The 230,686-nt window shown below is 44.4% G+C and carries 216 protein-coding genes, 7 tRNA genes and 1 riboswitch; of the genes, 96 read left to right on the forward strand and 127 right to left on the reverse strand.

Annotated elements, in window-relative coordinates; translation table 11 throughout:
- Window positions 1-140: 140 nt before the first annotated feature.
- The 3 genes from NCI00_RS18085 to NCI00_RS18095 all read right to left on the reverse strand — a co-directional run bounded on the left by NCI00_RS18085 (window position 141) and on the right by NCI00_RS18095 (window position 3,689).
- On the reverse strand, window positions 141-1,457 hold the full coding sequence (locus NCI00_RS18085; protein ID WP_253529819.1) for a gluconate:H+ symporter: 1,317 nt from the start codon (window positions 1,455-1,457) through the stop codon (window positions 141-143).
- Window positions 1,458-1,568: 111 nt separating this feature from the next.
- Window positions 1,569-2,357, reverse strand: a complete 789-nt coding sequence (locus tag NCI00_RS18090; protein ID WP_253529821.1) for an ABC transporter substrate-binding protein — start codon at window positions 2,355-2,357, stop codon at window positions 1,569-1,571.
- Window positions 2,358-2,369: 12 nt separating this feature from the next.
- Window positions 2,370-3,689 (reverse strand): capsule assembly Wzi family protein, encoded by a 1,320-nt coding sequence (locus NCI00_RS18095; protein ID WP_253529823.1) that lies wholly within the window; start codon window positions 3,687-3,689, stop codon window positions 2,370-2,372.
- Window positions 3,690-4,001: 312 nt separating this feature from the next.
- Between NCI00_RS18095 and NCI00_RS18100 the strand changes: the two genes are divergently transcribed.
- Window positions 4,002-5,132 (forward strand): nucleotidyltransferase family protein, encoded by a 1,131-nt coding sequence (locus tag NCI00_RS18100; protein ID WP_253529825.1) that lies wholly within the window; start codon window positions 4,002-4,004, stop codon window positions 5,130-5,132.
- Window positions 5,133-5,174: 42 nt separating this feature from the next.
- On the opposite strand, the gene NCI00_RS18105 is transcribed toward NCI00_RS18100, so the two are convergent.
- From NCI00_RS18105 to NCI00_RS18115, 3 genes are all read right to left on the reverse strand, one after another.
- The gene (locus NCI00_RS18105) at window positions 5,175-6,551 is read right to left on the reverse strand and encodes a sugar transferase (RefSeq protein WP_253529827.1); all 1,377 of its coding nucleotides are present in this window, start codon (window positions 6,549-6,551) and stop codon (window positions 5,175-5,177) included.
- A gap of 122 nt (window positions 6,552-6,673) precedes the next feature.
- Window positions 6,674-7,759: a T9SS type A sorting domain-containing protein gene (locus NCI00_RS18110; RefSeq protein WP_253529829.1), complete on the reverse strand. Its 1,086-nt coding sequence runs from the start codon at window positions 7,757-7,759 to the stop codon at window positions 6,674-6,676.
- Window positions 7,760-7,948: 189 nt separating this feature from the next.
- Complete coding sequence (locus tag NCI00_RS18115; protein WP_253529831.1) at window positions 7,949-9,355, reverse strand: T9SS type B sorting domain-containing protein; 1,407 nt, start codon at window positions 9,353-9,355, stop codon at window positions 7,949-7,951.
- Window positions 9,356-9,528: 173 nt separating this feature from the next.
- Here NCI00_RS18115 and NCI00_RS18120 point away from each other — a divergent pair, with 173 nt between their 5' ends.
- Window positions 9,529-10,845, forward strand: a complete 1,317-nt coding sequence (locus NCI00_RS18120; RefSeq protein WP_253529834.1) for a phage tail-like protein — start codon at window positions 9,529-9,531, stop codon at window positions 10,843-10,845.
- A 2-nt stretch (window positions 10,846-10,847) separates the two neighbouring features.
- Here NCI00_RS18120 and NCI00_RS18125 read toward each other — a convergent pair whose 3' ends face one another.
- From NCI00_RS18125 to NCI00_RS18170, 10 genes are all read right to left on the reverse strand, one after another.
- Window positions 10,848-12,071: a WcaI family glycosyltransferase gene (locus NCI00_RS18125; RefSeq protein ID WP_253529837.1), complete on the reverse strand. Its 1,224-nt coding sequence runs from the start codon at window positions 12,069-12,071 to the stop codon at window positions 10,848-10,850.
- The gene (locus NCI00_RS18130; protein ID WP_253529840.1) at window positions 12,068-12,805 is read right to left on the reverse strand and encodes an FkbM family methyltransferase; all 738 of its coding nucleotides are present in this window, start codon (window positions 12,803-12,805) and stop codon (window positions 12,068-12,070) included. The genes NCI00_RS18125 and NCI00_RS18130 overlap by 4 nt, the downstream gene beginning before the upstream one ends.
- 43 nt (window positions 12,806-12,848) lie before the next feature.
- The gene (locus NCI00_RS18135; protein WP_253529842.1) at window positions 12,849-14,066 is read right to left on the reverse strand and encodes a glycosyltransferase family 9 protein; all 1,218 of its coding nucleotides are present in this window, start codon (window positions 14,064-14,066) and stop codon (window positions 12,849-12,851) included.
- Window positions 14,066-15,166: a hypothetical protein gene (locus NCI00_RS18140; protein ID WP_253529844.1), complete on the reverse strand. Its 1,101-nt coding sequence runs from the start codon at window positions 15,164-15,166 to the stop codon at window positions 14,066-14,068. Before NCI00_RS18140 ends, NCI00_RS18135 begins: the two co-directional genes overlap by 1 nt.
- Before the next feature lie 347 nt (window positions 15,167-15,513).
- Window positions 15,514-16,428: a hypothetical protein gene (locus NCI00_RS18145; protein WP_253529846.1), complete on the reverse strand. Its 915-nt coding sequence runs from the start codon at window positions 16,426-16,428 to the stop codon at window positions 15,514-15,516.
- Window positions 16,425-17,303, reverse strand: coding sequence for a nucleotide-diphospho-sugar transferase (locus NCI00_RS18150; RefSeq protein ID WP_253529848.1), 879 nt, complete (start codon window positions 17,301-17,303; stop codon window positions 16,425-16,427). Before NCI00_RS18150 ends, NCI00_RS18145 begins: the two co-directional genes overlap by 4 nt.
- A gap of 6 nt (window positions 17,304-17,309) precedes the next feature.
- Window positions 17,310-17,987, reverse strand: a complete 678-nt coding sequence (locus tag NCI00_RS18155) for a class I SAM-dependent methyltransferase (RefSeq protein ID WP_253529850.1) — start codon at window positions 17,985-17,987, stop codon at window positions 17,310-17,312.
- Window positions 17,988-17,999: 12 nt separating this feature from the next.
- A complete protein-coding gene (locus tag NCI00_RS18160) occupies window positions 18,000-19,280 on the reverse strand; it encodes a flippase (RefSeq protein ID WP_253529852.1) in 1,281 nt (426 codons plus the stop codon).
- Window positions 19,281-19,459: 179 nt separating this feature from the next.
- Window positions 19,460-20,542, reverse strand: a complete 1,083-nt coding sequence (locus NCI00_RS18165; RefSeq protein WP_253529854.1) for a GumC domain-containing protein — start codon at window positions 20,540-20,542, stop codon at window positions 19,460-19,462.
- 71 nt (window positions 20,543-20,613) lie between these two features.
- A complete protein-coding gene (locus NCI00_RS18170; RefSeq protein ID WP_253529856.1) occupies window positions 20,614-22,845 on the reverse strand; it encodes an SLBB domain-containing protein in 2,232 nt (743 codons plus the stop codon).
- Window positions 22,846-23,154: 309 nt separating this feature from the next.
- Here NCI00_RS18170 and NCI00_RS18175 point away from each other — a divergent pair, with 309 nt between their 5' ends.
- The 3 genes from NCI00_RS18175 to NCI00_RS18185 all read left to right on the forward strand — a co-directional run bounded on the left by NCI00_RS18175 (window position 23,155) and on the right by NCI00_RS18185 (window position 26,139).
- Window positions 23,155-24,636, forward strand: coding sequence for an APC family permease (locus NCI00_RS18175; protein WP_253529858.1), 1,482 nt, complete (start codon window positions 23,155-23,157; stop codon window positions 24,634-24,636).
- 43 nt (window positions 24,637-24,679) lie between these two features.
- Window positions 24,680-25,987 (forward strand): MFS transporter, encoded by a 1,308-nt coding sequence (locus NCI00_RS18180; protein WP_253529859.1) that lies wholly within the window; start codon window positions 24,680-24,682, stop codon window positions 25,985-25,987.
- A gap of 77 nt (window positions 25,988-26,064) precedes the next feature.
- Window positions 26,065-26,139, forward strand: a tRNA-Val gene (locus NCI00_RS18185).
- A gap of 151 nt (window positions 26,140-26,290) precedes the next feature.
- On the opposite strand, the gene NCI00_RS18190 is transcribed toward NCI00_RS18185, so the two are convergent.
- From NCI00_RS18190 to NCI00_RS18240, 11 genes are all read right to left on the reverse strand, one after another.
- Window positions 26,291-27,289: an alginate O-acetyltransferase AlgX-related protein gene (locus NCI00_RS18190; RefSeq protein WP_253529862.1), complete on the reverse strand. Its 999-nt coding sequence runs from the start codon at window positions 27,287-27,289 to the stop codon at window positions 26,291-26,293.
- A 30-nt stretch (window positions 27,290-27,319) separates the two neighbouring features.
- On the reverse strand, window positions 27,320-30,046 hold the full coding sequence (locus NCI00_RS18195) for a hypothetical protein (RefSeq protein ID WP_253529864.1): 2,727 nt from the start codon (window positions 30,044-30,046) through the stop codon (window positions 27,320-27,322).
- Between the two features lie 71 nt (window positions 30,047-30,117).
- On the reverse strand, window positions 30,118-30,864 hold the full coding sequence (locus tag NCI00_RS18200; RefSeq protein WP_166557996.1) for a glycosyltransferase family 2 protein: 747 nt from the start codon (window positions 30,862-30,864) through the stop codon (window positions 30,118-30,120).
- A 134-nt stretch (window positions 30,865-30,998) separates the two neighbouring features.
- Window positions 30,999-32,123 carry an acyltransferase family protein gene (locus NCI00_RS18205; protein ID WP_253529866.1) on the reverse strand — a complete coding sequence of 375 codons (1,125 nt, stop codon included), beginning with the start codon at window positions 32,121-32,123 and terminating at the stop codon, window positions 30,999-31,001.
- 57 nt (window positions 32,124-32,180) lie between these two features.
- Window positions 32,181-33,797, reverse strand: coding sequence for a hypothetical protein (locus NCI00_RS18210; protein ID WP_253529868.1), 1,617 nt, complete (start codon window positions 33,795-33,797; stop codon window positions 32,181-32,183).
- Entirely contained in the window at window positions 33,797-34,741 is a 945-nt protein-coding gene (locus NCI00_RS18215; protein WP_253529870.1) for a transketolase family protein, read from the reverse strand. The genes NCI00_RS18210 and NCI00_RS18215 overlap by 1 nt, the downstream gene beginning before the upstream one ends.
- A 111-nt stretch (window positions 34,742-34,852) precedes the next feature.
- A complete protein-coding gene (locus tag NCI00_RS18220; protein ID WP_253529871.1) occupies window positions 34,853-36,196 on the reverse strand; it encodes a hypothetical protein in 1,344 nt (447 codons plus the stop codon).
- Window positions 36,197-36,875: 679 nt separating this feature from the next.
- Window positions 36,876-38,855, reverse strand: a complete 1,980-nt coding sequence (locus NCI00_RS18225) for an NAD-dependent epimerase/dehydratase family protein (RefSeq protein WP_253529873.1) — start codon at window positions 38,853-38,855, stop codon at window positions 36,876-36,878.
- A 45-nt stretch (window positions 38,856-38,900) separates the two neighbouring features.
- Entirely contained in the window at window positions 38,901-39,296 is a 396-nt protein-coding gene (locus tag NCI00_RS18230; protein WP_253529875.1) for a hypothetical protein, read from the reverse strand.
- Window positions 39,297-39,336: 40 nt separating this feature from the next.
- Window positions 39,337-40,152, reverse strand: a complete 816-nt coding sequence (locus tag NCI00_RS18235; protein WP_253529877.1) for a transketolase — start codon at window positions 40,150-40,152, stop codon at window positions 39,337-39,339.
- Window positions 40,152-41,918, reverse strand: coding sequence for a glycosyltransferase family 39 protein (locus tag NCI00_RS18240; RefSeq protein WP_253529878.1), 1,767 nt, complete (start codon window positions 41,916-41,918; stop codon window positions 40,152-40,154). The genes NCI00_RS18235 and NCI00_RS18240 overlap by 1 nt, the downstream gene beginning before the upstream one ends.
- Before the next feature lie 430 nt (window positions 41,919-42,348).
- Between NCI00_RS18240 and NCI00_RS18245 the strand changes: the two genes are divergently transcribed.
- The 3 genes from NCI00_RS18245 to NCI00_RS18255 all read left to right on the forward strand — a co-directional run bounded on the left by NCI00_RS18245 (window position 42,349) and on the right by NCI00_RS18255 (window position 46,362).
- Window positions 42,349-44,088, forward strand: coding sequence for a GMC family oxidoreductase (locus NCI00_RS18245; protein WP_253529879.1), 1,740 nt, complete (start codon window positions 42,349-42,351; stop codon window positions 44,086-44,088).
- Window positions 44,089-44,175: 87 nt separating this feature from the next.
- A complete protein-coding gene (locus NCI00_RS18250) occupies window positions 44,176-44,802 on the forward strand; it encodes a gluconate 2-dehydrogenase subunit 3 family protein (RefSeq protein ID WP_114065230.1) in 627 nt (208 codons plus the stop codon).
- Window positions 44,803-44,970: 168 nt separating this feature from the next.
- Window positions 44,971-46,362, forward strand: a complete 1,392-nt coding sequence (locus tag NCI00_RS18255; RefSeq protein WP_253529880.1) for a T9SS type B sorting domain-containing protein — start codon at window positions 44,971-44,973, stop codon at window positions 46,360-46,362.
- On the opposite strand, the gene lpxK is transcribed toward NCI00_RS18255, so the two are convergent.
- Window positions 46,331-47,386 carry a tetraacyldisaccharide 4'-kinase gene (gene lpxK, locus NCI00_RS18260; protein ID WP_253529882.1) on the reverse strand — a complete coding sequence of 352 codons (1,056 nt, stop codon included), beginning with the start codon at window positions 47,384-47,386 and terminating at the stop codon, window positions 46,331-46,333. The two genes, NCI00_RS18255 and lpxK, sit on opposite strands and share 32 nt — an antisense overlap.
- A 78-nt stretch (window positions 47,387-47,464) precedes the next feature.
- Between lpxK and NCI00_RS18265 the strand changes: the two genes are divergently transcribed.
- The 9 genes from NCI00_RS18265 to NCI00_RS18305 all read left to right on the forward strand — a co-directional run bounded on the left by NCI00_RS18265 (window position 47,465) and on the right by NCI00_RS18305 (window position 55,121).
- Entirely contained in the window at window positions 47,465-48,574 is a 1,110-nt protein-coding gene (locus NCI00_RS18265) for an o-succinylbenzoate synthase (protein WP_253529884.1), read from the forward strand.
- A gap of 106 nt (window positions 48,575-48,680) precedes the next feature.
- Window positions 48,681-49,373: a sulfite oxidase-like oxidoreductase gene (locus NCI00_RS18270; RefSeq protein ID WP_253529885.1), complete on the forward strand. Its 693-nt coding sequence runs from the start codon at window positions 48,681-48,683 to the stop codon at window positions 49,371-49,373.
- Between the two features lie 30 nt (window positions 49,374-49,403).
- A complete protein-coding gene (locus NCI00_RS18275; protein ID WP_253529886.1) occupies window positions 49,404-50,855 on the forward strand; it encodes a leucyl aminopeptidase in 1,452 nt (483 codons plus the stop codon).
- Window positions 50,856-50,967: 112 nt separating this feature from the next.
- Window positions 50,968-52,785 carry a type IX secretion system protein PorG gene (porG, locus tag NCI00_RS18280; RefSeq protein ID WP_253529887.1) on the forward strand — a complete coding sequence of 606 codons (1,818 nt, stop codon included), beginning with the start codon at window positions 50,968-50,970 and terminating at the stop codon, window positions 52,783-52,785.
- Between the two features lie 94 nt (window positions 52,786-52,879).
- Window positions 52,880-53,629 (forward strand): type IX secretion system protein PorG, encoded by a 750-nt coding sequence (gene porG, locus NCI00_RS18285; protein ID WP_253529889.1) that lies wholly within the window; start codon window positions 52,880-52,882, stop codon window positions 53,627-53,629.
- A 31-nt stretch (window positions 53,630-53,660) separates the two neighbouring features.
- Window positions 53,661-54,509, forward strand: coding sequence for a UbiA family prenyltransferase (locus tag NCI00_RS18290; protein ID WP_253529891.1), 849 nt, complete (start codon window positions 53,661-53,663; stop codon window positions 54,507-54,509).
- 142 nt (window positions 54,510-54,651) lie between these two features.
- Window positions 54,652-54,727: transfer RNA gene (locus NCI00_RS18295), tRNA-Gly, on the forward strand.
- Window positions 54,728-54,776: 49 nt separating this feature from the next.
- Window positions 54,777-54,862: transfer RNA gene (locus tag NCI00_RS18300), tRNA-Leu, on the forward strand.
- Between the two features lie 183 nt (window positions 54,863-55,045).
- Window positions 55,046-55,121: transfer RNA gene (locus NCI00_RS18305), tRNA-Gly, on the forward strand.
- Window positions 55,122-55,217: 96 nt separating this feature from the next.
- Here the strand turns inward: NCI00_RS18305 and sppA are convergent.
- The gene (sppA, locus tag NCI00_RS18310) at window positions 55,218-56,975 is read right to left on the reverse strand and encodes a signal peptide peptidase SppA (protein WP_253529892.1); all 1,758 of its coding nucleotides are present in this window, start codon (window positions 56,973-56,975) and stop codon (window positions 55,218-55,220) included.
- Window positions 56,976-57,262: 287 nt separating this feature from the next.
- On the opposite strand from sppA, the gene NCI00_RS18315 reads away from it, so the two are divergent.
- From NCI00_RS18315 to NCI00_RS18325, 3 genes are all read left to right on the forward strand, one after another.
- Window positions 57,263-57,574, forward strand: a complete 312-nt coding sequence (locus NCI00_RS18315; protein WP_253529893.1) for a hypothetical protein — start codon at window positions 57,263-57,265, stop codon at window positions 57,572-57,574.
- On the forward strand, window positions 57,571-58,230 hold the full coding sequence (locus NCI00_RS18320) for an ATP-binding cassette domain-containing protein (protein WP_253529894.1): 660 nt from the start codon (window positions 57,571-57,573) through the stop codon (window positions 58,228-58,230). The genes NCI00_RS18315 and NCI00_RS18320 overlap by 4 nt, the downstream gene beginning before the upstream one ends.
- 129 nt (window positions 58,231-58,359) lie before the next feature.
- Entirely contained in the window at window positions 58,360-59,163 is an 804-nt protein-coding gene (locus NCI00_RS18325) for an enoyl-ACP reductase FabI (RefSeq protein WP_166557974.1), read from the forward strand.
- 67 nt (window positions 59,164-59,230) lie between these two features.
- Here the strand turns inward: NCI00_RS18325 and NCI00_RS18330 are convergent, their stop codons facing one another.
- From NCI00_RS18330 to NCI00_RS18370, 9 genes are all read right to left on the reverse strand, one after another.
- The gene (locus NCI00_RS18330) at window positions 59,231-59,926 is read right to left on the reverse strand and encodes a 3-keto-disaccharide hydrolase (RefSeq protein ID WP_253529896.1); all 696 of its coding nucleotides are present in this window, start codon (window positions 59,924-59,926) and stop codon (window positions 59,231-59,233) included.
- A 125-nt stretch (window positions 59,927-60,051) separates the two neighbouring features.
- Window positions 60,052-60,609: a YceI family protein gene (locus NCI00_RS18335; protein ID WP_253529898.1), complete on the reverse strand. Its 558-nt coding sequence runs from the start codon at window positions 60,607-60,609 to the stop codon at window positions 60,052-60,054.
- 39 nt (window positions 60,610-60,648) lie between these two features.
- On the reverse strand, window positions 60,649-61,551 hold the full coding sequence (locus NCI00_RS18340) for a DUF5777 family beta-barrel protein (protein WP_253529900.1): 903 nt from the start codon (window positions 61,549-61,551) through the stop codon (window positions 60,649-60,651).
- Window positions 61,552-61,608: 57 nt separating this feature from the next.
- Entirely contained in the window at window positions 61,609-62,109 is a 501-nt protein-coding gene (locus NCI00_RS18345) for a QcrA and Rieske domain-containing protein (protein WP_253529901.1), read from the reverse strand.
- 147 nt (window positions 62,110-62,256) lie between these two features.
- A complete protein-coding gene (locus NCI00_RS18350) occupies window positions 62,257-63,165 on the reverse strand; it encodes a DUF72 domain-containing protein (protein WP_253529902.1) in 909 nt (302 codons plus the stop codon).
- Between the two features lie 55 nt (window positions 63,166-63,220).
- Window positions 63,221-64,345: a hypothetical protein gene (locus NCI00_RS18355; protein ID WP_253529904.1), complete on the reverse strand. Its 1,125-nt coding sequence runs from the start codon at window positions 64,343-64,345 to the stop codon at window positions 63,221-63,223.
- A 145-nt stretch (window positions 64,346-64,490) separates the two neighbouring features.
- Entirely contained in the window at window positions 64,491-65,105 is a 615-nt protein-coding gene (locus NCI00_RS18360; RefSeq protein WP_253529906.1) for a YceI family protein, read from the reverse strand.
- Between the two features lie 110 nt (window positions 65,106-65,215).
- On the reverse strand, window positions 65,216-65,671 hold the full coding sequence (locus NCI00_RS18365; RefSeq protein WP_253529908.1) for a MarR family winged helix-turn-helix transcriptional regulator: 456 nt from the start codon (window positions 65,669-65,671) through the stop codon (window positions 65,216-65,218).
- A 76-nt stretch (window positions 65,672-65,747) separates the two neighbouring features.
- Entirely contained in the window at window positions 65,748-67,625 is a 1,878-nt protein-coding gene (locus NCI00_RS18370; RefSeq protein ID WP_253529910.1) for a hypothetical protein, read from the reverse strand.
- 95 nt (window positions 67,626-67,720) lie between these two features.
- Between NCI00_RS18370 and NCI00_RS18375 the strand changes: the two genes are divergently transcribed.
- The 3 genes from NCI00_RS18375 (at window position 67,721) to NCI00_RS18385 (ending at window position 72,270) form a co-directional block, all read left to right on the forward strand.
- Complete coding sequence (locus NCI00_RS18375) at window positions 67,721-68,563, forward strand: alpha/beta fold hydrolase (RefSeq protein ID WP_253529912.1); 843 nt, start codon at window positions 67,721-67,723, stop codon at window positions 68,561-68,563.
- Between the two features lie 96 nt (window positions 68,564-68,659).
- A complete protein-coding gene (gene nuoL, locus NCI00_RS18380) occupies window positions 68,660-70,639 on the forward strand; it encodes an NADH-quinone oxidoreductase subunit L (RefSeq protein WP_253529916.1) in 1,980 nt (659 codons plus the stop codon).
- A gap of 47 nt (window positions 70,640-70,686) precedes the next feature.
- A complete protein-coding gene (locus tag NCI00_RS18385) occupies window positions 70,687-72,270 on the forward strand; it encodes a complex I subunit 4 family protein (RefSeq protein ID WP_253529919.1) in 1,584 nt (527 codons plus the stop codon).
- 133 nt (window positions 72,271-72,403) lie between these two features.
- Here NCI00_RS18385 and NCI00_RS18390 read toward each other — a convergent pair whose 3' ends face one another.
- The 5 genes from NCI00_RS18390 to NCI00_RS18410 all read right to left on the reverse strand — a co-directional run bounded on the left by NCI00_RS18390 (window position 72,404) and on the right by NCI00_RS18410 (window position 76,737).
- Window positions 72,404-73,486, reverse strand: coding sequence for a septal ring lytic transglycosylase RlpA family protein (locus tag NCI00_RS18390; RefSeq protein WP_253529921.1), 1,083 nt, complete (start codon window positions 73,484-73,486; stop codon window positions 72,404-72,406).
- Window positions 73,483-74,283 carry a DUF4905 domain-containing protein gene (locus NCI00_RS18395; protein ID WP_253529923.1) on the reverse strand — a complete coding sequence of 267 codons (801 nt, stop codon included), beginning with the start codon at window positions 74,281-74,283 and terminating at the stop codon, window positions 73,483-73,485. The genes NCI00_RS18390 and NCI00_RS18395 overlap by 4 nt, the downstream gene beginning before the upstream one ends.
- An 88-nt stretch (window positions 74,284-74,371) precedes the next feature.
- On the reverse strand, window positions 74,372-75,529 hold the full coding sequence (locus NCI00_RS18400) for an MFS transporter (protein ID WP_253529925.1): 1,158 nt from the start codon (window positions 75,527-75,529) through the stop codon (window positions 74,372-74,374).
- A 140-nt stretch (window positions 75,530-75,669) separates the two neighbouring features.
- The gene (locus NCI00_RS18405; RefSeq protein WP_253529928.1) at window positions 75,670-76,059 is read right to left on the reverse strand and encodes a VOC family protein; all 390 of its coding nucleotides are present in this window, start codon (window positions 76,057-76,059) and stop codon (window positions 75,670-75,672) included.
- Between the two features lie 9 nt (window positions 76,060-76,068).
- On the reverse strand, window positions 76,069-76,737 hold the full coding sequence (locus tag NCI00_RS18410; RefSeq protein ID WP_253529930.1) for an HAD family hydrolase: 669 nt from the start codon (window positions 76,735-76,737) through the stop codon (window positions 76,069-76,071).
- 170 nt (window positions 76,738-76,907) lie between these two features.
- On the opposite strand from NCI00_RS18410, the gene NCI00_RS18415 reads away from it, so the two are divergent.
- Window positions 76,908-77,777 carry an AraC family transcriptional regulator gene (locus NCI00_RS18415; protein ID WP_253529932.1) on the forward strand — a complete coding sequence of 290 codons (870 nt, stop codon included), beginning with the start codon at window positions 76,908-76,910 and terminating at the stop codon, window positions 77,775-77,777.
- Window positions 77,778-77,858: 81 nt separating this feature from the next.
- Entirely contained in the window at window positions 77,859-79,733 is a 1,875-nt protein-coding gene (locus NCI00_RS18420) for a glycoside hydrolase family 13 protein (RefSeq protein WP_253529936.1), read from the forward strand.
- A 27-nt stretch (window positions 79,734-79,760) separates the two neighbouring features.
- Here NCI00_RS18420 and NCI00_RS18425 read toward each other — a convergent pair whose 3' ends face one another.
- The 3 genes from NCI00_RS18425 to NCI00_RS18435 form a co-directional block, all read right to left on the reverse strand.
- A complete protein-coding gene (locus NCI00_RS18425) occupies window positions 79,761-81,167 on the reverse strand; it encodes a tetratricopeptide repeat protein (protein ID WP_253529939.1) in 1,407 nt (468 codons plus the stop codon).
- Window positions 81,168-81,303: 136 nt separating this feature from the next.
- Entirely contained in the window at window positions 81,304-82,947 is a 1,644-nt protein-coding gene (pafA, locus tag NCI00_RS18430; RefSeq protein ID WP_253529942.1) for an alkaline phosphatase PafA, read from the reverse strand.
- A gap of 98 nt (window positions 82,948-83,045) precedes the next feature.
- Window positions 83,046-83,966: a LytTR family DNA-binding domain-containing protein gene (locus tag NCI00_RS18435; RefSeq protein WP_253529945.1), complete on the reverse strand. Its 921-nt coding sequence runs from the start codon at window positions 83,964-83,966 to the stop codon at window positions 83,046-83,048.
- Window positions 83,967-84,327: 361 nt separating this feature from the next.
- Between NCI00_RS18435 and elbB the strand changes: the two genes are divergently transcribed.
- The 3 genes from elbB to NCI00_RS18450 all read left to right on the forward strand — a co-directional run bounded on the left by elbB (window position 84,328) and on the right by NCI00_RS18450 (window position 86,422).
- On the forward strand, window positions 84,328-85,011 hold the full coding sequence (elbB, locus tag NCI00_RS18440; RefSeq protein WP_253529947.1) for an isoprenoid biosynthesis glyoxalase ElbB: 684 nt from the start codon (window positions 84,328-84,330) through the stop codon (window positions 85,009-85,011).
- 54 nt (window positions 85,012-85,065) lie between these two features.
- Window positions 85,066-85,149, forward strand: a tRNA-Leu gene (locus NCI00_RS18445).
- 46 nt (window positions 85,150-85,195) lie between these two features.
- On the forward strand, window positions 85,196-86,422 hold the full coding sequence (locus NCI00_RS18450; protein ID WP_253529950.1) for a tyrosine-type recombinase/integrase: 1,227 nt from the start codon (window positions 85,196-85,198) through the stop codon (window positions 86,420-86,422).
- 23 nt (window positions 86,423-86,445) lie between these two features.
- Here NCI00_RS18450 and NCI00_RS18455 read toward each other — a convergent pair whose 3' ends face one another.
- Together NCI00_RS18455 and NCI00_RS18460 are read right to left on the reverse strand one after the other, a co-directional pair.
- Window positions 86,446-87,381, reverse strand: a complete 936-nt coding sequence (locus tag NCI00_RS18455) for an LAPAL motif-containing putative phage structural protein (protein WP_253529953.1) — start codon at window positions 87,379-87,381, stop codon at window positions 86,446-86,448.
- 132 nt (window positions 87,382-87,513) lie between these two features.
- The gene (locus tag NCI00_RS18460) at window positions 87,514-91,479 is read right to left on the reverse strand and encodes a phage tail tape measure protein (protein WP_253529956.1); all 3,966 of its coding nucleotides are present in this window, start codon (window positions 91,477-91,479) and stop codon (window positions 87,514-87,516) included.
- Window positions 91,480-91,551: 72 nt separating this feature from the next.
- Here NCI00_RS18460 and NCI00_RS18465 point away from each other — a divergent pair, with 72 nt between their 5' ends.
- Window positions 91,552-92,049 carry an AAA family ATPase gene (locus tag NCI00_RS18465; RefSeq protein ID WP_253529958.1) on the forward strand — a complete coding sequence of 166 codons (498 nt, stop codon included), beginning with the start codon at window positions 91,552-91,554 and terminating at the stop codon, window positions 92,047-92,049.
- Here NCI00_RS18465 and NCI00_RS18470 read toward each other — a convergent pair.
- Genes NCI00_RS18470 through NCI00_RS18480 form a run of 3 tightly spaced genes read right to left on the reverse strand, consistent with a single transcriptional unit; the run spans window position 92,046 to window position 96,102 of the window.
- On the reverse strand, window positions 92,046-92,615 hold the full coding sequence (locus NCI00_RS18470; RefSeq protein ID WP_253529960.1) for a hypothetical protein: 570 nt from the start codon (window positions 92,613-92,615) through the stop codon (window positions 92,046-92,048). The genes NCI00_RS18465 and NCI00_RS18470 overlap by 4 nt on opposite strands.
- Window positions 92,616-92,617: 2 nt before the next feature.
- Window positions 92,618-94,036, reverse strand: a complete 1,419-nt coding sequence (locus tag NCI00_RS18475; RefSeq protein WP_253529962.1) for a DNA adenine methylase — start codon at window positions 94,034-94,036, stop codon at window positions 92,618-92,620.
- Window positions 94,033-96,102, reverse strand: coding sequence for a DUF5977 domain-containing protein (locus tag NCI00_RS18480; protein ID WP_253529963.1), 2,070 nt, complete (start codon window positions 96,100-96,102; stop codon window positions 94,033-94,035). The genes NCI00_RS18475 and NCI00_RS18480 overlap by 4 nt, the downstream gene beginning before the upstream one ends.
- Before the next feature lie 175 nt (window positions 96,103-96,277).
- Here NCI00_RS18480 and NCI00_RS18485 point away from each other — a divergent pair, with 175 nt between their 5' ends.
- Window positions 96,278-96,793, forward strand: a complete 516-nt coding sequence (locus NCI00_RS18485; protein WP_253529964.1) for a hypothetical protein — start codon at window positions 96,278-96,280, stop codon at window positions 96,791-96,793.
- Window positions 96,794-96,821: 28 nt separating this feature from the next.
- Here NCI00_RS18485 and NCI00_RS18490 read toward each other — a convergent pair whose 3' ends face one another.
- The 35 genes from NCI00_RS18490 to NCI00_RS18660 all read right to left on the reverse strand — a co-directional run bounded on the left by NCI00_RS18490 (window position 96,822) and on the right by NCI00_RS18660 (window position 119,098).
- The gene (locus tag NCI00_RS18490) at window positions 96,822-97,322 is read right to left on the reverse strand and encodes a hypothetical protein (protein WP_253529965.1); all 501 of its coding nucleotides are present in this window, start codon (window positions 97,320-97,322) and stop codon (window positions 96,822-96,824) included.
- Between the two features lie 30 nt (window positions 97,323-97,352).
- Entirely contained in the window at window positions 97,353-98,174 is an 822-nt protein-coding gene (locus tag NCI00_RS18495; RefSeq protein ID WP_253529966.1) for a hypothetical protein, read from the reverse strand.
- A gap of 123 nt (window positions 98,175-98,297) precedes the next feature.
- Window positions 98,298-98,522: a hypothetical protein gene (locus tag NCI00_RS18500; protein WP_253529967.1), complete on the reverse strand. Its 225-nt coding sequence runs from the start codon at window positions 98,520-98,522 to the stop codon at window positions 98,298-98,300.
- Window positions 98,500-98,721 (reverse strand): hypothetical protein, encoded by a 222-nt coding sequence (locus tag NCI00_RS18505; RefSeq protein WP_253529969.1) that lies wholly within the window; start codon window positions 98,719-98,721, stop codon window positions 98,500-98,502. Before NCI00_RS18505 ends, NCI00_RS18500 begins: the two co-directional genes overlap by 23 nt.
- Window positions 98,722-98,771: 50 nt before the next feature.
- A complete protein-coding gene (locus NCI00_RS18510; protein WP_253529971.1) occupies window positions 98,772-99,065 on the reverse strand; it encodes a hypothetical protein in 294 nt (97 codons plus the stop codon).
- Window positions 99,062-99,424, reverse strand: coding sequence for a hypothetical protein (locus tag NCI00_RS18515; RefSeq protein WP_253529974.1), 363 nt, complete (start codon window positions 99,422-99,424; stop codon window positions 99,062-99,064). The genes NCI00_RS18510 and NCI00_RS18515 overlap by 4 nt, the downstream gene beginning before the upstream one ends.
- On the reverse strand, window positions 99,421-100,038 hold the full coding sequence (locus NCI00_RS18520; RefSeq protein ID WP_253529976.1) for a C40 family peptidase: 618 nt from the start codon (window positions 100,036-100,038) through the stop codon (window positions 99,421-99,423). The genes NCI00_RS18515 and NCI00_RS18520 overlap by 4 nt, the downstream gene beginning before the upstream one ends.
- A complete protein-coding gene (locus NCI00_RS18525) occupies window positions 99,954-100,721 on the reverse strand; it encodes a TMF family protein (RefSeq protein ID WP_253529979.1) in 768 nt (255 codons plus the stop codon). The genes NCI00_RS18520 and NCI00_RS18525 overlap by 85 nt, the downstream gene beginning before the upstream one ends.
- Window positions 100,721-101,722 (reverse strand): DUF6712 family protein, encoded by a 1,002-nt coding sequence (locus tag NCI00_RS18530; RefSeq protein ID WP_253529982.1) that lies wholly within the window; start codon window positions 101,720-101,722, stop codon window positions 100,721-100,723. Before NCI00_RS18530 ends, NCI00_RS18525 begins: the two co-directional genes overlap by 1 nt.
- A gap of 2 nt (window positions 101,723-101,724) precedes the next feature.
- Window positions 101,725-103,062 (reverse strand): hypothetical protein, encoded by a 1,338-nt coding sequence (locus NCI00_RS18535; RefSeq protein ID WP_253529985.1) that lies wholly within the window; start codon window positions 103,060-103,062, stop codon window positions 101,725-101,727.
- Window positions 103,059-103,361 carry a hypothetical protein gene (locus tag NCI00_RS18540; RefSeq protein WP_253529987.1) on the reverse strand — a complete coding sequence of 101 codons (303 nt, stop codon included), beginning with the start codon at window positions 103,359-103,361 and terminating at the stop codon, window positions 103,059-103,061. Before NCI00_RS18540 ends, NCI00_RS18535 begins: the two co-directional genes overlap by 4 nt.
- Window positions 103,362-103,595: 234 nt before the next feature.
- Complete coding sequence (locus tag NCI00_RS18545) at window positions 103,596-105,173, reverse strand: hypothetical protein (RefSeq protein WP_253529990.1); 1,578 nt, start codon at window positions 105,171-105,173, stop codon at window positions 103,596-103,598.
- Window positions 105,170-105,718: a hypothetical protein gene (locus NCI00_RS18550; protein ID WP_253529993.1), complete on the reverse strand. Its 549-nt coding sequence runs from the start codon at window positions 105,716-105,718 to the stop codon at window positions 105,170-105,172. Before NCI00_RS18550 ends, NCI00_RS18545 begins: the two co-directional genes overlap by 4 nt.
- A gap of 60 nt (window positions 105,719-105,778) precedes the next feature.
- Window positions 105,779-106,348 (reverse strand): AAA family ATPase, encoded by a 570-nt coding sequence (locus NCI00_RS18555; protein ID WP_253529996.1) that lies wholly within the window; start codon window positions 106,346-106,348, stop codon window positions 105,779-105,781.
- Entirely contained in the window at window positions 106,341-106,514 is a 174-nt protein-coding gene (locus NCI00_RS18560; RefSeq protein WP_253529999.1) for a SymE family type I addiction module toxin, read from the reverse strand. Before NCI00_RS18560 ends, NCI00_RS18555 begins: the two co-directional genes overlap by 8 nt.
- 74 nt (window positions 106,515-106,588) lie before the next feature.
- A complete protein-coding gene (locus NCI00_RS18565; protein ID WP_253530001.1) occupies window positions 106,589-106,861 on the reverse strand; it encodes a hypothetical protein in 273 nt (90 codons plus the stop codon).
- Window positions 106,858-107,136 carry a hypothetical protein gene (locus NCI00_RS18570; protein WP_253530003.1) on the reverse strand — a complete coding sequence of 93 codons (279 nt, stop codon included), beginning with the start codon at window positions 107,134-107,136 and terminating at the stop codon, window positions 106,858-106,860. Before NCI00_RS18570 ends, NCI00_RS18565 begins: the two co-directional genes overlap by 4 nt.
- A 127-nt stretch (window positions 107,137-107,263) precedes the next feature.
- Complete coding sequence (locus NCI00_RS18575) at window positions 107,264-108,070, reverse strand: N-6 DNA methylase (protein ID WP_253530004.1); 807 nt, start codon at window positions 108,068-108,070, stop codon at window positions 107,264-107,266.
- A gap of 38 nt (window positions 108,071-108,108) precedes the next feature.
- Window positions 108,109-108,783: a hypothetical protein gene (locus NCI00_RS18580; RefSeq protein WP_253530005.1), complete on the reverse strand. Its 675-nt coding sequence runs from the start codon at window positions 108,781-108,783 to the stop codon at window positions 108,109-108,111.
- A gap of 346 nt (window positions 108,784-109,129) precedes the next feature.
- The gene (locus NCI00_RS18585; RefSeq protein WP_253530006.1) at window positions 109,130-109,861 is read right to left on the reverse strand and encodes a GREB1-related protein; all 732 of its coding nucleotides are present in this window, start codon (window positions 109,859-109,861) and stop codon (window positions 109,130-109,132) included.
- A complete protein-coding gene (locus NCI00_RS18590; protein ID WP_253530007.1) occupies window positions 109,852-110,460 on the reverse strand; it encodes a ParB N-terminal domain-containing protein in 609 nt (202 codons plus the stop codon). Before NCI00_RS18590 ends, NCI00_RS18585 begins: the two co-directional genes overlap by 10 nt.
- Before the next feature lie 61 nt (window positions 110,461-110,521).
- Window positions 110,522-111,193 (reverse strand): hypothetical protein, encoded by a 672-nt coding sequence (locus NCI00_RS18595; RefSeq protein ID WP_253530008.1) that lies wholly within the window; start codon window positions 111,191-111,193, stop codon window positions 110,522-110,524.
- A gap of 43 nt (window positions 111,194-111,236) precedes the next feature.
- Window positions 111,237-111,476 (reverse strand): hypothetical protein, encoded by a 240-nt coding sequence (locus NCI00_RS18600; RefSeq protein WP_253530009.1) that lies wholly within the window; start codon window positions 111,474-111,476, stop codon window positions 111,237-111,239.
- A 169-nt stretch (window positions 111,477-111,645) separates the two neighbouring features.
- Window positions 111,646-112,011: a hypothetical protein gene (locus tag NCI00_RS18605; RefSeq protein WP_253530010.1), complete on the reverse strand. Its 366-nt coding sequence runs from the start codon at window positions 112,009-112,011 to the stop codon at window positions 111,646-111,648.
- 17 nt (window positions 112,012-112,028) lie between these two features.
- Entirely contained in the window at window positions 112,029-112,208 is a 180-nt protein-coding gene (locus NCI00_RS18610) for a hypothetical protein (protein ID WP_253530011.1), read from the reverse strand.
- 64 nt (window positions 112,209-112,272) lie between these two features.
- On the reverse strand, window positions 112,273-112,986 hold the full coding sequence (locus tag NCI00_RS18615) for a hypothetical protein (protein ID WP_253530013.1): 714 nt from the start codon (window positions 112,984-112,986) through the stop codon (window positions 112,273-112,275).
- Window positions 112,987-113,072: 86 nt separating this feature from the next.
- Window positions 113,073-114,101 carry a hypothetical protein gene (locus NCI00_RS18620; RefSeq protein WP_253530015.1) on the reverse strand — a complete coding sequence of 343 codons (1,029 nt, stop codon included), beginning with the start codon at window positions 114,099-114,101 and terminating at the stop codon, window positions 113,073-113,075.
- 74 nt (window positions 114,102-114,175) lie between these two features.
- Window positions 114,176-114,694, reverse strand: a complete 519-nt coding sequence (locus NCI00_RS18625) for a hypothetical protein (protein ID WP_253530017.1) — start codon at window positions 114,692-114,694, stop codon at window positions 114,176-114,178.
- 26 nt (window positions 114,695-114,720) lie between these two features.
- Window positions 114,721-115,587, reverse strand: coding sequence for a S49 family peptidase (locus NCI00_RS18630; protein WP_253530019.1), 867 nt, complete (start codon window positions 115,585-115,587; stop codon window positions 114,721-114,723).
- Between the two features lie 119 nt (window positions 115,588-115,706).
- Window positions 115,707-116,093 (reverse strand): DUF1353 domain-containing protein, encoded by a 387-nt coding sequence (locus NCI00_RS18635; protein WP_253530021.1) that lies wholly within the window; start codon window positions 116,091-116,093, stop codon window positions 115,707-115,709.
- The gene (locus tag NCI00_RS18640; RefSeq protein ID WP_253530023.1) at window positions 116,090-116,323 is read right to left on the reverse strand and encodes a hypothetical protein; all 234 of its coding nucleotides are present in this window, start codon (window positions 116,321-116,323) and stop codon (window positions 116,090-116,092) included. Before NCI00_RS18640 ends, NCI00_RS18635 begins: the two co-directional genes overlap by 4 nt.
- A 25-nt stretch (window positions 116,324-116,348) precedes the next feature.
- Complete coding sequence (locus NCI00_RS18645) at window positions 116,349-116,786, reverse strand: hypothetical protein (RefSeq protein WP_253530025.1); 438 nt, start codon at window positions 116,784-116,786, stop codon at window positions 116,349-116,351.
- Window positions 116,787-116,788: 2 nt separating this feature from the next.
- A complete protein-coding gene (locus NCI00_RS18650; RefSeq protein WP_253530027.1) occupies window positions 116,789-117,889 on the reverse strand; it encodes a phage tail-like protein in 1,101 nt (366 codons plus the stop codon).
- 5 nt (window positions 117,890-117,894) lie between these two features.
- Window positions 117,895-118,461, reverse strand: coding sequence for a hypothetical protein (locus NCI00_RS18655; RefSeq protein WP_253530029.1), 567 nt, complete (start codon window positions 118,459-118,461; stop codon window positions 117,895-117,897).
- A gap of 88 nt (window positions 118,462-118,549) precedes the next feature.
- Window positions 118,550-119,098 carry a hypothetical protein gene (locus NCI00_RS18660; RefSeq protein ID WP_253530030.1) on the reverse strand — a complete coding sequence of 183 codons (549 nt, stop codon included), beginning with the start codon at window positions 119,096-119,098 and terminating at the stop codon, window positions 118,550-118,552.
- Window positions 119,099-119,833: 735 nt separating this feature from the next.
- Between NCI00_RS18660 and NCI00_RS18665 the strand changes: the two genes are divergently transcribed.
- From NCI00_RS18665 to NCI00_RS18680, 4 genes are all read left to right on the forward strand, one after another.
- Window positions 119,834-120,472 (forward strand): 7-cyano-7-deazaguanine synthase, encoded by a 639-nt coding sequence (locus NCI00_RS18665; RefSeq protein ID WP_253530031.1) that lies wholly within the window; start codon window positions 119,834-119,836, stop codon window positions 120,470-120,472.
- Window positions 120,473-120,639: 167 nt separating this feature from the next.
- Window positions 120,640-121,530 carry a hypothetical protein gene (locus tag NCI00_RS18670; RefSeq protein WP_253530032.1) on the forward strand — a complete coding sequence of 297 codons (891 nt, stop codon included), beginning with the start codon at window positions 120,640-120,642 and terminating at the stop codon, window positions 121,528-121,530.
- Between the two features lie 238 nt (window positions 121,531-121,768).
- Window positions 121,769-122,704, forward strand: a complete 936-nt coding sequence (locus NCI00_RS18675; RefSeq protein ID WP_253530033.1) for a hypothetical protein — start codon at window positions 121,769-121,771, stop codon at window positions 122,702-122,704.
- 197 nt (window positions 122,705-122,901) lie between these two features.
- Window positions 122,902-123,762, forward strand: coding sequence for a DUF5677 domain-containing protein (locus tag NCI00_RS18680; RefSeq protein ID WP_253530034.1), 861 nt, complete (start codon window positions 122,902-122,904; stop codon window positions 123,760-123,762).
- A 32-nt stretch (window positions 123,763-123,794) separates the two neighbouring features.
- Here the strand turns inward: NCI00_RS18680 and NCI00_RS18685 are convergent, their stop codons facing one another.
- The 10 genes from NCI00_RS18685 to NCI00_RS18730 form a co-directional block, all read right to left on the reverse strand.
- Entirely contained in the window at window positions 123,795-123,995 is a 201-nt protein-coding gene (locus NCI00_RS18685; RefSeq protein ID WP_253530035.1) for a hypothetical protein, read from the reverse strand.
- 56 nt (window positions 123,996-124,051) lie between these two features.
- The gene (locus tag NCI00_RS18690; protein ID WP_253530036.1) at window positions 124,052-124,297 is read right to left on the reverse strand and encodes a hypothetical protein; all 246 of its coding nucleotides are present in this window, start codon (window positions 124,295-124,297) and stop codon (window positions 124,052-124,054) included.
- Between the two features lie 6 nt (window positions 124,298-124,303).
- On the reverse strand, window positions 124,304-124,606 hold the full coding sequence (locus NCI00_RS18695) for a hypothetical protein (RefSeq protein ID WP_253530038.1): 303 nt from the start codon (window positions 124,604-124,606) through the stop codon (window positions 124,304-124,306).
- A gap of 28 nt (window positions 124,607-124,634) precedes the next feature.
- Entirely contained in the window at window positions 124,635-127,712 is a 3,078-nt protein-coding gene (locus NCI00_RS18700; RefSeq protein ID WP_253530040.1) for a hypothetical protein, read from the reverse strand.
- Window positions 127,713-127,725: 13 nt separating this feature from the next.
- Window positions 127,726-127,911, reverse strand: coding sequence for a hypothetical protein (locus tag NCI00_RS18705; RefSeq protein WP_253530042.1), 186 nt, complete (start codon window positions 127,909-127,911; stop codon window positions 127,726-127,728).
- 4 nt (window positions 127,912-127,915) lie between these two features.
- Entirely contained in the window at window positions 127,916-128,092 is a 177-nt protein-coding gene (locus tag NCI00_RS18710) for a hypothetical protein (protein ID WP_253530044.1), read from the reverse strand.
- A 123-nt stretch (window positions 128,093-128,215) separates the two neighbouring features.
- A complete protein-coding gene (locus NCI00_RS18715; protein WP_253530046.1) occupies window positions 128,216-128,428 on the reverse strand; it encodes a hypothetical protein in 213 nt (70 codons plus the stop codon).
- A complete protein-coding gene (locus NCI00_RS18720; RefSeq protein ID WP_253530048.1) occupies window positions 128,412-128,810 on the reverse strand; it encodes a hypothetical protein in 399 nt (132 codons plus the stop codon). The genes NCI00_RS18715 and NCI00_RS18720 overlap by 17 nt, the downstream gene beginning before the upstream one ends.
- 95 nt (window positions 128,811-128,905) lie before the next feature.
- Window positions 128,906-129,199 carry a hypothetical protein gene (locus NCI00_RS18725; RefSeq protein WP_253530050.1) on the reverse strand — a complete coding sequence of 98 codons (294 nt, stop codon included), beginning with the start codon at window positions 129,197-129,199 and terminating at the stop codon, window positions 128,906-128,908.
- A 154-nt stretch (window positions 129,200-129,353) separates the two neighbouring features.
- Window positions 129,354-129,710, reverse strand: coding sequence for a hypothetical protein (locus NCI00_RS18730; protein ID WP_253530052.1), 357 nt, complete (start codon window positions 129,708-129,710; stop codon window positions 129,354-129,356).
- A gap of 131 nt (window positions 129,711-129,841) precedes the next feature.
- On the opposite strand from NCI00_RS18730, the gene NCI00_RS18735 reads away from it, so the two are divergent.
- Window positions 129,842-130,207, forward strand: a complete 366-nt coding sequence (locus NCI00_RS18735) for a helix-turn-helix domain-containing protein (protein ID WP_253530054.1) — start codon at window positions 129,842-129,844, stop codon at window positions 130,205-130,207.
- 406 nt (window positions 130,208-130,613) lie between these two features.
- Here the strand turns inward: NCI00_RS18735 and NCI00_RS18740 are convergent, their stop codons facing one another.
- Both NCI00_RS18740 and NCI00_RS18745 read right to left on the reverse strand, forming a co-directional pair.
- Window positions 130,614-130,961 carry a hypothetical protein gene (locus NCI00_RS18740; RefSeq protein WP_253530056.1) on the reverse strand — a complete coding sequence of 116 codons (348 nt, stop codon included), beginning with the start codon at window positions 130,959-130,961 and terminating at the stop codon, window positions 130,614-130,616.
- A 290-nt stretch (window positions 130,962-131,251) separates the two neighbouring features.
- Window positions 131,252-131,707, reverse strand: coding sequence for a hypothetical protein (locus NCI00_RS18745; protein WP_253530058.1), 456 nt, complete (start codon window positions 131,705-131,707; stop codon window positions 131,252-131,254).
- Between the two features lie 233 nt (window positions 131,708-131,940).
- Between NCI00_RS18745 and NCI00_RS18750 the strand changes: the two genes are divergently transcribed.
- From NCI00_RS18750 to NCI00_RS18765, 4 genes are read left to right on the forward strand one after another with little or no spacing between them, the layout of a single operon-like run.
- Window positions 131,941-133,902, forward strand: a complete 1,962-nt coding sequence (locus tag NCI00_RS18750) for an McrB family protein (RefSeq protein ID WP_253530060.1) — start codon at window positions 131,941-131,943, stop codon at window positions 133,900-133,902.
- Window positions 133,892-135,043: a vWA domain-containing protein gene (locus tag NCI00_RS18755; RefSeq protein ID WP_253530062.1), complete on the forward strand. Its 1,152-nt coding sequence runs from the start codon at window positions 133,892-133,894 to the stop codon at window positions 135,041-135,043. The genes NCI00_RS18750 and NCI00_RS18755 overlap by 11 nt, the downstream gene beginning before the upstream one ends.
- Before the next feature lie 53 nt (window positions 135,044-135,096).
- Complete coding sequence (locus tag NCI00_RS18760) at window positions 135,097-135,339, forward strand: MoaD/ThiS family protein (RefSeq protein ID WP_253530065.1); 243 nt, start codon at window positions 135,097-135,099, stop codon at window positions 135,337-135,339.
- A gap of 49 nt (window positions 135,340-135,388) precedes the next feature.
- On the forward strand, window positions 135,389-136,234 hold the full coding sequence (locus NCI00_RS18765) for a hydroxymethylglutaryl-CoA lyase-like TIM-barrel protein (protein ID WP_253530066.1): 846 nt from the start codon (window positions 135,389-135,391) through the stop codon (window positions 136,232-136,234).
- Window positions 136,235-136,283: 49 nt separating this feature from the next.
- On the opposite strand, the gene NCI00_RS18770 is transcribed toward NCI00_RS18765, so the two are convergent.
- Window positions 136,284-136,814 carry a DUF2480 family protein gene (locus tag NCI00_RS18770; RefSeq protein WP_253530067.1) on the reverse strand — a complete coding sequence of 177 codons (531 nt, stop codon included), beginning with the start codon at window positions 136,812-136,814 and terminating at the stop codon, window positions 136,284-136,286.
- A 129-nt stretch (window positions 136,815-136,943) separates the two neighbouring features.
- Between NCI00_RS18770 and NCI00_RS18775 the strand changes: the two genes are divergently transcribed.
- Complete coding sequence (locus tag NCI00_RS18775) at window positions 136,944-138,359, forward strand: CCA tRNA nucleotidyltransferase (protein WP_253530069.1); 1,416 nt, start codon at window positions 136,944-136,946, stop codon at window positions 138,357-138,359.
- Between the two features lie 4 nt (window positions 138,360-138,363).
- On the opposite strand, the gene NCI00_RS18780 is transcribed toward NCI00_RS18775, so the two are convergent.
- Together NCI00_RS18780 and NCI00_RS18785 are read right to left on the reverse strand one after the other, a co-directional pair.
- Window positions 138,364-138,687 (reverse strand): hypothetical protein, encoded by a 324-nt coding sequence (locus tag NCI00_RS18780; protein WP_253530070.1) that lies wholly within the window; start codon window positions 138,685-138,687, stop codon window positions 138,364-138,366.
- Between the two features lie 254 nt (window positions 138,688-138,941).
- Window positions 138,942-140,225 (reverse strand): Gfo/Idh/MocA family protein, encoded by a 1,284-nt coding sequence (locus tag NCI00_RS18785; protein ID WP_253530071.1) that lies wholly within the window; start codon window positions 140,223-140,225, stop codon window positions 138,942-138,944.
- Between the two features lie 224 nt (window positions 140,226-140,449).
- Here NCI00_RS18785 and NCI00_RS18790 point away from each other — a divergent pair, with 224 nt between their 5' ends.
- Complete coding sequence (locus NCI00_RS18790) at window positions 140,450-141,310, forward strand: sulfurtransferase (RefSeq protein ID WP_253530072.1); 861 nt, start codon at window positions 140,450-140,452, stop codon at window positions 141,308-141,310.
- A gap of 82 nt (window positions 141,311-141,392) precedes the next feature.
- Here NCI00_RS18790 and NCI00_RS18795 read toward each other — a convergent pair whose 3' ends face one another.
- Window positions 141,393-142,937 carry a S8 family serine peptidase gene (locus NCI00_RS18795; protein WP_253530075.1) on the reverse strand — a complete coding sequence of 515 codons (1,545 nt, stop codon included), beginning with the start codon at window positions 142,935-142,937 and terminating at the stop codon, window positions 141,393-141,395.
- A gap of 207 nt (window positions 142,938-143,144) precedes the next feature.
- On the opposite strand from NCI00_RS18795, the gene NCI00_RS18800 reads away from it, so the two are divergent.
- From NCI00_RS18800 to NCI00_RS18860, 13 genes are all read left to right on the forward strand, one after another.
- The gene (locus tag NCI00_RS18800) at window positions 143,145-146,162 is read left to right on the forward strand and encodes a sensor histidine kinase (RefSeq protein WP_253530078.1); all 3,018 of its coding nucleotides are present in this window, start codon (window positions 143,145-143,147) and stop codon (window positions 146,160-146,162) included.
- Window positions 146,159-146,815, forward strand: coding sequence for a response regulator transcription factor (locus NCI00_RS18805; protein WP_253530081.1), 657 nt, complete (start codon window positions 146,159-146,161; stop codon window positions 146,813-146,815). The genes NCI00_RS18800 and NCI00_RS18805 overlap by 4 nt, the downstream gene beginning before the upstream one ends.
- Before the next feature lie 183 nt (window positions 146,816-146,998).
- Entirely contained in the window at window positions 146,999-147,502 is a 504-nt protein-coding gene (locus tag NCI00_RS18810) for a hypothetical protein (protein ID WP_253530083.1), read from the forward strand.
- A 20-nt stretch (window positions 147,503-147,522) separates the two neighbouring features.
- Complete coding sequence (locus NCI00_RS18815; protein WP_253530086.1) at window positions 147,523-148,047, forward strand: hypothetical protein; 525 nt, start codon at window positions 147,523-147,525, stop codon at window positions 148,045-148,047.
- A 148-nt stretch (window positions 148,048-148,195) separates the two neighbouring features.
- Window positions 148,196-149,371 carry a hypothetical protein gene (locus tag NCI00_RS18820; RefSeq protein WP_253530089.1) on the forward strand — a complete coding sequence of 392 codons (1,176 nt, stop codon included), beginning with the start codon at window positions 148,196-148,198 and terminating at the stop codon, window positions 149,369-149,371.
- A gap of 8 nt (window positions 149,372-149,379) precedes the next feature.
- Window positions 149,380-150,483, forward strand: coding sequence for a hypothetical protein (locus NCI00_RS18825; RefSeq protein WP_253530092.1), 1,104 nt, complete (start codon window positions 149,380-149,382; stop codon window positions 150,481-150,483).
- A 23-nt stretch (window positions 150,484-150,506) separates the two neighbouring features.
- A complete protein-coding gene (locus NCI00_RS18830) occupies window positions 150,507-150,995 on the forward strand; it encodes a hypothetical protein (RefSeq protein WP_253530095.1) in 489 nt (162 codons plus the stop codon).
- A 99-nt stretch (window positions 150,996-151,094) separates the two neighbouring features.
- On the forward strand, window positions 151,095-152,480 hold the full coding sequence (locus NCI00_RS18835; RefSeq protein ID WP_253530099.1) for an aminopeptidase P family protein: 1,386 nt from the start codon (window positions 151,095-151,097) through the stop codon (window positions 152,478-152,480).
- A gap of 82 nt (window positions 152,481-152,562) precedes the next feature.
- Entirely contained in the window at window positions 152,563-153,852 is a 1,290-nt protein-coding gene (locus NCI00_RS18840; RefSeq protein WP_253530101.1) for an aminopeptidase P family protein, read from the forward strand.
- A gap of 62 nt (window positions 153,853-153,914) precedes the next feature.
- Window positions 153,915-154,547 (forward strand): MgtC/SapB family protein, encoded by a 633-nt coding sequence (locus tag NCI00_RS18845; RefSeq protein ID WP_114065111.1) that lies wholly within the window; start codon window positions 153,915-153,917, stop codon window positions 154,545-154,547.
- A 202-nt stretch (window positions 154,548-154,749) separates the two neighbouring features.
- The gene (locus tag NCI00_RS18850; protein WP_253530104.1) at window positions 154,750-155,400 is read left to right on the forward strand and encodes an NAD(P)H-binding protein; all 651 of its coding nucleotides are present in this window, start codon (window positions 154,750-154,752) and stop codon (window positions 155,398-155,400) included.
- A gap of 32 nt (window positions 155,401-155,432) precedes the next feature.
- Window positions 155,433-155,873 carry a GNAT family N-acetyltransferase gene (locus tag NCI00_RS18855; RefSeq protein WP_253530106.1) on the forward strand — a complete coding sequence of 147 codons (441 nt, stop codon included), beginning with the start codon at window positions 155,433-155,435 and terminating at the stop codon, window positions 155,871-155,873.
- Window positions 155,874-155,916: 43 nt separating this feature from the next.
- The gene (locus tag NCI00_RS18860; protein WP_253530108.1) at window positions 155,917-158,637 is read left to right on the forward strand and encodes a formylglycine-generating enzyme family protein; all 2,721 of its coding nucleotides are present in this window, start codon (window positions 155,917-155,919) and stop codon (window positions 158,635-158,637) included.
- On the opposite strand, the gene NCI00_RS18865 is transcribed toward NCI00_RS18860, so the two are convergent.
- Window positions 158,634-159,038, reverse strand: coding sequence for a DUF4174 domain-containing protein (locus NCI00_RS18865; protein WP_253530110.1), 405 nt, complete (start codon window positions 159,036-159,038; stop codon window positions 158,634-158,636). The two genes, NCI00_RS18860 and NCI00_RS18865, sit on opposite strands and share 4 nt — an antisense overlap.
- 175 nt (window positions 159,039-159,213) lie before the next feature.
- On the opposite strand from NCI00_RS18865, the gene NCI00_RS18870 reads away from it, so the two are divergent.
- Together NCI00_RS18870 and NCI00_RS18875 are read left to right on the forward strand one after the other, a co-directional pair.
- Window positions 159,214-159,945, forward strand: coding sequence for an NIPSNAP family protein (locus tag NCI00_RS18870; RefSeq protein ID WP_253530112.1), 732 nt, complete (start codon window positions 159,214-159,216; stop codon window positions 159,943-159,945).
- 141 nt (window positions 159,946-160,086) lie between these two features.
- Window positions 160,087-160,950 (forward strand): c-type cytochrome, encoded by an 864-nt coding sequence (locus NCI00_RS18875; RefSeq protein WP_253530114.1) that lies wholly within the window; start codon window positions 160,087-160,089, stop codon window positions 160,948-160,950.
- A 3-nt stretch (window positions 160,951-160,953) separates the two neighbouring features.
- On the opposite strand, the gene NCI00_RS18880 is transcribed toward NCI00_RS18875, so the two are convergent.
- The 3 genes from NCI00_RS18880 to NCI00_RS18890 form a co-directional block, all read right to left on the reverse strand.
- Window positions 160,954-161,817, reverse strand: coding sequence for an alpha-1,2-fucosyltransferase (locus tag NCI00_RS18880; RefSeq protein WP_253530117.1), 864 nt, complete (start codon window positions 161,815-161,817; stop codon window positions 160,954-160,956).
- Window positions 161,818-161,833: 16 nt separating this feature from the next.
- Window positions 161,834-163,033 (reverse strand): glycosyltransferase family 4 protein, encoded by a 1,200-nt coding sequence (locus tag NCI00_RS18885; RefSeq protein WP_253530120.1) that lies wholly within the window; start codon window positions 163,031-163,033, stop codon window positions 161,834-161,836.
- A gap of 122 nt (window positions 163,034-163,155) precedes the next feature.
- Window positions 163,156-164,898 carry a pseudouridine synthase gene (locus tag NCI00_RS18890; RefSeq protein ID WP_253530123.1) on the reverse strand — a complete coding sequence of 581 codons (1,743 nt, stop codon included), beginning with the start codon at window positions 164,896-164,898 and terminating at the stop codon, window positions 163,156-163,158.
- Window positions 164,899-165,109: 211 nt separating this feature from the next.
- Here NCI00_RS18890 and NCI00_RS18895 point away from each other — a divergent pair, with 211 nt between their 5' ends.
- The 5 genes from NCI00_RS18895 (at window position 165,110) to NCI00_RS18915 (ending at window position 169,540) form a co-directional block, all read left to right on the forward strand.
- On the forward strand, window positions 165,110-167,080 hold the full coding sequence (locus tag NCI00_RS18895; RefSeq protein WP_253530125.1) for an acetoacetate--CoA ligase: 1,971 nt from the start codon (window positions 165,110-165,112) through the stop codon (window positions 167,078-167,080).
- Window positions 167,081-167,351: 271 nt separating this feature from the next.
- A complete protein-coding gene (hppD, locus tag NCI00_RS18900) occupies window positions 167,352-168,485 on the forward strand; it encodes a 4-hydroxyphenylpyruvate dioxygenase (RefSeq protein ID WP_253530127.1) in 1,134 nt (377 codons plus the stop codon).
- A 15-nt stretch (window positions 168,486-168,500) separates the two neighbouring features.
- The gene (phhA, locus tag NCI00_RS18905) at window positions 168,501-169,229 is read left to right on the forward strand and encodes a phenylalanine 4-monooxygenase (protein ID WP_253530129.1); all 729 of its coding nucleotides are present in this window, start codon (window positions 168,501-168,503) and stop codon (window positions 169,227-169,229) included.
- Between the two features lie 109 nt (window positions 169,230-169,338).
- Window positions 169,339-169,425, forward strand: a tRNA-Ser gene (locus tag NCI00_RS18910).
- A gap of 40 nt (window positions 169,426-169,465) precedes the next feature.
- Window positions 169,466-169,540 (forward strand) — tRNA-Pro (locus tag NCI00_RS18915).
- 139 nt (window positions 169,541-169,679) lie between these two features.
- On the opposite strand, the gene NCI00_RS18920 is transcribed toward NCI00_RS18915, so the two are convergent.
- Window positions 169,680-170,171, reverse strand: coding sequence for a GNAT family N-acetyltransferase (locus NCI00_RS18920; RefSeq protein WP_253530131.1), 492 nt, complete (start codon window positions 170,169-170,171; stop codon window positions 169,680-169,682).
- Window positions 170,172-170,324: 153 nt separating this feature from the next.
- Here NCI00_RS18920 and NCI00_RS18925 point away from each other — a divergent pair, with 153 nt between their 5' ends.
- The gene (locus NCI00_RS18925) at window positions 170,325-170,825 is read left to right on the forward strand and encodes a pyridoxamine 5'-phosphate oxidase family protein (RefSeq protein ID WP_253530133.1); all 501 of its coding nucleotides are present in this window, start codon (window positions 170,325-170,327) and stop codon (window positions 170,823-170,825) included.
- Window positions 170,826-170,892: 67 nt separating this feature from the next.
- Here NCI00_RS18925 and metH read toward each other — a convergent pair whose 3' ends face one another.
- The 7 genes from metH to NCI00_RS18960 all read right to left on the reverse strand — a co-directional run bounded on the left by metH (window position 170,893) and on the right by NCI00_RS18960 (window position 178,284).
- Window positions 170,893-174,717 (reverse strand): methionine synthase, encoded by a 3,825-nt coding sequence (metH, locus tag NCI00_RS18930; RefSeq protein ID WP_253530136.1) that lies wholly within the window; start codon window positions 174,715-174,717, stop codon window positions 170,893-170,895.
- 10 nt (window positions 174,718-174,727) lie between these two features.
- Window positions 174,728-175,141: a putative toxin-antitoxin system toxin component, PIN family gene (locus tag NCI00_RS18935; RefSeq protein ID WP_253530139.1), complete on the reverse strand. Its 414-nt coding sequence runs from the start codon at window positions 175,139-175,141 to the stop codon at window positions 174,728-174,730.
- Window positions 175,138-175,350 carry a DUF8507 family protein gene (locus tag NCI00_RS18940; RefSeq protein WP_253530142.1) on the reverse strand — a complete coding sequence of 71 codons (213 nt, stop codon included), beginning with the start codon at window positions 175,348-175,350 and terminating at the stop codon, window positions 175,138-175,140. The genes NCI00_RS18935 and NCI00_RS18940 overlap by 4 nt, the downstream gene beginning before the upstream one ends.
- 18 nt (window positions 175,351-175,368) lie before the next feature.
- A complete protein-coding gene (locus tag NCI00_RS18945) occupies window positions 175,369-176,031 on the reverse strand; it encodes a L,D-transpeptidase family protein (RefSeq protein WP_253530144.1) in 663 nt (220 codons plus the stop codon).
- A gap of 293 nt (window positions 176,032-176,324) precedes the next feature.
- Entirely contained in the window at window positions 176,325-176,954 is a 630-nt protein-coding gene (locus tag NCI00_RS18950) for a porin family protein (RefSeq protein WP_166557920.1), read from the reverse strand.
- 56 nt (window positions 176,955-177,010) lie between these two features.
- Window positions 177,011-177,487, reverse strand: a complete 477-nt coding sequence (locus NCI00_RS18955) for a hypothetical protein (RefSeq protein ID WP_253530147.1) — start codon at window positions 177,485-177,487, stop codon at window positions 177,011-177,013.
- 62 nt (window positions 177,488-177,549) lie between these two features.
- Window positions 177,550-178,284 (reverse strand): YiaD family glycine zipper/OmpA-like lipoprotein, encoded by a 735-nt coding sequence (locus tag NCI00_RS18960; protein ID WP_253530150.1) that lies wholly within the window; start codon window positions 178,282-178,284, stop codon window positions 177,550-177,552.
- A gap of 299 nt (window positions 178,285-178,583) precedes the next feature.
- Between NCI00_RS18960 and NCI00_RS18965 the strand changes: the two genes are divergently transcribed.
- The 8 genes from NCI00_RS18965 to NCI00_RS19000 all read left to right on the forward strand — a co-directional run bounded on the left by NCI00_RS18965 (window position 178,584) and on the right by NCI00_RS19000 (window position 187,597).
- Window positions 178,584-179,045 (forward strand): Lrp/AsnC family transcriptional regulator, encoded by a 462-nt coding sequence (locus NCI00_RS18965; protein WP_114459244.1) that lies wholly within the window; start codon window positions 178,584-178,586, stop codon window positions 179,043-179,045.
- 101 nt (window positions 179,046-179,146) lie between these two features.
- Window positions 179,147-179,665, forward strand: a complete 519-nt coding sequence (locus NCI00_RS18970; protein ID WP_253530153.1) for a DinB family protein — start codon at window positions 179,147-179,149, stop codon at window positions 179,663-179,665.
- A gap of 130 nt (window positions 179,666-179,795) precedes the next feature.
- The gene (locus NCI00_RS18975; RefSeq protein WP_253530156.1) at window positions 179,796-180,242 is read left to right on the forward strand and encodes an ester cyclase; all 447 of its coding nucleotides are present in this window, start codon (window positions 179,796-179,798) and stop codon (window positions 180,240-180,242) included.
- Window positions 180,243-180,329: 87 nt separating this feature from the next.
- Window positions 180,330-181,145, forward strand: a complete 816-nt coding sequence (locus tag NCI00_RS18980; protein ID WP_253530157.1) for a DUF6597 domain-containing transcriptional factor — start codon at window positions 180,330-180,332, stop codon at window positions 181,143-181,145.
- Between the two features lie 119 nt (window positions 181,146-181,264).
- Window positions 181,265-182,032, forward strand: coding sequence for an RMD1 family protein (locus tag NCI00_RS18985; protein WP_253530158.1), 768 nt, complete (start codon window positions 181,265-181,267; stop codon window positions 182,030-182,032).
- A gap of 99 nt (window positions 182,033-182,131) precedes the next feature.
- On the forward strand, window positions 182,132-183,727 hold the full coding sequence (locus tag NCI00_RS18990; RefSeq protein WP_253530159.1) for an NAD(P)/FAD-dependent oxidoreductase: 1,596 nt from the start codon (window positions 182,132-182,134) through the stop codon (window positions 183,725-183,727).
- Between the two features lie 146 nt (window positions 183,728-183,873).
- Complete coding sequence (locus NCI00_RS18995) at window positions 183,874-184,494, forward strand: NUDIX hydrolase (RefSeq protein WP_166557910.1); 621 nt, start codon at window positions 183,874-183,876, stop codon at window positions 184,492-184,494.
- 148 nt (window positions 184,495-184,642) lie between these two features.
- Window positions 184,643-187,597, forward strand: coding sequence for a glycosyltransferase family 117 protein (locus NCI00_RS19000; RefSeq protein WP_253530160.1), 2,955 nt, complete (start codon window positions 184,643-184,645; stop codon window positions 187,595-187,597).
- 77 nt (window positions 187,598-187,674) lie between these two features.
- Here the strand turns inward: NCI00_RS19000 and NCI00_RS19005 are convergent, their stop codons facing one another.
- Window positions 187,675-188,058 carry a DUF423 domain-containing protein gene (locus NCI00_RS19005; protein ID WP_253530161.1) on the reverse strand — a complete coding sequence of 128 codons (384 nt, stop codon included), beginning with the start codon at window positions 188,056-188,058 and terminating at the stop codon, window positions 187,675-187,677.
- A gap of 278 nt (window positions 188,059-188,336) precedes the next feature.
- On the opposite strand from NCI00_RS19005, the gene NCI00_RS19010 reads away from it, so the two are divergent.
- Window positions 188,337-189,386 carry a glycosyltransferase family 9 protein gene (locus tag NCI00_RS19010; protein WP_253530162.1) on the forward strand — a complete coding sequence of 350 codons (1,050 nt, stop codon included), beginning with the start codon at window positions 188,337-188,339 and terminating at the stop codon, window positions 189,384-189,386.
- A gap of 102 nt (window positions 189,387-189,488) precedes the next feature.
- On the forward strand, window positions 189,489-191,087 hold the full coding sequence (dnaB, locus tag NCI00_RS19015) for a replicative DNA helicase (RefSeq protein WP_166557906.1): 1,599 nt from the start codon (window positions 189,489-189,491) through the stop codon (window positions 191,085-191,087).
- A gap of 114 nt (window positions 191,088-191,201) precedes the next feature.
- On the opposite strand, the gene NCI00_RS19020 is transcribed toward dnaB, so the two are convergent.
- The 3 genes from NCI00_RS19020 to NCI00_RS19030 form a co-directional block, all read right to left on the reverse strand.
- Complete coding sequence (locus NCI00_RS19020; protein ID WP_253530163.1) at window positions 191,202-191,990, reverse strand: DUF3108 domain-containing protein; 789 nt, start codon at window positions 191,988-191,990, stop codon at window positions 191,202-191,204.
- 168 nt (window positions 191,991-192,158) lie between these two features.
- Entirely contained in the window at window positions 192,159-193,190 is a 1,032-nt protein-coding gene (locus NCI00_RS19025) for an aminopeptidase (RefSeq protein ID WP_253530165.1), read from the reverse strand.
- 16 nt (window positions 193,191-193,206) lie between these two features.
- Window positions 193,207-194,241, reverse strand: coding sequence for a homoserine O-acetyltransferase family protein (locus NCI00_RS19030; protein ID WP_253530167.1), 1,035 nt, complete (start codon window positions 194,239-194,241; stop codon window positions 193,207-193,209).
- A gap of 152 nt (window positions 194,242-194,393) precedes the next feature.
- Window positions 194,394-194,519, reverse strand: a riboswitch (SAM riboswitch).
- A 151-nt stretch (window positions 194,520-194,670) separates the two neighbouring features.
- Here NCI00_RS19030 and NCI00_RS19035 point away from each other — a divergent pair.
- The gene (locus tag NCI00_RS19035) at window positions 194,671-194,991 is read left to right on the forward strand and encodes a DciA family protein (protein WP_114069995.1); all 321 of its coding nucleotides are present in this window, start codon (window positions 194,671-194,673) and stop codon (window positions 194,989-194,991) included.
- A gap of 58 nt (window positions 194,992-195,049) precedes the next feature.
- On the opposite strand, the gene NCI00_RS19040 is transcribed toward NCI00_RS19035, so the two are convergent.
- Window positions 195,050-197,431, reverse strand: a complete 2,382-nt coding sequence (locus tag NCI00_RS19040) for a TonB-dependent receptor (RefSeq protein ID WP_253530169.1) — start codon at window positions 197,429-197,431, stop codon at window positions 195,050-195,052.
- Window positions 197,432-197,506: 75 nt separating this feature from the next.
- Here NCI00_RS19040 and NCI00_RS19045 point away from each other — a divergent pair, with 75 nt between their 5' ends.
- Window positions 197,507-198,154: a hypothetical protein gene (locus NCI00_RS19045; RefSeq protein WP_253530172.1), complete on the forward strand. Its 648-nt coding sequence runs from the start codon at window positions 197,507-197,509 to the stop codon at window positions 198,152-198,154.
- 115 nt (window positions 198,155-198,269) lie between these two features.
- The gene (locus NCI00_RS19050; protein WP_253530175.1) at window positions 198,270-200,729 is read left to right on the forward strand and encodes a heavy metal translocating P-type ATPase; all 2,460 of its coding nucleotides are present in this window, start codon (window positions 198,270-198,272) and stop codon (window positions 200,727-200,729) included.
- 8 nt (window positions 200,730-200,737) lie between these two features.
- Here NCI00_RS19050 and NCI00_RS19055 read toward each other — a convergent pair whose 3' ends face one another.
- Window positions 200,738-201,499, reverse strand: a complete 762-nt coding sequence (locus NCI00_RS19055) for a hypothetical protein (protein WP_253530178.1) — start codon at window positions 201,497-201,499, stop codon at window positions 200,738-200,740.
- A 315-nt stretch (window positions 201,500-201,814) separates the two neighbouring features.
- Here NCI00_RS19055 and ccoS point away from each other — a divergent pair, with 315 nt between their 5' ends.
- The 11 genes from ccoS to NCI00_RS19110 all read left to right on the forward strand — a co-directional run bounded on the left by ccoS (window position 201,815) and on the right by NCI00_RS19110 (window position 213,017).
- Entirely contained in the window at window positions 201,815-201,979 is a 165-nt protein-coding gene (ccoS, locus tag NCI00_RS19060) for a cbb3-type cytochrome oxidase assembly protein CcoS (RefSeq protein WP_114070035.1), read from the forward strand.
- A gap of 18 nt (window positions 201,980-201,997) precedes the next feature.
- Window positions 201,998-204,145 (forward strand): cytochrome-c oxidase, cbb3-type subunit I, encoded by a 2,148-nt coding sequence (ccoN, locus tag NCI00_RS19065; RefSeq protein ID WP_166557898.1) that lies wholly within the window; start codon window positions 201,998-202,000, stop codon window positions 204,143-204,145.
- A 66-nt stretch (window positions 204,146-204,211) separates the two neighbouring features.
- Window positions 204,212-205,273, forward strand: a complete 1,062-nt coding sequence (locus NCI00_RS19070) for a cbb3-type cytochrome c oxidase N-terminal domain-containing protein (RefSeq protein WP_253530181.1) — start codon at window positions 204,212-204,214, stop codon at window positions 205,271-205,273.
- 69 nt (window positions 205,274-205,342) lie between these two features.
- Window positions 205,343-206,755, forward strand: a complete 1,413-nt coding sequence (gene ccoG / locus NCI00_RS19075) for a cytochrome c oxidase accessory protein CcoG (RefSeq protein WP_253530184.1) — start codon at window positions 205,343-205,345, stop codon at window positions 206,753-206,755.
- 80 nt (window positions 206,756-206,835) lie between these two features.
- Window positions 206,836-207,270: a FixH family protein gene (locus tag NCI00_RS19080; RefSeq protein ID WP_253530187.1), complete on the forward strand. Its 435-nt coding sequence runs from the start codon at window positions 206,836-206,838 to the stop codon at window positions 207,268-207,270.
- Between the two features lie 12 nt (window positions 207,271-207,282).
- The gene (locus NCI00_RS19085; protein ID WP_256498278.1) at window positions 207,283-207,984 is read left to right on the forward strand and encodes a sulfite exporter TauE/SafE family protein; all 702 of its coding nucleotides are present in this window, start codon (window positions 207,283-207,285) and stop codon (window positions 207,982-207,984) included.
- A gap of 234 nt (window positions 207,985-208,218) precedes the next feature.
- Window positions 208,219-208,416, forward strand: a complete 198-nt coding sequence (locus NCI00_RS19090; protein ID WP_253530191.1) for a hypothetical protein — start codon at window positions 208,219-208,221, stop codon at window positions 208,414-208,416.
- Window positions 208,416-208,868: a type II toxin-antitoxin system VapC family toxin gene (locus NCI00_RS19095; RefSeq protein WP_253530193.1), complete on the forward strand. Its 453-nt coding sequence runs from the start codon at window positions 208,416-208,418 to the stop codon at window positions 208,866-208,868. Before NCI00_RS19090 ends, NCI00_RS19095 begins: the two co-directional genes overlap by 1 nt.
- Before the next feature lie 339 nt (window positions 208,869-209,207).
- On the forward strand, window positions 209,208-210,569 hold the full coding sequence (hemN, locus tag NCI00_RS19100; protein WP_253530194.1) for an oxygen-independent coproporphyrinogen III oxidase: 1,362 nt from the start codon (window positions 209,208-209,210) through the stop codon (window positions 210,567-210,569).
- Between the two features lie 144 nt (window positions 210,570-210,713).
- A complete protein-coding gene (locus NCI00_RS19105; protein WP_253530197.1) occupies window positions 210,714-211,952 on the forward strand; it encodes a PAS domain-containing sensor histidine kinase in 1,239 nt (412 codons plus the stop codon).
- A 6-nt stretch (window positions 211,953-211,958) separates the two neighbouring features.
- A complete protein-coding gene (locus tag NCI00_RS19110) occupies window positions 211,959-213,017 on the forward strand; it encodes a response regulator (RefSeq protein ID WP_253530199.1) in 1,059 nt (352 codons plus the stop codon).
- 63 nt (window positions 213,018-213,080) lie between these two features.
- On the opposite strand, the gene NCI00_RS19115 is transcribed toward NCI00_RS19110, so the two are convergent.
- On the reverse strand, window positions 213,081-215,024 hold the full coding sequence (locus NCI00_RS19115) for an ABC-F family ATP-binding cassette domain-containing protein (RefSeq protein ID WP_253530201.1): 1,944 nt from the start codon (window positions 215,022-215,024) through the stop codon (window positions 213,081-213,083).
- Between the two features lie 260 nt (window positions 215,025-215,284).
- Here NCI00_RS19115 and NCI00_RS19120 point away from each other — a divergent pair, with 260 nt between their 5' ends.
- A complete protein-coding gene (locus NCI00_RS19120; protein WP_253530203.1) occupies window positions 215,285-216,286 on the forward strand; it encodes a GNAT family N-acetyltransferase in 1,002 nt (333 codons plus the stop codon).
- Window positions 216,287-216,344: 58 nt separating this feature from the next.
- Here the strand turns inward: NCI00_RS19120 and NCI00_RS19125 are convergent, their stop codons facing one another.
- Entirely contained in the window at window positions 216,345-218,027 is a 1,683-nt protein-coding gene (locus tag NCI00_RS19125; protein ID WP_253530206.1) for a glutamine--tRNA ligase/YqeY domain fusion protein, read from the reverse strand.
- A gap of 115 nt (window positions 218,028-218,142) precedes the next feature.
- Here NCI00_RS19125 and NCI00_RS19130 point away from each other — a divergent pair, with 115 nt between their 5' ends.
- The 3 genes from NCI00_RS19130 (at window position 218,143) to folE (ending at window position 219,960) form a co-directional block, all read left to right on the forward strand.
- Complete coding sequence (locus tag NCI00_RS19130) at window positions 218,143-218,649, forward strand: DUF4199 family protein (RefSeq protein ID WP_253530208.1); 507 nt, start codon at window positions 218,143-218,145, stop codon at window positions 218,647-218,649.
- A 236-nt stretch (window positions 218,650-218,885) separates the two neighbouring features.
- Complete coding sequence (locus NCI00_RS19135; protein WP_166557886.1) at window positions 218,886-219,302, forward strand: 6-pyruvoyl trahydropterin synthase family protein; 417 nt, start codon at window positions 218,886-218,888, stop codon at window positions 219,300-219,302.
- Window positions 219,265-219,960: a GTP cyclohydrolase I FolE gene (folE, locus tag NCI00_RS19140; protein ID WP_253530210.1), complete on the forward strand. Its 696-nt coding sequence runs from the start codon at window positions 219,265-219,267 to the stop codon at window positions 219,958-219,960. Before NCI00_RS19135 ends, folE begins: the two co-directional genes overlap by 38 nt.
- Window positions 219,961-219,969: 9 nt before the next feature.
- Here the strand turns inward: folE and NCI00_RS19145 are convergent, their stop codons facing one another.
- The 4 genes from NCI00_RS19145 to NCI00_RS19160 all read right to left on the reverse strand — a co-directional run bounded on the left by NCI00_RS19145 (window position 219,970) and on the right by NCI00_RS19160 (window position 223,709).
- Window positions 219,970-221,484 carry a tetratricopeptide repeat protein gene (locus NCI00_RS19145; protein ID WP_253530212.1) on the reverse strand — a complete coding sequence of 505 codons (1,515 nt, stop codon included), beginning with the start codon at window positions 221,482-221,484 and terminating at the stop codon, window positions 219,970-219,972.
- Window positions 221,481-222,110: a Uma2 family endonuclease gene (locus tag NCI00_RS19150; RefSeq protein WP_253530214.1), complete on the reverse strand. Its 630-nt coding sequence runs from the start codon at window positions 222,108-222,110 to the stop codon at window positions 221,481-221,483. Before NCI00_RS19150 ends, NCI00_RS19145 begins: the two co-directional genes overlap by 4 nt.
- A gap of 43 nt (window positions 222,111-222,153) precedes the next feature.
- Entirely contained in the window at window positions 222,154-222,597 is a 444-nt protein-coding gene (locus NCI00_RS19155; RefSeq protein ID WP_253530216.1) for a GreA/GreB family elongation factor, read from the reverse strand.
- 89 nt (window positions 222,598-222,686) lie between these two features.
- Window positions 222,687-223,709: an aldo/keto reductase gene (locus NCI00_RS19160; RefSeq protein WP_253530218.1), complete on the reverse strand. Its 1,023-nt coding sequence runs from the start codon at window positions 223,707-223,709 to the stop codon at window positions 222,687-222,689.
- Window positions 223,710-223,851: 142 nt separating this feature from the next.
- Between NCI00_RS19160 and NCI00_RS19165 the strand changes: the two genes are divergently transcribed.
- From NCI00_RS19165 to NCI00_RS19180, 4 genes are all read left to right on the forward strand, one after another.
- Window positions 223,852-224,598, forward strand: a complete 747-nt coding sequence (locus tag NCI00_RS19165) for an SOS response-associated peptidase (protein WP_253530220.1) — start codon at window positions 223,852-223,854, stop codon at window positions 224,596-224,598.
- Between the two features lie 63 nt (window positions 224,599-224,661).
- Window positions 224,662-225,567, forward strand: a complete 906-nt coding sequence (locus tag NCI00_RS19170) for an alpha/beta fold hydrolase (protein ID WP_253530223.1) — start codon at window positions 224,662-224,664, stop codon at window positions 225,565-225,567.
- 68 nt (window positions 225,568-225,635) lie between these two features.
- Entirely contained in the window at window positions 225,636-226,859 is a 1,224-nt protein-coding gene (locus NCI00_RS19175) for an exo-beta-N-acetylmuramidase NamZ family protein (protein WP_253530225.1), read from the forward strand.
- Between the two features lie 209 nt (window positions 226,860-227,068).
- Window positions 227,069-227,818, forward strand: coding sequence for a DeoR/GlpR family DNA-binding transcription regulator (locus tag NCI00_RS19180; RefSeq protein ID WP_253530227.1), 750 nt, complete (start codon window positions 227,069-227,071; stop codon window positions 227,816-227,818).
- 57 nt (window positions 227,819-227,875) lie between these two features.
- Here the strand turns inward: NCI00_RS19180 and NCI00_RS19185 are convergent, their stop codons facing one another.
- Window positions 227,876-229,171, reverse strand: a complete 1,296-nt coding sequence (locus tag NCI00_RS19185) for a hemolysin family protein (protein ID WP_310586781.1) — start codon at window positions 229,169-229,171, stop codon at window positions 227,876-227,878.
- Between the two features lie 101 nt (window positions 229,172-229,272).
- Here NCI00_RS19185 and NCI00_RS19190 point away from each other — a divergent pair, with 101 nt between their 5' ends.
- Both NCI00_RS19190 and NCI00_RS19195 read left to right on the forward strand, forming a co-directional pair.
- Entirely contained in the window at window positions 229,273-229,962 is a 690-nt protein-coding gene (locus NCI00_RS19190; protein WP_114070007.1) for an NUDIX hydrolase, read from the forward strand.
- Window positions 229,963-230,187: 225 nt separating this feature from the next.
- Window positions 230,188-230,658, forward strand: a complete 471-nt coding sequence (locus NCI00_RS19195; protein WP_253530230.1) for an SRPBCC family protein — start codon at window positions 230,188-230,190, stop codon at window positions 230,656-230,658.
- The last annotated feature ends 28 nt before the right edge of the window (window positions 230,659-230,686 follow it).

Below are 230,686 nucleotides of genomic sequence, written 5' to 3' on the forward strand. Positions count from 1 at the left end.
GTAGGATACGATAAAATCAGGTAAGAGGTACTCTAATAAAGGCAGAAAACTTTCCAAAACAGATAGGGTTGATTAAAACACAAACCTAAAAAAATCCAACGCTCTCCACAAATTTTGGGTTTGCTCCCACAATTTTCTCGTTACACAAACTGATCCAGCACCAAAACACCCAGTAAACCTACGATTGAGACGATGGTTTCCATAACCGTCCAAGTTTGGAGTGTTTCTTTGATGGAAAGGTTGAAGTATTCTTTAAACAGCCAAAAACCGCCGTCGTTAAGGTGGGAGCAAATTAAACTGCCCGAGCCAATGGCCAATACCATCAATTCGGGCTTTACCCCTTGACTCTGCACTAATGGCGCAATAATACCTACTGCCGTAAGTCCAGCCACGGTGGCGGAGCCTACACAAATGCGAATTACCCCTGCAATGGCCCATCCTAAAATAAGTGGAGAGATTTCTACTCCTGCCAACAGCTCTCCAATGTACTTACTCACGCCCCCATCGGTCAAGATTTGTTTGAAGCCCCCGGCACCGGCGACAATCAACAAAATAATAGAAACGCTCTTGAAAGCCTCTTCGAGCGATTTCATGACGTTTTTGGTCGTTCTGCCGCGTCTAATCCCGAGAAAGTAAATGGCGACCAGCACAGAAATCAACATCGAGATTGAAGGGTCGCCCAAAAAAGCAAAAACCGTGTAAAGAATGCTTTCTTCCGCAAAATTACCTTTCAACCAAGGCATAAGCGTCAGGAGCAATAAAGGCAACAACGCCACGATTAAGCTAATGCTCAGACTAGGCATTTCCGACTCGCTGAAATGTTTGGTGTTAAATAAAGAAGCGTCGGGTTTTGGGTCGTATTTTTTGAGGGTTTTGGCAAAAATGGGCCCCGCCAGAATAATGGCTGGGATAGCGACGATTAAGCCGTAAAAAAGCGTTTGACCTACATCCGCCTTAAATTGAGCGGCAATTGCCGTAGGAGAGGGGTGAGGGGGCAAATAACCATGCGCCACCGACAATGCCGACAACATCGGAACTGCCACGTACAGCATGGGTAATTTGGTGGATGCGGCAATGGTAAAAATAAGCGGGATGACAATGACAAACCCGGCATTATAGAACAACGGTAGGCCAATGATAAAACCCGCCAATGCCAACCCCCAAGGCAAATATTTTAAGCCAAAAATATTCATTAGAGTTGTGGTAATCCGCTGGGCCGCCCCGCTGTCGGCCACGAGTTTTCCGAGCATGGAGCCAAAACCGATAATAATGACCAAGGAACCGAGCGTACCTCCAATGCCTTTTTCGAGCGATTGACTAATCGACGTCACACTCATGCCACACGCCAGGCCAAGCCCAATACTGACCAAAACAAACGAAATAAAGGTGTCTAAATGAAAATAAGCAACTAAGATAATAAGTGCTAAAATGCCCAGCAGGACGTACAATAAGAGCATACAGGGTAGGAGTTAAGAAGTTAGGATTAGTAACTGACTTGGTACAGTTAATTTGTGCAATAATACTAACTTAATGGGTTTAAGTTGTACAAAATCGTGAGTCGAATAATTTTAACCTAACTGTCCAAGTTTTGAAAAGTAAGCAGCAGACGCTTGTAATCTACTCCCATACCAGCTGAAGAGTTCACCATCTACTACCAAAATGGCCGCATCTGGACAAATATTCTGAAATTCCTGAAGATGTTTTTCTTTAAAAGGATAGGGCTCGGAAGATAAAAAGATATAGTCAGGTTGGGCCTGTCTAAGTTGCTCAGCGGATATTTCGGGATAACGGCTCAATGAACCAAAAACATTCTGAAATCCTGCGCGATTGAGCATATCGTCAATAAATGTACCAGAAGCGGCTACCATGAATGGTTTACGCCAAATAAAGTACGCCACTGTTTTGGGTGGGAGCTTCGTCGTTGGAAGTACTGAGAATCCTTGCTGAATGTTCAAAACGATAGATTCTGCCTCTGACTCTTTTCCTACCAATGCCCCAATCCGTAAAATCATATCGACGGCATCTTCAAGGTTAAAGATATTCGACATCCACACGGGGAAGGATTTTTTGAGGGTGTTTATTCCTTTTTCCTCATTTTCTTCTTTATTACCGATAATTAAATCTGGATTTAGCCTTTTGATGACCTCAACATCAAAGTTTTTAGTGCCTCCAACCTTGGTTTTGTGCTTTGTTTCGTTGGTGGGATGAATACAGTAGTTAGTAACTCCCACGATTTCTTCGCGCAGTCCGAGGGCAAAGAGTAACTCAGTTTGTGAAGGTACAAGCGAAACAATACGTTTTGGTGAAACAGGCAGCGTAACTTCCTGATTCATTTGGTCTTTTACGGTTTTTGTCATGGCAAAAAAGGGTTACTTTTTACCTGACCAAGTTTTACGGATGCCAATTTTACCCCCAAACGTATTGGTATAAAGTTGTCCCTGATCAAGGGCAATGGCGGCGTTCCATTCAAGGCCTTCCCAGAGGCCAATTTGGCCATCCACTTGTAGCAAACCCGAAAATTGCTTGGGTACAGATTCATAAGGAAAACCGTAGGTTCCGTAATTCAAGCTATAGGAAAGTTTACTCAAAAAATGCAGTTTCTCGCCATAGTAGCCTTCAAAGCCAAAATGATAAACCACCACGCGGTTGTTGTTAGCGATTTCGTTGCTGTTATAATCATCAGAGTTATTCGTATCTCGGTAATTGGTAATGAAAGGAGTGCCTATGATGCGTCGTTTGTATGACCAACCATCGAAGTATTGTTGGTGATTGAAATAGTTGTCACGACCAAAAATACCGCCTTCAAAATCAAACGTCGAGCCCCCTTGGCTTTTGGTGTATAAAAACTCAAAAATGGCTTTCTTGAGGCTAAATTGCCCTTTTTTTCGTTCTGGGTAAAGAAACTTCAGCACGATTCCTTGAAGGCCATCAGCGATGTTGTTGGCATCTTTTCGAAGTAAAGAACCATCATCGTATAGGCTCTGTCGGTAAATGGAAAGGCTCATGCGACGAAATTCAAATTCTGCGCCGACATCTAACGTGCCTAAGTGGTTTCCAACCCTATTGGTTGAATCAAAAGCGGTATTTCCTAGGTTTCTAGCTCCAGTAACTACCGAAATGTAATCCTTAAAGCTGACGGGAAAGGTTCGATTATTGACGGTTCCAATGTCACCGTAGGTTTTGCCCCCCCACTGTACCTGATGATTGAAGCCCCCGTATAATCTTAGTTGGGAAGTGGGTTTACCAATGCGAACATAAAATGTTTTTTGGTGAAGGAAGTAGCCGTAGGCGAAATCCCCTGAGCCAAACCAACCATGAGCGTATGAACCTTTGAAAGAAATCAGATTTTTGGTGAAAGTGAGTGGAAGAAAGTCTACAATGGCTAGTTGGATTTTTGGAATGGGAAGGGCATTGCCAGACCAAACATAAGAACCACTGCCAAGGAGCGTATCACATAAACCTACGGTTTCACGTTTTCTCCCAACATAAAACTCCCATTTCTTAAACTGTACTTTTCCGTAAAGTTCTGGTAAAATTACCTGACTGTTGGCTGACATATTTGCCACCAGGTCGATGCCGTACCCTGCTTTCAAATGAGGCGTTTGAGCAATAGAAAACAGGTTTTTTGAACCTGCACGAATCATAAGTCCTGATGCCTCTGGCACCGTAGCGTATTGATTGGTTCGCATCCAAAATGGTGTCCTAGCTGTTGAGCCATATCCTGTTAGCGATACATATTGTTGATTGTGGTTGCTTAGTGTCGAATCTTGGGAAAATGCGTTGTGAGAAACGAAAAAGAGCCCTTGAAGGAATAAGTGTAATACAATGGTTTTTTTTTTCACACAATTATAGCTCTTTGAATGGATAGTAGGGATATTGGTTATTCTAAATGTAAACTGCTTTTGAACAAACATTTAAAACTGGATTAGTTGACAAATAAAATCAAAAAAATACGCCCCTCAAAAAGTATCTTCTTTATATTGCTTGCTAATACAATAATAATGACCCTCGAAGAAGTAAAAAAAATCATCGGTATCAGACAAGACCAAATTTGGCTATTAAAAGCGGCCCTTTTTGCTCCTGAGCAAGCGATTACCTATTGGGAACGTTGGAAAAAATACCAGAATCTCAATCATATAACGAAAGAGGATGCAAACTATTCCATTTTCTCTGGGGTTGATACTGAATCTTTAAGGGTTCTTCCTTTAATTTATCGAAATTTAGAACATAGTGGAGATTCCCTTTTGCCAGCATTACGGGATGCCTATCGAAACACATGGATGGCTAACCAAAAGTTGTTGTATAGGGCACAAGAGATAGTTCGAGCTTGCAATGAAGCGGGTATTCCAAACATGCTGCTTAAAGGTATTCCGATGTCGTTGCATTATTATAAAGATATGGGGGTACGACCGATGGGCGATGTAGATCTGTTAGTTCCATTGGAGTATTTAGAGTCAGCCGTCTCACTGTTAGCTTCGTATGGTAATATTCCTGATGCAGTTGAGGACAAATACCGACATCTCATTCATGCTATGCACTGTTTTGATGAAGGGGGGGTAGATGTGGATTTGCACTGGCAAGCTTTTTTCTTTCAAGAGCATCAACAAAGTAATTGGGTTTTTGAAAAAAAATATTCAGAAAAACTACAGCTTGACCCCGAAAACGCCACATATATTTTAAATGATTCATATCAACTTTTTCATACCATTATTCATGGAACATTGGAAGGGCAACCAACCATTCGATGGATTTTGGATGCCGTCAAAATTTGCAAAAGTCCTTCTTTTAATGGAGACATTAATCAAATAACGGAGTTTGCCGCCGTAAACCATCTTGATTATGCTTTGAAAGTATGCCTTTTTTATCTTAAAAATGAGTTTCAATTATCAGATTTTCCGGTAAATACCGATGCTAATAGCATTAAAGAAATTAATTTACAAAAAAAATTTTTTCGTTTATCAGGCGAACACCCCAGTAACAGTATGAAGCGTACAGTACGAATGTTTGTAAGACAAGGTATAGCGTATGATTTATTTTATAAAGGCTTAACTAAAAAAACAAAATTTGTGTGGTTATTTGAGCGTCTTAAGTTTAGATTACAACAAGAAAAAAAACGTTTAATCAATCAGTAGCTTCAATCTAAAGTAAGCATTTCAAAAGATAATATGCACATTTTACTTCCCTTTGGCTTTAAGCATCACTACTACCGTTTCCCAAATAATCAACATATCAACAAACAGCGAAACTTTTGTTAAGTATTGTAAATCAAACTCCAAACGCTGAATCATTTCCTCGACGTTCTGTGCGTATCCAAATTTTACTTGGCCAATCGAAGTGATGCCCGGCTTGACCGTCAATAATTTAGTAAAATCAGGGGCAATGGGGGTTATTTGGTCAATAAAGAATTGACGCTCAGGGCGTGGGCCTACTACTGACATATCGCCTTTTAAAACATTGTAAAATTGTGGGATTTCATCCAAGCGCATTTTACGCATAAATTGTCCCCAGGGGGTTATTCTGGGGTCTTCATTGCCAAATGATAATGCGGGGCCTTCTTGTTCCGCATTCACGTACATGCTTCGAAATTTATAAATGTGGAACGGTTTTCCTGACTTGCCAATCCTTTCCTGAGAATAAAATATGGGCCCTTTGGAAGAAAGTTTAGTGATTAGACCTAAGATAATCCAAATTGGTAAACCTAAAAAAAGAATAAACGAGGAAAAGGCAATATCGAAAATACGTTTCAGGATTTGTACTTTTATATCCTCCCAAAAGCGATTTGAAATATCAATAATCGGCAACATGTCATGGTATTCAACCGTCGATTGCCTGCTGAGAATGGAAGAAAAATCGATGACTAACTTTACTTGAAAATTTTCTTGCTCTGACTGAGTGATGATGTTACCTAATACTTCATTGTTGATGTAAGGGGTACAGCAGTACACGCAATCAATGGTGTTTTGTTTAATAAATGTTGTTAAACGATCATAATCTCCCCGCATAATAGACTTGTTATTTTCGTCTATGTCGCCAAAAAAACCGTAAAATTCGTAACCAAACTCGGGGTAATTCTCGTAAAACTCTTTTAAAGTAGTGGCTAGTTTACCGTGGCCAACAATGATGTAGCGTCGTATATTATGACCTGAGGCGCGGTAAAATTTAATGAATACTACAGCAAAGACTCGCCAAGTAATTCCTAGTGCCACAAATACCATGAGCATATACAACATGTGCAGACGGGATAAATTCAAGTCCCTTAAAATAATCCACGCAAATGCCATACAAGCCGCAAATACTCCTGAAAGTGATAGGTACTGATACAAGATATTGAAAACATGAAACTTGATGCGGGAGTAATTATAGGGCTTTACGATGACGATTAAGCCTAACCATATCAAGTTACAAACGAGCAAAAACCATTTATATGAGGTATTTAATTCAGTGGAAAGTCCAAATTTAATTACGTGTGCAATCCAAAAAGATAGATTTAGAAGTATCCAATCAAGAATAAGTTGAAATGGTAAGAAAAGAAATGAGTAACGATGTTTCATATTTTTCAATGATGAAGTGATTATTTTAACATAATACAGCTTCAGTAGAACCTTAAACCATTAAATAAGTGTGCCCAAGATACTTCTATCTTGGGCACACTTATACAAAGAACAGCTCAATATTACTTAGTAATAAGTAAGTTTTGTACAAAACTTTGGTTTTTTTCGGTACGAAGGACTCGTAGAAAATAACTGCCGTTGGATACTTTATCACCTATCGAATATTTAGTTGAAAAATCTTTGACTTTGCCCTCCTGCTTAACCAATGAACGTCCACTCAAATCAGTAATATCAAGCGAAATATTTTCGTTGGCCGAAAACCCTTTCAAGCGAACATCAAATGAACCATTGCTTGGATTGGGATAAACACTCACTTCGGCATTTTCGGATGCTTCCGCAATTTGTGTGCCAATCGTAAAGTAAGATGCCCCATTCAATACAGTTTGCGCCGAAACCACGTTATTCTCAACACTCCCAGCTGCCAAGTTCCATTGATTGTCGCGCAATTGAAGGATTTGGTTGTTGGCCTGCTCCGACGCAACACTCACTTGGATATTTTGGTTTTTGATACCCTGAACTGCCCAATAGTTGTTGCCAGTCACTTCAGCAACTGCATCAGCTAGTTTATTAGACAGACGAGTGGGGCTCTGCGTCACAAATCCGACCGAAATTTTATCTTCAGTCGCGGGTTTAGAGATGGCAAAAGTATGTAGTTCGAGTCCATCGCCCACGGGAAAATCAAACGCATCATCGCCCGACTTTTGAACGTATCCCTTCACGTGTGAGCGGTTGGAGGCTCCCGTAATTTGAGCGTTATCGGCTATTTCTAAGGGGAATAACGCCGTATTTTCAATAATTCCTTTGCCAAATTTTAGCTCGTTCTGTACAATCAATGGAGCTTGCAGATTCACTTTGCCGACTTGAGAAAGTAAAAGTGAGCCTACGTTGATAGAATTAGCACTCTGAATCAGTTGCGTTCCTTCTCCGTCCAATACGACTTGACCATTCAGCGTCATTTGGCCTTGATTGCTTATTCCTTTGCGGAGATGAAGCGTACCGTCTGATTTCAAGTTACCTTGGTTAATTATTTCGTTGTTCAAGGTAACAACAGCATCCGAACCAATATAGACTTCGGTTGAGGAGAAAAACTGGGCATGAGCAGCAGGAATACAGAGAAAACCCAGAAAAACGAGTAGTGGCTTTTTCATATTATAAAAAACATTTATGTCTGTTTTGAAAATTCAATGAGTAAAGCTAAGTTTTTTTTGGATTATCCACAACAAGATGGACTATAAGTTATCTAACGGTATCTTTGAGCCATTAGATTGAGGTTTGACAAAATAAAATAAAGCGACAGTCTTGTTATGCAAAAAAAATACCAGCAATTAAATCAGCGGTTACCTCATTAAATTGACGGTGCCAAGTTTAGAATAAGACCTTTCTTTCGTATCAGTATATTCTATTCTATAGGTATAAAATCCTGGGCTTAGCTCTCTGCCGTTTACGTCGGTTCCGTCCCATCCTTTTGTTACATCTTTTGTGTTGTAGAGTACATTGCCCCAGCGGTCATAGACCGTTATTTCTAGCTTATTGATTAATTGACCTTTTATCTCAAATGTATCGTTTAGTCCATCATTGTTGGGGGAGAAGGTATCTGGAACAAACAATTTGACCGTTCGACCGTAGCTGATGGCATTAGATAGGCTAGTTTGTCCACTAACACTCGTAGCACGAACGCGATAAACTACTTCAGCATCATTATCACTGATGTCAATTGGCCATTCTGTACTATTGCCAACGGGATAAGTGGCAACCACCTGACCATTGTCATTGAGCTTTTCAATGGTATAGGTGTTGACCGCTGTGGAAAAAGGCGATTCAGCGGACCATTTTAAAGTTTCCTTTTCTGCTTGCAGGTAAATGGTGCAAACCGTTGGCCTTGTAGCAGGTTTACGGTCGCAAGCATCGGCGTAGGCTACTTGGTAGCAAGCGCCACTTTGAGTAGCATTTAGGCTGGAATCAATAAAAATGCTATTGGCACGGGTTAGTTCATTACCATTTTTGGTGAACGAATAATTTTTTACTTTGACCGTGTTGGGTACCGCTATGCTTACCTGACCGTACAAATTATTTACTATGGTGGCCGTAGCATTCGTAATAGGAGCGGGATCATTCAACACTTCAAAAGTTTGCGGGTCGCTATCCGCATTACATCCATTCAATGCTAGGGTTCCTTCCCCCCTTACCCTAATTTGATAAGTGCCAGAAGCTGCATATGTGTAAGTAGGAGTAGGTTGACCAGGTTTAAACACTTGTGCCTGCTTCCCATCTCCCCAATCAATGAAATACTGTCCAAAAGCAAGACCTGTGGTATTTATCGTTAACTTGGTTGTGTTTCCGCATTCGGATGCGAGTGAAAAGGTGGGTTTTGCCGTAGCATAGACTTGAATAGAAATGCAGGCGACCGATGGTTTTCCATTCAATGTACCTAACTGTACAATATAGTAGGAGCCTGGTTGTGAGTATTCATTAAATGTACGAGTGGTAGCTTTTGAGGTGTCAATTATACTTTTATAATCATAAACATAACGAGCGTTTGTTATGGTAGCAGGAGTGGTAACCGTCACGGCACGGCCTGTACACTGAGTTCCTACCTCGGTACCAGCAATTGCAAAACTCCCGTCTACCCACTGGGGACCAAACCGCGCTGGAACAGGGCACTGCGCCGAAGTTACCTTTGTGAATACCAATCCGCACAGGCACATTATATAAGGTAGAATATACCGATAGTTGACGTAAGTCATGGTGAATAAAAATTGTATTTGCGAAATTAGAAAGAATAAGCAATATTTAAACGTACTTAAGGGCACAAAATGCTACCGTTAGATAATTTTAGGGCAAAGCATTTTTTCATTCTGTTTTTATCCCTTATTTTCGGAAAGTGAAATAGAAACTGAAACAAAAACATATCAGACACATGAAAAAAATTCTTACTCTAGCGTTGGCCTTTAGTTGCGGGGCTGCATTAGCACAGAAAACAGATAACGTCGGGATTGGGACGACAAAGCCTGACCCTTCGGCGATTTTGGACTTGAATTCTAACACGAAAGGGTTGCTACTACCCCGAATGAATCAGGCCCAGCGTGATGCAATCAAAAATCCAGCAGCAGGTTTGGTTATCTTTCAAACCGACCAAGTGGTAGGTACTTATACATTTGATGGCACTGCATGGCAACCTTCAAACGCTCGCACATCGGCTGTTAGCTCAGTAGGTGCATGGGATAAGCAAGGGAATGCGATTGATGGTACTGATTTCTTGGGTAGTACCAACAATTTCCCATTGGTGTTTAAAGTAAATGGCATTAAAGCGGGTTATATTGATAACACAGATTATGATAACGTTTTTATTGGTCGTTTTAGTGGACAGAGTACAGTTACCTCTGGAGCGCCAGTTGCTACAAATAGTGGTGGGTACAATTTAGGTATTGGCTCTAAAACACTTCAGGCGAATACGACAGGTGCTTCAAATACTGCAATTGGTGCAGCTGCCCTTTTTTCAAATACAATAGGTTACTCAAATTTAGGACTAGGCGGATTTGCTCTATTTCAGAACGTAAGTGGTAATACCAATACAGCTATAGGGCTATATTCCATGTTTGCAAATCAAAGCGGAAGTGGAAATATAGCAATTGGTAGTAGTTCATTGGAGAAAAATATATCAGGAGGTAATAATGTTGCGATTGGTAGTGGGGCTGGTTTTAATAATACAGCAGGTAATAACAACGTTTTTATAGGCTTCCAAGGAGGGTATAGTGAAACTGGTAGTAATAAACTTTATATCTCTAACAGTAGTGCTGTCAACCCATTAATTAAAGGAGATTTTAATTCAAATTGGGTAAAAGTTAACTCAAAAACTGCGGGTTATTTGGCGGTTGGAGACTTTGATGCAGGAACTCCTATGCCAACTCCTGCTGGTTATCGTCTCATCGTACAAGACGGTATTTTGACTGAAAAGCTTAAAGTAGCACTTAGAACGGATGGGATGAACTGGGCAGATTATGTTTTTGAGCCCAGTTATAAGTTGATGCCGCTAGAAGAAGTAGAAAAATACACTACTATAAATAAGCATCTTCCAAATGTTCCTTCTGCTGATGAAATAACAAAAGAAGGTATTGATGTAGCTAAAGTTAGTAAAATGTTTATGGAAAAGATAGAAGAGCTAACTTTGTATATTATTGAATTAAATAAAGAAATTAAGGTTTTAAAGGAACAACAGAAGGGGTTAAATAAATAAATTCATTTCTCAATAGCTTTTTTTAGCCTATTTAAGATGTTTTCTTTATCCAAAAAGCTCAATGCATAATTACGTGCATTGAGCTTTTTATTTTCCATTATTGAATAGTTATTGTACGTAAATAGAATTGTTTCAGAGAGAGCAAGGGCGCTCCCAGGCTCAATACAAATCCCAAGATTGTGCTTATGAATGAGGTTATAAAGAGTAGTGCCGGGATTCGCCGTAATGATTGATACACCTCCAGCAGATAAAATTGTTGTAAGCTTGGATGGCATTAATAAATCTGAAGTTGCTGCCTTTTGAATTACTAAATGAATATGGGCTATAGATAATAAATCAGGCAATTCGTTATACGGCAATGTATTTGCAAAAATAATGTTATTAAGTTCCATACTTTCCGCATACGAAATTAATGCGTCTTTTTGAACACCATTCCCGCAAATCAGGAATTTTATATTTTGAAATCCCTCTAAGTGTTTGGCAGCATCAATCATTATTTCAAGACCCTGTTTCTCTCCAATACTTCCGCAATAAAGAACAATAAAGTCATTTATAGTTAACCCATAGCGTTGAAGCATTGAAATGTTTGGAGCTAATGGTTTTATAAAATCGGTTTCAACCCAGTTAGGAAGCATAAAGTATTTTTGTTTGTCGATTGCTTTCGATAAAAGCTTGTCTTTCATGCCATCACTTATACTCGAGATAATACCAGCATTTTTTAAAATTAGTTTTTCTGCTCTATATAAAATAGATAAAAGAATTTTTGAATTTATCAATTTTAGCTCACGAGCTACATCAACTTGTAAATCTTGAATGTGATAGACGTGTATACATTTTCTCCAAAAGAAATTATATACAGTTGGATAAATACCGATTAGCATTGGGGGGGCAACTGAAATAATAACATCATATCTCTTAAAAAAACAGGGAAGCCAATGCCAAAGAGAAGTTAAGTGAAATGAAAACTCATGAAGAATTCTTTTATAACCAGTAATGTCTTTTGGAATAAAGATAGGGCATCGCTTAATTATTAGATTATCTTTTTTTTCTATAGACCACTTATTCTCAAATTTACTATTTAACTTCCATTCAGGATAGTGGGGAACTGCTGCGATTACTTCAACGTTGAAATTATTCTCAGCGAACCAAGTTGCCATTTCACCAGTGTATTTTCCACTACCAGTTAATTCAGGAGAAAAATTTAAACCATAAACTAATATATTCATACTTTCCGTTTATATAAAATATCTAGTTGTTGAATGATTGAATTATTTCCAATTTGTAAAAAACCAATTGGTGCAACAATTTCAAAATTCATAAAAGTTAAATATTGGTGCATTTCATCAAATAGGGGTTCATCCTTGTACATTGGTACGAAAGACGTCTCAATTAGTATATAGTCTACATTTTTAATAAATTTATTAGCGCCATCAAGGACTTTTTTTTCAAGCCCTTGTACATCAAGCTTTAATAATGTAGGACGTAAGATTGGTAGGTCAAGCTCATCAAGTTTAGCACAAGCAACTGTTATTGTACTAAATGTACCCGTTTGAGGTATCTTATCCTTCTGATAATCTGTTATATCTAATGCAGAACTTGCGTATGTTAGATTATTTTTATTGAATTTTAGATTACCATTAAAATCACTTAGTGCAATATTAAAAGGGGTTATATTTTTATTATCTTTTACGTTTAAGACTAACTGGTCATAACATTCTGGAAGAGGTTCAAAACTAAAAACTTTTGTATTAGGAAAAAACCTACATATTGCTCCTGTGAACTGTCCAATATTTGCGCCAACATCTATTACAGAGGCAATTGGTAATTTTAAGTCAAAAAAACTGTTACAAAGACTAAATGAAGCAATTGATGCGTTTTTTTTTAATAGATACCCTATTCCACCTTTAGGGTGCAAAGCAATTTGGAATGTTGATGCAATTTTAGATAAGATTTTCAGCATAAAGAATAAATGTTATGATTATAGATAAATTACCTTTGAATTTTTAAATACTTAAACTATAACAATCTTTGAATTTACTGAAAACAGCATCAACTGATACATTTGTTATACAGGGGACAGGTTCATTGTAAGATAAAGTGTATTTACATTTCCAATCACATCCAAAACATGCCATATTTTCATATACCACTACCGGCTGAAATTCTTTAGGTTCAAGATATGATGGATAAGGTAAAAACCGCCCAAAGTGCCCACCTCCCAAAATGCATATAGATTTTGTGCCAACTGCTGCTGCTATATGAATACCTGAGGTGTCATTCCCGATTAATATTTCTGCATTTTCTATAACAGTCAATAGTTTTGAAAGACTTGTCTTTCCAGCTTCGTTATATATTCTATTAGGTGTCCTTACTAAGTTAGTTATAGAATTGCTTATTTCAATATCTGAACTACTTCCGCAAATTATACAACATAGGTCAGTAACTTCTAAAATACGATTAATTAAACTAGCGAAATTTTGTACCCCCCATTTTTTTCGACCAACACTTGCTCCTGGAAAAATTATAAAATATTTGCTTTGAATTATAAAACTTGGATGTTTAGAATCTAAATATCCAAGTTTTATTTCTTTTTTTTTGATTTGTAACTGTTCAAGAAAATATGAATTCTTTTCTATTTCTGATATAATTTTTGTATCACCTTCTATACAGGTTGTGAACCAAGATTCTGATATCTTTTCCCAAAAACGCCATTCATTACCTTGATTTACTGGTAAATACCCAATTTTGGTTTTTGAAGTCATACAGCGAACAATCGATTCTTCTAGACTAACCTCCCGAGTATATGAGGGCTTTAATATGACTTGTGCTTCAAATTTCAAAAGTTTAATCAATACTTTAACTCTATAAATAGGGTTCATCCTAAATTTTGCTCTTTTAATACTGATAACTTCGTTAAAAGTATAGTGATGTTTTGCATAATTAGCCCACGAGTTTTCAGCAATTAATATTGTCTTACTATAAGCGTTTTCTTTATAATGTTCGAGAATAGACTCAATATAGTAAGACCACAAGAAAAAATCACCAATAACATCTAATCGAACTATGCATAGGTTTATAGGTTTTTTTTTCTTTGAAATAAATTTAAATAAATACACAATAACGCTATCTGTACAAAAGTTAATTGTATTGAAAAAATTTCTTTTTGATTTTCCAAGAATATTGTATATTCTTGATGTTAAGTTTATGTGATAAGAAAACATTAAAGATAATATTTAGTTTCATTTTTTTCTTTTATCAACAAGCAATAAAAAATTACTACATATATATCTATAATCGCAAAAAATAAACACGACCATAAAAATGCGTAATATTTATTTGTAAAACTATTATTGCTTTCTAGTTTTGTTAAACTAAAAAAAAAGTAAATAAAGATAATAGAGCCAAAGTGAACAATATAATTAAACCACCTCATCGTTATTGTCGGCGCTACATCGCCTTTTACTTTGTCCATAAAAAAGCTACTTCCTTCGAAATAAGAAGGATTAATAAACATAGTATTCCCAGGACCAACACCTGTAATCCATAGAAAAGGATACTCCTTGAAAAATTTTATAATTGGAAGCTCTTGATCTCTCTGAATCGGCATGCCAATAAATTCGGTTTCATCTTGATCTATAATGTCATAAAAATCTGTGTAACGACTAATGGCACGATTTGCAATTAGCTCCACAATTGGGTTGTCTTTGAAATCTTGATAATGTTCAAATATAAAAGCTTTTGATGAAGAAACTATTTGAAATAGACTAATAATTATTAATAATGAAGTTAGAATATACTTTCTGACCGTCTGTATACTATTAGGTAATATGAAGATTATAGTAAAAATGAAAAAGAGTACGACAAATGTCTGAGATTGTGTAAGAAGAGCTGTTATTATACTAAAAATAAAAAGAATATATTTTTTCTTTTTTAATATTATTGGTGCCGCAAGGCAAATAAAACAAGCCAAATCTTTTGGTTCAGTCATAAAGGCTTGGACTCTTACAGAGAGGATACTTGTGTCAAAAGTATTAATGTATCTCCTTTTTAATCCGATAATTTCATTTAAATCTAAATTTTGAAATATTTGGCTAATAAATAATTGAAAAAAAGCAATTATACATGAGGCTTTTACAATATTTATAATTGTTTTTTCAAAACTAAGAAATGTACTTCTAGAGTCTTTTAAAATAATATAACCACTTAAAAATAAGGGAGCGAATGTTTTGGTATAATAATAAAGTGGGCGAATGTAAAAATGAATTTTACTTTTTTCATTATAATAAAAAAAATCAAAAATGAAAAAATTGTAAAAATACATGAATAAGCTACTGACTAGGGGGAGAAAAAAAATGTAGACATATTGTTTAGAACAAATTATACGCTTTTCATTTAAAAAGAAATAAAAAATTAAAAAATATTGTACAAATAAATAAGCATTAAAAGTAGGGCCTATTAATAAAGGAGAAAAGGCTTGACTTGACCATGAATAAATTAGTGCAGAAGAATAATCGATCTTTTTTAGGATAATTAGTAAGATTAATGTTATTGTAATCAGTATGCATATAATTGAACTACTCCATATACCTATGGAGCTATTATACTGCATCATTTCTACATTTGAATTCAATATATTAACCTTAAACTTATTGCTAATCAAATAAAAATTTAAAACTGGATAGCTTTACTATTTTCTACATCAAAAACTATTTTGCCGCGTATTAAATTTTCTTTATCTTCCCAATTCATAGTTCCTAAAATTTTTCCATTTTTATCCCTTGCTTCTGTAAACTGTGCCTTAGTATACCCATTCGTATGATCAAATATTTTTAATGCACCTATTTTATCATTTCTTATAAAAAATGCATTTGTTCCTGTTGAATTAGTGCCCACTAGTGAATATTTTTTTCGCTCAGCAAGCATACATAACGCTTTTAAAGAACTTCCGAATAATAGATTACTATAGTGATACTTCGTCCGTTGAAAATTGTCATCGTATGGTGTAGTAATAGCCCTGATATTACCAAATAGACTATTGTATTCAATTATAACAATAATAGGATCAATAGAACTAATAGATTCCCATATCCAATAGTCATTTCCGTCAATATCTATTGACAAGATTCCAACCTCTCCAGTAAGGTTGTTTTTTTTGAGAATTTGATTTATATTAGATTTAGTGATAAATGCAGTTTCAACCTTTAGGTTGTAGTTGTAAAATATTGAATCTCTCTTAATGAAATTTGTGTTGTCTTTATCACCATCAATTACTAATCCTGACCAGTTATTATTTATTAGTAAAAATCTGGTGTTAGATTCAATGTAGGTTTCAACCCCAAATTCAACAAATACTTTACTTGTTTCAGGTATCGCCACATTATTAATGAGAAATTGAATGATTCCATCTTCACCTCTCTGTGAAAATACTTTAAATTCAAAATCATGTAAACAACTATATTTTGAATTATAATTATTTAGCATATTTAGAATTTTTCCTTGAGATATTTGTATATCATAAAGCCCAAATTTTTCTCTAATTAAATGAATGATTGATTTTAAATAAAATTTAAGTTTTCTTTTCATTTGAATATCTTTTTGTAAAAGAAATATAGACTTAATAAAATAGCTTTAAATTTATTCCAACCAAATATTTTTCTAGAATAAATATCTGCTTCTACATTAATTGATACTTCATTTGGATGGATAATTGTTTCAATCTTTCCATATTTCATTTTTTTTATCCACTTCGGTTCTTTCTTTGTATGTGTAGAGTACAAACTATCGTACCCTATATTTTTAATAAGGCTTATGTTGGGAATAATTGATAATTTATTGTTATTTACTACAGCATAATTCCATTGTAAGTCCCAAGTATCAAGCTCTCCTGATAATGTTTTTTTTAATGCAATTTGCATCATTGGTTCCATTTTTTGTAATCCTTTACTTTGAAAATTTTTACAGGTAAAATCATAATAATTCCAAGCGCGTTTCCATGTTGCCCACCCCCAAATATGTACAAAATTTGAAAAATAGTATGAACCCTCACCACGCCAATTACCTAATTGGTGATTAGAGCCAGCAATGTGTGCTACTCTTTCATCATCCCGATAATAATCAAGTAATTCTGTACAAAAACTGAAAAAGGTTTGGTCAGGTAAGCAATCGTCTTCTAAAATTATTCCTTCTTTAACATTTTCAAAAAACCAATCAATAGCTTCACTCACTGCTTTTCCACATCCTAAATTCGTAGGCCTAAACAGGGTATTAACTTCGCAATCCCAGTCAATTAGGTTTGTTATACTTCTAGCTTCATTGCATAGCTCAATCTCACCTTTAATCTTTGAGCGGGGACCATCAGCCGCAATAAACAATTTTCTAGGTTTGGCTTTTCGAATTTGCTCAAAAACTAATTTAGTTTGTTTTGGTCGGTTAAAAATTAAAAATAGTATAGGAGACATACTTTATTATTTTGTGCATTCTATTGCTACAGCTAGTGGAGGAGTAATTCCTCTCTTTTGGATTTCAATAAATCGATTTTCTTCTTCCACTAATTTAAATAATGAGTCTTCTGAGTCATTAAAACTACATCTACGTATATTTTTGAAACCAGCACTTTTAAGTTCTTCTGAAAGTGAATAAAAATCCCACATCCAATGATGCTTTGAGGTCCCAAAGATATTTTTCAATGTGCCTTTAATTGATTTGTCTAACGCGACTGTTCCAAAATAGGTATAATTGTCACAAAAGTCTAAACTTGCTTGGTTATCTCCTTCTTTAAGTCTTAATAAGTAATTTTTTGCTGCCCATTCTAAATCAGGGACAATTAATCGGAACAGTCCATTAGGTTGTAAATAATTATTTAGGTTTTTTAACCCCTTACGAAAATCTTGTAAAGGTAAATGTTCTAATACATGGGAACAATATATGCCTTTGCAAGAATCTTGCTCTATAAATTTAACCCCTTTTACAATATCGCCATATTTTACGTTTTGAGGATATAATCCTACATTCTCATTGATGAAAAGTTTGCCTAAAAATGGTATTTTTTGTAAATAAAGGAACGGGGATGCTTCAATATTTATCCATTCTTTTGGCGCTGTAAAATGACAGCCAACATGGAGATATAGATTTTTATCTTTCATTTGTAATAATGATTATTTGCTAAAGGTGAGGGCTTTGAGTATATATAATTTGTTAATATCCTGTCGAGGTAGGAATAACATTATTAATAACACGTATGATGTATATGACAATAATGTTGCAATTGCAGCACCCTTAGCCTGATGAATAGGTATTAGTAAAAAATTTAGAGTAATATTTAATAGACAAACCAATATACTAATTAACATTTGGATATAACTTTTACCTATTATTTGGATATAACTATTAGCAATGCTACTAATGGAAACAAATAAAACTGTTGGTATCATTATTTTAAGAAGAATTATTGAGTGATTATAGGAGGAACCATAAAATATATTTATAAAGAAATCAGCAAATAGAAAAGTGGTAACTATTATAAATAGAGAAATATTTCTGTATATTTTATAAAGATTCATTAATATAGATGTGTCTTTAAGAAAAATTGACTTTATAATTGAAGGTAAATATGATGCAGTTAATATTGTAGGTACTATAAAAGTAATTTCTAAGAGTTTTGCAGCTAATGCATAAAGACCACTTTCATGGGATGTGGAGAGCTTTTGAAGTAAAATTTGGTCTATTTTAATATAAATCATAATCATTACTCCTGAAATGAAAATGGGCATTGATTCTTTAATAAATAATTTGAAAATGCTCCAATCAAATGACCATTTTCTAATAGAATAACCTTTTTTTTGAAAAATAAAGAGAAGGATTAGTACTTCTATAACACCTTCAACAAATGTTATATACCCAAATGTTAATATATTAAGTTTGTTTAATATTAAAAATAATTTTAATATTAAACAAACTAATGTATTTAAGAACAAGTATGGGACAATGACTTTTACTTGAGATTTTGATTCAAAATAATAAAATATTACATAAAAGGGTCTGAAAGCGTATGGTAATGAAAAAAAAAGAATTAACGTTTTTATAAGTGCGGTATCATCTGAAGTAGAAATATATGTAATACTCAAAAGTAAGCACAGTAATGATGCACAAAATATTAATGATGATGAAGTCCCTAGATAAATATCTCTTTTATTTTTGTTTTGGACCAAATATCTTATGACTATGTTTTTAATACCTAACTCAGAAAAGGAACCTAATATTGAAACAAAGGCGAACGCAAAACTGAAATCACCAAAGGTCTTAATGCCGTAATTTTGGGCTATTAATAGTATTACAATAAAATTTCCTAGCTTACTTATTTTATCTATTAATAAATAAAATGTATTAGCTGCAATATTAGTTTTCGAAAACGATATTATCTGGGTGATTATTGACATTAGTCAACCTTAATTATTGCGTACTATTAAACTGAATAAGAATTCGTTTTAAGTAAGAGGTTTTACGTAAACTATACGAAATGCATTTTGTATTACCTTTAAGAATTTCTTTTCTAACTTAAAGTAAATGTAAAAGAGTATATAAATATTTGATAATTAAATTATTTATTAATCAATTTTCAATTGAATATTGTTAATTGCACATAATTCAATGAGGATAGTATAATTTTAGCTATTATATACAGAATGCTCCCTAGTAAAAAGCATAAAATTATGGTTGTTACCCTCTTCGGCTCACTCCTCTTCAATGGTATCTTCGCAGGCTCCAGCATCTTAAAAACGGGCGTTTCTTCTTCTACCCGTATCCTTGCCTGCTCATATTGCTGAACCAAACCATTGTACACATTTTGGGCCAACATAAACTCAGATTGGAGGCGTTGTTCGGTTATTTTGGCCGAATTCATCACCAAAAAGCCATTGCGGTCACGATAACTTGCCAAGGCGGCTTCACTGCTTTGATAGCGTTCCTTGGCTTCGTTTACTTGTTTTTGTAAGAATGTCAGTTGTTTACGCGCTTTGTCGGTTCGATAATTCGTTACATATTCTTTAAGGTACTCAACCGATAATCGAGCTACAGTGGCAGCTACGACAGGGTCGGGCATTTTGGTATTAATGGTAATGATTCCCGTTTTACGATCAAAGGCTGTAACGACCCGTTGTTGAATCTGCTTTACCAAGGCTTCTTGTTTTTGGGTAAGTTCTACCGCCTTACTCGCTTGCTTGGGGTCTAGTTTAGGTTTTTCTTCATTTTCAGAATCAAACAATTGATCAAGCCAACTTTCATTCAGTGATTCAAAGTAGCTTTTTAGACTGATTGTTTTTTGAGTCGATGACACAAAAACGTTTTGTTCCAGTAAATATAAAGCAAAAGGCAGGCTTTGGGTAACACTTGGATAAAGATCGGGCCGAATGGCTTCGGTACTGTTCATTTGAGAAATATCTATTCCGGCCAATCCTGCTAAGGCACCTAGTCCTCCCATTTTGGTTAAGGCGCTACTGGATGCAATTTCGGGTAATACCACTGCTTTTGATTCAAACTCTTTTTGGGCAGTAAAGGCATAAATGGCCCCTAAAACACCAAATCCCGCTCCCCAAAGCACCATACTGCGCAAATTACTTTTAAAAAAATGAATGATATCAGCAAGGCTAATCTCTATCTCATTTGAAGGGTTAGGGTTGGTATTTGATGTTGAATCTTGCATAAATTGATTTTGAAGAATCAATTGGGTTAAATTGATGACGTGACTTTGTATAAAAAGTCACGGATAAACGATTATAATCTTGATATAAGTGTAACCGCGGCCAAGATTAAGGTACTGGTAAACGACAAAATAACAGGGCCAGTCAGGTCAGAACGACGTTCGTCTTTTGGTTTATAAGGAACTGAAATAACGCTGCCTGGTTGAATTTTTGGACGGATGTTAAAGAACAGGAATTTGCGTGTACGCTCGGTGTATCCGTTGGCATAAGTTACATATACGCGGCTTTTCATGGCCCGTTCTCCGTATCCTCCTGCCTGTGATAAATAATCATCGTAGTTAAATCCTTTAGAATAATTTACGACAGAAGGATTGAGTACCGCACCGTCTATGCGTACTAATTCGGAACGCTCGGGAATGAAGAGGGTGTCCCCTTCTTCTAAGATAATATTGCTTTCAAGGGTTGGATTTTCGACAATCTTTTGAATGTCCAGTGCAATGCGCTCACCGCCTCTCCTGAATACCGCGTTGGGAAGGTAACCATTTAATTTGGGTCCACCAGCACGTTCCAACAATTGCGTAACGCGCTCGCTGTTGTTTTGGATGGCGTAGGTACCAGGATAATTTACTTCTCCCATTATTACTACGCTTCTTTGTTTGTCGTAGCGCGTTGATTTTCTGATATATATAATGTCAAATGGCTGAAGCTGAAATTCCTTATCGGAGGCTAACAAAGATAAATCGCGGTTTATTTTTAAGGTAATAATTTGGATGGTTACGTTTTCAGGAACGTCGGGTAGATTAGTTTCTTTTATACGTCGTGCAATCTCAATCCGGCTGTCAATCGCACCGTCGGTGAGACCGCCCGCTTGGGTGATTAAATCCGAAACGGTCATCCCTTCGGCAAAAGGAAGGTCGGAAGGGTTGTTGATTTCGCCCACGATGGTAACAAAGTATTCTTCCCGTAGATTTTTTATGGACGATATAACCACACTGTCTTGGTTCTTTAATTCAATATCAGGCAGTTCATTGGACAGCACTTTGCCTAACGCAACGGCAATTACCTCGGGTTCGCGATTGGCTTTTTCGCGGTGAATCAAGGCGCGGTTCAGAAAAGCATCTTCACGCACGCCTTCTGATTGGTTGATAAGATCTTTAAGCGTTTTTAAATTGTCGCCAAGTGCGTATTCTCCTGGACGAAAAACGGCCCCTTTTACGACCACTTTGTTATCAAATCGCTCCAATACTTTACCCACCATGATGGCATCGCCGCTTTGGGGAAGAAAAGTAGCATACTCATTTTTTATCACCGTAACTACCTTGCGCGCCTTATCGGTGTTGCGGCGCATGGTTATGGATGCCTGATAGGCGTGCTCATTAAAACCGCCCGCCAAATCGACTAACTGCTGAAGGGTTTCTCCCTTTTTTAGTTCATAAATAGCAGGGCGTTTTACTTCCCCGTCCAGTTCTACGCGAGTGAGATAAAACGGTACTTGAATAATGTCTTGGTCCTGTAAAATAATGTTATCAGCCTGACTGGCCCGGAGCAGAAAGTCATATATGTCAATCGTACGAACAACTTTGTTATTTCGTATGACGTTTATGGCGCGAAAAGAACCATTTTTATTCGGCCCTCCGCATAGATAAAGGGCGTTGAATGCGGTGGCCAATGAAGAAACGGTATAGACGCCAGGTTTTACAACTTCACCCGTCACCATTACTTTGATACTTCGGATGTTGCCCAAATTGATGGAAGCAAAAGAACCGCTGGAATTGAGGCCCGCGTAGGATTGCCGTAATCGACCGACAATTTTGTCCCGTGCTTCTTCAATCGTAAGGCCACTCACGTAGATTGGCGCCAGATTCAACACTTTAACCGTTCCTTCTGGGCTGACTTTCAGACGATAAGAGCCTTTGGCGTCGCCGTAAATTTCAACAAGTAATTCGTCGTCGGGACCTAATTGGTAGTTTTTGGGAGTAGCGATGCGCAAGCTTGGCTCGAAAGTGAGTCCTTCGGTATTAAATAACTCACTGCCATATACTTTAAGTGGCTCTTTTTTAAGGACTTTTAGGGTATCCTTTTCTTTTTCAATATCGCGCTTGCTCAATTTACCGATTTGTTGTCGGCTAAGTTTCAGAGAATCAGCGTCAGTAAGGTCTTCTTTGTTTTCTTTGTCTTGTACTTCGGCGAGCCGCTTACGCATGAGGGAGATGTCAGAGAGCGTAAATCCCTGTGCTAAAGCCGCTTGTTCGATTTGCATTTCAGACATTCCGCTCGCTTTGGCTTTTTCGTAGAAGGCTTTCACTTGGGAATCACTCAGTTGCTCTACTTTAGACGGAGTTTGTGCTTTAATTCCCGATGATAAAGTTAAACAAAAAAAACTGAAGAAGAAAAATCGAATTTGTGGAGTCACAGGTTCCGTGGTCTAGTTTATAAAGTAGGCGTTGATGTCGAAATAATACCGCAGAATTGCCCAATTATTTCTAAAAATCTTGAATTAAGATAAATTCTGCTCAAAAATAGGGAACAAATTCATACTATCGAAAAAATATTACTTTATTTTACTTATCGGTTCATTTATCTTTGTCAATAAACCTAACCCTTTTCTCGCTTTATGCCCAATTCTACAACCAAACAATTTAAACAATCCTTAGGTCTGCTCGATGCCACGATGCTCGTTTCTGGAGCAATGATTGGTTCGGGCATTTTTATTGTAAGTGCCGATATGGCGCGTATGCTTGGCTCAACGGGCTGGCTATTGGTCGCTTGGGTGTTGACGGGCGTCGTGACCGTGGCGGCAGCACTAAGTTATGGCGAATTAGCGGGCATGATGCCCAAAGCAGGAGGGCAATATATCTACATTCAGCGGGCTTTCGGCCCTTTGACAAGTTTTGTGTATGGTTGGACCGTTTTTATGGTGATTCAAACGGGCACTATCGCCGCTGTTGCTGTGGCATTTACCAAATATTCGGCGGTATTTTTTCCAAAACTAAATTTTCAGAATGCCGAAAATGTATTGTTCAGCCTTGGCCCCATAGATGTTTATGCCGGTACTTTTTATGCCATTGCTTGTATTGTGCTCCTTACTTATATTAATACGCAAGGGGTAAATGCGGGCAAGTTGATTCAAAACATTTTTACTTCCACTAAGCTGGTCGCGTTGTTTGGCTTGATATTGATTGGCATTGGGTACGGCCTTCAAAGCGGAGTACTGGGTCAAAATTTTGAAAATGCGTGGGATGCCAGTCGGGTGTCGAAAGAAACAGGAGAAGTGACGATGATTTCGGGGATGGCCCTGATTGTGGCGCTAGGAGTGGCAATGATTGGGTCGCTTTTTTCTTCGGATGCTTGGAACAATGTCACGTTTATTGCGGCTGAAATCAAGAATCCCAAGAAGAACATTCCATTGAGCCTTTTGTTAGGAACGCTGATTGTCACGGTACTGTACGTATTAGCCAACATTGCTTATCTGTGTATTTTACCTTTAAAAGGCTCAAATACGGGGGCGGATGTGATGGCGCAAGGAATTCAATTTGCCGAATATCCCACCGACCGGGTCGCAACTGCTGCCATGTCGGTCATCTTTGGAAGCTCGTCGGCGGGGATTATGGCCGTGTTGATTATGATTTCAACGTTTGGCTGTATCAACGGGTTGATTCTGGCGGGCGCTCGTTTGTATTATGCCATGGCACAGGATGGTCTATTTTTGAAACAGGCGTCAAAATTAAATGAGAAATCGGTACCCGGCAAGGCGCTGTGGGTGCAGTGTATTTGGGCTTCATTGCTGTGTTTGTCGGGGAGTTATAATCAACTCCTGAATTATTGTACGTTTGGTTCCTTGATTTTCTACATGGTTACCATTACGGGAATTTTTGTGCTTCGTCGCCGTGAGCCTACGGCGGAGCGCCCCTACAAAGCGGTGGGCTATCCTTTTGTGCCTATTTTTTACCTTGTGGTTACGATGGGAATTTGTTTGATTTTATTGAGCGATTCCAATACTCGTTTTGATACCGGGATGGGGTTGTTGATTGCAGCCGTGGGCATTCCCGTTTATTACATTACCAGAAAATCGGGAGGCGGCAAAAAAGCAATTTAAAACCCTTATTCAACGTAAGCAGGTAAAGCAAAAACTCAGCAGTATGGAAAAGAACAAACCCTCCATTCTTAACGCTTGGTGTATGTACGATTGGGCCAATTCTGTACATTCACTGGTCATTGTTTCGGCCATTTTTCCGATTTACTTCAGCAACACGGCAGTCAATGCGCAGGGTGGACCCGACGTGGAGTTTATGGGAATGACCGTTAATAACTCCGCGCTTTTTTCATTTGCGGTGTCGTTTGCCTTTTTGTTTATTGCCTTGGTCAACCCTATTTTGGGAGCCATAGCTGACTTTAGCGGCAGCAAAAAGCGCTTTATGCAGTTTTTTGTGTATTTGGGGTCATTTTCTTGTTTACTACTTTATTTTTTTAATCGTGAAAACCTGGAGCTTGGCGTCGTTGCATTTGCCATTTCTCTGATTGGGTGGTCGGGGAGTATCGTCTTTTATAACGCCTACTTGCCCGAAATCGCGACCGAAAATCGCTACGATAAGCTCTCGGCCCGGGGCTTTACGATGGGCTACATCGGAAGTGTGCTTTTGCTGATTTTCAACCTTACGATGCTCATCAAACCTGAATGGTACGGCGGGATTGACTCGGGTACTGCCTGTCGGATTTCATTTGTGACGGTGGCGGTTTGGTGGGTGGGTTTTGCCCAAATTCCTTTTTATTATTTACCAAACGGCACTCCGTCGGGGTTGAAGCGGGAAGGGGGATGGATTTGGAATGGCTTTCGTGAACTCAAAAAAGTGTTGGGTGAATTGAGTCATTTGCCCATTACCAAACGATTCTTGGTGGCCTTTTTCTTCTATAACATGGGCGTGCAGACCGTTATGTACATCGGCACAATTTTTGGAAGCAATGAATTGCACTTGCCCGACAATGCCCTGATTGTAACCATTTTATTGCTTCAACTCTTGGCCATCGTGGGGGCGTACTGTGCGGCCGTACTGTCGGGAAAATGGGGGAATACAATTACGATTTCGGGGATTTTAGTGATATGGATTGGTGTGTGCATAACGGCTTACTTTGTCACAACCGAAGTGCAATTTTATGGATTAGCGGCGGGGATTGGGTTTGTCATGGGCGGGGTTCAGTCGCTTTCCCGTTCAACTTACGCCAAGCTTTTACCCGACAATACGCCCGACACGGCGTCTTATTTTAGTTTTTATGATGCCTGCGATAAATTCTCCACTTTTTTGGGGACGACCATTTTTGGCACCATTACTCAAGTATCGGGAATGCGAAACAGCCTTTTGTTTTTAGCGTTGATTTTTGTGATTGGGTTATTGATTTTACGTCGGATTCCCTCACAAAAAATTTACCGAAGCCCTTTGAGTACTTCCTAAAGTTAGTATCTTTGCGCTCCAAAGGAGGAATAATGCAGGCAATCACCCCATCGTTATTTCTCCTTTGACATAAAAATAGGATCTTAGCTCAGTTGGTTCAGAGCGCTGCCTTGACAGGGCAGAGGTCATCGGTTCGAGCCCGTTAGGTCCTACAAAAAGCCGTAACTTGCAGATTATTAGCATGTTGCGGCTTTCTTGTTTTCGGTAGATTTCTGATGCCTGCTTATATTCGCTCACAACTATCCCATAAGCGGCAATTCTTTTCTGATAAAACACTAAAACTTTGGTTTGACTACGCACAAGTCATTTCACCACTTCATTGACTTTTTGTAGCCATATTCCCTGCCCGTAGCAGCTCCAATGCGTATCGCTGAGGGCGTATACTTCGGTGGAATGTTGATTGAAAAGCCCCCATACATCTATGATGGGCGTTTGGAGTGCTGGGTGGTTTTGCACCCGCTCCACCAAATGATTGTAATTGCCCATTTCGGGCGCTACAATGCTGGTTTTGTTGGGAATGATGGCCAGATAAACTTCATCAAAACCCTGCGAACGATAATATTCCTTCGTCGCATTTACGCCTTTGATTAACTTGTTAAGTTCTGTATCTGGAAAAGGATAGAAAGAAGAGGTGATGCGGGTAGAGTCGGTATCCCAACAAAACAAAATGTTTTTGCCGTCGGGCGAAATCGCTACTTGGTCGTTGTGACGGCCAAACCAAGCCAAATTTAGCGCCGCTTTCCACTCTTTTATTTTCAAGAAAAAATCACTTGAAAACACAAAACTAGCCAATGCTTCTTCGCTTTCATGAAGGATGGCGTCCCAACTTTTGGGTTGGGGGGCTTCATTGGTAGGCGGGTTTTTGACGGATGCTTGGCTGATTTTTAGGGTTCGAACGGGCACCGCAAAATGTTCTCTGAAATGCCGTTCAACGGTTTCAAGGATTAAGATATTTCGTTGTTCGGGGTTCAATTGTACCTCTAGCGAGTCATTCCAGTGGGTACGCAGGTAACTTTTAACGCCAAAGTCACGTTGGTCGATGCGCTGTTTTTCGGTAAAACTATCCCCGATGATGTAGAGCGCGATGTTGTTTTTGGGCGGAGTATTGACGAATTTTTTCGGACAGGCTGCCGTCCGTTCTTTGAACTGGGGCAAATTGGAAAGTCGGTATAAATCCCCGTAGCGGTACGAATCTTCGGTGAGCCCCAATTCCAGCGCACCACGGCTCAGAATTGGGTGGCAACCAATGACCCAAAGCAGTGAAAAAAAAGCAAGACAGATGTATTGAAGGACTTTTTTCATCGTGCTGTAAAATTGAAATGGCGCGTCTCGTTACCGAATCTTCAAAGACCAGGTTTGTAATTTTTTATTGGCGTAGCTGTGAATCAACAGCTTATTGTAGCCTTCGACGAGATTGACACGTATCGGGATTTCACTCGGAATGGGCTTATCGCCGATTTGAGTGCCGTTTAGGTTGTATAGCGTCGTAAAATTACCCGATTTTACGCTTAAAAACTTTACTTCCGAACCCAAAAAGTGGTATTGTACATCGTTGCGGAACGGAATAAGCCCTTGGGCCGAAAACAGTTCTTTGCCTTGCTTGTCCAGTACCGCAAACTGGGTTTCAGACTCGCGGAACAAAATCCAGTCCCGGTTGTTGATGGCGGCCCGGGCACGGAAAAAAGAGGTAGGATCTGAACGGAATAACTGCACCTTGCGCTTGACTTGCCCACCGAGCGTTATTTCAAAAAGTTCGCCGTATTTACTGATACCAATGAGGGTAGTGGTGCCGTTTTCGGGGGTAAATACCCCAAAAAATGGCCCCGAAAAATTGGTATTCAATTCCAGTTTATAAGGAGACGGAATCACGCCTGATTCGCTGATTAAACCTACCTGACCTGAGCCCTGCGTAAACAAAAAGTGACGTTTTCCCATGTATTCTACTTCGTTGATGGGCAGCAGCAAATCAACAAAAGGCCGGGAGCGATTCAGGACAACAGGCGCTTGATTGGGGCTGTTCCAGAGGTATAAAAAGCCTTCTGTATCAATCACTAAGAATCTAAAACTGCCTTCAATACCGCTTTCTAGGCGCTGAAAACTCCGAATTGTGCGCCCGGCTGGGAGCGTAATGGGGGGCAGCGATAGATAGCGTTGGCGGTCGTCTTCATCAATGACATTCAGGCTTTTTTGCGTAGCAAATACGTATTGTAGTCGGCCTATACTCAGAAAATCTACCGAATAAATATCTCCTACGATGGGAGCGTCCAATTGGGTGATTTTACGCTTATTTTCTTCCAGTAATGGATTCTGTAACTCGCGTGATGGCGTGACTACAATGGTTTTTTCGAGACTACTCGGATAGTTTCGAACGAGGTAAATTCCACCGGCAGGAGGCGTTTCAAAGGGTTTCTCCTGTTGTAAAAATACCTTATTGAGGGTTTTGGCACTCGTAGCTTTGTTTAATCGGCCGAATGTGAGCGACGAGTAGGCTTTTCCGTTCTTATAGGCGGATTGAAACACCAACTGGTCAAAGGGGAGTTTTTCGGTAATATCATAGTTGAGATTCGTGAATAAATAATTCATAAATCCCGTACCCATGTACTCTTTGCTTTTGCGGGGGTTGACAATAAATGTAAGATTAGAAGCGCCGAGGGTCGTTTTTAAAAAGGTGTTATAAAGCGATGAATTGGCCCATGTTCGCTGGTATTCCAAGTCAATGAGATAATCTTTAAGTACTTGTGAATCATTGGCATATACCACAAAGTTTTTGTGAAACGCCACATAACATTTGGGGAATCCTTTGAAAAGTCCGCCAAAAAGAACCGCTGGCAACTCATGCCAATTGATATTGTAAACGTATCCTCCCTGAAAAGGCTCAAAGGGCGTGCCAGTGTTTTTGTTGAAAAGTATGGATAGACGCCTAAAAAAGGGTTCGAGTCCATTTTTGGGTTGAACCTGTTGTAAGATAATCTGTCCTTTGGTGAGGGAGTTGTTAGGTTCCAACTGGCACAGAATGAGTTCTTTATTAAAACTTCGATAAAATGTATCCAACCGGGCATTTCCGATGAGGTTCAGCAGCTGTTTGCGCGAACGATTGACGGAATCAGTGGATAAGGCTTCCAGTTGCGGGCGTAATTTTCGGACAAAATTGTCTGAATTTTCAAACCCTAAACGGTACATCACCGCTGTAGTATTTGGGATAAAAAAAGTATGGTTAAGCGGACTGGCTTTTTGGTCATTCAATGCTTCAACGTAGCCTTCTAGTCTTACTTTTTTTCCTTGTGAGGTAAGGGTAGGATTTTTGGTAGAGAAAAATTTATCCAAGTGCAAGCCTTCGGTACCTGGAAGAAACGATAAAAAATAAAGCAAACCCGCGTCGGGACTGGTAGCGGCTTCGCGTCGAATGGCTTCCGATAGCACAACGTTGTCAAGGTAAATGCTCAACTCACTGCTTTCCTGTTTGATACTTTCAAAACGACTGGTATTGGTGGTTCGTAGGGGGCTTTGGGCAAAACGTACCCAATCTTCAAGCACATCCCCCGAAACGCAGGAAACCAAAAAGTTATTAAAGAAAGTATACGCAAAAATAGGTTCCGAGAGAGGATTGGTGACGTCGTAAATTTTTTGTCCGCTGTGAATGTGCGACGTTACCCGCACGTTTTTGGAGGCGGGTGCTTCCAGCCACGCATAACTTTGGAAGGCCTCCATGGGCAAAAAAACAAGGTAGGCAAACCGTCCACCAGCGGTTTTTTGCAAAACGTACGTAATTGACTGCCCTTTAAGAAGGTTTTCGGCGCGGGCTTTGTCATCGCTCAATTGACGAAACATATCCACTTGTCGAGCGGCGAGGTTTAGGAGTGGCACCTCACGCATTTCAATGCCTCCTCTTTGAACCTTGTAGGTGGTATCTTGCAGATGTCGGCTCTGAATCAGAAAGAAGGCGTTTTCGGGCAACAATTTCCAGACGGATGCCGAATACATTTGCCAACGCTGAAAGCCCCACCATCCTGTCAGCAACACCACCAGCGCAATAACAACAATTAGCCCTCTTCTTTTCATAGGTTAGGTCATAGTTTGTAATTCATAGTTTGAAAATTAAGATAAACTATTACTATGAACCATAAACGTCTTTATTTCGCCTTGATTGCCTTCACTTTGCCGTTGAGATCAAGACGGAAACGAAGCAATTCTTTAAAACTTTGAATACACACTTTTAAGAGCTTCCAACGCAAGATAGAAACCGTTCCTGTTAAACGTTCTTTGTGAGTAATGGGTATATCAAAGGTATTTTCGCCTGCTTTTTTAGCCATTACTGCCAGAAAGATATTCGGGGCAAAAGGCTCAGGATTAGGCAATTGTGCCAATAATTTCTTTAGAAAACTTCCTTTGATAAGGCGGAACGGAATGTTGGCATCATTGATGAAAGTGCCATATGCGAAGAAAATCGTGTATTTTAAAATACGCGTAATGACCAATCGGGCAGGGGCATCATAGCGTATTTGACGATAGCCCATAACGAAGTTAGAATCATTGCGCTTTTCCCATAATTTGAGTACATCTTCCGTAACGAACTGGTCGTCACTATCGGTTTGAAAAACCCACTCAGAATTAAGTTCAGCCGCTTTTTTATATCCGTTAACAACGGCATTTCCATGGCCGCCGTTGGGTTGGTGTACCACTAACAAATTATCAATTTTTGGAGCTAGGCCATCTAACAGCACTTTGGTGCCATCTTTGGAGCCATCATTGATAACAATAAGTTTGGTTTCTTTGCCTGGGAACGTATTTTTAAGGAAGGAGGTCCACATAGTAACTACCTGCTCAATACATTCTTCTTCATTATAGGCAGGCATGACAATCGAAAAATATAAACTCATTATGAGAATTGTTAACTATTTAAGGAAAGCTTGAATATTGTTATTAAAAACTCGACAAAACTACTCAAAAAATGACTCTTAGCCTACTGTACAAGGTTAAGCTTTTATTTAATGGCATTGATATTTACATTATTTCAGGGGGCATATTTGTCTTTCAATGCATTAATGGGCTTTTCAATCAGATACCAAGAGGCCGACGCAACGATGACAGTGAGTGCAAACAAAATTAAAACGCGTAGCTGGTGCATATCCTGAAAGCCTTCAATGTTTCGGCCTAGCTTATTGAAAAGTCGAACCACTGGGTGGTTGGCAGGCGAATGGTAATGATTATAAACGAAGTTATGGTAAACATAAAGACCGTAACTGATTTTGCCCAAATAATTGCTGACGGGGTTTTCCAAAAACCACTTGAACCATCCTTTGTAGCCAATAATGGCACCTCCAATCAAAAACATAAAGAAAATTGAAGCCACAAAACGTTCCCAAACGTTGACGTAAACATTGTTGTCTTGCGTAATTCCGGCTTGGGTGGCTTGGATGGAAAGCACAAAGATGACGCCCAAAGCCGCTAAACTTAACCCCAAATAAAGACGATTGGTGAAGAGTTTTTGAAAAACGGCTGGTTTGTAAAGCTGGGCGTAAGCCATCAATGCCCCAAAGCCAAAAGCATCTAAGGCGGCGGGCATGGTCACGTACGAAACATACCAAGGCTGCCCTGTCCATAAAAAATAGGCGCGTAGCAATACACTCAGCCCGATAAGTACCGTAAAAAAGGGAATGACAAAGCGGCGAGGAATGAAGAAAATCAGGACTGGGAAAAAAATGTAAAATTGCTCTTCAACGGCCAACGACCAAAAATGGTCCGTAACGCCCAGCCACGTTTTTTTGAGTACAATGTAAATATTGGAGGCGTACAAAAACTGCCATCCTTCCTTGCCTCGGACGGATGGGTCATTTAACAGCCAAAGAACGATTAAAGAAAGGTAATAGATAGGAAAAATACGGATGGTACGCCGGATGTAGAATTTCTTCAAATATTGCCCCAAACCTCCCGACTTCGTGTAGTTTTTGTCTTTACTACTGAGCAGAATGCGCGTAATTAAAAAGCCGCTCAGAACGAAAAATAAATTCACTCCTAATTTACCAAAAGGTAATTGATGAGGTTCGGGCATCCAGTGGTCCCAAAGCACTAAAGCTACGGCTATAAATCGTAACCCATCTAGTTGAATCAAATAATTATCCTGCGTTTTTGCCGACATAATTTAGCTTTTAATCGGCGAAGGATGCACCCCTTTGGCCAATCATTTTTTTACGAATTACCAATTTGTTTTTATAACTGCTTTTTTCACGTCCTTGAATGTCATGACCTCACAATCTGCGTTTTCCAAATACAGTTTGCCTTTTCGGTCATAATGCAACCATCGTACCCGGTAGGTTCCAGGAATAACTTCGGCGGCCCCAATACGCGCCGTTGAACCTTTGATGAAAAATCGGTTGTAATTGACGAAATTCCGCAGTGAATGCTTCCGGGCCTGCTGGGTTGGGAAGATGTATTGGTGCTTTTCATTAGACAAAAGCACATACAAGCCTCCATCGCGGAGGTCATAAAGGCGGTAATTGGGTTGTTTCAATTCCAATAAAGAGTCGTTGCTAGAACACGCCTTTCCCCCAACCACAATACTGTCTTTGGGAAGACTTATCTTCTCCAGAAACAATTGGGGCGCTTGATAAATCGTATTGGTGGCGGGAGCGTCATTGCGCCAGTTAAAACTGGTGCTTATCAGATATTTGCGTAGCTGAATGGCGTCGTACAAATGATAATGCTGATTGCAGGCATATAGAAAGCTAGCACTCACCACAAAGGTAACCGTCAAAACCTCCCGAAAGCGTGAACTTACGAGGCGGGTCAGATAAGCGATATTAAAGCTTACCAATAAAGCTGAGTAGAGTTTATAGCGACTCAGTAGCATAATATCTGAGCCTAAACCCGTACGTGAATAGTTGACAATCAACGCAGTAACCAACGCAAACCCAACTCCCCCTAAATAAAAATAGTCAAATTCGTCTAATACAAAGTGGCGCTTCCAATAACTTCTCAGAATGTAAAGCAGCATACTCAGGCTCACAAATAACGACAAAGCCCCAAACCAGAGCGGCATTTGAAATGGAAAATTGCCAAAGGGAAGTCCCTCGAACATCGAGCCACAAAAAAGCAAAAAACCCCTGATAAATGACTGAAAACTGCCCGACGCGCTCAAATCAGTAGGCGGGCTTTGATAATCCCAAAAATAAAGGACAATGCTCAAAATGCTGAATACCGTCCAAATAGCGGCAATTTTCCAACGCTTTTGTAGCAATAAAACGCCCAAGGCAAGGGGTAAAATCAGGAGGCCATTGCCGCTAGTGAACACGCCCATAAATGCCATCGGTAAGGCCCACCACCAGTACTTGTCGCCTCGACTTAGTCGCCAGAAGGTCAGTACTGCCCAAGCCACCACCCATAAATTTTGAACCGCGGCCATGCCCCAAAAGGTATTTTCCCAAAAAGCCAGTGAAAACCAAAGCGTAGCAATGGGCAATGCGTACCAGACTGCTCCGGGTAAGGGTTTAAAAAAACGGGTAAGTAGCCACCAAATCACCAACAAGGCCAAATTCCCGAAAAACATCAGGTGTTCGTAATTGAGATGACCGAAGATTTTATAGTCAATCACGGCAATTAATCGGGTCAGGGCTACCCGATGCTCGTTGTGCTGACGGTAAATTTCGTATACTTTTCCGCCAAAACTATCGGCTTTATCAAAATTGAGTAAGGTAGCTTTAAAGGCGTGGTCATCCCATTTTGGGATATTAATGGCATAACGATTCCAAAGCTGATAATACACAAATATCAGGGCAAACGTAACCAGTAAGGATGCCAATGATCTTTTGTTCATCAACTATGGGGGTGATTAGTGTGCAGTAGCGGCGATTCGGCAAATGACCGTAAGACGTTCGCGATGTTTTTAACATCCAGCCCCGATTGGGTTTGGTGGTACTGTTGACTTCCATAAAGCCCGTTGGGGTATCCTAGGGCCGACAATGATTGAAAACGCTGCGGGTGAATCCCCGCTTCGAGCAGTTTTACCGAGAGTTGTTGGCCTAAACCCCCGATACTTACGTGCTCTTCTACCACCAGTATATTTTCTGCCTGTTGCAGCTCTTGTAGGGTAGCATCAGTGAGTTGAAGAGGAAGGCTCAGTGCGGTATAAACGCTACAACTGGTCTGTAATTCAGGCTCTTGAAGTGCTTTTAATACATTGGCCGCAATGGGTCCTAAAGCAATAATGGCAGTTTGGGCATTGGGCGTGTGCACCACTTTTTTCAACGACCCCGACAAAACAGCTCCTTCGGGAGTGAGTGGACCCACGCCGAGGCGTAAATAGGCGGGGTGTTTTTCGTGTACTATCTGCGTTAAAACAGGCTCAACTTCATCGCTAAAAGCTGGAATCCATGTTTTTACATTTTGCAGGCTGCTCAGGCAGGCCAAATCTTCGATGGCATGGTGCGTACTGCCCATGATGCCGTAGCCGTACCCACCGCCGTTGCCCACAAGAAACACGGGCAGATTGTGGAGACAGGCATCATTGCGGAACTGTTCGAGGCAGCGATACACCACAAAAGGAGCAATGCTGTAACAAAAAACTTTGTAGCCTTTGTAAGCCATTCCTGCGGCCACGCCTACCATATTTTGCTCGGCTACACCAGCATTGATGAAGCGTTTTCCTAATTTTTCCTGTAAATTTTCTAAGGCATTATATCCTAAATCACCAGTAATGAATACGATAGATTCATCGGCGAGTGCTAATTTTTCAATGGCGGCTGAAAATTCTTTGCGCATAACTAACGGTATGTTGCTCCAAGAGAGCTTACTTCACGATGAAGTGGCTATCTATAGAATGAAATGGCTGCAAATTAAGTAAAATTCAAAAGGCTACCCAAATTCAGCAGGCTAGTAAACAAGATTACTCTCCTGAACGGCCTCAAAAGTAAAGGGCTGCCATTTGAGTTCTAAGGTATTATTTCTACTGTACGCAACCCCGATTTGGTAAGTTCCCGTTGGAAAATGCCGGTAGGTCAATTCCTTGTGGAATTGAGGATAGTAATAATTCTCTCCCATGAGCACAAGTCGGATACTTCGGCGATCATACGTGGTTGACACCAAAAACGTGGTGGATGTTGTAAGGTTTTTAAACGCAATATAATAATCCTCAGAGGCGCCAAATGGGCGCAATTTGGGCGCAAAACCCATCATTTTGAGCATTTTTTTGCTTTTATTTTGCTCAATCTTAAAATCAGAAACGGCTTCCTCTTTGACTATTATCTGAGAAAAAGGAGAATCGGTAATGCGAAAATTAATGCTTTTCGCCGCCTTGTTCATAACTAACTTGGAGGATTCTTCCCAATAGGAGGTATCTCGATAGATAAACCACTGATTGCTCGTAACCCAGTTGTATTGGGCCGTAATATACTCTCGTTTATACTGAGCGAATATATTATAAAAATGAAAATACGAAAGCATAAAAATGCCCAGAATACTCCCAAAAGTTAGTGCATAAAGAAGGGATTTTGACTGTAAATAACGGAGGCCCATGCAATAAGTGAGGAGCAAACCAACTACCGAATGAATACGATAGCGGTTGATATGTGCAAAAATCTGGTCTTTATCCACGCGTGAAATGCAGAGTAAAAAGCCTGTTAGTATAAAAAAAATAAAGCTACCAAACAGGAATTCTGTAAATCGACGCTCACTTTTGTTAATCTTTTGGGTGCCGAGGTTTGGCTGTATCCAAGCCTTGATTGTCTTAAAAAACAAATAGATGAAAGTGGCTAACACCAGACCGCCTGCCAGTACCGAAGCGGAGTCATTTAGATTGAGAGGCCTAAGCCATTCTTCATCCCAATTGAGGGCGGAGCCCAGAAAAACCAGAAAATTGAGAAAAATATATTGAGGATGATTGAACAGATTATGGATTGGATTATTCCGATTTTCGTATTGTTGATAGCCTGAAAAATATATAAGTAAGATTGAAAGGGTGAATATGCTCCAAATCATAAGTTCTTTCCAACGTTTTTGAACCACCAACAATCCTGCACCTGCCACTAAGATTAATACTCCGTTACCAAAAGTATACGTACAAAGCGCGGCCGCACCTAAGGCCAACCAGAAATGAAATTTATGACGGCTTGAAAGCCAATGAATTGTTAAAAGCGCAAAAAAGGAAACAGAATTGTAGGCGAGGGTAGCCGCTGGCCATAACACCCCATCGTATGAATAACAGGGTTGAAATACCAAAAGTGATATTGGAATGAGATAGTAAACGGAATGGCTGGCAAGTTGTAACTGCCGCCAAGTAATTATAAAAATACCGACCAAGGATAAGTTGCCTAGAATGGTAATGGTATAAAAGGAGACCTCTCCCGATAGGAGGTACTGGCTTAATACAATAAATCTTGTATAAAATAGACGGTGTTCGACAAACTGGTCACTCAATAGCTTCCACTTCGCAATAAATCCACCTTTTGCGGAAACATATTCAGATAGAAAATTTAGAATTAAAGCGAAGTCGTCTCCTTGTGGAAGATTAGTGGCAAAAAATATCAAAAAAATACAAAAAAAAACAAAGGGAAGGATTGCAAAAATGAAGGAAAGTGAGGAAGTGGTAAACTTTTGTTTCATCAAATACACAAAGTAAGGTGGGTAGGGGATTTGCCACGGCTGACTATAGTAGTTAACTGCTTGGCTGGCAAATTGTAGGATGCAACAAAAATATACTAATAACCCTTATGTCCAAAATATTTTGGCGCATATTAGGATAAAAATTGGGTAAAGTTTCATGATAGAAGCCCATACTATCAACCATTTTCAAAACAGCAAACTTTAAACTAGTTTTAGAAAAAGTGCAGAAGCCGTCAACAGAGCCAAATAGCTAATTTGGCTCTGTTGACGGCTTCTCACCTTAAGTATGATTTGGTTATTTCTTCCGCTGTTTTACCAAGGTCATGATTTCATCCGAAGTACGAAATGTTTTTTCGCCTTTTTGAATTTTTGTACGAATAAACTTGGGCCTTTTTTTCGTTTCTTCAAAAATTTTGCTGATGTATTCTCCTAAAAATGAGATGCCTAGCATGGTTAGTCCTCCAAAAAGAGTAATCAGAATAATAACCGTCGTGAAACCCTGAGGGGTATCGGGAGCAAAAAAGTATTTGGCCAATATTTGGTAGAAAATCCCCAGAATTGAACAGGCCGTAAGACTAAAGCCCGCGTAACTCATGAGTTCTAAAGGTGCAAAGCTGAACGAGAAAATGGCTTTCTTGGCCCACCAAATATTTTTTCGCCAGTTGTTGGTCGATACGCCAAACATTCGCTCGGGGCGCACGTAGTCTACGCCCGTTTGCTTAAAACCAACCCACGCCCGCAGTCCGCGTAAAAACTGCTCGGTTTCGGGCAGGGCCACCAGCTCCTTAACCACTTTGCGGTCAATCATGGAGAAATCGCCCGCGTCGCGAGGAATGGGGATATAGCTGAGGTTTTGAAAAATTTTGTAAAAAGCTTTATAAAAAAAGTGGATATGAGGCTTCATTTCGCGTTGTACGCGCACGCCGTACACCACATCGAAGCCATTTGACCACTTTTCATAAAAATGAGGAATCACTTCGGGAGGGTCTTGCAAATCGCCGTCCATCAATACAACGGCATCGCCCGTTGAAATTTCCATACCGCTCAAAAAGGCCGATTGAGAGCCAAAATTCCGCGAGTGCGTGATGCCGATGACGTTGGAATCACGTTGGCAAATGGCGTTTATTACTTCGTCTTGATTGTCGGGCGAAGCATCATTGACAAAAATAATTTCGTACCGTACTTTAAGTTCATTGAAGGTTTTGACCAACCGCTCGTACATGAACGGAATCGCCTGGGCATCTTTGTAGCAGGCAATGATGGCCGTAATCACAGGATTAAGCTTTGGATTGGCAAAAGCGGGCAGAATCCGTTCTTCGTATTGGTTTGCTTCCTGCCATTCTTTGTTCAATCTAAGCCCTTCGCTAAGGGAGGTGCGGGCTTTCCAACCCAAGTCTTTTTGGGCTTCGGTAGGGTCACCGTACCAATCTGATAAATCCCAGCCGCGATTGGGCATACTTCCCCAGACTGGTACATCCGTCTGACCAAAGGTCTGACGGGAGGTCTCGACCAGCTCGCGCATGGTGGTTTTTTCACCCGTTGCGATGTTATAAGATTTGCCCGAAATGGTTGTATTTACCTTTAATGCCGCGTCCAAAAATGCTTCTACGCAATCATCGGCGTACACAAAATCGCGGCTTATATCGGGAGAAACCAGCGGTGGATAACCACCTTTGCGGGCTTCTTCAATCAAGCGGGGAATCAAGCGGTCGGGTTCTTCCCAAGCGCCGTAAATGGAATAAAGGCGCAGGTTGAGGGCTTTTCGTTGATGAACTTTGGCGTAAAACTCAATCAAATATGCCGCCGAGACCTTCGAAACGGCATAGTGACTGTTGGGTTTAACGGGGTCGGTTTCTTTAGGGGCCGCACAGTTGAACCCGTATTCAGAACTGCTTCCAGCGTGGATGTAAACCGTTTCGTCGGTGCAGTTTTCTAAGATATTGACCGTTCCGATGACGTTGGTCTCGTAGGTCAGATTGATGTTTTTTTGCTTGCTGTACGCGCCATAAGCGGCCAAATTGAAAATGGTTCTGGGCTTGTACTGCGTAAAAGTCTGCTCAACGGAGTTGTTTGATAAAATATCGCAATGAACGATATTCTCAAAGGGAATATCCAATAATTTTAAGCGCCAAGCTTTGGTGGCGTCGTGGGTGAGGGCGTAGACATCCTTGCGAACTTTGAAAATGTCTTTGAAAAGATTGGCTCCGATAAAACCACTGGCTCCAAATACAAATATGGGCCCTTTAAGCTGAAGTATTTTTTCCTGATAAATCAAAACGAATGAGATTTTGGATGTTTGTAAAATAAACACCCAAGGTTGCTAATTTCTATTTTGAAGAATGTTGATAATTACATCTAATTTGGTCTCGACATTCTCCATGCGTTGTTCCATCTTGTCTATGCGTTGCTCAATCTTGTCCATGCGTTGTTCCATCTTGTCCATACGCAGGCCCAAGCCATCTATTTTGGAATTGAGTTCATTCAGTTTTTCTTCAAACTCGGTCTGTTTTTTGAGCAAAAACTGAATATCATCACTATTTTGTTGAATACCTTTCAAACAAATCTTTATCGCTTCTTCCAAACGCTTGATTTGCAAAGATATACGTTCTATTTTGGCGGAGTGCTCTTCCAAAATAGCCGTATGCTCATCTTGCTTGATTGCAAATTCCGCGATTAAAAGCTCTAATTGCTCGATTCGTTGTCGGTCCGTCATCATAATTATATAGAATCAGAGTTTGGCCAAAATTAAGCAAAACCTAAGAAAAGTACGCATTTATTACATCGGCTTTTGCCGTTTCGTATTGGGCGTCGCTCATGGGTAGATAGTGCCATTCCATGCGGTTTTCCATGTACGAAACTCCTTTGCCTTTTATGGTATGGGCAATGATTATCTTGGGCAATCCGTTTTTGCGCAATCTGACTTTTTCAATGGTTTCAATCAGTGCTTCAGGATTGTGGCCATCAGCCTCAAAAACGTCAAAACCAATGGCCTTCCATTTGGCTACGGTGGCGGTTTCTCCCAGTACATCTGTTGTATTACCAAAGCCCTGTAAGCCATTTTTATCCACCAGCACGACTAGGTTATCGAGTTGATTTTGAATCGCATAGTGGGCCGCTTCCCAGGTGGTACCTTCGTTGGTTTCGCCGTCTGACATCAGCACGAATGAGATTGCATCTTCTTCGGAAAGTTTGCTGGCGTGAGCCATGCCTGTTGCAATCGGTAAGCCATGCCCCAATGAGCCAGTAGCAAACGGAATACCAGCGTGTTTGTTGGGGGCAGGGTGAGCGGGAAGGGTAGTGCCATCCTGATAAAAAGTGTCCAATACTTCGTCAGAAATCTCTCCTAAATGATTGAGTGCCACGTACAAAGCCGCCGCTGCATGGCCTTTTGAAAGTAGGAAAGAGTCCTGCGGGCGTTTTTGTTGGATGAGAGCAGCAATCAATAAATCAATGCAGCTTAGAGAACAACCAATGTGCCCCGCGTTGGCTTTTTTGTAAAGGCCCAGTACCTTGAGGCGAAGCTCGCCGCTGAGCCGTTTGTAGTCAGTGATGATCGTTTGTGTTTCAACCATTAGTATCGTTTTCCTTTCAAGTCTGTTAATTCAATTAACTGCCCGGAGGCTTTTTTTAGGGAAATTTTATCCACATTTACCGTGTCTAACCGTTGCACAAAGATACCGTCTTTTGGTAAATACAAGTTAAAATATTGCGCATCGGTTACTGAATGACGCATAAAAGTACGGTCCATGGGGTTGTCAAACACGTTAATTGGGGAAGCAATGAGGATTGTATCGCCTTTTTGATACAATTCGCGGGCTTTTTGGGCAGCAGTGTAGTGCGGGTTGGGCAAACGAGGCTCACTGCGATAATTATATTTGGGCGAAACATCGTCGTAGAAACTTTGAAGGGTACGTCCGACAAACATCGCCTGAATGACCAACACCGTTAATATTAAGTACTTAAACCAGTTTTTGCTTTCCAGCAGGTGCCATAAAGCCACACTTGCCAAAATAATGACGTACGGAAACGAAAATCCCGAATAGCGTTGGGTTAAGCCATAGGTGTGTCCGCTGCGAGCGGCATTGAAAATCAAGAAAGCCGAGGGAATGATGGCGATAATGATGAGAAACCAAATCAGATTTTTGTTTTTGAATGTTGTCTGATAAAATGCCAAAAAAAGCATCAGAATGGCGACCGAAGCGACCGAAAATCCGAGCTTATGGTTGCTGTAAAATAAGGCACAACCTCCCATAACAACGGCAGCTCCTATGCTTATAATGGTTGATTTTTCTGGATTTTTTTGAGAATAACGAAAAGCCACAATAAGCCCCAAACCCATCAAAATGGCCACAATCGCATTTTTTTTGCCTTCCAGCGTGCCTACCAGACTATTTGAATATATCCATAAATCGGTAAACATCGGCAGGCTCTTATCGAATAGATTTTTAAACGTAGCGGGCAAAATAATGCCGTAAGGGTTATTATAGGGCCGATTGAGCGCACATTCTAAATACAATGCCGATTGATGATTGAGTGATCTCAGGGTCCAATCTCCGCCTCCCCAAATAATCCAAGCCGCCAAACCCGAAACGGCCAATGCACCGGCTCCAACCAAAGCTACCCAAGTGCGCAGCCGACGAACCGTAATAAGGGCATACATTCCGTGGGCTAAGCAAACCGTTGCGGCCAGAAAATGAGAAAGAAAACTCAATCCAGCCACCAATCCATAAAACAGAAACCAACGTGCCGAAGGTTTACGTTTTTCTTCGGCTTCGAGTGCACGTAGGAAGCAATAAGTGGCGAGTAATGTCAGAAAGAAAGTAAGCGAATAATTGCGTGCTTGTTGCGAATAAGTAATAAAAAAAGGCTCAATCGCCGCCAAGGCCGCCGCCGTAAGCGCCAATTTCGATGATTTTAAAAAATGATTGGTAAAAATAAAAATCAGCCACACCGTCAGAATGCTGAAAAGCACGGAAAGCAGGCGAGAGGTAAAATCTGAAACGCCCGTCAGGTTGAGCCAATTGTGGAGCACAAGGTAATAAAATGGGCTATTGCCAATGTCGCTGCGGCGCATCGCCTCTAAGTATTCATCGAAGGTCTGTGGCTGCCAAAATTCTTGATTGGTGAAAGTATACTTCGTTGGGTTAAAGATATCGTGTTGGTTACCGCCGTTTTGTACCATGCCTTGGCTTACCATCATCGTTGCTTTTTCGTCAAAAAAGATTCCGTGGGCATCCAATTTGTAGAGACGCAGACTCGCCGCAAGTATCAAAACGGCAACCAGCCCATAAGAGACGTACTTGGTTTGGAAAAGAGTGGAAGTTTGTGGCAAAGACATATTTCGATTTTGTTGCCGCAAATTTATTGAAAAAATAGTAGGATAATGTGTTTATAGCTTTCTTGCTTTTTACAAAAAAGTACTTTTAAATAAAAAAACTATGGTTGAATGCGGGTGCGGTTGTTATATGTGCCTGTTTTATAAGCCATATTTTGGGTGATTATTGAAAAATTAATCCAACAAAAAGACGCACGGATTGTTGGCTTTGAAAATAAAATTAAAACCCAAATAAAAAACTGGAAATATAATCATCGGGCGCAGGAAGATTGGCAGTCGCGAACGGTAGATGAGGATTGGTTGAGAAAAATAATGATAGAACAATAGTAAAGGCAGCCAGATATACAGTAATTGTAAGTCAAACGTTTCTTTATACCATTAAGCAAAAATTTTAAAAACCATTCATTGGTTACCTTTTTCAATAGACATACTTATGAGTTTTCAAATCAAAGAACAACCTATCGTTTATGATGTTTGCATCGTAGGCTCGGGTGCGGGAGGCGGGATGGCTGCCAAGGTTTTGGCAGAAGCAGGCGCTAAAGTCGCACTCATTGAGGCGGGACCTTGGTACGATCCTGCTGACCCTAAGTACATTACCCAGCTCAAGAATCCTTGGGAATCTCCCCGCCGTGGTGCAGGTAATCACCGTCCTTTTGGTGATTTCGACGCCGCTTGGGGAGGCTGGGAAATTGACGGGGAGCCCTATACCCGCAAGAGTGGTACGCAGTTTGACTGGTTCCGTTCGCGGATGCTAGGCGGCCGTACCAACCACTGGGGACGGATTTCGCTGCGTTTTGGTCCATTGGATTTTAAACGTAAAGATGTTGACGGACTTGGCGACAACTGGCCCATCGGCTACGATGATGTGAAGCCGTACTACGATAAAGTAGACCGATTGGTGGGCGTTTTTGGAAGTATTGAAAACATTGAGAATGAACCCGACGGCCTCTTTTTGCCTCCTCCCAAACCGCGTTTGCACGAGTTGATGTTGAAGCAAGCGGGTAAGAAAGCAGGAATTCCCGTGATTCCGTCGCGCCTTTCTATTCTTACAAAACCCATCAATAAAGACCGGGGTGCGTGTTTTTATTGCTCGCAGTGTAGCCGTGGATGTCAGGCGTATGCTGATTTCTCATCATCTTCGGTATTGGTAAAACCTGCCGTAAAAACGGGCAACGTCAAAGTATTTACCAACGCAATGGCTCGTGAGGTAATTACAAATCAGGATGGTAAAGCAACGGGGGTTTCGTACGTCGATAAAAATAATTTACAGGAATATACGGTTAAAGCGAAGATTGTAGTGCTGGCAGCAAGTGCCTGCGAATCAGCTCGTTTGTTGATGAACTCAAAGTCGTCGCGCCATACCAAAGGTCTTGGTAACTCAAGCGGTGTACTTGGTAAATACTTACACGATTCGACGGGTGCTAGTCGCAGTGCCTTTTTGCCCCACTTGGTAGATCGTAAGCGCTACAACGAAGATGGAGTAGGAGGTATGCACGTGTACACGCCTTGGTGGTTGAACGGCAAAAAACTTGATTTCCCTCGTGGGTATCACATCGAATACGGAGGCGGTATGGGGATGCCGGGCTATGGTTTTGGTTTTGGAATGGAGAATATCAACGGAAAATATCCTAACAAAGAAGGTAAGATTAAACCGGCAGGTGGATATGGACTTTCGTTGAAAGAAGATTATCGTCATTTTTACGGAGCCAACTTCGGAATGGCAGGCCGTGGGGAGGCCATTGCGCGGGAGGATAACTTTTGCGAAATTGACCCTAACGTGGTTGATAAGTACGGAATTCCAGTGTTGCGCTTCCAATACACTTGGTCCGAGCACGAGATTAAGCAAGCAAAACACATGCAAGATACGTTTGAAGAAATCATCGCAGCAATGGGCGGTATCGCAAACGGTCCTAAACCTGGTCCTGAATCAAACTACGGATTGGCCGCTCCTGGGCGGATTATTCACGAAGTAGGAACCACGCGGATGGGAGATGATCCATCCAAATCTGTGACCAACCGTTACAGTCAGTTGCACGATGCAGACAACGTGTTTGTGGTGGATGCGGGAACCTTTGTTTCGCAGGCCGATAAAAACCCGACTTGGACCATTTTGGCCCTTTCGATGCGTGCCTCTGAGTACATTATTGACCAACGTAAAAAAGCGAATTTATAATAAAGTGGTTTGTGATTGGAGATTCATAAAGAGTTGATTATCAACGTTTGTTTTTCTTCAATCACCCACTGCCAACCACTCAAAAAGATGAAACGCAGAGATACATTAAAAGCCCTGTCGTTGGGAACCCTGACCGCCACGATTGCGGGTACAGAGGCCCACGCTGATGTTCCCAAGAAGGCCGTACCGCCTTCTTTGTCAGATTTTAAGAATGGAAAAAGTGCGGCAGAATTGGCGCGGGATGCCAAAATTGCCGCCGAGAAGTTTTTTACGCTGCACGAACTACAGACGATTCGTGTGCTGGCCGATTTTATCATCCCTGCCGATGGTCAATTTGGTGGCGCAACGGAAGCTAAAGTGGCGGAGTTTATTGAATTTATCGTAAAAGATATGCCCCAGCACCAAACGCCCATGCGTGGAGGTTTGCTATGGCTGGATACTGCCTGTGTAAAACAATTTGGCAAAAAGTTTGTAGCCTGCCCCAAAGCGCAACAAATCCAAATGCTTGACCAAATTGCATATCCTGGACAGGCAAAGCCCGAGATGAGTCAAGGGGTCGCATTTTTTAACCTAATGCGCAATCTGACGGCTACGGGCTACTTTACTACGGAGGTAGGATTCAAGTACTTAGGCTACGTGGGCAACCGCCCCAATGCATGGGATGGCGTGCCTGAAGATGTGTTGAAGCAGTACGGATTAAGTTATGATTCATAATTAATTCAATCCTTTAATCGTAATTTTAAATAGCGGGCACAATTTTTGTCCCGCTATTTTGTTATGTATACCAAAAGGCTCAAAAAAATGCAATTTTTGGGAAAATTATATCCAATAATAACCTTTACTTTTTGCAGACTCCCGCTTATTCAATCCAAAAAGCGGTATTTGCTGTTTCTTACCATTGCGCTTACTACTTCATTGGCCTTTGGGCAACAAATAGTAGATAACCAGTGCAATATTATTCCTGGAGGATGGGCAACGGGGGAGTTTAATATCCTCAATGAGGTAGGTTGTGCGCCTTTGCAAGTACGAATCTCCAATAAACAAATTATCTCTTACAAAAATAGCTACATATTTGATTATAAAGGTGGGAATCCTGATACGTATAAAACCACCACCGACTCGATTTTTCCTTATACCAAGCCCGGATTATATTATGTAATGAAGCTATCGGAAACGGCCACGGGGGTGCGCCAAAGGGCGTGTCGAGTAGTGACTGTGCAGAATCCTACACCGCCCACCTTTAGGGTTTTAATATGTTCTAACGGAACAGCTAATCTAACAATTACTAACCACGCTGTTACTGAATATGAAGCCTATGACGTTGATTGGGGAGATGGTCAATTTACAATTCTCAACAAATTAAATCTGTTGGCAACCCATAAATATACTGACAAAACATCTAAGCTCATTACCGTATACGGTCGGCACCGCATCAGTAACTGCGGTGGAAAAAGCAGCCAAACCATTTCACTAGATTCGGAAGCAAAGCCCGCTATTATCTCAAAACTTGAAATGTTGGATGCCACGACTGGAGAGTTGACTGTAACCAATCCGAACCAACTTGAGCTAGAAATCTTTCGACAAGAAGGGGGAGGTGGTTTCAGTACACTCGGAACGGTGGTAAAGAATGTAGAGGAAAAAGTAAAAGTACTGGTCGACACAAATAAGATATTTTGCTACAAACTTAAGGCCCGGGATAGCTGTGTGGCGTCGTTAGAGTCAAATGTATTGTGCAGTAGTTTTATCAAAATAACTAAAGAAGCGGATGCAAACGTGGTTAGCATTGTGCCCTATTTATATCCATCGGACGTAAAAGGGATGACGGTAACGCGTAACGACGAAAATTGGTGGAATCCGACGTTTTCGCAATGGTTTAAACCCGATAATGAAGGTAATTGCGGGACCAAAACCTGCTATCGCCTCCAAATTAACACCAAAGACGCAACCATCCTTTCTAATAAGCTGTGTACTGACGCGCCAGCCTCACTTTGTAATCCGTTCGGCAGTCTTTTTGTTCCAGATGCTTTTACTCCGAATGGGGATGGAGCCAATGATTTTTTTGAAGTAAAGGGTGAAATTGAAGGTGAGCCGCAAGTGATGATTTATGATCGTTGGGGTTCTGTTGTATTCCGAAACAGTGTGAATGTACGTTTTTGGAACGGGATGATTAATGGAAGCCCAGCCCCAGCGGGCGCTTATTTATACCGTATCAATGTCACTGACAAAATTGGACGAACGTTTATTAAACGCGGCACTGTTTCGCTGCTTCGTTGATAATATATTGGTCAAATGTGGGTGAATCAAAGCCAACCCGGATGGGCCAGTAATAAAACCGTGCTTCTTGTAATCCCATTTTTTCAAGTAAGGGAAAAAGCTTCACCCAATCTTTCTCAGTGGTTAAAATAGGCGATTTCTGCGCCATTTTTGCAAACATCCGGACGTCTTCTTCGCTGTAATTGTGGTGGTCGCCGAGAGCAGTATGCCCTACTATTCTATAAATAGCCGAGGCTGCTTCTTCAAATAATGCTGGTTGCGCAATTCCAGAAATTAGACTTATTGATTGATTATCAGTTAATAATGGTAAATGATTGAAGTAAGGAACGGGAGTTTCGTACCTAAAGGATGAAAAAAATATTGGAGTAGATGGCAAGGTAAATTTCTGAATTTGACGTACGATTTCATTTTTATCCGTGTCATTTAGGTGCTGTGGGCATTTGGTGACGATAACGGCGTTGGCGCGCTTGGCCCCCCGCCTGAATTCCCGCAATAGGCCCATCGGAAGTACATAATCTTGGTAAAAAAGCCGTCGGTAGTCGGTCAATAAGAGGTTAAGGTGGGGGCGAATAGCGCGGTGCTGAAAGGCATCATCCAGCAAAATGATTTGGGTATTTAGTTTTTCTTTTTCAATTCGCTGAATACCTTCAACCCGTTTTTCACAAACGAAGACGGGTGTTTGATGACCGAATTTGTGGTAAAATTGTAACGGCTCATCGCCAACTTCAATTGCGGTAGATTGGTCTGTCACTTCTCGGTAACCTTTCGTTTTTCTTCCGTAACCTCTGCTCAAAATGGCTATTTCCCATTCAGAACTCAAAAGTCGCTGTAAGTACTCAATATGAGGCGTTTTACCCGTACCGCCGACTGTCAAATTTCCAATATTAATGGTATATAATTCTGATTGGTATATTTTTTTTAAATCATTGTTATACAAATAATTACGGATATAGGTGACGATGCCATACAGGACGCTCAGCGGCCAAAGTATCCATCGCAATACGTTTGATAACTTTCTTAACATTTTCTTAAAATGACTTTGGCAAAGTAAGGGATTTTTCTCTATTTTGTGAACCTGCTTACCCCAAACATTGTCTTTCGAATGCCCTTACAAGTTCACTATCAGCCTTATAAACTGAATTTTCGGTTTGCCGCCGGTACTTCCAGGGGTATCTTGACAGAAAAAACGTCCTGGTTAATCAAAATATATGATGACGACATTCCTACCGTTATTGGTATCGGGGAGTGCGGTCCGTTGAGTGGACTCAGCATTGACGATCGACCTGATTTTGAGGATATGCTCCAAAGTATTTGTCAAGAATTTAATAAATTAGATCTTGAGATTTACAGCTGGAATATCCCCATTATTCTCGAACAACTAATTGGCAGTCAGTGGCCTTCGCTTCGTTTTGGGTTTGAGTCAGCCATGCTGGATTACCTCAATGGGGGTAAAAGAGTCCTGTTTGATAATGCTTTTGTCAACCAACAAAAACGAATTCCAATCAATGGCCTTGTGTGGATGGGTAGCCATGAGGCCATGCTCCGGCAAGTAGAAGAGAAAATTTCCGATGGATTCACCACCATCAAACTGAAAATCGGTGCGATTGACTTTGAAGAGGAATGCGAAATCTTGGCGTACATTCGTCGTCATTTTTCTGCTCAAGAAATTACTCTTCGGGTAGATGCCAATGGCGCGTTTACTGCGTCTACGGTGTATGACAAGCTGAATAAGTTGGCTGAATATGACCTGCATTCGATAGAACAGCCCATTAAGCCCAAGCAAAGGGAGTTGATGGCCGAACTGTGCGAAAAGTCGCCTGTGCCGATTGCCTTGGATGAAGAGCTTATCGGAACCTTCGATTACGCCGAAAAAAGGCGCTTACTAAAACAGCTAAAACCCAAATATATTGTTCTAAAGCCAACGCTTCTCGGAGGATTTGAGCAGACTCGTGAATGGATAGAAACCGCCCAAAGGCTGGATATTGGGTGGTGGATTACCTCTGCGCTCGAATCAAACATCGGATTGAATGCCATTTCTCAATTTACGGCGGAGTTTGATAATGCGCTCCCCCAAGGACTGGGAACGGGGCAGTTATACCATAACAATATTCCAAGTCCGTTGCTCATTCATCAGGGGCACCTCCATTATGACCTCCTTCAACCTTGGGACTTCGGTGTGTTGAATTCCAGCCGTATTTCTTCAACGGCCTAGTATTTTACGAACTTTTATTTGTTAAAGTCGTTAAGTAAATGAACATAAACCATTTCATAGAATGGGTTATGTTTCGGCGTTTTCTACTAACAAATGATGTAAAAACATGGAAGAAAGCAGTAAACTCGATAAAATCATTGAAGCTCGAATGAAGCTAAAGGCTCGTTTTGAGGATAAAATGAAAAATACTCCGTCGATGGCGGATGAACGGCCTCAGGGCCACGGCGAAATCAATCGCCACGGTATGCCGCAAGTTCCGGTTGGGCAAACCCTGACGACCAAATGGCCCGTGCTGGATTTGGGGTACCAACCCAACGTGACCCTCGACCGCTGGCGATTGTACATTGACGGTGAAGTTGAAAATCCCGTTGTTTTAAAATGGGAAGATTTCATGGCGTTGCCCCAAACCGAAGATACCTCTGATTTTCATTGTGTAACCACTTGGTCAAAACTCGATATGTCGTGGGTGGGAGTTCGTTTATTAGATTTGGCGGCGCTGGTGCAGCCCAAAGAAACGGCTACTCATCTGATGTGTTATGGATATGATACGTATACCACCAACGTGTCGCTAGAAGAAGCCCTCAAACCTGATGTATTATTGGCGCATACGGTGTATGGGGAGCCTTTGCCCAAAGAGCACGGTGGCCCCGTTCGGATGATTACACCGCAGCTATATGCGTGGAAAGGTTCAAAATGGATTAAAAGAATCGAGTTCTTGGATAAAAATAAACGCGGTTTTTGGGAAGAACGCGGATACTCCAATACGGCCTATCCTTGGAGAAATGACCGTTACAGCTAGAGATATGAATAATTGATTCAATATTGTTTTATGGAAATTCAAATTGTTGGGGCGCTTCAGCCCGAAACCGAAGCGATTATATATTTATTTCGTCAAAGTGATGATTTAGGCGACCGACTTAATATCTTTTCGAACGCTATTTTCCTGAAAGAAGATTTTAAAGCGGAAGCCAAACAAGTGGTGACGATTTACGAAAATGGCCGAAAAGTATATTTAGTAGGGTTAGGTAAAACACCGAAAGAGACCGATTTTATTAAAACACTTCGTTCGTTTTTTTATAAACAGAAAAGGAACCTGCCCAATATCATTGCGATTGAACTCCAAACAGGTGGAATTGAGAATGAGTGGGTGGAGGTGATTTCAAATGGTTGTATTTTAGGTGATTATGATTTGGATTTGTACAAAACCAAAAAGAAAGAGGGACTGACAATCTTTGATAAAGCCGCTCAATTGCAAATTATTGTTGCCGAGGATGCCATCGAATCGGCTACCCCACAAGTGCAGCGAGGTGAAGCAATTGCACAGACTCAAATCCGAATCATGGATTTGATGAATGCGCCTTCCAATAAAAAATCACCCCAAAGTTTGGCTGAGTGGGCCGTTGAGTCTGGTCAAAGATACGGTTATTCTGTCACCGTTTGGGATGAAAAGCAGTGTGAAGAAGAAGGATTTCAAGCACTTTTAGCAGTGAGTCTGGGCAGTAAAAATCCGCCCAGATTTATATTATTGGAGTACAAACACCCGCAAGCAACGGAAAAAATAGGCTTGGTTGGCAAAGGCGTTACTTTCGATACGGGAGGAATATCGCTGAAGCAATCGACCAATATGCACTACATGAAATCCGACATGGGCGGGGCGGCGGCGGTATTGGGTACGATTGAAGCCGCTGCTAAACTAAAACTGCCCGTTCATTTGATAGGAGCGATTCCCGCCACCGAAAACAGCATCGACGGATTGGCCACAAAGCCCGGTGATGTGGTGGGAAGTTATTCGGGCAAAACCATTGAAATTATTGATACCGATGCCGAAGGCCGGGTTATTTTGGCCGATGCGCTCAGTTATCTTGTGCGAATCGCAAAGCCAGATGCCATGATTGATTTGGCAACGTTGACGGGCAGTTGTATCGCCACCTTAGGTTATTCGGCGGCGGGATTGTTTACCAACAACGAGCAGCTTGCCAAAGATTTGTACGATTCGGGGCAACAAACGGGTGAAAAGCTATGGCGTTTGCCCCTGTGGGACGATTACAAGGAAGAGTTGACTTCTGATGTAGCCGATGTCAAAAACTTTCATGGAAAGCCTTTTGCGGGAGCGATTGTTGCGGCAAAATTTTTAGAAGTATTTACGGAAGAGCATCCACGTTGGGCACATCTGGACATTGCCGGAACCGCTTTTGCTGACTCTGAATTTGGCACCATGAAATCGGCTACAGCATACGGTGTTAGATTGTTGTTGCGATGGCTGCAAGGAAAACGCGGATGATTTATCCAGTGGACGTTTGGTAATTCAGCCGTGTTCTATTAGCTTTAAGCCTTGATTTTACCCATTAAAAAAGCCATTAAGCTACATTTTCAATTTAATTTGACGAATTTCTATGAAGCTAACTGTACGATTTGCGCTCATGGCCATGTTATTGGTTGTCGGCCCAGCTTATAGTCAACAGGTTTACAAACGGTGGGAACTAGGCGCTGGAGTGGGCTGGTCTGGGTATCTGGGCGACCTCAATAAATCTGATTTTTTTTCACAGGAGCCTAAAATGAGCGGTGGTTTTTTGGGCCGCTACCATATCAGTCGCAACTGGGCATTGCGGGGCGCTTTGACGTTTGGTACGTTATCGGGCAACGATGCCAATTTCGAAGACCGGAAAGTCAGAGGCTTCAAAACGCGCTCATCGCTTACCGATTTGTCGGCGATTGTAGAATATGATTTCTTGGGCAAAAATCGTTTTAAATACGATTCTACAGCCTTTCAGGTACGGTTTAAACGTAAGTTATCTCCTTATTTATTTACGGGAGCAGGAGTTGGTTTTACCAATCCTAAACCTGATTTTACGGGTACGGCATCCACCCCCGCTAATTTTCGTCAGGGAGCCATTGCCGATCAGGCCGCCGATTATTCTAAATCCAACTTTGTCATTCCTTTTGGAATTGGGGTTCGATACGATTTGTCTGAAAAGTGGGTCGTGAGTGCCGAAGCGGGTTTCCGGTTAGCTTTTTCTGATTATTTGGATGGCATAAGCCAAGGCGCTAATCCCAATCGTGACGACCGTTATAAGCTTTCAACGCTTGCCATTACGTACCGTTTTGATCATCAAGATAAAGACCGTGACGGTATTCCTGATGAAAAAGATGCGTGCCCGAATGAGCCTGGTTCGGTTAGAATGAAAGGATGCCCAGATAAAGACAACGACGGCGTTGCCGATAAAGACGATGATTGTCCAGACGTAGCTGGTTTGCAATCCATGAAAGGGTGCCCAGATACCGATGGTGATGGCATACGTGATAAAGACGATAGCTGTCCTACCGAAGCGGGTCTTGTGTCATTGCAAGGCTGCCCTGACAAAGATAAAGATGGTATTGCCGACAAAGACGACGCTTGCCCAGATGTGGCTGGTTTGGCCAATCTACAAGGTTGTCCTGACCGTGATAAAGATGGTATTGCCGACAAAGATGATACTTGCCCAGACGCCGCTGGTTTGGCCCAATTTGGAGGTTGTCCTGATACAGATGGAGATGGCATTCCTGACAAAGATGATGCCTGTCCAAATGTTGCTGGTAAAGCAGACTTGAAAGGTTGCCCCGATGCAGACAACGACGGCGTGGCTGACAAAGATGATGCTTGTCCGATGGTGGCGGGAGTGGCTCAATTCAACGGTTGCCCCGATACGGATGGCGACGGTGTCGAAGATTCCAAAGATCGTTGCCCAGAGGTAGCTGGTAAGCCTGAGTTTGAAGGTTGCGTTGATGCCAAAGCGTTGCAGGTTGTTATCAAAGCGGCTGAGAAAAAAGCCCGCTTAGAAGCTGAATTGGCTAAAAAACAAAAAGTAGCCATTGACCCCGCCAAACTAGTGGTTGACTTCAAAGTGGAGTCGATTCTCTTTGCGACCAACAGCGCGGTGATACAAGACAAATACAAATCAATTCTTGATGGTTTGGTGGATGTACTTGCTAAGAATCCATCGTACATGCTGCGTTTGTCGGGACACGCCGACAGTAGAGGCTCCAAAGCCTACAACGAAAGGCTGTCAGAAGCGAGAGCGAAGGCTTGTTTGGAGTATTTATTGATGAAAGGAGTAAGTGCTCCACGCGTGGTGATTCAAGGCTTGGGTGAAAGCGTACCTGCGGCGGAGAATACCAACGAGTCAGGCCGCAAAATAAATCGCCGGGTGGAAGTGGAAACATTTCGACAATAACCAAAATTGATAAATCGTTTTCTAAGCCGAGCAGGAGATTAATTTCTTGTTCGGCTTTTTTGTACGGCTAAAATACAGTAACAGGCATTTGTAAATGCGCTATTTATACGTCCGTTTTTTATTGCTGCTTTTTATCAACTCGTTCATTGTTAACGCACAAGACCGATTTGAAGTTGGGGTATTTGGAGGTAGCTCAGGGTATCTGGGGGATTTAAACAAGTCAGATATTTTTTCCAAAGAGCCCAAGCCATCGTTTGGGGTGGTGGGGCGTTATAATTTTTCAGATTACTTTGCGGTAAAAGTTGGTTTAATTAGGGGAAGACTTTCGGGTAAAGACAGTCATTATCCTGACCGTGCCTTTCGTAATTTTACAACGACCACGCCATTGACGGAGGTTTCTGCCCAATTTGAGTGGCATCCTTGGCCGCTAACCCAACCACGATTGAGATACAGATTTTCACCGTCGTTTTCTCCCTTTCTCTTTGTGGGCTTTGGATTTGTGCGAACAAAACCCAAGGCTGATTTAGAAAATATGATTGTTGAAAAGCCCCAATTTGTGCAAGGAGCTGCCATTGACCGCAGCGCCGTGTATAAGTCAATTCACGGGGTTGTTCCTTTCGGGCTAGGGATTAAGTACCGAATCCATCCGCAATGGACCCTCGCCGCCGAGGCAGGTTTCCGCATTACTTTTTCGGACTATTTGGATGGAATCAGTTTCGCGGGCAACCCTGCAAAAACGGATAGGTACATCATTTCGGGAATAAGTGTTGTCTATCGCTTCAATAAAAGGCCCTTTGGGTTCAAGATTCGTAACCCAACCAAGTGTGATTTTGTGGAGGAATGAGTACTTTTAGCTTCCATTTTCACAACTCTGCATGAAAAACATTCTCCTTCATCTTCGAATTCCGTTTTCTTTTTTCTTACTACCCATTTTTTTGTTTGCGCTCAGTCAGTCGCCCCATCCTGATACCGCTAAAGCTTGGTGGGTATTTTTTATCCTGCATTTTTTGCTTTTTCCGGCAAGCAATGCTTACAATAGCTATTACGATAAAGATGAAGGGAGTATTGGTTTGCTCGAAACGCCTCCGCCCGTCACCAAAGAGCTGTATTACATCGCGTGGGCTTTTGATATTCTGGCGTTGGTATTGGGGTGGTTGTTTGTGGGGGAACTATTTACGGGGTATTTGCTGATTTATGGTATTATTTCGAAGGCATACAGTCACCCGTTGGTTCGGTTGAAGAAGTACCCGATTTTGAGTTGGGTTGTAGTTACCATTTTTCAGGGTGCGCTTACGTACTTGGCTGTGTTTCAACCCATCAATAACCTGCAAACCTTTGCGTCGCTTATTCCGCAATCACTCCCCGCTTTGGTGTGTACATCCAATTTGTTGGCTATTTATCCGCTTACGCAAGTGTACCAACACGAAGAGGATGCCAAACGCGGTGATATGACCATGAGCCGACTGCTGGGAATTAAGGGAACATTTATCAATGCTTGTTTTTGGCTACTGCTGTCGGGGGGAGGGTATTTGAGTTATTTTGGGTTTACGTTACCGTTATTGCTTTTGGTAATTTTGCTCTTTCCGTTGTTGGCTTTTTTTGGATGGTGGACTTGGAAGACGTGGCAAGACGAACGTAATGCCAATTTTAGAAATACCATGTGGTTAAACGTATTGGCGAGCGTATGTCTCAATATTTTTTTCGGAATTCTCTGTTTTTTATAATGTGCCTAACATTCTGATAATCATGCATACAGGTTAAAATGGGCTATTTATTCAAAAAAAAAGCCCATTTTTTTTGAATAAATACTTGCATCATATACACCAAAAGACTACTTTTGCACCACCAAATCACGGTAAAACATACGCGAAAGTAGCTCAGCTGGTAGAGCGCGACCTTGCCAAGGTCGAGGTCGCGGGTTCGAACCCCGTCTTTCGCTCCAAGCACCGCAAAAAACGGTGCTTTTTTTATCCGTAATTAAATCACCGCCCGCCGGGGTGGTGGAACTGGTAGACACGCAGGACTTAAAATCCTGTGAGCCGAAACGCTCGTACGGGTTCGATTCCCGTCCCCGGTACTTAAAGCCTAAAATGCTATTGAATAGCGTTTTAGGCTTTTTTTAATGAATGAGTGCTGCTAGCAATTTTGACTTATTTGTTAAAAAAAGTGTAGTTTTTTTTAATAAATATTTGGAAAAAAAGATTGGGTTTAATATGTTTGCAACCCGTTTGAGGCAGACGCCTGCCGATAACACCAAAACGCGAAAGTAGCTCAGCTGGTAGAGCGCGACCTTGCCAAGGTCGAGGTCGCGGGTTCGAACCCCGTCTTTCGCTCCACAAAGTCCCGTTCACGCGGGACTTTTGTTATTTTGGGCCACAAAAAAAAAACCGATTCAGTTAGTCGGGGGATTTTTTTATAATATTGGTACGTGATTATTTGATTACTATATCATACGGTAGGCGGGCTTGCGTTCCTTGCATTTGTTGCAGTTTTTTCAAGACTTTGAGGTAAGGAGCAAAATCACCTAATTTTTGTTGCATCAATTGCTCTTCGGCGTTACCAGTGAGTTTATTGATGAACTGTTCTACCATATTTTTCTCAGCAGGGTATTTGATACGATAGTCACCTTCTTTCAATTTAGCGGCTTTGGCGGCTACCTGAATGGCTTTGTCAAGCCCGCCAAATTCGTCAATCAACCCATTTTCTTTGGCTTCTTTACCCGACCAAACCCGACCTGAAGCCAAGGCTTGAAGTTTAGCAAGGGGCATTTTACGACCTTCTGCGGCTTTGCGCGTAAAAGTGGCGTAAATGTTTTCGGTACTCTTTTGCAGACGATTGTTCTCGAAAGGAGTCATGTCGCGGGTTACGGAAGGCCAATCGGCGTGGGCGTTGGTGTTGACGCGGTCGAACGTAATGCCCAATTTATTGCGGAAGGTATCTTCAAAGTTGAACAGTACGCTGAACACCCCGATAGAACCAGTAATCGTGTTTGGTTGAGCTACAATTTTATCGCAGCCCATCGCCATGTAATAGCCACCAGAGGCTGCTACGTCCGACATGGAAGCAATCACAGGTTTTTCCTTACGGGTCAGCTGCACTTCGCGCCACATAACATCAGAAGCCAAGGCGCTGCCTCCTGGAGAGTTGATTCTGAGGACTACCGCTTTGACTTTTTTGTCTTTACGCGCTTTGCGAAGTTCTTCCATGATGGTTTCTGAGCCAATATTTCCGTCGTTGCTTTTGCCCGACATGATGGCGCCTTCTCCGATAATGACCGCAATTCTGCGGTCAGATGGCCCGTCTTTAATGAGCTTATCAGCTTTGATGTATTTGCCAAGGCCAACAAATTTGATTTTATCATCCTCCTTCAGTTTGAGCTCATTTTTCAATGAAGTTTCTACTTCGTCATAATAACCTACGTGGGTGATGAGCTTATACTTGAGGGCATCTTGAGGGGCATCTATGGATAAAGAATCGGCCAAGTTTTTGAGCTGGGCGGCAGAAATGCCTCGCGATTTTGCAATATTTTCAACGGCATGATTAAAAATGGTGTTAATCAAAACCTGGTTCTGCAACTTACTGGCGTCGCTCATATTTTCGCGGAAGAAAGGCTCCACGGCACTTTTATATTCACCCACCCGAAACACCAACGGCTTTATTTCAAGTTTGTCAAGGGTTCCTTTGTAGAAATCATATTCGGCACTGAGCCCGTTCCATTCCATTCCTCCAGCGGGGTTGAGGTATATTTTGTCGGCAACAGACGCCAAGTAATAGGCTTTCTCGGTCATTACCTCCCCGTATGCGTACACAAATTTTTTGGATTTCTTGAAATCAATGATTGCATCGCGAATTTCTTCGGCCGAGGCCCAGCCCACCATCGGGTATTGAACGTCCAAGTAAACACCCTTGATGTTGGGGTCGAGTTTGGCATTGGCCAAGGCAGATTTAATATCAAGCAGGCCAATGACATCGCCCTGCCCGCCCGTGAGCTCTGCAAAAGGGTTGTCGACGGAAACTTCCTGAATTGAATTGTTTAAATTTAATTTAAGAACGGAGTTTTTCTCAACGTTGGTTTTTTCTTCCGATGAGCCGAGCGCCGCTGCTAAACCGATAAACAAAAAGAAGCCCAGTAACGAGAAAAGAAATAAACCGACGATGGTTGCGAAAACATATTTAATGAACTGCCACATAAACGATTGGGTAATTAAGTGATTTTGAGATTAAAGGGGTAAAGTCAGAGAGAACCTGTGGTTTTTGCTTCTGCTTATAATACGACTTGGTAACTTGATTTGGTTGGTTGAATAACAAACAAAAGTACGGTTTTGATGGCCGAGGCGGAGGTGTTTATGTTAAATGGTGGTATCGGTTTACGAAAGGGAATATGTTTACACGAATTTTAGGAACCAAAATTCTTAAAGTTTCTTAACGTGCTCACAACGTGTCAGACTGCTGAGTAGCTTGCCGAAAAATCAATTTTATGCTTTTCGCTGTTTGGCTTTTTTATCGTCAGTTTTGGTTTTTTACCAATGCCGTTTCGTGGGGAGGATGGCTAGTGGCTCAAGTGCCTTTGGGCGACGACTTGTGGCTGCTATTGGGGCCGCTTTTCTGGCTTAAATTTGCCTCATTTGGCGTTATTTGGTATTTTATGCATACTTTTTCGCGTCAAAAATATCTTTTTTACCAAAATATGGGGCATTCCATTCCACGCCTTTTTCTGGGGGCTTTCTGCCTCGATATGTTGTTTTTTTTCGGCGTGCTGGCTCTCATCAATTGGTTAATTCACGTATGAAATTCTTCAAATGTTTGGAAGCCGATAGTATTGAACTTGCTTATGGCGAACGAAAAATTCTGCAAAACATTTACCTGAAAATGCCTTTGGGCGAAGTAACGGCCATTTTAGGACGGAATGGTTGTGGAAAATCAAGCTTACTGCAAATCATTTTCGGGACTTTGAAGCCCGTATTTAAGTCGGTGCGTTGGGATGGACGTTTTGTTGAATTTCCTTTTCGGGAGCATCACCTTGTGCGGTATTTGCCCCAACATCCCCTCACGCCGCCCTCACTGCGGGTACAGGAGGCGTTTAAATGGTATGATTCTGTGGTCGATGATTCCTTCGGTGAAAGATGGCAAGTGGTTAAAAACAAGCGATTGGGTGAACTTTCAGGCGGGGAGAGGCGGTTTTGGGAAACGTTGTTGATTCTTTTTTCACCCGTTCAATATGTTTTGTTGGATGAGCCTTTTTCGCACCTTTCACCCATTTATGTGGAGCAGCTGAAATGGCTGATTTTGTCCCAAAAGGCCCAAAAAGGAATTCTTATCACCGACCACCTTTACCGAGACGTTTTGGAAATTGCCGATCAAACCTATTTTTTGCAAAATGGCACGACCTATTTGTTAACCAACCCACTCCGTGATTTGATGGATAGGGGGTATATTCCTGAGTGATAAAATGAAGGCTATTTGCGCAAAAATTCGTTACTTTGTCGCTTGGTTCTGGTTAAGAAAAAAGAGGGAAGGATTGAGAGAATTGAGCCTGACTTTTTACCTCTTAGCCCCTAACTCTAAAACAAAAAAATGGCAAACGGAATTTTACAAGGGAAACGCGGCATCATTTCGGGTGCGCTTGATGAAAACTCAATCGCGTGGAAAGTAGCAATGAAAGCGAAAGCCGAAGGTGCAACTTTTACGCTGACAAACGCCCCTATTGCAATGCGGATGGGCGAAATTAATAAATTGGCGGATGCCTGTGAGGCCGAAATTATCCCCGCAGATGCTACCTCCATTGAAGAAATCGAAAACCTTTACAGCAAATCTATTGATGTATTGGGAGGTAAAGTTGACTTTGTGCTTCATTCTATCGGTATGTCGCCAAACATCCGTAAGGGCCGCCCGTACGGAGATTTGAATTACGATTGGTTTCTGAAAAGTATTGATGTATCGGCGTTATCGTTTCATAAATTTTTGCAGGTAGCCGAAAAAATGGATGCCATCAACGAATGGGGTAGCGTGGTGGCTTTGTCGTACATGGCAGCACAACGGACTTTTCCTTTTTATACCGATATGGCGGAGGCAAAAGCGATGCTTGAGTCGATTGCCCGTAGCTACGGGTACCGTTATGGTAAAGCTAAAAATGTACGGGTCAATACCGTTTCTCAATCACCTACCAAAACTACGGCAGGGTCAGGAATCGGTGGCTTTGATAAATTTTATGATTTCGCAGAAAAAATGTCTCCTCTTGGAAACGCTTCGGCCGACGATTGTGCCAATTATGTGGTGATGATGTTTTCTGATTATACCCGCATGGTGACCATGCAAAATCTCTTCCACGACGGCGGTTTCTCCATGATTGGCGTTTCGGAAGAGTTGCTTCAGGGATAAAAAATAAGTCCATCGTTTATAGTTTTCACTACGAACGATGGACTCTTTTTTTTGCCGCGTCAAATTCCTACAACTCGCGAATACGAATATTACGGAACCACACTTTATCGCCGTGGTCTTGAATCGCTATTTTTCCTTTCGCAAACTTGGCGAAACCTTCCCAAGTTTTGAATTTGCTATTGGCTACGAGTTTATCCCATTCTGGTCCTTTGGTGGGGAATGTTACCATCTGTTTACCGTTCAACCAGAAAGTGCCTTGGCCTTTGTCAATCTTCATTTTAGCTTTGTTCCATTCGCCCGCAGGTTTTACGGCAGTAAGGTCAGCAGGAGGAATCATGTCGTACAATGAACCTGCTTTGTGGTTGCCATTTTTACCTGCAAATGAGTCTGGGTGTTTGGCGTCGTCGAGTACCTGCATTTCAGGGCCAGTACTGTAAGGACAGCAGTATTTTTTATCTTCTACCACGCCCCACATCACGCCGCTGTTGCCTTTTTCGGAGATTTTCCACTCCATTTCCAACTCAAAATTCTCGAACTCAGCATCCGTGACAAGGTCGCCGCCACCTCTTCCAGTCAAGACCATGGCACCGTCTTCAATTTGCCATTTGTCAGAAATAGGTTGTCCTTGCTTGTTATAAGCGTGCCAGCCGCTGAAATCCTTACCGTTGAAAAGGCTCTGCCATTTGCCTTTTTTCTGTACGAAGCCACAAGTCAATATCAGCGTAACGGCTGCTAAAACGAGTGAAAACTTTACTTTTTGCATAATAGTGGAAAAATAATGATTGAGAGAAACAAAAAAAATGAGCAGTAGATATATCTACCACTCATCAAAGAATATCTGCCCAAAACTATACTGTACTTTCAAGAATTGCAAACACTGCATACATCCTATTTTTTACTAACGTAGGGGGCGAGACTGTACTTATTCTTCACTTGAATCGTCTGGGCAATCTTCATAAAGACCACCTTGGGTACTTCAATGTTGTGCTCGGTCAAGGCCACTTCAAAATCTGTCGTAAGCCCGATTGAACCTTGAGCAATGGTGATTTTACCTTTAAATGTCCGTGGTTTAGATACCCCGTGGAGGTTGAAATCACCAGTGGCGGAGATGTCGTAGGTGCCGTTTTTGGTGAAATCAATTTTTTCGTTGATTTTGCCCTTAAAGACCGCCTTGGGGTATTTGGCCGATTCGATGTAGTTTTCATTGAAGTGCTCCTGCATGAGCTTGTTCGGAAAATCAAACTGTTTCATGTTCATCTGCACCACAATGTCGTTGGTGGAAGTGTTCAGAATCGCTTGCCCGAATTTGTTAACTGCCGCAATGTTTTCAACGGGTGTTTCCGAAAAAAAACTCGTTTCCCCGTTGCTTGTTGAATAAAGATTCTGAGCATTGAGGTAGCCAAGCGACGCGAAAGAAACGGATAAAATGATGATGATTGTTTTCATGGCATAATAAGTTTAACCCATTAAGTAAAGAAAAAAAGGCTATTTCATCATTCCTTTGGCGCGTTTGTCAAAACTGAACGTTCTTGAAACGTTGAAACCCCAGCGAATGTCTCCTTTGCCCCAACTACCCGAAGTATCACCGATAAATTGCTTTTCGACCATGCCCGAAGAATTGGTGAAATGAAGTTGAAACACGTGGCCACCCGTCTCAATGTCAACACCGATAGCGAGCGAATTGCCGTACGGGTCGCCGAGGGCATTTTCGAGGTCTTTTTCACGAAATGCCCAATAATATTCAGCATTCAATGACAAACGTTTGTTCAGCTTCATTCGCCCGCCAAATCCTAACGCAAAAAGGGCCCGTTCTTGCGCGGCAGTCGCCACGCGGTTGCGGTACAAAAACGTGGGATTGAGTTGCAACGACAAGCGCTCACTGAACTTACGGGCAATCAAAAGTTGAGTGCAATAAGACGTTTTGTCTTGGGTCGAAAGGTCTTTATCCAGCGTTTCAATGACCGTACTCGCAAATGCCGTTACCGAGAAGGGCATGTTGCGAGTGCCCGTCGACTGGCGAAGAAGCTTGGCTTTGGCCAAAAAATCAAAGGTTTTTTGCACACTGCTACGCCCAAAACCAATCGTTACGTTGTCGGTCAAACCATATTCAAATCCCAAACGAATGGTTGAATAATCAAGCCCGAAAAGATTGTATGCCCCAGAGTTCAGACGGTCAAAACGGTGATGAATGATAAAGTCCAAGTGATTTTTCTTGACGGTTTCCACAGAATGCCCGTTGATGATACGCGTCCCTTTGAAAGTGGCCGTTGTATAATCCGTCGTTTTAGGCTCGTTTTCTTCGAGCATTTTTGTTAAATCTTCCTGCGCTTTTACGTCAATTGAACTCATCAACAACAACGCGGCAACTACTGAAGCAAGTGCTTTCATACACATTTAGTTAGAGTCTTTCTTGTTTTTGGGGAACGCACTGTTACAATAAACGAATTAGGCCGTAACGGTCAAGGTATTGCCGTCGGTGCTCAACTTGGCCGTATAAACCGTCAAAGCTTTGGTGGCGGGGCCCATTTCTACGGCACCCGTTGTGCTAAATTCTGACCCGTGATTGCTGCAAAAGAAGTCGTTTTGTGCCGAGCGATAACCTACCGTTGTTCCTTCATGGGTACAGGCTTTTGACAGGGCAACCATGGTTCCTTTGGCATTGGCTACGATGACGCTGCCTACCGTTACAAAATTACCTACTGTTTTGAGGGTGGCGAAGTCGGTGCTTGTCAAGTTTAAGGTGAAATTAATCGCTCCTTTACTCAAATCAGCATTGCCAGTCAGGCCAGTAGAGGTTGTTGGGGTAGTAGGAGTTGGAGTAGGGTCATCACTGCCCGAAGAGCAGGCGGTCATGGTGGTGCCTAAGCAATAAAAAGCCATCAGTGCACTACTGCTAAGTCCTAATTCACGCAGGAATTGTCCTCTTTTCATGGTTGTCTGTTTCATGATAACGCAAAAGTTTGTTTTGTGATAAAAATATGTTTGTACAGGCATTTACGAGTTTAAATCGTTTCTGGTTGCGTGGAGTACGCTTTTTTTTACACGGGAGCGTATAAAGGCTTTGTAAACAGCAAAATCAGGCTTGAGTTCTACTTAAAAAAGCGAACCTTGGACTACTTTGGGGCGGATATGAGGAGGTTGGAGCGATAGCCCGCAATGCAGATTAAGTTGTTCGACCCAGTACTTGGTCAATTCGGGGGCGTTGATGTTTTCGCCGCAGTGGACAAAAATATAGGCTGTTTGGAGGCCTTGAGCGTACCAGTCCTTTAGTCGTTGTACCCAGGCATCTACCCGCGTAAAATCAGTTGGGTGTAGTTCATTGCCCACAAAACGCAGGGTCAGGGTGGGAGAAGTAAGGCTCATGTGCAACACATCTCGACGGCCCGCCACGTCCGACATCACGGTGCCAATGCCCAGTTGGTGGAGCATTTCGAGGGTTTTTTGCCAAATAGAATCATTTGAAAACCAATCGGGATGTCGAAACTCAACTGCGATGGGGAAATTGGGAGGAAGTTGCTTTAAAAAAGCCGACAAAGTATGAAATTGGGAGGTATCAAAAGCGGGCCCAAGCTGCAAAAAGGTCGTACCAAGATGCTCTCTCAGTTCTAAAACAGACGAAATAAACTCCTGACTCAAGTGTTCACAACCTTTGAGTTGGTATTCATGACTGATGCTTTGGGGCCATTTAGGACAAAAACAAAAACCAGGAGCTGCCGCATCTACCCAACGCTGAATCGTGGTTTCTGGGGGAATTTGGTAATGTGTAACGTTTAGCTCAATGGTGTTGAACTGACGGGTATAGTGGTATAAAAAATCTTTTTCCTTCGCCGTCGTAGGATATATTTTCCCGACCCATTCTTTATTGGACCAAATGGGAGGGCCTACAAAACAACGTGGTGGTTCAGATGTTTTAAAAGAAGAAAGCACCTGACCAGTAAAGGGATGGTCAGGTGGTAAGTTGAAATTAACTTTTGAAATGTCGTCTACTTTCCCAAAATCCATAATGAACGTATTATCTGACGCAAATTAAGAAAATACGCAGGAAGAAAATAGCACATTATTTTACCCGCGCATCTTCCGAATAAACGCCCGCCTCCCGTCGTCCGTCGCGGTGATAAAAAGCGCCTTGGCCGTTGCGTTTGCCATTTTCGTAAATTCCTACAAAACGATCGCCATCGGCGTAGTAGTAAGTACCTTTGCCGTGGGGAAGATTGTTTTGAAACAACCCTACGTATTTATCGCCGTTGGGAAAATAGTAGGCTCCGTATCCTGTGCGTTGGTCGGTTCGAAAATCACCCTTGTATTTCATTTTACCTTCTGGATAATACTGAACGCCCGTTCCGTGGCGTTTGCCGTACCTAAAGTCCCCTTCGTATCGTTCGCCGCTTTCGTGCACATAAATTCCCAGACCATTGTCACAATTTCCAGCCACGCATCCTACATTTTCATCTTCGGGTTCTTGGGGAGCGGCTGAAACTACGACAGGGCGGGAGGGTGTTGAAGGAACCGTAGACTGCGGAGTACGATTCGAAACCTGCGGGCCAGAAGCCGTTGGTTTTGGAGCGTTTGAGAGTATCCCAGCGGCATCCACCCATCCTTGGCGAATGGCTTCTACGCGGGTTGCCTTGGCGGGGTGAGAATACGTAGGCTTGTCGTCGCCGAGGGTTTTGATGGCTACCAAAGCCTCTTCAAGCGACGCCCCAAGGCGCTGCATGACAAAGCCAGAGAAGCGGTCGGCTTCTAATTCTTTTTGGGGGCGACTGCCTTTGCCGTCGATGGTATGCCCCTGCAAATGGTGCCCAATTTCGTGGGCCACAATACTAATGGCCGACCAGTCGGTTTGAGTGACATTTTCGACACGTTTCATAAAAGCACCATCATACACAATGTAGCGCTGCCCATCTACTACCGTAGCAAAGCAGTTTTCGGTATTTGGGCACTCTACCACTACAAAGTTTCGCAGCAGGCCTACTTGCCTCAAAATCTGATCCACCACCTGCTCGGCGTGTTGATTAGACCGAAAGCTTAGGTAATTGCAAATTTCTTTGGGTGTTTGGAGTTGTTTGTAGCCGAAATAATGGCATACAAAATCGTCGTCCTCTTCCTCCGTCGCGGGTGAAGTTTGGGCTTGAGCGTAAGAAAAAGTTGAAAGGGCTGTTAATAGGCAGAATAAGCTTTTCATGAAGTGTGCAGTTAGCGGTAAAGGCGGATTGCATTTCTTGATTAAATAACGCCTATTCTGAAAAAATAGTACGTTTTAAACAAACAAAACCCCGATCAATAATGAACGGGGTTTTGAACAGTTACGAAATGTGCTTTTGAAGTAATTATTTTACGGCAGCCAATGTCAAATCAATGGCGAAATCGTCGTAGATAGCTTTATCGCCGATGTTGGGGATGAATGATTTTGAACCATAACGAATATCCCATTTTGTGCGGTCAAGCGTGATTTTGGCATTAGCGGTTACTCCTTTAGCGTCGGCTTTCACGGTAGCAGGGAAAGAGATGCTTTTGGTAATTCCTTTGATGGTCATGTCGCCAGTCAAAGTGTAGTTAGCGCCTGAACCTTCAACTTTGGTGATTTTGAAAGTTGCCTTTGGGTGTTTTTCTGCCGAGAAGAAATCGTCAGACTTAAGGTGGGTGATCAATTTAGCGTTGTACCCAGCATCGGTAAGGTCTTCACATTTGATGCTTGTCATGTCGATTTCAAAAGAACCTCCGGTGATTTTAGTGCCATCAACGGTCAAGACGCCGTTAGCCAGGTTTACGGTTCCGTTGTGCTCACCAGTTACTTTTTTAGCGTGCCATTTTACTACGCTTTTAGAGGCGTCTACCTTGTACGAAACGGCTTTTTTAGAGGCTGTTTTTTCAGTTGCAACTGCCGAATTAATCATCATCATACCGGCTACTAATACACTTGCAAACATTTTGATCGTTTTCATTTTACTTCGTGGTATTTAAAAGTTTAAAAAATTAAGTTAAAAGACGTTTGTGTTGATGGATTTTATATAGTTTTAATAAAATACTTTAATGACAGCACTGTTCTAGAAAATTAAACAGAACCGCGGAGTTTATCCAAGATGTCACTTAGTAGATTTGCTTCTTCTTCCGTAACATTCAGAAGGGTCTTTTCCCATTCGCCCTGCATGGCGTCCAATTCAGCCAAGATTTTCATACCATCGTCGGTAATGACCACATCAACGGCACGACGGTCACGCGGGCATTCGGTGCGTTTTACCAATCCTTTGGCCAGAAGTTTGTCCACTAAACGTGAAGCGTTTGACATTTTGTCAAGCATCCGCTCGATAATATCATTTACTCTGACTGGATTTGGGTGCTGACCTCTTAAAATGCGCAATACATTGTACTGTTGCGTCGTTAAATCATACGGTTTTAAGAGTGCAGCCTGACCATTGCTCAACCAACTCGTCGTATAAATCAAGTTGAGCGCCATTTTGTGGTAAGCGTTTCTGAACTTACTCTGTTTGATGTCGGTTTCAATAGACATAAATCCCTTTTTCAAATTTGACATTGCAAATATAAATGTATTTACATTATATGTCAATACATTTATTGAAAAAAAATTATCTAAAAGGAATTATTTCGGGCGCAGAAATGTCAAAATCTTTGAGTCGAAGCGGGGTAACTCCCTCAAAACCAGCTCTGAATGGCTGTCCAATGTCGGGGATGCCTGAATAAATACTTAGCCGAACTTGAAAGGTATTAAATGTAAGATTTTCGTTTCGGAATCTAAAACCGATGCCATATCCGTGAAAAGGACGGGCATTAAGAAGGGGTTCTCCTTTAAATGAAGTCCAACCAAGGTTTGAAAATACGAAGGGGGCCATCCGAAATCCTAAGAAATTAATCGGACTAAAAAATACACTTTCGACACCAACGACCAATTTGCGCGTGCCCCGCAGCTCGTCGCTGGTTATTCCCTGAATTCCTTCATTTCCACTGATATTAAAATATTCATTTTGGAAGCGATTGAAGCCCCACCCAAATTTTACATTTAGAAAATGCCGGGCGTACCAACGTTGCCCTAAGTTGTGTAACGGCGTAAAGTAATTGTTTTCAGTACTGAAAACCCCCTGCTCGGTGGTTCCGCCTTTAAAATAGGTGCCCAGATTAACCAAACTGTACAAATAACCCGCCTTCATGTACCGCGCCTTAGAAAATTTTAGGCCAACGTACTTTCGGGTGCCTAACTCAGCGGGGTCGCTGCCGTAGATAAACGCTGCCATTTCGCCCAGTGGAACGTCTTCTGTTCGGCCAAAGCCATAAATGAGCAAATCCCGTTTGTAGCGGCGGTTGGAGAATCCAAAACTGAATAATGTAGGGCGCGTATTCTGGAAAAGTTGATTAGTGCTGTCGGTGACGGCCTTCCCTCGGTTGTAAAATGTTTGGCGCGAATGACGCAATGCTACCACAAATCGCGCCCGTTCGCGGAGTTGGTCGTCGCCAAAAAAAATCTTGAACGAACGCCCAATCCACGCGTCAAATAAAACATATTGCGACCAGAAGTAATTCCTGACGGAACGCCCCGTGAGGGAGTCGGTGGTAAATTCAAAAAGGCGTAAATCGTTGTATCCGGCTTCGATTGAGCCCGCATATTTCATTTCGGGGGTCAAAAAAGGCCTAAACACTTTGAAGCCAAGTTGTTTTTGGTCGCGCTGGAGGTTCAGGATTCCCTGACCCGTAATGAACGTTTTTCGGTAGGAAGGAATGAGGTATCTGCCTGTATATTCCCATCTTTGGCGGGGGTCGTTGGCATTATAAGCAATCGAATTTTTTAATGAATGTCCTAGCCCTTGAAAATTACGCTGTTCTAAGCCGATAGAAAAATTATCCAGTCCTGAGGCAGAACCATCGGGTAGGAGCGACCAAACATCTTGGGTATACACGTGGACTTCGACGGCGTCTTTGGCATTTTTATAGGGGACAATGACGATACGAACGTCATGAAAAATGCCCTGCTGCCGTAAGTAGCGTTCGTTGTCCTTGATTTTTTCGGGGTCAATGAGGTCTCCTTCTTCAAAAAATAGAAAATTGTCTCGGATGACCCATTCGCGGGTACTGCGATGAAATCGGTTTCCAGTGCGGTCGAGCCAATTGTCGGGCCCGCGAAGTGTATCATAGACGCTGTAACCGAACACATCGGCACTGTGTACATAAATCTTCCGAATCCAGCGTCCTTCAAATACTTTGTGAGGATTTTCTTCAATTTCGCTGATGGTATTTCCTGAAGTAGTACTGTTATAAATATCCCGAAACAAAAAATTGTAGATGGTTTTGGGGACTACTTTTTTGGCCTTGATGCCGAAAGCGGTGTCTTTGGCGGTGGGAGCATCAATGCGAATTTTTGAAATACTATCCAATGGAACTCTCTGCCCCAATGCTTCTAACAAAATGAGGCTAAGTACAAGCGTTGATAATATGTTTTTTCCGCAGTAAATCATCGGAATACGTACGAGAATTCCCTATTCTTTTGTTCAATTTTAACTAAATAAATGAAAAATAAGTTATCGCATAGACAACTCCATTAAAAATACCCATGAAATACCGTAAAATGCTCCTCATCATTGGCTCTTTGTACGTGTTGGCGGTGGTTGCGTCGTCTTGTCTTACTGGTCGAATGAATGACAAGGAGATGAATAGCTATTTTTCGAAAAGCCCTTATCAGCCCAAACGACGTTTTTATCAGGCATTGGGACGGGAATTACACTATGTTGAGGTGGGTGATTCGTCGCGACAGCCGATTTTATTTGTACATGGTTCGCCAGGTTCTTGGGACAACTTTAAATCTTTTTTGAAAGATACCTTTTTATTGGCCCATTACCATTTATTGGCGGTAGATAGGCCTGGTTTTGGGGAGTCACAAGCAGAAGGGGCAGAAGATGAATTAAAAAATCAAGCGGAAGCGTTATTGCCTATCTTAAAACGCCAATCGCTGCCCGTTATTTTAGTGGGACATTCGTACGGCGGGCCCGTAATCGCAGAAGCCGCCATTCAGTATCCGCAGTTTATCAAATCGCTGGTCATTGTGGCGGGCTCGGTCGACCCCGCCTTGGAGCCTTCCAATTGGTACCGGTATCCGTTGAGATACACGCCCTTGCGCTGGGCAATGCCGTCTTTTTTTAGAAGCAGCAATGATGAGTTGTTGCCCTTAGAAAGTGAACTAAAAAAAATGTCCCCTCATTGGGGAAAAATTCGTTGTCCAGTAGTGGTGGTGCAAGGTGGAAAGGATGTACTGGTGGCGCCAGATAATGCAAAGTTTATCAAGCGTCAGCTGCCGCACGTGAAAGTGACCACGATTTGGAAAGAAAACATGAATCACTTTGTGCCTTGGAGCGACCCCGATTTGATTGTTGAAGGAATCAAAAGAGCAACGGATTAAATAAAAGCGGGACTCGTGGCGTAATCCTTTCCGCCCTTTTTTGTAAAAACACCCGATTTGCCTGATATTTGCCGAAAAGGTTTTGCCTCAACCCGAATGTCTCTTTATTTGATTTTACTTCTTGTTTTCCCTTGTCTTGGTTTTATTGGTTTGTTCTCTTTTCGAAAACGGGCCAATAATTGGGCCGGATACGTTGGCATCGCCCTCACTCTTACGGGTTTAGGTGGTTCGTTGGTGATGCTTAATCAAGCACTCAATCAATCTCAGGTTTATTTGGTCGAATGGTTTTCTATGAACGGTAAGCCCATCATGCTTTCCTTTTTGGTAGACAACCAAACCCTTATGATGCTGGTGGTGGTGCATTTTGTCGCGGTTTTAGTTCAATTGTTCTCAATAAGTTATTTGCACGATGAGCCAGGGCGTTGGAGGTACTTTGCTTTTTTACAACTTTTTGTTTTTTCAATGTTGGGGATTGTGTTGGCAGGCAGTCTGTTGTTGATGTACGTATTTTGGGAATTGGTGGGCCTTTCTTCTTACTTACTGATTGGTTTTTGGTACGAGCGACCACGGGCGGTTTGGGCGGCCAAAAAAGCATTTTTGTTGAACCGTATCGGTGATGCGGGCTTCCTGATCGGTATTTTGTTGGTATTTTGGCAATTTGGCACAACAGAATTCTCGGTTTTGACCCATCAGGATGGCGTTCTTTCTGGAGAATCTTCCGTACTTTTTACCGTCATTGGGGTTTGTTTATTCTGTGGGGCCATTGGCAAATCAGCTCAATTTCCGCTTTCGGATTGGCTACCAGACGCAATGGAGGGGCCCACGCCCGTCTCGGCCCTTATTCATGCCGCTACGATGGTGGCTGCTGGTATTTTTTTACTCGGACGCATTCATCCGTTTCTGACGCCCGACGCTCTGATTGTGGTGGCCATCATCGGCACCATAACCATGCTTTTAGGAGCGTATAGGGCTATTTTTCAGACCGATATTAAGAAACTATTGGCGTATTCAACGGTTTCTCAACTGGGCCTGATGGTGATGGGAATGGGCGTGGGAGCCAAAGAAGCCGCTTTGTTTCATTTATTGACCCATGCTTTTTTTAAGGCTGGCTTGTTTTTGTGCGCTGGCATAATCATCCATGCCGTTCATACCCAAGACACACGCCAAATGGGCGGGCTTCGACAAAAAATGCCCGTTACTTTTTGGGCTTACACGATTTGTGCCGCTGCACTGGCAGGTTTGCCGTTTTTTTCAGGATTTCTTTCCAAAGATGCCATTTTGATTGGAGCCTTTGAGTGGGCCAAACACACAGGGGGCATCGCTTATGTTATTCCAGTGATAGGCTTAATTTCGGCGGGTCTTACTGCTTTCTACGTTATCAGACAATGGAAACAGGTTTTCTTCGGCGAAAACCAAGGAGGATACCGCCACGAACAAATTGTTCATGATGCAGATTCTTTCATGAAAGTGCCCGTTATTCTTCTGGCAATTCTGTCTTTTTTTATTTGGTTTTCGTTCAATCCAGCCGATGCCGCCCACGGGTGGTTTTTTCGAATGTTTCCCGTTGAGGCGGCCGAAACGGGGCACGGGATGGTGGCTATACTGTCAGTTTTGGTCGTTGCTATCGGGCTGTTAGGCGGCTTTTATTCCACGGCAATTGGGCCATTACCTTCCCTCATTATGTTGCTGCAAGGGATTCATGACGTGATTGAAAAGCTGTTTGTTTCTTTGTTTGAGAAAATACGGAACAGATTGAAATGGTTGAATGAACACGCTGATGAAACCGACCGCCATGTGTTTTTGATTGCGCCTTTACAGAAAATAGCGTACTGGACGAATAGGATAGACCGACGGATGATTGATGTAATGGTCAATGGCGTAGGTTATGTCACCGTGATTGGTGCCCATGCCATTGGGCGATTTGACAAATTGATCGTGGATGGTGTGGTAAACGCATTGGCTTGGTTGGCGGGGTTTGTCGGAAACAGGATTCGAAATTTGCAAAATGGGCGTGTTCAGTCCTATTTTGTGGTAATGCTTTTGGGTGTTTTACTAATGATTTTTTTGTTTTTTTAGGCCATCGGCAACAAATATCGCTTTTGGGTATTGGCTAACGTACTATTATGATTCCTCATCTACTCTCGTTTCTTACTTTTCATCCGCTCGTTGGGTCGGTGGTGATTGCATTGCTCCCCAACTCCCAAAAAGAGGCTTTCAAATGGATTGCCGTTTTTTTCTGCGCGTGTCAAGTCGTGGTTTCAGCCGTCGTTTATTACTTTTTTTCAACCCAAACCGCCGATTTTCAAATGGTGGAAAAAGCCGACTGGATTACGCTGTCGATGGGAAGTTTGGGAACGGTCTCTATTGATTTTATTTTAGGCGTTGACGGCATCAGTCTGCCCTTAATTATGCTTTCATCCATTGTGATGATGGTGGGCGTTTTTTCTTCATTTTCAATCGCCAAACGCGAAAAAGCCTATTATTCGTTGTACCTGTTGCTGACTACGAGTATCATGGGGTGCTTTTTGGCGCTGGATTTCTTTTTGTTTTTTCTGTTTTTTGAATTCATGCTTTTACCCATGTATTTCCTGATTGGATTGTGGGGAGGGCCGCGTCGTGAATACGCTTCCATCAAGTTTTTCCTTTATACGCTTGTTGGTTCGCTGTTGATTCTGATTGTCATGATTGGTCTTTATATTTCAGTCATTGACCCCTATGAGTCAGAACTTGCCAAAACGATGGTGCATACGTTTGATTTACGGTTAATGACCGACGGACGTAATTATTTGCCTGATAGTATTCTCACTCCGAGTGGTGAAATTACGCTGTTGGGAATGCCTTCGCGGATGCTTGCTTTTTGGTTGCTGTTTATTGGTTTTGCCATTAAGCTGCCGATTGTTCCGCTGCATACTTGGTTGCCAGATGCGCACGTTGAAGCACCCACGCCTGTTTCGGTAGTGTTGGCGGGTGTCCTCTTAAAAATCGGTGGCTATGGCTTACTTCGAATTGCTTATCCTATTTTCCCCGATGCCGCCGCCGAATATGCCTTTACGTTAGCGGTATTGGGGGTGATTTCCATTGTTTACGGGGGCTTTAATGCCTTAGCCCAAAATGACTTGAAGAAGATGATTGCCTATTCTTCAGTGTCGCACATGGGCTTTGTGGTGCTGGGGATTGCCTCGCTTACGGCCGAAGGACTCAACGGTGCGGTATACCAAATGGTGAGCCACGGAATCCTTTCGTCACTGCTGTTTTTATTGGTTGGGGTCTTGTACGACCGCACCCACAACCGTCTCATTGACAACTATCGGGGCTTGATTTCATACATGCCTTTATATACCATTATCACGGGTATTACTTTTTTTGCTTCCCTAGGTTTACCTGGCTTTTCGGGCTTTATCGGCGAGCTATTTACGCTGATGGGTGGTTTTCAGTCAAATAGGCTGCCCGTGTGGTTGACTGCCTTGGGAACATTGGGGATAATACTGGCCGCGGCGTATTTTCTCTGGACTTTTCAGCGCATGTTTTTTGGAAAACCTTGGGCCAAGAATCCGACCGAACTGCCTTTTCTTTCTGACTTGAACCGATTGGAAAAATGGATGCTGATTCCGTTGGTGCTTATGTCATTTGCATTAGGGATTTTTCCGGGATGGTTGTTTAGCTTATCAGATAAGACCGTGTCTCATCTGCTTAAGATATTTGAATAATACCTAGCTATACTATACGCTGTAAAAAAAGGATTGAAAGACCTCAACCGAGGGTTTTGTCAAAAACACAAACGCCTCCCAAGTAGACCGATGTTCTTACTTGGGAGGCGTTTGTATATTCTGCTAAACGAAGTTACTGTGCCAAATAGCTGATTTCAGCAATGAATTGCCGACCGCCGGGAGAAAGTTTTTCCTGCGCACGCGCCGAGAGTTTGATAATAATTCGGTTGTTTGCGCTGATGTCTGGCAATTTTCCAATCACTTTCACCCAAATGCTTTGGCTGTTGTTCATGTTTTTGACTTGAATCAACGAGCCAACGGGCGCCGTACGGTGAAGGGCGAGGTATTTATTGTTGCTATCCATTCCCTCCAAAACCTCAGCTACTCCTGTTTCCAAAATACGCTTGCCAGTATTGGCAATTTTAGGTTCGGGTAGATTTGAGTTGGTGGGGTCTTCGGGACGAACAACGGGCACTGGGGTTTTTTCGGCGTTTGTCTTCTTCGCATCCGCCAATTTAACCGAATCCAATTTATTTTTTTTCAAATAATCCTGAAAGGCCTGTTCGGCTACAATCAATTCCTGACCAGAACGAAGTTGGTCAGAAGTCAGACCGTTCCAGCGACGAATATCGGCCATCAAAACGCCATATTTAACCGCAATTCCGTACAACGACTGTCCGCCTTCTACTTTATGAAGTCCTGTTTTTGAGACAGTTGCGACAGGTTTAGCGTTACTTACATCCTCTGGCTTTTTCTCGGTTGCCACTTCCATAGGTTTGGCTTCTTCCTCCACCTTAGGGGTTTCTGGTTTTGGCTTATCCTCTTCTGATTTTATGGTTACGGTCGACTCCGTTTTGGGTTTAATCTCGTAATCAAGGACCAACTTATCCTTTTCGGGCGCTTTTTCGGGCTCTTTTGTGGCCGTTTTTGGCGATGAAGAGCGAGCTTGTGAAGGTACGCGTAATACTTGCCCCGTTATCAAATTATCTTTCATTCCAGGGTTGGCATCCTTTATCGCTTTTAGGGTTGTTTTGTACTTCCGCATCACGGCGTACAATGTTTGTCCAGGGTCTACTTTATGAATCACAAAAGATTGACCGTTTTTGGTCTCACTACCAGTAGAATCGGGCAAAGAAGAGCGGGAAGGTGTTGCGTGGGTCGTTTTTCCCCACAATAATCCTAACACTACAAGGCAAAATCCGACGCGCTTTATCATGGTCTGGGCAATTTTATTACGGTAATTTCGTCAACTTTTTTTAATAAAACAATATGGTGGTTATCATACAAATAATCGCCGAAAGCGGCACTCTCCACGTCCGAGAGCATCGTTTCGTGCAGGAGAACTGTTTTCGTCGAATTTACTACCAATATAGACCGGGATAATGAAACAGCGTTAGTGGGGTAAAAGTAGTAAAAAAACAATAGATGTCCAGAAATTTCACCATAATTTATCGCTTTTTTAGGGATATTTCCCGTTATTTTTTCAATGAATTGAGCCATTGTTAAGTAATAAGGGTTGGTTTCTTCGTAAGTAACAGGAGCGCGCCACTGGGGGGAGACAGTTTGGGCTGAAGCACAGGGTAACTCAAGGATTTCTCCCGTGCTAAGGGCCCTGTTTTCCAGAATTGGGGCACTTTCAGGACGCATTCTGGAGGTTTGGAGGTTTGTTCCATCGGTATGTTCAAATTTACATCCTTCCAAAACCCAAGCCAGTCGGCCAGTTAACGCCTCTATCGCCATGAGTTTTTTGGGAGCGGGCTGTTCACTCCCTGCATATTCGTGAAGCAAAAGTATGCCCGAATAAAAGCCGATGGCACTGGTCCACCAAGTGGTTTCTGGAAAAGAATGTTTCCAACAAACCGCCCTTGTTTCGCAATCAAATGCAGCCCATTTTAACTGGTTTTTATCGCGTAGCTCAAAGATTAAAAGTGGGGAGGTTTTCTCATTAGGAAGGGTGTCGTATAAAATACGCCAAACTGGAAGCGAAAAGGAGAAATGTTGAGGTGTGAGCAAAATTGGCCTGAATAAAGTTGTTCCTATAATTGGCCAAAAGTAACAAAAGCAGAAAAGTTTATCAAACCTTTCTGCTTTTGGTCGGAGATTAATACAACTTGGAACGGCTGGATAAAAATGCCCATATCAGTGCTAAAATGGCTACTAAACCGATAGCAAACGATAGATTGAGGGCGCTGGATACCAAGCCAATGATAGCTGGGCCGGCCAAAAATCCTGCCAAACTGAACGTATTCATGGCAGCAAGGCCCGCACCTTTGGCCATTCCGGGTACTCGAGCTGCGCTGCCGTAGAGGATAGGTGCTCCGCATGAAACCCCCGCGCCAACCATTCCAAAACCAAGAATGGCAGTAGAGGTATGGGGCAAAAGCACCGCAATCATGATGCCGATTGCGGCCAAAATTCCGCCCGATACCAGTATTTTTCGACTTCCATAACGGGGAATGAGCGAATCGCCGATGAACCTTCCAGAGGCCATAAATAACGCATAAAAGGCAAATCCCCAGCCAATATAAAAGTCGTTTGACTTCACAATATCGCGCATGTACACGGCGGTCCAGTCGGCCATGGTGCCTTCGGTGACGTTGGTGCAGAAGGAAATGGCAATCATGCCCATTAATATACGATTGGGCCACGCAAATTTAGGAACTTCCGTGGTTGTACGTTTTTCTTCGTGAATACTCATAACAATGGGGCGCGCAATAAACGCCACGGAAATAATGAGTACCGATACGCCCGCAATGTGCAGGGCAGGGGAGACTTTAAGCCCCATCAAAATACTTGCCAGTGCCGAGCCAATCATGCCGCCTGCGCTGAACATCCCGTGTGAGGTTGACATAATGTAGATGCCATCCTGACGCTCAATGGACGTAACGCAGGTATTCATGGCTACGTTGGTAAAGGCGATGCCGATACCCATCAGACCTAATCCGATGGAGGTCATCCAGAGGTAAGGTACATTGACGGGCAATGAATACGCAAGTGCCATGCCCGTAAGTCCCCAAATAGTGGTTGCACGCATTCCGAATCGGTTGAGAATGAGTGCAGATAGAGGGTTGGTGAGCGTGGAGGCAAGAGGCATACTTAGTAAAAGCAGGCCCAATTGGGCATCGCTCAGGGCAAATTTCTGCTTTACGTAAGGAATCCAAGTAACCCAATTGCCAAACAGAAATCCCACCGACGCAAATATGGCGCCAATGGCTAAACTCCTGCTGTGGGTAAAATAAGTTTTTAAATGGGTTGTCATTTTTTAACTGAAGGAGGCTCAAATACGGATAACACCGCGCCCTTTATTTTGAATGTATATTTTATTTTGAAAACTAAGTGCTTTTCGTTGTCTATGACTCAATCATATTGTTGATGAAACAAAGCACATACTCTATCAACTCAATTTGTAATTTCAATTCTGTTTTGTTCCGGGTCAAATACGACGCTTTCGTAATAACCATCTCCCGTCCAGCGAGGCTCGCCGACCACTTCGTAGCCAGCACTGCGAAGGCGCTCAGTGAATCCATTTACTTTTTCTTCACTTCCCACCGAAACGGCAAAATGAATCAGGCCCGTAAATTGCGCATACACATCGTTTGAATGCGCGGGTATACCAGTCATTTGCATGATTTCTAGCCGTGGACCTTGCTCAAACGAGAGAAAATAAGACTCAAATTGCTTTTTGGCGTTTACGTATTTTTCGTTGGAAACGGCCCCAAAATACAATTCATAAAATGAGCGCATCCGCTCCAAATCACGGCACCAAAGCGCTAGGTGTTCGATGTACATGGGGGTAGATTATAACGTTGCATTAATTAATTGTAGAACAGTCGAATACGACATGTTTAGGTAGTCGTTGATGTAAGCGCTGCACGGTGGGAGTTCGTCGGAAGAATGAGACGTGGTGACCCCAATTACTTTCATCCCAGCGGCTAATCCGGCACTTACACCCGAAACCGAATCTTCAAAAACCACGCACTGTGAAGGCGAAACACCCAGTCTTTCGGCACTTTTGAGGTACACTTCAGGGTTGGGTTTATGCTTCGTGACGTCTTTTTCGGAAAGCATAGAGCTCATTACTTCGTTCAGCAACGGGATTTGCCCCACCATCATTTCCAAGTTTTCGACTGGTGCGGAGGTTGCAATGCCTAGTTTGGCCCCATTTTGTTTTAAATCAGTCAAAAATGGCAACAATCCGGGCAATGGTTCAACAATACTCGTGTATAATTCTCTGAACAAGGCTTCTTTTTCAAATTGCAATTGCAGCAGTTCTTCGGCCATTAATTCCCGCTTTAAAAAATAATTGAGAATATAGCTGTTGTGCTTGCCGTACATGTGGTTTTGAAGGTCATCTTCGGTGGGCACTATTTCATAACGGTCGAGAAATTTACGCCAGGCTACGTTGTGGGTGGGGTTGGTGTCGGCAATGACGCCGTCCATGTCAAATATTACTGCAAGTTGCGACATAATAAAATAAGAAATGGGATATTATTGAGATACAAAAACATCCATTATCGATAAATGAGTTAATGATGATACAAATTTACGGCCAATTTTCGGTTCAACTCTACGATTTTGTTTGCCACTTACAACACTCCATTGACTTTTTTTTGTAATTATGTGTCAAAATAAGCAAAATGGCACGTTTAGAATTTGAAAAAATACAGCCGACCGTCGGAAATTCCTTTCGGCTCTATCATGCCACCGACGAAGAAAGCTGCCGGGTATACTGGCACCATCATCCCGAATACGAAATCGTTTATATCCCCGCCGGAAAAGGACGTCGGCAGATTGGTCGGCATTTGTCGCGCTACGAAGACGGCGAATTGGTTTTCATCGGTCCCAATATCCCGCATCTAAATTTTGCTTACGGACAAAGTAGTGATTTTGAGGAGTTTGTCATTCAATTGCGTGAGGATTTCTTAGGCAAAGAGTTTTTGAAAAACGTAGAGATGGAATCCATTCAATTGCTTTTTGAAAAGTCAAAACGGGGATTGGCCTTTGGGAGGGATACCAAGCGAAAAGTGGGAGAGAAAATCCAACAGATGCCCACGCAAACGGGATTCGAGCGCATGATGACGTTGCTGTGGGTATTGCATGAAATGGCCTTGGCGGTCGACTTTGAATTGCTGCATTCGGAAGCCAATAGCCCCGACGTTCCGCCCAAGGAAACGGAGCGCTTGCGTCGAATCTATTCGTTTGTCGAGACGCATTTCCAAACCGAAATAAACCCCAATGATGTGGCCGAAACCGTCAATCTAAGCTTGCCCGCTTTTTGCCGTTATTTCAAAAAAATGACCCATCAAACGTTTACAGAATTTGTCAACGACTACCGCATCAACCATGCCCGCGTGATGCTTCTGCAAAATATAAATGTGGCCGAGGTCGCGTATGAATGCGGTTTTAATAATCTATCTCATTTTAACCGCACCTTTCGAAAGCTCACTCACCAAAGCCCGGGCGAGTACCGGCGGCAGTTTTCAACGGCGCTTTATCCGTTGTCTTAACATCTTCAATGGTATGCGTTGAACCTGCGTATGGATGGGAAAGTTTTTTGATTATTTTTGAGAATTAAAATAACTTTTCCTATGATGAAATTTACTAAGTGCTTGATTTTAAGCCTTCTGTTGGCTTCAGTAAATGCTGTGTTGGTAGCGCAAACGCTCGAAATTCAGCGTATTCACCCCACGAATTGGTGGATAGGGATGAAAAACCCGAATGTGCAGCTGCTCATATACGGCAAAAATATCCACAAAGCGGCCGTGAGCGTAAACTATGCTGGGGTGCGTGTGCTCAAAACGCATACCGTTGAAAATCCCAATTATTTGTTTGTGGATTTGGTCATTTCAAAAGCGACAAAACCCGGAACCATGTCGTTGGTGTTTACCCAAGGAGGTGCCAAAACCACCCAAAAATTCGTTTTAAGCACCAAACGCCACCAACCCATTCCGGTTAATTCTTCGGATTTTGTGTACTTGCTCATGCCCGACCGCTTTGCCAACGGCGACGAGTCAAACGACCGTTTTGAAGATATGCTCGATACTAAAGCCGACAAAAATGTGCCTTTCCTTCGTCACGGTGGCGACTTTCAGGGCATTATAAATCACTTGGATTATTTGCAGGAATTGGGCGTAACTACGCTGTGGAATACGCCCGTCATTGAAAATGATACCAAACTCAAAAAAGAGTTACACGGCAATTTACAGGCGGCTTACCACGGTTATCATTTCAGCGATCATTATAAAATTGACCGACGTTTTGGCGGTAATGAAGGCTATAAGCAGCTTTCGACGGCCTTGCATCAGCGCGGCATGAAACTGATTCAGGATGCGGTCTATAACCACGTTTCGGAAGACCATTGGATGTACCTCGACCCGCCCACCAAAGATTGGTTTAATACGTGGCCTTCCTACACTGGCACCACCCACAAAGAACAAGCGATTACTGACCCTAACGGGGCCAACATTGACCGAAAATACCTAACTGATGGCTGGTTTACGCCTTTTTTGCCAGATGTCAACCAACGCAGTCCTTTTTTTGCCAACTATTTAATTCAACACGCCATTTGGAGTACCGAAGAATTTAAGTTGGATGGATGGCGCATCGACACGTACAAGTACAACGATATGCCTTTCATGAATCGCTGCAATCAGGCGTTGATGGATGAATATCCAAACCTATTGATTTTTGGAGAAACTTGGGTGACCAACCCTGCTTCGTTGTCTTATTATGTACGAAACAATGTAAAGTTTCCTTTTGCTTGTAATCAGCCCGGTACCTGCGATTTCCCCAGCTTTCAGGCCATTAATGACGGACTAAAAGAATCTTTTGGTTGGGATGGTGGCATCAACCGAGTGTATCATGCCTTAGCGCAGGATTTTCTTTATTATGACCCTTCCAAAATGGTTACATTTTTGGAGAACCACGATACCGACCGCTTCTTTTCGGTCATCGGGGAGGATTTCAACAAATACAAGTTGGGCGTTGCGTGGCTGCTGACTACGCGCGGGATTCCACACTTTTATTACGGAACGGAAGTCTTGATGAAAAACTTCAAAAATCCTACTGATGCCGAAGTACGTCGGGATTTTTCGGGAGGATGGAAGACCGATACCCAAAATAAATTTGTGGCTTCGGGACGGACGGCCCAGGAGAACGAAGCCTTTGATTTTGTTAAGAAATTGGCTAATTACCGCAAAAACACGCCTGCATTGCACAGCGGCAAATTCACGCAGTTTATTCCCCAAAACGGCTTTTACGTGTACTTTCGTCACAACGCGCAGAAGACCATTATGGTAGTAATGAATACGAACGCTGAGGCCGCTACGCTCGAAACGGCCCGTTTTTCCGAACGGATGCAGGGCTTTACCACGGCAAAAAATGCATTGACGGAAGAAACGATTTCTTCTTTGGCTTCCTTAAAAGTGCCCGCCATGACGGCGTGGGTATTGGAGTTGAAATAAAATAAGAAAGGGGCGGAGGCCCCTTTCTTATTTTCTGTATTGTTCAATTAATTTGAATAATGCCTTCTGTTTTTCCAGTTCTGGAAAGAAATCATACAGTTGCTCGTGGGCTTCGTAATCAAGGGTAAGCGCCACTTCAAGGTTGAGAATAGCTTCCCGATAATCGCCCGCGTGCAGGAGATAGGCCGTAGCTCGATAGTAGAGGCTTGCGTTGTCGGGAATGTCGTCGATGCCTTGCTGGATGATTTCGTAGGCGCGGTCAAATTGTCCTTGGTCAAACAACACCAATGACCATTTGAGCCACACATCTTCAAAATCAGGCTCTAGTTCAGCCGCTTTTTCAAAGGCCTCATTGCTGGATACTAAATTGCCGATTTTATATTCCAAGTCGGCCTGAATCAGCCAATAGTCCGCAACGTGTTCGTTGAGTTTAATGGCTTTTTGAATACAGTTGAGGGCTTCAATCCACTTCCCCTCCACGGCCAAACACACACTCACCCCAAACCAACCTTCGTCCCATTCTTTGTCGAGTTTGAGGGCTTCACGGTAATTGGTGAGGGCAGTGCCGAAATCTTTGAGTTTTTCGTAACTCGCACCCAAGTGGCAATACAAATCGGCCGAAGGAGGCTCGTGTTTCAACGTGAGCAAATACGCCTGTTTGGCTTCTTCGAAGCGCTCCAGATTCATGTAGGCATTGGCCATGTTGAAATAGGCCGATGCAAAATCCTCCTTGATCACCGTGGCGTAGTCGTAAGCGTTTAAGGCTTCGTCGTAGCGGCCGAGTTTGCTGTAAACAATGCCGAGGTTGTACCACGCATTGGAAGAATAAGGGTCACGGTCAATGAGCTCATTGTAATAGTCGATGCTATTCTCCATTTGCCCTGTGATTTCCAGACAAAAAGCGAGTTCATAAAGCGCATTTTCATTTTCAAGATTATGTTCAAGCGCTTTTTTATACCTTTCGATGGCTTCTTCGTATTTGCCGCCGTTTTGGTATGCTTGGCCAATCTGAAATAAAATATCGTCTTTTTCTTCTTCTTCAATGAAATTGAGCATCTGTTCATACACCTCTACCGACTGCTCGTATTCGCCCATCATGTTGTAAACTCCCCCCTGCATAAACAGCACATCCAAATCGTGGGGGTTGAAGAGCGCGGCCCGTTCGAGCAGGTTAATCGACTCATCAAATCGTTGATTTTGCGCCAGCAGGTGGGCTTTGTCAAGCATTAGTTCAAGCGAATAAGGGAAGTGCTCAAGGCCGAATTCACAGGCTTGGAGGGCGCGTTCCCAGTTCCCTTCTCCAATGTAATGCTCCACGATATGTTCGTAGGCATCTAAATCAAAAAATTGGCGTTCGTGGTTTTTAAGCATTACCTCAAATCGCTGCACTGAGTCCCGCCAATCTGGTTGTCTTTCCTCGAATTCTGGTTGCATATCCTGAATGTATGGGTAAGGTCTTATTCGAAAGATAGGAAAAAATCTTTTGTTGTCAAATTTTTAACAAAATATCCTGTAACTAAATTCAGCAACCTATTTTGGAGGAATTTGATGTGATTGATTGTCAGAAGATTTATTTTTTCATGACATCCTCAATCACTTTTCCGATGTTTCCGCTGGGCTCTAAAATTTTAAGTAATGCCGCCAAAGTAGGGGCGGTGTCGGCTACCGAAGTTCGCCCAAAGGTTTCTCCGGGCTTAATTCCCCAGCCATAAAACAACAACGGAATATGCGTGTCATAATTGTACGGTGCCCCGTGCGTAGCGGTTGAAGAGCCCGACATCCAGCCCGGTTCAATAACCATCTGAATGTCGCCGCTGCGTTTTACGTGCGTGCCGTTTTTGTACAAGGTGAGCAAATATTCATTGATATTGGCATTGCCCAAATCATGCAGATTGAGCACATCGGCAATTCCGTCAAAATCAAGGAGTCTTTTACGAATCACTTTGCAGACATCGGCTACCTCTAGTTTCTTGGCTTCCAAGGTGGCGTGGTTAAGGTAGATTTGGTAGTTTTCAGAGATGGTAATAAAATCGCCTTCGCCGAATTTCTCTTTCAATGCGGCTTTAGCAGCGGCTACTATTTGTCCGATGTTGAGGCGACCTGCGGGCAATCGGTTTTGCTTCCAGAGTTCAACTACATCCATCACGGCGTGGTCGGCCGAAATGAAAAACAGATAGTTGCCTTTACCCACCTGCTTGTCAAGCGTGGTTAGGATTTCAGCAATGTCGCGGTCGAGGCGTAGGTAAATATCCTGCTCCTCTACGGAGTTAGGGCCGAAAGCGTGACCTACGTAGTCGGGGGTAGAAAAGCTGATGGCTAAAAAATCGGTGGCTGTTCCTTTGCCGAGGTTTTCGTTTTTGAGGGCTTCAAGCGCAATTTCTTTGGTGATGGTATTGCCGTGCGGTGTACTTGCCAGAATGCCGTAGGCATCGCCTGCTATTCCTGCCAAATCGTACGGGAAAACGGATTTTTTGGCACCCGCAATTTTTGCTTCGTAGGGTTTGTCGTCGGCGGTACTTTCGGTGTATTGTTCAATGGGCAACAGCGTATTCCAGTTTTGCTTCATCAGTTCTGATGGGCGTTTTCTGGCGTTATAATCTTTGACCCACTGTGGCAAATCGTTCATGTAAAACGTACTCGTAATCCAGTTACCAGTACGGCTGTCAAACCAATAGGCACCGTTGGCGGTATGACCAGCGGGAAGAATCGCGCCCCGGTCTTTGATGGCAACGCCGATGGTTTTTCCTTGGAAATTGTTACCGATGCGCAGTTGGTCGGTGATGGTGCTGACCAATAAATTCTTGGGAGACATTTTGCCCGCCGAGTTGCTTGTGCCGACCGATTGAACCGTGCTGTCGGCTACACAGTACATTCCTTTGCCTAGTTTTTGGTCGTACCAATCATTCCCTACAATACCGTGAATGGCGGGCGTAGAGCCTGTATACACTGAGGCGTGGCCGGCGGCGGTTACGGTAAGGGCATAATGATAATGGTGGTTGCGGCAGTTGAATCCTTCGCGTAAGAGGCGCTTAAAACCGCCTTCGCTGTATTTATCAAAATAACGGTACCAATAGTCGTAGCGCATTTGGTCTACCACTACGCCCACTACGAGTTTAGGGCGGGCCAGCTTTTCGGGCGATGAAGTTGATTTTTTGGTTTGGGCAAATAGGGTAGTTGTACACAGGATTGCCAACGAAAGTTTAAGATAGTGCATTATATCAGGTGTAGTTTGAAAAGAGAAATCGGGACGAATTTACGGCAAGTTTTTAAAAATACTTAAAAATGCCAAACCATTCTCTCGGAATGGTTTTTTTATGCAGGAGGGTTGGTCTCGTTTAAGCGCTTTTTGAGTTCCTTAACCCTTGCACGCTGCATCACAAACTCCGTTTTGCTGTCATTAAGTCTGACGATGTATTTGTCATTTTTTAAAAATGTGTAGGTTTTTAGAAAGCTGAGGTTTAAAATCACCGAGCGATTGATGCGATAAAACTGCTGAGGGTTGAGTTCGGCCTCCAATTCAGACAAATTTTTGCGAATGTTATAGGTTCGCCCCTTTGTATACGCAAAATAGTTATTGGACTCTACTTCAATATAAATAATATCCTGTAAGGACAAAATGGTCTCTCCCAAATCGTCCCACGCTTCAATGGCTTTGATGTACAATGGCACAGGCTGGTCAGGGGAGTCTGTGTTATGAAGGTTTTTGTGCTTCCACTCATTGTAGTCTAGCAATAGGTTGGAATTCAGGTATATATACCCAAAAGGCAGCAAGACGTTTAAGTACGCCATAAACATATTCGGCTGAAAAAAATAGGTCGGGAAATACGTTTCCCATGAGTAGAAAGGATAAAAAAGGAATAAGTACCTAATTCCGTTGGTGAGGGGGCTGAAGATAACAATGGAACCTAAAATGCAGGGCAGAAAGAGGAGTTCGTACATCAACACACTTTTAAGGTTGAGTTTGATGTGCGTGATTCGGAAAAGACGAAGATACATGGGGGCCACCTGTATAAAAATCAGGAAAGACACTACTTCAAACAGGGCGTTGAAGAATAAGGTCACTTTCAAGTAGTTGCCTATTCCACCTTGAAAAAGCGATGAAGCACCGCTTCGGTAGTCGTTAAATAAGGTGATTGACCAAAATAACCCCACGCCCATTATAAGGCTTATAATGAGAAAAAGAGGGTGTTGAAAAGCACGTAAAGTAACAGGCATCAAGGTAGGGTGCTTCATGGTTGTACGAACTTGGCGTCTTTTGACAGTATAACGCTATAAACAGCCCACATTTCAACCCTAAAAATGCATTGTGTTGTCTTGTATGGGTTGCTTATTCACAGGAAAAGGATGATACTTGAATACCATCCTTTTCAAACTAAATTATATTTACTGTTTCCAAAAGATACAGAACCGTTACAACTAACTATGTTATTTGGACTATTCGTTTTTATTTTTTCATCACTATACTGTTTTATTTTTTATAGCAATCCTTTGAAAAGTGGATACTGGGCTTTTTTTAGGAGTTTGATTTTGCCTTTTATGCTTGGAAATAATGGGCTACTTCTTCTATATTTGGACGTAAAATCACTGTGATGAAATGAAAAAAATTGGTGTTCTTTTGCACGGAAACGGCGTTTTTGACGGTTCCGAAATCCATGAATCCGTCTTTGCACTTTTAGCGATTGAAGAACTGGGAGCTGAGGCGGTATGTTTTGCCCCCAACGTAAATCAGCATCATGTTTTGAACCACCTGACAGGGCAAGAAATGCCCGAAACCCGTAATGTGCTGATTGAATCGGCCCGTATTGCACGCGGAAATATCAAAGACATTGTAGATGTAAACGCTAGTGAGTTGGACGGGTTGGTCATGCCTGGCGGATTTGGTACGGCCAAAAACATCACCAAATGGGCTTTTGAAGGTCCGTCTGGCCCAATCTTGGAGTCGGTCAAAACGTTAATTGTGGCTTTGGTGCGTCAGGGCAAACCCATTGCGGGTTTGTGCATGAGCCCAACCACGATTGCCAAGGCGCTGGAAGGAACCGAATTTCATGCCCACCTGAGTGTGGGGACCACCGTAGAAGCATCTCCGTACGACATTGCCGCGATTTCGGCGGGAATGGAGTCCATTGGTCAGGTAGCCGAAATGGCGTCGGTGCGTGAGGTGGCGGTCGATAGAGACCTGAAAATCATTACGGCTCCGTGCTACATGATGGAAGCAAACATTGTAGAAGTACGCGAAAACATTAGACTGGCGATAGAAAAGTTAATTTCTTTGGCTTAAAACTTGCGAATTAATTTTCATACAACTACTTTTGCAACCCCAAACAAAGGAAATGGCGAAGTGGTGGAATTGGTAGACACGCTACTTTGAGGGGGTAGTGGGCGTTAGCCTGTAGGAGTTCGAGTCTCCTCTTCGTCACGTATTCAACGCGTTGTAAGTCAATAGCTTACAACGCGTTTTTTTTATGGCGAATGTCAAGGTGGCAGGATGGTGGCAGACCTATTCAGGTGAAAATTTTTTGTCTATGTCGAAAATGGAATACCCCTACAAAGAAGCCTATCTGCAAAAGCCCGGCGATTCTGACCTTAAAAAGAAGTGGTTTGTCTGCTTTTGGGTGTTTTCGGAAAAACAGGGCAAGCTAATCCGAAAAAGAATCGTAATAAGTGGACCTAGCATCGAAACTCGCGTGGCACTGGCCGACGAAATCATTGCTGAGGTCAACGAGAAACTTCAAAAAGGATTGGTGGCCGATGCCGCAAGGAAGCCGCCACGCGCCAGGGCAGGATTCGTTAACCGAAACCTTACAATTAAGGAAGCCGTTGAACACTTTTTGGCACTGAAGGAAAAAACGCTAAAGAAGGGTTCGTTTGAAACCTATACCAGCTGCGCCAATATTTTCTTTGAATTCCTGCGCCTCAAGAACCTTGAAAAAACAAGGCTTCGGGATTTTCAGCCTGATTATGCCCATGCTTTTACGGACTGGGTGTTGCTCGAAAAACGTTTGAGCAATAAGAGCCACAACAAACATAAGGGGTTCTGCTCGGCGGTGTTCAATGAGTTTTGCAGGCGCAAAATCATCACCGATAATCCATTTACATTCATCAGAAAATTGGCGGTGACACAGGGTAAGCACCGGGTGTTTTCCGAAAATCAGGTGGCGGAATTCAAGCGGCTTTGTGAAGAGAACGCGGATGATGGAACATGGTTTTTTGCTTGTTTCGTGTACTATACTTTTATGCGACCGCATCAGGAGGCGCGGTTGATTCAGATTCAGGACCTAGGCGTTAAGACGATTGTGGTGAAAGAAACGATTGCAAAAACCAGCAGACGGAGGCACTGCTACATTCCTCCGGGCTTGGAGAAAATGTTGATAGAGCGCAACATCAGAAGTTATCCATCCCATTTCTATCTTTTCTCTTATGGCGGCGTACCCGGTGAAAAACTCGTGAGCGAGGGCTATTGGTACGAAAACCACAAACGGTACCTCATTAAAATGGGGCTGTATTTGAAGGATTACGACCTTTATGGCTGGAAACATACGGGCGTTACCGCCCTTTTTCGTGCCACCAAAGACCTCAAATTAGTGCAGGAGCAATGTGGCCACACCGATATTAAGCAGACCGTTGAGTATTTGAGAGATTTAGGTGTGTTTTATTACGAGGGGCAGATTGAGAAGTTCCCTACGATTTAGTATTGTCTTTTTTTGGCAAGGTGTTATTCTCCAATCAGTAGCTGTTTGGAGGAGTCAGGCTTAGGTTCTATACTTTTAACAGCAGTAATTTCATAGCGTTTATCAATATGTGTGTTAAAACGTGAGTCATACTCGGCAATTACATTCAAATCAACTATCATACTATCTCCTTGGCCAACTCTTAATCCATTGTTTATTTCGGCAATAAACGCACTATCCACTATAACAGCTTTTATATTTCTGCCGTCATAGATAAAATCCCATGACACTTTATCGCTTTTAGGGAACAAATCTGGTTTTTTAATAAATAGGCGGACTAAAGATTTGGGTTTTTCAATAGTGGTATTGTTCAAATATGCGTTGCCTTTAGTAAAATCGGAAAAATCTTTGCGCGGAACGTTAATGAGTGTTTTGCCAGTTTCGGTATTTAAAATTTTAATACCTTCAACGTTCGGGTCTTGTTCCAATACTTCAGCTTGTTTTCTGAAAGCTTCATTTAGTGCCTGATTAGAAGTGTATATATTAAAAACACTTTTCTCAATAATTACAGTTTTACCATCATCGTTGGTGACAATTATTCGGTTGTTGCCATCGTCTTCTAATTTTTTTGCTTTTTTGCCTTTCAGGTGTTTAAATAAAAGAAAGATGCCAGAAACAGAACTTACTAAAACACTGGCAACTCCGCCTAAATTATTCCAATATTCAACCTTGTCTTTTGAAAAAATGTCATGACTTACAGCCCAATCATACAGTTGTTGAAATATAAAACTACCTTTTTTGGGAGCTTCAACTCTAATTTTAAGGGTGATTTCAGGAAAAAGATTCCTTTGCACTTCATTGATTATAGTAACAAAGTGTAATTGAGATGATAGTAAAGTATTTATGTCTATATCCTCTACTTCACCCTTATATTGATATTCGAATCTGTCTTTACCGTACATTTTTACGCTATTATTCATTGCTTTATCTTTAGTAAGATAAAGCACTTATTATACAAATATAACGAATTTAACGGAGATATATTTGTATAATAATGTCTCAAATAGCACTTCTGAGGTCCAATTTATATTATTTTGAATTTAAGATGGCTTTCACCCAAACGTACTTTGAGCATCGACGTTCGAGTGGTTTTGCTGCGTTTGCGTTATTTGGTTGACGGTAACGGGTGGCTTTTGGGCGCTTTCGCGGGTCCAGTTTTCGATACTGCCCAAGGTGCCGAGGATGTTGTCCAAAACTCCGAGCTTATCCAAGGCGGCCACCGTAGCTGCAGTGTTTTTTTCGATGTTTTCCATCATGGTTTGACTCCTTGCAATTTCCCCTTGCGTGGAGCCAACGGCCTCTTGTGTGCCTGAATCGACCGTGGCGTCGGCTGGGCTGCCGTACTCTTCGCTGTAGTTGCTACCGCCGCTATCGTAGCCTCCATCTCTGAATGAAGTGTCAGCCTGAGCATTCGACTGATTGTAGTACCCACCACCTTGATTCACACTTTGCCCACCGGCGCTGAATTCGTTGTTCTCGTTGTAAGAGGGGCGGCCGCTACCAGTGTCGTCTACCATTCCACCTTGGTAGTACATCCGTAAGTTGCTGTCGTACGTGCCGCCATCGGAGCCAAAGACTGCGCCTTTTTCGGCATATATTGGTGCTCCGTTTCGGTGCAAGGAGCTGTTTAGGAGGGCGTGGATGGTATTACGGTTGTTGCGGTAGGTGTCTTTCGACAGCACCATGATCGGTTCTTCGCCTTCCATTTCTCCGACTTCCTCGTTGGTGTCTCTGCGTACCAAGGCAATGCCTGATTTGCCGTAGCTTGAGCCGTGGCGCGGGCCTTCGGGAATGCCTGCATTGCGAACGAATCCACCGTACTGAAACGAGGGCGGCTGTTGACGCTTTATGATACCGATTTGGATGGCAGCCATTGCGGCCGAGGCGGCAACGCCAATCAAACCCAAAGGAAACCCCATCGTGGCCATTGACTTGAGGGCGGCCATTGCGGCATTGATGAGGGCCATTGCGATTTGCATATTTTGGTCGCGTTTCCATGCCTTGAGCTTCTCGGCTTTCTCTTTTTCGGCGGCTTCTTTGTTGATGCCTTCTACGCCTTTTTCGTATTGCTCCTTACTGATAATGCCCCGTTTGTACTGGTCATTCCACGCCGTGAGTTGGGCGTTTTTCTCCTTTGTGATGTTGGCAAGTTGCTTTTGCAGGTTCAATTCGTTCATTTTCTGCAAGGCACTTACCACCACTTGCGCACCCTGCAAAATGGCCTGTCCTTTATTATTGGCATCCTGCAACTCCTTATTATTGGCCGCTTTTTGGTTGGCATATTTTTGGTTGAGGAAGTTGATAAAGCTGTTATAATCGCCTGTCATCAGGGATTTTAAGGCGCTGAAAAAATCCTGTTGGGTTTTGTGCCGCGCTTGGAGTGCGTCAAGCTCCGATTTTTTGACCTTATCTTGATGCTCCTGATTGGCCTGCGCTTTGTCGGCCAACATTTTGTTGTCAATCTGCTTGAGATTGTTCGCCAATTGGTCGCCGATTTCCTTCTTTTTGGCGGCATCATTCCCCGCCAGCTTAAGCAATTCTTGGGATGTTTTGTTGGCTTCGAGGCGTTCTTTATCGGCCGTGACTTGGATGCGTCGAAGCTCGTTATCCAGAATCAATTGGTTCAACTGCATTTGCAACGCCTTTCGTTGCTCGGCGTTCAGGCTCTCGTTTTTGAGGTTGGTTTCGAGCGTCGTTTTTTTAGTGTTGAACTCGGCCGTTTGGATGGCGTTACGTTGCTGGGTTTCGAGGGAGTTGAGTTTCTCCAGACGCTTGGTTTCTTCGTCGATGTGCTTTTTTCGGTACTCAGCATCCAAGGCCTCGACCTTCGTTTTGTAGTTATTACGAAGGGCTATTTCGTATTCAGCTTTTGTAAGGGCATCGGCTTTGCCTTTGTTGTTACGGGCTATTTCTTCATTCAATTCCTGCAACATCTGCGCCTTTTTACGGGTCAATTCATCCGCAATTTGAGCGTTTTTCAGAACCTGCGTTTTGTTCTTGAGGTCTTCGGTAGCGGCCAAGGCATCGGCTTTGATTTTCTCGGCTTTCTCCTTTTCCTGCGCGGCTTCTCGGGTGCGTTTTGCCAGCTCCTTTTGCTCTTTTTCGGTGAGGGTTTTGCCGTGGGTAGCGAGGTCGTGGTTGGCCACGTCGGTGGCTACCGCTTTGGCACTTTTGCCGTGTTTTTCCACTGCAGTAGTAGCCGCCTTGATGGCGTCGTCTTTCCATATATCCTTGAATCCTTGGCCGATACTGGAAAAATTACGGGAAGCATTGTCGGACATGGTTTTGATACTGCCACCGATGCGCGTGAGGCCTTCGCTAATCGAAACATCACCTTTCAGTACCGCCCATGCGGTTTCGGCGGTGGTAACCAAGGCGCGAAAGCCATCGACGACCACTTGAATAGCACCGTATACGGACTTGAGGGAGGCAACAACCACATACAATACAGTCGAGAGCACCTTCATGGTATTGCCCGACTTATCCATCGAATCAATCCAAGGGTTGGCCAATTTGGTGACGTCCCAAATCGTTCCAGCTAAAGTCGAAATGATGTCCCAAACGGTAGATGCGATTTCGGAAATGCCACGAAAAACCACCTGCAGCGGTTGGCCTTTTTCGGTGGCCTCGCCAAACCATTTGACCATTGTGATGAAACCGTCGATGACCTTTCCAACGTAGGGCGCCAGCTTTTCGCCAAGCTCGACGCGCTGATTGGTTAGCATGGCCAACGCCTGATTTCCCTTAAATTCGAGGGTATCGTTGTTTTTGGCGGCTTGTTCGTAGGCTTCATTGGTACCCGTCATTTTCTCGGTCAACTTCCCGATTTCTTCCCGATTTTTGACCATGTGTTGGGCGGCAACGATGTTTTCAGTGCCGAACATTTTGGCCATTTCGGCGGTCGAAAGGTTCTGTTTGCCGAGGTTTTCGAGCGCTTTATCCAAGCCCACAACTTTGGGGTTGGTTTCGTCGGCTCCCGTTTGGAGCTTAATCAGCACGTTTCGGAGCATGGTACCCGCTTGCTCACCCTTGAGGGCGATGGTGCTCATGCTTTGCAAGGTGGCATTTGTTTGCTCGAAGCTCAAGCCTGCGGCATTGGCTACGGTACCAGCGGCCTTGAGGGAGCTGCCCACTTCGACGATTTCGGCCGCGCCTTCTTTTGCTCCAGCCGCCATGACGTTGATGAATCGGCTTGCTTGGTCGGCACCTGCACCGAATTGGTTGAGGGAGTTGGCAGTTACTCGGGCAGCATCGGGCAGGTCTATTTTGCCCGCATGGGAAAGGGCAATGGCTTCTTTTGTAACCGCCGCCAAGGCTTCCTTATTGGCCAATAGTTCGGGTTTGGCGCTGCCCATGAGCTGATACGCCTTGAGCATTTCTTCGCCCGTTTTGCCCATCGTGGGGCCGACTTCTTTGGCTTGGTCGGTGAGGTACTTGAGGTCTTTTCCTGTCAGACCCGTAATGGCCGAAAGCTCCTGGGCGGCGGTTTGGAATTTCTTGAACTCTTCGGTTGAAGAACTGAAAAAAGTATAGAGCGCCCGGCCAGCTTCGACAATGGCCGTGATCGTGAATGCGCTCATCATCCAGCCTTTCAAATCACTCCAGATGCCTTGTTGACCTCGCACGCTGACGCCAACTTTGGTGAGCTGTTCGCTGACGGTTTCCATTCGGGCTTTCATTTCGGCACGGATGGCGGGGTCGGTGGCGGCTTCCCACTCTTTTTTGTAGTCGCGGAGTAGCTGCTTGAGTTCCTTTATCGAAAGCTCTTCCAAGTCCATTTCCCGGCGGAGCATCTGCTTTGCCTTGGTGGTGTCTTGGATTCGGTCGGAGACCTCTTTGTACTGCTGAATCAACTCCGTTCGTTTGGCGGGGTCGAGGTCTTTCATGTCGAGTTCTTTTTTCAACTCTTTCTGTTTTGCTTTCAGCGTGTCGATTTCGGTGTCGAGCTTTTTCAGGCTGTCCACGGCAGGTTCTCCGTTGATGAACAGGTCTAAGATTGATTTGTCGCGTAGTTCCATTTCGTCCTTTTTAGGCTTACTCTGCGAAGGTGCAACCTTGCAAAAGAGGTCAATAGGACGTAATTTTCGGGTATGAAAAAATTCATCATCAACATCGTAGGGCCGAGAGCGACAGGCAAAACGACGGTCATCAAGGAGCTGCTTGAGTATCTGCCACAATACGAGGTTTTGGCGATTGATGATTTTAGATTGAAATATGGTTCCAATACGCCAATGAAGGAATTTAATGCGTGGATGGAATTAAGCAATCGTATAAATGAATGCCGATACATTATACTGGAAACCTCGGGAACATCGCAGAATCTACGCGAAGTGTATCAGTATTTGAAATTCTATTATGAACTTGAGGTATTTACGGTGTACCTAGAAGCGCCGCTCAATGAGCGGATTCGTAGGCAACGTGACCGAAAAGTTAGGGGCTATATTGAGCCGATTATGTATTTTGAGCGTTCGATTGAGGAAGAAAGTAGGGCATCCGTTTTGCCAGTTCAGGCGAGGATTTTTAACGTCAACAGTGCGGAAGAATGTGCCGGGCAAATCATGGATAGACTGCCCGACACAATGGTCTAAGAGCGTTCGTCGAAGCGGCCGCGCATAGCAGAGTGAACCGCTGAATTGATACGCCACCTCAGGCGTTTTTTGACTTCGTTGATAAACTTCATTTTGTTTTCATTGTACCAACTACCCCGATAGCCACGCTTTACATCGGGGAAACGACGCTTGTTCATGGCAATAATCCACGCGATGCGGTTGATGGTGCGGTCGTCAGACGTGAAGGCTGATGGGCGGTTTTTCAGGCCCTTGTAATCGTGAATCCACCCAAAATTTTCGACCCCTTCTTTGTAAATGAACCATTCCATTTCGTGTACGGGTGGGATAGATTGGCTATACGTGTAGCGCTTCATGTCCTTAAAACGGCCGTAACTGTTGAACTCAATGTGGGCCTGTGCTATCATCGCCACGGAGTTGGCTACCACGAATTTTTTGAAGGAGTTTTTCAGGTCGGCGGTCAGTACGAGGTTTTGACGTTCGAGGGCATTGCGGAACTGCTGCAGTGCGGCTTCGGTGATTTCGTTGACCTCTTCGGCTACGGCCTTTTCAAATTCTTCCTGTGTTACTTTATAGATTGGTTCCATAATTATAGCCGCCAAGCGGTCATTTGTGGGAGATTCGGTTTGTTGGAAGGAACAATCAATTCATCAATCAGGTAGTTGGTGCCGTTGTGGTGGAAGATGGGCAGCTCGTCGGACTCGCCACGCAAGATGCTCGACACGCGGGCCACTTCATAGGTATTGAGGGCCATTCGCTGTTGAATTTTGTAGGCGTTTTGGCGAAATGCCTCCTCTTCCTGCCAGAAATTGGCGTATAATCCGTTGACGTGGTTCCAGTCCAGAACAGTGGTTCCGTTGGTGTTTGAAGCCAGCGGCACGCCACCGACTACGCCTTTCCAATAGAGCAATCCGGGTACGAATTTTTTTTCGCCCTGGTCGGCCGTAATGCCGAACTGCTTGGTGTAGGGTAGGCCTGCATCCATCATCAGGGAGCGGAACGGTGATTGGACTTTTTGGAGTTGCCCACCCCCAACAGGCACTGCCGTGGCGTAGGGAAGAAAGAAGGTGTCCTTGTTGAGTTGGTCGCCGCTATCGACCGTCCAAGAAAGCTCCAAGCCTGCCGAGCTGAACGGACTGCCACCATTTGGGCGGCGGGCCTTGGAACTTAGGTCGAAAGTACAAGCGCCATTGTAGACGTTTTTGGAATAATCCATCCTCAAAACACGGCGGTACACGTCGAAGCTCAAGCGCAGATTGAAGGTTTTGCGAAGTCCAAGAATCAGTTGGCCGATGGTCATTTCGGGCATGAACAATCGGCGCTCGATGGCGGGAGCGGTGCCTACCTCGCGGGTATTGTAAAGTAGGAGGGCAGCCGTGCGGGCATCGGACCAGAACTCACCCGCGAAGCTCACGCCTGCGAGGTCTCCGACTTTTTGGAGGATGTGTTTCATAAAAAAACAAGGCACTTTGGGTGAGGTACTTACGTAACTACTGGCCGTGTATTTGTTAATGAATCCGTCGTAAGTACCAGGTACGTTTTTTTCGTAGAAAACGGGGTTCTTAATCGTTGGAAAACAACATCCGTTGGTGCTTTGCCAGAGGGTTGCGAGGGTGTCGTTATAGACGGGAACGGGTATGCTGCCCAAGTCCAACTCGCTCAAAAGTCGGGTTTGATAAGCCCCGAAAAATTCGGCAATGTTGGACGTAAAATCGAACTGATAGGCATTGACGGCATCTTTCAGGTACATATAGCCCATGTCGATGAGCGTGGTGGCGAGGTAAATATCAGTGTAGAAATTGCGCTTGGTATTGCCGACCTGCGGGTGATGGATTTGACCGAGGAACGCGGTGTTTTTGGGCGTAAACGGAACCGTGATACCGATGGCGCGTGAGCCTTTGGGCGCGTCGATGTTGAGCATGGAGTTGAGGAGCTGCAGTTCCCATGCAGCTCCAACGTTAAGGTCAACCGGCTCGCCTTCGATGCGGATGTCGAGGGTGCTTATCATATCGTTTCGATTAAGATGTAGAACTTATCTAAACTCACAGGGCTGTACAATGTGCCACCACCGCCCGGGCCGCCAGCTTCATCGAACATGTAGTGGTTTTCGTAACCACTCGAACCAAAAGTGCCGCTGACGTTTTTGCGAAGGGAGCCGTTTTTGTAGATTTTCATGCGGTAGCTCGTGCCAGCGGTGCCGTAGGCGTGTAGATACCAGCCAGTTTGAACGGGAAAATCAAGGTCGTTTGTGCCAGGCGCAAAAATGTACGTACCAGATTGGCCGACGAGCCAAACGTGATTGCCTTTGTCGAGCGCCCCACCGCTGCCGTAGTGGTATAATCCAATGCGGGAGGGTGCATTGGAACGATAGTGAAACTGACCTGCGGGGACGGAAACGGTATAGTCCCAAGGGGCAGTGACGCAAGGGCCGTTGGTGTTGGCGTAGGCCTGCGTGTTGAGGGCATTCCATGCGGCCGATGCGCGGGCGTCGGCTTCAGCCTGCGAAGATTCACTCCCAAAGGTGGCGGCCGCCACGACGATGGTGGGGGCTTCTCCTACTTGTGGGCTTGGGCAAGTCGTGTTTTTGAAGCTGCCAAGTGCCGAAATTAAGACGTTGAGGTAGGGCGTGACGGCACATTCTTCGCTTGCAAAAGAAGAAACATAGCCAACAGTGCCGGGGACGTTGGCCTTTCGGGCTACGCCTTTTACACGCTCCTGCAGACCGTCGGAGTATCGCAATTCGAGTCTGGAAAAAGAGCGTTGTCCAGTGCGGATGCCGTTGGCCGACACGAGGCAATACGGCTCAATCGGAATCCACTGAGTAGGGCGGGCCGTGGTGCTGATGGTGGCGACTGGTAGCGAGCTGAACGCCTTGGCCTCTTTGGAACGGCGAAAGGAGAAGGTACGACCGCCGAAATCTTCCTCATCGTCGGGAGCGTCGAAAGCGGCATTAGTACGCACGATGGGGACCATGCCCTCGGCCGTAACGACGTACACTTTTTCAGCCCACATAAGTTCCTCCAGATAATTTAGCCATGCTCGGTCGGGTTGGTGACCCGTGGCGACGGTGAGCATTCGGTCGCCGACGATGTTGACGATGAATGTTTCTTCGGAAGCGGGCAGGTAATTGGCCTCCAATTGGCGCTGAAACGTGGTGGCCACGGTGGATAGTTGTTCTTGGACTACGCCATGCACACGCAGGGTATCCCAACCTCCGAGGCTGTTGTTGAAAACCAAAAAGCGCACGTAGTGGGTGTACTCAGCATTGACGATGTAGCGGCGCTCTTCGGTCAGTTGGTGGGTGTTTTGGTCGGAGAGCCACACGCGGTAACTGTGGATTTCTTTTTCGGTGCTCGCCTCCAGTGCATCCAATCCGAGGGCTAAGAACCCAACGGGGATGGTGTACAGGGAAAAATTATCGACGGTATCTAGCTCAATTGGGGTGAGGATAGCCGAGCGGGAGCCGTCTGCAAAAGTCACATCGAGGCGGACTTTTAGTGCCGTGGGAACGGGGTCATGGTGGACCAAATAACTCAAAAATTCGGGCTGATTCCGCTCAATGAGTTTGCCAGTGTTGGGCTGCCACGTGAGAAAATTACGGTGATCGGCGATGTACTCGGTGAAGAAGGATTCTTGCCAACCGGCGAACTGTTCTTCGTGCAGTTTTCCGCGAAGAATGTATTCAATTGGGTTGGTGTCTTCGGTCGTAACTTGGTAAGGGTCAACCCATGTTTTTGAAAAAATGGGCATCACGGCCAACGGTTGCAGGGTGATGTTTTTTTGGTCATGGGTGGGGGGCGTGAGCTCAAGCAGACTCCAGACGAATTCCGAAAGGTCGAAGTTGCAGCCTTCGAGGTAGATGTTTTCGCCATCGACAATCGGGGGCAATTCGCGGCCGCGAAGGGATTGGTACAGCTCGTAGATACCCGACCGAAAAGCCTTGGGTTTGTGAATATCGAGGCGATACAATAGCTCGGCCCGATTCTCAATCTCTTCGGGCGCTTCGACGTTGACAATGAGTTGATTTCCTGCCAATCGGAGCGGCAAGGTTCGGAATGAAGCAAGATAATCCATTATGCAGTTTTTTTGATGCAAAATGGATTATCTCGGAAATGTGGAATAGGACGAAGGAGAATAACCACTCAATAACTATTCGAATATATTTAGCTTAGTCTTTAAGTTATTTCAGCTTCATTTTTTTAACTTTAAATTGTATTTTAAAATATAAAAAATATATCCTAAACCGACTATGGCAACAGAACCAACAAATCCGCTAAGAGAAATTTTTGGATACTCCAAAGGTATCTTTTGGGTGCTACTATTCCTATTCGTCATATTCGAAGGAGTAGGTGTTTTTTTTAAGCTCAATGCCCAAAGTGAATATAGCACAATTTTTAATACTTTAAGTGAGGATATAAAAAGTTTAAGCATAGAAGTCTTTATATTTCTTAGGCCATTTTTACAATTAATTATTATCCTATTAATTCTTGAATGGATTCTCAGAAAATTGGGTATTTCATTCACATCTCCTAATTTTAAACTTGAATGGAATGTTCAAAGTTTGATAGCCATACTTATAATATCTGCGTTTACAATTGGTGCGTTAGCTGGGGTTTCTAATGCAGGTTCATTAAAAGATTTAGCTTTAGTTGTAGTAGGTTTTTATTTTGGGACTCAAAAAAAAGTCACTTCAACTACCAAAGACGGAGAATCAAATATTGTTATGACAGAACATACTAATCCTCCCAAACCAGATAATAAGTAATTGATAAATTGGGTTAGTTTCTGGAAAATTAGTATTTGAGTGAATTGACAGGAATATTGAAAGTGACCTCGAAACCCCATCCCCAAGCATCAACGTTGGCTTCTTTTTCGAGTGGAATGAGGCGTTTGGCGTCGGTTTCGATGCGTAGGCGGTTTTTGAGGTTGGCGCGGTTGGTTTCCTCCATGTCCCTATCCATAGTACCGATAACCTTGAGAGCTGCTTTCCACGTGTCGTTTCGGGCGATGAGCGTGGCTTTTTCTTTCTTTGGGTCGGCCTTGGTGAGTACGCAAATCTGACAAATGACGGGAGCTATGGAATGATTGGCGGCATTGTCGCGGTCGGCTGAGTCGAAAATGCCGAGGAATAACGTGATGCCGGGTTTGTACTTATTGTTGAAATAAGACTGAATGGCATCGTTGAATTCTTCGCCCTCGCCAAGGTAGCAATAGTCGGTGATTTCGGGTATACGAACGCCCAAGATGGAAACATAGGCTTCGAGGCCAATAAGGTCGTCAATTTTAACTTGCATGGTTGGGGGAGGTGGTTAGCGGTTTGACTCTTATTCCTGCTTTTCGCGCTCGGCTTCGATGGCCTTTTGGTCGAGAACATCGTCGAGCATAAACGCCCAAACGGTGCGGGCAGGTTGATTGCACGTTTGTTCAAAATTGCCAAAAATACCCTGTTTGGCGGTGTTTTTGAGCATCATCATCCAGCCCATACCGTCTTGATAACGGGGTTCTGACTCTGATTTTCCGAACAATTCCGAGAATTCATCCAAAAAAGCGCGGTTCATTTTTTCGAAATAAGTCAGGAATGATACCTTGATTCCGATGTCGAGGGCGGCGAAGGTTTTGGCGCGTTCGTTGGCGCGGGCCTGATTGTAGGGCTCGCGGTTGTCGCCATTCCAGTCGGCCGACTGGAAAAACGTGTACAAATCGTCGCGTTGGGGGCGGCAAAAGGTAGCAACGAGCAGGTCCAGTGCCGACAAGTCGGGTTCGGTGGGGTGGGCAAACTCGGTGAAAAGCATGTTGCCGACCGCGACCTCAAGCGCGGAAGTGTTGGCGAATTCATCTTCTGGCAACAGGTAGCGAACGCCTTCAAAGTCGAAATAATCGAAGGGTTGACCTTTGAGTTCATCTTCAAAAACCCACGTGAGCATTTCCTTGAAGGTTAGCCATTGCTGAAAACTCAAGACCAGTTTTTTCCACTGCTTATCGTTGAGGCCCAGCCACGTTTGTACGAGTTTTTCCCAAAAAGCGCGGGAACGTTCTTCGATAGGGGCCCGGTGGATGAGCAGGAATGTTTTGACCTGTTCGGGCGAACATTCCTCCCAATTTTCGGGGGCTTGGAGGCGGCGGCGGCCGAGGGTTATTTCAAGCATCGGTTCATGGCGTTAATGATTCCATCTACCATGCCAAAGGCGAAAAAGGCAAGAATGCCAAGCATGAGCGAGCCGATGGCCACGATGCCGACCAATATCCAGAAGACTATTTTTTTGAACATTTCAGTTGCATTTTGAAAAACGAATAATGACAAAAACGGCACCGCCACGCCATGCCCAGGACTCGACCGATTTCCAGAACATTTTGCGCTTGAGCTTCACAATCTCGCTACGTTGGGCGGCAATGATGGTGTCTTTGTGGATGCTCTGCATGTAGAAACTTTCGGCGTCTATTTTGTACTTGAGGGCATTGCGGGCCACGATTTCACTTATCGTGATGTGCCTCATAGGAGTTAGGTTTTGAGTATGCGCGTTCAAGCTCAACAGCAAGAGAATCAACAGGGATATTGTCCACGTCAGCGCGGTTGATTTGACGTTTTTTCTCCAATTTTTGTACAGTTTCGGCATGTGTTTTGGCAGTTTGTTTTTCTACTGCAGTGTTGTTTTTTTGGCGGTATTGTTGCCAAATCGCCAGCCCGATAATCACGAAAAATGCCGCGAATACGTAGGGCCAGCGATTGGAGGTAAGGGAGGCTATCAGGCCTTTTTTTTTACGACGTTGCCGACCGAGGCGATGATGTTTTCGCCTGACAGTTTCTTGAAATCGACGGTAAATTGGGACACAAGCGCGGCAATGAGACCCGCAATCCAAGCGGATTTGTCGGCCAAGAGTGCGACGATTTCGGGTAATTCGATTCCTTGCTGCTGCATGGCGATTACGGCACCGCTGACGGCCGCCAACACGATGCCGATGTTGCGGATGATGGCGAAGAATTTGGGGGTGGGAGCGGCAACGCGATCAACGGCCGAGAGTTTGTTTTGGTCAATCATTGTACTGAGTTTTTGAGGTGAAAGCTCTTTTGTTTTTGCAACTGCAGCCGTAGGGGTGCAATTATTTTTTCTTCGTTGTGGCGAATCAACGCCCGTAATTCCTGTTCGTAATTCTGATAGAACTTCTCTGCTTTTTTGGGCGTTTTGAGGTGCTTAATTCGCAGGGCAATGAGTGAATCAGAGGCGACGAAATCGGGTTTTTTGGGTGGAACTACGACCGACACCTCGACGATGGGCGTGGGGGTCGGCGGTTTTTTGGGTTTTAGGTAGCGAAAAACCAACACAAAAAGACATCCTGCAACCATACCAACTAAGGCAACCGCAGTAAAAGTCAGAGGTGAAATAATCGGCCGCTTCATTTCCCGACGATGTTGGCGATTCGGTAGAACATTTTGATACGGCGACGTACATAATAGACGCCATCGCCTTCGCGGTTGACGGTATTGTAGGCGTTTGAACCCGACGTGTTGGCACCGATGGCGTAGATATAGCCCTCTTCGATGTCTATTTTGTCGAGGATTTCGATGTGTGAAATGTTGCCACCGCTGAAAATATACCCGACTACATCGCCCCGTTTGGGCATTTTGACCATGCGACGATTGCCGCGCAAGGTCTGTTGGGTAAGGACGATTCGACTGTCTACCTTGAACCAATCGCGGGCGCGGGCAGGGGCCGAAATGGCCGTGGGTTTTAGCCCTGCCTTGCTGTAGCAATAGTACACGAATGACGCGCAGTAGGGCGGTATCGGCTTGAGCTTGGCGAGGTAGGAGCTGACCGACCGATGATAGTCAAGAATCCGCGGATGGTCGTTGCGGCCGTGGGGTTCGCGTAGGCCGACTTCGGCCAACGCGATTTTGTAAATCACCTCACGGAGGGAATCGTTGGGCGTTAATCCAACTTGCCCCCGGCAATCAGGACGAAGGCAAAAAGTAAGCAAAAGAATAAGCCCAATGAAATAGCGTTTCGTTGCCATGGGGTGAGGGTTTGGAAGTCTTCGAGAAAATCTAATCCTGAATGATTGAACGGGTTGAAATACTTTCCGAAGCCCGGAAAGAAAACGTTGAGCGCGATGATGACACTCACAAAGCCACCGATGAACACCGAAAACCCGAACATGACTTTCTGGAAACTCACTTCGTTGTAGATGGCGGCATTGGGGTATTTGGCAACAATCCAATCGCCAGAATAGAGGACAATTCCCCAACAGAAAAGCAACAGGGCCGCAATCTTGAGGGTGGTAACCAAAATGGCCGTGGAGCTGGGCGTATACTCGACAGGGGTGGCGACTTCCAAAGGTGGGGCGGGGATATTTAGCCCATATTTTTCCTCCAAATCAGAAATGTCGCTTCGATACTTTTCAATTTTGGTAAAAAGCTCGGCGCGTTTTTCGGGATCGGTTGTGCCTTTTTCGACAAACTCCATCTTCTTGATTTCCTTGCGAAGCATGGTGATGGTCTCCATGTCCCAAGCGCGGTCTTTTTCCAGTTTTTCGACCTTGGCTTTTTCGGCTTGGGCGCCCATTTCCTGCGCTTTGCGGACCATTTCATTGGCTTGGGCAATGAGTTGTTCGGGGGTGAGTTCGTCGCTCATGGTGGGGGTTTCGGTTTTGTTGACGGTAAAAGGCGCTCGACCAATGGGAATTCTGTCATTTTTCATTATCTCAAACGGATTATGGTTTTGTATTTGGTATTATCAACAGGCCACGTTTGGCCGCGATTTTCGACAGGGGTGGGGATGTAATCGGGCAGCTCGTCGGCGTGGGCATCCAAGTAGCGTTTTAGCTCCTTGAGGTTGGCTTCGGCTTCGAGGCCAACGGTACGTTTGTACTCGCAGAAAAGTTTGTCTTGGTCGGACAGCGCCCGTTGATTGTTGATACCATCGAACTCACTCAAGACGCGAAGCCCTCCCGACGGGAGCTGCACGACGTTGAGAAACATCATTGAATCCTCATAGGCCGCGTAGCCAAGCGCCCGTTGAATGTAGGGCATGAGGCGGGTTTCGGCTTCGGTTAGGTCATCGTTTTTCTGGGCTTCGAGTAGCTGTTCGCAATAGTCGGCACCGAGGGCGGGAACGATGGATTTGCGCTGACGCTCTTCCATGTATTCGCGCATGGAGAGGTATAACCGATAATAACCGCGTGTGTAAGGGCAGGCCTTTTTGAGTTCGGTGGCATTTCGGATGAACAATTCACAAGCGGCCAGATAGGTGGCCGAAGTGGCAAAAGTCGGGTAATTTTCGGCCTTCGTGAAAAGTAAATACAGGGCTGATTCTAAGGAGGTAGCGGCATTTTCGGCGGTGGCGGCAATGCGTTTTTCCAACATGGCCTGACGGACTGGCTGGGTTTTTTCGGTCTTGGTTTCCTGCAAACCGTTGTTGCCATCATTGCCAGTCGCATAAGGAAGATAGGCCGCGTAGCCATAGAAAGCCTGCGCCCGACGAATGAGACCAAGCAAGTATTTGTAGTGTTCGTTGGCGGCTGATTCGTTGGGCGCGACGGTGTCTTTGAGGTAGGTCAACAGCTCGGGGCCGAGGGCCTTGGCAATGACATTATCCTCAGCCAAATCCAAATACGGCATGATGCGGTTGATGTCGTCACTGGCCGAGTAAGCGGCTCCGAGAAAAGACCGAAGTTGCTCGGTGGTGGTTATCAGTTTCATGCCTATTGTTGGGTTGATTTTTGCGTTTGCTTGGTGGCGTTCTGACCGCCGGTACCGACTTCGGAACTGCCTGATTTGGATTTGTTCAGCGACTCAAGCAGGATATTGTTGAAGCCAAAAACAACGTCGGCAGGCAGGTTGAACAACTTTCTCATTTCAGGGATGATGATATTGTTCAGGGGCTTGAGTATCAATTCCCGTTCGCGCGGTGTGCGATAGAACTGCTGATATTCAGCCGTTACGCGAAGCTCTGAACCGCTGCCACCCATTACTTTGCCGTCATTGATACCCGTGAGCTGCGCAAGGATTCCCGAGGCATTGGCGAAGGCCAGAACGGCCGAGCGGTATAGCTCGGTATACTCGGTACCGGTAATGCTGCGCTTGACAGGAATCAACTCAATCCAGCCGTGCATTTTGCCATCTTCGCCAACGGGGCATTCGTCGTAGATGATGCGTCGAGCGCCTTCTTTGTTGAAAACGATTTCATCCATCATGGTGTAAAACTTATCACGATAGGCGGCTTTTTCTTTGTCATCTTCGATGCCTTCGATGGCAAACATAGTATCGAAATACTGGTCGGCGATTCGGCAGATATGGGCAACATTATACTCGGTGTCAAGGGCCGAATTGTGAAATTTGGGGATGCGGTTGGCGAGTTTAATCCACTCGGCCGAACTCCACCACCGGGAATATCCGTAGTAGTATTGGCCAGTTTGAACGCGCATCAATTGGGTGATGGATTCAGATGGGTTTGACTCGGAACCATACTGATAAGCAGGCGCGAGAGCTGCACGTTTTTGGCCTGACTGTCCCCATGACGAGCTGATTGCGAACTGTTCCTTTCGGAATTGTCCAGCCTTGAGGCGTTGGCAACGGACGGTGAGCGGGTCGAGGGCGGTCAGCTTCGTGTACTTCTTCGCCTTCGATACGTTGACGAACGCGCTTGAGCATTCAATCAGGTGCGTAGCGGCCCCATCGACATACTCGGTGAGTTCTTGGTCGGCGATGTATTGGGCGGCCGATTGGTTGAAAAACGGCTCGAATACGACATCGCCTTTGTCGTTTATGCGACGAAAAAGACCAGTACCCGCCCCAAAAAGGAAGTCTAACCGCGCGTCGATGAGGTTTCCGACGTCGCCATTGGAGCGAAGAAGGGCAATCATTTCGTCGGGCAGTCGGTTATTTGAACCCCAAGGGTAAATGTCAATTTCTTGCCCTTTGACAGTAACGCGTACCGAGCTACCCCGGCCGACGTTATCGTCGTATTTTTGGTCCATGTTCGGCAGTTCGATGGCTGCTTTCTGTGAACTCGTTGCAATTCTTCCGAGACGTTTCGTCATTTTGAATGGTCGATTAACTTTCCGTTGTATGATGTAAGCAGGCAAATGAAAAGGTCAAACTTTTGGCCGTATTCGTCTACGAGGTGCAGTTTTCCCGCTTCCTGCGTTTCGTGTGTGATGCTTGCGAGGTCGCGTTTTTCGCGAACATCCGACTCAAACACTGCCACCCGATTACGGACATTTTCTTTTTCTCCTGCCTTACCGCCTTCTTTCCGATAAGTGAGGGAGAAGCTGTGTTTTTCCCCGCCGTTTCGGATTTTTCGCAATACTTCAGAGATTGTAATTTGAAATTCTGCCATATTTTTTCTGCTAAATTGAGGCAAACCGAGCTTACAGCGTAGGACGCAACCCCAAAACCGCCCTAAAATCAACTCATTCCGCTCTGGAAATTATCTAAGAACCTTTCAATCAACGGCTTACCCCAAAAAGCACCCCGAAATATTCCGCCCGTATGCTAAGGATAGGCCCGCCCTTAACCCTGTTGGCGACCGCCAGTGCCGACAGGGGGATATGTGCCACGCCTTTTTTGGGTATTAATGGGCGATGATACCGGTGGTGCGTCGTGATGAAACCAGAACTTTTTTTGAGAATTTTTCATAAAGCAGATAATCGAAAGCGTCGCTCAAGTGAGTTGCGAACTCTTGAGGAAAATTCTTTCTTCGTTCCGATGTCTTGTCCTTCTCATACTTCGAGTCAATCGGTGCTGATTCGATGCTGATGATGAGAGGTTTGCAGTTGTCTTGAGACATGCGGATGCGAGGAAGCTCAGGCTTCTGCTCTAATAGGAGTGTGTTGATAACCTTGTATCTAAACTTATACTTAACGTTATAGCCACGTACTTTCTCTGTATAGCTCCACCCTGTGAAGGTCTCACGTATCTGCTGGTATATGGACTTAGTCTTATCTGGAGGTACTACTTTCCCTGAGGCATCCCCGTATAGTGTGACCTTCTTTTTCTTATGCTTACCATACTTACCATGAAACATACCCATTAGGCTATCTATGAGGGTAGTGGTCGAGGACTTCACATAGAAGCAGTCAATAAACCTGAATTCATCCCCGAAATCTTGAGCCACAACCATGCTCGTAAACTTACTGTTGAAATCGAAGCTTATTTCCAGTGCTCGTTCGGGGTCATAATCCAGCCTTATTTCGTCCGACTTGCCAGTCGTCGCATTCCATACATAGCGATACGTTTTGTCGTAGCTGTGCGTCGATGCAGAAAACGCGCTATAAAAACCGCCTTCAATCTTATTATACGGGATGTTCAATATCTCAACGTCGAATTGACTAGGTGTTAAATCTTCGCGCTGTGATTCAATGAAGTTACCCGGCAAAAACTCAAGGTTATCATAGGCCGTTGACTCAATCCAAAAAAAACGATTCGGGTTTTCCCTCGCCTTATCACGTGTCTGATAAATCCACTTTCCTTCAGGGAGCCAAGGCGCCGACGTAAAATCGCACACCAACCAATGCAATGGGTGGTTATAGGTGCCGTTTCGTTCGGGTCGGGGGTCGCTATATTTGAATTTGTTGGCTCGAACCGTCGGGCGTATCACCTTCATAAATTCTCTGCTAATCGTGGCCGATTCGTCGATGAAGAGTTGATCCAAATTCAACCCGCGTTGGGTTTCGGGCCTATCGGCCGAAATCATAATGATGGTATAGCCGTTGCAAAACGTGATCGTATTCTCGAAGGCCTTGGGCGAGTTGTGCGGTTTGGGCCAATGAGCCGGCGGCCGACAGTTCACCACATAATGCCCAAAATCCTTGTACTTCGTGTTGAACTCAATCAACCCGTATTCCTCCCAAACCGTTTTGGCTTGAGAGAGTACAATATCCTGCACCTGCTTAAATGTCTTTCCCGCCAAACCTGCCAAAGCACCCGGCAATTCAAACGATGATTCGGCCAACAATCGAAGCAATACGTTGGTTTTTCCACTCCCCCGCGCGCCTTGAAAACAGGCACGTAGCCCGTCCTGATAGGCTTGCCCATAGGTCGGATTTTTGGGGTCGGGTTGGATGAAATCGGCCTGATTGGTCGAAACAGCCTGCAAAAATGTAAGCTGTTTCGCATTCACCCTTACGTTCAGAATGTTGGTTGCGCTCATATCTCTTCGTCGTTGGGTGGAAGTGGAATGGCGGTCGGCTCATGAGGCGTATTCATCTGCACGTTCATCGTACCCACAAAATAGGTCACCTGCCGTTTCGGCATAAGCAGCTCTGGAGGGATTTGTTGGCTTTCCTCACCAATGCCCAGGAGTTGGGCTATTTTGTCCGAGATATTACAAATCACCTGCGCGGCCTTGAGCGGGTCGGAGTTCTTGCCCTGCACCGCCATCGTGAGAGCGGTGTAGTAATGCTCAAGCAGAATCCGACGATGCACGTTTTTGTTAATCTCTTCCGTTTTTCCGAAAATGTACTCCATGTCGCCGTACATTTCGCACGCCCAGGAATAGGAGCAGCTCCATTCCTGCATTATCAACTTACGCGTTGCCTCAGGCGAAAACAGCTTACACCGCCAACCGAAGATTTTCCAATACTTATCTAGCGTATCCGCTTGCTTTTTGGGCAATGGCCGCCTGATATTGGGGTTCAAATGTTCTAAGTAAATGTCAAGCTTATGGGCTTGTTTTTCGTCTACGATTGCCAGCATTTTGCACACAAAAAAAGGTCTAACGCAATTTGCGCTAGACCCGTCAATCGTTATAGGACTCTAAAACAGACTCGTGCCGCCCGGGTCACTGATGGCCTTTTTGGCGGCTTCTCTAAACTCCTCTTCTCTTTCTACCTCAGCACGATTGGCAAGCAAAGTGCCTTCCGTAAAAAAGTGCGACCAACCTCGACCGGCACGTCGACCGCGGTCATTGTGTTTGTCGAATGCAAAATCGGGTACTGGCAATTTCTTGAACGGATGCGTGAGCCAAGCAAACAGCAATGCCCAATCAATGAGCCGTGATTTCTTCGACCGGCAGAGTAAAAACACCGCGTGTGTCAAAAACAATCGTTGCGGCTCGTTGGTGTCTTCCTTTTTCTTCGATTGCTCCTTAAACATGCAGTACAACGCCCAAATCTCGGATGATATGTTAGGTTGAGCCAAGCCAACATCTTCACTGCTCATGATTCGCAACCGCTTCCAAATGTACTCACTAAAACCACTATCGTACAGCTCCACCGCCCAATACAACGCCTCATCTTCCAACCCGCGCCTGATGCACTTTTGGAGGGCCGAACTGCATTCAAAAAAATCGTAACCCTTCTTTGTCGTTATTTCGTACTTACCCATTGTTGATGATGATTTGACCGTTCAAAACTGTTATTTCCACTACATCGCCCGGCTCAATTCCCGCCAAGGCCAGCCACTTACCAGAGAGCCGTAATTCAGGCACCCACTTCACTTTTCGCCTCACATTTATGCGGGCCGATTTGCTTACTTTCAGGATTCTTGTCATCTTTGTAACGCTTAGATAATTAGAGGTTAAACTTTGATTATCGGAAAGCCCGCCCACCAGCGGGCTTTCTTCATTTAAAACAGCTTGAGTTGATTGTCTTCCGAAAAAAGCGGCAAATCTGAGAAGCCTAAATTCAAACTTTTCTGCACGCCTACCGCCACCACGCCTTGTGCAGCGGCCTCCTTGAGTGCCTTTTTTTCTTCTGTCAGGTTCTCCCGAATTGTCAACACCCTTGACGTCGGATGTTCAGCCTTGAGCTTTGCCCGAGCCACACCCCGGTTCATCGCCCTCACATAATAGGTTGCAACTATGTCCCCAATTCCGTAGATAATCGCGAAGTTTTTCATTGTGCAGAGCTTTTGATTTTCAACAATTCTTTTTGGATGGCTTCGAGGGCTTCAATCTTTTTTTCAGCCTCAGTCGTGTAGCGAAATGTGCGCTCAATGTCCTGCTTACATGCATTGATGGCAAAATCAATCGACCGCGACCCAAATGCCCATTCAACTATTTCGCGTTGAGAGTTAAGCGCTCCTACGTTGGCCCCACCGTTTTTCTTCTGGTCGTTGTTGATGGCTTTGCAAATCTTCGCATCGAGTTTCTGCAGTTGTTTTTCGTATTTCATTTTTGCTTAGATAATTGGTTAACTCTTTGATTTTCTTCTTATTACATATAAATATCTCCCGACAGAACGGATTAAAAAAGCGTTTTTCCGAAAATATTTTTCCGAAAAACGCCTTATTTTCAGGTAGTTACAAGAACGAAAGTTGCCCAAATTTGCCAACCATTGGCTCGGCCTTGACCGTCACTTTTTCCACTGCAGCTTTTATTTTGGCCTCGGCCGTTTTCTTTTCAAAATTGGCCTTGTCTGCTTGAAATCCCTGCCACTGGAAGCATTGTTCCTTCTCAATCCGGGCCAAGTGAGGCAATCCGCCAAACTCCCTAATCCAAGGGTTGACAGCGTAGCCAAACCGCCAATCGTCTGGGTCGAGCGAGTTCATACAAACGGCCTGACCTTCGCAGCCGTGGAGCATCATATTGAGGGCCGTCATTTTGGTACAGATATTGTCCACGTCGGCCGCAAAGCAGTAGTTGCCCGGAAAGTGCGCATGAAACGAAACCAACATCCGACCACTGCCCGAGCAAGGGTCAGCGATGCGCTGCCGACCGCCTTCTTTTGCCTTGCCAGACGTAATCATTGTCAGCATATCCACCACATCGGGCGGTGTGAAGAACTGCCCCAAATGACTCGCTTTTGACGATGAGGCAATCACTTCGTAGAAAATCCCCAATGTATCGTACCATTGCTTGCCTTGATTGAGCTGTTTATGTTGGGCCTTAATCCATTCTGCAAATAGCTGTTTAAAATACTCGTAGTCCTTTCCGTACTTCTTTTTCAGATAATCAGATACCTTCACATCGCCCGTATTCAGAAAACAGGCAACTGAATAATCTATGAAATCTACGTACACATCCCCCCAGCCGTGGCGGTAAGATAGCTTTTCAAATACCGCATTAAAATCCCTCAAACACGAGGGTACATCCGTCGATTTTGGCATTTCAGTAAAATTTTGGTTAGAAGGGGGTGAGGTTGAGGTTAAAACGGTACTTCTTCAGTAGGTTGCTCTTCAAATCGGCACAACTTAATCAGGTGATTAACGTAGTAGTCCTTAATGCCGAATGTCGTAGCGGCCTTGAAGCGTTCTTCAATCAGCTTCACTTTCACTTGTGCGGGGTTTTTGTACGTTCCTGGGCGGTACTTCATCACGTACTCAATCAGGTCCTGAACCGTGATTTCAAAACCACTATTTTCGCTCATTTCTTGTGCCTGAGTATCAAGGTTAAGGCCATCCGCTTTGAACCATCTGCGGCTTACATCTACGAGGTGGTTTCTATCACCAAATTGTTCAAAATCACTTTTCGGGAAGAATGTAAGGCTATTAGCAATCGTGCTTTCTTTGCACACCCACGATTGCACTTCGTTGGTGGCTTCTTTCCAAAGTGTGGCCAGCTCCAATGGATTCACGCTGTTTTCGAGAATGTAGGCCTCAACATCTTTTTCGTCGATGCCAAGCGGCAATTCTGTCAAAATGTTGGAGAGGTGATTGGCCGAATAGAGGTTGAATTTTGCACAAATCAGTTTGTCCAGATTGTTGATGTGCATTTTGCGGCCAACTTCGCTTGCCCATGCTTGGTAGTCGGCTTCGGTTTTGCCAGTAGCGGCGATGTAGCGGTCTAAATTGCGTTTTGCGGGGATAGTTTGATTTTGCATTTTGCTTAGATAATTAAAATATGTAACTGTTTGATTTCCTTCTTATTACATATAAATATCTCCCGACAGAACGGATTAAAAAAGCGTTTTCCGTGTTATTTTTGAGGTTTTTTTAGGTTTTTTTTGGCACAAAAAAGCCCCTGAACACATCGTTCAGGGGCTGCCTAAATTTGGGCTTTTGATGGATAAGGCTACAATCTTAGATGTTCAAAATCGGCATTTCAAACAAATTTGGTCGGTTATCCTTATTGTACCCGACCGATAATCCACTCATCTTTTAGCCCGCTCTGTTCGTATAGATGGAATGAGGAAGCGCCTTTAACACTCAACAAATATAGAAAAAATATTAAAACGGCAGTTTGATCGATTTCTGAAAAGGATGCTTGGTATTTGTTTTGTTCTTCCGAAGCTCCACCACATCGCCAAACACTTTCCTGAGTAGGTGAAAGTCCTTTTCTTCGGCATCTAAATTACGAAATTCTGCCAACCCACCACGATTGACAAACGTTTCTTTTTGAGCAAAATAAAACCGTGTATCCTTCCAAATCATGCGGTGATAATAGGCGTTCAACAAACTAATCCAATAGTCCTCGTTGCAAATGATGTCGGGATTATACCAGAGCTTCGAGCCTTCCAATACCCCATGGGCGCAACCCGTCACGTAGCCAGTGAGGGCTATCGGGTTCCAACTCGAAAAGCTCACCGGGGCAGGTGATGTGCTGAAACCAAACAAATAGGCACTGGCATCTTTGGCGGCATTGGCGGTCATTTGTATGATATTATAGGCTTCATTCGCATCCATCTGGATTGTCTCGCCTTTGCCCGTATACACGCGCTTGAGGCAGTTAATATCATCATCCAACATAAATACGTTTCGGAAGTGCTTAATAATCCAGTCCCGCTTCCGAGCCAATCCAATCACGCTGTCAGGATGCGTTACTACCTCAATGCCTTTGTTGCACTTTTGGTAAAGAGTCTTCTGACTTTCGGCCACGCAAAGTATCGCATTGTCCACGGCCGAGGTGGTCAATACGCGGTCAAATCGCTTATGCGACGGTATCACAATCTTTACTTCCATAGCCCTGTTATCTTTTCAGCTTCCACCACGTGCATAATTCCAACGTTCTCGCTTTTGTAGCATTTGCCGCGCTCCATGCCCAATTTTTCGGCGATAAAGTTGGCGTCAATTTCATTCCTGCAGATAATCACAAAAGAGCTGTACTTCTCACTCATTTTCGGCACAATCGGAAACTCCGGCGCTTCCGTCGCGGCTTCGGGTGTGTGCAGCTCGGCCAACGCCTCCAGTTGTATACCGAAGTCCTCAAAATCGACAATATCCGTGAAGTGCTCACGCAATATATCATCCACAAAATCCCCCTTCACGGCATTGAGCATGAAGTTCAATTTCTTAAACTCCTTTTCCGTCAACTTCCGATTCGGCATCCGTACGTCGGTCAGCTCCTCGCCACGGCCCGCCGAGAGCATCGTCCGTTGGCGCTGGTGGCCACCGATGATGATATTGTCGATATCCACTACCGGGATGTCCACCACATCAAATTCATCCAATGACTCATTCAGGTTCTTTCCCTGCTTGGCCGACATTTTTCGGGCATTGTGCGCATACGGCACCATGTCAATCCACCGCATCTGTACGGTGTTCCACTTCAATTTTTCCATGTATGTAATTGGGATTAAAAATCTACTATTTTGTTTTAAATTAGTAGGTTTCGTGTTGGGATTAAAACGCGTCTTTTTGCAGCTCCAAATCTGATATTTCTTCCTGTACCTTAATCAGGGACGTTTGCCATTCAGGCACTTTCAATTCAGGTTTTTTGGTGTGGAGGTGAGGTTTTTCGAGCTTCTTTTCGAGCTTCAACCTAATATCCCGCAGGCGCTTCAAATCGTGGCCTATCTGCAAAAGCTTCAGCTCGCGCAGTGGGTCAACAGGCTCGGCTACGGTTTCAACTTTTTTCTCAGGCAATACCCCGTTTCGCTCAATGAAACGGTAATCACTCCAAAGCTCTTCGATGGTTTTGCGTAGGCTCACTATCTGCCGTGTAATGCCTGGGCAATCCTGATCGGTATCAATTTCGTGGAGGCGGTTGGAGAGTTCGTTTTGCTCGGCAGTCAGGCGTTTGATTTCGGTCATCAATTCACCCTTTTTCCTAAAAACACTCTCAATCATGCCCATGTCAATCGGCTCGTTGCGAGTCAATTGCATCGGCGGTTGAGTGTAATTACCAGGCACGATTTCAACAATGGGTTCGGGAGCTGTTGGCGGGTTAAAAAGTTCACCCAAAACGGCCTTTGCCAGCGCCAATTCGGAGGCCTTGGCGCGGCCTATTTTCACCATTATTTCGAGCATCTTAACCGATGCCTCCTGTTGTTGGATAGCTGCTTGTGTAGTCATGGCCCAAATCTATGACAGGCGCTGCGGATGGGATAGAACGCACTTACTCTTCCCAATCTTCGGGAATCTCAAAAAACGGCATCAACACTAGGATAAAATCTTTGATGACCTCGCGGTACTGAAACCGTTGGTGCATTTCGTCCAACTCATCCTGAGTCAGTGCGTCCCGATTTTCAGGCAATTGTAGGTAAGAATGGAGAGCTTTGGCGAGCGTGAGCGGCTCGTAGTGGTGGTCTCGGAGGTGTTCGCCGAGGCTTGCGAATGACGGCGGAGGAGGGAGCATAAATCCGATTGGTCACTGCGCATCTACCTTCAACAGGCCGATTTGGGTACTTGCAACCCATTGCCAACCGGAAAGTTCTTCCGGGGCATGTTGAATTTTTAATAGATGCGCGGTGCAAAGATAAACGAAAAATCCCCGCTTCCTTTCGGGGCGGGGATTTTTTAGGTTGCTAGGGCAGGCGGTCCGGGTCATCCTCGCCTGTTCCAGTATCTTCATCAGATTCTGCCGGCTCTTCGGTTTCTACCTTTTTGGGCTTAGGCTTCCGAGCTTCCATTATTTCGGCGAGTTGCGTGTTTGCGGCCTCAACCGCCAACAAAACCGCCTCGTTGTTTTGCTTTTCTTTCAGGGCGGCCGCCTCTTCGTGCGTCAATCCCTCATAAGGTTTTTCGGCATTCACGCGCTCTTCCATTTGCGAAAGAGCCGCCACAATGGGCATAAACGTGAGGGCAATCATCGCCCCCAAAACCTTCTCGCAGGCCTTTTGCGCGTTTTCTACGAGCGTTTTTGCCTTTTTTACATCAGCTTGAGTAGCCATTTTGAGCTATTATTTTTTTAGGGTTGAACTTCGTTTTTTTTTGGAGGCTCGTATGTCACGTAATAACTGCCACCCGGCAATTCATGTACGCGTTTCAAAAGCTCCTGAGGCAACCCTTGGGTAAGTTTGCGAGTGCCGACATCGCTTCCGAAATCGAACTCAACTTTGCCCGCATGTTCGGGGTTAACTTTATACATTGCTATAACAGTTTTAGGGGTGAAACAACAGCCCAATCCCGTGTCCAGGAGAGGGCCGTTATCGTTAATCTAATTCAGTCAACGTTTCGAGCGTCAGCGTTACGGCTTCGCCCAAAGACAGCAACGGAAACTTGAAGCCATCGCGCTTAAACTTAGCCGTGATTTTACGCTTCGAGTCGGGCTTATCCCCAAAATCGACATCGTATTCGAGGCTCAACGGACGCTTGGTACTACCCGCTAACCATCTACGGCCGTCAGAGTCCCAACCCACCAAAAGGCAACCACCCTTCGTTTTTTCGAGTTCGGTCAACTGTTCAACCGTTACACCCGACACCGAAAAACTACCCTCGTGCGAGTGGTTAGAGCTGTCGATATCGCCCTTTCGGCTTGACTTCAACATTCCCGCATCTAAGTCGAAAACGACGTTACCAAATTTCTCACCCACCGTGATTGTAGGAGGCGTAGTGACTTCCACGCCACTCGCTCCCAAATGCGACGAAAGCGGCCAATGCGTAGCAAACGATTCAGGCAGGATGATAGCCATCTTAGTGAACCCGCCTTGGTTGTCAAGCTGCCGATTTTGGCGCTTCACGTTTCCGATTTTCAGGTTGACGTATGCCGCCCCAAAAGGCAGCTCCACTACACCCGCATACTGCAACCCAGCGTAGGCCACCGACCCCGCCACAAAGCCGGCAATCGACCCGGCCGCCTCAACGCCCGCCGCCATCGCCAGCAACACGAACGCGAGAATCGAAAAGTTCTTAATGAAATTTTTCATTGGAATGAAAGTAAAATTTTGAGTTTGAAACCTAAAATGTGAATCCCCATGGGCAGGGGATTCACCAAATGAGAAGCAAAAAGCGACTACTTGTAAAGCACCACGTAGCGGCCGTCAGCGTAGTCAACGTTGTTTTCCCAATCCATCAACAGTTGAAGACCACGGTCTTTTTCCTGAATCTTGATTTTCGGGATGTCCTCTTCGGTATCTTGGTGCAGATAGAAAAGGTTATCCTTCAACGACCAAAACATATTGTCGGTACCAGCGCAATACTCACGCTTGATGATGTTGGTTTTCTTCAATTTCTTGAACGTAAAACCGTCACCAGATGGCGTTACGACCGAATCAGCCTTGTAAGGCAACGCATCCAACGCATCGGCAATGAAGCCGAAAAAAGCAGGGTCAACAAACAACGTTCCACCAACTTCATCCTCAGCAACCCGCAAATCTTGGTTGTTATAGATTAAGTTTTGGATTTTCGTCAGCTCGGCCAAAATGTTGGCGGCGGTTACAGTAGCTGCTGCACCCGTCACTTTGTTGCCCGCAGGGATGTCACCCACAAAGCCTGGTCCCGACGTAGCATAGCCCGCCAAGAATTTGAAGTTCAATCCGTCAAACAAGTTCAAACCACCTTGGAATGCCGTTTGGGTATCACCCGCATCGTAACCAAAACCCGCCACGCCCTTGATAATCGCGTTGTTGACCTCTTTTCCAATACGCGCCAAAACACGGCTCATCAAATACTGTTGGCCTGCAAAGCTGTGGATGTCGCGAGGATCGGCCGCGCCTTTTTTCGCCAAAAAGCTGATTGCTAATTTATAGAGCTGCACCTCGTCGAAGTACACGTCCACCTTTGCGGGCTTCAGCTCGGCAATACGCTCCTTGTACGTGAAAAGCGTGTGGGTGGGGTTGTTGATTGCTCCAGTGCGGCCCGGTTGGGTCATGTTGCCGAGTTCTTCGCGAACCAAGGCCATTTTTTGCACGACAGGCATCGAAATCATGTCGCCTTTTGCCGCAAAGCCGTTAACCAGCTTTTGCGCAAAAATCTTTTCGTAGTCCTCGCGGTTTTCTTGGAGACCAACCGCCAAGGCACTAACGTCTACTTTTACTGCCATTTGAGTGAGAAATTTAAGAGTTAAAAAAAAGAATCACCCCCCACCAAGGGCTAAAAAAACACGGGTTGGTTCTCTTAGTCGAGAACGATTTCTGCCGTCAAGCCAAACTTGCCATACTTCTCCTTGATGCGCTTCAAGTCGGCAAAGTGCGGGTTAACTTCCTCGCCCTTTGGCGCTGCATTTCCGTTCGTTACATCACCGGCAGGCACTCCAGCGGCGGTGATAGTCTGGTTTTGGCTGGCCTTGAGGGCGGCATTTTCGGCACGTAGTCTTTCCAGCTCGCTTGTTTCAGCGGCGGTCGGAGCGGCGGGAGCAGGGGCGGCCGCTACGGGTGCAGCGGGAGGCACCACGGCAGGCGCTACGGGAGCAGGGGCGGCAGCAGCAACAACGGCCGCAATGGCAGCCCCGGCATTGGTAGCAGCTTCGGCCGTGATGGTAGCGGCGGCTACGGGAGCTGCAGCGGGAGGCTCGTTGGTCGCGGTCGCATCGACATCAACGGCGCTTTGCAGGCGTTGGGCCTCCTCCTGACTCAACTTGTTAGAGGTGACCAGATTGCCAACCACCTCTTTGAGGTTTTTCCAGTTCAATTGCATGGTTTGAGAGAAAAAAGTGAAAAAAATTATAAGGTGAGAGACATGGCCTTACGGGCCAGATAATCAGCGCGTTTGATGGCATCAGAGCGAGTGCCTACATTGTCGGCAAGGCCTGCGCGGATGGCGTCGCGGCCGTAGTAGAGTTTTCCGCCGGGGTCATTGATGATTTGGGGCCGAAACGACTGCACTGCGCCCAAAAACTCAACCCGCATTGCATCAATCAACTTTTGCTCTTCCTTGAGAGCATCTTCGTTGAGGGCTTCGGCAGGATGTAATAAGGCTTTGTCTTCAGCTCCTTTTGAGCGTAGTACGCGCACGTCGATGCCCTCTTTTTCAAGCTGCTTGGCGTAGGAGGTATAGACGCTCATCACGCCAATGCTCCCCACGGCCGAGGTCGTGGCCGATTCCAGAAAGATTTCATTACAGGCCGAAAAGCCCCAATAGGCAGCACTCGCCACCATGCCTTGCACATGGCCCACAATCGGCTTTTGGTTTTTGGCGGTCGCTATACTGTTAGCCCAAGCCATCGTTCCAGTCACGGCACCACCGCCCGAATTGCCAGTCAACACAATGGCCGATACAGCTTCATTGCCTATTGCGATGGCGATTTGTTGGCTCAACCACTCCGTATTCGTGCCTCCCCAACTCCATTCTGGAGCTAAGACGCCCTTAACGGGAATGATGGCCACCAATCCCGACTTTTGTTTGTCGGTTTTGATGCCGAAATAATACTGCATCTCCCACGAGCTATACGAGTTTTCGGCCGCTACCATCTCTACTTTCGGCAGTTCCATTGCTCCTAAGTGAAGGTGAATGGGCGCTTGCAAAGCGGCGTAGTAAGCCGCCTTTTCCATCGCAAAAAAATGATGATGTAGCAGGTTCTGGAAGTGCATCGAAATGAGTCAGATTAATTCGATGCCAACTTAGAAGGTATTAACCAAGCGTTATAGGACGCAAAAAGCCAGAAAACATCGTTCGCGGGCTTTTCAATTCTTCCAAAAAATCAAAATACTTATTTTAACTTTTTCCAGTTAAATCCACCCAATAGGCGCACGTACTTATACATTATCCAAACCTGCCAAGCAGGCACATTGCATTGCTTGAGCAGCTCTCTCCAAAACAAATCCACCTCTTTTCGGGAGGCTTTCAGCGGCTTTTTTTCGTACAAATAATCGTGTACGATGCAGGCGTTGGCCGTTCTTCCATGCGGTGGTACCAGCCACCAAAACGCGCGCGGAGTGCTCGCAAAATCCGACACAAACCCATCGGGTATGAATATCCTACCCATGGGCGATAACTCACAACGTACCTTGACCCGAACGGTCACTTCCCACCAATCAGCTTTGCCATCCGCGCACTTTTTCAGCAGGATGTTGGGGTAAGTGGTGATGTAACTCATGCTTCCGGCGCAATCTGTTCGTTTTGAGTTGGTTTCTCCTCCACTTGAGGGGTAGGCTCCGATGCAAGCACTTCAGCAGTTTCGATTTTGGCGCGGGCAATAGCCGAGTCGAAACGCATCGCAATTGAATCCGCATTGCCCATACGGCCCGTCTGACTCAATTCTTGGATATTCGACTGAATGATAGACATTTCACGCTCAGTGAAATGCGCAATGATTATTTTTTCCATTGATGGTATGATAATATATGAGTAATTAGACTTCCTGCATGGGTGTCACGGCAGGAGCAGCATTGTTAACAACTTGCTCCAACACCCCATCTTGTTGCTCAATCGGCAGCAACTCCATCCCAAAACCTCCAACAATACCACTCAAGGTAGCATAACGCTCCTCCTTAGAGGTGCCACCCACAAGGTGCAAAATCGCCGCTTTCATCATGGCCTCGGCCTGCGGCTCAGCCTGCTCTACCTCAAAGCCCATATTAACCAATTGGGCCTGAATCGTATCCTTGGTGATGATGTCCCTGTTGGCTTCCCGAATCACCTTGCGGTCGGTGTAGTAGTCCACCTGAAACATACCGCCACTCGTCGGCTCAACCGTCACGGAGCCATTATACCGGATTGAGAGCGCAATAAGCGTATACTCACCAGATGTGTCTTTGCCCTGAAAAGGCTGAATCTTGAAGATGTCCATAATTAAGCGGAGGTTACAGCTTCCCAAGCGGAGCCATTATAGAAGTTTAACTTATTGGTAGTCACGTTAATAATTAGCAACCCTTTTCGAGCGGCCGAAACAGGAACGGCGTTTCGTTCTGTTGTTGTCAATTGAGGCAGCAAAAGCCCTTTGGTGTTGGATTTCAGGTCAAGGATGGCCGAGGCATCGGGCGTACTTGTGCCTATGCCTACGTTAGAGCCGTAGTTTGCATGGATAATTTGGGCTAACGACATTTTTTGCGTCGATGCGTACACGTTCCACCAATCCCGCGCCGAACTGCCATTCCAGTCAAAAAAACGGTAATCGACGCCAGAAGCTTCTTTTCTGTGTACCCATTGCCTCGAACCAGCAGCAGGCGCACCAGTGAGGGCAAATTGAGATATGTCACAATATGAATCATTGTTCAATCCAAATACATTATGCGTCAGATTGTAGTTTTCACCCGATCCAAACATCATGATCATTACCCCGCCAGAGGCCACACGGTGATAAGTAATGGCCGAGCCATAGAAAAGGCGTTCAGTGCCATCGGAGCAGTACTGCCAATTATTTAAGCCGAGCGAAATCGAAGGAGCTTGAAACTTGGCTAAGCCATTGTCTGCCAAACCTCCTACAATGAGATTGCCATTGTGTGCGATTTTTAATCGAACGTCAGCGCCAGTCAGAAAATTGATGTCTTCGGCAAAAGTCCCATCCGTGCGGAGGTTAATTCCATTTTTTGCGACAAGTTCAAACTTTCCGTTCCAGTTTTTCAGGTAGACTTGTTTCGTGGAATCGCCCCACGAATCCATCTGAATGCCGCTTGTGCCCCCAGTATGTCCAACGAGTAGACCAACATCAGGGTTAACCAGCGACGCTGTACTCGCGATAATTGTAACGGCTCCCGTAAACGTATCCCCGCTACGGTTAGCTTTTCCAACAATCGAATTCAGCCCATCCGTCACGTAAGTGCCGCAATCGACCAAGGCCGAAAGCACATCAGAAACCAAAACCCCTTCGGAGCCGTCCACGCCGCGCCGGGGCTTAGTGAGCTTATTGGTTACGGTCGTAACGTACTGTTCGAGAGTGGCGAAAGTTGGCATGAGAATTAGGCGTTGAAATCAAGTGAAAAATTGAAGGCAAAATCGGCAGGGTTGCCGTATAGGTCGGTATCATCCCAACCATTGATATAATAGGCCTGACGCGGCCCCGTAGAAAGCAAAGAAAACGTCCAAGCATTCAGGCCCGACGTCGTAAAGGCCATGTCCGCGAGCTTGAGCGGCTGTTGCACCGTTCCCACCACCCGGACCACTTCATTGGCATCCATCCGAATCGCAATGAAACGCCCCCGGCTCAACATCCGTACAAGCTTCGCGCGTTCGGGTGAGTCTATCGGTATTTGCATCGACAGCGTTTGTTGCCAGCTATCGCCCTGGTTGGACTTGAGGCGAGTTTCGGTATGATTTGATGCCCCCGCCCTAAAACGCATTTCTATCCAAACCGCTCCCTCGTTGGGGACCAACCCGCCAACTGGCAAGCACCCAGCGTAAGCACCAGACCAAACATTTTCGGGTGTAAGAAACCCCGCGACATCGCGTACGTCAATCAAACGTACAAGATCTAAGCCCTGTACGTTGGAGTTGTTAAGTTTGTCAAGTTGTGGTAATTTTTGCATGTTCGGAATGAAGAGGCACAAAGCTAACTAACACACAGTCAAAACAATAGGACGAAACCGCCGACAATCTAGGACGAAACCGTACACACTATTTTTGCTTTTTGTCGATATATCGGGGCGGGGCTTCCTTGCGTTCTACCAAGCCTACATCCGACTTGTACCGCTTCCAGCAGGCGTAGGCCGCGTCCAAATCCCAATCGTCGGGGTTGATGTCGTAGACTTGGAGGAATAGGTCAACGGCGTTCCGTTCCGAGGTATGCACGTAGTACCCACACGTGACGAACGAGCGCATTTTCTCGAAAAACAACTTTTCCAGAATCACCGTCAGGTCGTTGAGGGTTTGCAACGATACGTGCGAATATTCGGCATCATACGGCAACACAATCCTGACCTTTGAGCCCTTGAATTTCTTACGGCTCCTGACCCGCCGATAGGGAATTTTCTCGCAGACCGAAACCACCATCGCCCCGATGAACTGGTTTTGGCTCGCCTTGATATGATCGGCATTGCCGGCATATTCCATCAGCAAAAATTGACGCACATGGCGCGGGACCAGTACTTCAATATACCGCTCTTTTCGAGCATTATCCTGATATACATAAGTGACAGACGGTTCGGCGTGTACGTGTTCGGGCATCCTAAAAAAATGGTTATATTTGAACGCGCATTCAAATACCCAATAACCCGCTAATGAAGAACGATTCGACGTTTCGATAACTACCCTACTTTTAAGTGCCTGTTGACCGACAGGCACTTGCATTTTTTCAATACCTTAATTTACAACTTCTCCCGCGATTTCACAAGTTTTTGCGCGTGTACCTCCGCTAAAACACGAAAAAAAAGTTATTTTTTGTATTTTTTTATTATTGCTAATTAACGTACTGTTAATCAGCGTATTGCGCCAATGTCATTTCCTGAAAATGGCCTTTCAAATTTGTATTTACCCCAAATATTGTTTGTATTTTTTGTATTGGCCGAAAGGCCACCCCGAAAACCCACGAAGTCGAAAAACACTATTTGTATTGTTTATATTTTTATAATACAAAAAATATAAAATTTGTATTTATTATAATCTTTTGACCGTCAACTCTTTAAAGCTTCCTAGATACAAATAATACAAACAATACAAATTTTTTCAGGATATTTAGGGGAGAGGTTGCAAGGAGTCGGCAACGGCCCACAAAAAAGCCCTATAAACAGGGGCTTAATTGCACTTTTTCGTAATTATTTGTATTTTTTGGCACTTATATTGCTTGCGTATATACATCCAATCCGTCTGCTTTATGAAATATAGCGTATATACAGATGTTGTGTGTAACCTTACACAGAACTATGAACAACATTGATTTCTTAACTTAATAAATAATTCAAAATGACAAAGCAAAAACAAAAAGCAATAGTATTGGTTTCAGGTGGACCAGACTCTGCGACATTAATCGGATGGGCTCTAAAACAAAATTATGAGCCGACATTAGTAAATTTTCAATTTGGACTTATGACAGACAGGTCAGAATTAACTGCTGCCAGAGCTGTTGCAAAACATTATGGAATTGGACTTGATGTTATAGATATGAAACAAATAGTGGGTATGCTTGGACACGAGAGACCAACTATTCATTCCGAAGCACACGTAATGAAATTTGGAAGTGCAATTCTTATGTCAATTGCAAGCTGTTACGCTATTCTGAAAAAATGTAGTTATGTGCTCGTAGCATTACACAATCAAGACGCAGAAGAATCACCAGAATATCGTCAACCATTTTTGGATAAAATTAATGAAGCGTTAAATATGTCAACTGAAAGTAATGACATAAAACTACTTGCACCCTTTACCAAAATGGAAAAAGAAGAAGTATTAAAACTCGGTTTCGAGTTAGGAGTACCATTGCATAAAACTTGGAGCTGTATAGTAAGTGACAAAATACAATGCGGGGGCTGTGGTGCTTGTCGAGCAAGACGAAACGCTATGGAAAAAGCAGGCATTAAAGATATAACCAAGTATAAATTCTAAAAAAAGGCTACACACAACATCGTATTGGCAATAGTGGGGCTGATAGTTGTAAATCCAACATTTTTAATTCTATTGAGCATTTTGCAAATCTTGGGCTGACGTTTTTCAAATGCCCCACCATCGCCAATACGTAAACCGTTACTTGCAAGGCTAAAAAAACAATACTAATGGACGACATTTTTAGAAATATTGTAGGAAGTGAAAAAAACAGAAGACAATTTGCTGACAAAGTAAACTCAACAAAATATGACTTAGATGAGTTGCTTTCTGAATTTATGGGAATTTCAATGAAGTTTTACGAAAAGGGGACTTCAAGTGAAGAACAAGCCAAATTTCCTAAAAAAGAAATCACGTTGGAAAAAGATGGTCAAGTAGTGACAGTTCCAATTGCCCTTAATGTTTATGAAGACTTAATAACAATCATAAACACAATGTATCCTTCATTGATTGCACCATTCCACCATTACAATAACTACATAGAATATTATTTAAAAGACTTTTTATGGGATGACATAAAGTATTCAATTAGAGAAGACGAACCTAGAGACTCGAACACTCTTAGACGAACTAAATATCAAATTGAAATCCAAGCAATGTTAATGTCATTAAAAGCTGGATTAGACAGATTTATAATCCTATTTTCATATTACTTCAAAGGGATTTCTCCTTATACAACATTTGGACGATACAAGGAAGACAAAGACAAGTATGAAGGCTTTATGTTTACGGTTGCAGCTAATAAGGACACGGACGAATTAATGAACTTCATTTACGATAATTATTTTGATTGGATTAAAATAGCCGTTGCACCAAGAGACACAATAACCCATTATAATGACTTAGGAATTTATTACGAGTTCAATTCGGAAATTCAAGGCGACATTCCAGTTCATTTCAATGAACGACTAATCAAAGAAAAAGGCAAGGAAAATACTCCTGTCTACATCTATAAACACGACAGCATAAAAGAGTTTACAGAGAGTTGGAAAGTTTTCATCCACAAAGTATTTACGGCACTGATTAAGAAAGAACTTATCACATATTCTCCTAAGTTTTAAATGACAAACGGACATAAAACTAAAATAAGCCCAGCAGGTAACACGGGTTTTGCGTCAGGCGGGGTGACGTGCAACCTTTAGGTTTTGTGCATCTAATGAGATTTAGTAATAACTTGGGCATTTGTGCTTGGAAACCCGCCCGTCGCAAAGCCCTATCCGTTAGCGGTAACCTTTTGACGAGCGTGCAGACTTGAAACACTAGTGCTAATAACAACAGACAAAATATATTCACAAAAGAATGGGGACACTTATACTATCATATCCACCACCGAGAAATTGGCAAGACTTTGAGCAACTGACTAAAGATGTAGCAAAGTATCGTCTTGCAGGAGATTTTGAAAATTATGGCAGACAAGGACAAACGCAAGACGGTGTTGATGTTTACGGTTGGGATAAAGACGACCTTAATACGGGCATACAGTGTAAGCACAAGGGGCATACTCCAAGCACAACAAAAAAAATTGTCACTACAGTTACCACAAATACTATTGATGCAGAGGTTTTACTTGCTGACAGTTTTACGCCAAAACTTGACCGCTTCATTATTGCGACAACAACTTTTAGAGATGTAGATATACAAACACATCTAAACGAATTTAACAACATCAGAAAAGGGAATGGACTTGCGAAAATTGAAATTTGGTTTTGGGAAGCATTTGAGGAGGAGATTAACAAACACTCCGAGTTAGCGTATTTCTACTATGACGAAATTCTCAAAAATTTTAAGGAGTATGACAAAGACATTCACATACTTGCTTTACTTAAAAATTCATTGAGCAGACCTGCATTTAATACCACATTTCACTCGGAGAATAATTGCAGTGATTTCCTAAAAGCTATCTCTGACACGCAAAGAGCGTTTAATACTGGTAGACTATACGACCGTGATGGCAACCTGCTTACATCAGCTTACCCAGCAAAATCACTAAGCAAGCAGGAAGACCGAGACGAAGTTTCCACTATTGAAAAGTTGCTTCAGAAAATTAGAAACTTTACAACAAAAAATTTGAGCGAAGGAAATATTGAGCAACGGGACAACTTTCTATACTTTCCTGATGACTTTCAAAATAAAATAAGCGAAACCTTAAACAAAGACAGAAGCCAAATCATAGACAGTATGAACAAGATTCTAATGAGGCACAGCATTGAAAAAATCCACTCACATTTACGTTAGTAAACTTCAAGGTTACCGACCTCGAATGGACAGTAAGAGTACCGCTAACACGGGTTTTGCATCAGGCGGGCTGACGTGCAAACTTGGAGCTTTGTGCTTCTATTCAAGTTCAGTGCTGGTTGACAGTTTTCTTGTCCGAAACCCGCCCGAACGCAAAGCCCGAAACCGTTAGTGGTAATTACTAGACTGCAAAAGACATGAACTTTAAGGATGAATTTACGGAACTGTTTGAGAAGTTAAAGGATTACAACTCTCATCCTACTGAAAATCTCAGTGAAACTTTTTTATGTGTTGTTAAGGCTGCTTTCGCAAAATGTATTGAATACAATTATTTCATTCAAAGCCACAATTCTGTTGAAAATTCATTTTTTCATACTCCATTTTTAAGAGGAATTTGTGAGGACTTAATAGTTCTCAAGTATCTCAGAAAATACTTTTCATCTGATAAAGATGAGCTATTGCAGGTCTATATGCAATATCTGCTTAAGACCTCAATCGAAGTACAAACAGCATATTTTGGTCAGGTCGCTCCAGACCAGATTTCTCCTAAAAAGGAAAAAATAAGGGAAGAAATTGTTGAGTTAGAAGATAGATTAAAAGCGACAATGCAAAAAAATGGGCTAAACAAAGAGAGAATTTTTCCAAGTGTAGAACATATGGCCATTGACGGAAAATTAAAGCAGCTTTACGACTTCTTTTACCATGCAACATCAAGAATGGTGCATTTTAGTCCAAACATTTTATTGCGAATGGGATGGTACCACACAGACAAAGAGGGCAAATGGGGACCAACTATCTTTTCCTCTACCAATTTTCATAAGTATTATGAACAGTTTAATAAGTTTTATGCTGCGTTATTATTCGTGGAGTTTTCTAAAACATTTAAAACAGAATTGAATTTGGATGCTTCATTTATGAGTATTGTTAAGAAAATAAAGAAATCCTTTTCAGAAGAGAATTTTTATCCTGAACTGGTGACATTTGAAGAGTTGAATATCAAAAGACCTAGCGACTTTTTTAGGGTTTTGAAAAAGGTAATTAGAGAACATGAAAAGTAACTACCGCTAAAACGGGTTTTGCGTCAGGCGGGCTAAAGTGTAAAATTCAATAGGTGGTTTTTCAAATGAACTTTAGTAATAAAACCAGCTTTTGTGCTTCGATTTCCCGCCCGAATGCAAAGCCCCGAAACGTTAGCGGACATGTTAATCCATTCGTCGCGCTCAGCACGTGTCTGGTCTTGCCACATAAAATGCTCTTCGTGAGCCTGTTCTATTACTTCATCGTAATTCATAAAGGATTTGTGTGTTTTTTGAACCCCTCTCCAGGATACGGAGAGGGGCAGGGAGATTAGATGTTTTGACACTGGCGACAATACTGCATCTTACCGCTCTTCACTCTTTCTTCCACCGAGGCAGCGGATCGGTGGGCAATGGTCATGTCGGGAATGATGAGCAGGGAAAAACTGCCAACGGTGACGGCACTCGAAAAATGCACGCGATGCACAACGATTGTGCGCTTTTGGTCGTCAATCCAAACGCTGCCCTCGGTCAGCATTCTGATATGCGAGCTGATTTCGGCTTGTAGTTCAGCCATGATGTCCTAATTTCCTAAAAACATGCCTTTCACTTCCACAGCCTCAATGATAATCAGGTCATCAATGTTGGCACGGCCAATTTTTTGTTGAAATCGGGAAGTACCTTCAAAGCGGCTCAATTGCTTGGCCCGATGGTGGTGGATATTGAGCTTTTTAAGCTCGTTATCCAGAATAAGCCAAAAAACTTTAAGCGAATTTGCATCTACGAGTTGATGAGAAAATCTGGCTTGAATCATTTCAATGGCCGCTTCCTCAAGCTGATTTTTGGCATAATACCACTTTTCGATTCGGATGAAATACTGTTTCATTTTGCTTAGATATTTGATGGTTGAAAATTTAAAAATCGGCTTCTAAAGAATCACTGGGAAAATCATCTTTGGGGGAAGCGGGGGCCTTGGTGTCGGGGGTACGGATGAAAATCATCTCGGCGGTGGTTTGGCGGCGAGTGCCATCTTTTTCTACCACGTCGATGGTGCGCACGATGCGGCCACGCTTGTCGAGTAGTTCGGCAGGATTGTACTCATAGTGGTTGTATTTGCACCACGCGTTGAGCTTCTTAATGAAGGCGTGCGACGTGACCTTGAGGCGCATTTCGCGGTTAAAATCCTCCATTGCGGGGATTTTCTGCACATATTCGTTGAGACGCTTGGACTCATGTGCAAAATAGACATCTGCCCAGGAGCGGAAGTTGTCGCCCATGGCTGAAAGCAGGTTACGTTTGTTGACGTTTTCGACCGGTGGTTGAATCTTACTATCGGTGCTCAGATAGAAAGCCAAGCACTGCGCTAAGAAGTTATGAAAGCGGTTCCATTCCTCGGAATCCCAATCGTCGAAAATACGGCGGCCAAGCTCAGTCCTGGGCGTGCGTACCTCGCGGTACTGCTCGGTATCTTCGTGGTAGTAATCCGAGAAAACCACGTAGATTTTCCTACGCTTGGATGATTGGTCGGTGTAGCGGTCGCCAAAGTTGGTGTCAATCCAAAACTTGCCGTATTCCTCGTACTTGAGGGTGATGGCCCTTTTGTTTTTCGGGTTAACGGTCAGCGACGAAGTGGCAGGCGTGAAAAGCTTCTGAAAATCCTGATACTCGCTCCAGTCCTCAAAATGGATGAGGTCTGTGTCTTTGTCAACGTTCTCGAAAATGTGCGGGTTATCGAAAATTTTCTCGTTCCTGCCGTCCAAAGTCACCTCATTGAGCCACCGATAAAGCGCCTTGGCCAACAGGCCTTTTCCAGCTCCACCGTTGCTTGCTCCTTCCTCACTCATGCGGTAGTCCATGCAGAAAGGCACCCATGTTTTGGTGCTGTCTTTGTAGCGGTGCAGCATGTAGCCTATCACAAAGATTTTGTTGACAAGGGCGAGTTTCTGGTCGGCGATTTCTTCGGGGAGCAACAAGGCTCCATCGAGGCGAAAGCGGTTGTGTTGGCGATACGCCTCGGCCAGTGCGGCATTTTGGTACGAAAGCAAGGTGCTGCGCTCGTGATCGGCGAGGTTATACTTCTCAACGTAGTCATCTTGGCCTTTTCTGTCGAGTGTCCAGAAGTCCAATCGGTCTTCCATGTCGGAGCGCCAATGCACCTTGGAGGTTTGAATTAAGAACTTCAAAAAGTCGCATTCGTAGTCCTTAATGTCGATGTCCCATTCGCCCGAATCGGTCTTTTTGGCCTCAAAAAACGGTGGCAACAGCTTTGGTTTTGAGGTTTGCAAATCGCCTTTTTTGTTGGGTGTTTCGATTCTGATAACCTTCGAGTCCCATACACACACCTCAGGCGTTTTGATTTCTTCTACTTTCCCTGCAGTGACTTTCCAAGTAAGCGACTCATGCTTATTGTTCTTCTCATAACTGAAAAACACGTACTGGAAATCAGGACCGTAGTAACGAAAATCAGGGTTGACAGCCCGAAGGTTGGAAAGGGAGCTGTCGGAAAGTTGCGGCGATCGATATAACACATTTCGCAAATCCTCCACAATCCGTTTGCCGTCTGGGTACGTGTAGGTTTCGAGGAAGGTATGCAGGTGGTTTTTGATTTCGTTGGAGTCCACCTTTTTCACACGGCCGTTTTCGATTCTTACGAAGAAATACCCCTCTTTTTCTTTCTCGCTCAAGAAGCGGCCAAAACCACAATGGCTAAGGAAATTGTACCCATACACGTTGTTGAACTGGTAGCTCATTTGGAGGCGGCCAAATTTCCGCTTCGGGATTCCCTCCTTATCGTAGGCAATTTCAGAGTCCCAAAAACGGAACGGATAGGCGGTTTCGAGCAAGCCTGCGAAGTCTTTTCGACGATAATAACGCAAATAATCGCGCACGTCCTTACACGGAAAACCCCGCCAATCGGTCTTTTCGCGAAGCGAATCGGGTAGCCAAATCGTTTTGATTTCCAGAAACTCAATGGCCAACTTCCGAGCCTCTTCGATACCAGTACCGTCGATGTCGGGCAAATTGTACATTGTTTCGGCAATACCCGTAATCGCCTTATAATCCTCGAAGCTGAACTCGGCCGTTTCGGAGTTGAGCCAAATGACGTTATAGCCGAGGGCCGCTACATTGAGCGCGTCCGAGCCTCCCGTACACAAGATGATTTCCGAAAACCGAACATCCTCCATCTTAATGCTTGATTCGGAAACAGGGCCATTGGGGTTCTTAGCAGCTTTGGCCGCCAGCGCTGCACTGTAGCGAGTTTCGGCCTCGGCCGATGCCTCAGCGTATTTCTTTTGGTGCTGGGCCAAACCGTGAATGAAGCGTTCAGCCTTTTTGCCAATGTATACGAATCGGTACTGCTTTTCATCTTTGGGTTTGTAGAGCTTTTGGAAGTCGCCTTCGTCGAACATGAAAATAGGAAAGCGCTCGTTAGAGCCAAAAATGTGAACCGTTTTGCCATCTTTATCAACTTTAGAAAACCATTTTACGGATTTGAAGTGGTAGTATTGGCAGAGCTGCACCGCGCGGGTTTTTCGGGCTTCGTCGTCTTTGCCCATCGAATACCAAGCGCCATCGGCGAAGATGCTCCGAAGCTCAGCAATGTCGAATTCCTTCAGCTCCCATTTGTATTGGTTGGGTTGTTCGTCGGGGTTGGCGGGGCGGGCGTTATAGTCGGCCGATATGCTCACGCTTGGGCCTTCTACGAGCTTATAAAACTTAGCCACCTCACGCAGGGCCGTGCTGAAATCTTCGTTTTTGAGGTACATGTGGAGGCCTACGGCGTGCATGGCGGGGTCGTCGCTGCCGTGGTCTTTTAGCATCCAGTACCCGTGTTTTTGGTGCTTAAACAGGGATGTTGACGGGGTTTTTTCTTCCCTCAACTGAATTTTCTTGGTGCGGTTTTTGAAACTTTCGGCGGCATCCGGTAGAAGATGAACGATGTATGCTTCGCCGCCGTCAATGGCGAGTACATCAGCTAGTGAAATAGACATAAGGGCTTGAAATCTAATTATTCGACATTGGGAAGGGCATCGGAGTAGGGGCGGCTTTGACACTTACGCCAAGGCATCGCTCTCCATCGGGGTCGGCCAAGTGGGCAGCATAACGAAATGCCGCGCGAAAATTGACCGCCGTGATCGTGTTCTTAACGACCTTCCTAGCGTATCGTAGACGGTATTCAAATTGAGGCATGGCGTTAAGGTTTAGGGAGTTGAACAGGCGTTATGGTGACATCACTTACGGACATATTGGCTGCATTGATGCCTTGAATTTTGTCATGCAGCACTTCCCACACTTGACTTTCACTTTGAGCCTGTATATCACCAGATATGCGTTGGGCAGGGATTAAAATAGTGTACTTGAATCTTTTCATTTTTCTAAGAAGGTTATCCCCGGCTCTCGTTTCGGGCAGCGCCCGAACGAGAGGTTTTTCAACCTAAACCCTTAACCTATTCTACTAATGAACCCTCTACGGGAGCCGGGGGATGAATTGATGTTATTCGCCAAGCTCGTCCAGCATTTTTTCGAGCTTGGTTTTTTCAATGAGATATGCCTTGAGTTGGTCGCGGTGCGGGTACTTGGCAGGCAGGGCGTCGAGGGCATCTTTTACGATGCGCTTACAGGCCCCCATTCCAGAGGCTCCAAACTTCCACGTGAGCTTTTTTAACAGCAGCTCTTCGACTTGCGCCACGCTAGTGGGTGTCATCATGACCACTGTTTTTGGTTTCGGCAGTTGTGTACGGTGTTGCATACAGCTTGAGGTTACGTTTTACCAATCCTACCTGTTCGTACATGAGCTTATAGTTTTTCAAATGACAATACCATTTGCTCATGCTCAACATGTAATCATCGAACCAATCGACAACCTGCACAAGAACCACCACTTCATGAGGAAGCAAAAGGACGGAAACTGTCGTATGCTTAATCAGGCCATCAGGCAGGGCATCCACCACCTTAGTCAGGGTATCAGAAAGAATGATTTCATCCTCTTTCGACAACACAATCACCCTATCTTGGGGAGAAAGTACTAGCACTTTGGCCATATTGACCAGTGCCAGCCATTCAGTACCACGTTGTGTTACGTTAATCATGGCGATGTTCAGTTTTGGATTCAAAAAGCGACATTATGCCCAGCGCAGCCATCAGCACCAGAAACAAAAACACATCAAACAGATTGACGAAAAAGTTATGCAGTGATTTCATGGGCGGGCATGTTTACGGAAGTTGGATAGGTGATTTTTGCCTGTATTACACCGTGAAAAATGAGGTACTTTTCGACATCCATTTTGCACGTGACGGGATGGTATCTAAGGGATAGCTCCTTTTTTTTGCCTTCCATTTTGGCCCATCCCATCGAATAGCCGTTTTGGGTATCGACCCCGCCCAAGACGGTATCTTCGGGCAACGGCATTCCATCTGCTTGACAGAAACGACGGATTAAGAGCCCACCACGCTCAGAATCAATCCAGATAATTAACATTTGATTTGACATTTGCTTAGATAATTGAAGTTGAAAATGAATTACTTATGGTCTTTCTCGTGTGAAATTCGGAAGATAAACGGAGCTGCAACCAGCAGCCCCGCCATCAACAGTATATGGGGTAGGTAAGCGGAAATAATGCTCATTAAGAGGTTTATTTTGAGTGTGAAAACTTCTCTTTCAATTGCTTAGTAGCGGGGTATTTGGGTTCGTAGGCGGCTACGACGCCCATTCGCTCAAGGGATTTAGCGGCGCGTGTTTGGGCAGTTATTGGGGAGGCCGCCGCCAATAATTCCATCGTTGCCACGATACGAGTCATAGCAACCTCGCCAGCTTTACCACGTTTGGCGTTGGAGACTTCATATACGCCAATGCTTTCGTTGAAATAAGAGTCGAATTGACTAAGCCTTTTGGCCAAACGATGCGGGCCGCCACACTTTCCCAACAGGCTATCGAACCTTTTGCGGAGCGCTTCGACCGTTCGCTCAATAGTTGTGTCTTTTCTTGCCATCGGTTTTGTGTTGTGCATTTTTGTCGATACTTTTACCTAGTAACGTTTACTAAGTAGTGATTACTTAGTACAAAAGTATATAAATAATGCACAGGTGCAATAAAATTGCACCAAATAATTTTTTTATGCACATGGATAATTTTGGGGAGCGCTTAAAGAAATTGAGAGAAGACAATAAAATGACGCAACAAGACCTCGCCAACGTGATGGGCAAGGCCAACAAAACGGTGATTTCCAGTTGGGAATTAAACAAGAATCAGCCTTCGATGTCGGAGATAGAAAAGCTATGTGACTACTTCAATGTAAGCACTGATTATTTAATCAGAGGGAAATGCCACTCCGTTTCGAAGCCAAATAGTGAGTACGTGACAATATCAAAAGACGAACTCATAGACCTTCAAAACATTGCCATTGGGAAGTTGAAAGAAGAAGTTCAGAAGCAAAAAGCCAGTGTTGAAAATCTAAAAAATAGCCCAGTGGATACAGATAAGCTATAATTAGGTGTAATGCTGAAAAGCTACTAAACGTATAGATATAATCGAAATAGTTATCAAATGGCATGTATACCATTTAACTCGTCAAAAACCAAATGGCTGAAATACCGCGGCAATAACTCATTTGGAGCGTTTAACGTAGAATAAAAATGCTTCAATTTTGACAAGAAGCTCAATACGAAGAAGCAATTTGACAGTGAATAGGAGGGTGGCAGTTAGGGTGGCAGAAAAATAAATTTTTAACTAATTCATTCACAGAAGTTTATTACTTGCAACAGCTAAGAATACGTAAAATTCGAGTCTCCTCTTCGTCACAAAAAAAACCGCTTTACGGCAACGTAAAGCGGTTTTTTTCATTTTGTCAGTCCCCATTTCAGCAAATCTTTTAAAATCTCCTCCAAGGGGTATTTCAGGAATGAGTTGCTGTTTGGTCCAAACATCTATTGATTTCCTCGCTAAATTCACTGTCGGTCAATTCGCCTTTTTCGTGGCGAAGCGAAAGGCTTCTAAGCCAGCCCTCGCGGGTCTTTTCAATCTCCTCAGGGGCAGGTTTTAAAAAGTACACCGCTAGGTCATCCGACATAAATGAAGGCATTCCATGAGTGTCAACGGTACTAAGACGGCTTTTGCGCTCGATGTATACTTCTGCTTCTTGATGGGATTCGGTTTCTGAATGGACGTCAAAGCGGTGAGGGCCTGGCCATTCTCCAAAAATCAAGCATATTGCTAAGGCGGTAAAGATCAAAGCTAACAGCATAACCTTACAGTTTAAGAGAAAGGCAGAAAAACCAAAGGGTCGATAGCCCCGAACACTTGATTAGTTGTGATTGCAAAAGTCATTTAAGATGCTTTACAAAAATAACAGAAAATTGGCAAAGTTATACTCCACTTCTAACATTATCAATGAGTCTGATTAGATTGATAATCAGCCATAAGACTGAGCCATGTTCCAAACTGTTGTTTTAACAAACTAAGTTTTACTTCAGACTGATATTAGCATCCGTTTTGCGTTTTTTTATCTGCCTTGATTATTTCTGGACAGAAGAACTACTGCTTTATTTCAAACAGCTTTATCAAAAAACTGTCTAACGTTTCAGCTCGTTTGGGGGGATTTTCAATAAACCTTCCGTCGCTTTTTAACAGACAGTTTTCGAGGGGTGCTTCTTTATTTAGGGCTGATTCAATGATTTCACTGACGGCCACTACGTATCCTTCGTACAAAATATCAACTCTAAATCGGGCTTTGACAATGGCCGTAGCAGGAGGATTGATGAGCCACCCGCTCACAACTTCGTGTTGTTGAAGGGTGTCAAAACGAACGTATTCTTTGCCTCCCAATTGCTCTTTGACGGCATCAACGATGATGGGCTCATCCATGTCTTTAATTTCAAATTTCGCGGTCCAGACAATGGTGTGATTTCGGGCAACAAATCGGCCATACGAAAAAGTTTGGGCGTAGGAAACGAGCGGAAAAAGACAAAAGAACAGAAATCGAATAGGCATTTTTACAGGAATGGGATTGATGGCAAAAGAATGACTTGCAACGGGGTTACTCTCTTACGTAAACGATTTTCAAAAGGATAAGTTATATCTTCAAAAACGTAAATTAGTGCCATAAAAACCGATTTTACCTTTGACTAGCGTAAAGTTATTGGGTGTTTGGGCGGCATTTACTGCAAAATTACGGGAGTTTTGTAATTTGCAGAGGAATGAGAAGTTAGATAAATAGAATAGATATGACTGAAGAGGAACAACAAAAAGAATTGGTAGAACGAATTAGAGCGATTAATCATCCAGAGGCTTGCCGTATTTTTTTTAAGGTGCTTCGTGAAATGATTGACGTAGTAAATCTGTCGGAAAATGATTCTAAACTTGGATTTAGCGTTCCTGACACTAAACGCGCGATTGTTGCAAATCTTAATTTTTATGTGGCTTTTGGAATATATCATTACAGGAACAACTTAAGCTATTATATTATTCTGCGCAAAAGTGATTTAGAACGAATCAAGGCCATTGATAAGTTGCAGATTGAAGATCAATTGGCTAAATCTTCTCCTTACTTATTTGGGGTTATTCCTTTTCAGGATGTTCATTTATTACAAAATCCTTTACTGCTTGATTATTGGCAAAAGTGCTTATTGGATGTACGGGAAGATGCTAAGTCTAGTACACGCCATGGTTTTCATAATGTTGTAGTATATAAAGCCGCAATGGATGAAGGTTTTAGAGAGGAACTATTTCGGAAAGCACTAGAAAACAACCAAAAAAGATATTGGGTGTTTCATTCTAATCCCAAAGTATACGATAATAAAAGCCAAATAAAAGAGAATGATATTGTTGAGTTTAGGGTTCAGAAAAATGTGTTAAACAGGATTGAAATTGAAGACAAGGTACTTTTTTGGATTTCTGGAGATGAGGCTGGTGTATATGGTGTTGGAAAAGTTCTTCATAGCCCTTATCTGGACGAAAAATGGAGAGTTGATGTAAAAATACTTGATAAATTGGTGGACTATCCTATTCGTCGGGATGTTATTTTAAAAGACTTGGAATTATCATCTATCAGAGTTTTTGAGAATCCTCAGGGGGTGACTAATGCGGAAATTACGGAGCATCAATACTATAAAATTTTATCACTCTCAGAACAGACTTTGTATCTTGAAGAACCTAAGCCTGAATATAGTGTAGGTATTAAAATCCAAAAACCTCAAATTCCTCTTAATTATGTTTTGTACGGGCCGCCAGGAACGGGCAAAACCTACGAGGTCCAGCAGCTTTGTCGAGTTTATTCACACAAATTTATCACCTTCCATCAATCCTTTAGTTATGAGGAGTTTGTGGAAGGAATTCGCCCCGAAACCATCGGCGACAAAATTAGCTATCGGGTACGGAAAGGGGTTTTTTATGAGGCTTGTTTGGAGGCGCTTCGGAAAGCAGATTACCAAAGTTTTGAAGGTTGCATCACGGATGCGGCCGAAACCCGAAAAGCGAGATTTGACCGTGCTGAACCCGTTTTTATGGTCATCGACGAAATCAACCGTGCCAATATCTCTAAGGTGCTGGGCGAGCTCATCACGCTCATTGAGCCGTCTAAGCGGTTGGGGGCTGAAAATGAGCTGTGGGTTACGTTGCCGTATTCGCAGGAGCGTTTTGGAGTGCCGCCCAATTTGTACATTCTAGGCACAATGAACTCCGCCGACCGTTCCATCGCCCTGTTGGATACGGCCCTGCGCCGACGGTTTCATTTTGCCGAGCGTCAACCCAACGAAACGCTGCTCGAAGGCAGGGTTATTGAAACGACTGATTTAGGGCGACTGTTGCGCGCGCTCAACGAACGCATCGAATTTTTGCACGACCGTGACCACGTTATCGGGCACGCATATTTGATGAACATTGATACATTTGAGCAACTTTGCAAGGCCATGAGAGACCAGATTATTCCGTTGTTGCAGGAGTATTTTTATGATGATTGGCGCAAGATTCAGCTGGTATTGGCCGACAATGACCGTTGGGGTAAACCCACTGATTGTAAGCTAATTCAGGTCAAAAAACAATACACGTCATCGCTTGAACGGGAACTTTTTGGTGAAGACCTTGAAAACGCCGAAAATGTAATAACTTATGAACCGAATCCTGCCTTAGCAGAAGGCCGTTTTGAAGACTTGCCTAAGGACATTTTCAAGTGGATTTATGAGAAATAACCTTATTGCCCGCCAAACTTCTCTCTCTGGGCACATCGTGGCCTTTAGCCGTTTTTTGCGGGCGAGCGGTATTTCCGTTGGGCCTGACCGTGAGGCAGATGCGCTCAAAGCACTGGCCGAAATCAACGTGGGCGACGAAGTACAGTTTTATCTGGCATTGCGCAGTATTTATCCCCAAAACCGCAAACAACTTCGGGAGTTTGACGAGCTGTATGTAAAGTATTGGAAAGAACTTGCCAAAGCTGTTGATTCCAAAATAAAAGAAGACGCCGAAGAGAGCAAATCGAAAAAAAAGAAAAATAACCAAAACGGTGAAGCGTCGTTTGAAGCCCTGAAAAACTGGCTCAGTGGTAACCGCCAACCCGAGCAGGAGGAACTTGCCTCGTATAGTTTGGGCGAGCCGCTTTCACAAAAAGATTTTGGTTCGTATACCGACGAAGATCTGTACGAAGCGCGGAAAATCATCCGGACGTTGGTGCAGCGAATGGCCAAAACCATGAGCCGTCGCTACGAAGCGGCCCGCAGCGGTGGGCAGTTGGATTTGCGGCGCGTACTGCGCAACAACTTTCGGAAAGGTGACGAAATCATTGATTTATTTTACCGTCGTCCTGCCCGCAATAAAATTCGGTTGGTGCTCCTCTGCGACGTGAGCAAATCCATGGAGCTTTACAGCCGTTTTTGGGTGCAGTTTATGTTTGCATTTCAAAATTTGTACCAATCCATCGAAACCTTCGTGTTTAGCACGCGCCTGTGTCGTATTACCGAAGATTTAAAAGAAATGGAGTACACCAAGGCCCTCGAAAATCTGACCGAACGCGTGCCGCATTGGTCGGGGGGGACTGATATTGGAGCCGTTTTGCGCGAGTTTGTGCAAGAATACGCCATGCGTAAGCTCAATTCTCGCACCATTGTGCTCATCATCAGCGACGGTATGGATACGGGCGTAGGCGACGATTTGGCGTTGAATATGGAGCGCATTCGTCGGAAAGCCCGCCGCGTTATTTGGCTCAATCCGCTGGCGGGTTCGCCTGACTATCGCCCCGAAGTGAAGGCGCTTAAAGCGGTGCTGCCGCATTTGGATTTGCACGCGCCCGCCCACAATTTGGAGAGCCTCAAACGGGTGGTGGAGCAGTTGCGATGAATGTTTTTAAAAGGATAAATGTTGAGAAACTATACAAATTTTAGTTAGTACAAATGAACCTTAAAATACTATCCTTCGGGATTGCCAAAGAAATAATCGGTCAGCTCGAATTGTCTGTACAGTTGTCTGACTCAGCAACCGTCGCCGATTTGAAGCAGTTTTTGATTGCTCAATTTCCTGATTTTCAGAAGTTATCTTCGCTACGGGTAGCCGTCAATACCGAATATGCCGACGATTCGACCCTGTTGCATTCCAACGACGAAATCGTGCTCATTCCGCCCGTCAGTGGAGGCTAAAATGCTTTTAAAACCTTGATTGAATTTTTTCATTACTTACCAATACACTGTGAAACTCATTGAATGTCCACGGGATGCCATGCAGGGGCTGACCGATTTTGTTCCCACGGAAACAAAAATAAATTACTTAAATCGCCTGTTGCAGGTAGGTTTCGAAACGCTTGATTTTGGCAGTTTTGTTTCGCCCAAAGCCATTCCGCAGATGCGCGATACGGCGGAGGTGGTCGAAAAATTGGATATGTCTGCTACAAAAACCAAGTTGCTTGCCATCGTCGCCAATCTAAGAGGGGCGCAGGATGCGGCTGTATTTGAGCAGATTACGTATTTAGGTTTTCCATTATCCATCTCCGAAACATTTCAACACAAAAACACAAATAAGACCATTGCGCAAGCGTTTGAGGAAGTGAGCGAAATTCAAAACCTGTGTTTGAACGCCAACAAACAATTGGTCGTGTATCTTTCGATGGGCTTCGGCAATCATTATGGCGACCCGTACAGCCCCGAGCTGGTGGAGCAATTTTCGGAGCGTTTGGTGGGAATGGGCATCAACATCATCGCACCGTCAGACACCATCGGAACTAGTACTACCGATGACATTAAAACGTTGTACGGACATTTGCTCAAAAAATTCCCAAATGTTGAATTTGGGGCGCATCTTCATGCTAAATCGAGCCACGTGGCCAAGAAAGTAAGAGCCGCCTACAAAACGGGCGTCAGGCGCATTGATTGTGCGGTTCGGGGTTTTGGAGGTTGCCCACTGGCCGAAGATAAACTGGTAGGAAATTTGGCTACTGAGCTGGTTGTGAGCGAGTTGAATCAGTTAGAAGCAAAACTTGCCATCGACGAGCAACAACTGGCGCAGGCAATGCTGGCCTCTCAGTACGTTTTTGGTTAAAAAAGGTCAGAAAATTTGTCGTAAAAACACCTTTCTGACCTTTTTCTGGCTAAGCATTGACCGCTTCTTGCGTATTTTTTGGCCGCTTGTAAAGGGGCACAGTGCTGCATGGCTCACCAAACATAAGTGTTTGGGCCACAGGCTGTAATTTCCGCGTTATTTCTACATATGCCGCTGTGGGTACGGGGTGTTTGCTGCACCCTTTTACCACGACACGGGCATCCCGATAGTCTTCTGGATTGATTTGGTTGATGGCATCAAAATAAAGCTTTTCTTCCAAGTCATTCAGGTTTCCAAAAACCACCGAATTGGCGTGCGGCTCCAGATGTAAGGCCAGCAACATATACGCCCACGTGGGGATGATGGCATCTTCTGTACAGGTGATGGCCACGTTTTGGCCCTTATATTGCGCCCAATCGTGGCTCTTCAAAAATTCTCGGAAATCCTTCTCTTTCAGAATCATTCCCATGAAGAGATTCTCTTTCAAGTCGTAAAGTACGCGTGCCCCGGGGTGGTAATAATCTTCTAAATCTAACGTAACGAGGCCGCTTTTGGCAACGCGGTTGATGATTTCTTCCATTTTACTAAATAGTATGCTTTGCACTTAATGCAACACACATTACTGGTCGAAAGTTTGTGAACGCTGGGCATAAATAGCAAATTTGTTGTTCGACAAATGCTACCTTTGCAGCTTATAAAGTTTGGAAGAATGAATTTTAGTGAAGTCTTAGATAAACATTCTATTTTTAACGTTGTCGCTCAATCTGCCAAAGACCTTGGAGTAGACGCCTATGTGATAGGAGGTTATGTACGTGATTTAATTTTAAAGCGTCCTTCCAAAGACATCGACATTGTATCAATCGGGAGTGGCATCGCATTGGCGGAGGCGGTCGCCAAAAAGCTTGGCGTGCACGTGAATGTGTATAAGAACTTCGGTACTGCGCAGTTACGGGTGGATGATTTAGACATTGAATTTGTGGGTGCACGGCGCGAATCTTACCGTACAGAATCCCGCAAACCAATAGTGGAAGACGGCACCCTGCACGACGACCAAAATCGACGGGATTTTACCATCAATGCCATGGGTATCAGCCTGAATGCTGACAACTATGGCGAGTTGATTGACCCTTTCAACGGTATTGACGACTTGCGTCGAAAACTCATTCGCACACCGCTTGACCCCGAAATTACCTTCTCTGACGACCCACTGCGCATGATGCGGGCGGTGCGTTTTGCGACTCAACTGAATTTTGACATTGAACCCGATACCTTTGATGGTCTGGTCAAAACCGCCGAGCGCATTGATATTATTTCTAAAGAGAGAATCAACGACGAACTTAACAAAATCATCTTGTCGGCGGTGCCTTCCTACGGCTTTAAATTGTTGCACCAAGCAGGTATTTTAAAGCGAATATTCCCAGAGTTTGTAGAATTGCAAGGGGCTGAATATCAGGACGGAAAAGGCCATAAAGATAATTTTTATCATACATTACAAGTATTGGATAATATTTCCAAACATACCGACGACCTGTGGCTGCGTTGGGCGGCCATCATGCACGATATTGCCAAGCCCGCCACCAAGCGTTTTGATAAAAAAGTGGGCTGGACCTTCCACGGTCACGAAGATTTGGGTGCACGCTTTACGCCGCGTATTTTTCGTCAAATGAAACTGCCGATGAACGAAAACATGCGTTTTGTTCAAAAACTCGTTCGGCTTCACTTGCGGCCCATCGCGCTGTCGAAAGAGACCATTTCTGATTCCGCATTGCGGCGGTTATTGTTTGATGCAGGTGCCGATTTGGAGGCGTTGATGACCCTTTGTCGGGCCGATATAACTTCCAAAAACCCCGAAAAAGTCAAAAAACACCTGTCGAATTTCGACAAAGTTGAACAAAAACTCTACGACCTCGAAGCCCGCGACCAAATACGAAATTTTCAGCCCGTCATAACGGGAGAGGTTATTATGGAAGCCTTTGGCCTGAAACCTTCCGCCGAAGTCGGAGTCATTAAAACGGCGGTACGTGAGGCGATTTTGGATGGGATTATCCCCAATGTTTTCGAGCCTGCCTACGCATTTATGCTCCAAGAAGGCAAAAAAATGGGATTGACACCCGTGGTTTCTTAACCATTTAACTTGATTTTACGATGGGCATTTCGTCGATGCCCAAAGTAGTCAGCGTGGGGTTTAATGTATAGGGCGTAATGGTTATTTTGAATACTTTATGACCCGCTACGTCGAAGTCACACGTGTATTTTCCTTTGGCCTGCAAACTCCGATACACCGCCGAATAATTGATTTTGAGCGGCCAACCATTTAGGGCTAATTGGGACGATATATTTTCAATGGTTTTCTTCAGATTTGAAAAATAGGTAACAAACGGTTCGCGCTGGCGTAAATTATTGAGCGAGCCGATGTAGGTGATGCGCACTTCGTAAATGGTTTGTTGGAGCATTTTCCGTGATTTTTTGTCAAAAATTTGAGTTGAATCAAGTTTTTGCAATTTTATGAAAAACTATTTGATTATTTTTCAAGGGCTAAACTTTTTTACCTGCTTCGTCGTTTTAACTTTAATTGCATAAAAAAGTAAAAAGCCGTTGGTCTCCCAGCGGCTTTTTCATTATATGAAACTTCCGTTTTCTCTCCTAGATTTTTTTCTTTCCATTTCGGCTTCCTTCATTTCTGACACGCCTATAACTTGGCCTTTTTTTATATCCAGTCCCAACCTTTTCGATAGTCGCGTGACAATAAATCATTTGCTTCGCCGTCGTGACGGAATTTTTCCTTTTTTGGGTTCCAGTGTAACTCCCGCCCCAGACGCCACGAAATAAGTCCCAGGTGCATAGGTAGTGTCATTTGACGGGCGTATTCAAGGTTAGATTCGGGTTGCGTACGGGTCTTGACGGCGTTTACAAAATTTTGCTGATGCCCAGGCGACCGCTTAATGCTGAGGGGAACGGTTTCGACATCGTTCATGAGCATTCCGCCGATGTTAATTTCGCGGGTGTTATAATCACAGAGAAGCGTGCCTTTATCCCCTTCAAAATAGGCACCAATGCCCCGATTGGCTGCTCCTGGCACGTTGGGTGGGGTGGTAGTCCAGTGAATTTTGAGATTGTCGAACTGATAATCAATATCAATCCATTTGGGGGTGTCGCCAATCCCCTCTCCAACTTCTCCTTTGGCGCTGACGGTAGTAAGATTTTGGGGATTGATGGCCCACCAGACCACATCGGCAATGTGACTCCAAAAATCCTGATACACCCCTCCTGAATAATCCAGAAAATAGCGATAATTGAAATGACACCGCTCGGGCGTGTATTTTGAATAAGGGGCTGGCCCGAGCCAAAAATCCCAATTGAGCGTAGAGGGTGGTTCTTGATAGTTGGCTGGCCCTAGTACGGGCGGCGCTCCGGGTTTCCAAAGTCGCACGGTATGAACATTGCCAATAGCTCCCGAACGAATGATTTCAACGACGCGGTGGTAGTTGTCTCCTGCGTGGATTTGGGTGCCCAACTGAAAAATTCGGTCGTGGCGTTTGAGCGATTTAAGCATTTTTTGCCCTTCACGCACGCTGTACGAAAGCGGTTTTTCGCCGTACACATCTTTTCCCGCTTCAAACGCCAATATCGCTACTTGGGCGTGCCAATGGTCGGGCGTTGCGCAGGTGATGGCGTCAATGTCCTTGCGTTCTAAAATTCGTCGAAAATCGCTGTATAATTGGACTTTTGCGTCGGGTTGTAAACCCAACAAGGTTTTTTGAGCGGTGGCTAAATGCGTTTCGTCTAAGTCGCACAGCGCCGCTACTTCTACTTCTGGCAACCCTGCAAACCATTTCAGGTGTTGCGTTCCCATACCACCCAATCCGATGTGGGCTACCCGCAAGCGGTCGCTGGGGGCTACTTTACGCGTAAAACCCGTCAGAAATGGAAGGCTGAGGGCGGCAGCACTGCTCTGTTTTAAAAAACGGCGTCGATTCAGAAGGTGGCTCATACGTTGGATGAAGGTTTATTCCAAAAGCGTAAAATGCGCTGATTCTCACCGTAAACTGGCAAGAAGAAAAAAGTTTTAAGCCTCCGAATAAGAAAGTCAGAGGGCTTATATGAGTTGCAGAAGCCTAAAAAAATACCCTTTAACCCTAAATGGCCCCTTTTTTATTCAAAAGTCAGTACCTAACTTGCGTTTACATTATGAATTAACCCAAACGTCTGAACGATATGCCACAAAAGTTATCTCCGATTAGTAAGCCATCCGAATTGGTCGCGTCAGTACAGGAAAAAAATCTGGTTATTGTGGACGCACGGGCAGGAGCTGGAGCAAAAGAAAGATACGCCGCCGGCCATTTAGAAGGAGCATTGTTTGTTGATTTGGAAAAACAATTGGCCAATGTGCCAGCAGATGCCTCAAAAGGAGGCCGCCATCCATTGCCTGACCTTACGCAATTTGCGCAAGTGTTGACCCAACTTGGCATCGGGCCCGACACGCACGTTGTAGTGTACGATGACAAAAACGGGGGAAATGCGGCCGCTCGTTTTTGGTGGATGCTGAAAGCCATCGGCCACGAAAATATACAAGTGCTCGACGGCGGGTTGGATGCGGCCGTAAAGGCTGGATTCCCTGTCAGCTCAGGAGAAGAGACGCCGACTACTCCCGAAAAAACCTATGAAACACTGCAATGGATGTTGCCGTTGTCGGACATCAATGAGGTGGAAAAAGTAGCTAATGATGCTGATTATCTGGTGATTGATGTGCGTGATAAAGACCGTTTTGACGGAAAAGTTGAACCCATTGATTTGATTGCGGGGCACATTCCGGGTGCGGCCAATATCCCTTTTACGAGCAATTTGGACGCGAATGGATTTTTTCTTTCACCCGCCGAACTGAAAGAAAAATACACAGAAGCCTTGAATGGAAGAGACGCCCAGCATGTCATCGTTCATTGCGGCTCGGGCGTGACCGCCTGTCATACGTTGCTTGCCATGGCCTATGCTGAAATGGAGATTCCCAAACTCTACGTGGGTTCGTGGAGCGAATGGTCAAGAACCGACCGTCCGATGTTTACTTTGTCGAAAGATTAGACACAAGTATTGTAAAAACTAAAAATCCCTCTTTCGGCAGTCTTACCGAAAGAGGGATTTTATATGTCACAAATCAGACGAATTATTCCCAAACTATCTCAATTACTTCGCTTTTTAGGTCAATGGTGGTGTGAGTTTCACCTTCCTGCCGTTGAATCGTCAGTTGGCCGTCGCGGAGGCGTACCACCTCCTGTGTTAGCACATGCATTGAATTCTTTTTGTGGAAAACGGAAACCATATCGCTGGTTCCGGGCAGTTTGAGGGTGTGCGATGTGCCAGATGCTTTTATTTCCCGCGCGTAGGTGGTGCCAGATTCGGCAGGATTTTGGAGCAACGCCAATGCCCGCGAAGCCAACGGGACCCCGTAACCGACAAAATTATTTCCGTAGGGATACAAATGTGCTGATTTCTCAATGAGATTGATGAGTTGTTTGTTGGTCAATGTTGGATTGGCCTGCATCAAACACGCCGCAAAGCCCGTAATAACGGGTGCCGACAATGACGTGCCGTATAACGAAAAGCAGGAAACATTGGGCTTTAGATAAGGCAAAAACTCTGGTCCGATGCTGCTGTAACCAATGCGGTTCCAATACCGCTGATTGGTAGCGCCGATGGCCAACACACCTTGCGCGTCGGCGGGAGTGGAAATGATGCGCCAGCTTGGGTCGTCGCCTTCATTGCCAGCGGATACGATTACTAAGATACCTTTTTTGTCGGCCGCCATTTGCGCCGCCTGACTGATGATGCTCGTTTTGCCATCCATTTGGTTGATTTGATAATTCTCGTTGGGGTCGGTAAACCCTTGGGCGTAGCCCAATGAGGTATTAATCAAACGTACGCCAAGGCTGTCCATCCACTCCATTGCGGCTACCCAGTTGTCTTCCTCGCCGCGAAATTCGCGGGTTCCGTGGTCGGTGCGGGCAAGGTAAAACTGTGATTCGGTTGCTAAGCCGTTTTGGGCACTTTCGGAGCGATTGGCCCCCGAAATGGCGCTCATCACTTCGGTTCCGTGAAAGTCAGAGAAGGTTTCGGCGGTGGTATAAAATTTATCAGAATACGTTAACGGTGGGTTAACATAGTCACGCTTATCCAAGATGGCCTTGCGGTCAAAAATATGTTTTAGGAGATTATTGGTGGGAGCTTCCAGAAATCCCGCGTCAATGACGCCGATGGTGATTCCTTTTCCGTTCAGGCCCGCTTTTTTAAATTCGTCGGCTTGGACCTGCGTCATGACGGGGGCCATCGCAGAGCGACGATTGGGCTGGGTTTTAGCAATGTAAAATTGGCCGTTGATGGGTTGGACTTTACTGACAAAAGGAAGCGACTGAACGGCTTGCAATTGCTCAGCAGTAAGGCGAGCCGAAACGGCATTGAACCAGCGAGAAATGTTTAATGTTTGACAATCAGCTGCTTGTAGCTGCTGAAGATATTTTTTCTTTACGGGCAAATCCGTTTCATCAAATAAAGTAAGCCCTTGTTGGAGACGATTTTGCAGCGTTTTTGGCGAAATTGCTGGCGCATCGGTCGTATTTTTATCTTTCAGAAAAATCCAGTACTTTGTCTGAGAATATGCAGCGACGGTGCTCCACGTCCAAAACAGCAATAAATAACCGTTCCGAATATTCATAATGTAGTTTAGTGTTAAGTTAAGAAACATAATTTACGTTTTTAGATAACATAAATTGTCAACGAAGTAACAAAAAAAGTCTAAATTTTCCTTTTGAAAGTTACAGAATTTAACGAAAATCTACTTAAAAAAAGGTTTTTAGCTTTACTAACAGGTTTATTCTGTAATCGCGGTTGTGTTTTGGTCTTATTATCACTTACCTCCAACATGCGTTTTGCCGTTCTATTTTTGATTTTTGTTGTAGTCATTCCTGATTTGTTTGCGCAGATTTTTCGGGTTGAGCGAATAGGAACCGAACAGGGTCTATCCCAAGGTTCGGTCTATGCTATGTTAAAAGATTCCAGGGGATTTTTGTGGTTTGGTACCCAAGATGGACTTAATCGCTACGATGGTCATAACTTTAAAGTTTACTATTCGGACCCTGACCAACCTCGGGGGTTGCACGGCAGCTTTGTAAATTCAATGCTTGAAGCTCCCAACGGAGACTTATGGATTGGAACGGATTATGGTTTGAATCTCTACCGACGTCAAAGCGACGATTTTGTGTATTTCCCAACAAAGAATGCCAAAACTCCCGAAGCCTGCACGCCCTTTGCCGTTGACCAACAATTTGTGTGGTATTGGTCAGAGGAGGAAGGTATTCTTAAGATGGATTATGTAAAAAAGAAGAAACAACTCATTTTGGCGGGAGTTTCACACAATCTGGGGCTGTTGGCGGTCTCAAACGCTACCAAGTTTGGAAAAGACGGGAAATTATGGGTTTGTTTGTCGAAAGGGTTGATGCAATTTGATACTGCTACCCGCGAGACTCGCTATTTTTTTAGCAACCATCCCCAAAATCAATTGGGGAATGCCACGACCGTTTTAAAGGCCCTTCATGCCCAAGATGGATTGGTGTATTTGTCTCATTCGCTGGGAATTACGGTGTTCAATCCTCAGCTCAACATTTTCAAGAATTTTACAAACCTTAATCAAATAGACCTGCGTGAGGTATATGATTTGGCTGAAGCCCCCGATGGAGATATATGGATTGCGACAGGTGGAAATGGTTTACTTAGGTACAGTAAAGAAGGGAATGTACAGCAATTTTTACATAAAAAAAACGACAGCAATAGCTTATCTAACAACACAATCACTACGGTCTATGTCTCAAATGACGGCCTCGTTTGGGCCAATCCCGACCCGCTAGGCATTAATCTTCTGGTGGCGAGCGGAAATAAGTTTAGGAGCATAAAGTACGTATCAGAAGCCCCCAATGCCCTCAATGACCCCAACGTACGAACCCTGCTGGCTGTTGACAAAACGCACCTTTGGGTGGGCACTGAGCAAGGGGGGATAAATGTCTGGAATAAGCAGAGTGGACAAATTGAAGACTACATCACGCATCATCCCTCAAAAGATAAATCAATTCCGAGCCAATCTATTTATCATTTGCTGCGCGACCAGCAGGGGCAGATTTGGGTAGCCACCTACAACGGTTTAAGTAGGTACACAGGTGGTGGGCATAATTTTGAGAATTTTTTCCTTACCAAACCCCAAAATATCGGTGAAAATATCATCAGATGCCTGTCGGAATGGGACCCTAACCACTTATTGGTGGGTACCGAAAATGGCCTCTATATTTTTGATAAAATCCGCAAGACTTTCATTCAGGTAAAAGGGCTGGAAGGAGTAAATATTCTTTGGGTAGATTGTACGGATGATGGAAAAATATGGCTGACTCGCTTCAATGAAAGCGCATGGAAGGGGACGATTCACGAAAATCAATGGAGGGCCGAGGAGTGTATTTTGAGCGGAGGCAACGCCCTAAGTTTGTTGAAAGACCTGCGAAGAAAATGTTATTGGATTGCGACCAATGTGGGTTTACTTCAATACAAAAACGGAAAAGTGATGCAGAAGTTTTCTACCAAAGATGGGCTTGGCAATGCCTACGTCTATGGCTTGCTATTGGACCAACAGCAAAACATCTGGCTGAGCACTAATCGGGGGTTGAGTAGTTTTAATCCCGAATCAAAGAAATTCAGAAACTATCAGATGAACGACGGTTTGCAGGGGTATGAGTTTAACAACCGATCTTATTTGGTTGATAACGAAGGCTATTTTTATTTTGGTGGAACGAATGGATTTACTTTTTTTCGCCCTAGTGAGGTTCGTACGAATACCTTTCAACCACAAATTCAGCTCACGGAGTTAGAAATAAATGATCAACCTGCAAATATTGGAAGCTACATAGGCGAAACCAAATCCTTGATCTTGCCTTTTGACCAAAACACCCTATCCCTTAGCTATGTTGCATTGGATTATTTGAGCAATGGCAAAAACAGGTATCAGTATCGTTTGGTTGGGTTGGAAGATGCCTGGCATGAAACCGAAAATGCGTTTGTTAGATACGTAAGAGTGCCTCACGGTCAATATGTGTTTGAGGTAAAAGCGGCCAATGGTGACGGTTTTTGGAGCGATGCCATCTACCGATTAAACCTGACAATTGCGCCCCCTTTCTGGCAAACTTGGTGGTTTATACTCATCAATGTGGTAGGGGTGGCTGCATTGGGGATGGTGCTGTTTCGATTGCGGATTCGGCAGCTTGAACTTCGACAACGCGAGCGCTTGGATCTCGTGGTCAGAACGCAAGAAGCAGAACGTAAACAATTGGCCACCGAACTCCATGATGATTTGGGTATGCGCCTTTCAACCTTGCAAATGTATCTCTCCGAAATTGATATGGTTCAAAACAGTCGTGTTTCTAAACTGCGGCCTATTTTGGAAGATGCAATCATGGATATTCGAAATCTACTTCAGGACTTGAACCCTAAGTTATTGTTTGAATACGGCTTACGCGTGGCGGTCGAAGATTTGGGAGAGAAACTTAACGTGATGGATACGCTGCGGTTTGAGCTACTTTGGTTTGATTTTCCTGAAAAATTGCCTGAAGCGATTGAGATAAATCTTTTTAGAATTGTACAAGAACTGGTGAGCAATACCCTCAAACATGCCAAGGCAAATAGCATTACTCTGCAATTTTTGCAACGGGATGACCAATGGGTAATTTTGTACGAGGATAATGGTTGTGGGTTTGAAATGAAGCCTTTTTCATCGGGTTTTGGCCTGCAAAATATTGAAAATAGAGTACGATTATTGAAAGGAAACCTCTATTTTGATACCGCTCCTTTGAAGGGAGTCCACGCTACAATTGAAATTCCATACCAGAAAAATGCCAACCTATGATACGTAAAACGCTGATTGTCGATGACCACAAACTTTTTTTGGAAGGCTTGCGCTACGTGCTTTCTCAAATATCCAACGTTGAAATCGTGGGCGAAGCAACCAACGGCGAAGTGGCCATTGAAATGGTTTTAAATTCAGACATTGAATGGGTTTTGATGGATATAAACATGCCGCATTGCGACGGTATCACAGCCACGGCCCAGCTCAAAAAACGTAAACCAGAGGTAAAGATAATTGCCGTAACGATGTTTGAAGATTACAATAATATTCAACAAATGGTACGTGCTGGTGCCGACGGCTACGTGCTCAAAAATACGGGCTCAGAAGAACTTTTAAAAGCCTTTGAAACAATTGATAAGGGCGAATGCTATTATTCTCCTTCGATTATGAGAACACTGATGAGGCGTAATACTTCTTCAGTACTTTCGCGCAATGCCTTGTTTTTGAAACCACAGGAATTACTCACCTCCCGCGAAAAAGAAATTATGCCACTGTTGGTAGAAGGGCTGACGAGTGCAGAAATCGCGGAGAAGTTGTTTATTAGTGAGTCTACGGTGATTAGTCACCGCAAAAACATCCTCCATAAATTTAACCTAAAAAATACTTCGGCCTTGGTCAAATTTGCCCTTGAAAATAATCTGTTACTTCCCTGACATACCCTTCTGAATTTTCCTTGAATTAAGTTGCTGAAAATCAATATTTTATTGACAGTCCTGTCGTTTTGTTTGCTCTCCCCCCTAGGGGGGATTTTTTATTTATCCCCTTTGAAGATGATTTTTTGAGTCAAGGCTTTGACCACATTTGCAGTGTAGTCAAACCTAACAATGGGTAATCTAATGAACTGGTGGCTTTTGGTGATGATAACAATGGCTATCTTCAGACACGAGATAGGAGGCCGCTCAATCCGCAGCTATCGGGTCACATTGGAGAAAATAACCCTTTCAAAATCAGAGGGTTCAGAAAATCATGAAAATCTCTTTGGTACTGTTTGGGCGGGAGCTTTTTGTAACAGTAACGAAAACCAAGTGGGAGCATCTTTTGATAGCAGAGAGCGTACGCTGAAGCTTTTTGACCGTACCTCCGAAAACTACATTCGCCTACATGAAAACCGCGAACTGCTGCTCAACCATTCTTTGGTTTTTGATATACCCCCATGTGGTGGAAACCAAGCCAATCTTACGCTTACAGCCTCGCTAAACAACCAAAATTTGGGCCGTAAATACACAACCGAACAGCAACGAGTGTATTTGTCAGAAATTAGAGGCCCAACACGCCGTACTATTCACTGCTATGAGCGGGATGGGCATGTACAACTTAGCTTTCTAATTACTCAATTGTAACTCTTTATTTACTAAAAAAAATGAAACATTTCATCACTTCGTTTCTGGCCTTTGCCCTACTTATGATTGCTTTGCTATCGGCCACCAATCAGGAAAAAAGACCCATTCGGGCTGTGACTGGTGGCTACATGATTGAATACAGTACCCCGTCCTTTGTCAAGGAGAATGTGGAAGGGATGAAAGTAGATGTTGCACTGGTGGATTTTACCCCTTTGTCCAGCGCCAAAACTGACTTGGATACAATTGCTATTTTAGGAAAAATCTATCAAAAACCTTCTATGTTTTCAATTGTGACGGGTACATTATCATACGTATCTTCCAATGCCGTGCTTCTTAGAACAAAGGCCAAATTTCAAATAGATATTGCCAATCCAAAATACGGATTAATCATTGTCGAAAATGATGGAAAAGACAACAGCGGTGCAACGAGCCCTTCTATTGTTCTTTACAGAAGAACGGGTGGCGGTGGCTGCAAAAAATGCGGCTGCGCTTGTCTAACAACAAGAAATGGCTGCCAATATTGCGGCATAAAATCTCCCAAATGAAATACTCTGTTGCTATTGATGGCCCAATAAAAGTCTTCCCATCAAAACCAAGCTGGGCGTAGTTTTTACACCCAACTCAATTTTAATGTTGCCCCAATTTGCCTAATTGGAAAATAGATTCAAATGCCCCTTTACCCTAACTTTTTTGATGATGTACCGATTCAATGGTTCACAAGCAATGTGCATTAGCCAAGCCAATAAACACCACACGCTGAGCGCGCGGGTTCGTTCATACCTTCAAAAGTATATTATTTTGTGGGCTTTTATCGGCCTAATGAGCCCCTTTGTGGGGAGGGCTCAAGTGCCCTCACGAAGTAATACAGTGCCGCTCCCCCAGACGAAATCAGCCCTCAAACTCGGCAAGGTAGCAACGACTGAACTTGAACGTGCGGAGCAGATTGCAGAGGAGGCGCTGACCCTGGCCAAATCGCTCGAAACAAGTGGTACAAATTTGGCAATAAATGAGCTCAAAAAAGCAAATATCGGCGTAGTAAATGCGGCCAAAGCATTAAAAAAGGTATTTCAACTGGCTGATTTACAGAACTATCAATTACTAAAAACGGCCTATTCTAAAGATGAGTCTGTGCTGGGTTTTTACGAAACTTACAATCCTAACAGCAGTCGTTTTTATGAAGTTCTGAAGACCGCGGGTGAAAACGGAGAATTTATGGCCGAAAACCTCAAAAAACGCTACAATCAAACATTTGAAGAATTGAGGGTTTTTCTCAGAAGTCGAATGGACGAAAAAACGGCGTTTAGCTTGACCATTGCTGCTTTTCAGTACACTCCTGAGCAGATTGCGCAAACGTGTTTCTCGTACTACACGGGGGGCTTTATTAACTTCAGAGGGGAGCGTTTTCCCAATGCAGGAGATGCAATGTCGATGATTAAGCAGCGTTTTTCGTCCCAAGAAGCGAGTGCTTATTATGAATGGTGGGCGCTCTTACTGACCAAAGGCTACGCTGAAAGCGAAGCGTTTGCGAAAGTGCCTGTTTTTGCTGTGACCAATACGGGGCGGTCTTTAGAGGCTGTTGGGTCATGTTTTCAGAACAATTTTGAACGTCAGACGGGTACTAATCCGAAGATAATAATACAGTTTAGCCCATCAAGTGGAATGATTTATGTGCCCAACACTGGAAGCAATTGCTATCGCCAATTTGCCGAAAAGTTGAGACGATACAATGTTCCAAGGGCCAAAATGGCGGTCATGTTGGCAGCTGCTATTGAGTGTTCTCCCGCCCAAAACAATAATTGTGAGACCGAAAAAACAAGACTAGTTGCACAGATTTTGACCGAAGCAGGCTATCCATCCACCAGAAATTAAACAAACGGATGCTGTATAAATCAATTTTGCTGTTTTTTGTTGGGTTTTATTCTTTGTCATTTGCCCAAACCCAAGAGGAGACCGTACCTACGCTCAACGCGGCTAAACCCTTAGAGTTTTCGATTCCAACGTCGGCAGCCTTTGATTTGCTGGGAGTTACGCCTGCCCAAGTCACTAAGCCTGGTAATATTCGGGATTTTAAAGTAGACTGGTCTTTTCAGTCCTGGCGACTCAAACCCAATATTGCTATACAAGCCCAACCGATATGGGAGTTGTTTTATAATCGGAGCGATTTGTTGAAATACCAAGCGGCCCCAAAACTGCTTAAAATGCTTTCAACCCTTGATGTTTCGGCAGGAACGGTTGAAGATGAACAATTGAATAGACGATTGGCGGGAGCCCTAAAAATGACGCTCTTCAGAAGCCATGACCCCTTAGATGAACCCGACCTTTTTCGTGAATCGACGGAACAATTTTATGAACAACACGCCCAACTTAAAACGGTTTTGACTCAATTGGAAGACTCGTTGAAGCAACTGCCCAAATCGCCAGAATACGTGGATACCCGTCTAAAGATTTTGGAAGAGCTTGAAAACAATCAAGTTAAAATCAACGAATTGGAAAAAAATCACAAAGACCGAATGACCCAACTGTCAACGTTTTATTTGAAAGAACATTGGAATGCCTCGTTTTTGGATGTCGCCATCGGCAAATCGTACCTTTATAAGAATGAAGGATTGGACACCCTTCGGCTTACCCAAGATGGCCTTTCGGTATGGGTGAATGGTTGCGTGGGGCTGGGCCGCAAATGGCTGCTGACGGGCATGGCTCGATATACAAAGTTTAATGCACCTCGTACAAAGCTGACCAAAGAGTACTTTGTTGGGCTCAACTTACGCTATGGAAGTCCGAAATTTAACTTCTTTGTGGAAGTGCTCACCCGGGATGTTTCTAATCCTTTCAGCTTTAAAACCGTTACGGTAGCTTACGGTGGCGACTGGCGCTTTAGCCGCAATGTAATGCTGAGTTATGGTGTTCGTACTGTTTATGGTGAAGATTTTCGTTTCAAATCACTTATTCCGGTGGCGAGTATATCCTGTATGATGCGTTGAAAATCAACTAATAAACAACTACAATGATGAAAATAATCCTTTTTTTTCTTCTCTTTATATGTTTGGGCCGTGGATTTGCCCAAAAAGCCGTTTCCTCGGTTCTGAACTTAGAAAGCTTCAGTTTTACAGAGTCTACGTTGCAGTCACTCACCCTAAAGTACACAATCAAAAACAACGGGCCAGAAAAATATATATTTCATGGTTCGACAACTACTCCGATTGATGATTTAACGGTAACAATCTACCTTTCCAAAAATGAAACCCTTGAAACGGGCGTTTTGGGTGGGGAAAATGACCTGCAAATTGGCACTTTTGTGCCAGCTCAGTATACGTTGCTGGCTGGGAGTACAGTGACTTTGAAAAAAGCCTTGTCACTCAATAGACCTCCGTTTGGTTCTTATAAGTATTGTATTGTCAGCGTGGCCTATGTACAGGGCCCAGGAATGAGTTCAAAAACGTATTTATCCAAAAAATACAGTACGACATCGGCGGGGCTGACCTTAGCCGACTAAGCCAATGGATGGCTTAACGACCCCAATATTTTTTTGCTGAGAATTAAGGTTGATGCAATGAAATGGTTAATATTGCCTGTCAATATTAACCATTTCATTATGTTTTCGACAAATACCTACGCTTCACGCCGCAACATACTCAAAAGCCAAATCCCAAACGGCTTATTATTATTTTTAGGAAATGAAGAATCGGGGATGAATTATACCGATAATACCTATCATTTTCGACAAGACAGCACCTTTCTGTACTACTTTGGATTGGATAAAGTAGGACTGGCGGCCATTATCGACGCTGACTCGGGCGAGGAATGGATTGTGGGGGATGAAATTACGATGGATGAGGTGATTTGGGCGGGGCCGCAGCCTACTTTGCAAGAACAGGCAGGGAGGGTAGGTGTGGCCAAAACGCTTCCAAAATCTGCCCTAGAAGCTACCCTCAAGGGCGCGCTTAGCGCGGGCCGTGCAGTGCATTTTCTGCCGCCGTATCGCCCTGAGCATACCCTGAAACTTCATCACTTGACGGGCTGGCCGCTAGCAGAAATTCCCCAAAAAGCGTCACTGGCGTTTATTATGGCGGTCATCAACCAACGTTCCTATAAAACGGATCACGAAATCATTGAGATGGATAAAGCCGTCAACATTTCGGGGCAGATGCACCTAAATGCGATTCGCGCTACCCGTATTGGCAAATACGAATACGAGGTAGTAGGCACGGTTCATGGCACAGCGCGGAGCGGTGGCGGGGACTTGGCGTACCCCATTATTTTGTCGGTAGATGGGCAAACGCTCCACAATCATTATCACGGCAATCGCCTCGAAAGCGGCCGACTTGTGTTAGGTGATTTTGGGGCCGAAACGGCCACTTATTACGCAGGCGACATTACACGTACGTGGCCCGTTGACAAAACATTTACCGAAAAACAAAAAGAAATTTATCAGATTGTACTGGACGCCAACATGAACGTTATCAATGCGTTGCGTCCGGGTGTGAAGTACCTTGATTGTCATTTGATTTCTTGGCGGACGGTGACTGAGGGTTTAAAAAACCTTGGTTTGCTGGAAGGAGATGTGGACGAAATGGTGGCGTTGGGCGTACCGGCCCTTTTTATGCCCCATGGCGTTGGGCACATGATTGGGATGGATGTTCACGATATGGAAAATCTGGGCGAAAACTATATAGGTTACCGTGAGGGATTAGAACGCAGCAATTTGCTTGGTTTGAAGTCATTACGATTGGCCAAAGAACTCGAAGCGGGATTTGCGCTGACGATTGAGCCGGGTACGTATTTTATACCAGAACTGATTCAATTGTGGGAAAGTCAAGGAAAATTTAAGGAGTTCATCAAGTACGATAAGCTGAAATCCTATTTTGGCTTTGGCGGGGTGCGGATTGAGGACAATTATGTGATTACGGCCGATGGTGCAAGATTGATTGGTGAGCCCATCCCCAAAACAATCGCCGAAATTGAAGGGTTAAGGTGTTAAAATTTAGTCTCTGTGTACCTCTTTTCCTCTGTGGTTAAATTAATTAAAACCACAGAGGAAAAGAGAAATAAGCTATAAAAGAATGCGTTACGAACCGATAGATGTTCAGCTTTTCATTCAAAATCGCCAACGTCTTTATAAGTTGTTGAAGCCCAAGAGCTTGGTGATATTGAATGCCAATGACCCCATGCCAACCAATGCCGACGGAACCATGGGTTTTAAGCAAAATTCGGATTTGTTTTATCTATCAGGAATTGATCAAGAAGAAACCCTTCTGGTATTATTTCCCGATCATCCCGATCCTAAATTTCGAGAATTACTTTTTTTGCGAGAAACAAATGAGCTTATTGCCGTGTGGGAAGGTGAAAAACTGACCAAAGCGCAGGCAATGCAAGTATCTGGTATTCAGCGGATTTATTGGACTCATCAGTTTGAATTGATATTTAGTCAGTTGATTTTTGAGGCCGACAATGTATACCTCAACACCAACGAGCACGCCCGAAGCGACGCACAAGTTCAAACGCGGGATGCGCGCTACATTCGGGATTTTAAGGAAAGATACCCTTTGCACCGATTGGAACGGTTGGCACCGCTGACCTATTATTTGCGCGCCGTGAAGCAACCTCAGGAGATTAATCAGCTTCAAAAAGCCATTGACATCACCCGCGATGGGTTTTTAAGGGTCTTGAATTTTGTCAAACCTGAGGTATGGGAATACGAGATTGAGGCCGAGTTTATTCATGAATTTACCCGAAAGCGTTCTAAAGGCTTTGCATACAGTCCCATCATTGCCTCGGGAAAAAATGCGTGCGTGCTACATTACATTGAAAACAATCGACAATGCAAAGCGGGAGATATTTTGCTGTTGGATGTAGCGGCCGAGTACGCCAATTACAATGCCGACTTGACGCGTTCCATTCCTGTTAATGGTCGTTTTACACCGCGTCAGCGGGAGGTATACGATGCGGTATTGCGGGTAATGAAAGCCGCGCGGGGGATGCTCGTGACGGGTACAATGCCCGATGCGTATCAGGCAGAAGTGGCCAAAATCATGGAAAGTGAGTTGTTGGGCTTGGGGTTGTTGACCAAGCAGGACATTGAGAAACAAGACCCCGATTGGCCAGCGTACAAGAAGTATTTTATGCACGGAACCTCCCATTTGTTGGGGTTGGATGTTCACGATGTGGGGAGTCGCTACCGTGCTTTTGCCCCCGGCATGGTTTTCACGTGTGAACCCGGTATTTACATCAAAGAAGAGGGATTGGGGATTCGACTCGAAAACAATATTTTGATTACTGCCGACGGAAACATTGACCTGATGGCACACATACCCATTGAAGCCGAAGAAATTGAAGAATTAATGAATCAATAAATTGGGGTAGATAATGATTTAAGAGGTAAATAACTGATTATGATGGGAAACCTCGCATGAAAATGAGCTTTTTTTTTACGGAAGATATTATAAGATTATTGATTGCAGCGGGGTTAGGCGCGCTGATTGGCCTAGAACGTGAATACCATAGCAAATCGGCTGGGCTGCGAACAATGATGTTGATTGCCATTGGTTCGACGCTTTTTACGGTCATTTCAACCAAATTAGGGGGAGATGCGGGGCGGATAGCCTCCAACATTGTGACGGGCATCGGCTTTATCGGCGGCGGCATTATCTTCCGGGAGAGCAACCGTGTTTCGGGTATCACAACGGCCGCTACGGCTTGGGCTACGGCGGCGTTGGGGATGTGTGTGGGCATCGGTTATTATGAAATCGCCTTGGCCTCGTCTATATTGGTGCTTTTTGTGTTGTACGCGCTCGTTCCGATTCAAGACATCATAAACCGTCATAATCAGCTTCGTACCTACCGCATTGTTTGTAAGTATCAACAAAAAACGTTGAAAAATTACGAAAGCCTTTTTAAGGAATTGGGGTTAGATGCCAAACGCGGGGTGCAAAATCGAGTTGGTAATACCATCAGTGGAACTTGGGCGATTCAGGGGCCAGAGCGTAAACACGACAAACTGACCAAGCTTTTACTGAATGACGAAGAAGTGCTAGAATTTGACTTCTAAGTGATGCACCGTTTAATAATTTATTGGGAGGATGTTTTTACAACTCCCTTTTTTTTTGTATTTTACTTCAATTGTAATTGTAAAAATAAAATATTGATATAGAAAACTTAGATAATTGACATGTATAAATAATAAATAGCAATAAAGAAAGTCGGTCAATATACAGCCTAATAATCGTCCGGAATGCATAAACATTTATATAATGATGACCTCCGAAAAACGTAGTGCGTTAGTCATTGGGGCTACAGGTTTGGTAGGAGCGAAGGTCGTAGCAAAGCTATTGACTTCTGACAAATACAGTCATGTCAAAGTGCTGACACGTAAGCCTTTTATGGGTAGCCATCCCAAATTGGAAAGTATCATTTTTGATTTTGACCATCCAAATGCGGCACATGTTGAAGCAGATGATATTTTTTGCTGTCTCGGGACCACCATGAAAAAAGCGGGGTCGAAAGAAGCTTTTTATCTGGTAGACTATACCTATCCCATTGAAGTCGCAAAAATAGCCTTGGCCAATGGCGCCAAACGTTTTGCCATTATTACGGCCATGGGCGCAGACTATACTTCTTTGTTTTATTACAATCAGGTCAAAGGAAAAGTGGAGGAATCGCTGCGAAAATTGGGTTATGAAACGCTACTTATTTTCCGCCCTTCCCTGTTGGTGGGTTCGCGTCAAGAGAGCCGTTTTGGCGAAAAAGCGGGCGAGTGGCTCTCAAAACTGTTTCAATTCATTATCCCTGCCAAATACCGAGCCATTGACGCAGATAAGGTGGCAGAAGCGATGGTTTCCATTACCTCCAGCAACGTCAAAGGAACGCTGGTGTATGAGTCTGACCTGATGCAAGAGTTTTAATGTAATCATAGATTCACTTTTATTTCACCGTTGTGTCTGCCACAATTAACATTCAACGAGCCGTCGAAAGCGACGTTATTAACGTGTACGGCTTTCTTTGTGCGTTGGAAGAAGAGAAATTGGATTTTAACGCATTTCAGGAAATCTTCAACCGAAACCTCAAAAATCCTGATTGTCATTATTTTATGGCTTTTGATGAGGCCAAATGCGTGGGCTACGCGAGTGTTCATGCGCAGTGGTTACTCCATCATTGCGGAAAAGTAGGCGAGATTCAGGAAATGTTTGTCGTGGACAATTACCGCTCCAAAGGCGTCGGAAGTCTGCTGATTCAGGAATTAATGAACGTGGCTGAACGTGAAAATTTCAAAATTCTGGAAGTAACCGCCAATAAAAAACGGGTGGATACGCATCGTTTCTACGAAAGTAAAGGCTTGGAACCGACCCATTTTAAGTTTGTGAAAAAGTATGGGTAAACGCGAGGCTCTACGCATCTTTACACAAAAAAGTAAGTTGCTAATGAGACTATTGCTAACCATCCTCTTTTTGCCTTTTTGTGCTGTTGCTCAATGGCATCCATCATTTGTAGAAAATCGTTTTTTACGCCTTGAGCAGTTGAAAACAAGCGATTCTACCATTCTCGCGTATCAATCGCTTCCGTTGTTTTCTTACGTCTTAAATGACAAATACGCTACGACTGAGCGCACAGTTTTTCAATCTGAAAATGAAAAACTGAATTTTGTCTTAGATAATAAGCTAAATGTAACCTACCAAATCAACCCGTCCGACGGTTCCAAACCGTCAGACGGGTATACGGTGATTACCTTTACGAATACGTCAACCGACACATTAAGGCTTCGGAATGTAGTGCCACTCGGAGAGTCTAAATCACACGTATACATCACGGGGTTGGGAAATCATTCGTTGTCGCGGGCGCATTTGTTTCGACCTAGTTTTGCTCCAATCAACGTTATCTTGCCCGATAATGCGTGGGAGTTGGGATTTTCGGCCGTAAACATGGTCGAAAAAAATGTGTGTGCATTGATGCGGCGCGTCAAATGGGAAAATGCCACCCGCCGCCGTTTTGAAACCATTCTGCCACCCAAAGGGAGCGTTACGTACCATCTTTGGCTGCAAACCTATACGGGGGATTGGCAGGAAGGATTACGTCAAATGTTCCAAAAAAGAAAGCTGTTTGACGTGGCTCAGTTTGATAATTCTCTTTTTCAACGTCCTGATTTGCAGTGGATTCGTAAGAGTTATGTCATTCATCTGATGATGGCTTGGGACCAGCGTTTTTCGTTGGGGCTAAAATGGGGGCAAGGAATCAACGATTTTATCAAACGCGGTAAAGTCCTCTACGGCGGCGACGATGTGCTTGGCATTTGGCCTACCTGGCCCACGCTAGGCTTAGACCAGCGGAATCAATTTGATTTGTTTAGCGACTTGCCGGGGGGCTTGCCGAACCTCAGAAAAATGGGCAATATGATGCGGGCGCAAGGCACAAAATTGTTTTTGTGTTATAATCCGTGGGATGAATCTACCCGCGATGCCAACAATCCCAAAGCGCATTTGAAGGGACTTTCGGACCTCATTGCAGCTACTCAGGCCGACGGTGTGGTGCTCGACACGCGCGGTAGCAGCAGTAAAGAATTGCAGGAAGCCGCCGACCAAGTCAAAAAGGGCGTGGTGATGTACAGCGAAGGTATGGCGATACCGAAAGATATGCCGGGCATTGTGGCGGGGCGCGTTCATAATGCGTTGTATTACCCGCCGATGCTGAATCTCAACAAATTTATTAAACCCGAATTTGCGATTTTTCGCGTAGCCGAGCAGTACAAAGAGCGCATCCGGCGAGAATTTGCCACGAGTTTTTTCAACGGCTACGGCACGGAATTAAACGTTTTTCAGGCGGGTACGCCCGACTGGGTCGAAGAAGATTACCGTTTTTTAGGCCAAACCACTCGCATTTTGCGGGAAAACAGCTCGGTATTTTTAAACACTCATTACACGCCGCTTATCCCAACAACCCGCGACGGAATTTTTGTAAATAAATGGCAGGATTCTACCAAAATACTTTACACGATTTTTAGCCTAATTCCCGAGGGGTTTAGAGGGCCATTGTTTGAAGTAAATGAAAAAGCAAAAACACATTTCGTTGATATTTTCAATCATCAGGAACTGACGACTGTTCGACAGGGTGGGCGCGAATACATTTCGGTAGATACGGCACCCTTTGACAAAGCCTGTCTTGGAACAAACAATGAAGGTGCCGTCGGAGCCATTGCGCAGTTGCCCGAGTATTTGAGCGTTTCCTTTCAAGAGGATATGTTGAAGTTGTCCGCGACTGTCGGAAGCAGAATACAACTCTGGAAAGGAAATCCGGCCTACGGGGCACAACCTTTGGCTACTTTTGGTAGAGGGACTCATGGATATTCGTTGGATAAATCAGGGGCGTATGAAGGTAAATTTGTCGTCCAATTGTTTGATGCGTCCAATGAACTTTTAGATGAACGTATCTTGGATTGGACGCCAGGTCGGCCTAAATGGATAAGTGGTTCAAAAATAAGATCTTCGGGTCAGCTCAGCGCTTCACCAAATGAAGCAATAATCCCAGCAGGCCGCTATCGTCACATCACCACGCACGGAGATGTGTTTTTGCCGTATCCCGAAAAGGACACCACAATGCATGAAATCAGCGCTTTTTTGATGGATAAAAATTTAGTTTCTAACACCGATTTTAAGAAATTTCTGACCTCTACCCGCTACAAGCCCAAAGATGCCGCTAATTTCCTGAAGCACTGGAAAAACGGGCAAATTCCCAAAGGAGAAGAAAACAAACCGGTGGTGTATGTATCGCTTGAAGATGCCAGAGCGTATGCAAAATGGGCGGGTAAGCGCCTACCCACTGAGCGAGAATGGCAATACGCGGCGGAAATAGATTCGTTGACAAAAACGTCGGCAAGGTTTCAAACCTTGCCGACGTTGCCCCTGCCGACTGGTCCGCCAGTGCGGTTAAATGATGTACAAGGCGTAGTTTGGCAATTAACCAACGATGAATACCAAGCAGGCCAATACCGCTACATCATGCTCAAAGGGGGGAGTTATTTTAAGCCTGAGTCGAGTTGGTGGTATGTGCAGGGCGGCCCGCAACCGCTTACGCATCAGCAGATTTTACTGCGGGTTTCCGAGGGTTTTGAGCGCAATGCGACCGTGGGTTTTCGGTGCGTGAGGGATTAATTCTTTCCCGTCTCCGCACGCCGCATCGGCATCGAATCAATGAGCCCGAAAAGCTGCTCAGGCTTGACGGGCTTGTTGCTGACAAGTTTGATTTCGCCATCTTTGCCAATCAACCAAAAACAAAAATGGTTGGGTGTGTACTTAAACCTTTCTTTCAAATGAAGGGCATCGTCGGCCGATAAATTGGCTTCGACGCAGTCAATCACGCGTAAATCACGCTCCATAACCTCCTTACCAACCTCGCTCAGCCACTTTTTTTGCAGTTTAAATTCGGCATCCGAAGCCTTGGGGCAATACACAACCACCACACGATTTTTCCACACCATTTTTTCCAATCGTTTTTCGAGGGTGTCTTGGAAATTGAAACAAACAGCACAGATGATGAGAATTAATGCGTTCATTTTTGAAGATTTTATGGTTTACGAATCACTTTTTACGCTTAACATGGCGCAGTTTTTTCTGGGGCGGCCAACCTACAATGAAAACAAAAAAGAAATAATGAGAAAACTTGCTTTGCCTAACATAGAACTCAACACGCTGTGTCTTTTATAAATGCAAATAAACCAATAAGCTGTTATGTTTAAACAAATTCTTTCCATTATGCTTCTTTTTGCCGCTACGTTGACGGCCTCTGCCCAGGATACCCGCTGCTATGAAACCCGGATTTATTACACCCACCCGGGCCGCTTGGAAGCTTTACTGACCCGTTTTCGTGATCATACCACCAAAATATTTGAAAAACACGGCATGACAAACGTGGGTTATTGGGTGCCTTTACACGAAGAAAACAAACTTATTTATGTGCTGTCGTACCCCGACCGTGCCGCTCGCGATGCTTCATGGAAGGCTTTCAGTTCAGACCCTGAATGGAAAAAAGTACAGTCTGAATCGGAAGTAAGCGGAAAAATTGTGGCCAAAGTAGAAAGTATTTTTATGGACGCAACCGATTTTTCACCCAAAATCAAATCCTCTAAGAGTAAAAAAGAGCGGGTGTTTGAGTTGCGGACTTACACCACCAACACGGGTAAATTGCCCGATTTGTTGACCCGTTTTCGTGACCATACCCTCAAATTGTTTAAAAAGCACGGCATGACCAACGTTGCCTATTGGACGGTAACTGGCAAAGACGATACGCTGATTTACATTTTGGCGCATCCTAGCGAAGAAGCTGGTAAAAAAGCGTTTGATGCTTTTCGTGCTGACCCAGTATGGATAAAAGCCCGCGACGAATCGGAGAAAAACGGAAAACTTGCCGCCAAGGTAGAGTCGGTCTATATGAAAGCAACAGACTTCTCTACGATAAAATAATTGTGTCGTTGAGGCTGCTGTTGGGCCTGAGTGCCCAGCGCTTCGGTTTCTCAAAAACTTGTGTGCTTTCGGTTTCGAGAAACCGAAGCGACAGTTTTGAGAAACCGTCGTCACACTGTGCCACCAAAACCCATACTTTCAATGAAAACTGTACTCGCTGCTTTGGGATTAGGGATTGCTATTATTAGTTGTACCGATTCTCAAAAGTCTGATAATCAATCAGAAATCTCGGATTCAACGGCGGTGGATAGTGTGGTTGTTTTAGCCCCCCAAAAAGATTCTTTGAGCGTGTATTTGCCCGACATAAAAGCATCTCTGCCCGAAGCCCAAACGGTGGTAGTGAAGGAAGATCCCGTGTTTTTTAAATCAAAATCGTATAAAGCGATTCCCCTGCAAGTGGTATTGGATAAATTCATTCCCGCTTATAAGCGTTTAGACCTCAAGCAGACGCAGATTGTGTTTGAATGCGAAGATGGGTATAATCCTTCGATGTCGTTGGAGAAAGTGTTGCAAAAAAAATCGTATTTGGCCATTTCTGATGTGGAAGCGCCTGCGGGACAGGACTGGATAAATCCCAAAAAAGGCGACCATGAAATGAAAATAGCCCCCTTTTATGTAGTTTATACCGACGTGCCTGCCAAAGATGTGACTTATAAATGGCCTTACAATTTGGTCAAAATAAGTCTTTCGGCGGCTTCCAAAGAATTGGCGGTACTGTTTCCCAAAGACGACGACACGCAGGTAAAAGGGTTTGAATTATTTAAAGTAAACTGCCTGACTTGCCACTCACTCAATAAAGTAGGCGGAAAAATGGGTCCTGAACTTAATTATCCCAAAAGTATTACGGAATATTGGCAGGTAGACCAAATCAAACAATTTGTCAAAGCCCCGACTTCTTTCCGTAATGAGTGTAAAATGCCTGCCGTAACGCACTTGTCCGACAAAGAGTTGGATGAAATCGTTAACTATTTGAAGTACATGGCCAAACACAAGGTCAAAGTATAGGATTCAGAGACGAATCCAGGATTCTGGCAATAAATCTTTGGTATCAAATCGCTCAGTAGAAAACCATTTCTGCGGAGCGATTACTATTTTATCAGGGTGCGGATTCAGCCACACGCCCCACCAACTAAAGGTGCTGTTGGCAATGATATGATGCTGACACGAGGCCATGAGTAACAAATCTTCTTGCGCCGAATTTCCCACAACATATTGCGTTGAAAAGTCAAAATGTATATTGGCTTTTGCCCATTCGATGTCGTCAGAGAATACAAAAAAAACAGGATTTGAAATCCGTTTTGTTAAGTATTCCATTGCTGTTTGGTAATAAAGTGCTTCGCACGGTTTTAGATAACGATTTGATTTTGACGTTTTTGTGTAGTCTCCTCGTCGAATATGGACACTTACCGAAACGCATTGATTAATGGACTGTTTGAAGGTTTGATATTGATTCGTGAATGAAACAATAGGTTTTAAATCTTCACGAATAAGGTCTGCAATTTCTGCAAAATACTTCTCCGACTGCCAATAGCCATCCAAATACACACCGTCTTGAAGCGATAAAACGGGCTGATAAAAATGAAAATGAGGCTCTTTGAAATAATGAATTGGCATAAGACCGATTTTACGGCGAACGCGTTGGAAAATACGGTTAGGCTCCCCTGCCAGTAGCTTAATTTCGTCTTTATTGGCTTGCGCTGCCTGAATATTGAAGGTATCCAATGCAAAGGTTCGAAGGGTTCCGCCAGAGGGTTGGGAGAAAGAGGACGTGTCCATTTTCAATTCCGTGTCGTTGACAACCGATAGATGACGCCCGAGGGCGTATTGAAAAAGTTGATTGCCTAAACCGCCACTAAGTTTGACAATAATCATCTTTTTTGTGTATTGACTAAGTTGATTGCGGTTGATTTTCAGTACTTAAGTATGTTTTTTGGGGATTATTTGGGGTAGAAGATAGCTGTTGAATCAATGATTGATAAGACTTAGCAATTAAGTCCCAATGGTAGATGGTTAAAGCCGCAGTTTTTCCTTTATTGCCGAAATTTTGCCGCGTAGATGGGTTTCTTAAGAGCTGCTTTAGCAACACCTTAAACTCATTTTTATCCTTAAAACACAAGCCGCCTGCCAAGGTTGAAACGGCCCCTACATCTCGACATAGAAAAGGAAGGCCAACGGCCATTGCGTCCAATAAGACCAACGGTTGAACTTCGGTAAAAGTAGCCGACACGAATAGGGTGGCTGCACAATAAGCCGCGTGAATATCTTCGAGAGGTAATTTTTCAAACAAGAAAATATTCGTGTTTAAACGCTCACCGATGGCTTTTTCTAACTGATTAGAATAGTCGTTAAAATGACTACCAATCAATACCAAAATCGTATCCTTCGGAGAAATCTCAATAAACCACTTAATGAGTTCATGTTGGCCTTTCTCTCGGCTAAAATTGCCGACGCAAAGCAGCATTCTCGCTTTCTTTAACCCAAATTTTACCCAAAAATCAGTGTTTGGTTGCTGAAAAAAACTCGGATGCGCTCCGTTGGGAATAATGCTAAAGTTATGAAGACCAAGTCGCTTTGCTTCGATTACATCAAAGAGGCGTTGTCTATCTGGTTTTTCACTCAAAAAGACATAATAATCAAACGCGGTAAGTTTCTTAGAAAACTGCCAAGCTGCTGGGCGATTAAGGAGCCAACGAAGCCAGCCTTTGATGCCCGGATACCGTAGATGAATCGTTGTCCCGTGGCTTACCAGCACTTTTTTACCTTGTATTTGGTTCAGAATCGGGAGGGCTAACTCAGAAACCCAGCTTTCCCAACAATGAAAAAAAAGAACGTCGAAGTTGGATTCCTTCAGAAATTGTTGGTAGGTTTTACCCACTTCGATTTCATCAAATTTGGGCAAACGGCTGGGAGTTAGGGGTAAGGCGATAACGTCAAAAGGAACGCCACGCGGTTGTTCGGAAACTTGGGTGACTACCGTGATTTTATATCCCAAACGATGTAGTCCCATAGCCTGTTGATAGGCGGCTTGTGCTATGCCGTGTGTTTCGGGATAGAAACCAAAACTGGCGATTAAAATTTTAAGAGACAAAGTAGGTTAAAGAAAGGGTTCTTTAACAATGACTTAAAAACCTCAATAAAGTGACATATAAAACAACAAAAAAACCACCTCGGCACGTGGCCGAGGTGGTTTTGAAATGATGATTGAATCGACTATAATTTATATCTCAATTTAACCACTTCGCGCTCGTTCAGGAAGCGCCATTTGCCACGTGGAAGTTCTTTCTTGGTCAAACCTCCGTACACGGTGCGGTCTAGTTTTAGTACTTCGTAGCCCAAACTTTCAAAAATACGACGCACGATGCGGTTGCGGCCGCTGTGGATTTCGATACCTACCACCATGGCGTCGGGGGTAACGATGGCCAAATCATCGGGTTTGATGGGGCCGTCTTCCAAATCGAAACCTGCTTTGATTTTGTCAAAATCTTCCTGAGTAATGGGCTTATCCAATTCTACTTGGTAGATTTTCTGAATTTCGTTGGAAGGGTGCATTAGCTTTTCGGCCAATTCTCCGTCGTTGGTAAGGAGTAACAGGCCAGTTGTGTTACGGTCCAAACGTCCTACTGGATAGACGCGCTCCTTGCAAGCCCCCGCAATCAGCTCCATCACCGTATGGCGGCCTTCTGGGTCGTCGGTGGTGGTGATGTAATCTTTGGGTTTGTTGACAAGGATATACACCATTTTCTCAGGATTCAACACGCGGTTGCCGTATTTGACTACTTCACCTGGATTGACCTGATGGCCCATTTCGGTAATCACTTTTCCGTTGATGGTAATTTGTCCCGACTCGATTAAACCATCGGCTTCGCGGCGTGAGCAAAGCCCAGCGTTGGCGATGTATTTGTTGAGACGGATTTGACCATCATCGTTTTTGGGCTGAATTTTCTTGGCGTAACGCTGTTCGGCCTGACTGAAATCATAGCGGGGAGCTTCTTTAAATTCTCCTACCCGACGCTGCTCGGCATCACGGGCGCGGTCACGTCTTTCATTTTCGTCCGATTTTTCGTTGGTACGCGGGCGTTTATTGGGTCTATCAAAAGAGCGTTTTTCACCGTCAAAAGTGCCACCGTTGTCGCGAGGTGTTCTTTCGAAGGGTTTTTCAAACGGCTTCTTGAAGGCTGGGCGTTCGTTGCGGTCATCGCGTCTTTCAAAAGGCTTATCGAAATTCCGTTTTTCACGGTCGTAAGGACGCTCACTGCGGTCGTCGCGTCTTTCAAAAGGCTTATCGAAATTCCGTTTTTCACGGTCGTAAGGACGCTCACTGCGGTCATCGCGTCTTTCAAAAGGCTTATCGAAGTTTCTTTCTCCGCGTGGTTTAAAATCGCCTTTGTTCTCAAATGGTTTCTTGAAGGCGGGTCTTTCGCCGCGCTCTGGGCGGTCACCGCGCTTTTCAAAAGGTTTGTCGAAGTTCCGTTTTTTACGGTCATACGGCTTGTCTGAACCTGGGCCGCGTTTTTCAAAGGGCTTGTCAAAGCTTCTTTCTCCGCGTGGTTTAAAATCGCCTCTGTTCTCAAATGGTTTTTTGAAGGCAGGTCTTTCGCCGCGCTCTGGGCGGTCACCGCGCTTTTCAAAAGGTTTGTCGAAATTCCGTTTTTCACGGTCGTAGGGCTTGTCAGAACCTGGGCCGCGTTTTTCAAAAGGCTTGTCAAAGCTTCTTTCTCCGCGTGGTTTAAACTCTCCTTTTTTGTCGAAAGGTTTATCAAACGGTTTTTTGAAGGCGGGTTTGTCGCCGCTGCGTTTTTGGTCAAAAGGCTTGTCAAAAGATCTTTCGCTGCGGCCGCGAGGGGATTTTTTTTCAAATGGCTTGTCAAAAGATTTGTCGGACGAAGTGGTCGAGTCCTTTTTGTACTTGCTGTAAAAAGGCGTATTGCCCGGTGTTTTGTTGTCTTTTTTCATTGGGCTTGCAGTATCACTACTGTAAATAAGAAGTTATGTAAACGATTATTTGGTAAATGCTGATTTTGACGAAATTGCCTGATAATCAGCTATACAAAGGTACTGAATTTTAAGCGAAGATGTTTTTTTAACCTAAATATATCTCAAAAAAATGATTTTGGTCGTTTAATCAAAAATCCATCCGAATCCTCATAACTTTTATACACACGTAATGCTGGACCTTGCCCCCGTTAAACCGCTTTGGACGCCATCTCGTTCGTTCATGGAACAATCCAATCTCAAAAAGTTTCAAAATTGGCTGTTTGTTAAAAAAGGATTGTACTTCAAAAATTACCATGACTTATGGGATTGGTCGGTCACTGATTTGGATGATTTTTGGGAAAGTGTATGGCAATTTTGTGAGGTAAAATCGCACAGCCTGTATTTTGAAGTGCTGATTCGACAAAATAGGGACTTTATCGGAACCAAGTGGTTTAGAGGGGCCACGGTCAATTATGCCGAGCATATTTTCCGCCATAAAAACCCAGCTCGCCCTGCCATTATGTTTCAATCGGAGCAAGAACCGCTCAGAGAACTTTCTTGGCGCGAACTGGAAAAACAGGTAGGAGCAGTGGCGGTTTATTTGCGTCAATCAGGCGTTGTTGCGGGCGATAGAGTGGTGGCAGTATTGCCCAATGGCCCGCAGGCGGTTGTGGCTTTTTTAGCGACCAATTCGCTCGGGGCGGTTTGGTCGAGTTGCTCACCAGATTTCGGGACGACCGGGATTTTAGACCGTTTTCAACAGATTGAACCCAAGGTGCTGATTGTCGCCGATGGCTATACATACAACGGAAAAGGTTTTGATAAGCTTCCAGCCATGCGACAGCTCATCAGTCAGTTGCCTACCCTCAAACGCACGGTTTTGGTTCCGTACCTAAATTCCGAGGCACAGCTGCCAAAAACGGATAGTTGGAAGGATGTGTTAAAAACGTCCTTCTCGACCCTAGAATTTACGCCCGTTCCGTTTGACCATCCTTTGTGGGTGGTTTATTCGTCGGGCACTACGGGCAAGCCCAAAGCCATTACCCACAGCGTAGGTGGCTGCTTGTTAGAACACTTGAAAGCCCTTACTATCCATCAAAATGTCAAGCCTGGCGACCGTTATTTTTGGTATTCAACTACGGGTTGGATGATGTGGAATTTTTCGGTGGCTTCTATGTTGGCCGGGGCCACGCTGGTGCTTTATGAAGGAGCCGTTCAATATCCTACCATGAATGTTTTGTGGGATTTGGCCGAAAAAGCAAAAATCAATCATTTTGGTGGCGGTGCGGCTTTTTATCTGGCGTGTATGAAAGCAGGCGTGAGTTTGCAGGGGTATAAATTTAACCAACTCCAAAGCATTGGCTCCACGGGCTCTCCGTTGCCTCCCGAGGCCTTTGAATGGATTTATCAACATGTCAAAAAGGATGTTTGGCTCATTTCTCTCAGCGGAGGTACCGATATTTGTAGCGCTTTCGTGGGCGGTTGTCCTACGTTGCCTGTGTACTCGGGCGAAATCCAGTGCCGGTTGTTAGGCTGTAAATTGGAGGCGTATGACGAGGCGGGGAATCCTGTCCAGAATGAACTTGGCGAAATGGTCATCACCCAGCCGATGCCTTCCATGCCTATTTATTTTTGGAACGACAAAGATAACCAACGTTACCGAGCCAGCTATTTTGAGAATTACCCCAACATTTGGCGGCACGGCGATTGGATAAAAATTAACGACCGGGGCGGAATTATCATCTACGGGCGCTCCGACGCCACCCTCAACCGCGATGGAGTGCGCATTGGCACGGGTGAAATTTACAGCGCCGTGGAGAGCGTGCCCGAAGTGACGGATAGTCTGGTGGTTTGTTTGGAACAGACGGGGGGAAAATACTTCATGCCGTTGTTTGTGGTTCTGGCCAAAGGACAGGAATTGACCGATGATTTAAAGAAAAAAATCAATCTGCAACTCCGTTCTCAATTCAGCCCGCGCCACGTCCCTGATGCTATTTATGAACTTTCTGAAGTGCCTTATACCATCAGTGGGAAGAAAATGGAAGCACCCGTCAAAAAGATTTTGATGGGTACCGACCCCGCCAAGGCTGCCAGCCGCGATACCATGCGAAATCCTCAAGCGTTGGATTTTTTTGCGCAGTTTAATCGTGCACAGGTGTAAAGTGCCGTAACCCTCATTTTGGTTTTGTGACCACAATACTCCTCATTGTGGTGTTTTTTTTCGATGTGATTCAATTTCTTCGGCTCCTGCATATTTTTTGTAGGGGCCAATTTTTTGTTTTCTCTACAGGCTATCTTACCTAAATCTCTCACTCTTTCTCTGAGTTTAGCAATAATTTTCCATGAAATCTTGCAAATGATATTAATTGTCTATAAAATTGTAAGTAAAATAATAATTAGTAAAACAAATATATTTAAGCTAATATACATTCATGGACACACTCATTGCAGATATTGAAGTTTCATCAACCGAAACTGCTGATTTTTTACCCCTCAACGGCACTGATTACATAGAATTGTACGTAGGCAACGCTCGGCAGTCAGCACACTATTTTCAGACGGCTTTCGGTTTTCAACCTTTGGCCCACGCGGGTCTCGAAACGGGCCTGCGCGACCGTGAGTCGTATGTGGTGCAGCAGGGTAAAATACGGTTGATGCTTACCTCTCCGTTGGTCGGTCGGACGGCCATTGGCCAGCACATTGATACCCACGGCGACGGGGTGAGGGTTGTTGCACTATGGGTAGACGATGCCGTTTATTCTTTTGAACAGACAGTCAGTCGTGGGGCTAAACCTTACTTTGAGCCGGTTGTTGAAGAGGATGCTTTTGGTAAAGTGGTGCGTTCAGGCATTCATACCTACGGGGATACGGTTCATGTTTTTGTAGAGCGCAAAGCTTATAATGGCGTCTTTTTGCCTGGATTTAAGCCTTGGAATCCTACGTATTGTCCGTCCGAAACTGGGTTAAAATTTGTGGATCACATGGTCGGAAATGTAGGTTGGAACGAAATGTTGCCGTGGGTAGATTTTTACGCCAACGTCATGGGATTCAATCAGTTGGTGTCGTTTGATGACAAAGATATTTCGACTGATTATACCGCCCTGATGAGCAAGGTGATGAGCAACGGAAACGGTCGCATCAAATTTCCCATCAACGAACCCGCCGAGGGGAAGAAAAAATCGCAGGTAGAGGAATATTTGGATTTTTATGGCGGTGCGGGAATTCAGCACATTGCCGTCGCCACAGACGACATCATCCATACCGTTAACGAGTTGCAAAGTCGCGGGGTAGAATTTTTGCCGATACCGAGCGCCTATTACGACGATTTACTCAGTCGAGTTGGCCACATTGATGAAGATTTGGCACCGTTGCGCGAACTGGGTATTTTGGTTGACCGAGATGAAGAAGGCTATTTGCTCCAAATTTTCACGAAGCCCATCATGCCGCGCCCGACGTTGTTTTTTGAAATCATTCAGCGCAAAGGCGCCAAATCGTTTGGAAAAGGCAATTTTAAGGCCTTGTTTGAAGCCATTGAACGGGAACAAGAACTGCGTGGAACGCTGTAATCAATTTTAATAGCCATGAACCAGTCCTATCAAAAATACACCGCCGCCGACCACGAAATGTGGCGGAAGCTGTTCGACCGTCAGATGGCACAGTTGCCTGCCATTGCAAGCAGGGCCTACTTGGAAGGGATCGAAAAAGTAGGATTCGTTGCGGAGCATATCCCTAATTTCATGACCGAAACCAATCCGCGCCTGCAAGCCCTAACGGGGTGGTCTGTAGAAGTAGTGCCGGGATTGATTCCTCACCGAGAATTTTTTGAATTTCTGGCCCATCGTCGCTTTCCTGCTTCAACGTGGTTGAGAAAACCCGACCAACTGGAGTATTTGGAAGAGCCAGATATGTTTCATGATACTTTTGGTCATGTGCCTTTGCTGACCAATCAGGCTTTTTGTGATTTTATGGGGGATTTGAGCCGGGTAGCTTTGCGATTTATGGACGTGCCAGAGGCTATTGCTCAAATCGGACGCCTTTATTGGTACACGGTGGAGTTTGGGCTAATCAAAGAAGAGGGTCAAACCAAGATTTACGGAGGCGGGATTTTATCATCGGCGGGCGAAAGTGAGTATTGTTTGAGCGATGCTATTCCTAAATATCCGTTTGATGTTCGTACACTTTTAAACACTTCGTACCACATAGACCATTATCAAGACCATTATTTTGTAATAAATTCTTACGAGCAGTTGTATCGCTCTGTCCCTGATATTGAGGAGATTCTAGCTGAAACCTACTTGGCAGTCGGATAAAATGTGAAGATTTTTGGAAAAATATTTGTTTAAAAGTACGCTAAACCGCTATATTTGCGGCTCAATAAACAAAAGACGTCACAATCATTTGTTAATTGTTCAGCCTCCCGGAGAGATGGGTGAGTGGCTGAAACCAGCAGTTTGCTAAACTGCCGTACTCGCAAGGGTACCGAGGGTTCGAATCCCTCTCCCTCCGCAGACTTTGAGAGAGACCTAAAAATCTCTCTCAAAAAAATCGGGATGTAGCGTAGTCCGGTCATCGCGCCTGGTTTGGGACCAGGAGGTCGCAAGTTCGAATCTTGCCATCCCGACAAAAAAGCCTTCCATTCGGAAGGCTTTTTTTATGCAGGGCCGATGGGTGTTTCCTTTAAAATTTACTGTTTTTATCGTATTGCTTATGCTTTCTATTGGTCGAGGAAGATGTTGATGCGTCGTATGATTTTTTTTCGTTTATGACAACATCAACTGCATAAATATCAACTCAAGCCATTTGCCAAATTTGTACCCTACGTCTCGCATTCTCCCTACTTCGTGAAATCCAAGTTGTTGATGGAAATGATAACTCCCTGCGTTGGAGGCATCAATGCCCGCAATCATGGTGTGATAACCGTCTTTTTTAGCGCGCTCAATCAGGGTAGACAGCAGTTGCGTTCCAATGCCTCGTCCTTGAAAATCTTGGTGGACGTAAATGGAATTCTCGACGCTGAATTTGTAAGCGTCGCAAGTCCTGAATGTATCGAAAGAACTGTATGCTACCACTTTCGTGTTCGTTTCACATACAAAAACGGGCATTTTATCTGATTGTTTTTTTATAAGCCACTGTCGAATGGTTGCTTCGGTGTGTACTTCATAGGCATACATTGAAGTAGTGTTGAGAATGGCCTCATTCATAATGTCCAAAATAGCCCTTAAATCCTTGGATTGCGCCTCTCTGATTAGCATGATAGAAATAGTATGTTGTCTCAACTTTTCTCATTTTGAGTGGAAAGGTTTGCCCAAATTTAGCCGTTTTTTGGAAATGAACAGCGTCCACAGTAATGGCACATTTCTTTTACAGCAATGAAGAAAGTGTTCAATTACTTAAACAGCAAAGTCATGGAAAATTCAAAAGAGACTACCAAGACCAAAGGTGAATTCAATGAAATGGTGAAAGATATTCGGGTAGCAATGCTTTGCACGCACAGCGCCGATGGTCACATTCACAGTCGCCCAATGGGCACAACCGAAGTGGACGATGAGGGGAATATTTGGTTTTTTACGCGTGAATCATCGCCCAAAACCGAGGAAATTGAAGATAATCCTGATGTATGTGTCTGCTACTCAGCTCCGGATGATAATACCTACGTAAGCGTCATGGGTACGGCAAAGCTTATACATGACCCTCAAAAAATAGAAAGACTTTGGCATCCACTCATTAAAGTGTGGTTTCCCGAAGGAAAAGACGACCCTGAGTTATTATTAATCAAAATTGATACGCATTCAGCGGAGTATTGGGACAGTTCTTCCAATAAAATGGTGGTTTTGTTCAATATGGCCAAAGCCCTTGTAACGGGGAAAGAATACAGTGAAGGTGAATACGGGAAAATCAATTTATAAGATTTTAAATGAATAACGCACGAGGCCAGCCTCGTGCGTTATTCGTTTAAAATATGTATCGGCGTGATTAATCATAGTTCAAGACGGATGAAAGCCATTTCTCGGCTTCTTCGAGCGACATGCCTTTGCGAGTGGCGTAGTCTTGCACTTGGTCTTTAGCGATTTTTCCGAGAGCAAAATACCGAGAATCAGGATGGGCAAAATACCACCCGCTGACCGAACTGGCCGGGTACATGGCGTAGCTTTCGGTGAGTTGAATACCCACCTGTGCTTCGGCATCGAGCAAATCAAACAGTGCACGTTTTTCGGTGTGCTCGGGGCAAGCAGGATAGCCTGGCGCGGGGCGAATGCCTTGGTATTTTTCCGAGATTAATTCTTCGTTGGAAAGCGCCTCGTCTTTCACATAGCCCCAAAATTCTTTGCGGACGCGCTCGTGCATCAACTCGGTGAAAGCTTCTGCCAAACGGTCGGCTACGGCTTTGACCATGATGCTGTTATAATCGTCGTGGTCGGCTTCGTATTTTTCTAGCAATGCTTCAATACCAATCCCCGCCGTGACGGCAAAGGCACCGATATAGTCGGTTTTGTGGGTGGTAGAGGGCATGATATAATCCGAAAGACACAGATTAGGCAAATTAGCTGCCTTTTGGTTTTGCTGGCGGAGGTGATGCAATACGGTTTGTTGCAGCGATTCCACATTCTGCGTTTCTGCGGGTACAACGCGGTATTCGGTGCGTTTTTGTTGGCCTTGGCCTGCAAAACTTACTTCTACTTCCTCAAAATCGTGCAACACGATGTCGTCACCGACGGAGTTGGCAGGATAAAATCCGATAACGGCGTTGGCTTTCAGAGATTTATTCTTAATAATATCGGCCAACATTGCCTTGGCGTCGTTGTATAGTTTCTTCGCTTCGTTTCCTACGACGGCATCGTCAAATATTTTAGGGTATTTGCCGTGCAACTGCCAGGTTTGGAAGAAAGGCGTCCAGTCGATGTATTTGGCAATGTCTTCGAGTGGATAATCGTAGAAATATTTGTTGCCCAAAAATTTGGGTTTGGTTGGCGTGAAGGCTTCCCAGTCGATTTTGGTTTTATTGGCCCTTGCCGCTTCGATCGTCACGGCTTCTTTGGCCTGCTGCCGCTTCGCGTGGTCTTCGCGGAGTTTGGCGTATTCTTTCTTGATGTCGGCCAGTGCTTCGGCGTAGGTTTGTTCGTTTTGGGTCAATTTTCCTGCTACTGGCACCGCCCGGCTCGCATCCAACACGTGAATCACGGGACCGCTGTAATGCGGGTCTATCTTTACGGCCGTGTGAATGCGTGAAGTAGTAGCACCGCCAATCAGCAACGGCACTTTAAAACCCTGACGTTCCATTTCTTTGGCCACGCCCACCATCTCGTCGAGCGAAGGCGTAATCAGGCCCGAAAGCCCGATGATGTCTACGTTGTGCTCTTTGGCGGCGGCCAAAATCTTATCGGTTGGCACCATCACACCGAGGTCAATGATTTCGTAGTTGTTACAACCCAAAACCACGCCCACGATGTTTTTACCAATGTCGTGAACATCACCTTTGACCGTCGCCAATAAAATTTTGGAAACCCCTGACTCCGTTGCTGATGGGAAAGCCAGTTTTTCTTCTTCAATGAAAGGCAGCAGATAGGCTACGGCCTTTTTCATTACTCGTGCCGATTTTACCACTTGGGGCAAAAACATTTTTCCTTCGCCAAACAAATCACCCACCACGTTCATGCCGTCCATGAGCGGCCCTTCGATTACGTGTAGCGGTTTTTCTACCGTTTGACGGGCTTCTTCTACGTCTTGGTCGATGTACTCGGTCAATCCTTTGATAAGCGCGTGTTCGAGGCGTTTGGCTACGGGTTGGTCGCGCCATGCCGTATCAATGACTTGTTCTTTTCCTTTAGATTTGACGGTTTCGGCAAAGGCCAGCATTCGTTCGGTTGCGTCGGGGCGACGGTTCAAAATGAGGTCTTCGCAGTGTTCGAGCATATCTTTGGGCAGATCGTCATAAACGCCCAACTGTCCCGCATTCACGATACCCATGTCCATACCTGCTTTGATGGCGTGGTACAAAAACACGGTGTGAATGGCTTCGCGCACGGGCTCATTGCCTCTGAACGAAAACGACACGTTAGAAACTCCGCCACTAACTTTGGCGTACGGCAGGTGTTCTTTGATCCAGCGGGTCGCGTTGATGAAGTCTACCGCGTAGTTATTATGTTCTTCCATCCCCGTTCCCACGGTTAGGATGTTGGGGTCAAAAATGATGTCCTGTGGAGGGAAACCTACCTTATTGACCAAAATCCAATACGCCCGTTCGCAAATTTCGAGGCGACGCTCGTAGTTGTCGGCCTGACCTATTTCGTCAAAGGCCATAACCACCACGGAAGCCCCGTAGCGACGTACTTTTTCGGCCTGCTGAATAAATTTCTCTTCGCCTTCTTTGAGGGAGATGGAGTTGACGATGGCTTTGCCCTGCAAACACTTCAAACCTGCTTCGATTACCTCCCATTTTGACGAATCGACCATAAACGGTACGCGGGCAATGTCGGGCTCGGCCATGAGCAGGTTACAGAATTTGGTCATGGCCTGTACTCCGTCAATCATCCCTTCGTCCATGTTGATGTCGAGTACCTGTGCCCCCGTATCTACTTGTTCGCGGGCTACTGCGATGGCGGCGTCGTAGTTGCCTTCACGTACCAAACGGGCAAATTTCTTCGAGCCCGTTACGTTACAGCGCTCGCCGATGTTTACGAAATTGGTCTCTTTCGTGATTCTGAGCGGCTCTAGCCCCGACAATTTTTGAATATGGTCGTCTACTGGAATGTCACGTGGTTCGTATTTGGCGGCTACGTCGGCAATGGCTTTGATGTGTGGTGGGGTGGTTCCGCAGCAACCACCGATGATATTGATGAACCGATTTTGCAGAAAGTCATCAATGATAACGGCCATCTGCTCAGGCGTTTGGTCGTATTCTCCCATTTCGTTGGGCAAGCCCGCGTTGGGGTGTGCCGACGTATAAAATGGGGCTTGCGTGGCCAAGGTTTGCACGTAAGGACGCATCAAATCGGCCCCCAAAGCGCAGTTCAAACCGATGGAAAGCAAAGGCATGTGCGATACCGACGTCAGGAATGCTTCGGTGGTTTGGCCCGAAAGCGTGCGGCCTGAGGCATCGGTAATGGTGCCCGATACCATGATGGGCAACTGGGTTTTTGTCGTATTGACCGACGGCGGTTGGAACGCTCCAAGAATGGGGCGCACCGTTCCTTTTTTGACATCGTCAAAGTATAAATCAATGGCGTACAGCGCGGCTTTGGCGTTGAGTGTATCAAAAATGGTTTCAACCAACAACACATCCGCACCGCCGTCGGTGAGGGCCTGTACTTGTTCGTAGTAGGCATCGACCAGTTCATCGAACGTTACGGCGCGGTAGCCTGGGTCGTTGACATCGGGTGAAAGGGAAGCCGTACGGTTGGTGGGGCCGATGGAACCCGCTACAAAGCGGGGTTTGTCGGGATTGAGGGCGGTGTATTTGTCACACGCCTCCCGCGTCAAGCGAGCCGATTCGTAGTTGAGTTCGTACACCAAGTCTTCCATGTGGTAATCGGCCATGGCGATGGTTGTACCGCTGAAGGTATTGGTTTCGATGATATCGGCTCCTGCTTCGAGGTAGGCTTCGTGGATTTCCTGAATCACGTCGGGGCGGGTCAATGACAATAAATCATTGTTGCCTTTGAGTTCGTGCGGAAAGTCTTTGAAGCGTTCGCCGCGGTAATCTTCGTCGGTCAATTTATAGCGTTGAATCATCGAGCCCATTGCGCCGTCGAGCACGAGGATACGAGATTTTAAAATTTCCTGAATGTCGGGGTTTTGCATAATATAATTTCTATTGACCTACGTTTAACAAATCTTTAAATTCTTCTAACTTAATGATGTTGACTCGTGGGAATGGTATTTCTTTTAAAATATTGAAATGTTTATCGTTAGTGATTAAAAAATCTGTATTGGCAGCCACTGCACAGTCTACAAATTTATTATCGTCAGGGTCTGCATGGATTAGATTGAAATGGTAATGAATGTGAATTGGTATTACATTGGGCAATTCCACTAAAGTTCTAATAGCTTTGTTTGCAATATCATCACTTAGCTTTTTGCCAAATATTTCACTGTATTCAGTTATTATTTCGGTGGTTACAAAAAGCGAAAATTCTTCGTTGACAATGCTCTTAAATAGCCAATGGTATTTTGATAGTGGCGAAATAGAAACTAGTAGACAGTTGGTGTCAACTACAACTCTCATTGGTTTTCATCATTTAGCCATTCATCCATTATGTCATTTGTTAATCCTTTTTCTTGCCACACTTTGTCCGCAGCATCGATGGTTTTCTTGGCAAAATGCTGAGCTAATAATCGTTTCACCTCTAAAACTTCTTCATCCGTAATATCAGTAGAGTAAATTTTTAAGAGCTCCAACTGAACATTCGATAATGGTTTTTGTAAGGCAGTCATGTTAGTAAACGTTTTGTTTTACTTAAAAACATACTTTTTTCTTTTCACGTTCACGCGGGGCGGGAAGGCGTTTTTTTCAAAAAGGCTATAACCCTCACTGATGGTTTTCCAAAAATCAGCGGATGGGTGCGCGTCGTAATTGGCCAAATTTTGGGACGTCAATTCAAACGGAAAGGCATGAACGGCAACCGTTTTCTGGCCGTATTCAAAGGCCGTTTGAACCAAGGTATAAATCTCTTCAATGTACACATCGGTCATGGCATAACAGCCTATGGAGACACATTTTCCATGCACCATTAAATAACTTCCGGTGTAATTTTGGGCCCGATCAAATGCATTTGGGTACCCCAAATTGAACGACAGATGATAGTCGCTATTGGGGTTCATTTGAGCGGGGGTGACTTCATAAAACCCTTCGGGCGCCTGCAAATCACCCTCTTTTGTTTTTGGGCCCAATTGCCCAGAAAAATGACAAATTGGATAGGTTTTAAAAAGTGCAAAACGTTTTCCGTTTTTAATCCAAATTTCCAGTCGTTTGGGCTCCTTAAATATTCGGATAAACACGGGGCTTCCCCATTCCAATCCACTCGTTACAAATTCGCTTTTCAGTGGTTCCGTCATTCTAATAGTCACCTCACGGGAGCGTTCACTGACCGGAAATGGCTGGCTGAAAGCGTTCATTGCAATCAATAAAAGTAAAAAAGCCCGATAAGGCATACATTTCTCTGTCGGAAAATGGAAAATACAAAATTACGACAAAAGTAATGATTACGACACTTATTAGACGATAATTGGAGATAAGTGAAACAAAATAGATAATAAATAGGGTATTATAAGATTTTATAAATAATATATACTTTTTACAGGGTAGTGAATTCCTGAAATAGATAAATTATCCGGCATTTAAAGCACAAAAAATCCCCATCAGACTTGTCTGATGGGGAGAATCATAATGATGTACTTTATCGTTGTTACTAGAACGTAATTCCTAGAGATATTTGGGCTGCGGAATTCTTAGCATTTCCTAAAAATACCTTTGCGGCGTCGCTTTGGGCTACAGGACGTAGTCCATAATTGTAGCGTGTTCCCAACATCAACTTCCCGAAGTAAATACTCAATCCAGCCGAAAGTCCGTAGTCAAAACTGTTGAAATTGTCGCGGTTGAGCGTGGTGGCTGCAAATCCAGCGTCACTCTTACTTTCGGTGGAGGCGTTGGCCAGAAACCCTCCGTAGACACCCCCGTGGATATCGACAAAATTGCCCACTTTTACGGTGGCTAATACGGGTATTTCGAGATAATCAAGTTTAAAAGAATTCTCGCCCCGGAAGGTATTGTTCAATAAATTATACCGGGCCGTAACGCCTTTGGTAGAATAGCCAAGCTCTGGCTGTAAATAAAGAACTCCCTTGATGAGAGGTACTTGGGTAAACAAACTTGCGTGAAACCCGTAACGGGGATTGCGGTCGGTAACGTCTTTTAGGTATAAATTTGAGACGTTTAGGCCTCCCCGGATTCCCGAACGAGAATGGGCTTCTTGGGCGTTTGCGGTTTGGACCAAACCCGTGGCAATACAAATGATTGCTGACATTAATCTGATTTTCATGGCTTCCTTAGTTAAGTAAGTTGGATATAAACTATGTGTGGATATAGGTGTTGTTTTTAGAAGATGTAGCGAATGGAAAGTGCTCCATCGTCTCCCCAAAAACCATCGTCTACATTAAGATTGAACGTCGGTTTCCAGTCGATGCTGATGTTGATGGGAATTTCGCGGAAGTTGTACTCTAACCCTAAAATTCCGTCTATCCCCACCACGCTGCTGCGTCCATAAGGTGAATAACCTCTTTTGCTTTCACCCCAAAAATAAACGTGAGCACCTGCACCATAAATAAAATTGAGGCGTTTGACGTCAAAAGCGCGGGCGTGCCCTTCGATGAGCCCCGTAAAGCCTAAGCCTCTCCAGCGGGAAGAAATAATCCCTTCGACGGCTACTTTTGGTTTTGTGAAGTGCTTGATTGTCACTCCATTGGGGCCGCCAGCGCGAAGGCCGATACCCGTACGATAATCTTGCGACCACCCTGATTGTGTGCTGAGAAAGAAGATTGCTGTTCCATACAGCAAAATAAATAACCTGTTCATTGTATTGGGAATAATTGTTTTACGGTGTAAAGTTAGGGACTTCACGGTACTTGCTGGATGGACTATTTAAGGCTGATGGCGCCATTTTGAGCGGCTTTTTTCATTTCTTCGCTGGCATATAGTGCCATCTCTACCCGGCGGTTTTGTTGACGTCCTGTTTCGGTGTTGTTGGAGGCAATGGGGTTTGACTCTCCTTGACCAACAATTTTAAAACGACTAGCAGGAACTCCTTCGCTAATCAAGAAATCTGAGACCGCCCGTGCGCGTTTTTCGGAAAGTGCGCGGTTAAACTCCGTTGAGCCTACACTATCGGTGTGTCCTTCGACCAATAAATTGGTTTGTCCGTCAGTTTTAAGCGTTTGTGCCATATTTCGCAGACTTTCTTGGGTTTGGCTGCGCAACTGAGAGGAGCCGAAGTCAAACAGTAGGGCATTGTCGAAAGTTAGTTTTACGCCTTCGCCAACACGTTCGACGCGGGCCGTATTTCCCAAATCTTTACTAAGCTTTTCGGCTTGCTTGTCCATGTGATTGCCAATGATGGCTCCTGCCGCACCGCCCACGGTAGCCCCAATGATGGCGCCAATGGCCGTATTTTTATTGTTTTTGCCGATAATACCGCCAATAACTGCGCCAGCGCCTACGCCGATTAACGCTCCTCTTTGGGATTTTTTTAGTTTAGCTTTTTGAGCAGCCGTTGTTTTTTTCTTTGTTGACTGTTGAGCGGAAGCTATCCCCACGTTACAAATCGACAACACAATGATGTAAGTTGCGATTAAATAAGATGTTATTGCTTTCATGATTTATTTATACCGTTTGGTGTAAACATACCGTCTAAAAATACATGCCTAAGAACAGTTGAATGTATATAAATTTAATTAACTGTCTGATATTTAAATTGTTATGCTTATTTGTTTGTTTTGGACTTATTCGGATATAATTTTTAATTGTAGAAAATAATCCCCAAAATGAGGAATTTATGCAAAATTCTGGTTTTCAAAGAATAAACTCATTGGATTAGTGTTAGATAAAATAAATTAAATTTGTTTATTTGTAAGATATTATATCTTATTATGCGCAAATTATTCCCCATCCTTCTATGCTAAAACTAGACACTACCGACCGTGGTATTTTACGCTATTTACAGCAAAATGCCCTCTTGACCACCAAAGAATTGGCCTCCCAATTGAATCTTTCTTATACGCCCGTGTACGAAAGAGTACGTAAACTTGAGCGGGAAGGGATTATTAAAAAATACGTAGCCTTGGTCAATCGGGAAGGAATTGGCAAAAATTTGGTGGCTTTCTGCAATGTTTCTTTAAAAGAACACAGCCGCGCCAATGGCGAAAAATTTGTATCGGCAGTGATGACATTTGAAGAAGTGATGGAGTGCTACAATATCTCAGGCGAATATGATTTTATGCTCAAAGTGGTGGTGAATGATATGCCAGAATACCAGCGCTTTTTGATGGAGAAACTCGGCGCGCTCGACAGCATCGGCAATACCCACAGCATATTTGTGATGAGTGAAATCAAGCACGAAACCGCCTTGAAGGTTTAGTGGCAGGGTGGGGGCTTACCTGCTACAAAATGTCGCATTTTTACAATCACCGTTACAAACGGAATAGTAATTTTGAATCGTCAAACAAATCAATTATTCAAATGAAAAAATCGCTCTTTATCTTACTACTGCTCTCCTTTTTTGGACAGGCTAGCAACGCCCAAAATGCTAAATCGAGACTCTTGGCCGATTGGGAACGGGGCAAAAAATTTATGACAGAATATTTGGCCGCGATGCCAGAAGATGGTTATTCTTTCAAACCTACGCCCGAAATCCGCAGTTATTCCCAACAAATGATGCACGTTGCGGATGCCAATTTTGCGTTTGCTTCATCTGCCAGTGGTAAAGCCAGCCCTTACCAAGGCTCCGCCGAAAAATCGGCAGACCACTCTAAAGCCACCGTCACTAAAACGGTAATGCAGAGTATTGATTTTACCATCGAAGCCATCAAGGCGATGTCGGAAGAAGACTTGGCCAAGAAAGTGAAAGTGTTTGGCCAAGAACTGACGGCTGACAGTGCGCTTACAAAATCGTTTGAGCACATGTGCCACCACCGTGGGCAAACCACCATTTATCTGCGCCTGAAAGGTATCAAGCCACCCGCAGAAGGATTGTTTTAGAAGCTGTTAAAAGCCGAAAACAATCTCGAAATTTCAGCGGTAAATACCACGAAGTCTTCTAACTCCGTGTTCCTCCGTTTCTCTGTGGTTGTAAAAACTAAACTATCTTATTTTCTATCCTCTTTTTAAAATGGAAACGACAAAAACCACCGAATCGATTACCGACCTCACGCGCAAAGGCACTTGCATCGAATTTTTTTCGGCTTATCAAGAGCTGGACACCGAACGAATGATTAACCTCGCCACCCCTGATGCTACCGTTTGGTTTGAGCCGTTGGGCGAAGGTGGAAAAGGACTTTTTCAAGAATTTGGCAAAAACGTGTGGAGTTTGCTGATTGACTGTTTTCCTGATTTAGATAACACCGTCGATAGCATGTATTCGGAAGATGAGCTGATTATTTGTAAAGTGGCGATTTTTGGGACGCAGAAAAAAGACTTTCTGGGATTGCCAAGCAAAGGGTTGAAGTTCAACAGCGACCATATCTTCGTGTTTCGTTTTGACGAAAACGATAAAATCATCGACCTGAAAATCAACTGGAATCACGAGAGTTTTGTGGCGCAATTGACTGGCGCATAAATAGGTCTTAACCGTTAGATAAGTATCAAGTATAATGTTTGGCGGGTGACGTATAATCTTTGTACTTTCGGTAAATCATGACTGACAATGCTTTACCGAAAGTTCGTCCCCCCGAATCACCTGCGCCCCTTTGTGGAATGTTTTTTCCTGTGGGAAAATAGTTTGTTGTTGTCTAAACCCTTGCCCATCGAGTCGCCCCCGACGGGCTTTGCTTCAATGGTGTTTAACTACGGCACACCCTATCGGGTAACTTCCCAAAAACTAAACGGTGGCTTGGTTCCCAAAAATTTCTTGACGGGGCAGGCTACCAAAAGCTATCAACTTCAACTTTCCGGTAAAATAGGCATGGTGGGTATTGTATTTCGGCCTGCGGGCTTAAATACGCTGTTTGGATTGCCGATGTACGAGTTTTCTGACGAGCGCACCAACCTCCGTGACGTGCTGGGGCGTCATTTGGACGAATGGTCCGACAAAATAGAGGAGGCCGCTTCTCCTACCGAACGCATTGGCTTGCTTGAACAGTTTTTAAATCTTCAGTTATTACGTAAAAATCCTGAACTCGACCGCATAGACTACGCCGCAAACCTGATTGTGGAACAGCGGGGAGTGGTCAATATCAGCGACATGATGAACGAGCTTTTTGTGTGTCGTCGGCAGTTTGAACGCAAGTTTTTACAGAAAGTGGGTGTAAGTCCCAAGTATTACGCCCGCATTCGTCGGGTAGGTAGTTTATGCAGTGAACTAGCCCAAAAACGTTGGCAAATTGCTGATTGGCAAGATATTATCTACAAAAACGGGTACTATGACCAATCCCACTTCATCAAAGAGTTTACGGAATTTACGGGAAAAAGCCCTTCGTTTTACGTAAAAAACAATGTTGAATTGGCCAATTACCTGAAATGATAATTTTGCACAATTGAATTTTCCAGATTGGTAAAAGAGTAGGATTTTACGGATGTTTTCGCATCAGAAAGTAGTTGCATATTTTTGTGCTAAATTTGATCTAAAATCGCTGCTTTATCATGAAAGTCGAAGCCTTCCAGATTGCCGAAGAAATTGATTTGAAGAAATTTCGAGCAGAATATACCACGCCTCCTCTCATTGCCAACAGTTCGGAATTATTATACCAGCACAACGAAAATCAATTTTTTTACCTGCTGAGCTACGGAGTGGTTGCGTTTGCGGGCGTAGATAACTTGGCAGAAAGTGCCCTGCTCAAATTTATTCGCACCTATGCCAAAGACCACGTAACAGAAGACTATCGCGAAGATGTTGCCGTAAATGTTAAACCCGACTCAGGGGTGATTTTTGACTATAATTCCATTACGATTCCCGAACTATCTCCCAATGCCCTACGGCTGATTATGCTCAACATTTCCCAATCGGTTGCCTTGGATTATTATGAGGCGCTAAGTGACGAAATTTTGAAAAATACCAAAAAAATGACGCGCCAGCTGGAGCAAACAGGCCGTTTGAGGGGTTCTCAGAAGGAACTGATGCAGTTTATTGGCAAGACACTCAGTATCAAAAACAGCATTGTAGACGACCTTTACATCTTTGATGCCCCTGACAGCGCCTGGGAAAATGAATTATTGGGACGTATTGACGACGCTATCAAACGTACGCTTGACCTTCGAATGCGCTACCGTGATATTGATTATAAACTAAAAATTGTCCACGAAAACCTGACGGTTTTTACTGATATTCTGCAAAATAGAGAAAGTACGCGTCTGGAATGGATCATTATTATCCTGATTATGATTGAGGTTGTACATCTTTTTTGGAAGTAGAACTTGCCTAAACCGAAGATTTGAACGCGGAGATTGGTGTCTAAATAGGTGCTTTTAGTACCTTTGTGCCATTAAAGGCTAACTCCCTTTCAAACTCAGATGCAACAGACACTCCAATTAACGCTGCCGCCCGAGACGGCGATGGACGAAACGGCTTTTCGTCAATATATTGTTCAAACCCTTCATCTTCAGGATACAGACACCCTGACGGTTCGGAAAACCCGCCAATCCATTGATGCACGTTCGCGCCAAATCAAGGTAAATGTACAGGCAGAAGTCTACGCCGACGAGACCCCCCCACCCGCCATTGCTTACCAAAAAGACTACCCCGATGTTTCTCAAAAACCGACCGTTGTAATTGTGGGCTGTGGCCCCGCAGGAATGTTTGCGGCATTGCGTTTGGTGGAGCTGGGCTACAAACCTGTGTTGCTCGAAAGGGGCAAAGATGTTCGCGCGCGGCGGCGCGACTTGGCCGCCATCAACAAAGACCACGTCGTGCACCCCGACTCAAATTATTGCTTCGGTGAAGGAGGAGCGGGGACGTACTCGGATGGGAAATTATACACGCGCTCCAGCAAACGTGGCGATATTAGGCGCATCTTGGAAATTTTTGTTGCGCATGGCGCGGCCGAAGAAATCCTGTATGATGCGCACCCTCATATCGGAACCAATAAACTTCCGCCCCTTATCGCAGATATGCGTCAAAGTATTCTGAACGCGGGCGGTGAGGTGCATTTTGAAACCAAAGTCACCGATTTTATTTTTGCCGCATCGTCAACGAGTGCCAATCAACAGGCTGAAATAAGAGGCGTTGTCACTGCCGATGGACGAGAGTTTACGGGCATTGGGGTGATTTTGGCCACTGGGCACTCCGCACGTGATATTTTTGAATTATGTCAGGTCAAAAACGTGTTGATTGAAGCCAAGCCCTTCGCGGTGGGAGTGCGCATTGAACACTCCCAAAAATTGATTGATTCGCTTCAATACCATCGCCCCGACCGTGGAGCGTATTTGCCTGCGGCCTCATACAGCTTGGTGACGCAGTCGCAGCATAAAAATGTACAACGCGGCGTTTTTTCCTTTTGCATGTGTCCAGGAGGGTTTATTGTCCCGGCGGCTACATCGCCTGGCGAATTAGTGGTCAATGGCATGTCTCCCTCGCGTCGTGATTCGCGTTTTGCTAATTCAGGCATGGTTGTGAGTATCGAAGACGTTGATTTGAAGCCGTATCAGGCTTTCGGGGCGTTGGCGGGATTAGAGTTACAAAGAGCGATTGAACAACGCGCTTGTGCGCTCGCGGGCGGCGGACAAACCGCGCCAGCACAACGCGTGCTAGATTTTGTCAAAAATAAAACTTCACCTGAACTGTTGGATACTTCCTATCAACCGGGGCTTTTGTCAATGGATTTGCGTGAATACCTGCCCGACCACATTGCGGAGCCGCTCCGCCAAGGATTGCAGGATTTTGGCCGAAAAATGAACGGTTATGTTTCCAACGAAGCCCAGCTTATCGGGGTTGAAAGTCGCACGTCGTCGCCGGTACGGATTCCCCGCCACCGCGACACTGCCGAGCACGTTCAGACTCAACGGTTGTACCCCTGTGGCGAGGGAGCTGGATATGCTGGCGGAATTATGTCGGCCGCGCTGGATGGTACTTTTGTGGCCGAACAACTGGTCAGCAAATACGGTAAATAAACCCGTTTGTTCTTATTTTATCAATTCTCTTTTGCCCAAAATCAGTACGCTTGATAAATTGTTTTTGCAAAAATGGTTAGTTTATGAACTATCTATTACTTTAGCCAAAATAGAGTTAATAGATTGTTTATATTTTAATTTGGTCAATGCCTTTTAACGATTTTATCCATGCGCTTGATGCCCAACTCCGACAACCGTTGCCGGGGCAGGAGGCACATGTTAAAATGGCATCAGCTACGCGACTGCGACTCAAGGTTCAGCCCAACGAAAAAACGCGGCGCTCCGCCGTGTTGATTTTGTTTTATCCGCATCGTGAGCACATTCTTCTTCCCCTCATTTTACGGCCCAAATACGACGGTGTTCACGCGGGACAAATGGCCTTTCCGGGCGGACGTTATGAAAAAACGGATGAAAACCTCATCAGAACCGCCCTGCGCGAAGCCCAAGAAGAGATTGGCATAAAAGCATCGGATGTACAGATATTAGGAAAACTCACCGAATTGTTTATCCCTCCCAGCAATTTTTACGTACTGCCTGTGGTAGGAAAGTTGGCTTATAAGCCCGATTTTTACCCCGACCCCCGCGAAGTTGAGGCCGTTTTGGAAGTAAATTTGAATGAACTTCTGGACGAGACTATCGTTGGTTTTACCGAACTTGAGGTGCGCGGCGTCACGATTGAGGCACCTTTCTACGATATTCAGGGGCACAAAGTATGGGGTGCTACCGCCATGATGATCAGCGAACTCCTGACGGTGATTCGTCAATAACGCTTCATTTAACAACTTTTAAGAAGGCCGGTTCGTCGCCTTTAGGCTGAATTTGCTATTTTTGGCACGCCTTTGGATAACTAAGGGGAAATAATAGATTTTTTTCGGCAAAAACCCCCTCCAAAAACTAACATCCAATATTCTCTATATGTCTAAATTTAATCGAATCAACACCCTAACTGGCTGGCTTGTTTTTGCGGTAGCGCTGGTCACTTACCTGCTTACCGTTGAGCGTACGGCCAGTTTTTGGGATTGCGGCGAATTCATCGCCTGTTCTTACAAACTTCAAGTTCCACACCCACCCGGAGCGCCACTTTTCCTACTTATCGGGCGGTTGTTTTCGATGATGGCCATGGGCGATGTAACCCAAGTGGCTTATTGGGTCAACATCGTTTCGGTGATGTCTAGTGCTTTTACCATTTTATTTTTGTTTTGGAGCATCACGCTTTTGTCACGGAAATTGCTTGGCAAAAAAGACGAAGATCTTAATTTGGGCGAAACCATCGCCGTGGTAGGCTCTGGATTGGTCGGCGCGTTGGCGTACACTTATTCAGATTCCTTTTGGTTTTCGGCGGTCGAAGCCGAAGTATACGGATTGTCTTCCTTTTTCACGGCCATCGTGATTTGGGCCGTGTTGAAATGGGAGCGCATCGAAGATGACGCCGCGGCAAACCGTTGGTTGATTTTTACGTTCTATCTGGTCGGTCTTTCGATTGGGGTCCACTTGCTCAACTTGGTCACCATTCCCGCACTCGCTTTGGTATATTACTTCAAAAAATACAAAAATCCATCTTTGTGGGGCGGTATCGCGGCTTTTGTGGGCGGTCTGGTTGTGTTGATGATTATCAACTCGGGTGTGATTGTGTGGCTGCCTTCTACGGCGGGTAAATTTGAAATTTTCTTTGTCAATACCCTCGGGGCACCGTTCTCGGTAGGTATCGTTTTCTTCCTTCTATTATTCGTTGGGACGTTGATTTGGGGAATTCGTTATACGGCCAAAAAAGAAAAAGAAGTCTGGAATACGGCATTGCTTTCTTTTGCTTTTGTATTGATTGGCTATTCGTCGTATTTCCTTGTATTGGTGCGCTCTAATTTTAACCCTCCTATCAACGAAAACGACCCTAGCGATGTAATCAGCTACGTATCGTACCTCAAACGCGAGCAGTACGGAAGCCGGCCTTTGTTATTTGGGCCAGTGTTTACGGCGCGTCCTGTCAACTCTGAACAAGGAGAGCCTATTTACCGCAAATCAAACGGTAAGTATATCATTGCCGATTATCGTCCAGAATATGTGTACGAGAAAAATCAGCAGATGCTTTTTCCTCGGGTACACAGCAACCAAATGAATCACCCGCAGCTCTACCGTGATAAATTGGGATTGGCCGAAGGGCAAAAACCAAGCATGGGCGACAACCTGGAGTTCTTCTTTTCTCACCAGTTAGGACACATGTACTGGCGTTATTTCCTGTGGAATTTTGTCGGCCGTGAAAGCGACGAAGAAGGCGCTGGCGGTTTGCGTCCGTGGGATACCAACCAAGGCCTTCCCGACGTCATGGCTAATAATCGCGCCCGTGATAATTTTTACATGATTCCGTTCCTCCTCGGATTGTTGGGGATTGTGGCGCAGGCATTCCGTCGTAAGCAAGATTTACTTGTAACGGGACTATTGTTTATGATGATGGGCGTGGCGTTGGTGGTTTATCTCAACTCTCCACCCGTCGAGCCCCGCGAACGTGACTATATCTACGTGGGTTCCTTCTACATTTTTGCGTTTTGGATTGGGTTGGGCGTCATGTTTATTTATGACTTTCTGACCAAGATTCTCCCATCAGCGCCTGCTCGGGCGGGTTTAGCCACCGTTATTGGTTTATCAGCGCCGCTTTTGATGGGTGCCAAAGGCTGGGACAACCACGACCGTAGCAATCGTTATCATTCGGTTGATTTTGCCAAAAACTTGCTCAATTCCTGCGCTCCCAACGCGATTTTGTTTACGGGTGGCGACAACGATACTTTCCCGCTTTGGTACGTTCAGGAAGTAGAAGGTTTCCGTACCGACGTTCGGGTGTGTAACCTGAGCCTGTTGGGCACCGACTGGTACATCGGTCAAATGAAGCGCAAAACCTACGAATCTGACCCACTGCCGATTTCGTTGGAATACGAAAACTTTGCGGCGGGCAAAAACGACATCGTGCCTTTCTACGAGATGCCAGCCGTTAAAAACGGTATCAACCTCAAAGAATACATGGCGTTGGTAAAACAAAACAATGCGGCCATTCAGGTGCCATTGACCAGCGGTGAGATGACCAGCATCCTCCCTTCGTCGGTATTAGTGTTGGGTATCAATCCAAATGAAGTTCGTAAGCTGAACATTCTGAAGCCTGAATTGTCGGCTTTTGTAAAAGATACCATGCAGTGGACCATGGGTAAGCGTGATTTGTACAAGTCAGACCTCATTATGTTGGACATCATTGCGACCAACGATTGGAAACGCCCAGTGTATTTTTCAGGTACTTTGACCAATGATAACTACCTGAATTTGAAAGAATTCATGCAGTTGGAAGGATACGCGTACCGTTTGTTGCCCGTTCGTGTTCCTGGTGCTTCAGATGGTTACGTAAATACAGACATCATGTCTGAAAACCTCATGAAGAAAACTTTCTGGCGCGAATTGGACAACACCAATGCTTATTACGATGGTACTTACAAAGGTTCGCCGGCATTTTCGGCCCGTATTGCCTTTATGCGTTTGGTTGATCAGCTGATTCGTGAAGGGAAAACGGAAAAGGCCAAAACGGCGCTTAATTTTATCCTTACCAAAATGCCGGATAAAACCATTCCCTACGATCAGATTACGGCCAACTACGTGAATTACTTGTTTGCGCTGGGAGAACCCAAAAAGGCCCTCGAAATTGCGGAAGTAATGAGTCGCCGTGCGGAAGATATTCTTAAGTACAACCAACAGCACGGGGTAAATCAGGATACAAATATTCAGTTGTACATCCTCCAAACGCTCGCCAATGCGTGCCGCGAAGGAAAACAAGAGGCCCAAGCCAAAAAATACGAAACCTTATTGCAGCAATACATGACTGCATTGGGTGGCTAGCATCGTTGGTTTGAATCCACAAAAAAAAGGTAGCGGAATCATCCAGCTACCTTTTTTATTGCATTTTTTTTGGAAAGTTACTGTTTCGTAGCCCCCAAAAAAAGCAATACCCAGCCCACAATCATGAGGGTACCGCCAATTGGCGCCACGGCGCCAAATGCTTTGATGCCTGTAAAACAAATGGTATAAAGCGAGCCTGAAAAAACAATGACCCCGCCCAAAAATGAATAGCCAGCCCAATGGTACCACTTGGCAGAAGTAACTGCGGTATTTTGGAGCAAAATGCTGATCAATATGAGCGCTAATGCGTGGTAAAATTGATACTTCACGGCCGTTTCAAACGTATCCATCCGCCCAGAGGCTTCGAGTGTGGGTCGGAGGGCGTGAGCGCCAAAAGCACCTAACGCGACGCCCAATGCGCCTAAAATGGCTCCCGACTGTAGAAAAAATTTAGTTGACATTACGGTAAATCAAGGTTTGAATCGCTGATAACTGAGAAGACTTGGCCCAAAAATAGCCAACATTGTTGACGCTCTGGTACGATTTTGGCTAAAATTCTCAATGAATTGCGCCGAATACTAACTGTAATGGATAAAACACGAGATTTTATCACCTAAAAATCCGTTTTTAACCTAATTTTGCGTTAATATGTCAGTTGAATAATATTGATTAACAGTGATTTGGTTGTTATAAATAAACTAAATCATTTTTTGCCAAAAGAATAAAGTCTCAGCTTTGTATGGATGTTTCTGCTTTAAAGGCCCTTTGGGTTCATCGTTTTCGTAAATACACTTACATTTTGGGTGAATACGCGGGGGCATTGGGCGTAATTGTCCGTTTCCTGATTCTTAAGATTTCGTTGAAAGGACGTAGAAAAATGGTGGCAATTTTGCGGACTGAGCATTTTGGTGACATTGTCGCCGCCGAGCCTATCGTCCGTCAAGTGCGGGCGCTTATCCCCAATGCTTACATCGTTTGGATTGTGCGGCCTGTATTTAAAGAATTGGTAGAAAGACATCCTGAAGTTGATAAAGTGTGGGCACAACCTTCTGTTTTACAGCGACTACTGGTGTGTGAGTCGGGTATTTTTGAGCAAGTATATAACCTAGAATTTTGGCAAAGTAACCGAGATTCTATAAGCGAAGATGTGCACGTCAACCGTGTAGCGGCGCAGAAAGATATTACCGTTTTTAACTATTTTGAGAAAGGAAACCTGCTCTCTATTTTTCAGCAGTGTGCAGCCTTGCCCATTATCGATGATGTGCCCAAAGTGTTTATCAACGATGCTGACCGCGCGCGGGTGGACGCATTGCAATTGCCCAAAAAACTGATTGTTATTCATTGCAGTTCCAACTATCCCGCCAAAGATTGGTCGGTAGAAAACTGGCATAAACTTGTCAACTGGTTAATGCACGAAAAAGGCTATTATGTAGCCGAAATCGGCTTAAAAAATGTAGTTGAGAGTACGGATGCACACTATTTGAATTTGTGCGGAAAATTTTCCATTTTACAAACGGCCGAAATCATTCGACGCGCCCGATTTTTTATCGGTATCGACAGTGGTCCAGCACATTTGGCCAATGCCGTTGACACTTTTGGGATATTATTGTTTGGTCAGTTAAACAACTTTGATACCTATATGCCTTACTCTGGTCACTATCAAAATGGCACCAAAGCCCTGCTGATTCGGGAGTCGGGTAAGACTTGTGCCGAGTTGGATTATACACTGGTCAGAGGAGAGATTGAAACAATTTTTGACCGAATTCCTACCGTCGCATCTGTTTTGTAGGACATTTGCTATCAATGAGTTAAAGAAAAATCCAAATTTTTGTTTCCAAAAGCACTTTCAGAATCGTAAAAATAGGCTTATCATTGTAGTAGATTTTGCCACATGGACAACGATAAATCATACAATTTCCTTCAAAAAAAATCCCTTGGGAACAGCTCCCGCCCCAATCCTAGCAATCGTTGGCTAGAAAATGGGACGAGTATGGGAAAATTGCCCCCACAAGCGTTGGAGTTAGAGGAAGCGGTGCTGGGAGCTTTGATGATTGAGAAAGATGCGCTCAATTCGGTCATTGATATTTTAAAGCCTGATAGTTTCTACAAAGAAGCGCATCAAAAAATATACAATGCGATTATTACTCTTTTTACAAATTCAGAACCCATTGATTTATTGACGGTTACGACTCAGCTACGTCAATTGGGTACGCTTGAAGTGGTAGGGGGAGCGCAATATGTGACGTCGTTGACGACCAAAATTAACTCGGCGGCCAACATCGAATACCACGCACGTGTGGTTGCTCAATCGGCCATGAAGCGTGAGATGATTACGGTGGCCTCCAAGATTTTACAGGACGCATTTGAAGATACCATCGACGTTTTTAACCTCCTTGATACCGTCGAGCAGTCGCTGTTTAAGATTTCAGAGTCAAATATTCGGAAAAACTACGCCGACATGAGCACGCTCATGAACGAGGCGTTGAAAGAACTCGAACGTCGCCGCGAACAAAAGGACGGTTTGACGGGGGTTCCTTCTGGTTTTACGCAACTCGATCGCTTAACTTCGGGCTGGCAACCTACCGAATTAATCATTTTGGCGGCACGCCCTGCCATGGGTAAAACTGCTTTTGTGGTTTCGTCGCTTCGCAACGCGGCCGTTGATTTTGGGATGCCGGTAGCCATTTTTTCGCTGGAAATGTCGGCCGTACAGTTGGTCAATCGTATGATTTCGGCCGAAGCCGAGCTTGATAGCGAAAAACTAAAAAAAGGAAATCTAGCCCCCCATGAATGGACGCAGTTGCACCAACGCATCGACCGCTTGATGCGGGCGCCCATCTTTATTGATGATACTCCTGCGCTTTCTATCTTAGAATTACGCGCCAAATGCCGCCGCCTCAAGCAGCAGCACGACATACAGATGGTCGTGATTGACTACTTGCAGTTGATGCAGGGCGACGGAGGCAAAGGCGGTGGAAACCGTGAACAAGAAATTGCTTCTATCTCGCGGGCGCTCAAAAACTTAGCCAAAGAATTGAATGTGCCAGTGATTGCGCTGTCGCAGTTGAGTCGTGCGGTAGAAACCCGGGGCGGAGATAAGCGACCGCAACTATCCGATTTACGTGAATCAGGCTCTATTGAGCAGGATGCCGACATGGTTGCTTTCCTTTATCGTCCTGAATATTACGGATTTACGCAAGATGAAGCCGGCAATTCGGTGCAGGGTATCGGTGAGGTGATTGTTGCCAAAAACCGTAGTGGTTCGTTGGATACCATTCAATTGCGCTTTATCGGTAAATACACCAAATTTACCGATTTGGACGGCTATTATTCGGCCAATCCTGGCAATAATGCCCCGCTAAACACGGGTAGTATTCCTGCCTCTTTTGATACACCTCCTGCCGCTGGAGGAACATTTCGTAGCAAAGCCAATGATTTGGGCGCGATGAACTTCCCGCCGCCAAATCCTTCCGAAGAACCTCCTTTCTAGGGGCATACAATGTGCATCAACCTGAAAACCTTCAACGATTCGTTCAGGGAGTGGAACGAAAAACAAACTACGGACGAAGAATCGTTTTGGTGGGCAGCTGAATCTGACGAAGAATCAGTACCAGTTGAAGTTGTTGCGGGCACCTCTGAAAGATCGAACCTCCATGACCAACGAACCGACCCAAAGGTCGACTTCTACTTTAATGGGAACCTTGTTGGCATCGTCGGAAACCCAAATTCGGATTGAATTTTCTCCTTTAAATAGTTGGTTATCAGGCATAAGAGGCGTTAGTTTTAACGCTTTTATTTTTCCAAATTTGGTCTTAATTGTGTCTTTTCCTCGGTATTTTACTTTTAATTTATAGACCGAAGATTCCAGAAAAGTAGGGACATCGACGACGTCATTGGGTTGTAATTTGTTGAAATCCAGCGTTCTCAAATAAAAATATCCGCTAATGGCATCCTGAATATGATTGGGAACGTCAAACTTTTTGGTGCCGTTTTCATCGGTTACCACGGCATCGTCAGTGGTGTGATTGAAAAGGGTCGTTTCTACTTTTCGGTAATTGTTTTCCTGAATATTTCGGTAAAATTTCTGAGATACAATGGCCGATGTATCCATCCATGATTGCCATTCATCACGTACTTTAGCAAACCAACTAAAGGCCCCGAGTGTGGTGCCGACAATGCTTATTTTATAGCAGGGGCGACCATTAACGTACTGAATTTGAGGGCTTACGTCGACCACGGCATCTGCCGCATTGAAAATGCCGTAATGAACACGGTACTCAAAATGCTCCCCTACACCAAAGCTAGTTTGAGCCACTCGGCGATAAGAATCTTTGGCATGAAAAGCTGGGAAAATCAGCAATACCCATAAGGCTATGACACTGCGTCGAAGCATACATTCATTATTTTTGTTAACACGGCAAGTGTATTTTTTGAGGTCTCGTTTAGGGTCCTTAAATGTACGATTAAAAGCCCAAATCGGTTTTAAGGCAAGGATTTAATGAGACGATTCGTATACACCCCAAATTTACAATTAAACGCAGATAGAAGTTCAAAATTGTTCCTAAAAGGAGGTAGGGTACTTCGTTTTTAAGTACGAAAGATAGGCGCGAAAGTTCCCTTTAAACCTTTCATTAAACTCTTTATTGAACTGATTTTGTTGAGAATGGTACGTAAGGTACCCAATAAAAAACGCGTTGTTGGGTAGTTTCTTGCCGCGCCACGGGTATTTTTTGCCAACCAATCCCCCCAAAAGCGTATCCGAACTTTGGACAATATGTTGAATTTTGGTCGTTTTGAGACTGTCTTTGAGGGATGTAGCAAGCGAAGGCGTAAATTTTTTATAGAGGCTATCCAGTTGATTGGCCCCGCGTACGATGTGCTGACTGAGGGCGTCGTTGTAGCGTTTTCGAAATTCATAACGTTCAAGCTGCGGTGCGTTCTTTCCGTATTTGGCTTCCATAAATCGCACCGCCCCGTAGTCGCCGACAAAGCTTGCCAGATTTTCATTTAATTCCAGATTATCCTTGACAAAGAGCGTGCCGTGAGTCATTTCATGGATGATGAGGTTGGCTAGACTACCTTCGCCCCGGTAGAGCATAGAAGATAAAATCGGGTCTTTGAAAAACCCCAAGGTACTCCATGCCGATACTTCGTTGATTTGGGTGTCAAATCCTGCTGCTAGGAGCGTTTTCTCTTCGGTGTTGGCGCGGGTGGTATCAAAAAAACCTTTGTAAGCAAACGTCCCGATGATGGGGAAGCTCCACTGCTTGGGCTTCATTTGGAATTTTTCACAGGCGGTAAGCACCCATAAAATGGGTTTGCCGCCTTGGTCATAAAATTCGGTATAACTGCCCGAAGAATCCAATCCGAGTGAATCAATGGCAAATTGCTTGATTTCACCGATGAGTTTTAGCCGCTGTTTGAGCGAGTCGGGGAGGGTAGGGTCCTGTAAAACTTCCGCTACTGGGCGGGTATTGAACAAAATACTCACCTGTCCTTTGGCCTGCATGTATCCGTAACTAATCAGTTCTCGATAGATGATACCGAGGACGACGAGCACAAGCAAAACAACGAGGAGGGCTTTTTTAAGCATTTGGGTTGCATTTACATTAACGTCCTTGCGGGATTCCTTTGGTTTCCCAAGCTTGCAAAATCTGCTTCAACTGCTTGTATTCAATCAAAAAACCGTCGTGACCGTAGAGTGAGTCAATTTCTTGGTACTCAGCATCGGGAATGTGTCGGGCGAGGAATTTTTGTTCGCTGGGTTGGAATAAAATATCCGAACTGATTCCCACCACCAGCGTATGCGCTTTTACTTGCGAGAGGGCATTGGTTACGCTCGGGCGGTTGCGGCCCACGTTGTGCAAATCCATCATGCGTGAAAGTGTCCAGTAAGAAAACGCATTGAAGCGGTTAGCCAATTTATCGCCTTGGTATTGCTGATAGGTAGCCGCTCGGAAATGATCGGTTTGTTCGTTGCTGTCGCGGGCTTGGGTAAAGTCGTAGGTGTCATAATTGCGGTACGACAGCAGGGCAATGGAGCGCGCCACTTTCATGCCTTCGATGCCTGCGTCGGGGCGGGCTTCTTGCCAAGTGGGGTCTGCTTTGATGGCCATGCGTTGCGATTCATTGAACGCAATTCCCCACGGTGAGTGGAGGGCATTGGTGGCAATCAGGACCAGATTTTCGATTAAATCGGGTTTGATAATGGCCCATTCGAGGGCTTGCTGCCCGCCCAAAGAGCCGCCCGCCAAGGTATGAATGTGCTCAATGCCAAGGTGCTCACGGAGCAGTTCAAAAGCGTAGATATTGTCCCGGATGGTGATGTCAGGAAAACTCTGAAAGTAAGGCGCTTTTGTCTTGGTATTGATACTCAGGGCGTTGGTGGAGCCGTAATGCGAGCCGAGCACGTTTACGCATATAATAAACCAATCCTTGGGGTCATAATGAAGTCCGGGGCCTACCAACCCGTCCCACCAATCGGTAGGGTCAGAGCTGCCCGTGAGGGCGTGGCAAATCCATAAAACATTGCTGCTGTCGGCATTGCGGGTGCCGTGGGTAGTGTACGCCAATTGGAAGCCTGCCAGTTCGCCGCCCAGTTCCAAAGGAAACGTGTAAGGATATTTGAATAAAGTAACTGCCAAGGTTCAAAAACAATTAAAAGTGGTTTTGTTGTTTCAGCGTTTTCAATTTCAAAGGGATAGTAACGGCCCAGTGCATCTTAACGAAAAGATGACAAACGTGTGTTGCGCAAAAGGCGCATTTGTTTTTCCGGGAATCTTAACATGAATGTTTCGATTTATATCCCCTGAGGGTCGTTTTTGCGACCGCTTAGGTAGGAATTAGCACCTTATCTCGTGTATTTGGAAACAGGTTGCCAGAGGTTCGCGGAGCCTATTCTCTCCCCCCTTCTTTATAAATCAATCGCTGTGCATAATAGAAGCAACTGACTTGATGGTGCAATATTACAGCGCAAAGGGCTGAATCCAAAATAAATCAGAAAAAACTCGTTGTTCCAATCCAAATTTCTTCATCTTATTGTAGCTTTGTCATAGAAAACTCTGCCCATAAATATGGTTTACCGTTTTAAAAAAGAAAATGCAGCCCGCCGTCCGGGGGTAACTACCGTGGGCGATGCCATCAATAAAATGTTGGAAATTTACCGTCTACGCGGGAAATTTGATGAGTCGTCGGTGAAAGTGTATTGGGAAAAACTGGTAGGCAAAGAGATTGCTTCGCGTACTTCGGATATTTACGTAAAAGACAAAGTCCTGTTTCTGCGACTGGACTCGGCCCCCCTGGCCAACGAATTGGTGATTGCCAAACGCAAACTCATCCAATCCCTCAACGACTCCTTTGGTTATGAATTGATTACCGATATTGTGTTTATTTGATGGTGATGGTAAAGCCCTGATGTTTTTTAAAAATCGGTGTTAGATATTTTATCTGGCCTCAGAATTCCACCCGATAATTCACGACTGGCAAAATCCCGAGCTGGTACTGCTGAACCACCTTACGTTGAAGAATATCGTAGTAACTGAATGCTTCATTTTTGGTACTCGTCACGTTTTGAATATCAATAGACCACGTCCGAGTGTAGTTAGGTTTGTTGCGTTTCCAGAAAATGCGCAAGTCGGGACGGAAATAATCCTTTAACTTAATCGTGTACAATTCCGTGGCTTTGTACACCGTTTGGGCCGCACCTTTCGAGGCTTCCAAATCAATCGGAGAATCGCGGTAGCCACCTAGCCACAAAACCCGTACATTAACGCCAAACGTACGGTTAGGACGACGATGAAACTCTTTTCCTCCTGCCAAACTGAATGTATGATTGCCATTAAAGCGCGTATTGCGGTCGACTCCATCTTGTCCTTTATACCTCGAATTATACAATGAACCCGTGATAAGTGCGTAAAAATTATTTTGCAGCAATTGTTGATAGGTTACTTCGATACCGTAATTTTTGCCAGTACCCGTGTTGGCCAATTCTCCATCCGTAAAACCTTCCAACAGATTCAAAGTCGAGAAAGCGGGAATGACCCGGTAGCTCACAATCGACGGATTCTTGGCCACGGGCACATTGTACAAGGATTGATAATAAACTTCTACTTTCAGTGAAGAGAGCGGCGAAAGGCTTTGCTCATAGCCCGCTACGAAATGTTGTGCTTTGGTAAACCCTAAACGAACATTGGGAAATACTTCGTCGCGGGTGGCTGAGTTTTTGAGGGCCAAATACGTCTGCGGCAGTTGTAATTGACTGTGGAGGCCGTACGATAAACTAAACGCGGTACGTTTATTGGCGCTATAACGCAGGGAGGCACGAGGCTCCAGCGAATTGGTTTGATTGTAGGTATATTCAAGCCAATGAAGTCCCAGCTGCATCGTCAATCGTGGGGCAATTCGCCCCGTGAGGTTGATGTACGGCTGAATAATCAGTCCCTTCATGCCACCCCTTGCAATCCCCCGATTGCTGATATTAACCGAATCTTGCTGATACGTTAGGTACACGCCTTCTTGCAACTGCCACTGCGCATTGAGTTTATGAGAGAGGGTCGTCGAGAACGAATAGCGTGTTTTTTTGAAAGCATCCAACTGAACAAAAAAGCGATTATAGGAGATTTTCGAAAGCACATAACCTTCGCGGCGCGTCTCCAATGCCGAAGCCGCCAACACCGTACGTAGGCTAGAATTTCGGCCTACTTTCATTTGATGCGTCATGCCGATGGCGCCCATTCGGTTTTTAAATTCAATGTCAAATCCGTCTTTTTCAACTTCCCACAACAGCGTATCACGCTCGGCCTTAAACATATTACTACTCGCGCCTCCCATTCCAAACACGGTAAAATGGCCCGCTTTTCGGGTAGGGAACGATAGATTGAACGAAAGGTCCTGAAAACGAATGTCTTCTCCGCCAAATTTGACGCCCATCGCAGCCAATAGTCCCGTGAATGAATAGCGATAATTGACCAGATACGATGATTTATTTTTGCGGGAAATAGGCCCCTCGGCCGATAAATCAATGCCAATCAAACCCGCCTGCGTCGTAAATTCATGTTTTTGGTCATTGCCTTTGCGCAAATGTACGTCCATCACCCCGCCCAAGACATTGCCGTATTGAGAAGGAAAAGCTCCCGTCAAAAAGTCGGCGCGCTCCATGAGTTGCGCACTCAAAATATTGGTTCCACCGCCCGATTGCGTCGGTCGGTCGCTAAACGTACCCGCATTGCTGAGGTGATTGGGGTTCACAATCTCAATGCCTTCTAACCGCCACTGCGTTCCCGTCGGAGAATTGCCGCGAATGACCAAATTATTGGCTTGGTCGTTGGCCGCTACTACACCCGGAAACGACGTAGCGAGGCGGGCGGGGTCAAAAAAGGTAGCCGCATAGCGCAACGTTTGTTCAATAGTAATGCTCTGTATGCTATTTTGCGAAACAGGACGGGCGGTGCGCACAACCGCCTCAGCGAGTTGTTGAGGGCTTTCTTTGAGGGAGATGGTTAATACTTTCTCTTTTCCAGCCTCCAATAAAACCTCGGGGATAATGGTCGTTTCGAACCCTACGCTGCTTATTTGGACCGAATACCGGCCGATAGGAATTGCCGTAAATCGAAAACTACCGTCGGCCTCCGTGATGGTGCCTTTGTCGGTGCCCGTCAATGTAACGTTCGCCCCCGCAAGCGGCTGATTATTGTCGATGTCCAACACCACGCCCCGCAACGTTTGGGTAAGGGTTGTTTGTCCAAAAAGTGAACCAGAAAAGCAAAAAACGGTCACCAGAAGAAAGAAGCTGACAGTTACCGAAAAATTCAAATGAACAGTGGATATATGTTTCATCAATATACTTGCGTTGTTTAATACCAAATGTAAACTTAGTATTAAGGAATTTAGTTATCAATCAAAGTCAAAACAATGAGCCTCAAAACAACCGAAGCCAAGCTTTACTACGCCCTGTACGATTTTTTCGAAGCAGAAGGGTTTCGACTGTTGATGGACAAAAAACAATTTCGCAAAAATACACCTGCAGGCTTCACAAACATCATTTTTTCGGTTTCTGAATACGAAAAAGAAAATGATGCGTGGATTGAGGTTCACATTGGATGCCGTAATGATCAGGTAGAACAAATAGCGCAGCAGTTTTTAAATGCCAATTTGGTCGATTTTCGTTCTGACGTCAATACCATTATCATCTCCACGGGCAAATACAACGACGTCAATTATTTCCGTTATAAAATTCAAAATGACGAAGATTTGACCGATGCCTGCGAGTCAATCAAGGAGTTTATGCAGCTTTCGGGCTTTGGCTTTCTTGCTTCCATTACGCACGTGGGCGACATTGACCGCATTCTGAACCTTATGCCCCAAAAGTCGTCGAAATACCTCTATAATCAGGTACATCGCTGTTTTAAGGGAATTGTAGCTGCCAAACTCAACAACAGCCCGCAGTTTGACCGACTCATTGAAATATACCGAAACTATCTCTCTAAATTTGGCAATGACGTCGAACGCGCCAATTACGACCGTCTTGTTGCCTATTTGCAGTATTACGGCAATAATTAATCCCCTCACTTCAACTTTCTAAATTACTGACAAAAGTCAGTTTTCTACGTTGACAATACTCATATATTAGCGACAGTCCCCGACGCAATTTTGGGCAAATACAAATACCCATTGTATGTCGCAATCCATTTCACCTACTGTCGAAGTCGCCTGCTATCATTGCGGAGCCGACTGTGAAGAAACCGTCATTGTCCACGATAACAAACCCTTTTGCTGCGAAGGCTGCAAATTGGTCTATGAGTTATTGCAGGAAAACGAACTGTGCAGTTACTACGATTTTACAAAAAATCCGGGGGTTTCGCCCGATAAAAACTACTACAAAGGCAAATACGCTTACTTAGACCTTCCAGAAGTGCATCAGCGCATCATTCAATTTACGGATGGCCGCCAAACGCACATCAACTGGTACCTGCCACAAATGCACTGTAGTTCGTGCGTTTATTTGCTCGAAAACCTCCACCGATTGCAGGAAGGCGTCATTTCGGCGGTGGTAAATTTTCCAGAAAAGCGGGTGCGGATTATTGTTGATGAAGAAAAAATCAAGCTGAGTCAATTGGCTGAACTGCTGACGTACATCGGATACGAACCCTACATCAGTCTTCAGGATGTTGAATCTGACCAATCCCCCAAAACCAACCGAACGCGTTTATACAAAATCGGTATTTCGGGATTTGCCTTCGGCAACGTCATGATGATGAGCTTCCCCGATTATTTTGGATTGGGCGACACCCAAACCGACCAGAAGCTGCAATCCCTGTTTAGTGTTTTTAGCGTGGTGCTGGCGTTGCCCGTCTTTTTTTATGCCGCTTCGGATTTTTTTGTATCGGCTTGGAAAGCCATTCGGAAACATTATTTGAACATTGACGCCCCTATTGCGTTGGCTATTTTGGTCACGTTTGTGCGCAGTTTGTACGAAATCGGCACCCAAACGGGCGTGGGTTATCTCGACTCCATGACTGGCATTGTGTTTTTTATGCTGTTAGGGCGGTATTTTCAAGACAAAACCTACTCGGTTATTTCGTTTGACCGCGACTATAAATCCTATTTCCCCGTGGCCGTGACGTTGTTGGGCAAAGAACAAGAAGCAATTACTAATCACCAATCACAAGTCACCAATCACCAAATACTCATCACTGATTTACAAGCGGGCGACCACATTTTGATTCGCAACAAAGAATTGATTCCCGCCGATGCGCGTCTGGTGAGCGAGCGGGCCATGATTGATTATAGCTTTGTATCGGGTGAATCAGAACCCGTGGAAAAAACGCGGAATGAAATTATCTACGCAGGTGGACGTCAGGTGGGTGGTGCCATTGAGTTGGAAGTCACCAAGCGGGTTTCACAAAGTTATCTGACGCAGCTTTGGAACAAAGATTCTTTCACCCAAAACAACCAAAAGCAGGACCGCGATTTGGTGGCGCAAATCAACCGTTATTTTACGTGGACGGTCTTGGGACTGGGCCTGGCGGGATTGGTCTTTTGGATGTGGGCGGGCGATTTGCCGCGCGGCATCAACGCCATCACCACTATCCTGATTGTGGCTTGTCCGTGCGCTTTACTGCTCTCCGATACTTTTACCAACGGCAATATTTTGGGGATGTTTGGCAAGCATAAATTTTACCTCAAAAATGCCAAAGTCATTGAAAGCTTATCAGAAATTGACACCGTTGTTTTTGACAAAACAGGCACCTTAACCTTGCCCGACGCGGGTCAAATCCAATTTATAGGCACGCCGCTTACGCGTATTCAGCAGCGAATCGTGCGTACGATGTGTGAGCAATCTTCTCACCCCCTGAGCCGGCTCATTTCTAAATCGTTGGCAGCCGTTCCCAAAGAAACCGCCCTGAAGGGCTTTCAGGAAGTTGAAGGCAAGGGAATTATGGCCAACTTGGGCGAAAACTGCCTTATAAAATTAGGGTCAGCCGCTTTTGTAGGGCTTGCGGAAGCTCCTGCCACGGCATCAAATGCTCACAGTAAGGTCTATTTTTCTTTTGGAGAACAACAAGTCGGTTATTTTGAAATTCACAGTTACTACCGTGACAACCTCCCCGATACGCTCCAAGCCCTCAAGCATAAAAACTATCAAACGTATCTTTTATCGGGCGACAAACCGACGGATGTAGCCTTGTTGGGCCATTTGTTTGGAGATGCTACGCACTTGCATTTCAATCAAAAACCCGAAGATAAGCTCACATTCATTGAACAATTGCAACAAAAGGGTCGCAAAGTGCTGATGGTGGGCGATGGCCTCAACGACGCGGGGGCTTTGGTCCAAAGTAACGTGGGCATCGCCGTTTCTGACAATATCAACAATTTTTCGCCCGCCTGTGATGGTATTTTGGAAGGCAGCCATTTGTCGTTTTTGCCCCAATACGTACGCCTCGCCAAAGCGGGTCGAAGCATCGTGGTTCAGAGTTTTATTATCTCAGTAGTGTACAACATCATCGGGCTTAGTTTTGCATTGACGGGCACATTAGCCCCCGTTATTGCGGCCATTTTGATGCCAGCAAGCTCGATTTCTATTGTGTTGTACACCACCATTGCCAGTAGAATTGCCACCGCAAGAGCGCTTTAACTTACTTATTACCAAACCCGAATCGCCACGGCATTGATGAGTCCGTTGACCACAAAGGCAAGCAAAAACGAAATTGGTATGGAAAATTCTCGGAGGAAAAACGCTTGTAAAAACAGGAACGTAGTAAAGCCTACCAGTCCAATCATAATGCCCCTGAGTATTGTGATGGTAGCGTTGCTTCCTTGAAGATAGTGCGTAAAAATGGCCAAAATGGAAGTAATAATGGGAAATGGAGTCAGAATACCGCTCCACGTAGGCCCCAACCCCTTGGCAAGTGCCGTAATGGCGAGTACAAAAAGGGTTGCTACCAACATGCGGAAGGGAATATCGAATTTAGGCGTTTTGGCTCGTTCGAGCGGGGGAGTTCCCGCGACTGGGAGTGGAAAATAGCGCAGCGCCGCCACAATGCTCAGGACAGCGACCCCGTAGATACTCCACAGGCTCAAATGAAGAGAGTCCAACAAAAGCGCCGCTGCAACAAACGCCCCGTAAGAAATAAAAAGCGTTGGCAACCAAGTAAGATACTTTGAAAGAAAAGCGTAGCAATAACAAAAACCAACCAACGACACGACGCCCGTCAGAATACCGGGAATGGCCCGTATACCGAAGGCCGTCCCCTGTTCCACAATAAAAAATACCAAAATAGGTCCAGCAACCCATGGCATACTTCCGATAATCCCTCCAATTTTATTGCCCCATTTGCGGCTGACGAGGGTAATCATTCCAATGACCATCGGCATCATGGCCAATTTAAAATATAGCGTATTCATCCAGAAACTATAAATATCAACAAAGGTACACAGAGAAAGTACTCAAAGTCACGCTAACGTTTTTTTGTGGGTAAAGGTGCCTTGCGGTGCGTTGAAGGCCTATTTCATAAATAAGGTACAGTACAATAATTGTCCTCATTTTTTAGGAGGGCCATCGTCCGTCAATTCGTCAGTCATTCGAAAAAGCTGATAAAAGTCAGTTTCAATCCCTGATATCCCTCATCTTTATTCGGAAGCGCTGCGGCTACTTTTGGGCAACCCGCTCGGAAGTGTAGCGTATCATTTACACCCCGACAAACGCAAAATTTAATACCTATGAGTGCTCTTATCCTTCTCCTTTCCGTCAGTCTGCTCGTGGCAGTCGGGTTTTTAATCGCCTTTGTGTGGTCGGTCCGAAAGGGTCAATTCGACGATGATTACACGCCCTCCGTTCGAATTTTATTCGACGACAATGAAAAAAATTCATCTCCTCAATCATAAACTCCTCAAATCTAAAGTATGGAACCAATTTCCAAAACGACCGCTACTGTTGAAATGGAAGAGTTCACCTACGATAACGTCATTGTACGGAACTTTGCCATTGCCTCTATCGTGTTTGGGATAGTCGGCATGTTGGTAGGTGTGCTTATTGCTTTTCAGTTAGCATTCCCTGCCCTCAATTTTGACATTTCGTATACTACCTTTGGTAGATTACGACCATTGCACACCAACGCCGTGATTTTCGCCTTTGTCGGCAACGGTTTTTTTATGGGGCTTTATTACTCCGCGCCCCGGATTCTCCGAACCCCCATGTGGAGCCCATTGTTGAGTCAAATCAATTTCTGGGGGTGGCAATTAATCATCGTCGCGGCCGCCATCACTTTACCACTTGGCCTAACCACTGGAAAAGAATACGCTGAGTTGGAATGGCCCATCGACATTGCCATTGCTTTGGTTTGGGTAGCGGGATTGGTTAACTTAGTAATGACGATGGTAAAACGTCGGGTACAGCATATCTACGCGGCCATCTGGTTTTACTTAGCTTCTTTCGTAACGGTTGCCATGCTTCACGTGGTTAACAGTGTAGAATTGCCTATTTCGTTGACCAAAAGTTATTCGTGGTACGCTGGTGTACAAGATGCGTTGGTGCAGTGGTGGTACGGACACAATGCCGTGGCCTTTTTCTTAACCACGCCTTATTTGGGCCTGATGTATTATTTCTTGCCCAAAGCCTCCAATCGCCCTATCTATTCTTATCGTCTTTCGATTGTTCACTTCTGGTCATTGATATTTTTGTACATCTGGGCGGGTCCTCACCACTTGTTGTATACCTCATTGCCCGACTGGGCACAATCGTTGGGGGTGGTTTTTTCCATCATGCTGATTGCGCCTTCATGGGGTGGGATGATCAACGGGCTCTTTACCCTGCGCGGTGCTTGGGATAAAGTACGGGAAGATATTGTGCTAAAATTCATGGTTGTGGCCGTAACCGCCTACGGTATGGCCACTTTTGAAGGGCCGATGCTTTCATTGAAAAACGTTAACGCCATTGCCCACTATACCGACTGGATAGTTGCCCACGTGCACGTTGGTGCCCTGGGTTGGAACGGCTTTATGACCTTTGCCATCATGTATTGGTTGTTCCCCCGTATTTACGGACGGCCTTTATTTTCTCAAAAATTGGCTAATTTCCACTTCTGGATTGGCACGTTAGGCATTATATTCTACGCAGTACCGATGTACTGGGCGGGCTGGACACAGTCGTCGATGTGGAAAGAATTTACGGAAGAAGGTTTCTTAAAATACCCTAACTTCCTCGAAACCGTTACTCAACTTGTTCCTTTCTACGTATTACGTGGTTTTGGTGGTACACTGTACTTGGTAGGTTTCTTGGTAGGTGCTTACAACCTCATGATGACGGCCCTCAACGGCAAACTCATCAGAACCGAAACCGCCCGTTCGGCATCTTTGGCTTCCATCTGGAACCCACCAGCCAACGAATACTGGCACAGCCGTATTTTTGAGCGCAAGCCTGTGTTGTTGACCGTTATTGCCTTAGTTGCCGTAATCATTGGAGGCGTGATTGAGTTGGTTCCGACCTTCATGGTTGAATCCAACGTGCCGACCATCGAAAGCGTGAAACCCTATACTCCGCTAGAATTACATGGCCGTGACATCTACGTTCGTGAAGGTTGCTATACTTGCCACTCACAGATGATTCGTCCGTTCCGGAGCGAAACCGAGCGCTACGGCGAATACTCAAAAGCGGGTGAGTTTGTGTACGACCACCCATTCCAATGGGGCTCAAAACGAACTGGACCCGATTTGCACCGCGTGGGTGCTAAGTATCCAGATTCGTGGCACTTCAACCACATGGAAGACCCCACCAGTATGTCGCCGGGCTCCATTATGCCTAAATACCCTTGGTTGTTGGAAGATGAGCTTGATTTAAGCACTACCTCGGCCAAAATCAGCGCCATGCAAACGTTGGGCGTTCCTTACGAAGAAGGCTACGAGGAAAAAGCCACCGCTGATGCCCAAGAACAAGCCAAGCAAATTGCGGAAAATCTCAAAAAAGACGGTATCAAAGCCAAGTCTGACCGAGAAATTATCGCCCTGATTGCTTACCTGCAACGAATGGGTACCGACATCAAAGCCGCTCAATAATGATCAAAAAATAGCAGTGAGTAATCGCACATTACTCACTGCTATAAACCCAATAGTCTATAAAAAATGAAATTCAGAAACTACCTCCAGGCAATCGACGGAGTGGCCATCTATCCGCTCATTGGGCTGCTCATTTTTACCGGTCTATTTATCGGTTTGGTTTGGTACCTCTTTCGTATGGACAAGCAGACCATCCAAAAGATGAGTAATCTTCCGCTGGAAGACGGCACCGTCCGAAACATCCTCTCCACTTTTCTGCTGCTTTTTGTGACTTCAGGCGCTTTTGCGCAGGCAGAAGCCCCCAAAGCAGGAAACAAAGAATTGGTGACGTACCTTATCTTGATGATTTTGCTGTTGGTCATCGCAGCTGTGGTTGCAGTTTTGGTACAGGTGTTGTTGTTGCTGAAAAAAATCTCGGCAAAAACGCAAACCTCCGAACAAGCAGTTGAAGACCTACGTGGCGACAAAGCACCGCTGTTCAGCGCCCGTTGGTGGCAACGCTGGACGGGCTTCGGGGTTCAGCTCGAAGACGAGCAACGTATCCTTATCACTGGCCACGACTACGACGGAATCCACGAACTCGACAACCGTATGCCACCTTGGCTCGCTTTCCTTTTTCAAGGGACTATCTTGTTCGCCTTTGTGTATTTGATTTATTATCACCTAACGGGCGCAGGAGATTTGCCGATGGCCGAACTTGAAAAAGAAACGCTCGTCATCGAAGCTAAAAAAGCCGCCTTCCTTGAAAAAGCATCGGCCAAAATAAACGAGAATACCGTGACACTTCTTACTGATGCCAAAACCATTGAAGAAGGTAAAGCTATTTTTGCCGCCAATTGCGCCGCCTGCCACGCGGCCGACGGTGGAGGCACGGTAGGCCCGAACCTTACCGACGAATACTGGCTGCACGGTGGCGGCATTAAAAATGTGTTCAAAACCGTCAAATATGGCGTACCCGAAAAAGGGATGATTTCGTGGGAAAAGCAGTTAAATCCGCTCAAAATGCAACAGGTTTCCAGTTACATTATTTCGTTGAAAGGAACAAAACCCGCTAGTCCCAAAGCTCCGCAAGGAGAAGTTTATACCGAAACAACAGCGAAAACGGATAGCACCGTTGCCTTGAAATAACATTGAACGTCAGCATGTTGGTTGTATTCTGACATGCTGACACCCCATTCCACTTTGACATTCTCAACCATGAATCCCCTCGATACACACCCCGATTTTGATGAATCGTTTCGCGATAATTTCGCAGCAGTAGACAACACTACGGGCAAACGAAACTGGTTTTTTCCGCAAAAACCAACGGGAAAATGGCATAATCGCCGCGTGTGGTTCACGATATTCCAACTCAGCGTGATGTTTGGCTTGCCTTTTATTAAGGTCAACGGGCAGCCTTTATTTCTCTTCAATATTTTAGAGCGAAAATTTATCATCTTCGGGATTTTCATCGGGCCACAAGATTATTGGCTCTTTGGACTCATGATGATTTCATTTTTTGTGTTTATCGTTTTGTTTACCACCGTCTTCGGGCGAGTATGGTGCGGATGGGCTTGTCCGCAAACGGTATTCATGGAAATGGTTTTTCGTAAAATCGAGTACGTTATCGAGGGAGATTGGAAAGCACAGCGGGCCTTGGAGAAAGCCCCCTGGAACAACGAAAAAATCGTCAAACGAACCCTCAAAGTGGTGGTTTTTATGACTGTTTCATTTCTGATTGCCAATCTTTTATTGAGCTATTTTGTCGGCGTTGACCGCTTGTGGCGCATTGTTTCGGAGCCTATCACTGAGCACTTGACGCTGTTTTTGGGAATTTGTGCGTTCACGCTGATTTTCTTCTTCAATTTTGCATGGCTACGCGACCAAGCCTGCACCGTTGTATGTCCTTATGGACGTTTACAGGGTGTTTTGTTGGATAAAAATTCAGTCGTGATTGCATACGACTACAAACGCGGTGAACCGCGCGAAAAACTACACAAAGGCAAAGAACGCACCGCTGGCGACTGCATCAACTGCTTTCAATGTGTGAATGTGTGTCCTACCGGAATCGACATCCGTAACGGTACCCAAATGGAGTGTGTCAATTGCACCGCTTGTATCGATGCCTGCGACAACATCATGGAGAAAGTAAATCTGCCCAAGGGTTTGATTCGCTTCGACTCCGAAAACAACATTGCAAGTGGCAAAAGCAAGTTAATAACAACCAGAACCATTGCGTACGCCGTTGTTTTAACGGCATTATGGGTGGCCTTGGGCTACGCCATTCTGACCCGCGACGACACCGAAACCACCATGCTTCGGGTGCCCGGCTCTCGCTACATCGAGAATCCAGACGGTAGCATCAGTAATTTATACACCTTCAAACTTTTCAATAAAACCAATCACGCCATCAACCCCGAAATGCGGATTCTTTTTCCGAAAGGCAGTCTGAAATTTGCGGGGATTCCCAGTTTGCACCTCGACGGAGCAGGGATGGTAGAAGGGTCGGTGTTTATTACCATTCCCAAAACCGAAATTGCCAACCGCAGAACGGAAGTCAAATTGGCTATTTATGCAGGCAGTGAAAAACTGGAAGAGTTTAAAACCACGTTTATTGCACCGGAAGAATAGCGATTGGTGGCTGGTGAACCGTAGGCGGTTTATTTATCTATTACCAGCCACCAACTACTCTCCACAAACTATTTAAAATTATGAAAATCTCTTGGGGTACTGGCATTTGGGTTCTGTATGGCTCGTTTGTCTTGTTGATACTGACGATGGTGGGCATGAGTGTAGTCCAAAAAATAGACTTGGTGACGGATAAGTATTACGAAGAAGAAATACAATACCAAGGTAAAATTGATAAAATCAAAAACGCTAAAAGTTTGGCGGCTCCGCTGGTTTGGGAAGTGACAGACACTGGTATTAAAATCAACTATCCTAAGGAGTTACAAAACATAAGTGGTGTTGTAAACTTCTATTGTCCTTCCGACAACAGTAAAGATTTTAGCGTAAAAATCCAGCCCGATTTAGGGAATACGCAGTACATTCCAACCCAAAACGCGGCAGCGGGGCGTTACAGAATTCAATTCGACTGGAAATCAGGAGAAATGGGGTATTGGAACGAAGGAATCGTAAATTTATAGAAAGTAAATACTATGTTTTACCTCGCATTTACTTTAGGCCTAATGAGCAGTCTCCACTGTGTGGGGATGTGCGGGCCTATTGCGCTGGCGTTGCCGGTTCACCACCGGTCAACGTTCGGAAAAATGCTGGGGATTTTGATGTATAACGCGGGTCGCGCCATTACCTACAGTTTGCTTGGGGTATTGTTTGGATTTGCGGGTAGTGCGTTGAATTTTGGAGGATTGCAGCGTGGCCTCTCGATTGGAACGGGCCTTTTTTTGTTGGGTACGGTGGCGTATTCATCACATTGGCTCGACCAGCTTTCGGCTCCTATACCCTTGCAAAAAGGGGTTCAATGGATAAAAAAGAGGCTGAGTTCGCTGCTTTCTCGTCGAAGTTTCCCTGCATTGTTTCTGCTTGGTACGCTCAATGGTTTATTGCCGTGCGGGCTTGTGTACATGGCACTTATTAGCTCCGTTGCCTTGGGCAACCCGTGGGAGGGGGGGCTATTTATGGCCCTTTTTGGGGCGGGCACGATTCCCGCCATGAGTGCCGTGGCATTTGTAAAAACGTTTATCTCGACCAAATTTCGTAACCAAGCCCGCCGCCTCATGCCCGCTTTTGTGGCGGCGGTGGCGATTTTATTGATTTTACGGGGTCTGGAAGTGAAAGGCTGGCCGATGTTGGGGTTGGAAGCGCGCGAGATTCCTGTTTGTCATGGGGCTGTTAAGTAGGCCAATCCGGGTATCTCGCATCTTAAACACCACGACAAAGTTGCCCGAACTAAAATTCAATTCGTCCGTAGCATCGGCTACCAAAACTATGTTCGGCCAATCGGATGGCATCTTTGTATTCACCAATGGTAGGATACGACATTTTTGTAAAATTGTTTCGGTTTTGTATCTTCGCATCACAGGCTTTGTCCAACAAACCAGCATTGCTTTTTTAAGTTATAAACAGCACTCCCGATGAAAACAAAAACAATAGCCAAGCCTTATTTTCTCAAACTTCCCAAAACCTACGCCGCAGAAGAGATTATTGCGGCAGGAGGTACTACTGCATTTGGCAAACAGACTGGCTATGACCCCAAGAAGTTTTATGACATCAAGGGAGAGGGGCTTTCGAACGAGGAAATCGAACAAGCCCTCAAAATGCTATCAAAATAATGAATTTGCTTTTTGATACCAACATCATTCTTCAGGTAACCCGTAAAGAGGGAGGTTTGGAGCTTCTCAAAAAGCTCAATCCTAACCACCATCTAATTTATATTTCCTTCGTAAACGTAGCCGAAATTCAATCCATTGCCTACCGAAAAGGCTGGAATGAGGTAAAATCAGGACGTCTGGAAGCATTTTTGAACCTTGTTCGGGTAATTGAAGTAAGCGATATTCTGTTACCTTCTTACGTGGGTATAGATGCTTACAGTCAACGTAATCATCCTCACTATGCACATTACCCTTTTCGTACCCCACGAAATATGGGTAAAAACGACCTCTGGATTGCGGCTACGGCCTCGCTTCTCAATCTGGAACTCGTCACCATAGATGGCGATTTTGACCATCTTCAAGGCACTTTTCTAAATCTTCGTAAAATCATACCTGCGTTTTTACAACCCTAAGCCTCCGTTGCTGTGTTTTTCTTTATTTGGTACGTAAGCCCGCCCAATCCCCATTTGTCACGGCGAATAATGTTCTGTGACTTTTGTTACATTTCTGGGCTGAGACTCAACCCCTATGCTTCCTAGCGCCAGCCTTTATGAGTTTAGGTATCAAGCCACCCTGTTCGTTAACTCCTATTAATTAAGGTATTACGACTAATCACTTCTTATTTCCATAAAGATTCGAGGCGCTTTTTCTCTTCAGATTCTCATGACAGTTTTTAGCTATACATGACGATTATCATATTTTACTCGGCCAAAGAAGTTGATTTTTGATAAAGTTACCTTTCAGTATTCACCATGAATAGTCAGCTCTTACAAAAATATAACGTCCCTGGCCCGCGCTATACGAGTTATCCAACGGTGCCTTATTGGGACAAAACCCCTGTAACAGACGAGCGTTGGAAAAACCTCGTAAACGACACTTTTGAAGTAAGCAACGCCACCCAAGGCATCAGTCTTTATATCCATTTGCCATTTTGCGAGCGCCTTTGCACCTATTGCGGCTGCAATACCCGTATCACGGTCAATCACAAAGTAGAGCACCCTTATATTGAGGCGTTGTTGAAAGAATGGCAACTTTACACTGACTTCTTACCCAATCGTCCCCAACTGCGGGAAATTCACTTAGGCGGGGGCACTCCTACTTTTTTTAGCCCCGAAAACCTGAAAAGACTCATTAATGGATTGCTCGCAAAGGCCGATGTTCACTCCGATGCAGAATTTGGGTTTGAGGCTCATCCCGCCAATACAACCGATGAGCACTTAACGGCACTTTACGAAGTAGGTTTTCGACGCATAAGCATTGGTGTTCAGGATTTTAACCCGATTGTCTTAGAGCTTATCAACCGCCCGCAAACCTACGAACAGGTGCAACACCTGACCGAAAAAGCACGCGAAATCGGTTATACTTCGGTCAATTATGATTTAGTGTACGGGTTGCCCCAACAGCAAATCAGTACCGTGGCTAAGACCATCAGTGAAGTGATTCAACTACGCCCCGACCGGATTGCGCTTTATAGCTACGCCCACGTACCTTGGGTAAAACCCGGACAGCGAAAATTTACGGAAGCAGATTTACCCGATGCCGCCAAAAAACTGGCGATTTACGACAATTGTCGGGAAGCTTTAGAAACGGCGGGCTATACCGACATCGGTATGGACCATTTCGCCTTACCAACCGATGGCCTCTACGAAGCCGTTCAACAAAAACGCCTACATCGCAATTTTATGGGTTATACCACCACCCAGACCAATTTGCTGATTGGACTGGGCGTATCAGCTATCAGTGATTGTTGGTGGGGCTATGCACAAAATGAAAAGACCGTTGAGAAGTATTACGAACGACTCAAATCCAACGAACTTCCTTTGTTTAGAGGCCACGTACTGACCCGCGAAGACCTGATACTGCGCCGTCACATCCAACGATTGATGTGCAATTTTGAAACAACTTGGTACGATTCAAAAGAACAGTGTAAAGAGCTGTATGATGCACTTGCCCGATTGGAAGAACCCGAAAAAGATGGGTTGGTCATCATCGAGCCGTATCATCTGGTTGTGACCGAAAAAGGGAGAAATTTTATACGCAACATCAGTATGGCCTTCGATGCCCGCCTTTGGAATGATATTCCACAAACGGCCATTTTCAGTCAGGTATTTTAAAACTGCTCTGAACTCTTAGGGATGATTTTATATAATAAACTTTCAAATACCTGAATATCAATAAAATATCTAATTAAAAATTGGCTATTTTATATACCTATTCAATTAACACTTGCAAAAATCACAATAACCTCCGTATTTGGTATGTTAGAAGTATTTATTCAGCAAACCCAAGCGATGAGAAGACACGTCGAAATGTTACATGCACTCTTTAAAAGTGCAACAGAGGGGATTATTGTGGTAGATTCATGGGGAGAAATTCAGTTGGTAAATCCCAAAGCACAGGCGCTGTTTGGGTATGATGAAGGAGAATTGCTCGGCAAGAAAATTGAGACCCTTATTCCTCAACGGTACGCAAAAAAGCACGTTGATCACCGCATGAATTACGCCCAGCAACCCAAAGCCAGAAGTATGGGCGGCAATTTTGATTTAAAAGCCAAACGCAAAGATGATAGCGAGTTTCCAGTGGAAGTGAGCCTGAGTCCGTTTAGTACCAGCGACGGTGACTACATCGTTAGCTTTATTATTGATATTTCGGAACGAAAAAAACAAGAAGTTGCGCTGCTTGAAGCCCACCACGAAATCCAAAACCTAAACGCTGACTTAGAAAAACGGGTCGAACAACGTACTAGGGAGCTAGCCCGGGCAATGGAAGAGCTCGAACAATCAAAGCAGGAAGTAATGCGGGCCCTCGAAAAAGAGCGCCAACTGAATGATATGAAAACGAAATTTGTGACCATTGCCTCGCACGAGTTCCGCACTCCTTTGGCCACAATCTTGTCATCAGCCTCATTGATTGGGCGTTATGTCCACAGTGAAGAAGATGAAAAACGTCAAAAACACGTTCAACGCATAAAATCGACGGTCAATAATCTGACCGAAATTTTGAACGATTTCTTATCATTGGGAAAACTAGAAGAAGGTCAAATACGGAACGTGCCTGTGGTGTTTAATCTTTACGAATTTTGCAAAGAAATGGTGGATGAACTCCGCTCGGTCTGTAAAGAAAATCAGCAGGTACTGTACGAACATACTGGCGACTCAGAGGTATGCATAGACCGGCATTTACTCAAAAACGTGCTCATCAACCTTATTTCCAATGCCGCAAAATATTCGGGAGAAGGAAAAGACATCTTTTTAAGCACCGAAAAAGTTGATTCAAAGCTCAATATTGTTATTCGGGACCAAGGAATCGGTATTCCTGAGCAAGATGTTCCCTATGTATTTGACCGGTTTTTTCGGGCGCAAAATTCAGGAACCATTCAAGGTACTGGACTAGGGCTCAACATTGTATACAAATATGTTCAGTTGATGAATGGTGATATTCACCTTGACAGTAAGCTCAATGAAGGTACCCGTGTTTCTCTTGTACTTCCCACTTAATAGTAAATGAAAACAATCCTGTTGATAGAAGACAATCCCGATATGCGGGATAATACGACCGAAATTCTGGAGTTGGCTCACTACAATGTGATAACGGCAGAAAACGGGAAACAAGGCATAAAATTGGCGCAAGAAAGCAGTCCTGACCTTATCATCTGCGACATTATGATGCCAGAGCTGGATGGCTATGGCGTGCTTCATTTACTCAGCAAAGAGCCTTCTACGGCTAGTATTCCGTTTATTTTTCTAACCGCAAAGGCCGAAAAAAATGACTATCGTAAGGGAATGACGCTGGGGGCCGACGATTACCTCACCAAACCCTACGACGATGTTGAGCTATTAAGTGCCGTTGAAACGCGCCTGCGGAAAAACAACCTGCTCAAAACCGAATATTCACGTACGGAGGAAGGCCTTTACCAATTTTTGAACGAAGCCAAATCTTTTGAATCCCTCAAAAAACTTTCGGAAAATAAGAAAACGAAGCTCTTCAAGAAACGAGAAATTATATATTCGGAAGGCAATTATCCCAACGCGGTTTATTTCCTAAAAAGTGGAAAAGTTAAGAATTTCAAAACCAATGAATTTGGGAAAGAATACATCATCGAACTGCATAAGCCCGGTGATTTTTTTGGGTATTTGGATTTGCTGGAAAACACCGCCTACCAAGACTCGGCGGTTACGCTTCAAGACAGTGAAGTGGTGATTATTCCCAAAGATGAGTTTAACTCCTTGTTGTACAACAACCGTGATGTAGCCTCAAAATTCATCAAAATCCTTTCCAATGAAGTACGGGAGCGCGAAGAACGCCTGCTGAAATTGGCCTATAACTCAGTGCGTAAACGCGTGGCCGAATCGCTCATTATGCTGGCTAACCGCTATCAGGAGGACAAAACCAAGCATTTTGCGATCGCCATTACCCGCGAAGATTTGGCAAGCATTGTAGGAACAGCGACTGAAACGGTGATTCGCACGCTGTCGGATTTCAAAGAAGAATCACTCATCGAAATGAAGGGTAGTCTCATCACGGTGCTAGATTATGAAAAATTGGCTCGAATGAGAAACTAGCCCGAATGACAAACGTCGGCGAGGTTCAAAACCTCGCCGACGTTACACACAGACGTTGTATTTCTACCCCAAAGCCTCCACCTCCAGCACTGCCTGCTCCCAGTTCTCGGTTGATTTATCTATTTTTTGCTTGATGTCGGCGTATTGGCGGTTGAGTTCGGCCAACTTGGTCGGATTGCTGTAAACAGATTCATTTGCCAATTTCGCTTCTATTTCCGTCTTACGTTTTTCTAGTTCATCAATCTCTTTTTCGAGCTGATTCACTTTATTTTGAAGCTGTTTGAGCGCCTGCCCGTTTGAGCTTCCATTATTTTTCGACGGAGCAGCGGGAGCCGCTGGAGCGGTTTTTATGGCGTTCATTGATGCCAAGCTCGTCATAACAGCCTCTTTCCCTTTGGTTGTCTCTTCTTCTCCCCGCTCTTCCTGCCACCATTCGTATTCTTGATACGTGCCTGGGTATTCTTTTACTTCGCGATTGTCGATGTACCAAATTTTGCTCGCAATGGCTTCCACAAAAAAACGGTCGTGAGAAACCACCACAAAAGAGCCTTCATACTGGCGCAGCGCTTGAATCAGAATATTGACCGATTGCATGTCTAAGTGGTTGGTAGGCTCATCAAGCAGCAGGAAGTTGGCTTCCGATACCAGTACCTTTGCCAACGCTACCCGGGATTTTTCGCCTCCAGAAAGGACCTTTATTTTTTTAAAAACATCCTCGCCCGTAAACAGAAAACATCCCAAAATGGTCCTACATTCTGTTTCACTCTTGGTTGGGTTAGCATATTTAAGTTCTTCCAGAATCGTATGCTCAATATTCAGTGATTCCAACTGGTGCTGAGCATAAAACGTAAAAAGTACGTTATGACCTAATCGCCGCTCACCTTCAATGGGTTCGGTACCAGCAATGACCCGCAGGAGCGTCGATTTTCCTTTTCCATTGGCTCCGATGAGGGCGATTTTGTCGCCCCGTTCCATCGAAATTGTGGTATTTTTGAGGATTTCTTTTTCTCCGTATGCTTTCGAAACGTTTTCGAGTTGCAGCACATGGCGCCCCGGTTGGGTGGTAAACTGGAATCGAAAATGCACTTTTGCATTTTCATCGACCACCGCCTCTACGCGGTCCATTCTATCCAACATTTTGGCGCGGCTTTGGGCCTGTTTTGCTTTGGTTGCTTTGGCCTTAAAACGCTCAATGAAACGCTCCGTTTGGCGTATTTTGGCCTGTTGGTTCTCGTAGGCTCCCTTTTGAATCTCGTTACGAAGGGCTTTTTCTTCGATGTAAAAAGAATAATTGCCGCCGTAATAATTCAACTTTTGGTTGCTAACTTCTACCATTGTATCGCAGACATTATCCAAAAACTCCCGGTCGTGAGAAACCACAATCACGGCATTTTCATAACTCTGCACGTATTTTTCCACCCACTGAATCGATGGTAAGTCCAGGTGGTTGGTGGGCTCATCGAGCATCAACAGCGAGGGCTTTTGGAGCAGCAATTTGGCGAGCATCACGCGCATACGCCACCCTCCCGAAAACAGTCGCAGTGGTTTTTGTAAATCGGCCGTAGAAAAACCGAGACCTTCCAAAATTTCTTCTGCTTTTGATTGGATAGAATAGCCATCCAAAGCTTCAAATTCTTCCTGAATGCGGGCGAGCCGGTCCACCAATTTATCTTGATAATTGACCTCCATTTCGTGAATGACCGCATCCATCTGCCGTTGGAGTTCGTTGGCGCGCTCAAAAGCCTGCATCGCCACCGACAAAATAGAATCGTCACTTTGGTACGAAAGCAAATCTTGATTCAAAAATCCGATGGTACAACCGCCTGATTTTGAGATATGTCCAGCATCGGGCTGATAATTACCCACAATTAAATGCAATAAAGTAGACTTGCCCGTTCCGTTCAAACCAATAAGGCCAATTTTATCTTTGGGCTTGATGTGGAGCGAAGCGTTTTCGTATAATGCCCGGTCGCCGAGATAATACGATAAGTTAGTTATTGAAATCATGCCGCAAAGTTAGTGTATTTTTTGCCTCCTTGCCCGACTTGTTCAAGTGGAATCAAAGCTATTCTTTCTAAAAATGAATAATTACGGCCCAAAAAGCACCAACTTTTAACGTTAAAAACCGTCTTTAAACCAAATGAAAAGACTTTGGCATCAAATAAAGCAATTCCGTTTGTCGCCTTTCGTTAAAACCATCAATGAAATAAGAAAGCCCTATAAGACAAGCCGAGATTTTATATCTTTGTCGATTAAGCAAGCCTCGAATGCAATTTTCAATACCTCAACATACGGTGACGCCTTCTCTGCTACGCAATTATACTGCGTTGGTGGTACAGAACAATCCCGACATTTTGCACCGTTTCCACATTCGGTGGCCGTTGTGGCTGTTCAATACTCCTTTGCACGTAAAACACCAAACGGCTTCAGAGGTGTACACGTTTATCCTGACCGATACCGCCACCCAAACCGAAGCTTTCGGGGTTTTTCATTTATTCATTCAGCAACAATCAGGAGTCAGCCCGTCGCAAGCCTCATTTGGGTCGTTTGAAATTGCAGAACGCATCAGCCATACCGAATTTGCAGAGTGGTTGACGGGCATTGAAGATTTTGCCAAAAAGCTGGGAATCAGCAGTCTGCGCATCAAGCATTATCCTACGGGTTATAATCCCTCACGCAGTACTTTTGTGCGAAGGGGGCTTTTAAGGCGTGGTTTTGAACTGACTCAGAGCATAGAAAATCAGTTCATTCCAGTCACCCAAACCAACTTTGAGGAAGGGCTTCACGCTTCTGAGCGCCGCCGCTTACGCAAGTGCTTACGGGCGGGGTTTCGTTTTGAGGAATGGCTCAACCCGCCAGCGCGTGAGGTCTATACGTTCATTAAGCACAACCGTCAATTATTAGGGTATTCGCTTTCGTTCAGTTTTGAGCAATTGCAACTGTGGCTTAGTGTTTTTGCACAGCATTTCCGCGTGTTTTGCGTCAAAGATGGCGACACATTGGCCTCACTTTCGGTTACGGTGCGTGTAGGAGAGTCGGTGTTGTATAACTTCTGTCCCGCCGACAACCTGACGTATCGTACGTTCAGTCCCGCCGTGTTGCTCAATAAAGGACTATACGGGGAGTGCCAACAAAAAGGAATCTCACTCTTGGATTTAGGAATCTCCGTCAATGAAGCGGGGGAACTAAAACCCAGTTTGAAGCGATTTAAGGAGAATTTAGGCGCAAAAAACTGTGACAAATACGTTTTTTATAAAAATTTGCTCTAAACAAAAACGTCGGCAGTGCTTGGTGCGCTGCCGACGTTGCGAATGACAATATTTAGTTCTATTTCGCTGCTACTTTTCCCCACGTGTCTTTCAATCCAACGGTACGATTAAAAACCAAATGGTCAGCGGTACTGTCTGTATCAAGGCAAAAATACCCTTTACGCATAAATTGAAACTTCGCGCCTATCGCGGCTTCTTTCAATGCAGGCTCGGCATAGCCCGTAATGACCTGCAACGAATTGGGATTAATATGGTCTTTAAAATCCCCTTCGGCGGTTGAAAGGTCTTCCACAGTGAAAAGTCGGTCGTATTCTCGAATCTCGATGGGCAAAGCTTCGTTGACCGACACCCAATGCAGTGTGCCTTTTACGTTGATGCCTGAGGTATCGCTACCGCTTTTGCTGTTTTCGATGTATGAGCAGTGCAATTCGGTCACATTTCCTGCTTCATCTTTGACAAAATCGTCACACTTGATGATATAAGCACTTTTGAGGCGAACCATCTGCCCTGGAGCTAAACGGAAGTATTTTTTGGGAGCTACTTCCATAAAATCATCCCGTTCCACGTAAATCTCGCGACCGAAAGGAATCTCACGTATACCGCTGTTGGGGTCTTCAGGGTTGTTTTCGCTGTGGCAAATCTCCACCTGACCTTCGGGGAAATTGGTAATAATTACTTTGAGCGGGTCAAGCACAACCATCCGGCGCTCGGCCACTTTGTTGAGATGTTCGCGAATACAAAATTCCAGCAAACTTACATCAATCAGGTTGTCGCGACGGGCTACCCCAATGCGGTCACAAAACTCACGAATAGACTCTGGTGTATATCCTCGACGACGCAAGCCCGAAATCGTGGGCATTCGTGGATCATCCCAGCCTGTTACATGTTGTTCGTTGACCAATTGGAGGAGTTTCCGTTTGCTCATTACGGTATACGTAAGGTTCAGACGCGCAAACTCATATTGTTTTGACGGAAATATTTCTAATTTTTCGATGCACCAATCGTACAAATCACGGTGAGGAATAAATTCTAATGTACAAATAGAATGCGTGATTTTTTCGATTGAATCCGATTGTCCGTGGGCAAAATCGTACATTGGATAAATGCACCATTTGTCGCCCGTACGATGGTGATGCGCAAATTTGATGCGGTAAATCACCGGATCGCGCATGATCATGTTCGGGGCCGCCATGTCGATTTTGGCCCGAAGTGTGCGGGTTCCTTCGGCAAACTCACCGTTTTTCATGCGCACAAACAACGCTTCATTTTCCTCTGGTGTGCGGTCACGGTAGGGGCTATTGGTTCCTGGCTCGGTGGGTGTTCCCTTCTGCGCCGCCATTTGTTCCGACGTAGATTCGTCCACGTACGCCAGTCCTTTACGGATTAGCAACAATGCATACTCGTACAAAGAATCAAAATAATCAGAGGCATAAAATTCATTAACCCACTGAAAACCTAGCCATTGTACATCATTCTTGATGGAGTCTACGTATTCGGTATCTTCCGTCACAGGGTTGGTGTCGTCAAAACGAAGGTTTGTTCCTCCGCCGTATTTTTGGGCAACGCCAAAATTAAGGCAAATCGACTTGGCGTGGCCAATGTGTAAATAGCCGTTTGGCTCGGGTGGAAAGCGCGTTAAAACTCGCCCTCCGTGTTTACCGTTACGGAGGTCTTCCTCGATGATTTGCTCGATGAAGTTAAGTGATTTTTCTTCGGTAGGTTCTTTGCTGATTTCACTCATGTGGCTCTGGTGACTGGTGGTAATTCGCAAAAGTAGTATAATTCGTTCTCATCAAGGAGGGGTGGGCAGGGAAAAATAAGAGAAAATACCTAAGTTTGCCTACTTTTTTAAACCTATGATATTTTCTGGAATGAACAATACCCTCAAATTCGCCATTTACATCGTTGTTTTCAGTCTTATTTGGTTGGTTGGAGAAAAATTAATCGGTTATCAAAATACAATTGTTGACTGGCTGCCCTTCACAAGTTTGCTTTGGTTAATCCTGATTGGAGTATTTTACATTGTCTTTCTGCGCAGCACGCGTCGACAGGCCACAAAGGTAGTCTATAATACAAACGTCAAGTTGCTACTCACCCTAAGTATCTACTGGCTGCTCGCTTTTGGATTAATAAAATGGGTTTATTTTTTATTTGTTAATCCTGATTATTTTAATGACCTCATTATTCGGGGCCGGGAATGGCTCACTCTGACCGCTACCTCGGAAGAGAACTTTGAAAACGCCACCCGTATGATGGATGATTTTCTGCAATTGCCTGTCTATTTGGGTATTACTACCGCCGTTCAACTTATTTTCTGCTTAATTTACGCCTTTTTATTCCCTGCTTTTGTCAAGAACAAATAGAGTCTTGTCGATTATTTTTTTGATTAAACGTTCTGATTATCACGTCTTTTCTTCTGATAGTGCAACTTTTTTAAAACTATTTTCGGAAGAACGCCGTTTATAATGCAGTTGAAAACGATACTTACCCAAGGGCTTTGGTACCACGCCCAACGGTCGAGAGGGTGTTGCAGACAAACTTTCTGACGACTCCTCGGCGCGCTCGTACATACAACGCTGCAACTTACTAACATATTGGAATGAGCAATCAACGGGTGGCGGTCTTCCGAAAGACCCACTTCAATGCTGCGCATCGACTCAACAATCCGGCTTGGTCGGAGGAGGAAAACGCACGCATTTTTGGAAAATGCAATTTGCCGAACTACCACGGTCATAATTATGAGCTGATTGTCCGGGTAACGGGAGAGGTAGACCCGAATACCGGCTACGTTGTAGATTTGAAATGGCTGAACGATTTGATAGAGCACAATGTTCTGCAAAAGTTCGACCACAAGAATCTGAATCTTGACACGGAAGAGTTTAAACACCTGAATCCCAGTGCCGAGAACATTGCAATTGTGATTTACAACATCCTGCGTGGGCATTTACAATCCACTTTTGATTTGAAAATAAGACTATATGAAACCGAACGAAACTTTGTGGAATACCCCGCGTGAGGCTGCCACTTTCGTTGATTTAAACATTGACGAATGGGGCGACGACCACAGCTTAAGTGCCTACGATACACCCATGCGCGAAGATGCTTTTGAGCTGAGCGATGTTGAAAAAGTAGCAAAAATTGAGCTGCATTTTAAAGAAATAATGGAGACCTTGGGTCTTGACCTAACCGATGATAGCCTAAAAGGAACACCTCATCGGGTGGCTAAAATGTACGTAAAAGAGATTTTTAGCGGCCTGAACCCTAAAAATAAGCCCAAAGCCACCCTTTTTGAAAATAAATACAACTATAATGAAATGCTCGTGGAGAAAGACATTAGTTTTTACTCCAACTGCGAGCACCACTTTGTACCCATTTTTGGCAAAGCCCACGTAGCTTATATTTCAAGCGGCAAGGTGATTGGACTTTCAAAACTGAACCGTATTGTTCAGTATTTTGCCAAACGCCCTCAGGTACAGGAGCGTTTGACGGTACAGATCGGCAAGGAATTGCAACAAATTCTCCAAACCGAAGACGTGGCCGTAGTAATGGATGCCAAGCATTTGTGCGTTGCTTCGCGCGGCATACAGGATGATACAAGCACCACTATCACCTCTTTTTACGGCGGCAAATTCAAAGAAGATGCTACCAAAAATGAGTTTTTGAAGTATTTGTAATATCAAATATTACTCTACACCCATCAACGTCAAGGCAGCGCGGGCTTTATTGTCCACGCTGTTTTTGTATTCGTGCTTCGGGTAATTAAGGGCTTGCTTGAAATGATAAATGGCCTTGGCGTTGTTGCCTTTTGCCTGATACATATAGCCCAATTGCAACGCTGAAGTGGCCCCAAAATACAAACTCTGCGCCTGGCTGAGCGCAATGGCGCGTTCATAATGCACGATGGAAGAATCAGGACGATTTTGGCGTTGAAGAGTACGCCCCCAACGATAATGAAATTCGGCTTTATCGTAGAGCGTGGTAAAAAAAGTTTCTTGATACGGTTTCAAAGCAGAGGCTGCTTCCTGTAAATATCCCCCATCAAACGCCAATCGGGCTTTCATTAAGGCTTTCTGTTGTCCCGAAACTTCTTTCTTTCGGAAGCTTTTGGCGAATTTTTCCGCAAATTTATCGGCTTCCACGTAACTCGTTCCAACGGTCAGGACGCGCTCCAAATAGGGCATTGCCACAGCTTCTTCACCTTCCAGCCAATGGCTCAAAAACAATTTCAGGTGCGTATCTTTCAGGTAATTTTGGCCTTTATACTGTGCCAGAAATCGTTTCAAGTGTGTACGTGCTTCGTCGTATTGACCTTTTTGAAGTAGAATTTCTCCTTTCAGGTATTCCAAAAAAGGAAACGCCAGATAGCCACTGCCAACGGGCCGCTGATTTAGTAATTTTAGGGCCTGCTCTCCGCGTCCGTCCTTCATTGAGATTGTTGTTCCGAAAAAATGGAGCAGTAAATTATCCTTTTCACCGTTAACAAAGCCCAAAAGCGCCGCGTTTTGCGGTTCAGTGTAAGTGAGGATATATGCGTGCAACAGCAACTCAACCAGTCTTGCTTCGGGGCCAAACAATTTGTCTTTTTGAATAATGGCCTTGATTTCACGCATTCCCTGCGGAATATTGCCGCGCAAGCCTAGCAGTTTGGTGACCCACTGAAAGTTTTGCGGAGCCGAACCAATCAATACATGAAGCATCCCCAATGACTTGTAAGTAGAGATAAAATCGGGATATTTTTTGGCATTTTCTTCCAGTAGCCGATACGCCTTGATAATATCCCAACACGCGCTGACTTCTTTGCCGAATTTCAATTTGATAAACGCCCAATGCAGACGAATTTCGGCCTGATATAATCGCTGATAAGGCGAACTCGGGGGCAACTCTTCCAAAAACGCCAAGCGTTTGTCTTGATTGGGAGACAATTGTTCAAACAAACGTTTTTCGTCGCTTACCAACAAAGTGACCATATCGGCGTAATTTTCCACATACACGGCAAAGGCTTTTTGCGGCCCAGTATTTTTTTCTTTTTGCAGCAGCGCCCTTGCGGAGGTAACTTTCAACTTAAACACATCAGCGTACGCATCTTGAAGCGTGGGCGTAATTTGGTACGGATTACTTTGCCCAAAGGAAGGAAGACGAGAAAAGAAGAAGCAAAGAAAAAAGGCAAAAAGGCCGGTGAATAAAACTCCCTTTTTCACAACTTAAAACCTTCTTTTTGAAGCAGTTGTTCAAGTGAGAATTGATATTCACCCAGCAAACTAACATTTTTTTTCCAAGTCGAAATAATGCCATCTTGCCCTGCCAGCGACACAAACTGTTGTTTTGTTCCTGAAAAAAACCAAATCACTTCCCGAACCCCGAAATCTAACAATTTTTTGGTTTTAATGCCGTAATAATCCATTTCTGAAATCCCGAAATCGGTCGTATCGGCCTGTATATCTACTTCTATGACCGCTAAGGGTGGAATTTCGAAGTATTTATCTTTAAAAGCATGATTTTGCAAAGCTGCCTTTTCGTAAATCACAATATCAGATGAAACGTTGCTACGTTTTTTGAGATGAAAGCCCACTTCGTTAGTGATAACGAAATAGGCATCTTCATCTAAATTTTTCAACAAATATTTCATCAAAACGCCAATAATTATTGCTTGGGTGTCGCTTTCGCCCATAATTTCTTCCTTCGTTTTCAGTTGATTTAATACATCTTTATAGCCCCGATAGTACATGGGTTTTCCGTCGTATTCTTCATAAATCAACGATTTCGGGATTTCATGCTTGGCAAATTTGGTCCGAATGCGTTTGCGTTTGGTGGAGACTGCTACCATGTCAATTCCTGTTTTTCTAAATCAAAGATAGAAAAATAAACCACTACCCTAGCTCTTCAATGAGACATTTCTTTTGCTGAAACAGGAAGCTGTCGCCGCGTTGTTTTCCCATCAGCGAAGCGCCCAGCGGCGATTGTGGCGACACCGCGATGACTCTTGTTCCCGCCATATCTAGCAGCCCTACGCTCACGGCCACAAAGAAATAACCCGCTGTGGTTTTGACCAACGTACCCAATCCTACGCGTTGAAAATGAAACAACGGGTCGATGCGGTCCAGCACAGCGCGCTCCTGACGAATCTGGTCGTACAACTGGGCGTGGCGGTCTCGTTCGTTTTGGGCCATGGCCCGCGCAGTTTCGTACTTATCTCCCGCACTGCTTTTGGTTTCTTCGTTGGCTGAGCTTTGGGCAGATTGCATGGCATCCAATGCAGCCTGCATTCGAGCATCCAAATGCGCTTTTAAACGTTCCAGAATGGCTAATTTCATAATTGGTGTTATTCGTTTGACTATGAAATAACAAGAACAAAGAATACATTTCCTTGTACTGTTCTCCATGTTGTCGGGCCTCCGCTGTATTACAATCGGTGATTAATAATTTGGTCGTACATCCCTGCGAATGCCGACTGTTTTACCCCTTCCGAAGAAAGAAAATCGTGCGGAAAACCCAGTTCTATTTTGCTGAGTTCATTTAGCCGATGCATCATTTCGTCGGGGATGGTTGAATCAAGGCTTTTGAGAGAATCTTGCAATTGCTCCACGCGACGGGCCCCGATGATGGGCATGACGTTAGAAACCCGTTGCCGGGCCCAATTGATGGCCACCTGTGTGGGGGTTACGCCCAACTCATCGGCGATTTCTACCACGGCTTGGGCAATCTCCTGACTGCGTTCGTTGCGTCGGAGGCTATTTTCGGGCACGCGCCCGCCTTCTCCGCGTAGGTATTTGCCCGTCAGCGCCCCGCCGCCAATCACCCCCCAAGGTGTTACGGCCATATCTAGGGCTTTGGCCATGGGCAACAAATCGCGTTCAGCGCCCCGTTGTAGCAACGAATACTCAATCTGCAAAGCCGCAAATTGACTCCAGCCACGCAGTTCGGCAAGCATATTAGCCCGCGAAATCACCCAAGCAGGCGTGTCAGAAATACCGATGTAATGCACTTTCCCACTCCGCACCAAGTCGTCCAATCCGCGCATTACTTCCTCTACGGGTGTGGTAAAATCCCACATGTGAACCCAAAACAGGTCGATATAATCAGTATTGAGGCGTTTTAAACTTTCGTTGAGCGAACGAACCATATTTTTGCGATGGTTTCCAGCGTAGTTGGGGTCACCGTCGCGGTCCATAAGGGTATATTTGGTAGCGAGCACAAAATGGTCGCGGTCGGAAGCGATAAAATCTCCTAAAAATTTCTCCGAAGTCCCTTCGGTGTAGCGATTGGCCGTATCTATAAAATTACCGCCAGCATTGGCATACATGTCAAAAATTTTCTTACTTTCATGCTTATCAGCGCCCCATCCCCATTCGGTTCCGAAGGTCATGGTGCCAAGACAAATTTCTGAAACACGAAGGCCTGATTTTCCCAATAATTTGAATTTCATAGTGATGAAGTTTGTTAGGTGAATAAAGCACACGCGTTGTCGGATGAGACGTTACTCTTTTAAAAGCTGACCGACAAAATCGGCTTTTCTTTCCCGCAAATCTGCGTTTTTGCTCAAAATTACGGATAAAACTCGGTTAATTATGTGTTTTCATAATTCGTTAACAGCCACCGTTGCAGAAGTAGAGAAACGTTTCGAAGCTACTTCAGAAGTTAAGCAAGCTGATCTTCAGCCTGTCTACCACGGAAATGGGTTTGATTATCCCACTTGGCCCGTGATTACTGCGCAAGCCCCACAAACCATCCAACTGTTTCGTTGGGGGCTGGTGCCGCGTTGGGTAAAATCCAAAGAAGAAGCCGAAGAAATACGGGCCAATACGCTCAATGCCAAGGTTGAAACGCTGGCTCAAAAACCCTCTTTTAAATACGCCCTTCGAGAATCCCAGCGTTGTCTTGTACCTTCTACGGGATTTTTTGAATGGCAAACCGTGGGCAAACAAAAATACCCTTACTACATTCGGTTACGCAATCAACCACTTTTTGCCATGGCGGGAATCTGGGAAAGTTGGCACAATCCCGACTTCGCTGATGATGTTTGGAACACCTTTAGCATTATCACCACGGAGGCCAATCCCATGATGGCGCGTATTCACAATACCAAGCAACGAATGCCTTTGCTTCTATTGCCGGGTAGTGAATCCCTTTGGCTTCAATCCGATTTGGATAGCTCGGCCCTGAAAGAAATAGCCCGTCCGCTGGACGACAGCCTGATGGAATCGTTTACAATCGGTCGGTTGATTAGCAATCGTAAAACTGATTCAAATGTCCCTGACGTAAACAAACCGCACCTTTATCCTGAATTATCGCAACAACAATTGTCGCTATTTTAGCGTTTTATAAAGCAACAATTGCGAATAACTATCGCTGAATTAACCTAAACAGTAACCATTCTCATGCTAAGAAAAATATGCCTTTGGGCCTGTGTTTGCGGATTGTGCTGGGGGCTTTCTTCCTGTTTTCGTTCGTGGCGCAAAAATGAACGTGACCTTCGCAAGCATTACGCAAACAAACCCGTTCGACCTACTTATTATACCATTCAAAACGACAGCCTTCGGCTGTTTGTTGCCACCACTGGTGCCGATACGCTGCCGCCGCTCCTGCTCATCCACGGTGCACCGGGGGCGTGGTACGGTTATCTCAATATGGTGGATGACAGCATTTTGCAGAGCAAATACCACATCATTGCCGTTGACCGACTAGGGTATAATCATTCAAAACACCGCAAAAAACGCATCGTTACGTCCATTGATTTGCAGGCCCGGGCGGCCGCGTTGGCCTTGTCGCTCAACCATTCCCGTCAAAAAGGAGTGTTGCTTGGTCGCTCTTACGGAGCACCCATTGCGGCCAAAATTGCGATACTCAATCCCCAACGATTCAATAAATTGGTGATGCTGGCCCCTGCCATCGACCCCACCAAAGAAAAATTCTGGTGGTTTTCAAAGCCCGCTAAATGGTGGATAGTTAGGATGTGGCTCCCGCATCGTATTAATCTGGCGTCGTTTGAAAAATTTGCCCACGCTAAGGAATTAGAGAAACTGGCAGACGAGTGGCCAATGCTCCAAGTGCCAACGACCGTGGTGCAAGGAGGTAAAGATTGGATTGTAGACCCGACAAATCTTGATTTTGCCCGCATGAAACTTGCCAAAAAGGAAGCACAATTTATCTTCTTGCCCAATGCAGGTCATTTAATTTCGTATTCTCATCCAGATTTGGTTCGCGAATTGGTCATCACACCTTTTCAACACCCATCAGCCTCTATGACCTCCGTACAGGTGGGGACGAACGAAGACCACAAATAAGTAGGTATCTTTGAGGGAACGCCCATTTGTTGTAACTTTCCCCCTCAAACAATCCTGCTTTTTGCTTTATGAAACGGTCATTTCATCTGTCCCTTTTTGTTGCCACTGTGTTTTTGGCAGTTTTTGCCGCATTTACTACCGCCCCAAAACCTGAAAATGCAAAAAAAAGCATCATTACGGGCGCCGACCAAACCTCAGCGTATCTTCCCTATCTGAAAGGGAAACGCATTGGAATGCTGGTCAATCAAACTTCAATCATTGGCAAAAAGCACTGTGTCGATAGCCTCTTCAAATTAGGGGTAAAAATTACCAAGATTTTTGGGCCTGAACACGGATTTCGGGGCAATGCGAGCAACGGTGCTAAAGTAGACGATAGCGTAGACCCCGCCACGGGCATTCCCGTGATTTCGCTCTACGGTAAAAACCGTAAACCTTCCAAAGAACACTTGGCCGACGTCGATTTGATGATTTTTGACGTGCAGGACGTAGGGGCTCGTTTTTATACCTACATCAATACGCTATCGTACGTCATGGAGGCCTGTGCCGAAAACAACAAAGAATTACTCATTTTGGACCGCCCCAACCCGAACGGATTTATTGTGGATGGCCCCATTTTGGAGCCGCACCTGAAATCAGGCATCGGAATTTTTCCTATTCCCATCAGCCACGGTCTGACCATCGGAGAGTTTGCCCAAATGATTAATGGCGAAGGTTGGCTGCCCAACGGGCTGAAATGCAAATTAAAAATCATCAAAGTAGCCAATTATACGCATGACCTGCCGTATGTCCTCCCCGTACCGCCTTCGCCCAATTTAAATACGCAGCAGTCCATTCTGCTCTATCCCAGTATTTGTCTATTTGAAGGCACCATTTTGAGTCAAGGGCGCGGCACCTACATGCCTTTCACGGTACTGGGAGCACCCTTATTGAAAGGGAAATACACGTTTTCGTTCAAACCAGTCAGTCTTAAAGGCATGAGCGAAACTCCCCTGCATCAGGATACTGACTGTTATGGATTGGATTTGCGGAAGTATGACACCGCTATTTTTCTGAAAACCAAGAAATTAAACTTGCAATGGCTCATGGAGCTGTATGCGGCTTACCCCCTCAAAGAGAAGTTTTTTGACATGAGTCAAAGCAAACAAATGGGAAACTTTGATAAACTGGCGGGAACAGAAAACTTAAAGCAGCAGATTATTGCGGGTAAATCAGAAGAAGAAATTCGTAAAAGCTGGGAGCCCGGGCTGGGAGACTTCAAAATCAAGCGAAAGAAATATTTATTGTACCCATAAAAAAGAAACATCCCTCGCAGCTACACAAACCCCTAAGGTAGCGCGAGGGATATTTTATCATAGGTTAAGTTGTGGTTGAAACAACTATGCAAAAATATGCAATCTTTTTGTTTTAATGCAACTTTTTTTTGCATTTTTTTGCAAGATATTTTTAGAAATCACTCTCAATGAATTTTTAAGTATTTATTGAAGTATATTTTAACTAACCTATGATAAAAGAAGAGCGCCAACGGCTCATTATTGAGAAGCTCAATCGTGACCAAAAAATCAACTTAGTGGAGTTGAGTCAGCTACTGCACGTTTCGTACGACAGCATCAGACGCGACGTTATTGAACTGGAAGACAAGGGCTTACTGAAAAAAGTACACGGTGGAGCCGTGGCTAATTCCTACTTGTCTTTTAAAACCACGCAAGGATTCGGTATCGACAATCAGGAAGTATTGCACCTGACCCGAAAAGCCCAAAAACTGTTTGAAAATCATCAAACGATATTGATGGATGGCGGCACCACGAATTTTCACATTGCCGAACAATTTCCCAAAAACTTGGAACTGACCGTCATTACCAACAGTCTGCCCCTTGCCATCGTACTGAATGAACACCCAAAAATTGAAACAATCCTTTTGGGAGGCACCTACCACAAACGCTACCAAATCACGGTAGGCAACCAAGCCATGCGCCAACTCGAACACCTGCGGGTTGACCTTTATCTCATGGGTTTCAATGGGTTAGATCCAAATGTAGGAGTTACGCTGCGCAATTATGAAGAATCGGTCTTAAAACAAAAAATGGCAAAAGCGGCCAAAAAAGTAGCGATTTGTGCCATTACTGAAAAAATCCATACCATAGAGACCTACAAGGTATGCGACCTGCATGAGATTGATTTTTTGGTGACGAGTCTAAAACCCGCCGACCCGTCGTTGAACGATTTTCGCAATAAAGGGATTGAAATCATCTAAACCTTGCAAAAGTTTGCAAATCTTTGCAAGGTTTAAACTTTACCATCTGAAAGAGTATTACCCACCTTCTTCTTCTTCGCTTAGTTTTTGAACGAGTATCTTGTCGATACGGCTTTTGTCCATGTCGACAATCTCGAACCGATAGTCCTGCCACGTGAAGTGCTCACCCGTATCGGGAATATCCTTAAAAATATGCAAGGCAAAGCCACCAAGGGTGTTGAAGCCCGTCAATTCTTTTTTCTGCTGTATCGTAATGTCAAAATGATTGATAAAATCTTCCCACGGAAGCTGGGCATCCACCAGAAAACTGCCGTCTTCGCGCTCTACGATGTCGTAGTTAAACTCATCGGTTTCTGACAAATCCCCCACCAACGCGTCCAAAATGTCGTTTAGCGTGGCAATGCCAAGCATGGCGCCGTATTCGTCGACGATGATACCAAAATGCACCCGACTTACTTTAAACTTTTCTAGGGCCTGATAGGCTTTGTTGTTTTCGGGAATATACAACGGCTCACGGGCCAGCGATTCCAATCGGGTAAGTTGCTCATCCAAATCACCGCCGAGCAAATCTTTCACATAAATCAGCCCCACGATATTGTCAATCCCGTCGTTGCAAAGGGGATAAATGGAGTGCTTGGATTCCATGATTCGGGCTTTATTTTCTTCGGGGTCATCGGCCGAATCCAACCACGTAACCTCCTGACGGTTGGTCATCAACGACGTGATTTTCCGGTCGCCCAGATGAAAGACATTCTCCACGATTTCTTGCTCAATCTCATCAATGACCCCGCCTGTGGTGCCTTCCTGAATGATGGTCTTGATTTCTTCTTCCGTAATGGCTTGGTTTTGCGGCGTAATCCGCAGAATTTTCATAAACAAATCGCTGGATTTGGCCAACAACCAAATAAACGGCGACGTAAGATTGGAGAGCCAATTCATGGGCGTAGCCATAAACTTGGCAATGCCTTCGGGATTGGACATGCCGATACGCTTAGGCACGAGTTCTCCCAAAACCAATGACAGGTAGGTTACAAACAAAACAACGCCACCTACGGCGATAGAATGCGCATAAGGCTTCAATAATTCATACTGCTCAACGTAGGCCTGAAAATCGGTCGTGATGCGTTCACCGCTGAATACCCCGTTCAGGATTCCAATGAGGGTGATGCCGATTTGGACGGTCGAGAGAAAGCGATTGGGGGAGTTTGCCAGTTCGAGTGCATGTTTGGCCTGCCGGTCACCGTTTCGTGCCGCAGTTTCCAACTTAGACTTTCGCGAGGAGACCAGCGCGATTTCTGACATGGAGAAAATACCGTTGATAAGAACGAGTAGAACGATAACAAATAGTTCCACGTATGGGGATGGTTGGTACAATTGCAAAATTATCAAAAGTATTTGCTATCCAAAACAAACCCATTTGCTAATTTTGTCGGCATTAACGCCCCACTACTCCTATGATTATATTTATCAAAGACCGTCCGGTCCGAATTTTAAGCGAAAAAGCGGCTCAGGGGCTCTCCAATCGGGCCACTTTTGACCGAATCATTGACGCTCACCTCGAAATGCTGAAGGTGGCAAGTTTAAAGGGGCATTTACTCATTCTGAACGCCACACCGATTACGGCCGAAAAATTGTTTCATTTTTTGAACAATTACGACCTGCCCGAGCTCCAATCCATTTATTTGGTGCCCAAAGACCGCGAAGCCGTGGAAAAAAGATTGAAAAAAATCTACACCATCATCAAAGCGGCGGGTGGCATTGTGACCAAAGACAACAAAATGCTGATGATGTTTCGGCGGGGCGTGTGGGATTTGCCTAAGGGCAAACTCGACGACAATGAAAAATCAAAAAAAGCGGCCCTCCGCGAAGTAGAAGAAGAAACGGGCGTAAAAGCCGAGCTTATCGAAAAAACCTGTACCACTTGGCACACTTATACCCAAAACAATCAACTCATCCTCAAACGGACCAAATGGTATTGGATGCGCTGCGTGGACGACTCCAAGATGGCCCCCCAGCACGACGAAGGCATTGAACAATTGGCGTGGATGAGTGAGCCCGAAGCCCGCAAAGCACTCGTCAACTCCTTCAGCTCCATCCGCTACGTGGTAGACTGCTTTATGGGGCAGGAAGTGGATGTGGATTAGTAGCCAAGGGGGAACCGCATGGGCGGCCCCGCGCGAAATGGTAAACCGAAAAAAGGGGAACCGAGGGATGGTAAAACGAGAAATGTAGAACCGAAAAACAGCGGGTTGGAAACAGCCAGCTGTTTTTTTATATTTGAGGGTAGGCTGTGGCTTATATGCTTCGTTTTGGGGCTATAGGCTATATATGCTATTTATAGCGTATGTACAGATGTTAGCTGCAAGCGTATGGCGACAATCAAACTATTGACAAAAATAAAAGCACCAATTGACAAGTGTTTTGACGTTTCGCGAGACATTAAAGTTCATGAGCTATCTACAAAATACACAAACGAAAAAGCTGTTGCAGGTAAGACGTCAGGACTATGTGAAATAAATGACGAAATAACATGGCAAGCTACTCATTTCGGTATTAGGCAACACTTGACGATTAAAATAACCAAATTAAATAGACCTATATTTTTTGAGGACGTAATTTTAAAGGGCGCATTTAATTCAATGCGACATGAACACCACTTTATACAAGTTAATGAATGCACTGAAATGACTGACATCTTCTATTATGAAGTTCCATTTGGTTTTCTAGGTATTTGGTTTGACAAACTCATTTTAGAAAAATACATGACAAAATTCCTGTTAACAAGGAATCAAATAATAAAGGAAGTGAGTGAAAAAACGCCAGCAGCTAACCGCACCTAGGCAAAATGACCGCTTTTTTGAAAATTGC

The organism is Runella salmonicolor, assembly GCF_024158025.1.
In the GTDB taxonomy this organism is placed as follows: Bacteria; Bacteroidota; Bacteroidia; order Cytophagales; family Spirosomataceae; genus Runella; species Runella salmonicolor.

What these genes read in the sequence shown, in the direction of transcription:
- NCI00_RS18085 (WP_253529819.1), bottom strand. Translation starts at nt 1,457, where the DNA reads ATGCTCTTATTGTACGTCCTGCTGGGCATTTTAGCACTTATTATCTTA.
- NCI00_RS18090 (WP_253529821.1), bottom strand. Translation starts at nt 2,357, where the DNA reads ATGACAAAAACCGTAAAAGACCAAATGAATCAGGAAGTTACGCTGCCT.
- NCI00_RS18095 (WP_253529823.1), bottom strand. Translation starts at nt 3,689, where the DNA reads ATGCGAACCAATCAATACGCTACGGTGCCAGAGGCATCAGGACTTATG.
- NCI00_RS18100 (WP_253529825.1), top strand. Translation starts at nt 4,002, where the DNA reads ATGACCCTCGAAGAAGTAAAAAAAATCATCGGTATCAGACAAGACCAA.
- NCI00_RS18105 (WP_253529827.1), bottom strand. Translation starts at nt 6,551, where the DNA reads ATGAAACATCGTTACTCATTTCTTTTCTTACCATTTCAACTTATTCTT.
- NCI00_RS18110 (WP_253529829.1), bottom strand. Translation starts at nt 7,759, where the DNA reads ATGAAAAAGCCACTACTCGTTTTTCTGGGTTTTCTCTGTATTCCTGCT.
- NCI00_RS18115 (WP_253529831.1), bottom strand. Translation starts at nt 9,355, where the DNA reads ATGACTTACGTCAACTATCGGTATATTCTACCTTATATAATGTGCCTG.
- NCI00_RS18120 (WP_253529834.1), top strand. Translation starts at nt 9,529, where the DNA reads ATGAAAAAAATTCTTACTCTAGCGTTGGCCTTTAGTTGCGGGGCTGCA.
- NCI00_RS18125 (WP_253529837.1), bottom strand. Translation starts at nt 12,071, where the DNA reads ATGAATATATTAGTTTATGGTTTAAATTTTTCTCCTGAATTAACTGGT.
- NCI00_RS18130 (WP_253529840.1), bottom strand. Translation starts at nt 12,805, where the DNA reads ATGCTGAAAATCTTATCTAAAATTGCATCAACATTCCAAATTGCTTTG.
- NCI00_RS18135 (WP_253529842.1), bottom strand. Translation starts at nt 14,066, where the DNA reads ATGTTTTCTTATCACATAAACTTAACATCAAGAATATACAATATTCTT.
- NCI00_RS18140 (WP_253529844.1), bottom strand. Translation starts at nt 15,166, where the DNA reads ATGTATTTTTACAATTTTTTCATTTTTGATTTTTTTTATTATAATGAA.
- NCI00_RS18145 (WP_253529846.1), bottom strand. Translation starts at nt 16,428, where the DNA reads ATGAAAAGAAAACTTAAATTTTATTTAAAATCAATCATTCATTTAATT.
- NCI00_RS18150 (WP_253529848.1), bottom strand. Translation starts at nt 17,303, where the DNA reads ATGTCTCCTATACTATTTTTAATTTTTAACCGACCAAAACAAACTAAA.
- NCI00_RS18155 (WP_253529850.1), bottom strand. Translation starts at nt 17,987, where the DNA reads ATGAAAGATAAAAATCTATATCTCCATGTTGGCTGTCATTTTACAGCG.
- NCI00_RS18160 (WP_253529852.1), bottom strand. Translation starts at nt 19,280, where the DNA reads ATGTCAATAATCACCCAGATAATATCGTTTTCGAAAACTAATATTGCA.
- NCI00_RS18165 (WP_253529854.1), bottom strand. Translation starts at nt 20,542, where the DNA reads ATGCAAGATTCAACATCAAATACCAACCCTAACCCTTCAAATGAGATA.
- NCI00_RS18175 (WP_253529858.1), top strand. Translation starts at nt 23,155, where the DNA reads ATGCCCAATTCTACAACCAAACAATTTAAACAATCCTTAGGTCTGCTC.
- NCI00_RS18180 (WP_253529859.1), top strand. Translation starts at nt 24,680, where the DNA reads ATGGAAAAGAACAAACCCTCCATTCTTAACGCTTGGTGTATGTACGAT.
- NCI00_RS18190 (WP_253529862.1), bottom strand. Translation starts at nt 27,289, where the DNA reads ATGAAAAAAGTCCTTCAATACATCTGTCTTGCTTTTTTTTCACTGCTT.
- NCI00_RS18195 (WP_253529864.1), bottom strand. Translation starts at nt 30,046, where the DNA reads ATGAAAAGAAGAGGGCTAATTGTTGTTATTGCGCTGGTGGTGTTGCTG.
- NCI00_RS18200 (WP_166557996.1), bottom strand. Translation starts at nt 30,864, where the DNA reads ATGAGTTTATATTTTTCGATTGTCATGCCTGCCTATAATGAAGAAGAA.
- NCI00_RS18205 (WP_253529866.1), bottom strand. Translation starts at nt 32,123, where the DNA reads ATGTCGGCAAAAACGCAGGATAATTATTTGATTCAACTAGATGGGTTA.
- NCI00_RS18210 (WP_253529868.1), bottom strand. Translation starts at nt 33,797, where the DNA reads ATGAACAAAAGATCATTGGCATCCTTACTGGTTACGTTTGCCCTGATA.
- NCI00_RS18215 (WP_253529870.1), bottom strand. Translation starts at nt 34,741, where the DNA reads ATGCGCAAAGAATTTTCAGCCGCCATTGAAAAATTAGCACTCGCCGAT.
- NCI00_RS18230 (WP_253529875.1), bottom strand. Translation starts at nt 39,296, where the DNA reads ATGATGACGGACCGACAACGAATCGAGCAATTAGAGCTTTTAATCGCG.
- NCI00_RS18235 (WP_253529877.1), bottom strand. Translation starts at nt 40,152, where the DNA reads ATGGTTGAAACACAAACGATCATCACTGACTACAAACGGCTCAGCGGC.
- NCI00_RS18240 (WP_253529878.1), bottom strand. Translation starts at nt 41,918, where the DNA reads ATGTCTTTGCCACAAACTTCCACTCTTTTCCAAACCAAGTACGTCTCT.
- NCI00_RS18245 (WP_253529879.1), top strand. Translation starts at nt 42,349, where the DNA reads ATGAGTTTTCAAATCAAAGAACAACCTATCGTTTATGATGTTTGCATC.
- NCI00_RS18250 (WP_114065230.1), top strand. Translation starts at nt 44,176, where the DNA reads ATGAAACGCAGAGATACATTAAAAGCCCTGTCGTTGGGAACCCTGACC.
- lpxK (WP_253529882.1), bottom strand. Translation starts at nt 47,386, where the DNA reads ATGTTAAGAAAGTTATCAAACGTATTGCGATGGATACTTTGGCCGCTG.
- NCI00_RS18265 (WP_253529884.1), top strand. Translation starts at nt 47,465, where the DNA reads ATGCCCTTACAAGTTCACTATCAGCCTTATAAACTGAATTTTCGGTTT.
- NCI00_RS18270 (WP_253529885.1), top strand. Translation starts at nt 48,681, where the DNA reads ATGGAAGAAAGCAGTAAACTCGATAAAATCATTGAAGCTCGAATGAAG.
- NCI00_RS18275 (WP_253529886.1), top strand. Translation starts at nt 49,404, where the DNA reads ATGGAAATTCAAATTGTTGGGGCGCTTCAGCCCGAAACCGAAGCGATT.
- porG (WP_253529887.1), top strand. Translation starts at nt 50,968, where the DNA reads ATGAAGCTAACTGTACGATTTGCGCTCATGGCCATGTTATTGGTTGTC.
- porG (WP_253529889.1), top strand. Translation starts at nt 52,880, where the DNA reads ATGCGCTATTTATACGTCCGTTTTTTATTGCTGCTTTTTATCAACTCG.
- NCI00_RS18290 (WP_253529891.1), top strand. Translation starts at nt 53,661, where the DNA reads ATGAAAAACATTCTCCTTCATCTTCGAATTCCGTTTTCTTTTTTCTTA.
- sppA (WP_253529892.1), bottom strand. Translation starts at nt 56,975, where the DNA reads ATGTGGCAGTTCATTAAATATGTTTTCGCAACCATCGTCGGTTTATTT.
- NCI00_RS18315 (WP_253529893.1), top strand. Translation starts at nt 57,263, where the DNA reads ATGCTTTTCGCTGTTTGGCTTTTTTATCGTCAGTTTTGGTTTTTTACC.
- NCI00_RS18320 (WP_253529894.1), top strand. Translation starts at nt 57,571, where the DNA reads ATGAAATTCTTCAAATGTTTGGAAGCCGATAGTATTGAACTTGCTTAT.
- NCI00_RS18325 (WP_166557974.1), top strand. Translation starts at nt 58,360, where the DNA reads ATGGCAAACGGAATTTTACAAGGGAAACGCGGCATCATTTCGGGTGCG.
- NCI00_RS18330 (WP_253529896.1), bottom strand. Translation starts at nt 59,926, where the DNA reads ATGCAAAAAGTAAAGTTTTCACTCGTTTTAGCAGCCGTTACGCTGATA.
- NCI00_RS18335 (WP_253529898.1), bottom strand. Translation starts at nt 60,609, where the DNA reads ATGAAAACAATCATCATCATTTTATCCGTTTCTTTCGCGTCGCTTGGC.
- NCI00_RS18340 (WP_253529900.1), bottom strand. Translation starts at nt 61,551, where the DNA reads ATGAAAGCACTTGCTTCAGTAGTTGCCGCGTTGTTGTTGATGAGTTCA.
- NCI00_RS18345 (WP_253529901.1), bottom strand. Translation starts at nt 62,109, where the DNA reads ATGAAACAGACAACCATGAAAAGAGGACAATTCCTGCGTGAATTAGGA.
- NCI00_RS18350 (WP_253529902.1), bottom strand. Translation starts at nt 63,165, where the DNA reads ATGGATTTTGGGAAAGTAGACGACATTTCAAAAGTTAATTTCAACTTA.
- NCI00_RS18355 (WP_253529904.1), bottom strand. Translation starts at nt 64,345, where the DNA reads ATGAAAAGCTTATTCTGCCTATTAACAGCCCTTTCAACTTTTTCTTAC.
- NCI00_RS18360 (WP_253529906.1), bottom strand. Translation starts at nt 65,105, where the DNA reads ATGAAAACGATCAAAATGTTTGCAAGTGTATTAGTAGCCGGTATGATG.
- NCI00_RS18365 (WP_253529908.1), bottom strand. Translation starts at nt 65,671, where the DNA reads ATGTCTATTGAAACCGACATCAAACAGAGTAAGTTCAGAAACGCTTAC.
- NCI00_RS18370 (WP_253529910.1), bottom strand. Translation starts at nt 67,625, where the DNA reads ATGATTTACTGCGGAAAAAACATATTATCAACGCTTGTACTTAGCCTC.
- NCI00_RS18375 (WP_253529912.1), top strand. Translation starts at nt 67,721, where the DNA reads ATGAAATACCGTAAAATGCTCCTCATCATTGGCTCTTTGTACGTGTTG.
- nuoL (WP_253529916.1), top strand. Translation starts at nt 68,660, where the DNA reads ATGTCTCTTTATTTGATTTTACTTCTTGTTTTCCCTTGTCTTGGTTTT.
- NCI00_RS18385 (WP_253529919.1), top strand. Translation starts at nt 70,687, where the DNA reads ATGATTCCTCATCTACTCTCGTTTCTTACTTTTCATCCGCTCGTTGGG.
- NCI00_RS18390 (WP_253529921.1), bottom strand. Translation starts at nt 73,486, where the DNA reads ATGATAAAGCGCGTCGGATTTTGCCTTGTAGTGTTAGGATTATTGTGG.
- NCI00_RS18400 (WP_253529925.1), bottom strand. Translation starts at nt 75,529, where the DNA reads ATGACAACCCATTTAAAAACTTATTTTACCCACAGCAGGAGTTTAGCC.
- NCI00_RS18405 (WP_253529928.1), bottom strand. Translation starts at nt 76,059, where the DNA reads ATGTACATCGAACACCTAGCGCTTTGGTGCCGTGATTTGGAGCGGATG.
- NCI00_RS18410 (WP_253529930.1), bottom strand. Translation starts at nt 76,737, where the DNA reads ATGTCGCAACTTGCAGTAATATTTGACATGGACGGCGTCATTGCCGAC.
- NCI00_RS18415 (WP_253529932.1), top strand. Translation starts at nt 76,908, where the DNA reads ATGGCACGTTTAGAATTTGAAAAAATACAGCCGACCGTCGGAAATTCC.
- NCI00_RS18420 (WP_253529936.1), top strand. Translation starts at nt 77,859, where the DNA reads ATGATGAAATTTACTAAGTGCTTGATTTTAAGCCTTCTGTTGGCTTCA.
- NCI00_RS18425 (WP_253529939.1), bottom strand. Translation starts at nt 81,167, where the DNA reads ATGCAACCAGAATTCGAGGAAAGACAACCAGATTGGCGGGACTCAGTG.
- pafA (WP_253529942.1), bottom strand. Translation starts at nt 82,947, where the DNA reads ATGCACTATCTTAAACTTTCGTTGGCAATCCTGTGTACAACTACCCTA.
- NCI00_RS18435 (WP_253529945.1), bottom strand. Translation starts at nt 83,966, where the DNA reads ATGAAGCACCCTACCTTGATGCCTGTTACTTTACGTGCTTTTCAACAC.
- elbB (WP_253529947.1), top strand. Translation starts at nt 84,328, where the DNA reads ATGAAAAAAATTGGTGTTCTTTTGCACGGAAACGGCGTTTTTGACGGT.
- NCI00_RS18450 (WP_253529950.1), top strand. Translation starts at nt 85,196, where the DNA reads ATGGCGAATGTCAAGGTGGCAGGATGGTGGCAGACCTATTCAGGTGAA.
- NCI00_RS18455 (WP_253529953.1), bottom strand. Translation starts at nt 87,381, where the DNA reads ATGAATAATAGCGTAAAAATGTACGGTAAAGACAGATTCGAATATCAA.
- NCI00_RS18460 (WP_253529956.1), bottom strand. Translation starts at nt 91,479, where the DNA reads ATGGAACTACGCGACAAATCAATCTTAGACCTGTTCATCAACGGAGAA.
- NCI00_RS18465 (WP_253529958.1), top strand. Translation starts at nt 91,552, where the DNA reads ATGAAAAAATTCATCATCAACATCGTAGGGCCGAGAGCGACAGGCAAA.
- NCI00_RS18470 (WP_253529960.1), bottom strand. Translation starts at nt 92,615, where the DNA reads ATGGAACCAATCTATAAAGTAACACAGGAAGAATTTGAAAAGGCCGTA.
- NCI00_RS18475 (WP_253529962.1), bottom strand. Translation starts at nt 94,036, where the DNA reads ATGATAAGCACCCTCGACATCCGCATCGAAGGCGAGCCGGTTGACCTT.
- NCI00_RS18480 (WP_253529963.1), bottom strand. Translation starts at nt 96,102, where the DNA reads ATGGATTATCTTGCTTCATTCCGAACCTTGCCGCTCCGATTGGCAGGA.
- NCI00_RS18485 (WP_253529964.1), top strand. Translation starts at nt 96,278, where the DNA reads ATGGCAACAGAACCAACAAATCCGCTAAGAGAAATTTTTGGATACTCC.
- NCI00_RS18490 (WP_253529965.1), bottom strand. Translation starts at nt 97,322, where the DNA reads ATGCAAGTTAAAATTGACGACCTTATTGGCCTCGAAGCCTATGTTTCC.
- NCI00_RS18495 (WP_253529966.1), bottom strand. Translation starts at nt 98,174, where the DNA reads ATGCTTGAAATAACCCTCGGCCGCCGCCGCCTCCAAGCCCCCGAAAAT.
- NCI00_RS18500 (WP_253529967.1), bottom strand. Translation starts at nt 98,522, where the DNA reads ATGAGGCACATCACGATAAGTGAAATCGTGGCCCGCAATGCCCTCAAG.
- NCI00_RS18510 (WP_253529971.1), bottom strand. Translation starts at nt 99,065, where the DNA reads ATGATTGACCAAAACAAACTCTCGGCCGTTGATCGCGTTGCCGCTCCC.
- NCI00_RS18515 (WP_253529974.1), bottom strand. Translation starts at nt 99,424, where the DNA reads ATGAAGCGGCCGATTATTTCACCTCTGACTTTTACTGCGGTTGCCTTA.
- NCI00_RS18520 (WP_253529976.1), bottom strand. Translation starts at nt 100,038, where the DNA reads ATGGCAACGAAACGCTATTTCATTGGGCTTATTCTTTTGCTTACTTTT.
- NCI00_RS18525 (WP_253529979.1), bottom strand. Translation starts at nt 100,721, where the DNA reads ATGAAAAATGACAGAATTCCCATTGGTCGAGCGCCTTTTACCGTCAAC.
- NCI00_RS18530 (WP_253529982.1), bottom strand. Translation starts at nt 101,722, where the DNA reads ATGAAACTGATAACCACCACCGAGCAACTTCGGTCTTTTCTCGGAGCC.
- NCI00_RS18535 (WP_253529985.1), bottom strand. Translation starts at nt 103,062, where the DNA reads ATGACGAAACGTCTCGGAAGAATTGCAACGAGTTCACAGAAAGCAGCC.
- NCI00_RS18540 (WP_253529987.1), bottom strand. Translation starts at nt 103,361, where the DNA reads ATGGCAGAATTTCAAATTACAATCTCTGAAGTATTGCGAAAAATCCGA.
- NCI00_RS18545 (WP_253529990.1), bottom strand. Translation starts at nt 105,173, where the DNA reads ATGAGCGCAACCAACATTCTGAACGTAAGGGTGAATGCGAAACAGCTT.
- NCI00_RS18550 (WP_253529993.1), bottom strand. Translation starts at nt 105,718, where the DNA reads ATGCTGGCAATCGTAGACGAAAAACAAGCCCATAAGCTTGACATTTAC.
- NCI00_RS18555 (WP_253529996.1), bottom strand. Translation starts at nt 106,348, where the DNA reads ATGGGTAAGTACGAAATAACGACAAAGAAGGGTTACGATTTTTTTGAA.
- NCI00_RS18560 (WP_253529999.1), bottom strand. Translation starts at nt 106,514, where the DNA reads ATGACAAGAATCCTGAAAGTAAGCAAATCGGCCCGCATAAATGTGAGG.
- NCI00_RS18565 (WP_253530001.1), bottom strand. Translation starts at nt 106,861, where the DNA reads ATGAAAAACTTCGCGATTATCTACGGAATTGGGGACATAGTTGCAACC.
- NCI00_RS18570 (WP_253530003.1), bottom strand. Translation starts at nt 107,136, where the DNA reads ATGAAATACGAAAAACAACTGCAGAAACTCGATGCGAAGATTTGCAAA.
- NCI00_RS18575 (WP_253530004.1), bottom strand. Translation starts at nt 108,070, where the DNA reads ATGCCAAAATCGACGGATGTACCCTCGTGTTTGAGGGATTTTAATGCG.
- NCI00_RS18580 (WP_253530005.1), bottom strand. Translation starts at nt 108,783, where the DNA reads ATGCAAAATCAAACTATCCCCGCAAAACGCAATTTAGACCGCTACATC.
- NCI00_RS18585 (WP_253530006.1), bottom strand. Translation starts at nt 109,861, where the DNA reads ATGGAAGTAAAGATTGTGATACCGTCGCATAAGCGATTTGACCGCGTA.
- NCI00_RS18590 (WP_253530007.1), bottom strand. Translation starts at nt 110,460, where the DNA reads ATGGAAAAATTGAAGTGGAACACCGTACAGATGCGGTGGATTGACATG.
- NCI00_RS18595 (WP_253530008.1), bottom strand. Translation starts at nt 111,193, where the DNA reads ATGACTACACAAGCAGCTATCCAACAACAGGAGGCATCGGTTAAGATG.
- NCI00_RS18600 (WP_253530009.1), bottom strand. Translation starts at nt 111,476, where the DNA reads ATGCTCCCTCCTCCGCCGTCATTCGCAAGCCTCGGCGAACACCTCCGA.
- NCI00_RS18605 (WP_253530010.1), bottom strand. Translation starts at nt 112,011, where the DNA reads ATGGCTACTCAAGCTGATGTAAAAAAGGCAAAAACGCTCGTAGAAAAC.
- NCI00_RS18610 (WP_253530011.1), bottom strand. Translation starts at nt 112,208, where the DNA reads ATGTATAAAGTTAACCCCGAACATGCGGGCAAAGTTGAGTTCGATTTC.
- NCI00_RS18615 (WP_253530013.1), bottom strand. Translation starts at nt 112,986, where the DNA reads ATGAAAAATTTCATTAAGAACTTTTCGATTCTCGCGTTCGTGTTGCTG.
- NCI00_RS18620 (WP_253530015.1), bottom strand. Translation starts at nt 114,101, where the DNA reads ATGGCAGTAAAAGTAGACGTTAGTGCCTTGGCGGTTGGTCTCCAAGAA.
- NCI00_RS18625 (WP_253530017.1), bottom strand. Translation starts at nt 114,694, where the DNA reads ATGCAATTGAACTGGAAAAACCTCAAAGAGGTGGTTGGCAATCTGGTC.
- NCI00_RS18630 (WP_253530019.1), bottom strand. Translation starts at nt 115,587, where the DNA reads ATGCACTTCCAGAACCTGCTACATCATCATTTTTTTGCGATGGAAAAG.
- NCI00_RS18635 (WP_253530021.1), bottom strand. Translation starts at nt 116,093, where the DNA reads ATGAGTTACATCACCACTTACCCCAACATCCTGCTGAAAAAGTGCGCG.
- NCI00_RS18640 (WP_253530023.1), bottom strand. Translation starts at nt 116,323, where the DNA reads ATGGAAAAAATAATCATTGCGCATTTCACTGAGCGTGAAATGTCTATC.
- NCI00_RS18645 (WP_253530025.1), bottom strand. Translation starts at nt 116,786, where the DNA reads ATGGACATCTTCAAGATTCAGCCTTTTCAGGGCAAAGACACATCTGGT.
- NCI00_RS18650 (WP_253530027.1), bottom strand. Translation starts at nt 117,889, where the DNA reads ATGCCAACTTTCGCCACTCTCGAACAGTACGTTACGACCGTAACCAAT.
- NCI00_RS18655 (WP_253530029.1), bottom strand. Translation starts at nt 118,461, where the DNA reads ATGCAAAAATTACCACAACTTGACAAACTTAACAACTCCAACGTACAG.
- NCI00_RS18660 (WP_253530030.1), bottom strand. Translation starts at nt 119,098, where the DNA reads ATGCCCGAACACGTACACGCCGAACCGTCTGTCACTTATGTATATCAG.
- NCI00_RS18665 (WP_253530031.1), top strand. Translation starts at nt 119,834, where the DNA reads ATGACAAAGCAAAAACAAAAAGCAATAGTATTGGTTTCAGGTGGACCA.
- NCI00_RS18670 (WP_253530032.1), top strand. Translation starts at nt 120,640, where the DNA reads ATGGACGACATTTTTAGAAATATTGTAGGAAGTGAAAAAAACAGAAGA.
- NCI00_RS18675 (WP_253530033.1), top strand. Translation starts at nt 121,769, where the DNA reads ATGGGGACACTTATACTATCATATCCACCACCGAGAAATTGGCAAGAC.
- NCI00_RS18680 (WP_253530034.1), top strand. Translation starts at nt 122,902, where the DNA reads ATGAACTTTAAGGATGAATTTACGGAACTGTTTGAGAAGTTAAAGGAT.
- NCI00_RS18685 (WP_253530035.1), bottom strand. Translation starts at nt 123,995, where the DNA reads ATGAATTACGATGAAGTAATAGAACAGGCTCACGAAGAGCATTTTATG.
- NCI00_RS18690 (WP_253530036.1), bottom strand. Translation starts at nt 124,297, where the DNA reads ATGGCTGAACTACAAGCCGAAATCAGCTCGCATATCAGAATGCTGACC.
- NCI00_RS18695 (WP_253530038.1), bottom strand. Translation starts at nt 124,606, where the DNA reads ATGAAACAGTATTTCATCCGAATCGAAAAGTGGTATTATGCCAAAAAT.
- NCI00_RS18700 (WP_253530040.1), bottom strand. Translation starts at nt 127,712, where the DNA reads ATGTCTATTTCACTAGCTGATGTACTCGCCATTGACGGCGGCGAAGCA.
- NCI00_RS18705 (WP_253530042.1), bottom strand. Translation starts at nt 127,911, where the DNA reads ATGCCTCAATTTGAATACCGTCTACGATACGCTAGGAAGGTCGTTAAG.
- NCI00_RS18710 (WP_253530044.1), bottom strand. Translation starts at nt 128,092, where the DNA reads ATGAAAAGATTCAAGTACACTATTTTAATCCCTGCCCAACGCATATCT.
- NCI00_RS18715 (WP_253530046.1), bottom strand. Translation starts at nt 128,428, where the DNA reads ATGATGACACCCACTAGCGTGGCGCAAGTCGAAGAGCTGCTGTTAAAA.
- NCI00_RS18720 (WP_253530048.1), bottom strand. Translation starts at nt 128,810, where the DNA reads ATGATTAACGTAACACAACGTGGTACTGAATGGCTGGCACTGGTCAAT.
- NCI00_RS18725 (WP_253530050.1), bottom strand. Translation starts at nt 129,199, where the DNA reads ATGTTAATTATCTGGATTGATTCTGAGCGTGGTGGGCTCTTAATCCGT.
- NCI00_RS18730 (WP_253530052.1), bottom strand. Translation starts at nt 129,710, where the DNA reads ATGGCAAGAAAAGACACAACTATTGAGCGAACGGTCGAAGCGCTCCGC.
- NCI00_RS18735 (WP_253530054.1), top strand. Translation starts at nt 129,842, where the DNA reads ATGGATAATTTTGGGGAGCGCTTAAAGAAATTGAGAGAAGACAATAAA.
- NCI00_RS18740 (WP_253530056.1), bottom strand. Translation starts at nt 130,961, where the DNA reads ATGCTGTTAGCTTTGATCTTTACCGCCTTAGCAATATGCTTGATTTTT.
- NCI00_RS18745 (WP_253530058.1), bottom strand. Translation starts at nt 131,707, where the DNA reads ATGCCTATTCGATTTCTGTTCTTTTGTCTTTTTCCGCTCGTTTCCTAC.
- NCI00_RS18750 (WP_253530060.1), top strand. Translation starts at nt 131,941, where the DNA reads ATGACTGAAGAGGAACAACAAAAAGAATTGGTAGAACGAATTAGAGCG.
- NCI00_RS18755 (WP_253530062.1), top strand. Translation starts at nt 133,892, where the DNA reads ATGAGAAATAACCTTATTGCCCGCCAAACTTCTCTCTCTGGGCACATC.
- NCI00_RS18760 (WP_253530065.1), top strand. Translation starts at nt 135,097, where the DNA reads ATGAACCTTAAAATACTATCCTTCGGGATTGCCAAAGAAATAATCGGT.
- NCI00_RS18770 (WP_253530067.1), bottom strand. Translation starts at nt 136,814, where the DNA reads ATGGAAGAAATCATCAACCGCGTTGCCAAAAGCGGCCTCGTTACGTTA.
- NCI00_RS18775 (WP_253530069.1), top strand. Translation starts at nt 136,944, where the DNA reads ATGAATTTTAGTGAAGTCTTAGATAAACATTCTATTTTTAACGTTGTC.
- NCI00_RS18780 (WP_253530070.1), bottom strand. Translation starts at nt 138,687, where the DNA reads ATGCTCCAACAAACCATTTACGAAGTGCGCATCACCTACATCGGCTCG.
- NCI00_RS18785 (WP_253530071.1), bottom strand. Translation starts at nt 140,225, where the DNA reads ATGAGCCACCTTCTGAATCGACGCCGTTTTTTAAAACAGAGCAGTGCT.
- NCI00_RS18790 (WP_253530072.1), top strand. Translation starts at nt 140,450, where the DNA reads ATGCCACAAAAGTTATCTCCGATTAGTAAGCCATCCGAATTGGTCGCG.
- NCI00_RS18795 (WP_253530075.1), bottom strand. Translation starts at nt 142,937, where the DNA reads ATGAATATTCGGAACGGTTATTTATTGCTGTTTTGGACGTGGAGCACC.
- NCI00_RS18800 (WP_253530078.1), top strand. Translation starts at nt 143,145, where the DNA reads ATGCGTTTTGCCGTTCTATTTTTGATTTTTGTTGTAGTCATTCCTGAT.
- NCI00_RS18805 (WP_253530081.1), top strand. Translation starts at nt 146,159, where the DNA reads ATGATACGTAAAACGCTGATTGTCGATGACCACAAACTTTTTTTGGAA.
- NCI00_RS18810 (WP_253530083.1), top strand. Translation starts at nt 146,999, where the DNA reads ATGAACTGGTGGCTTTTGGTGATGATAACAATGGCTATCTTCAGACAC.
- NCI00_RS18815 (WP_253530086.1), top strand. Translation starts at nt 147,523, where the DNA reads ATGAAACATTTCATCACTTCGTTTCTGGCCTTTGCCCTACTTATGATT.
- NCI00_RS18820 (WP_253530089.1), top strand. Translation starts at nt 148,196, where the DNA reads ATGATGTACCGATTCAATGGTTCACAAGCAATGTGCATTAGCCAAGCC.
- NCI00_RS18825 (WP_253530092.1), top strand. Translation starts at nt 149,380, where the DNA reads ATGCTGTATAAATCAATTTTGCTGTTTTTTGTTGGGTTTTATTCTTTG.
- NCI00_RS18830 (WP_253530095.1), top strand. Translation starts at nt 150,507, where the DNA reads ATGATGAAAATAATCCTTTTTTTTCTTCTCTTTATATGTTTGGGCCGT.
- NCI00_RS18835 (WP_253530099.1), top strand. Translation starts at nt 151,095, where the DNA reads ATGTTTTCGACAAATACCTACGCTTCACGCCGCAACATACTCAAAAGC.
- NCI00_RS18840 (WP_253530101.1), top strand. Translation starts at nt 152,563, where the DNA reads ATGCGTTACGAACCGATAGATGTTCAGCTTTTCATTCAAAATCGCCAA.
- NCI00_RS18845 (WP_114065111.1), top strand. Translation starts at nt 153,915, where the DNA reads ATGAGCTTTTTTTTTACGGAAGATATTATAAGATTATTGATTGCAGCG.
- NCI00_RS18850 (WP_253530104.1), top strand. Translation starts at nt 154,750, where the DNA reads ATGATGACCTCCGAAAAACGTAGTGCGTTAGTCATTGGGGCTACAGGT.
- NCI00_RS18860 (WP_253530108.1), top strand. Translation starts at nt 155,917, where the DNA reads ATGAGACTATTGCTAACCATCCTCTTTTTGCCTTTTTGTGCTGTTGCT.
- NCI00_RS18865 (WP_253530110.1), bottom strand. Translation starts at nt 159,038, where the DNA reads ATGAACGCATTAATTCTCATCATCTGTGCTGTTTGTTTCAATTTCCAA.
- NCI00_RS18870 (WP_253530112.1), top strand. Translation starts at nt 159,214, where the DNA reads ATGTTTAAACAAATTCTTTCCATTATGCTTCTTTTTGCCGCTACGTTG.
- NCI00_RS18875 (WP_253530114.1), top strand. Translation starts at nt 160,087, where the DNA reads ATGAAAACTGTACTCGCTGCTTTGGGATTAGGGATTGCTATTATTAGT.
- NCI00_RS18880 (WP_253530117.1), bottom strand. Translation starts at nt 161,817, where the DNA reads ATGATTATTGTCAAACTTAGTGGCGGTTTAGGCAATCAACTTTTTCAA.
- NCI00_RS18890 (WP_253530123.1), bottom strand. Translation starts at nt 164,898, where the DNA reads ATGAAAAAAGACAACAAAACACCGGGCAATACGCCTTTTTACAGCAAG.
- NCI00_RS18895 (WP_253530125.1), top strand. Translation starts at nt 165,110, where the DNA reads ATGCTGGACCTTGCCCCCGTTAAACCGCTTTGGACGCCATCTCGTTCG.
- hppD (WP_253530127.1), top strand. Translation starts at nt 167,352, where the DNA reads ATGGACACACTCATTGCAGATATTGAAGTTTCATCAACCGAAACTGCT.
- phhA (WP_253530129.1), top strand. Translation starts at nt 168,501, where the DNA reads ATGAACCAGTCCTATCAAAAATACACCGCCGCCGACCACGAAATGTGG.
- NCI00_RS18920 (WP_253530131.1), bottom strand. Translation starts at nt 170,171, where the DNA reads ATGCTAATCAGAGAGGCGCAATCCAAGGATTTAAGGGCTATTTTGGAC.
- NCI00_RS18925 (WP_253530133.1), top strand. Translation starts at nt 170,325, where the DNA reads ATGGAAAATTCAAAAGAGACTACCAAGACCAAAGGTGAATTCAATGAA.
- metH (WP_253530136.1), bottom strand. Translation starts at nt 174,717, where the DNA reads ATGCAAAACCCCGACATTCAGGAAATTTTAAAATCTCGTATCCTCGTG.
- NCI00_RS18935 (WP_253530139.1), bottom strand. Translation starts at nt 175,141, where the DNA reads ATGAGAGTTGTAGTTGACACCAACTGTCTACTAGTTTCTATTTCGCCA.
- NCI00_RS18940 (WP_253530142.1), bottom strand. Translation starts at nt 175,350, where the DNA reads ATGACTGCCTTACAAAAACCATTATCGAATGTTCAGTTGGAGCTCTTA.
- NCI00_RS18945 (WP_253530144.1), bottom strand. Translation starts at nt 176,031, where the DNA reads ATGAACGCTTTCAGCCAGCCATTTCCGGTCAGTGAACGCTCCCGTGAG.
- NCI00_RS18950 (WP_166557920.1), bottom strand. Translation starts at nt 176,954, where the DNA reads ATGAAAATCAGATTAATGTCAGCAATCATTTGTATTGCCACGGGTTTG.
- NCI00_RS18955 (WP_253530147.1), bottom strand. Translation starts at nt 177,487, where the DNA reads ATGAACAGGTTATTTATTTTGCTGTATGGAACAGCAATCTTCTTTCTC.
- NCI00_RS18960 (WP_253530150.1), bottom strand. Translation starts at nt 178,284, where the DNA reads ATGAAAGCAATAACATCTTATTTAATCGCAACTTACATCATTGTGTTG.
- NCI00_RS18965 (WP_114459244.1), top strand. Translation starts at nt 178,584, where the DNA reads ATGCTAAAACTAGACACTACCGACCGTGGTATTTTACGCTATTTACAG.
- NCI00_RS18970 (WP_253530153.1), top strand. Translation starts at nt 179,147, where the DNA reads ATGAAAAAATCGCTCTTTATCTTACTACTGCTCTCCTTTTTTGGACAG.
- NCI00_RS18975 (WP_253530156.1), top strand. Translation starts at nt 179,796, where the DNA reads ATGGAAACGACAAAAACCACCGAATCGATTACCGACCTCACGCGCAAA.
- NCI00_RS18980 (WP_253530157.1), top strand. Translation starts at nt 180,330, where the DNA reads ATGCTTTACCGAAAGTTCGTCCCCCCGAATCACCTGCGCCCCTTTGTG.
- NCI00_RS18985 (WP_253530158.1), top strand. Translation starts at nt 181,265, where the DNA reads ATGAAAGTCGAAGCCTTCCAGATTGCCGAAGAAATTGATTTGAAGAAA.
- NCI00_RS18990 (WP_253530159.1), top strand. Translation starts at nt 182,132, where the DNA reads ATGCAACAGACACTCCAATTAACGCTGCCGCCCGAGACGGCGATGGAC.
- NCI00_RS18995 (WP_166557910.1), top strand. Translation starts at nt 183,874, where the DNA reads ATGCCTTTTAACGATTTTATCCATGCGCTTGATGCCCAACTCCGACAA.
- NCI00_RS19000 (WP_253530160.1), top strand. Translation starts at nt 184,643, where the DNA reads ATGTCTAAATTTAATCGAATCAACACCCTAACTGGCTGGCTTGTTTTT.
- NCI00_RS19005 (WP_253530161.1), bottom strand. Translation starts at nt 188,058, where the DNA reads ATGTCAACTAAATTTTTTCTACAGTCGGGAGCCATTTTAGGCGCATTG.
- NCI00_RS19010 (WP_253530162.1), top strand. Translation starts at nt 188,337, where the DNA reads ATGGATGTTTCTGCTTTAAAGGCCCTTTGGGTTCATCGTTTTCGTAAA.
- dnaB (WP_166557906.1), top strand. Translation starts at nt 189,489, where the DNA reads ATGGACAACGATAAATCATACAATTTCCTTCAAAAAAAATCCCTTGGG.
- NCI00_RS19020 (WP_253530163.1), bottom strand. Translation starts at nt 191,990, where the DNA reads ATGCTTCGACGCAGTGTCATAGCCTTATGGGTATTGCTGATTTTCCCA.
- NCI00_RS19025 (WP_253530165.1), bottom strand. Translation starts at nt 193,190, where the DNA reads ATGCTTAAAAAAGCCCTCCTCGTTGTTTTGCTTGTGCTCGTCGTCCTC.
- NCI00_RS19035 (WP_114069995.1), top strand. Translation starts at nt 194,671, where the DNA reads ATGGTTTACCGTTTTAAAAAAGAAAATGCAGCCCGCCGTCCGGGGGTA.
- NCI00_RS19040 (WP_253530169.1), bottom strand. Translation starts at nt 197,431, where the DNA reads ATGAAACATATATCCACTGTTCATTTGAATTTTTCGGTAACTGTCAGC.
- NCI00_RS19045 (WP_253530172.1), top strand. Translation starts at nt 197,507, where the DNA reads ATGAGCCTCAAAACAACCGAAGCCAAGCTTTACTACGCCCTGTACGAT.
- NCI00_RS19050 (WP_253530175.1), top strand. Translation starts at nt 198,270, where the DNA reads ATGTCGCAATCCATTTCACCTACTGTCGAAGTCGCCTGCTATCATTGC.
- NCI00_RS19055 (WP_253530178.1), bottom strand. Translation starts at nt 201,499, where the DNA reads ATGAATACGCTATATTTTAAATTGGCCATGATGCCGATGGTCATTGGA.
- ccoS (WP_114070035.1), top strand. Translation starts at nt 201,815, where the DNA reads ATGAGTGCTCTTATCCTTCTCCTTTCCGTCAGTCTGCTCGTGGCAGTC.
- ccoN (WP_166557898.1), top strand. Translation starts at nt 201,998, where the DNA reads ATGGAACCAATTTCCAAAACGACCGCTACTGTTGAAATGGAAGAGTTC.
- NCI00_RS19070 (WP_253530181.1), top strand. Translation starts at nt 204,212, where the DNA reads ATGAAATTCAGAAACTACCTCCAGGCAATCGACGGAGTGGCCATCTAT.
- ccoG (WP_253530184.1), top strand. Translation starts at nt 205,343, where the DNA reads ATGAATCCCCTCGATACACACCCCGATTTTGATGAATCGTTTCGCGAT.
- NCI00_RS19080 (WP_253530187.1), top strand. Translation starts at nt 206,836, where the DNA reads ATGAAAATCTCTTGGGGTACTGGCATTTGGGTTCTGTATGGCTCGTTT.
- NCI00_RS19085 (WP_256498278.1), top strand. Translation starts at nt 207,283, where the DNA reads ATGTTTTACCTCGCATTTACTTTAGGCCTAATGAGCAGTCTCCACTGT.
- NCI00_RS19090 (WP_253530191.1), top strand. Translation starts at nt 208,219, where the DNA reads ATGAAAACAAAAACAATAGCCAAGCCTTATTTTCTCAAACTTCCCAAA.
- NCI00_RS19095 (WP_253530193.1), top strand. Translation starts at nt 208,416, where the DNA reads ATGAATTTGCTTTTTGATACCAACATCATTCTTCAGGTAACCCGTAAA.
- hemN (WP_253530194.1), top strand. Translation starts at nt 209,208, where the DNA reads ATGAATAGTCAGCTCTTACAAAAATATAACGTCCCTGGCCCGCGCTAT.
- NCI00_RS19105 (WP_253530197.1), top strand. Translation starts at nt 210,714, where the DNA reads ATGTTAGAAGTATTTATTCAGCAAACCCAAGCGATGAGAAGACACGTC.
- NCI00_RS19110 (WP_253530199.1), top strand. Translation starts at nt 211,959, where the DNA reads ATGAAAACAATCCTGTTGATAGAAGACAATCCCGATATGCGGGATAAT.
- NCI00_RS19115 (WP_253530201.1), bottom strand. Translation starts at nt 215,024, where the DNA reads ATGATTTCAATAACTAACTTATCGTATTATCTCGGCGACCGGGCATTA.
- NCI00_RS19120 (WP_253530203.1), top strand. Translation starts at nt 215,285, where the DNA reads ATGCAATTTTCAATACCTCAACATACGGTGACGCCTTCTCTGCTACGC.
- NCI00_RS19125 (WP_253530206.1), bottom strand. Translation starts at nt 218,027, where the DNA reads ATGAGTGAAATCAGCAAAGAACCTACCGAAGAAAAATCACTTAACTTC.
- NCI00_RS19130 (WP_253530208.1), top strand. Translation starts at nt 218,143, where the DNA reads ATGATATTTTCTGGAATGAACAATACCCTCAAATTCGCCATTTACATC.
- NCI00_RS19135 (WP_166557886.1), top strand. Translation starts at nt 218,886, where the DNA reads ATGAGCAATCAACGGGTGGCGGTCTTCCGAAAGACCCACTTCAATGCT.
- folE (WP_253530210.1), top strand. Translation starts at nt 219,265, where the DNA reads ATGAAACCGAACGAAACTTTGTGGAATACCCCGCGTGAGGCTGCCACT.
- NCI00_RS19150 (WP_253530214.1), bottom strand. Translation starts at nt 222,110, where the DNA reads ATGGTAGCAGTCTCCACCAAACGCAAACGCATTCGGACCAAATTTGCC.
- NCI00_RS19155 (WP_253530216.1), bottom strand. Translation starts at nt 222,597, where the DNA reads ATGAAATTAGCCATTCTGGAACGTTTAAAAGCGCATTTGGATGCTCGA.
- NCI00_RS19160 (WP_253530218.1), bottom strand. Translation starts at nt 223,709, where the DNA reads ATGAAATTCAAATTATTGGGAAAATCAGGCCTTCGTGTTTCAGAAATT.
- NCI00_RS19165 (WP_253530220.1), top strand. Translation starts at nt 223,852, where the DNA reads ATGTGTTTTCATAATTCGTTAACAGCCACCGTTGCAGAAGTAGAGAAA.
- NCI00_RS19170 (WP_253530223.1), top strand. Translation starts at nt 224,662, where the DNA reads ATGCTAAGAAAAATATGCCTTTGGGCCTGTGTTTGCGGATTGTGCTGG.
- NCI00_RS19175 (WP_253530225.1), top strand. Translation starts at nt 225,636, where the DNA reads ATGAAACGGTCATTTCATCTGTCCCTTTTTGTTGCCACTGTGTTTTTG.
- NCI00_RS19180 (WP_253530227.1), top strand. Translation starts at nt 227,069, where the DNA reads ATGATAAAAGAAGAGCGCCAACGGCTCATTATTGAGAAGCTCAATCGT.
- NCI00_RS19190 (WP_114070007.1), top strand. Translation starts at nt 229,273, where the DNA reads ATGATTATATTTATCAAAGACCGTCCGGTCCGAATTTTAAGCGAAAAA.
- NCI00_RS19195 (WP_253530230.1), top strand. Translation starts at nt 230,188, where the DNA reads ATGGCGACAATCAAACTATTGACAAAAATAAAAGCACCAATTGACAAG.